The organism is Methylotenera versatilis 7 (assembly GCF_000799165.1).
Classification (GTDB): domain Bacteria; phylum Pseudomonadota; class Gammaproteobacteria; order Burkholderiales; family Methylophilaceae; genus Methylotenera_A; species Methylotenera_A versatilis_A.
In genome coordinates this window covers 1-230,686 of record NZ_JUGF01000002.1, presented here as the reverse complement: position 1 = coordinate 230,686, position 230,686 = coordinate 1, and the positions used below count along the sequence as shown (strand labels likewise).

Annotated in this window: 220 protein-coding genes, 2 tRNA genes, 2 pseudogenes and 1 riboswitch (1 of these 225 cut by a window edge); of the genes and pseudogenes, 115 read left to right on the top strand and 109 right to left on the bottom strand. The window is 44.2% G+C overall.

The features are described from left to right. From bioB to K370_RS05055, 6 genes are all read left to right on the top strand, one after another. Nucleotides 1-721: the 3' portion of a biotin synthase BioB gene (gene bioB / locus K370_RS05080; RefSeq protein ID WP_081977163.1), read on the top strand. The gene continues 326 nt to the left of window position 1, outside the view; the window shows 721 of its 1,047 coding nt (coding positions 327-1,047); the start codon falls outside the window, past its left edge; it ends in the stop codon at nucleotides 719-721. Between the two features lie 37 nt (nucleotides 722-758). Then, the gene (gene bioF / locus K370_RS05075; RefSeq protein WP_047539509.1) at nucleotides 759-1,979 is read left to right on the top strand and encodes an 8-amino-7-oxononanoate synthase; all 1,221 of its coding nucleotides are present in this window, start codon (nucleotides 759-761) and stop codon (nucleotides 1,977-1,979) included. Then, nucleotides 1,976-2,740 (top strand): pimeloyl-ACP methyl ester esterase BioH, encoded by a 765-nt coding sequence (gene bioH, locus K370_RS05070; RefSeq protein ID WP_047539507.1) that lies wholly within the window; start codon nucleotides 1,976-1,978, stop codon nucleotides 2,738-2,740. Before bioF ends, bioH begins: the two co-directional genes overlap by 4 nt. Further along, nucleotides 2,740-3,642: a malonyl-ACP O-methyltransferase BioC gene (bioC, locus tag K370_RS05065; protein WP_047539505.1), complete on the top strand. Its 903-nt coding sequence runs from the start codon at nucleotides 2,740-2,742 to the stop codon at nucleotides 3,640-3,642. Before bioH ends, bioC begins: the two co-directional genes overlap by 1 nt. An 11-nt stretch (nucleotides 3,643-3,653) precedes the next feature. Next, nucleotides 3,654-4,268 carry a dethiobiotin synthase gene (gene bioD / locus K370_RS05060; protein ID WP_047539501.1) on the top strand — a complete coding sequence of 205 codons (615 nt, stop codon included), beginning with the start codon at nucleotides 3,654-3,656 and terminating at the stop codon, nucleotides 4,266-4,268. Nucleotides 4,269-4,465: 197 nt separating this feature from the next. After that, nucleotides 4,466-5,098: a VPLPA-CTERM sorting domain-containing protein gene (locus K370_RS05055; RefSeq protein ID WP_047539500.1), complete on the top strand. Its 633-nt coding sequence runs from the start codon at nucleotides 4,466-4,468 to the stop codon at nucleotides 5,096-5,098. Nucleotides 5,099-5,182: 84 nt separating this feature from the next. On the opposite strand, the gene nadD is transcribed toward K370_RS05055, so the two are convergent. The 14 genes from nadD to K370_RS04985 all read right to left on the bottom strand — a co-directional run bounded on the left by nadD (nucleotide 5,183) and on the right by K370_RS04985 (nucleotide 19,815). Then, nucleotides 5,183-5,830, bottom strand: coding sequence for a nicotinate-nucleotide adenylyltransferase (gene nadD / locus K370_RS05050; RefSeq protein WP_047539499.1), 648 nt, complete (start codon nucleotides 5,828-5,830; stop codon nucleotides 5,183-5,185). Between the two features lie 18 nt (nucleotides 5,831-5,848). Then, complete coding sequence (locus K370_RS05045; protein WP_047541662.1) at nucleotides 5,849-7,105, bottom strand: glutamate-5-semialdehyde dehydrogenase; 1,257 nt, start codon at nucleotides 7,103-7,105, stop codon at nucleotides 5,849-5,851. Nucleotides 7,106-7,191: 86 nt separating this feature from the next. Continuing rightward, nucleotides 7,192-8,205 (bottom strand): DNA polymerase III subunit delta, encoded by a 1,014-nt coding sequence (gene holA, locus K370_RS05040; RefSeq protein WP_047539497.1) that lies wholly within the window; start codon nucleotides 8,203-8,205, stop codon nucleotides 7,192-7,194. A 19-nt stretch (nucleotides 8,206-8,224) separates the two neighbouring features. Continuing rightward, nucleotides 8,225-8,746, bottom strand: a complete 522-nt coding sequence (gene lptE / locus K370_RS05035) for an LPS assembly lipoprotein LptE (RefSeq protein ID WP_235272696.1) — start codon at nucleotides 8,744-8,746, stop codon at nucleotides 8,225-8,227. A 3-nt stretch (nucleotides 8,747-8,749) separates the two neighbouring features. Then, nucleotides 8,750-11,206, bottom strand: a complete 2,457-nt coding sequence (leuS, locus tag K370_RS05030; protein WP_047539495.1) for a leucine--tRNA ligase — start codon at nucleotides 11,204-11,206, stop codon at nucleotides 8,750-8,752. Nucleotides 11,207-11,434: 228 nt separating this feature from the next. Beyond that, complete coding sequence (locus tag K370_RS05025; RefSeq protein WP_047539493.1) at nucleotides 11,435-11,920, bottom strand: hypothetical protein; 486 nt, start codon at nucleotides 11,918-11,920, stop codon at nucleotides 11,435-11,437. A 255-nt stretch (nucleotides 11,921-12,175) separates the two neighbouring features. Continuing rightward, nucleotides 12,176-12,613 carry a PACE efflux transporter gene (locus tag K370_RS05020; protein WP_047539491.1) on the bottom strand — a complete coding sequence of 146 codons (438 nt, stop codon included), beginning with the start codon at nucleotides 12,611-12,613 and terminating at the stop codon, nucleotides 12,176-12,178. Nucleotides 12,614-12,686: 73 nt separating this feature from the next. After that, nucleotides 12,687-13,001: a hypothetical protein gene (locus K370_RS05015; RefSeq protein WP_047541658.1), complete on the bottom strand. Its 315-nt coding sequence runs from the start codon at nucleotides 12,999-13,001 to the stop codon at nucleotides 12,687-12,689. A 175-nt stretch (nucleotides 13,002-13,176) separates the two neighbouring features. Beyond that, nucleotides 13,177-13,515: a tRNA-binding protein gene (locus K370_RS05010; protein ID WP_047541657.1), complete on the bottom strand. Its 339-nt coding sequence runs from the start codon at nucleotides 13,513-13,515 to the stop codon at nucleotides 13,177-13,179. 32 nt (nucleotides 13,516-13,547) lie between these two features. Then, nucleotides 13,548-14,201: an adenylate kinase gene (gene adk / locus K370_RS05005; protein ID WP_047539489.1), complete on the bottom strand. Its 654-nt coding sequence runs from the start codon at nucleotides 14,199-14,201 to the stop codon at nucleotides 13,548-13,550. Between the two features lie 49 nt (nucleotides 14,202-14,250). Next, nucleotides 14,251-15,042 (bottom strand): 16S rRNA (adenine(1518)-N(6)/adenine(1519)-N(6))-dimethyltransferase RsmA, encoded by a 792-nt coding sequence (gene rsmA / locus K370_RS05000; RefSeq protein ID WP_047539487.1) that lies wholly within the window; start codon nucleotides 15,040-15,042, stop codon nucleotides 14,251-14,253. After that, the gene (pdxA, locus tag K370_RS04995) at nucleotides 15,042-16,034 is read right to left on the bottom strand and encodes a 4-hydroxythreonine-4-phosphate dehydrogenase PdxA (RefSeq protein WP_047539484.1); all 993 of its coding nucleotides are present in this window, start codon (nucleotides 16,032-16,034) and stop codon (nucleotides 15,042-15,044) included. Before pdxA ends, rsmA begins: the two co-directional genes overlap by 1 nt. A gap of 26 nt (nucleotides 16,035-16,060) precedes the next feature. Further along, entirely contained in the window at nucleotides 16,061-17,386 is a 1,326-nt protein-coding gene (locus K370_RS04990; protein ID WP_047539483.1) for a peptidylprolyl isomerase, read from the bottom strand. Then, nucleotides 17,383-19,815, bottom strand: a complete 2,433-nt coding sequence (locus tag K370_RS04985; RefSeq protein ID WP_047539481.1) for an LPS-assembly protein LptD — start codon at nucleotides 19,813-19,815, stop codon at nucleotides 17,383-17,385. The genes K370_RS04990 and K370_RS04985 overlap by 4 nt, the downstream gene beginning before the upstream one ends. 226 nt (nucleotides 19,816-20,041) lie before the next feature. On the opposite strand from K370_RS04985, the gene K370_RS04980 reads away from it, so the two are divergent. The 6 genes from K370_RS04980 to K370_RS04955 all read left to right on the top strand — a co-directional run bounded on the left by K370_RS04980 (nucleotide 20,042) and on the right by K370_RS04955 (nucleotide 26,421). Continuing rightward, entirely contained in the window at nucleotides 20,042-21,067 is a 1,026-nt protein-coding gene (locus K370_RS04980) for an aminoglycoside phosphotransferase family protein (protein ID WP_047539480.1), read from the top strand. 64 nt (nucleotides 21,068-21,131) lie between these two features. Next, nucleotides 21,132-21,833: an N-acetylmuramate alpha-1-phosphate uridylyltransferase MurU gene (gene murU / locus K370_RS04975; protein ID WP_047539478.1), complete on the top strand. Its 702-nt coding sequence runs from the start codon at nucleotides 21,132-21,134 to the stop codon at nucleotides 21,831-21,833. A gap of 3 nt (nucleotides 21,834-21,836) precedes the next feature. Beyond that, the gene (locus K370_RS04970) at nucleotides 21,837-23,201 is read left to right on the top strand and encodes an aminopeptidase P N-terminal domain-containing protein (RefSeq protein ID WP_047541655.1); all 1,365 of its coding nucleotides are present in this window, start codon (nucleotides 21,837-21,839) and stop codon (nucleotides 23,199-23,201) included. Next, a complete protein-coding gene (locus K370_RS04965) occupies nucleotides 23,201-24,379 on the top strand; it encodes an FAD-dependent monooxygenase (protein ID WP_047539476.1) in 1,179 nt (392 codons plus the stop codon). The genes K370_RS04970 and K370_RS04965 overlap by 1 nt, the downstream gene beginning before the upstream one ends. A gap of 32 nt (nucleotides 24,380-24,411) precedes the next feature. Continuing rightward, entirely contained in the window at nucleotides 24,412-25,602 is a 1,191-nt protein-coding gene (locus tag K370_RS04960; protein ID WP_047539474.1) for an FAD-dependent monooxygenase, read from the top strand. Nucleotides 25,603-25,650: 48 nt separating this feature from the next. Then, the gene (locus K370_RS04955) at nucleotides 25,651-26,421 is read left to right on the top strand and encodes a DsbC family protein (protein ID WP_052185182.1); all 771 of its coding nucleotides are present in this window, start codon (nucleotides 25,651-25,653) and stop codon (nucleotides 26,419-26,421) included. A 78-nt stretch (nucleotides 26,422-26,499) separates the two neighbouring features. Here K370_RS04955 and K370_RS04950 read toward each other — a convergent pair whose 3' ends face one another. Both K370_RS04950 and pilB read right to left on the bottom strand, forming a co-directional pair. After that, the gene (locus K370_RS04950; RefSeq protein ID WP_047539473.1) at nucleotides 26,500-27,714 is read right to left on the bottom strand and encodes a type II secretion system F family protein; all 1,215 of its coding nucleotides are present in this window, start codon (nucleotides 27,712-27,714) and stop codon (nucleotides 26,500-26,502) included. A 69-nt stretch (nucleotides 27,715-27,783) separates the two neighbouring features. Continuing rightward, a complete protein-coding gene (gene pilB, locus K370_RS04945; protein WP_047539470.1) occupies nucleotides 27,784-29,502 on the bottom strand; it encodes a type IV-A pilus assembly ATPase PilB in 1,719 nt (572 codons plus the stop codon). Between the two features lie 388 nt (nucleotides 29,503-29,890). Here pilB and K370_RS04940 point away from each other — a divergent pair, with 388 nt between their 5' ends. Then, on the top strand, nucleotides 29,891-30,094 hold the full coding sequence (locus K370_RS04940) for a cold-shock protein (protein WP_047539468.1): 204 nt from the start codon (nucleotides 29,891-29,893) through the stop codon (nucleotides 30,092-30,094). Between the two features lie 104 nt (nucleotides 30,095-30,198). Here K370_RS04940 and icd read toward each other — a convergent pair whose 3' ends face one another. Then, nucleotides 30,199-31,464: an NADP-dependent isocitrate dehydrogenase gene (gene icd, locus K370_RS04935; RefSeq protein ID WP_047539466.1), complete on the bottom strand. Its 1,266-nt coding sequence runs from the start codon at nucleotides 31,462-31,464 to the stop codon at nucleotides 30,199-30,201. A 33-nt stretch (nucleotides 31,465-31,497) separates the two neighbouring features. On the opposite strand from icd, the gene K370_RS04930 reads away from it, so the two are divergent. The 5 genes from K370_RS04930 (at nucleotide 31,498) to K370_RS04910 (ending at nucleotide 36,015) form a co-directional block, all read left to right on the top strand. After that, nucleotides 31,498-32,049 (top strand): pseudouridine synthase, encoded by a 552-nt coding sequence (locus K370_RS04930; RefSeq protein ID WP_047539464.1) that lies wholly within the window; start codon nucleotides 31,498-31,500, stop codon nucleotides 32,047-32,049. A gap of 23 nt (nucleotides 32,050-32,072) precedes the next feature. Further along, nucleotides 32,073-32,783 carry a type 1 glutamine amidotransferase gene (locus K370_RS04925; protein WP_047539462.1) on the top strand — a complete coding sequence of 237 codons (711 nt, stop codon included), beginning with the start codon at nucleotides 32,073-32,075 and terminating at the stop codon, nucleotides 32,781-32,783. A 163-nt stretch (nucleotides 32,784-32,946) separates the two neighbouring features. Then, nucleotides 32,947-34,032: a chorismate synthase gene (gene aroC / locus K370_RS04920; protein WP_047539460.1), complete on the top strand. Its 1,086-nt coding sequence runs from the start codon at nucleotides 32,947-32,949 to the stop codon at nucleotides 34,030-34,032. A 120-nt stretch (nucleotides 34,033-34,152) separates the two neighbouring features. Beyond that, nucleotides 34,153-35,322 (top strand): MFS transporter, encoded by a 1,170-nt coding sequence (locus tag K370_RS04915; RefSeq protein WP_047539458.1) that lies wholly within the window; start codon nucleotides 34,153-34,155, stop codon nucleotides 35,320-35,322. A gap of 18 nt (nucleotides 35,323-35,340) precedes the next feature. Then, the gene (locus tag K370_RS04910; protein ID WP_081977160.1) at nucleotides 35,341-36,015 is read left to right on the top strand and encodes a retropepsin-like aspartic protease family protein; all 675 of its coding nucleotides are present in this window, start codon (nucleotides 35,341-35,343) and stop codon (nucleotides 36,013-36,015) included. Between the two features lie 204 nt (nucleotides 36,016-36,219). Here K370_RS04910 and folE2 read toward each other — a convergent pair whose 3' ends face one another. The 5 genes from folE2 to K370_RS04885 form a co-directional block, all read right to left on the bottom strand. After that, nucleotides 36,220-37,041, bottom strand: a complete 822-nt coding sequence (folE2, locus tag K370_RS04905; protein WP_047539457.1) for a GTP cyclohydrolase FolE2 — start codon at nucleotides 37,039-37,041, stop codon at nucleotides 36,220-36,222. A 178-nt stretch (nucleotides 37,042-37,219) separates the two neighbouring features. Next, nucleotides 37,220-39,094, bottom strand: coding sequence for a 1-deoxy-D-xylulose-5-phosphate synthase (gene dxs, locus K370_RS04900; protein ID WP_047539455.1), 1,875 nt, complete (start codon nucleotides 39,092-39,094; stop codon nucleotides 37,220-37,222). Nucleotides 39,095-39,120: 26 nt separating this feature from the next. Then, nucleotides 39,121-40,059 (bottom strand): farnesyl diphosphate synthase, encoded by a 939-nt coding sequence (locus K370_RS04895; protein WP_047539453.1) that lies wholly within the window; start codon nucleotides 40,057-40,059, stop codon nucleotides 39,121-39,123. Nucleotides 40,060-40,081: 22 nt separating this feature from the next. Then, nucleotides 40,082-40,330, bottom strand: a complete 249-nt coding sequence (locus K370_RS04890; RefSeq protein ID WP_047539451.1) for an exodeoxyribonuclease VII small subunit — start codon at nucleotides 40,328-40,330, stop codon at nucleotides 40,082-40,084. Nucleotides 40,331-40,537: 207 nt separating this feature from the next. Further along, nucleotides 40,538-41,194, bottom strand: coding sequence for an alpha/beta hydrolase (locus K370_RS04885; protein ID WP_047539449.1), 657 nt, complete (start codon nucleotides 41,192-41,194; stop codon nucleotides 40,538-40,540). Nucleotides 41,195-41,481: 287 nt separating this feature from the next. Between K370_RS04885 and K370_RS04880 the strand changes: the two genes are divergently transcribed. Together K370_RS04880 and K370_RS04875 are read left to right on the top strand one after the other, a co-directional pair. Next, the gene (locus K370_RS04880) at nucleotides 41,482-42,246 is read left to right on the top strand and encodes a 3',5'-cyclic-nucleotide phosphodiesterase (RefSeq protein ID WP_047541650.1); all 765 of its coding nucleotides are present in this window, start codon (nucleotides 41,482-41,484) and stop codon (nucleotides 42,244-42,246) included. A 64-nt stretch (nucleotides 42,247-42,310) separates the two neighbouring features. After that, on the top strand, nucleotides 42,311-43,423 hold the full coding sequence (locus tag K370_RS04875) for a cyclic nucleotide-binding domain-containing protein (protein WP_047539446.1): 1,113 nt from the start codon (nucleotides 42,311-42,313) through the stop codon (nucleotides 43,421-43,423). An 84-nt stretch (nucleotides 43,424-43,507) separates the two neighbouring features. Here the strand turns inward: K370_RS04875 and K370_RS04870 are convergent, their stop codons facing one another. From K370_RS04870 to K370_RS04860, 3 genes are all read right to left on the bottom strand, one after another. Then, complete coding sequence (locus K370_RS04870; RefSeq protein ID WP_047539445.1) at nucleotides 43,508-43,915, bottom strand: pilin; 408 nt, start codon at nucleotides 43,913-43,915, stop codon at nucleotides 43,508-43,510. Between the two features lie 489 nt (nucleotides 43,916-44,404). After that, on the bottom strand, nucleotides 44,405-44,944 hold the full coding sequence (locus tag K370_RS04865; RefSeq protein WP_047539443.1) for an SRPBCC family protein: 540 nt from the start codon (nucleotides 44,942-44,944) through the stop codon (nucleotides 44,405-44,407). 198 nt (nucleotides 44,945-45,142) lie between these two features. Then, nucleotides 45,143-46,129, bottom strand: coding sequence for a beta-propeller fold lactonase family protein (locus K370_RS04860; protein WP_047539442.1), 987 nt, complete (start codon nucleotides 46,127-46,129; stop codon nucleotides 45,143-45,145). 106 nt (nucleotides 46,130-46,235) lie between these two features. Between K370_RS04860 and K370_RS04855 the strand changes: the two genes are divergently transcribed. Further along, complete coding sequence (locus K370_RS04855) at nucleotides 46,236-46,739, top strand: RNA pyrophosphohydrolase (RefSeq protein WP_047539440.1); 504 nt, start codon at nucleotides 46,236-46,238, stop codon at nucleotides 46,737-46,739. Nucleotides 46,740-46,869: 130 nt separating this feature from the next. Here the strand turns inward: K370_RS04855 and asd are convergent, their stop codons facing one another. The 6 genes from asd to nadC form a co-directional block, all read right to left on the bottom strand. After that, the gene (asd, locus tag K370_RS04850; RefSeq protein ID WP_047539439.1) at nucleotides 46,870-47,730 is read right to left on the bottom strand and encodes an archaetidylserine decarboxylase; all 861 of its coding nucleotides are present in this window, start codon (nucleotides 47,728-47,730) and stop codon (nucleotides 46,870-46,872) included. Between the two features lie 91 nt (nucleotides 47,731-47,821). Then, entirely contained in the window at nucleotides 47,822-48,838 is a 1,017-nt protein-coding gene (ilvC, locus tag K370_RS04845; protein WP_047539430.1) for a ketol-acid reductoisomerase, read from the bottom strand. Nucleotides 48,839-48,928: 90 nt separating this feature from the next. Then, on the bottom strand, nucleotides 48,929-49,420 hold the full coding sequence (gene ilvN / locus K370_RS04840) for an acetolactate synthase small subunit (protein ID WP_047539427.1): 492 nt from the start codon (nucleotides 49,418-49,420) through the stop codon (nucleotides 48,929-48,931). A 16-nt stretch (nucleotides 49,421-49,436) separates the two neighbouring features. Continuing rightward, a complete protein-coding gene (ilvB, locus tag K370_RS04835) occupies nucleotides 49,437-51,209 on the bottom strand; it encodes a biosynthetic-type acetolactate synthase large subunit (protein ID WP_052185180.1) in 1,773 nt (590 codons plus the stop codon). A gap of 175 nt (nucleotides 51,210-51,384) precedes the next feature. Continuing rightward, nucleotides 51,385-53,172, bottom strand: coding sequence for a GspE/PulE family protein (locus tag K370_RS04830; RefSeq protein ID WP_047539423.1), 1,788 nt, complete (start codon nucleotides 53,170-53,172; stop codon nucleotides 51,385-51,387). Nucleotides 53,173-53,334: 162 nt separating this feature from the next. Continuing rightward, the gene (nadC, locus tag K370_RS04825; protein WP_047539421.1) at nucleotides 53,335-54,216 is read right to left on the bottom strand and encodes a carboxylating nicotinate-nucleotide diphosphorylase; all 882 of its coding nucleotides are present in this window, start codon (nucleotides 54,214-54,216) and stop codon (nucleotides 53,335-53,337) included. 45 nt (nucleotides 54,217-54,261) lie between these two features. Between nadC and K370_RS04820 the strand changes: the two genes are divergently transcribed. Beyond that, on the top strand, nucleotides 54,262-54,870 hold the full coding sequence (locus tag K370_RS04820; protein WP_047539420.1) for a glutathione S-transferase N-terminal domain-containing protein: 609 nt from the start codon (nucleotides 54,262-54,264) through the stop codon (nucleotides 54,868-54,870). A gap of 45 nt (nucleotides 54,871-54,915) precedes the next feature. On the opposite strand, the gene K370_RS04815 is transcribed toward K370_RS04820, so the two are convergent. The 3 genes from K370_RS04815 to K370_RS04805 form a co-directional block, all read right to left on the bottom strand. Continuing rightward, complete coding sequence (locus tag K370_RS04815; protein ID WP_047539417.1) at nucleotides 54,916-55,245, bottom strand: hypothetical protein; 330 nt, start codon at nucleotides 55,243-55,245, stop codon at nucleotides 54,916-54,918. Nucleotides 55,246-55,352: 107 nt separating this feature from the next. Further along, nucleotides 55,353-56,489 (bottom strand): ribonucleotide-diphosphate reductase subunit beta, encoded by a 1,137-nt coding sequence (locus tag K370_RS04810; protein WP_047539414.1) that lies wholly within the window; start codon nucleotides 56,487-56,489, stop codon nucleotides 55,353-55,355. A 153-nt stretch (nucleotides 56,490-56,642) separates the two neighbouring features. Further along, a complete protein-coding gene (locus tag K370_RS04805) occupies nucleotides 56,643-59,465 on the bottom strand; it encodes a ribonucleoside-diphosphate reductase subunit alpha (protein ID WP_047539411.1) in 2,823 nt (940 codons plus the stop codon). A gap of 186 nt (nucleotides 59,466-59,651) precedes the next feature. After that, nucleotides 59,652-59,891, bottom strand: a riboswitch (cobalamin riboswitch). Between the two features lie 217 nt (nucleotides 59,892-60,108). Here K370_RS04805 and K370_RS04800 point away from each other — a divergent pair. Further along, the gene (locus K370_RS04800) at nucleotides 60,109-61,014 is read left to right on the top strand and encodes an SdiA-regulated domain-containing protein (protein WP_052185179.1); all 906 of its coding nucleotides are present in this window, start codon (nucleotides 60,109-60,111) and stop codon (nucleotides 61,012-61,014) included. A gap of 65 nt (nucleotides 61,015-61,079) precedes the next feature. Here K370_RS04800 and metE read toward each other — a convergent pair whose 3' ends face one another. Further along, nucleotides 61,080-63,374 (bottom strand): 5-methyltetrahydropteroyltriglutamate--homocysteine S-methyltransferase, encoded by a 2,295-nt coding sequence (gene metE, locus K370_RS04795; protein WP_047539408.1) that lies wholly within the window; start codon nucleotides 63,372-63,374, stop codon nucleotides 61,080-61,082. A 186-nt stretch (nucleotides 63,375-63,560) separates the two neighbouring features. Here metE and K370_RS04790 point away from each other — a divergent pair, with 186 nt between their 5' ends. The 5 genes from K370_RS04790 (at nucleotide 63,561) to K370_RS04770 (ending at nucleotide 68,605) form a co-directional block, all read left to right on the top strand. Then, nucleotides 63,561-64,502: a LysR family transcriptional regulator gene (locus K370_RS04790; RefSeq protein ID WP_047539406.1), complete on the top strand. Its 942-nt coding sequence runs from the start codon at nucleotides 63,561-63,563 to the stop codon at nucleotides 64,500-64,502. A gap of 106 nt (nucleotides 64,503-64,608) precedes the next feature. Further along, the gene (ppk2, locus tag K370_RS04785; protein WP_047539403.1) at nucleotides 64,609-65,514 is read left to right on the top strand and encodes a polyphosphate kinase 2; all 906 of its coding nucleotides are present in this window, start codon (nucleotides 64,609-64,611) and stop codon (nucleotides 65,512-65,514) included. A gap of 126 nt (nucleotides 65,515-65,640) precedes the next feature. Beyond that, nucleotides 65,641-67,248 (top strand): inorganic phosphate transporter, encoded by a 1,608-nt coding sequence (locus K370_RS04780; protein ID WP_047539400.1) that lies wholly within the window; start codon nucleotides 65,641-65,643, stop codon nucleotides 67,246-67,248. Nucleotides 67,249-67,421: 173 nt separating this feature from the next. Beyond that, the gene (locus tag K370_RS04775) at nucleotides 67,422-68,045 is read left to right on the top strand and encodes a hypothetical protein (protein ID WP_047539398.1); all 624 of its coding nucleotides are present in this window, start codon (nucleotides 67,422-67,424) and stop codon (nucleotides 68,043-68,045) included. A 167-nt stretch (nucleotides 68,046-68,212) separates the two neighbouring features. Beyond that, nucleotides 68,213-68,605 carry an META domain-containing protein gene (locus tag K370_RS04770; protein WP_235272694.1) on the top strand — a complete coding sequence of 131 codons (393 nt, stop codon included), beginning with the start codon at nucleotides 68,213-68,215 and terminating at the stop codon, nucleotides 68,603-68,605. A gap of 15 nt (nucleotides 68,606-68,620) precedes the next feature. Here K370_RS04770 and K370_RS04765 read toward each other — a convergent pair whose 3' ends face one another. The 7 genes from K370_RS04765 to K370_RS04735 all read right to left on the bottom strand — a co-directional run bounded on the left by K370_RS04765 (nucleotide 68,621) and on the right by K370_RS04735 (nucleotide 76,914). After that, nucleotides 68,621-68,869: a hypothetical protein gene (locus tag K370_RS04765; protein WP_047539390.1), complete on the bottom strand. Its 249-nt coding sequence runs from the start codon at nucleotides 68,867-68,869 to the stop codon at nucleotides 68,621-68,623. A 24-nt stretch (nucleotides 68,870-68,893) separates the two neighbouring features. After that, on the bottom strand, nucleotides 68,894-72,526 hold the full coding sequence (locus K370_RS04760; protein ID WP_047539387.1) for a TonB-dependent receptor domain-containing protein: 3,633 nt from the start codon (nucleotides 72,524-72,526) through the stop codon (nucleotides 68,894-68,896). A gap of 77 nt (nucleotides 72,527-72,603) precedes the next feature. Beyond that, on the bottom strand, nucleotides 72,604-73,596 hold the full coding sequence (locus tag K370_RS04755; RefSeq protein WP_047539384.1) for a FecR family protein: 993 nt from the start codon (nucleotides 73,594-73,596) through the stop codon (nucleotides 72,604-72,606). 40 nt (nucleotides 73,597-73,636) lie between these two features. Further along, nucleotides 73,637-74,188, bottom strand: a complete 552-nt coding sequence (locus K370_RS04750; RefSeq protein ID WP_047539375.1) for an RNA polymerase sigma factor — start codon at nucleotides 74,186-74,188, stop codon at nucleotides 73,637-73,639. A 295-nt stretch (nucleotides 74,189-74,483) separates the two neighbouring features. Further along, nucleotides 74,484-75,578, bottom strand: a complete 1,095-nt coding sequence (mnmA, locus tag K370_RS04745) for a tRNA 2-thiouridine(34) synthase MnmA (protein ID WP_047539372.1) — start codon at nucleotides 75,576-75,578, stop codon at nucleotides 74,484-74,486. A gap of 133 nt (nucleotides 75,579-75,711) precedes the next feature. Next, a complete protein-coding gene (locus tag K370_RS04740; protein WP_052185178.1) occupies nucleotides 75,712-76,170 on the bottom strand; it encodes an NUDIX hydrolase in 459 nt (152 codons plus the stop codon). 90 nt (nucleotides 76,171-76,260) lie between these two features. Continuing rightward, entirely contained in the window at nucleotides 76,261-76,914 is a 654-nt protein-coding gene (locus tag K370_RS04735) for a MarC family protein (protein ID WP_047541645.1), read from the bottom strand. Between the two features lie 84 nt (nucleotides 76,915-76,998). Between K370_RS04735 and K370_RS04730 the strand changes: the two genes are divergently transcribed. Further along, the gene (locus tag K370_RS04730; RefSeq protein ID WP_047541643.1) at nucleotides 76,999-77,586 is read left to right on the top strand and encodes a Maf family protein; all 588 of its coding nucleotides are present in this window, start codon (nucleotides 76,999-77,001) and stop codon (nucleotides 77,584-77,586) included. 52 nt (nucleotides 77,587-77,638) lie between these two features. After that, nucleotides 77,639-79,099, top strand: coding sequence for a ribonuclease G (rng, locus tag K370_RS04725; protein ID WP_047539370.1), 1,461 nt, complete (start codon nucleotides 77,639-77,641; stop codon nucleotides 79,097-79,099). Nucleotides 79,100-79,182: 83 nt separating this feature from the next. Here the strand turns inward: rng and K370_RS04720 are convergent, their stop codons facing one another. The 3 genes from K370_RS04720 to K370_RS04710 all read right to left on the bottom strand — a co-directional run bounded on the left by K370_RS04720 (nucleotide 79,183) and on the right by K370_RS04710 (nucleotide 81,359). Beyond that, on the bottom strand, nucleotides 79,183-79,758 hold the full coding sequence (locus K370_RS04720) for a YggT family protein (protein ID WP_047539368.1): 576 nt from the start codon (nucleotides 79,756-79,758) through the stop codon (nucleotides 79,183-79,185). 69 nt (nucleotides 79,759-79,827) lie between these two features. Continuing rightward, complete coding sequence (gene proC / locus K370_RS04715) at nucleotides 79,828-80,634, bottom strand: pyrroline-5-carboxylate reductase (RefSeq protein ID WP_047541641.1); 807 nt, start codon at nucleotides 80,632-80,634, stop codon at nucleotides 79,828-79,830. Nucleotides 80,635-80,669: 35 nt separating this feature from the next. Then, nucleotides 80,670-81,359 (bottom strand): YggS family pyridoxal phosphate-dependent enzyme, encoded by a 690-nt coding sequence (locus tag K370_RS04710; protein ID WP_047539366.1) that lies wholly within the window; start codon nucleotides 81,357-81,359, stop codon nucleotides 80,670-80,672. 91 nt (nucleotides 81,360-81,450) lie between these two features. Between K370_RS04710 and K370_RS04705 the strand changes: the two genes are divergently transcribed. Both K370_RS04705 and K370_RS04700 read left to right on the top strand, forming a co-directional pair. Next, nucleotides 81,451-82,494, top strand: coding sequence for a type IV pilus twitching motility protein PilT (locus K370_RS04705; RefSeq protein ID WP_047539364.1), 1,044 nt, complete (start codon nucleotides 81,451-81,453; stop codon nucleotides 82,492-82,494). 53 nt (nucleotides 82,495-82,547) lie between these two features. Then, entirely contained in the window at nucleotides 82,548-83,684 is a 1,137-nt protein-coding gene (locus K370_RS04700; protein WP_047541640.1) for a PilT/PilU family type 4a pilus ATPase, read from the top strand. Nucleotides 83,685-83,794: 110 nt separating this feature from the next. Here the strand turns inward: K370_RS04700 and K370_RS04695 are convergent, their stop codons facing one another. From K370_RS04695 to K370_RS04655, 9 genes are all read right to left on the bottom strand, one after another. Next, nucleotides 83,795-84,598: an OmpA family protein gene (locus tag K370_RS04695; protein ID WP_047539362.1), complete on the bottom strand. Its 804-nt coding sequence runs from the start codon at nucleotides 84,596-84,598 to the stop codon at nucleotides 83,795-83,797. A gap of 27 nt (nucleotides 84,599-84,625) precedes the next feature. Continuing rightward, the gene (locus tag K370_RS04690) at nucleotides 84,626-85,210 is read right to left on the bottom strand and encodes a hypothetical protein (protein ID WP_047539360.1); all 585 of its coding nucleotides are present in this window, start codon (nucleotides 85,208-85,210) and stop codon (nucleotides 84,626-84,628) included. 169 nt (nucleotides 85,211-85,379) lie between these two features. Then, nucleotides 85,380-86,663: a dihydroorotase gene (locus K370_RS04685; RefSeq protein WP_047539358.1), complete on the bottom strand. Its 1,284-nt coding sequence runs from the start codon at nucleotides 86,661-86,663 to the stop codon at nucleotides 85,380-85,382. Continuing rightward, nucleotides 86,660-87,631 (bottom strand): aspartate carbamoyltransferase catalytic subunit, encoded by a 972-nt coding sequence (locus K370_RS04680; RefSeq protein WP_047539355.1) that lies wholly within the window; start codon nucleotides 87,629-87,631, stop codon nucleotides 86,660-86,662. Before K370_RS04680 ends, K370_RS04685 begins: the two co-directional genes overlap by 4 nt. Beyond that, entirely contained in the window at nucleotides 87,624-88,169 is a 546-nt protein-coding gene (gene pyrR / locus K370_RS04675; RefSeq protein ID WP_047539352.1) for a bifunctional pyr operon transcriptional regulator/uracil phosphoribosyltransferase PyrR, read from the bottom strand. The genes K370_RS04680 and pyrR overlap by 8 nt, the downstream gene beginning before the upstream one ends. 55 nt (nucleotides 88,170-88,224) lie before the next feature. Then, the gene (ruvX, locus tag K370_RS04670) at nucleotides 88,225-88,719 is read right to left on the bottom strand and encodes a Holliday junction resolvase RuvX (RefSeq protein WP_047539350.1); all 495 of its coding nucleotides are present in this window, start codon (nucleotides 88,717-88,719) and stop codon (nucleotides 88,225-88,227) included. Nucleotides 88,720-88,749: 30 nt separating this feature from the next. Then, nucleotides 88,750-89,325 carry a YqgE/AlgH family protein gene (locus K370_RS04665; protein WP_047539349.1) on the bottom strand — a complete coding sequence of 192 codons (576 nt, stop codon included), beginning with the start codon at nucleotides 89,323-89,325 and terminating at the stop codon, nucleotides 88,750-88,752. An 89-nt stretch (nucleotides 89,326-89,414) separates the two neighbouring features. Beyond that, nucleotides 89,415-90,515, bottom strand: coding sequence for a bifunctional 3,4-dihydroxy-2-butanone-4-phosphate synthase/GTP cyclohydrolase II (ribBA, locus tag K370_RS04660; RefSeq protein ID WP_047539346.1), 1,101 nt, complete (start codon nucleotides 90,513-90,515; stop codon nucleotides 89,415-89,417). Next, nucleotides 90,515-91,141 carry a riboflavin synthase gene (locus K370_RS04655; RefSeq protein WP_047539344.1) on the bottom strand — a complete coding sequence of 209 codons (627 nt, stop codon included), beginning with the start codon at nucleotides 91,139-91,141 and terminating at the stop codon, nucleotides 90,515-90,517. Before K370_RS04655 ends, ribBA begins: the two co-directional genes overlap by 1 nt. A gap of 211 nt (nucleotides 91,142-91,352) precedes the next feature. Here K370_RS04655 and K370_RS04650 point away from each other — a divergent pair, with 211 nt between their 5' ends. From K370_RS04650 to kdsB, 10 genes are all read left to right on the top strand, one after another. Beyond that, nucleotides 91,353-92,978: a hypothetical protein gene (locus tag K370_RS04650; protein WP_235272693.1), complete on the top strand. Its 1,626-nt coding sequence runs from the start codon at nucleotides 91,353-91,355 to the stop codon at nucleotides 92,976-92,978. 150 nt (nucleotides 92,979-93,128) lie between these two features. After that, complete coding sequence (locus K370_RS04645) at nucleotides 93,129-94,424, top strand: lipoprotein-releasing ABC transporter permease subunit (protein ID WP_047539331.1); 1,296 nt, start codon at nucleotides 93,129-93,131, stop codon at nucleotides 94,422-94,424. Beyond that, nucleotides 94,417-95,091, top strand: a complete 675-nt coding sequence (gene lolD, locus K370_RS04640) for a lipoprotein-releasing ABC transporter ATP-binding protein LolD (protein WP_047539328.1) — start codon at nucleotides 94,417-94,419, stop codon at nucleotides 95,089-95,091. Before K370_RS04645 ends, lolD begins: the two co-directional genes overlap by 8 nt. A gap of 22 nt (nucleotides 95,092-95,113) precedes the next feature. Beyond that, nucleotides 95,114-97,591: a DNA internalization-related competence protein ComEC/Rec2 gene (locus K370_RS04635; protein ID WP_047539325.1), complete on the top strand. Its 2,478-nt coding sequence runs from the start codon at nucleotides 95,114-95,116 to the stop codon at nucleotides 97,589-97,591. 76 nt (nucleotides 97,592-97,667) lie between these two features. Further along, nucleotides 97,668-98,273, top strand: coding sequence for a MotA/TolQ/ExbB proton channel family protein (locus K370_RS04630; RefSeq protein WP_047539322.1), 606 nt, complete (start codon nucleotides 97,668-97,670; stop codon nucleotides 98,271-98,273). A 155-nt stretch (nucleotides 98,274-98,428) separates the two neighbouring features. After that, complete coding sequence (locus K370_RS04625; RefSeq protein WP_047539319.1) at nucleotides 98,429-98,851, top strand: ExbD/TolR family protein; 423 nt, start codon at nucleotides 98,429-98,431, stop codon at nucleotides 98,849-98,851. Nucleotides 98,852-98,998: 147 nt separating this feature from the next. Beyond that, nucleotides 98,999-100,753: a lipid A export permease/ATP-binding protein MsbA gene (gene msbA / locus K370_RS04620; protein ID WP_047541638.1), complete on the top strand. Its 1,755-nt coding sequence runs from the start codon at nucleotides 98,999-99,001 to the stop codon at nucleotides 100,751-100,753. 19 nt (nucleotides 100,754-100,772) lie between these two features. After that, nucleotides 100,773-101,795 carry a tetraacyldisaccharide 4'-kinase gene (lpxK, locus tag K370_RS04615; protein WP_047539316.1) on the top strand — a complete coding sequence of 341 codons (1,023 nt, stop codon included), beginning with the start codon at nucleotides 100,773-100,775 and terminating at the stop codon, nucleotides 101,793-101,795. Nucleotides 101,796-101,876: 81 nt separating this feature from the next. Beyond that, a complete protein-coding gene (locus K370_RS04610; protein ID WP_047539313.1) occupies nucleotides 101,877-102,080 on the top strand; it encodes a Trm112 family protein in 204 nt (67 codons plus the stop codon). Nucleotides 102,081-102,113: 33 nt separating this feature from the next. Then, the gene (gene kdsB, locus K370_RS04605; RefSeq protein WP_047539310.1) at nucleotides 102,114-102,854 is read left to right on the top strand and encodes a 3-deoxy-manno-octulosonate cytidylyltransferase; all 741 of its coding nucleotides are present in this window, start codon (nucleotides 102,114-102,116) and stop codon (nucleotides 102,852-102,854) included. A 35-nt stretch (nucleotides 102,855-102,889) separates the two neighbouring features. Here kdsB and K370_RS04600 read toward each other — a convergent pair whose 3' ends face one another. From K370_RS04600 to sucC, 6 genes are all read right to left on the bottom strand, one after another. Further along, entirely contained in the window at nucleotides 102,890-103,237 is a 348-nt protein-coding gene (locus tag K370_RS04600) for a DMT family protein (protein ID WP_047539308.1), read from the bottom strand. Between the two features lie 99 nt (nucleotides 103,238-103,336). Beyond that, entirely contained in the window at nucleotides 103,337-103,675 is a 339-nt protein-coding gene (locus K370_RS04595; RefSeq protein WP_047539305.1) for a P-II family nitrogen regulator, read from the bottom strand. A gap of 135 nt (nucleotides 103,676-103,810) precedes the next feature. Then, entirely contained in the window at nucleotides 103,811-105,415 is a 1,605-nt protein-coding gene (locus K370_RS04590; RefSeq protein ID WP_047539302.1) for an NAD+ synthase, read from the bottom strand. Between the two features lie 18 nt (nucleotides 105,416-105,433). Next, nucleotides 105,434-106,390 (bottom strand): ankyrin repeat domain-containing protein, encoded by a 957-nt coding sequence (locus K370_RS04585; RefSeq protein WP_047539299.1) that lies wholly within the window; start codon nucleotides 106,388-106,390, stop codon nucleotides 105,434-105,436. Between the two features lie 7 nt (nucleotides 106,391-106,397). Then, nucleotides 106,398-107,282, bottom strand: coding sequence for a succinate--CoA ligase subunit alpha (gene sucD, locus K370_RS04580; protein ID WP_047539296.1), 885 nt, complete (start codon nucleotides 107,280-107,282; stop codon nucleotides 106,398-106,400). Continuing rightward, complete coding sequence (sucC, locus tag K370_RS04575) at nucleotides 107,282-108,451, bottom strand: ADP-forming succinate--CoA ligase subunit beta (RefSeq protein ID WP_047539294.1); 1,170 nt, start codon at nucleotides 108,449-108,451, stop codon at nucleotides 107,282-107,284. The genes sucD and sucC overlap by 1 nt, the downstream gene beginning before the upstream one ends. A gap of 113 nt (nucleotides 108,452-108,564) precedes the next feature. Here sucC and K370_RS04570 point away from each other — a divergent pair, with 113 nt between their 5' ends. Further along, complete coding sequence (locus K370_RS04570; protein WP_047539289.1) at nucleotides 108,565-109,167, top strand: cysteine hydrolase family protein; 603 nt, start codon at nucleotides 108,565-108,567, stop codon at nucleotides 109,165-109,167. 75 nt (nucleotides 109,168-109,242) lie between these two features. Here the strand turns inward: K370_RS04570 and K370_RS04565 are convergent, their stop codons facing one another. Continuing rightward, nucleotides 109,243-110,037, bottom strand: coding sequence for a hypothetical protein (locus tag K370_RS04565; protein WP_047539287.1), 795 nt, complete (start codon nucleotides 110,035-110,037; stop codon nucleotides 109,243-109,245). Between the two features lie 197 nt (nucleotides 110,038-110,234). Here K370_RS04565 and serB point away from each other — a divergent pair, with 197 nt between their 5' ends. Then, nucleotides 110,235-111,074, top strand: a complete 840-nt coding sequence (serB, locus tag K370_RS04560; protein WP_047539284.1) for a phosphoserine phosphatase SerB — start codon at nucleotides 110,235-110,237, stop codon at nucleotides 111,072-111,074. A gap of 13 nt (nucleotides 111,075-111,087) precedes the next feature. On the opposite strand, the gene K370_RS04555 is transcribed toward serB, so the two are convergent. The 13 genes from K370_RS04555 to K370_RS04495 form a co-directional block, all read right to left on the bottom strand. Next, nucleotides 111,088-111,882 carry a ferritin-like domain-containing protein gene (locus tag K370_RS04555; RefSeq protein ID WP_047539280.1) on the bottom strand — a complete coding sequence of 265 codons (795 nt, stop codon included), beginning with the start codon at nucleotides 111,880-111,882 and terminating at the stop codon, nucleotides 111,088-111,090. A gap of 10 nt (nucleotides 111,883-111,892) precedes the next feature. Continuing rightward, a complete protein-coding gene (locus K370_RS04550; protein WP_047539272.1) occupies nucleotides 111,893-112,729 on the bottom strand; it encodes an SMP-30/gluconolactonase/LRE family protein in 837 nt (278 codons plus the stop codon). A gap of 53 nt (nucleotides 112,730-112,782) precedes the next feature. Then, a complete protein-coding gene (locus tag K370_RS04545; RefSeq protein WP_047539269.1) occupies nucleotides 112,783-113,385 on the bottom strand; it encodes a hypothetical protein in 603 nt (200 codons plus the stop codon). Nucleotides 113,386-113,431: 46 nt separating this feature from the next. Continuing rightward, nucleotides 113,432-114,658, bottom strand: a complete 1,227-nt coding sequence (locus K370_RS04540; protein ID WP_047539265.1) for a PQQ-dependent sugar dehydrogenase — start codon at nucleotides 114,656-114,658, stop codon at nucleotides 113,432-113,434. A gap of 39 nt (nucleotides 114,659-114,697) precedes the next feature. Next, nucleotides 114,698-116,017 carry an NAD(P)/FAD-dependent oxidoreductase gene (locus K370_RS04535; RefSeq protein WP_047539262.1) on the bottom strand — a complete coding sequence of 440 codons (1,320 nt, stop codon included), beginning with the start codon at nucleotides 116,015-116,017 and terminating at the stop codon, nucleotides 114,698-114,700. Further along, nucleotides 116,010-116,390, bottom strand: a complete 381-nt coding sequence (locus K370_RS04530; protein ID WP_047539260.1) for a c-type cytochrome — start codon at nucleotides 116,388-116,390, stop codon at nucleotides 116,010-116,012. The genes K370_RS04535 and K370_RS04530 overlap by 8 nt, the downstream gene beginning before the upstream one ends. A 104-nt stretch (nucleotides 116,391-116,494) precedes the next feature. After that, entirely contained in the window at nucleotides 116,495-116,986 is a 492-nt protein-coding gene (locus tag K370_RS04525; protein WP_047539253.1) for an ankyrin repeat domain-containing protein, read from the bottom strand. Between the two features lie 112 nt (nucleotides 116,987-117,098). Then, complete coding sequence (gene purL, locus K370_RS04520; RefSeq protein WP_047539250.1) at nucleotides 117,099-121,019, bottom strand: phosphoribosylformylglycinamidine synthase; 3,921 nt, start codon at nucleotides 121,017-121,019, stop codon at nucleotides 117,099-117,101. A gap of 193 nt (nucleotides 121,020-121,212) precedes the next feature. Continuing rightward, nucleotides 121,213-122,001, bottom strand: a complete 789-nt coding sequence (locus K370_RS04515) for an FTR1 family iron permease (protein ID WP_047539247.1) — start codon at nucleotides 121,999-122,001, stop codon at nucleotides 121,213-121,215. A gap of 224 nt (nucleotides 122,002-122,225) precedes the next feature. After that, entirely contained in the window at nucleotides 122,226-123,050 is an 825-nt protein-coding gene (locus K370_RS04510; protein WP_047539245.1) for a peptidylprolyl isomerase, read from the bottom strand. A 78-nt stretch (nucleotides 123,051-123,128) separates the two neighbouring features. Then, nucleotides 123,129-123,392 carry a BolA family protein gene (locus tag K370_RS04505; RefSeq protein WP_047539241.1) on the bottom strand — a complete coding sequence of 88 codons (264 nt, stop codon included), beginning with the start codon at nucleotides 123,390-123,392 and terminating at the stop codon, nucleotides 123,129-123,131. 26 nt (nucleotides 123,393-123,418) lie between these two features. Continuing rightward, a complete protein-coding gene (locus K370_RS04500) occupies nucleotides 123,419-123,718 on the bottom strand; it encodes a YciI family protein (RefSeq protein ID WP_047539238.1) in 300 nt (99 codons plus the stop codon). Further along, entirely contained in the window at nucleotides 123,719-124,270 is a 552-nt protein-coding gene (locus K370_RS04495; RefSeq protein ID WP_047539235.1) for a septation protein A, read from the bottom strand. Nucleotides 124,271-124,403: 133 nt separating this feature from the next. Here K370_RS04495 and K370_RS04490 point away from each other — a divergent pair, with 133 nt between their 5' ends. The 8 genes from K370_RS04490 to K370_RS04455 all read left to right on the top strand — a co-directional run bounded on the left by K370_RS04490 (nucleotide 124,404) and on the right by K370_RS04455 (nucleotide 130,849). Next, nucleotides 124,404-125,261, top strand: a complete 858-nt coding sequence (locus K370_RS04490) for a 3',5'-nucleoside bisphosphate phosphatase (RefSeq protein WP_047539232.1) — start codon at nucleotides 124,404-124,406, stop codon at nucleotides 125,259-125,261. A gap of 63 nt (nucleotides 125,262-125,324) precedes the next feature. After that, complete coding sequence (locus K370_RS04485) at nucleotides 125,325-125,948, top strand: L-threonylcarbamoyladenylate synthase (protein ID WP_047539230.1); 624 nt, start codon at nucleotides 125,325-125,327, stop codon at nucleotides 125,946-125,948. A 41-nt stretch (nucleotides 125,949-125,989) separates the two neighbouring features. Then, the gene (locus K370_RS04480) at nucleotides 125,990-126,658 is read left to right on the top strand and encodes a site-2 protease family protein (RefSeq protein WP_047539227.1); all 669 of its coding nucleotides are present in this window, start codon (nucleotides 125,990-125,992) and stop codon (nucleotides 126,656-126,658) included. A 32-nt stretch (nucleotides 126,659-126,690) separates the two neighbouring features. After that, nucleotides 126,691-127,893, top strand: a complete 1,203-nt coding sequence (locus K370_RS04475; RefSeq protein ID WP_047539224.1) for a tryptophan--tRNA ligase — start codon at nucleotides 126,691-126,693, stop codon at nucleotides 127,891-127,893. 56 nt (nucleotides 127,894-127,949) lie between these two features. Beyond that, nucleotides 127,950-128,282 carry a DMT family transporter gene (locus tag K370_RS04470; protein WP_047541636.1) on the top strand — a complete coding sequence of 111 codons (333 nt, stop codon included), beginning with the start codon at nucleotides 127,950-127,952 and terminating at the stop codon, nucleotides 128,280-128,282. A gap of 5 nt (nucleotides 128,283-128,287) precedes the next feature. Beyond that, nucleotides 128,288-129,076, top strand: coding sequence for a segregation and condensation protein A (locus K370_RS04465; RefSeq protein ID WP_047539220.1), 789 nt, complete (start codon nucleotides 128,288-128,290; stop codon nucleotides 129,074-129,076). Nucleotides 129,077-129,089: 13 nt separating this feature from the next. After that, the gene (scpB, locus tag K370_RS04460) at nucleotides 129,090-129,653 is read left to right on the top strand and encodes an SMC-Scp complex subunit ScpB (protein WP_047541635.1); all 564 of its coding nucleotides are present in this window, start codon (nucleotides 129,090-129,092) and stop codon (nucleotides 129,651-129,653) included. 104 nt (nucleotides 129,654-129,757) lie between these two features. After that, a complete protein-coding gene (locus tag K370_RS04455; protein WP_047539217.1) occupies nucleotides 129,758-130,849 on the top strand; it encodes a pseudouridine synthase in 1,092 nt (363 codons plus the stop codon). 24 nt (nucleotides 130,850-130,873) lie between these two features. Here the strand turns inward: K370_RS04455 and prmB are convergent, their stop codons facing one another. The 7 genes from prmB to K370_RS04420 form a co-directional block, all read right to left on the bottom strand. Then, nucleotides 130,874-131,803: a 50S ribosomal protein L3 N(5)-glutamine methyltransferase gene (gene prmB, locus K370_RS04450; RefSeq protein ID WP_047539214.1), complete on the bottom strand. Its 930-nt coding sequence runs from the start codon at nucleotides 131,801-131,803 to the stop codon at nucleotides 130,874-130,876. Between the two features lie 34 nt (nucleotides 131,804-131,837). Then, nucleotides 131,838-133,010 carry a succinyl-diaminopimelate desuccinylase gene (dapE, locus tag K370_RS04445; RefSeq protein ID WP_047539207.1) on the bottom strand — a complete coding sequence of 391 codons (1,173 nt, stop codon included), beginning with the start codon at nucleotides 133,008-133,010 and terminating at the stop codon, nucleotides 131,838-131,840. A 26-nt stretch (nucleotides 133,011-133,036) separates the two neighbouring features. Further along, on the bottom strand, nucleotides 133,037-133,411 hold the full coding sequence (locus K370_RS04440) for an arsenate reductase (RefSeq protein ID WP_047541633.1): 375 nt from the start codon (nucleotides 133,409-133,411) through the stop codon (nucleotides 133,037-133,039). Nucleotides 133,412-133,508: 97 nt separating this feature from the next. Then, nucleotides 133,509-135,641, bottom strand: a complete 2,133-nt coding sequence (locus K370_RS04435) for a GGDEF domain-containing phosphodiesterase (protein ID WP_047539205.1) — start codon at nucleotides 135,639-135,641, stop codon at nucleotides 133,509-133,511. 312 nt (nucleotides 135,642-135,953) lie between these two features. Then, nucleotides 135,954-136,322: a hypothetical protein gene (locus tag K370_RS04430; RefSeq protein WP_047539203.1), complete on the bottom strand. Its 369-nt coding sequence runs from the start codon at nucleotides 136,320-136,322 to the stop codon at nucleotides 135,954-135,956. A 70-nt stretch (nucleotides 136,323-136,392) separates the two neighbouring features. Further along, nucleotides 136,393-137,088 (bottom strand): response regulator transcription factor, encoded by a 696-nt coding sequence (locus K370_RS04425; protein ID WP_052185177.1) that lies wholly within the window; start codon nucleotides 137,086-137,088, stop codon nucleotides 136,393-136,395. 22 nt (nucleotides 137,089-137,110) lie between these two features. Further along, nucleotides 137,111-138,091, bottom strand: a complete 981-nt coding sequence (locus K370_RS04420) for a sensor histidine kinase (protein WP_235272692.1) — start codon at nucleotides 138,089-138,091, stop codon at nucleotides 137,111-137,113. A gap of 182 nt (nucleotides 138,092-138,273) precedes the next feature. Here K370_RS04420 and K370_RS04415 point away from each other — a divergent pair, with 182 nt between their 5' ends. From K370_RS04415 to K370_RS04350, 14 genes are all read left to right on the top strand, one after another. After that, nucleotides 138,274-140,079, top strand: a complete 1,806-nt coding sequence (locus K370_RS04415; RefSeq protein WP_047541627.1) for a methanol/ethanol family PQQ-dependent dehydrogenase — start codon at nucleotides 138,274-138,276, stop codon at nucleotides 140,077-140,079. A gap of 218 nt (nucleotides 140,080-140,297) precedes the next feature. Then, the gene (gene moxJ, locus K370_RS04410; protein ID WP_047539200.1) at nucleotides 140,298-141,158 is read left to right on the top strand and encodes a methanol oxidation system protein MoxJ; all 861 of its coding nucleotides are present in this window, start codon (nucleotides 140,298-140,300) and stop codon (nucleotides 141,156-141,158) included. Next, on the top strand, nucleotides 141,158-141,748 hold the full coding sequence (moxG, locus tag K370_RS04405) for a cytochrome c(L), periplasmic (RefSeq protein ID WP_047539197.1): 591 nt from the start codon (nucleotides 141,158-141,160) through the stop codon (nucleotides 141,746-141,748). The genes moxJ and moxG overlap by 1 nt, the downstream gene beginning before the upstream one ends. 94 nt (nucleotides 141,749-141,842) lie before the next feature. Beyond that, a complete protein-coding gene (locus tag K370_RS04400) occupies nucleotides 141,843-142,118 on the top strand; it encodes a methanol dehydrogenase (RefSeq protein WP_047539194.1) in 276 nt (91 codons plus the stop codon). Between the two features lie 132 nt (nucleotides 142,119-142,250). Then, a complete protein-coding gene (locus K370_RS04395) occupies nucleotides 142,251-143,276 on the top strand; it encodes an AAA family ATPase (protein ID WP_047539191.1) in 1,026 nt (341 codons plus the stop codon). A gap of 116 nt (nucleotides 143,277-143,392) precedes the next feature. Next, nucleotides 143,393-144,199, top strand: coding sequence for a DUF58 domain-containing protein (locus tag K370_RS04390; protein ID WP_235272691.1), 807 nt, complete (start codon nucleotides 143,393-143,395; stop codon nucleotides 144,197-144,199). Between the two features lie 19 nt (nucleotides 144,200-144,218). Then, entirely contained in the window at nucleotides 144,219-145,205 is a 987-nt protein-coding gene (locus tag K370_RS04385) for a hypothetical protein (RefSeq protein WP_152603140.1), read from the top strand. Next, nucleotides 145,206-146,213 carry a vWA domain-containing protein gene (locus tag K370_RS04380; RefSeq protein WP_047539184.1) on the top strand — a complete coding sequence of 336 codons (1,008 nt, stop codon included), beginning with the start codon at nucleotides 145,206-145,208 and terminating at the stop codon, nucleotides 146,211-146,213. It abuts the gene before it with no gap. Continuing rightward, nucleotides 146,192-146,752, top strand: coding sequence for a hypothetical protein (locus K370_RS04375; RefSeq protein WP_235272690.1), 561 nt, complete (start codon nucleotides 146,192-146,194; stop codon nucleotides 146,750-146,752). Before K370_RS04380 ends, K370_RS04375 begins: the two co-directional genes overlap by 22 nt. Continuing rightward, nucleotides 146,749-147,765 carry a vWA domain-containing protein gene (locus tag K370_RS04370; RefSeq protein WP_047539179.1) on the top strand — a complete coding sequence of 339 codons (1,017 nt, stop codon included), beginning with the start codon at nucleotides 146,749-146,751 and terminating at the stop codon, nucleotides 147,763-147,765. Before K370_RS04375 ends, K370_RS04370 begins: the two co-directional genes overlap by 4 nt. After that, nucleotides 147,762-148,289 carry an SRPBCC family protein gene (locus K370_RS04365; protein ID WP_047539175.1) on the top strand — a complete coding sequence of 176 codons (528 nt, stop codon included), beginning with the start codon at nucleotides 147,762-147,764 and terminating at the stop codon, nucleotides 148,287-148,289. The genes K370_RS04370 and K370_RS04365 overlap by 4 nt, the downstream gene beginning before the upstream one ends. A gap of 175 nt (nucleotides 148,290-148,464) precedes the next feature. Beyond that, nucleotides 148,465-148,830 carry a thioredoxin family protein gene (locus tag K370_RS04360; protein ID WP_047541625.1) on the top strand — a complete coding sequence of 122 codons (366 nt, stop codon included), beginning with the start codon at nucleotides 148,465-148,467 and terminating at the stop codon, nucleotides 148,828-148,830. Next, a complete protein-coding gene (locus tag K370_RS04355; protein ID WP_047539171.1) occupies nucleotides 148,823-149,521 on the top strand; it encodes a hypothetical protein in 699 nt (232 codons plus the stop codon). Before K370_RS04360 ends, K370_RS04355 begins: the two co-directional genes overlap by 8 nt. Nucleotides 149,522-149,591: 70 nt before the next feature. Further along, nucleotides 149,592-150,107, top strand: coding sequence for a hypothetical protein (locus K370_RS04350; protein WP_047539168.1), 516 nt, complete (start codon nucleotides 149,592-149,594; stop codon nucleotides 150,105-150,107). 38 nt (nucleotides 150,108-150,145) lie between these two features. On the opposite strand, the gene K370_RS04345 is transcribed toward K370_RS04350, so the two are convergent. Both K370_RS04345 and K370_RS04340 read right to left on the bottom strand, forming a co-directional pair. Further along, on the bottom strand, nucleotides 150,146-150,499 hold the full coding sequence (locus tag K370_RS04345) for a hypothetical protein (protein WP_152603139.1): 354 nt from the start codon (nucleotides 150,497-150,499) through the stop codon (nucleotides 150,146-150,148). Between the two features lie 28 nt (nucleotides 150,500-150,527). Continuing rightward, nucleotides 150,528-150,998, bottom strand: a complete 471-nt coding sequence (locus K370_RS04340) for a hypothetical protein (RefSeq protein WP_047539165.1) — start codon at nucleotides 150,996-150,998, stop codon at nucleotides 150,528-150,530. Nucleotides 150,999-151,194: 196 nt separating this feature from the next. Between K370_RS04340 and K370_RS04335 the strand changes: the two genes are divergently transcribed. Then, nucleotides 151,195-152,190 carry a trypsin-like serine protease gene (locus tag K370_RS04335; protein WP_052185174.1) on the top strand — a complete coding sequence of 332 codons (996 nt, stop codon included), beginning with the start codon at nucleotides 151,195-151,197 and terminating at the stop codon, nucleotides 152,188-152,190. A gap of 60 nt (nucleotides 152,191-152,250) precedes the next feature. On the opposite strand, the gene dapD is transcribed toward K370_RS04335, so the two are convergent. The 4 genes from dapD to xseA all read right to left on the bottom strand — a co-directional run bounded on the left by dapD (nucleotide 152,251) and on the right by xseA (nucleotide 157,484). Continuing rightward, entirely contained in the window at nucleotides 152,251-153,078 is an 828-nt protein-coding gene (gene dapD, locus K370_RS04330; RefSeq protein ID WP_047539162.1) for a 2,3,4,5-tetrahydropyridine-2,6-dicarboxylate N-succinyltransferase, read from the bottom strand. Nucleotides 153,079-153,236: 158 nt separating this feature from the next. After that, a complete protein-coding gene (locus K370_RS04325; RefSeq protein WP_047539158.1) occupies nucleotides 153,237-154,052 on the bottom strand; it encodes a M48 family metallopeptidase in 816 nt (271 codons plus the stop codon). A gap of 190 nt (nucleotides 154,053-154,242) precedes the next feature. After that, nucleotides 154,243-156,126 (bottom strand): potassium transporter Kup, encoded by a 1,884-nt coding sequence (locus K370_RS04320; protein WP_047539155.1) that lies wholly within the window; start codon nucleotides 156,124-156,126, stop codon nucleotides 154,243-154,245. Nucleotides 156,127-156,242: 116 nt separating this feature from the next. Further along, on the bottom strand, nucleotides 156,243-157,484 hold the full coding sequence (xseA, locus tag K370_RS04315; protein WP_047541621.1) for an exodeoxyribonuclease VII large subunit: 1,242 nt from the start codon (nucleotides 157,482-157,484) through the stop codon (nucleotides 156,243-156,245). An 88-nt stretch (nucleotides 157,485-157,572) separates the two neighbouring features. Between xseA and K370_RS04310 the strand changes: the two genes are divergently transcribed. The 8 genes from K370_RS04310 to K370_RS04275 all read left to right on the top strand — a co-directional run bounded on the left by K370_RS04310 (nucleotide 157,573) and on the right by K370_RS04275 (nucleotide 163,263). Beyond that, complete coding sequence (locus tag K370_RS04310; RefSeq protein ID WP_047539152.1) at nucleotides 157,573-158,082, top strand: disulfide bond formation protein B; 510 nt, start codon at nucleotides 157,573-157,575, stop codon at nucleotides 158,080-158,082. 7 nt (nucleotides 158,083-158,089) lie between these two features. Further along, nucleotides 158,090-158,326, top strand: a complete 237-nt coding sequence (locus tag K370_RS04305) for a hypothetical protein (protein WP_047539149.1) — start codon at nucleotides 158,090-158,092, stop codon at nucleotides 158,324-158,326. Nucleotides 158,327-158,373: 47 nt separating this feature from the next. Then, nucleotides 158,374-159,276 carry a cysteine synthase CysM gene (gene cysM, locus K370_RS04300; RefSeq protein ID WP_047539146.1) on the top strand — a complete coding sequence of 301 codons (903 nt, stop codon included), beginning with the start codon at nucleotides 158,374-158,376 and terminating at the stop codon, nucleotides 159,274-159,276. Between the two features lie 142 nt (nucleotides 159,277-159,418). Beyond that, complete coding sequence (locus K370_RS04295; RefSeq protein ID WP_235272689.1) at nucleotides 159,419-161,185, top strand: hypothetical protein; 1,767 nt, start codon at nucleotides 159,419-159,421, stop codon at nucleotides 161,183-161,185. 63 nt (nucleotides 161,186-161,248) lie between these two features. Beyond that, complete coding sequence (locus tag K370_RS04290; protein ID WP_200883479.1) at nucleotides 161,249-161,443, top strand: hypothetical protein; 195 nt, start codon at nucleotides 161,249-161,251, stop codon at nucleotides 161,441-161,443. A 52-nt stretch (nucleotides 161,444-161,495) separates the two neighbouring features. Continuing rightward, a complete protein-coding gene (locus tag K370_RS04285) occupies nucleotides 161,496-161,915 on the top strand; it encodes a YdbL family protein (protein ID WP_047539139.1) in 420 nt (139 codons plus the stop codon). 96 nt (nucleotides 161,916-162,011) lie between these two features. Then, nucleotides 162,012-162,437: a DUF4124 domain-containing protein gene (locus tag K370_RS04280; protein ID WP_047539136.1), complete on the top strand. Its 426-nt coding sequence runs from the start codon at nucleotides 162,012-162,014 to the stop codon at nucleotides 162,435-162,437. Nucleotides 162,438-162,447: 10 nt separating this feature from the next. Then, complete coding sequence (locus K370_RS04275) at nucleotides 162,448-163,263, top strand: 3'-5' exonuclease (RefSeq protein WP_052185173.1); 816 nt, start codon at nucleotides 162,448-162,450, stop codon at nucleotides 163,261-163,263. Nucleotides 163,264-163,323: 60 nt separating this feature from the next. On the opposite strand, the gene K370_RS04270 is transcribed toward K370_RS04275, so the two are convergent. Next, entirely contained in the window at nucleotides 163,324-163,800 is a 477-nt protein-coding gene (locus K370_RS04270) for a cupin domain-containing protein (protein ID WP_047539133.1), read from the bottom strand. Between the two features lie 260 nt (nucleotides 163,801-164,060). Here K370_RS04270 and rlmD point away from each other — a divergent pair, with 260 nt between their 5' ends. The 9 genes from rlmD to K370_RS04225 all read left to right on the top strand — a co-directional run bounded on the left by rlmD (nucleotide 164,061) and on the right by K370_RS04225 (nucleotide 172,954). After that, entirely contained in the window at nucleotides 164,061-165,428 is a 1,368-nt protein-coding gene (rlmD, locus tag K370_RS04265; RefSeq protein ID WP_047539129.1) for a 23S rRNA (uracil(1939)-C(5))-methyltransferase RlmD, read from the top strand. Then, nucleotides 165,421-166,920 (top strand): ABC transporter substrate-binding protein, encoded by a 1,500-nt coding sequence (locus tag K370_RS04260; protein WP_052185172.1) that lies wholly within the window; start codon nucleotides 165,421-165,423, stop codon nucleotides 166,918-166,920. The genes rlmD and K370_RS04260 overlap by 8 nt, the downstream gene beginning before the upstream one ends. Nucleotides 166,921-166,925: 5 nt before the next feature. Next, nucleotides 166,926-167,408, top strand: coding sequence for a L,D-transpeptidase (locus tag K370_RS04255; RefSeq protein ID WP_047539126.1), 483 nt, complete (start codon nucleotides 166,926-166,928; stop codon nucleotides 167,406-167,408). Further along, a complete protein-coding gene (gene nikB, locus K370_RS04250; protein ID WP_047539123.1) occupies nucleotides 167,401-168,312 on the top strand; it encodes a nickel ABC transporter permease in 912 nt (303 codons plus the stop codon). Before K370_RS04255 ends, nikB begins: the two co-directional genes overlap by 8 nt. Nucleotide 168,313: 1 nt before the next feature. Next, nucleotides 168,314-169,102, top strand: a complete 789-nt coding sequence (locus tag K370_RS04245; protein WP_047539120.1) for an ABC transporter permease — start codon at nucleotides 168,314-168,316, stop codon at nucleotides 169,100-169,102. A 62-nt stretch (nucleotides 169,103-169,164) separates the two neighbouring features. Then, nucleotides 169,165-169,857, top strand: a complete 693-nt coding sequence (locus K370_RS04240) for a queuosine precursor transporter (RefSeq protein WP_047539117.1) — start codon at nucleotides 169,165-169,167, stop codon at nucleotides 169,855-169,857. A gap of 33 nt (nucleotides 169,858-169,890) precedes the next feature. Next, on the top strand, nucleotides 169,891-171,039 hold the full coding sequence (locus tag K370_RS04235; RefSeq protein ID WP_047539116.1) for a methyltransferase: 1,149 nt from the start codon (nucleotides 169,891-169,893) through the stop codon (nucleotides 171,037-171,039). 42 nt (nucleotides 171,040-171,081) lie between these two features. Beyond that, nucleotides 171,082-172,128 (top strand): beta-N-acetylhexosaminidase, encoded by a 1,047-nt coding sequence (nagZ, locus tag K370_RS04230; protein WP_047539114.1) that lies wholly within the window; start codon nucleotides 171,082-171,084, stop codon nucleotides 172,126-172,128. 127 nt (nucleotides 172,129-172,255) lie between these two features. Beyond that, nucleotides 172,256-172,954 carry a Bax inhibitor-1 family protein gene (locus K370_RS04225; RefSeq protein ID WP_047539111.1) on the top strand — a complete coding sequence of 233 codons (699 nt, stop codon included), beginning with the start codon at nucleotides 172,256-172,258 and terminating at the stop codon, nucleotides 172,952-172,954. 88 nt (nucleotides 172,955-173,042) lie between these two features. On the opposite strand, the gene tadA is transcribed toward K370_RS04225, so the two are convergent. The 5 genes from tadA to K370_RS04200 form a co-directional block, all read right to left on the bottom strand. Continuing rightward, nucleotides 173,043-173,510: a tRNA adenosine(34) deaminase TadA gene (gene tadA, locus K370_RS04220; protein WP_047539107.1), complete on the bottom strand. Its 468-nt coding sequence runs from the start codon at nucleotides 173,508-173,510 to the stop codon at nucleotides 173,043-173,045. Further along, nucleotides 173,507-175,456: a transglutaminase TgpA family protein gene (locus K370_RS04215; RefSeq protein WP_047539104.1), complete on the bottom strand. Its 1,950-nt coding sequence runs from the start codon at nucleotides 175,454-175,456 to the stop codon at nucleotides 173,507-173,509. The genes tadA and K370_RS04215 overlap by 4 nt, the downstream gene beginning before the upstream one ends. Before the next feature lie 4 nt (nucleotides 175,457-175,460). Continuing rightward, complete coding sequence (locus K370_RS04210; protein ID WP_047539102.1) at nucleotides 175,461-176,426, bottom strand: DUF58 domain-containing protein; 966 nt, start codon at nucleotides 176,424-176,426, stop codon at nucleotides 175,461-175,463. A 47-nt stretch (nucleotides 176,427-176,473) separates the two neighbouring features. Continuing rightward, the gene (locus K370_RS04205) at nucleotides 176,474-177,364 is read right to left on the bottom strand and encodes an AAA family ATPase (RefSeq protein ID WP_047539099.1); all 891 of its coding nucleotides are present in this window, start codon (nucleotides 177,362-177,364) and stop codon (nucleotides 176,474-176,476) included. Between the two features lie 112 nt (nucleotides 177,365-177,476). Next, nucleotides 177,477-177,935 carry a phosphate-starvation-inducible PsiE family protein gene (locus K370_RS04200; protein WP_047539096.1) on the bottom strand — a complete coding sequence of 153 codons (459 nt, stop codon included), beginning with the start codon at nucleotides 177,933-177,935 and terminating at the stop codon, nucleotides 177,477-177,479. Between the two features lie 398 nt (nucleotides 177,936-178,333). Here K370_RS04200 and K370_RS04195 point away from each other — a divergent pair, with 398 nt between their 5' ends. From K370_RS04195 to K370_RS04180, 4 genes are all read left to right on the top strand, one after another. Further along, nucleotides 178,334-178,927 carry a YceI family protein gene (locus K370_RS04195; RefSeq protein ID WP_047541615.1) on the top strand — a complete coding sequence of 198 codons (594 nt, stop codon included), beginning with the start codon at nucleotides 178,334-178,336 and terminating at the stop codon, nucleotides 178,925-178,927. Between the two features lie 73 nt (nucleotides 178,928-179,000). Then, nucleotides 179,001-180,083: an alkene reductase gene (locus K370_RS04190; protein ID WP_047539093.1), complete on the top strand. Its 1,083-nt coding sequence runs from the start codon at nucleotides 179,001-179,003 to the stop codon at nucleotides 180,081-180,083. A gap of 17 nt (nucleotides 180,084-180,100) precedes the next feature. Next, nucleotides 180,101-180,697: a nitroreductase family protein gene (locus K370_RS04185; RefSeq protein WP_047539091.1), complete on the top strand. Its 597-nt coding sequence runs from the start codon at nucleotides 180,101-180,103 to the stop codon at nucleotides 180,695-180,697. 137 nt (nucleotides 180,698-180,834) lie between these two features. Next, entirely contained in the window at nucleotides 180,835-181,227 is a 393-nt protein-coding gene (locus K370_RS04180; protein WP_047539088.1) for a thioredoxin family protein, read from the top strand. A gap of 110 nt (nucleotides 181,228-181,337) precedes the next feature. Here the strand turns inward: K370_RS04180 and K370_RS04175 are convergent, their stop codons facing one another. The 14 genes from K370_RS04175 to K370_RS04110 all read right to left on the bottom strand — a co-directional run bounded on the left by K370_RS04175 (nucleotide 181,338) and on the right by K370_RS04110 (nucleotide 194,304). Then, the gene (locus tag K370_RS04175; RefSeq protein WP_047539086.1) at nucleotides 181,338-181,703 is read right to left on the bottom strand and encodes a hypothetical protein; all 366 of its coding nucleotides are present in this window, start codon (nucleotides 181,701-181,703) and stop codon (nucleotides 181,338-181,340) included. 52 nt (nucleotides 181,704-181,755) lie between these two features. Further along, complete coding sequence (locus K370_RS04170) at nucleotides 181,756-182,826, bottom strand: peptidoglycan DD-metalloendopeptidase family protein (protein WP_047539083.1); 1,071 nt, start codon at nucleotides 182,824-182,826, stop codon at nucleotides 181,756-181,758. Continuing rightward, a complete protein-coding gene (locus K370_RS04165) occupies nucleotides 182,826-183,494 on the bottom strand; it encodes a protein-L-isoaspartate(D-aspartate) O-methyltransferase (RefSeq protein ID WP_047539080.1) in 669 nt (222 codons plus the stop codon). Before K370_RS04165 ends, K370_RS04170 begins: the two co-directional genes overlap by 1 nt. Nucleotides 183,495-183,499: 5 nt before the next feature. After that, a complete protein-coding gene (gene surE / locus K370_RS04160) occupies nucleotides 183,500-184,243 on the bottom strand; it encodes a 5'/3'-nucleotidase SurE (protein WP_047539077.1) in 744 nt (247 codons plus the stop codon). Nucleotides 184,244-184,382: 139 nt separating this feature from the next. Next, on the bottom strand, nucleotides 184,383-184,739 hold the full coding sequence (locus tag K370_RS04155; RefSeq protein ID WP_047539074.1) for a DUF2069 domain-containing protein: 357 nt from the start codon (nucleotides 184,737-184,739) through the stop codon (nucleotides 184,383-184,385). 1 nt (nucleotide 184,740) lies between these two features. Next, nucleotides 184,741-185,334, bottom strand: a complete 594-nt coding sequence (gene wrbA, locus K370_RS04150) for an NAD(P)H:quinone oxidoreductase (protein WP_047539070.1) — start codon at nucleotides 185,332-185,334, stop codon at nucleotides 184,741-184,743. Next, nucleotides 185,331-186,152 (bottom strand): NYN domain-containing protein, encoded by an 822-nt coding sequence (locus K370_RS04145; protein ID WP_047539068.1) that lies wholly within the window; start codon nucleotides 186,150-186,152, stop codon nucleotides 185,331-185,333. The genes wrbA and K370_RS04145 overlap by 4 nt, the downstream gene beginning before the upstream one ends. Nucleotides 186,153-186,169: 17 nt before the next feature. Continuing rightward, on the bottom strand, nucleotides 186,170-187,543 hold the full coding sequence (gene purB, locus K370_RS04140; RefSeq protein ID WP_047539066.1) for an adenylosuccinate lyase: 1,374 nt from the start codon (nucleotides 187,541-187,543) through the stop codon (nucleotides 186,170-186,172). Between the two features lie 199 nt (nucleotides 187,544-187,742). Next, on the bottom strand, nucleotides 187,743-189,203 hold the full coding sequence (locus K370_RS04135; RefSeq protein WP_047539064.1) for a bifunctional 2-methylcitrate dehydratase/aconitate hydratase: 1,461 nt from the start codon (nucleotides 189,201-189,203) through the stop codon (nucleotides 187,743-187,745). A gap of 29 nt (nucleotides 189,204-189,232) precedes the next feature. Then, nucleotides 189,233-190,378 carry a bifunctional 2-methylcitrate synthase/citrate synthase gene (gene prpC / locus K370_RS04130; RefSeq protein WP_047539062.1) on the bottom strand — a complete coding sequence of 382 codons (1,146 nt, stop codon included), beginning with the start codon at nucleotides 190,376-190,378 and terminating at the stop codon, nucleotides 189,233-189,235. Between the two features lie 56 nt (nucleotides 190,379-190,434). Further along, complete coding sequence (prpB, locus tag K370_RS04125) at nucleotides 190,435-191,319, bottom strand: methylisocitrate lyase (protein ID WP_047539051.1); 885 nt, start codon at nucleotides 191,317-191,319, stop codon at nucleotides 190,435-190,437. A 35-nt stretch (nucleotides 191,320-191,354) separates the two neighbouring features. Further along, complete coding sequence (locus K370_RS04120; protein WP_047539048.1) at nucleotides 191,355-192,344, bottom strand: HpcH/HpaI aldolase/citrate lyase family protein; 990 nt, start codon at nucleotides 192,342-192,344, stop codon at nucleotides 191,355-191,357. Nucleotide 192,345: 1 nt separating this feature from the next. Further along, complete coding sequence (locus tag K370_RS04115; RefSeq protein ID WP_047539045.1) at nucleotides 192,346-193,410, bottom strand: MaoC family dehydratase; 1,065 nt, start codon at nucleotides 193,408-193,410, stop codon at nucleotides 192,346-192,348. 12 nt (nucleotides 193,411-193,422) lie between these two features. Continuing rightward, nucleotides 193,423-194,304, bottom strand: coding sequence for an HpcH/HpaI aldolase/citrate lyase family protein (locus K370_RS04110; protein WP_200883449.1), 882 nt, complete (start codon nucleotides 194,302-194,304; stop codon nucleotides 193,423-193,425). 238 nt (nucleotides 194,305-194,542) lie between these two features. On the opposite strand from K370_RS04110, the gene K370_RS04105 reads away from it, so the two are divergent. The 13 genes from K370_RS04105 (at nucleotide 194,543) to K370_RS04045 (ending at nucleotide 208,991) form a co-directional block, all read left to right on the top strand. Then, nucleotides 194,543-195,277, top strand: coding sequence for a GntR family transcriptional regulator (locus tag K370_RS04105; RefSeq protein WP_047539042.1), 735 nt, complete (start codon nucleotides 194,543-194,545; stop codon nucleotides 195,275-195,277). A 142-nt stretch (nucleotides 195,278-195,419) separates the two neighbouring features. Beyond that, on the top strand, nucleotides 195,420-196,616 hold the full coding sequence (locus K370_RS04100) for a malic enzyme-like NAD(P)-binding protein (protein WP_047539040.1): 1,197 nt from the start codon (nucleotides 195,420-195,422) through the stop codon (nucleotides 196,614-196,616). A 14-nt stretch (nucleotides 196,617-196,630) separates the two neighbouring features. Next, the gene (gene sdhC / locus K370_RS04095) at nucleotides 196,631-197,044 is read left to right on the top strand and encodes a succinate dehydrogenase, cytochrome b556 subunit (protein ID WP_047539037.1); all 414 of its coding nucleotides are present in this window, start codon (nucleotides 196,631-196,633) and stop codon (nucleotides 197,042-197,044) included. Nucleotides 197,045-197,084: 40 nt separating this feature from the next. Next, the gene (sdhD, locus tag K370_RS04090; protein ID WP_235272688.1) at nucleotides 197,085-197,396 is read left to right on the top strand and encodes a succinate dehydrogenase, hydrophobic membrane anchor protein; all 312 of its coding nucleotides are present in this window, start codon (nucleotides 197,085-197,087) and stop codon (nucleotides 197,394-197,396) included. Nucleotides 197,397-197,399: 3 nt separating this feature from the next. After that, on the top strand, nucleotides 197,400-199,157 hold the full coding sequence (sdhA, locus tag K370_RS04085; RefSeq protein WP_047539034.1) for a succinate dehydrogenase flavoprotein subunit: 1,758 nt from the start codon (nucleotides 197,400-197,402) through the stop codon (nucleotides 199,155-199,157). 24 nt (nucleotides 199,158-199,181) lie between these two features. Continuing rightward, the gene (locus K370_RS04080; RefSeq protein WP_047541609.1) at nucleotides 199,182-199,928 is read left to right on the top strand and encodes a succinate dehydrogenase iron-sulfur subunit; all 747 of its coding nucleotides are present in this window, start codon (nucleotides 199,182-199,184) and stop codon (nucleotides 199,926-199,928) included. A gap of 2 nt (nucleotides 199,929-199,930) precedes the next feature. Further along, nucleotides 199,931-200,203 carry a succinate dehydrogenase assembly factor 2 gene (locus K370_RS04075; RefSeq protein WP_047539031.1) on the top strand — a complete coding sequence of 91 codons (273 nt, stop codon included), beginning with the start codon at nucleotides 199,931-199,933 and terminating at the stop codon, nucleotides 200,201-200,203. A gap of 47 nt (nucleotides 200,204-200,250) precedes the next feature. Further along, nucleotides 200,251-201,363, top strand: coding sequence for an HpcH/HpaI aldolase/citrate lyase family protein (locus tag K370_RS04070; RefSeq protein WP_047539028.1), 1,113 nt, complete (start codon nucleotides 200,251-200,253; stop codon nucleotides 201,361-201,363). 83 nt (nucleotides 201,364-201,446) lie between these two features. Beyond that, nucleotides 201,447-203,096 carry an acyl-CoA synthetase gene (locus K370_RS04065; protein ID WP_047539025.1) on the top strand — a complete coding sequence of 550 codons (1,650 nt, stop codon included), beginning with the start codon at nucleotides 201,447-201,449 and terminating at the stop codon, nucleotides 203,094-203,096. A gap of 11 nt (nucleotides 203,097-203,107) precedes the next feature. Beyond that, complete coding sequence (locus tag K370_RS04060; protein WP_047539022.1) at nucleotides 203,108-204,658, top strand: fumarate hydratase; 1,551 nt, start codon at nucleotides 203,108-203,110, stop codon at nucleotides 204,656-204,658. Between the two features lie 148 nt (nucleotides 204,659-204,806). Further along, nucleotides 204,807-205,196: a hypothetical protein gene (locus K370_RS04055; RefSeq protein WP_047541607.1), complete on the top strand. Its 390-nt coding sequence runs from the start codon at nucleotides 204,807-204,809 to the stop codon at nucleotides 205,194-205,196. A gap of 105 nt (nucleotides 205,197-205,301) precedes the next feature. After that, nucleotides 205,302-207,893 carry a bifunctional aconitate hydratase 2/2-methylisocitrate dehydratase gene (gene acnB, locus K370_RS04050; RefSeq protein ID WP_052185170.1) on the top strand — a complete coding sequence of 864 codons (2,592 nt, stop codon included), beginning with the start codon at nucleotides 205,302-205,304 and terminating at the stop codon, nucleotides 207,891-207,893. 30 nt (nucleotides 207,894-207,923) lie between these two features. After that, the gene (locus K370_RS04045; protein WP_047539019.1) at nucleotides 207,924-208,991 is read left to right on the top strand and encodes a DUF2914 domain-containing protein; all 1,068 of its coding nucleotides are present in this window, start codon (nucleotides 207,924-207,926) and stop codon (nucleotides 208,989-208,991) included. 55 nt (nucleotides 208,992-209,046) lie between these two features. On the opposite strand, the gene K370_RS04040 is transcribed toward K370_RS04045, so the two are convergent. After that, entirely contained in the window at nucleotides 209,047-209,589 is a 543-nt protein-coding gene (locus K370_RS04040) for a TIGR00645 family protein (protein ID WP_047539016.1), read from the bottom strand. A gap of 66 nt (nucleotides 209,590-209,655) precedes the next feature. Continuing rightward, nucleotides 209,656-210,504 (bottom strand): 23S rRNA (adenine(2030)-N(6))-methyltransferase RlmJ, encoded by an 849-nt coding sequence (locus K370_RS04035; RefSeq protein ID WP_047539013.1) that lies wholly within the window; start codon nucleotides 210,502-210,504, stop codon nucleotides 209,656-209,658. Nucleotides 210,505-210,604: 100 nt separating this feature from the next. Between K370_RS04035 and K370_RS04030 the strand changes: the two genes are divergently transcribed. The 14 genes and pseudogenes from K370_RS04030 to K370_RS12350 form a co-directional block, all read left to right on the top strand. Next, on the top strand, nucleotides 210,605-211,294 hold the full coding sequence (locus K370_RS04030) for a cation diffusion facilitator family transporter (RefSeq protein WP_047541602.1): 690 nt from the start codon (nucleotides 210,605-210,607) through the stop codon (nucleotides 211,292-211,294). 68 nt (nucleotides 211,295-211,362) lie between these two features. Then, the gene (locus K370_RS04025) at nucleotides 211,363-211,545 is read left to right on the top strand and encodes a tautomerase family protein (protein ID WP_047539011.1); all 183 of its coding nucleotides are present in this window, start codon (nucleotides 211,363-211,365) and stop codon (nucleotides 211,543-211,545) included. A gap of 81 nt (nucleotides 211,546-211,626) precedes the next feature. Then, on the top strand, nucleotides 211,627-213,426 hold the full coding sequence (gene uvrC / locus K370_RS04020) for an excinuclease ABC subunit UvrC (RefSeq protein ID WP_047539005.1): 1,800 nt from the start codon (nucleotides 211,627-211,629) through the stop codon (nucleotides 213,424-213,426). A 39-nt stretch (nucleotides 213,427-213,465) separates the two neighbouring features. Beyond that, entirely contained in the window at nucleotides 213,466-214,068 is a 603-nt protein-coding gene (gene pgsA / locus K370_RS04015) for a CDP-diacylglycerol--glycerol-3-phosphate 3-phosphatidyltransferase (RefSeq protein ID WP_047539002.1), read from the top strand. A gap of 101 nt (nucleotides 214,069-214,169) precedes the next feature. Beyond that, nucleotides 214,170-214,245: transfer RNA gene (locus K370_RS04010), tRNA-Gly, on the top strand. Between the two features lie 134 nt (nucleotides 214,246-214,379). After that, nucleotides 214,380-214,453 (top strand) — tRNA-Cys (locus K370_RS04005). Nucleotides 214,454-214,769: 316 nt separating this feature from the next. Next, a complete protein-coding gene (locus K370_RS04000; RefSeq protein ID WP_047539000.1) occupies nucleotides 214,770-215,129 on the top strand; it encodes a hypothetical protein in 360 nt (119 codons plus the stop codon). A gap of 234 nt (nucleotides 215,130-215,363) precedes the next feature. Further along, nucleotides 215,364-217,607, top strand: coding sequence for a type I secretion system permease/ATPase (locus K370_RS03995; protein WP_081977156.1), 2,244 nt, complete (start codon nucleotides 215,364-215,366; stop codon nucleotides 217,605-217,607). A gap of 83 nt (nucleotides 217,608-217,690) precedes the next feature. Further along, nucleotides 217,691-219,103, top strand: a complete 1,413-nt coding sequence (locus K370_RS03990) for an HlyD family type I secretion periplasmic adaptor subunit (protein ID WP_047538997.1) — start codon at nucleotides 217,691-217,693, stop codon at nucleotides 219,101-219,103. 7 nt (nucleotides 219,104-219,110) lie between these two features. After that, nucleotides 219,111-219,731, top strand: coding sequence for a helix-turn-helix transcriptional regulator (locus tag K370_RS03985; RefSeq protein WP_047538992.1), 621 nt, complete (start codon nucleotides 219,111-219,113; stop codon nucleotides 219,729-219,731). A 158-nt stretch (nucleotides 219,732-219,889) separates the two neighbouring features. Continuing rightward, on the top strand, nucleotides 219,890-224,773 hold the full coding sequence (locus K370_RS12060) for a beta strand repeat-containing protein (RefSeq protein ID WP_081977155.1): 4,884 nt from the start codon (nucleotides 219,890-219,892) through the stop codon (nucleotides 224,771-224,773). Further along, nucleotides 224,686-229,275 carry a beta strand repeat-containing protein gene (locus tag K370_RS12195; protein ID WP_152603138.1) on the top strand — a complete coding sequence of 1,530 codons (4,590 nt, stop codon included), beginning with the start codon at nucleotides 224,686-224,688 and terminating at the stop codon, nucleotides 229,273-229,275. Before K370_RS12060 ends, K370_RS12195 begins: the two co-directional genes overlap by 88 nt. Nucleotides 229,276-229,380: 105 nt before the next feature. After that, a pseudogene (locus tag K370_RS12250) lies at nucleotides 229,381-229,608 on the top strand (VCBS domain-containing protein); the annotation flags it as partial. Beyond that, a pseudogene (locus K370_RS12350) lies at nucleotides 229,562-230,686 on the top strand (VCBS domain-containing protein); the annotation flags it as partial. The pseudogenes K370_RS12250 and K370_RS12350, both read left to right, overlap by 47 nt.

Sequence of the window (230,686 nt, the reverse complement as noted above, 5' to 3'; positions counted from 1 at the left end):
TTTGATGAAACTGGATGAAGTACTGGCTGCCGCACAAGAGGCGAAAGACAATGGTGCGAGCCGTTTCTGTATGGGTGCAGCTTGGCGTGGCCCAAAACAGCGCGATCTTGAGCCAGTGCTGAAAATGATTCAAGAAGTGAAAGCCATGGGCTTAGAAACTTGCGCCACTTTAGGTATGTTAAAAGAAGGTCAGGCTGAGCAGTTAAAAGATGCTGGCTTGGATTACTACAATCATAATTTAGACACGGCGCCAGAATTTTATGGTGATGTGATTACGACACGTACTTATCAAGATAGATTAGACACGCTTGGCCGCGTGCGTAGCGCGGACATTAATGTCTGCAGTGGTGGCATCATCGGTATGGGCGAATCACGCAATCAACGCGCTGGCTTGTTGGCCCAATTGGCAAATATGGAGCGCCCGCCTGAAAGTGTGCCCATTAATTTGTTGACGCAAGTAGAAGGAACGCCATTGCATGGCACAGAGGAGTTGGATCCGCTGGAATTTGTGCGCACGATTGCGGCTGCTCGCATCACTATGCCGAATAGTTTTGTGCGTTTATCCGCAGGCCGCCAAAGCATGCACGAAGGTATTCAGGCACTCTGTTTTATTGCGGGTGCGAATAGTATTTTTTATGGTGAAAAATTATTAACGACAGGTAACCCGGAAGCGGCAACGGATAAAAAATTATTCGCCAAACTGGGCATTAATAAAATCTAAGCCGTAGATTTAAACTAATCTTACCCTTATTCAAGAAATGTTAACTGCATTGAAAGATGAATTAAGCTTGGAATTAAGTCTTTTTTCGGGCTTAAGAAATGAGCTGATCCAGCGCAAGGCTGATGGCTTATTACGCCAGCGCCGATTGCTGGACTCACCGCAAGCTGAGCATATCGTTGCCAACGATAAACATTTTTTATCCTTTTGCAGCAATGATTATCTGGGTTTGGCCAATCATCCCAAATTAATTGCTGCAATGCAAAAAGCGGCAGGTGATTCCGGTGTCGGCAGTGGCGCGTCTAATTTAATCACCGGCCATCATCGTTATCACGATGCACTAGAAAAAAAATTGGCACAATTTGTCGAAATGCCAGCTGCATTATTGTTTTCGACAGGTTACATGGCGAATATTGGCGTGATTGGTGCATTAATGGGGCGACATGACGCGATTTTTGCCGATAAATTAAACCATGCTTGTTTAAATGAAGGTGCGTATTTATCACGTGCAGCGTTCCATCGTTTTCCACATAATGATGTGGTAGCGCTGGAGAAGTTACTAAAAGAAAGCACTGCGAAGCATAAACTGATTGCCGCCGATGCAGTGTTTAGTATGGATGGCGATATTGCACCATTGGCTGAGTATCTGGCGTTATGTGAAAAATATGATGCCTATCTTTATATAGATGATGCGCACGGTTTTGGCGTATTGGGCAAAAATGGTAAAGGCAGTTTAAGTCACTTAAATTTAAAATCGCCACGCATTATCATGATGGCAACTCTGGGTAAAGCAGCTGGTGTTGCTGGTGCGTTTGTGGCTGGCGAGCAGGTGGTGATTGATTACCTGATTCAAAAAGCCAATAGTTACGTTTACTCAACGCCAGCACCGCCAGCACTTTCTGCAACATTGTCAGCATCAGTTGAACTGATTGAAGATGGTGATGACTTACGTGTGCATTTAAATGCCCTAATTGCGACACTTAAAGCAAATTTAAGCCTAAAAAATTGGCAATTATTGCCATCATATACAGCAGTTCAACCCTTAATCGTTGGCAGTAACCACGCGGCTTTAGCTTTAAGTGAGCACTTGCAAGCGCTTGGGATTTTGGTGCCAGCGATTCGCCCGCCGACGGTGCCGGTAAATACTGCACGACTACGCATTTCGTTATCGGCGGCACATTCTGTTGACGATGTGTTACGGTTAGCGAATGCGATTAACGATGCAGAACAGGCGATGACTGAAAGTATTCAAACAGTATGAGCGCGCATGTTGAAATAATTGGGCAAGGCCAACCACTGGTGATGTTGCACGGTTGGGGCATGCATAGCGGTGTTTGGCAGCCGTTGATTAAAAGATTGTCTACGCAATATATGCTGTATTTGGTCGATTTGCCTGGCATGGGTAATAGCCGCCCGATTGAGCCGTATCATTTACACACATTGGCAGATGAAGTCGCGCAAGTAATCCCGGGTGTTTCGGATGTGCTGGGCTGGTCACTGGGTGGATTGATTGCAGAACGTATTGCCTTAAATCAGCCTGACCGTATTCGACGTTTAGTCTTAGTCGGCTCAACTCCTTGTTTTGTGAATAAGGCTGATTGGGATGCGGGCATAGACTCCGCTAATTTTGAGTCGTTTGCAAACGCAGTTAACAGCGATTACAAAGCGACCATATTGCAATTTTTAACCTTGCAATGCATGAAGTCAGATGACGCACGCAGTACACTTAAACAATTGCGCGCCAGCTTTGAAACACGGCCTACGCCTACACAAACCACGCTACAGCGCGCGTTGCAGGTTTTATTGGATACGGACCTGCGCGATGAGGTGGGCAGTATTCGCAAACCCACGTTGCTGATTCATGGTGATCGCGACACATTAGCACCTGTACAGGCTGCGCATTGGATGATGCAGCATCTTCCGCATGGGTTTTTACGTGTTATTTCAGGTAGTGCACATGCGCCATTCCTGTCACATTCAGAACAATTTATCACAGCACTCAATCAATTTTTAGAGCCTTAATGCAAGAATTAAATCCGCAAGACGATTATTGGATGGATAAAGCGCGAGTACGCGCGTCGTTTGACCGTGCAGCGCAGACATATGACGCCGCAGCCATCCTGCAGAAGCTGGTTCGTACCGAAATGCTCAGTCGATTAGACTTGGTTAAAATTAAGCCGAAAGTGATACTGGACGCAGGGTGTGGCACTGGGCATGGCAGTTTTGCATTACAAAAAAAGTTTAGTCGCGCACAAGTAATATCGCTGGATATTGCGCTTGGTATGCTACAAAAAACGCATCAGCAACAGCCCGTACTTAAAAAATGGCTAAGCAAATTATTAAGACAAAAAAACTTAGTTTGTGCAGATATTGAGCGATTGCCAATAGCCAATGGTAGTTTGGGCATGGTGTGGTCGAATCTGGCTTTGCAGTGGTGCAATGATTTAGACGCCGCATTTAGCGAAGTTAGTCGAACATTACAGCCAAATGGCTTATTTATGTTTAGTACGTTTGGGCCGGACACTTTAAAAGAGCTGCGCGTAGCTAGTAGCAATGGCCATACTCATGTTAGCCGTTTTATCGATATGCATGATATTGGTGATGCCCTAACTCGCGCGGGTTTCAGCGCGCCAGTGCTGGATGTAGAGCGCTATACACTCACTTATGATGATGTAAAAAGTGTCATGAAAGACTTAAAGTCCATTGGTGCGCACAACGCAACTGAAGGTCGTGCACGCGGCTTGCAAGGACGCGGATTTCTACAGCAGTTAACACAACAATATGAGCAATTTCGCCAAAGTTTAGAGGAGGGTGGAAAACTTCCGGCTACGTTTGAAGTGGTGTATGGACACGCCTGGAAGGCCGATATTAAGCCTGATTTAGGCCTTGGCGTTTCGCCGATTACTTTTAAAACCTATAAATAAATGTCGCATCAATGAAACAAGCATTTTTTATCACAGGCACTGATACGGGCGTAGGAAAAACCTATATTGCCTGCAAGTTGATTCAACAATATGTCGCGCAAGACTACAAAGTCATCGGCATGAAACCGGTGGCGGCGGGTTGCGAATTGGTTGATGGTGAGTGGGTGAATGATGATGTGTTGCAGCTAGAAGCCGTCAGCAATGTTAAAGCTCCACGTGTGTTAACGAACCCTTATAGTTTTAACGAGCCGATTGCACCGCATATTGCCGCTGAGTTGGCTGGAAAATCCATTGAAATAGCCGTCATTAAACAAGCTTTCGATGCGCTAAGTGAACTAGCCGATATTGTAATCGTAGAAGGCGCGGGTGGTTTTTTAGTACCACTTAATGAGACAGACAGCATGGCCGATTTGGCGAACCAGCTAAATATCCCTATAATATTGGTCGTCGGCATGAAATTGGGCTGCATAAACCATGCGTTGCTCACGGCAGAAGCGATTAATGCCAGAAGCGTAAATTTGGCGGGTTGGGTTGCAAATCCAATAGAGCCAAAAATGCAGTATTACAACAATAATGTGGCGACAATTGCGAAAAAACTACATTTAGTTAAACAATTTAATCTATAAATTGATTCGTCTTATATAAGTTTAATGAATTAATTCAGATAGATATCTCTTATTAGTGTTGATTTTCAGCACTAATCGCTTTTCGTTAGCCCGTATGGGCTATTGTTGCAAAGTACCCACCTCCCTATGATTAGAACTGTCAAATTTAGGTATCAACTTTTAGCAGGTTTAGTTTTAATTTTAATAGGGGAATTAATATGAAAAAGATTTTAATCGCACTAGGTTTTGCGTTGTCAGCGTCAATGGCAAGTGCAACTGTTGTAGGTAATCTGGAAGTTTACAATGAGGCCGCAGTTGTTATTACTCCATCTGACGGTGGCTGGGGCCCAATTGATATTATTGCAGAAGGTGGCTACTTATCTGGTACTTCAGGTACTTTAAGAGCTTTAACTGACGGTATCTTCACTGCTACCTATTTAGGTCAAGTTGCTTCACTTGGTAACTTTTATCTTGGTGGCTCACAATTGAATGGTACTAGTAACGGTGGTGCTCTTGGCGGCACTGATAGTATGGCTGTTTTAGCTGGTCAAGATGTTAACTTTGGCTTCGGTGAGGATGGATTAGGAAGCATTTTTTACAATGGTGACGTTAATCAAGAACACAGAGGTATCTTGTTCTTTGCGAACACATTTGGTCTAACAGATGCTAACGGTCAATTATTTGATTTCTTAATCGGATACAACGATACAGCAACAGTTAATGCTGACTACGATGACTATGTTGTTGGCGTGGTAAACACAGTTCCAGTTCCAGCTGCATTGCCATTAATGGCTTCAGCCTTAGGTGCTTTCGCTGTTGCACGTCGTCGTAACAAAGCAAAAGCAGCTTAATTAGTCATATTAGCTAATTGTTTTGCAAAAAAAGCCTCCAAATGGAGGCTTTTTTATTTTGTACCGATAGTTTTAAAACGAGCTTTAATCATAAAGCTGATTGATAGCAATATAATCAATGACTGTTTGTGGCATTAAATAGCGTGGAATTTGTTTTAGTTTAAAAGCGGATCTGATTGCAGTAGACGAAATGCTCAGTGCCGTTATTGTTTGCATATGAATAAACCCTGCATTTTGATCGCTTAAGTCACTTACGTTTTCAGTGTAATGGTTTTGTAAAAGTAATGTTAACTCATTAGCTAGTGGCGGTTGATTTGTGACGGTAATTGGAGGTCTTTGTACCAATATAATGTGGCAGTAATCTAAAATTTCTTGCCAGCGATGCCACGTATTGAGTCGGGTGAATGCGTCACTTCCCATGATTAAACACAATGCGACTTCAGGGCCGATTTTAGATCGTAATGAGATTAAAGTATCAATGGTATAAGAGGCGCCTTCTCGCTGTAATTCGCGTTCATCTAATTTAAATGATGGATTATCTGCAATAGCCAGTTTAACCATTTCTGCGCGATGAAAAGCAGAAACGCTAGGCGCATCTTTATGCGGCGGATTTGCAGCAGGAATGAAACGGACTTCTTTTAAGTTCAGCGCATCCGTGAGTTCTTGTGCCAAACGTAAATGGCCAAAATGAATTGGATTAAATGTACCGCCCAAGACACCAATAAGTTGCATTTTTCTTAATGGATGAGGCTAGGCGCGTGTTTGCCCATTGCCTAATACAATATATTTAAGCGATGTTAAACCTTCTAAGCCGACAGGGCCGCGCGCATGTAGCTTATCGGTTGAAATGCCGATTTCTGCACCTAAACCATACTCAAAACCATCCGCGAATCTAGTTGAAGCGTTGACCATGACAGAGCTGGAGTCTACCTCGCGTAAGAAGCGTCTGGCTTTGGTGTAGTTCTCAGTCACGATCACTTCGGTATGTTGGCTGGAGTGCTGGTTAATATGCGCAATAGCTTCGTCTAAGCCGTCTACTACTTTGCAGGAGATAATCGCAGCTAAATACTCTGTATAAAAATCTTCTTCAGTAGCTGGCTTTGCCTGTGGCACAAGTGCGAGTGTTTCAGCACAACCACGAATCTCAATGCCGTTAGCCGTTAACATCGCCGCCAATTTTGGCAGCATTGATGCAGAAACACTACGCGCAATCAATAGTGATTCAGCCGTGTTGCAAGTGCCTAAACGTTGCGCTTTGCTATTTTCTAAAATCGGCAGGGCTTTAGCAAGATCGGCCTCGTCATCAATATATACATGACAATTACCATCTAAATGTTTGATAACTGGTATGCGAGCATCATTTGAAATGCGCTCGATTAAGCCTTTCCCGCCGCGTGGCACAATGACATCCACGTATTGCTTCATGGTGATTAATTCACCTACAGCCGCACGGTCTGTGGTTTCTATCACTTGCACGGCCGACTTTGGCAGTCCAGTCTTCTCCAGACCTTCATGTACTAGTTTCGCCAGTGCTTGATTACAATGAATAGCTTCAGAACCGCCCCGCAAAATACAGGCATTGCCGGATTTAATGCAAAGTCCGGCAGCGTCTACTGTCACATTTGGTCGCGCTTCATAAATAATACCAATTACACCCAATGGCACACGCATTTGGCCTATTTGTATGCCACTTGGGCGGTATTTAAAATTACTCATCTCGCCAATTGGGTCGGCTAAGTTAGCTATTTGTTGTAAACCTTCTGCCATGGTCAAGATGGATTTTTCAGATAGCGTCAGTCTATCTAACATCGCATCATCTAAGCCATTGGCGCGCGCAGCGGCTAAATCCTGTTGATTTGCAGTGATTAGTGCAGATTTTTCGCGCAATATAGCACTGGCGATATGTAGAAGTGCCTGGTTTTTAGTATTGGTGTCAGCAGCAGCCATCAGGCGTGATGCGGCACGTGCGCTAATGCCAACCGTTTGCATGTAATTTTTAATGTCCATAGCAGGCATTATACGTTTTTGCTATGTAATAGACTACAGGGCGCTGCCTAGGCTAAATCTTTGCTTCGCCAGCTGTGACAACGTAATTAGCGTCCGCGTACTTTGGCAAGGCCAAAGCAAAGTCTGGAAAGCTCTAGCCAAGCATCACCTTGCATCATGCCTTTGGCGGTTTTATCAATATCGCACAGCTTTTGCAATGCCGCTTCAAGCTGACGCAGGCTGAGGCGGCTTAATGCACGCTTGACCAAGTTTTGTCTATCACCATAAATCCGCGCATTGGTCATGGCAGTCATGATATTTTCATTGCGTGCTTCTGCTTGTTTAATACGCACTAGTGGTCGTAACACCCACATCAGTGGATTCATCACAGCGACTACTTGCTCGCCTTCATCCTGCAAGCCTTGCAGGATGGCAGTTACACGCGCTGCATCGCCGGTCAGCACAGCATCTCCCAACTGAAAGGCGTCAAAGCGTGATACGTTTAGTACAGCTTCGCGTATTGCATCATGGCTAATTTCGCCAGCAGGATACAGCAACGCCAGTTTTTGAATTTCCTGATGCGCTGCCAGCAAGTTGCCTTCTACCTGATGCGCAATAAAAGCCAGTGAAATAGCGTCGGTTGATTGATTTTGCAGTGCCAACCTGGCTGCAAGCCATTGTGGCAAGTGGGTTGGTGAGATTTCTTTTAAATCAATCACCACACCAGCTTTTTGCAATGCGCCGAACCAAGCGCTATTTTTCGCATCACGCTCTAGTATTGGCAACACAATAATCGTAGTGGTATCGGGAATCAAGTTAGCGCACAGCTCAGCCAATGCTTTGCCGCCTTCTACACCAGGTTTGCCATTCGGGATATGAATTTCTAAAATACGAAGCGCGGAAAATAAAGATAAAGCCTGTGCGAATTGGTTGATTTGTTGCCAATTGAAATTGCGCTCTACGATATAGCTATTACGTTCATCGGCACCGGCTTTACGTGCTGCATGTCGTATACTGTCTAAACACTCACTTAATGCCAGCGGCTCATCACCCACTAATACATACAGTGGTGCCAGAGTTTTAAGCAAATGCTGTTTAAGCTGATTTGAATCTAACTGCACTGTTATTGATTATTGAACATTATTTTTTAAGTGCAGATAACCTGCGGATTAAATTACTTAATACATCTGCCTGCATGTTTTCATTTAAGCGCTTTTCTTCGCCCTGCTTGGCGAGCAAGTTTGCATCGCTATAGGAGAAATCACGTCGCGCTTCGATCGTTTGCACCGGACTCCAAAGCTCCGCACCTGCTTTTTTTGTGCGGTAATGCACGCGATAAAACAATTCAAACTCATTCACCAGACCACGTCCACTTAATGACAAAATACGCTTTTCCCTTTCTTCGCCCATCAGATCAAGCAAAAGGTCTGCATTTTCACTGGAACTTAACACCTTAATATCGTTAGTTTTTAATGACTTAAGCAAATTTTTTGAAATCGTTAACGAGCTACCTTGAATAAATATACTGCTAAAAGCCATACTTGCTGAACCGCGCAGTTGAAAGCCACAAGCGACAAGGCTGGTAAGCAAACACAAGCAAAACAGCATGCGTAAAGTTTTAAAAGCACTGGTATTAAATGCATTAAGGCTTGATAGATTCAAGTTTTATCCAATCACAACGTTGACTAGTTTATTCGGCACAACAATGATTTTACGCACAGTTTGACCATCTACCAAAAATTTTGTGATGCAAGGCTGTGTGATGGCTAATTGCTCAATCGCTTCCTTCGCCAATTGTTTAGAAACCACCATATTGCCGCGCAACTTTCCGTTCACTTGTAGCACCAGCTCCACTTCATCCTGCACCATGGCGGTTTTATCGGCAATCGGCCAGCCCGCTTCTAAAATATGGCTGTTAGGCTTAAGCTCTACCCATAAAGCCTGGCAAATATGCGGTACGATAGGTGAAAGTAATAACGCTACATTCTGTAAAACTTCCTGGCGAACGCTTCTTGTTATAGCATCCGTACCTTCAATTTTGGCAAGCGCATTCATCAATTCCATCACCGATGAAATGGCCGTATTGAAGCTGTGGCGGCGACCATAATCGTCGGCTACTTTTTCAATGGTTGAGTGTAGTTGTAAGCGGATATTTTTGAGTTCAACAGTCAAGTCGCCAGATGTATAGGCCGCGATCACGCCTGATTCAACATGTTCATATACCGCTTTCCACAGTCTGCGTAAAAAGCGGTTCGCCCCTTCAACGCCGCTATCAGCCCATTCTAAAGATTGCTCAGGCGGTGCGGCAAACATCATAAACAAGCGTGCGGTATCGGCACCATAAGTATCAATCAAGGCTTGCGGATCTACCGTATTGCCTTTGGATTTACTCATCTTAGTACCATCTTTTAATACCATGCCTTGCGTGAGCAAGTTGGTAAATGGCTCATCATTTCTAATCAAGCCAACATCGCGCATCAGTTTGTTAAAGAAGCGTGCGTAAAGTAAATGCAAAATAGCGTGCTCAATACCACCTACGTACTGGTCGACTGGCAACCAATAGTTTGCGCGTTCATCGACCATTGCCGTGTTGCTATCAAAGCTGGCATAGCGTGCAAAATACCATGAGGACTCAAAGAAAGTATCTAATGTATCGGTTTCGCGTGTGGCTTTACCGCCGCAAGTAGGGCAGGTGGTTTCGTAAAAATTCGGATCTTTTTTAATCGGCGAACCAACGCCATCCATCACCACATTTTCGGGTAGCGCAACGGGTAATTGTTCAGCAGGTACTGGCACTTCGCCACATTTTTCGCAGTGAACAATTGGAATCGGACAGCCCCAGTAACGCTGGCGTGAAATTCCCCAATCGCGCAAACGGAATTGGGTGCGTTTTTTACCTAGATTTTTAGCGTTAAGTGCCGATGATATAGCGTCTGAAGATGCTTCAAAGTTCAAACCGTTAAATTGAGCAGAGTTAAATAAAACACCATGTTCTGTCATCGGTAGAACATCGTTATCTGATTGTTGAATCACCACTTTAATGGGTAAGTTGTATTTATTCGCAAACTCAAAATCACGCTCATCATGTGCTGGCACCGCCATTACGGCACCTTCACCATAACTCGCCAATACGTAGTTAGCCACCCAAACCGGCAATTGCTCGCCATTTAATGGATGCGTGACAAACAGTCCTGTATCCATGCCTTTTTTCTCAGCCGTGGCAACATCCGCTTCTGCCACACTGCCACGTTTGCATTCGGCGATAAAATCAGCCAATGCAGGATTATTTTGAGCAGCTAAAGTCGCCAGTGCGTGTTCAGCAGCTACAGCCACATAAGTCGCGCCCATCAAGGTATCTGGGCGGGTGGTGTAAACTTTCAAATTACCACTTTGTAACTTATCATTTACCTCAATAATCGGAAACTCTACTTCGCAACCATAGCTTTTGCCAATCCAGTTACGTTGCATTGTCTTAACTTGCTCAGGCCAACCATCCAGTTTATCCAAATCGTTTAGCAACTCTTCAGCGTAAGCAGTGATTTTCATAAAATACTGTGGAATATCGCGCTTTTCTACCAGCGCGCCACTGCGCCAACCGCGGCCATCAATCACTTGCTCATTGGCTAGCACCGTGCCATCGACAGGATCCCAATTGACGGTAGAGGTTTTTTTGTAAATCAAACCTTTTTTAAATAGTTCAGTAAAAAGCCATTGTTCCCATTTGTAGTATTCTGGTTTGCAAGTCGCAATCTCGCGCCCCCAATCCACGCCTAAACCCAGCTGCTTCAGCTGTGTTTTCATGTGCTCAATATTTTCATACGTCCATTTTGCAGGCGCAGTATTATTTTTTATCGCCGCATTTTCCGCAGGCAAGCCAAACGCATCCCAGCCCATTGGCTGCATCACATTAAAGCCTTTCATTTTATGAAAACGGCTTAGTACATCACCAATGGTGTAATTGCGTACATGACCCATGTGCAAACGGCCACTTGGATATGGAAACATGGATAAGCAATAGTATTTTGGTTTGTCAGATTTTTCAGACGCAGCAAATGATTGATTTTGTTCCCAATAAGTTTGGGCGGCTTGTTCGATTTCTTTAAAAGGGTATTGCTGTTGCATGGCCTGATTTTCTTAAGGTGGTTGTCTTAAATAGGAATGTCGAAATTATACTTGAAGGCATGCGCTTTCGCATTGCCTGTGATGTTTAATGCTGCTTGTGCATGGATTATTGCAAGACTTAACTAGGAAATTGGCAGAGAATCTACCCAATTAGATTAAGTAATTGAATTTTTAGCTTAATTCTCCTATTTTCAAACATTAATCGGAAAATTAAGCTAAGGCAGATGATTACTTCTGAATCGGAAGTTTAGTTTCAAGACGATCTTCCAATTCGCCAATATAGGCAGAAAGTGAATTGCCTGATACATCAATTGCGTGATGAATATCCACGCTTAATACGTCTAATTTATTTAATAAATCAGATTTAGATTCTGCTTGAATGGCCGCCTGTTTTTGTATTTCTGCATCCATAAATTGACGCAATTCGGTAAAACGAGAGGCTTCCGCTTTATCTGCCAGTTCGCGGTTATTTTGTAATTCTTTGGCATGGCGGCGCGCTTCAAACAAAACCGATGTTTGCAAATAAACGATAAAGACAAGAAACAGCGCGGTCAGCAAAGCAATCATGCCCAGCATCACCAAGCCAAGCGGCGCATTGACATCAGCAACACCTAAGTTAAGCGTTGTTGGCGCCATAATCGTTGTCCAGTTGAGTATCATAAAGACTAAAAACAATCCCAATACGCCGAATAAAACTAATGCGCGAACTTTCATTTTGATATGTCCTTCTTTTTGTTGAAATAGAAGCTTAAAACCGAATGTCTCTTGCTTAAAATGCAGCTAGTTAACAATATAATTTACCAAAGTTTAGTCCAAAACCAACAAAAATGGTTATGCAATTTATATTAATTAACACCTTGTGCAGTAATAGTTAATCTATTTTTATGCGCCAAAACCAGATTGGAATTGCTTGATCTCATGCAGGTATTTAAAAAAATCTTAAATTTAACTTGCAGAATCGATTGAAATTTAGATTTTTCCTGCATGCGAAATAGCAGATTCTGGCAGGCCAAATACTTTATCAAACGCCCACGTGAAAGCCACTGCATAGACAAAGAAAACAGCCAATATGCCCATTTCGGCATAGAAGGCATTCAGTAGCGAAATGTTTAGCCAATAAGCCATTAGCGGCACCAACATCGTCACCAAACCACCTTCAAAACCAATGCCATGCGCCAAGCGACGCCAGACTGAGCGACCTTTAATTGCTTGACGCGATTCCCAACGCTCAAAAATTGCATTGAAAACGTAATTCCACGCCAATGCAATCGTTGACATAATGACTGCTAGATACAATGCAGATGAGGCTGACGTGTCGAATGCAAGCCCGATTATTGGGCTTGTGATTGCAACTGCGCCGATTTCATAAAAAATAGCTTGAACGACTCTGCGGGTAATGGGTTTCATGTAAGGGTATTTTGAAGTTAATATTAAAAAACTAGATCTTTTAATGGAATGAATGGTTAGACCAATCCTCAATTCAACCTCTGACCGGAACTCCATACATCGCAATAATTCGCTCGTCTTGCTCCTTCTGTGAAAATGACTCCCACTCAATGCCATTGACGTCAGACACGCTTGTGAAACCTTGGGTCGCATCATCCTCAAAGCCAAGGTGTCGAAGCTGGCCTGCGCGCTCAGGAATTTGATTGATAGAGAAGTTCAACAAGTCTGTTCTCCACATTGCATATTTTCCTTCCACTATTGCGGCTGGTACTTGGCCCAAGCGCTCGGTATAGTCGGCAATCGACTCCTTAATATCCTGAACTGCAATGGCTATGTGGAAGCGCTTCATCGTGAAATTCCTTATCATCAATTTAAAGTTATTAAATTTGAGCAAGTGGGTAGGCGAGTGTAGCCTTGATGAAGTAAAGTAAAGTGAAGTCAAGGATGCAGTGATTCATTTCCCTCGATTGCATTTCATTTCATCGAAACTAGGCTTGCTTGTTTGAGTGAATTGTTAACCACAATCACAGAAGTTTAGTCCCGATTGGAACTGATTGATCGGGCACGCATAGTACGACCTCACCACGCTCATTATGAAAACCAGTTATCAAGCATTCAGACATCAATGGTCCAATTTGTTTTTTCGGGAAATTGACAACCGCGACTACCAGCTTGCCGATAAGCTCTTCCGGACGATAGAGAGCAGTAATCTGTGCGCTGGATTTTTTTATTCCAAGCTCTTCCCCGAAGTCTACATGCAGGACGTAGGCAGACTTCTTAGCTTCTTGGAGCGCGATGGCATTTACGACACGACCAACGCGCAGCTCCACTTTGATGAAGTCATCCCAAGCGATAGTTTGCATTAGTTCTTCCATACACACTAATCTGAATCAGTCTACTTAAGTGCCGCAAAAATATTATTCTTAATCGTTTCCATCTCACCAATGCCATTTACAAACACATGCTTAGGGGCGCCTTGTAAGCCACTATTTGCCCAATCGACGTAGTATTTAACCAATGGTTTGGTTTGGCTATGGTAGACATTTAAGCGCGTTTTGACGGTTTCTTCTTTATCATCTTCGCGTTGCACTAAATCTTCGCCAGTTACGTCATCTTTGCCAGCCACTTTTGGAGGATTGAATTTAACATGATAAGTGCGGCCAGAAGCCGGGTGGCTACGGCGGCCACTCATGCGCTCTACGATTGCTTCATCTGGCACGTCGATTTCAACCACGTAATCAATGCCAACGCCTGCTTGTTTCATTGCTTCGGCTTGCGGAATTGTGCGTGGAAAGCCGTCGAATAAAAAGCCATTTGCACAGTCGGCTTCTTTAATGCGCTCACTCACCAAGCCGATAATCACTGCATCTGGCACTAATCCGCCGCTATCCATAAAACTTTTAGCTTCTAAACCCAATGGCGTGCCAGCTTTAACTGCTGCGCGCAACATATCGCCAGTGGAAATTTGTGGAATATTGAATTTTTCGCGTAAGTGAGTGGCTTGTGTGCCTTTGCCTGCGCCGGGTGCGCCAAGTAAGATGATTCGCATGGGTTTTCTCTAGCTTTAAGTTAAGGAGTTTTGGGAATAAGTGATTATATCAAACAAGCGAATTGCCAAGATAGTTGCTGATAGTGACAAATTCGGCAACGCTTAGATTTTCGGCGCGTAATTGCGGGTTAATGTTGAGGGCAGCAAACCCTGCGTCATCCAGCAAGCCTTTCAGCGTATTGCGTAATGTTTTGCGGCGCTGTCCAAATGCTGCCAATACTACTTTGGCGAATAGCTTGGTATCTTTAGCCACAAAGGGCAATGTGGCATGCGGCACGCAGCGTACAAAAGCGGACTCCACTTTTGGCGCTGGTTCAAATGCCTCTGGCGGTACGGTAATTAAATATTCCATGGCCAGATAATATTGCAGCATGACCGAAAGTCGTCCGTATGCTGGTGTAGAAGGCTGCGCTACCATGCGCTCGACCACTTCTTTTTGCAGCATAAAGTGCATGTCGGTAATGTGGCTGACGTTATCCAGTAAGTGAAACAAAATTGGTGTGGAAATGTTGTAAGGCAGGTTGCCCGTTACTCTCAAATTGCTACCCAAGTTTGAGAAGTCAAATTTAAGTGCATCGACATTATTGATGGTGAGCGTATTTTTTGCGTAAGCGGATTTTGCATATTCTGCCTGCATCCAAGACACGATATCGCGATCAATCTCTACCACATGCAAACGCTCAATTTTTGCCAAAAGTGGCTTGGTTAATGCACCAAGGCCCGGGCCAATTTCTACGATGGTTTGATTGACTTGTGGGTTGATTGCTTCAATTAAGCTGCGGATGATTGCTTGGTCAGTTAAGAAATTTTGACCGAATCTTTTTTTTGCAACATGTTTCATTATTGTTGATTACTCACTAATTCAATGGCCAGTTTAATCGCACTTAACATGCTGCCGATATCAATATCACCCGTGCCTGCCAAATCCAGGGCAGTGCCGTGATCGACTGATGTGCGGATGATTGGCAAACCCAATGTGACATTGACGCCTTCGCCAAAACTAGCATGTTTTAGCACCGGCAATCCTTGGTCGTGATACATGGCAAGCACCGCGTCGGCTTTGCTTAAATGGTGCTTGGCGAACAAGGTATCTGCGGGTAGCGCGCCAATCAGTTGCATACCTTCGTCACGTAATTGGTCTAATACGGGGTTAATAATGTCAATTTCTTCACGGCCTAAATAGCCATCCTCGCCTGCATGCGGGTTAAGTCCAGCAACTAAAATACGTGGATTTGCCAATCCAAATTTAGTCACTAAATCGTGGTGCAAAATACGAATCGTCGTTTCTAAACTTTTTTTAGTAATGGCGGTAGGTACATTTTTTAGTGCTAAGTGGATAGTTGCCAGCGCAACTCTTAAGCCACCGCCAACCAGCATCATCACCACTTGCGGTGTTTTTGTGTAATCGGCTAGAAATTCGGTATGCCCAGTAAAAGGAATACCAGCATCGTTAATTACGCCTTTATGCACAGGCGCGGTAACGATGGCATCAAACGCGCCGCTTAATGTTCCATCCAAAGCGCAAGTTAGCGTATTCAATACATATTGGCTATTAAGCGCGTTTAATGTGCCCGCTTTAACGGTTGTTTCTGTGGGGATATGCAGTATTTTAAGTGTATTTTTGCGATGGTAGTGTGCGTTTTGCGCTATTTCATATGGCTCAATATCCAGTTGAATATTGAGTTGCTGTGCGCGATTTTTTAATACGTCAGTATCGCCAATCACGGTAATATCAGCAGCAATATCCAGTTGCGACAGAAGCACGCAAATGTCCGGGCCAATACCAGCAGGTTCGCCAGAGGTGATTGCGATACGAGGTAATGAATTACTCAAAGCAATAGTGCATTCAAATAACTGTATTAGAATTTATCTTCTAAATGTAGCTCAACAAATGCACGATCGCGCAATTCTCTTACCCAGTCTTGGTAAGCCTCATCCGATTTCCGTGCACGAATTTCCTGACGTGCTTTTAATCTAGTCGCTTCCTTGCTCATGTCCTGTTTGCGACGTTCTAACACTTGAATAATATGCCAGCCAAAAGGCGTTTGCACCGGCGCACTGAACTCGCCAATTCCTAATTCATTCATGGCCTTTTCAAATTGCGGCACGGTATCGCCAGGGTTAACCCAACCTAAATCACCGCCGTTACTGGCACTGCCATCTTCAGAATATTGGCGCGCCATTTCTTCAAATTTAACGCCATTATCTAAACGCTCTTTAATAGAGTCCATTTTTTGTTTAGCGTCTTTTTCAGAAACCACTTCGCTTAACTTGATTAATATATGGCGCGCATGGGTTTGGTCAACCACTAAAGTAGAAACGCCACCGCGACGATTGGTAAGTTTCAGGATATGAAATCCGTTTGGGCTACGAATGGGTTTTGAAACTTCGCCCACTTGCATCGGTTTTAGAGCATCCAAAAATAAAGCAGGAATTTGTGCAGCAGTTTTCCAACCCATTTGACCGCCTTCCAAAGCATTCGGAGTGTCAGAGAAACTGGCCGACACTTGTGCAAACGGTTTTCCATCAGACAGCTCTTTTAAGACAGTCTCTGTTTTTGTACGTGCTTTTTCTAAATCCTCAGGTGAACTGTCTTCTGGTGTGCGGATTAAAATATGTGAAATTTCAAATTCATCTTGGTCGTCACCTCGATTCGCTTGCGTGGTTAAGAAGTTATCAATTTCACCATCTGAAACGGTTAACTTATTATCGACATCGCGCTCACGTAAACGTGAAATGGTAATTTCGTTACGAATATCTTCACGGAATTGCCGCATTGATAAGCCGTCATTTTCCAGCGCCTCTTTAAACTCGGCAACATCCATTTTATTCTGCGCGGCAATGCGCTCAATGGTTTTGTCTAGCATAGTGTCATCCACTTTTAGGCCAGTTTGTGCCGCTAATTGCAATTGCAGGCTATCGACAATCAAACGTTCTAGAATTTGCTTTTCCAGCACTTCTTGAGCAGGTAATGGCGTGCCTTGTTTTTCTAGTTGCGCAGAAACGGTTTTAATGCGATTGGCCAGTTCTTGCTCGGTAATCACGCTTTGATCGACAACTGCGATAATGCGATCCATTTTGACGGGAGCGGCACTATTAGTAGCCGCCAACGTGATGGAAGAGGATAAAAATAGCATTAAAAACAATAAGTTAAAGATAGCAGTCATTTTATTCATTAATTTCATTGGTTATAGTTCTGTTGCCTGTAAATATTAGGAAGCTCGCCTGAACTTAAGTAGCCAGGAATATCACGACGTAGCAAATTAAGTGGGTTTGAACCAATAGAAGCCAGGCCGCCTAATTCGAGTTGAAAGAATAGACCATAGTTTGCGTCAGCAGTTGCAGTTTCTACACGTTGAATGACAGTACGTGCTTGCCAACAGCCGGCGTCATATTCAATGCCAGCCAAACTTTCAATCAACGCTTTTTCGCGTACGGAGTAGTTAAAGCGACCAACGCCATACCAGCCGCGGCTTAAAGGCCATTGCCCGGAAACGTTGATTTGCTCTAAAAACTGTTGGGTATAACGATAGCCGACATTCATTAACTTGCCGGGTTCCGGGTTGTATCTGGCGAGTATGTTAGATCGGACGATGCCTGCACCATCTGTGTTGTATTGCCAAAAAGTGTCCAGATTCCATTTATTTGATAGTCTGGCAGTCATTGCGGCGATGATGTCAGAGGAGTTGTTGGTGGGCTGAGCCGTGCCTGGTAATACCACTTTTTGATTGTCGAAATAATAGCGTTGCCCGATAGTGGCGGCGAAGCGCTCAATTCCGGTATCTTTATCAATCATGCGCGAGGTAACCGCTAAACTTAATTGGTTGGCGTTATTAACCCTATCGTTACCTGTGAACTGGTTTTCAGTAAATAGGCTAGAGAGGTTTAAATCTGCCAGCGCTGAATCGAATACTGGTAATAAATCTTGCTCTTTATTGGGAATGTATACATAAAACAGGCGCGGCTCGATGGTTTGCGTATATCTGTTTTTAACGACCTTAGTGTCACGCTCAAAATACAAGCCGCTGTCTAAACTAAAAATAGGCAAAGTACGGTTTGCCGAGTTGTTGCTAACCGTGTTGCCATTGATATTGAAGTTATTATCATTGAGGCGATAGCTGGTGGAGTGAATGCCGATCTTAGGTGTGATAAATCCATACGATTGCGTAAATGGCACGCTAATACTTGGGTAAAGCGTTAAACGACTACCCGTAGCCGCGATAGGCGCATTGTCATTGCGGTCAAAGTAGGTCCATTCGCTGTAAAAATTGGTATCAAAATACTTCCACTCTTTATCGGCAGTCAACGTTAGTTGCGGTAGGCGTTGATATGGATAGTTGGTTTCATCTAAGGTTTGATATTTTTGTGCCAATCCATTGAATTGCCAAACATCCCCCACATAATTTACAAAGCCTTGTTGTGGCAGATTAACACGGCTGGTGCTGACAATACGTGTGGACATCTCGGAAAAATATTCGTTATCAGAAACTTTTTCAATATTATATCCAGCCGACCATCTGTCACTTAATTGATGATTGTGGGCAAAATTTGCATAGTAGCGGCGACTTCCACTTAAGCTGTCATTGTCTAAATATTCAACACTGTTAATGCCAGAAAAATCTTCATTTAAATATCTAAACTCACCTTGTAATTGCATGCCACGTTTACTTAGATAGCGTGTGGCGACTGTGGCATCCATATCTGGCGCAATATTAATGTAATAAGGGATGAGCGTTTCAAAACCACTGCGGCTGGTGGTGCCAACAGAGGGTGCTAAAAAACCGGATTTACGTTCGTTGTTAAACGAAAAAGTTAACCAAGGCGAGTAAAGCAACGGCACACCTTTAAATTCTACATAAGCACCTTTAGCACTACCCGATTGTGTGTAATCATCCAACGAAATTTCTTTGGCCTTAATATACCAATCATCTACGCCTGCTTCGCATGTAGTGTAACGCGCGCCCAACAGCCGTTTTTTATCCTGGCCTTCAAATAAAATCGCTTCGGCATCGCCGCGCGAAGAGTTGAATTTAGGGTCAATAGACGCTTGGCCAATCGGCGCGGGAGTTTCGCGGTAACTGTCTTGATACAGTCTTGGGTCGTCAGTTAAGGTGCTTTGCGCATTGAGTAATTTTGATTGTGTATAAACACTGGGGCTGTTGTGTAAGGAAGTTTGTGGTGCGGTATTGCTGTATGTTTTATTCAGGGTGATGGAAGCATCTTTCATTTCGCCGATGCTTTCACTTAAGCGCATTTTAAGTGCAGGGCCTTTGATCAGGCTGTCAGGTAGTTCTATGCGTGCATTGCCATTTACCTGCAATTCATCATTCTGCACATCATACTCAATCGTATCGCCGTATATTTTTTGATCGCCTTTGCTAATCAAGGCGTTACCACTAGCACGCATTTTTCTATCTAAATACATGTCTAGAACGTCACCTTCAATTTCAATGGCATCAGGCAGCGCGGTTGGTAAAATCGTTTCTGGTGCCTGCGATAATTCTTTACTTAACGTTTCTGCAGTCGCCACAGTGCCGTAGCCAGAGATGAATAACGTGGCCAATAGCGCGGATAAATGCTTTGCGTGATAAATAATTGAACGAGTATATTGCAATGATGATTTCTAAGAGATTAGACCTAATTAATGGACAAATATGGTTTAAGTTAAACTTGCGCCTATTATTTTACAGATGAATGATAAAATCGTATATAACTGGTTTCACCTACTGTATTTAAAACGTGATAAAGCCACTCGTGCATATTAATCAAAAAATACAAATTAGCAAAAACTAACAACATGATTAACGGACTGATTGAAAAGGCTTGGCCTTGGATAGACAATGGATAATAGACAACTAGAATTAACCGTTTGGCTTAATGCTACGCTCAAACAAGCTTTTACTTTAACCACTGCATCGGCCGATGCCAGTTTTAGACGTTATTTTAGAGTGCATTTAGTTGATGCTTATCTGGGACATCATAGCTTGATTGCCATGGATGCTCCGCCGCCGCAGGAGGATTGCGCGCCCTTTGTGAAGATAGCCAAGTTGCTGCTGGATGCTGGTTTGAATGCGCCACAAATTCTGGCGCAAGATTTAACCAATGGATTTTTACTGTTAAGCGATTTGGGTGATACAACTTATTTGTCGCAATTAAATGCACACCGTAATGAGTTGAATCATACGCAATTGTTATACGGCGACGCTACCGATGCGTTAATTAAAATGCAGTTGCACAGTCAGGCGGGCGTTCTGCCAAATTACGATGATGCCTTGTTAACGCGTGAAATGCAGCTTTTTCCAGATTGGTATGTGTCAAAACATTTGGGCGTTAGTCTTAATGCCGAACAACAGGCGGTTTTGAGCAATACGTTTAATGTGCTGAATGAAAATATCCTGGCGCAAGGCCAGGTGATTGTGCATCGCGACTATCACTCGCGCAACTTAATGGTGACTGTGGCGAATAATCCTGGCGTATTGGATTTCCAAGATGCGGTTTATGGTGCAATTACTTATGATCTGGTGTCGCTGTTAAAGGATGCTTATATCGAATGGGATGAAGAGCAGATCATTGATTGGGCGGTGCGTTATTGGCAGCCAGCTAAAAAAGCCGGATTGCCTGTGCCAGACGATTTTAGTGAGTTTTATCGCGATTTTGAATGGATAGGCGCACAGCGACACATTAAAGTATTAGGTATATTTGCGCGCTTAAGTCATCGTGATGGCAAGGATGGCTATTTAAAAGATATGCCGCTGGTGATGCGCTACTTGCGCAAAGTATGCGAGCGCTATGTGGAACTGCGCCCAATGCTGCGCTTGTTGAATCAGTTAGAAAACGTAAAACAGCAAGAAGGTTTTACGTTTTAGCTGAAAGCAGAATTAGTGAAACGAGCTTAATGAATATCAGTTTAACGAAAGCCAATACGCACCAATGAAAGCGATGATTTTAGCCGCCGGGCGTGGTGAGCGCATGCGCCCACTGACCGATCACACGCCCAAACCCTTATTACAGGTGGGCGGGAAAGCTTTAATCACTTGGCATTTGGAAAACTTGGCTAAAGCAGGCTTTAAAGAAGTTGTCATCAATCATGCACATTTAGGCCACCAGATTGAAGCGGCGCTTGGCGATGGAAGCCAGTGGGGCTTGCACATTGAATATAGCCCGGAAGTTATTGCGCTGGAAACGGCGGGCGGCATTGCTAATGCGCTACCTTTGCTGACGGAGTTCGGCACAAAAGTAGAGCCGTTTCTAGTAGTAAATGGCGATATTTTTACCGAGGTTGATTTTGCAGCTATAAGACTGCCGCAGAGTATGCTGGCACATTTAGTGTTAATTGATAATCCACCGCAACACCCACAAGGCGATTTTACGATTGAGAATGGCCTGTTAGCTAACACTGGATTGCATATGCACACATTTTCTGGAGTAGGTGTTTATCATCCCAGTTTATTTGCAGCTATTCAGCGTGGCGAAGCAGCAAAATTAGCGCCATTATTGCGTGGAGCGATTGGTGAGAGTAAGGCAAGTGCTGAATATTATCAGGGTATTTGGCACGATATTGGAACGCCCGGACGATTAAGTGCTCTTAATGAAACACTACTAACAGATGCTATTACAAAACATTTAGAATAAATGATGACGGTTAATTTAAAAGAGTTTCAGCATCGCCGCGCGCTTCTCTTGAGGCAAATGGGGGCTGGCATTGCCATTATTCCTACCGCGGCTGAGGCGATTCGCAACCGCGATAGTCATTATCCATACCGATTTGATAGTTATTTTTACTATTTAACGGGATTTGCCGAGCCAGAATCTGTATTGATTTTAATTGGCGGTGATGTGACTAAAAATGAACCGCCGAAATCGATTCTATTTTGCCGCGATAAAGATATTGAGCGCGAAATCTGGGATGGTTTTAGGTATGGGCCAGAGGCTGCGCAAACGCAATTCGGTTTCGATGAGGCTTATACAATTCAACAACTAGATGTATTAATGCCTGAGTTGATTGGTAATCAGGCGCAATTATTCTACAGCTTAGGCGCTGATCAACATTGGGATGCACGCGTCACGGGCTGGCTGAATATCGTCAAAAATAAAGCGCGCATGGGCATTAGTGCGCCGCAATCTATTTTAGATGTGCGCCAGTTAATTGATACGCAACGTTTAATCAAAACCCCTTTTGAAATTGATTTAATGCGCCGAAGCGCCAATATTGCAGCATCTGCGCATAACCGCGCCATGCGTTTTGTAGCAGACAATTTGGCAAAGGCAACTCTGATGGAATATGCAGTAGAAGCGGAATTTCTGCATGAGTTCTATCGCCATGGTGCGCAGGCGCCTGCTTACACCAGCATCGTTGCTGGCGGCGCAAATGCCTGCACGTTACATTACAACGCCAATAATGCAGAACTAAAAAAAGGTGATCTATTATTAATCGATGCAGGTTGTGAATTGGACGGCTATGCCAGCGATATTACGCGTACATTTCCTGTCAGCGGCAAATTTAGTGCACCGCAACGCGATTTATATGAACTGGTATTAAATGCGCAATTAGCCGCAATCGAAGCTGTAAATCCAGGCAATCATTGGAACACGCCGCATGAAGTGGCTTTAAACGTTTTAGTGCAGGGTTTGATTGATTTTAAATTATGCAAAGGCAGTCTTGAGGAAGTGCTGGAAAGCGGCAGTTATCGTCAGTTCTATATGCACCGTACTGGCCATTGGCTAGGCTTGGATGTGCATGACGCTGGTGAATACAAAGACAATAAAGGCGACTGGGCGATTTTAGAGGCTGGTCATACTTTAACGGTTGAGCCAGGTTGTTATGTGCGCCCAGCGGAAAATGTACCGGAACATTTTTGGAATATCGGTATCCGCATAGAAGATGATGTGCTAGTCACGGCCTCTGGTAATGAAGTGCTCACAAAAAATGCCATTAAAACTGTGGCGGATATTGAAGCACATATGGCTCATGGCGCGCCAGAAATGCGTTTAGCAAGTTAATGAATTTGACACATCCAATTATTGTTGGTGGTGGCCCAGTAGGCGCTGTGCTGGCACTTTCTCTGCAGAAAAAAGGCGTACCCTTTACGATGCTGGAAGCGCGCGCAAAGGGCGCGTCACATAGTGACACACGTGCGCTGGCGTTGTCCTATGGCAGTCGATTAATTCTCGAAAAGTTGAATGTTTGGGAGGCGGTCGCACAAAAAGCTACCGCAATTCATACCATACATATCTCACAACGCGGCGGTTTTGGTCGCACCAAGTTGAATGCGGCCGACCACAACATGCCCGCTTTAGGTTATGTGTTGCCTTATGGGCTATTAACACAGGCATTGGATGCGGCTTTAAATGAGGCGTTAGGAAGCGGCCAGCAAACCAGTCAAATATTATATGAGGCGATTGCCGATGACATTGGCACTACCGAGTTTGAGGCTAATGTCCGATTTACACAGACAGAAGAAACCAGTCTGGCCATGAGTCCGTTAGTGGTAGTGGCCGATGGTGGCCGTAATTTCGGCGATATAGCCGGCGTAGAAAAAGAAACCAAAGAGTATGGGCATGATGCGCTAGTGAGCAAAGTAAAGGCAGAGTTGCCACACAATAATATTGCTTATGAGCGTTTTACACCAACTGGCCCGATGGCGTTATTACCCAATGGAGCGCGCGACTTTTCTTTGGTGTGGACCGGCGAAAAATCAAAAATTGATGCTTTGTTGGCATTGGATGACGCGACTTTTTTAAAGCAATTGCATGCTGCATTTGGTGATCGTGTTGGGCAGTTTTTAAGTATTGAAAAGCGCATGAGTTTTCCGCTTAAATTAAGCCGATTAAAGTCGACCGCGAATTCACATTTAGTCATTATCGGTAATGCCGCGCAGACCATGCATCCTGTGGCTGGGCAAGGGTTTAATGTCGGTTTGCGCGATGCAAAAGCCCTGGCTGATATGGTGATAAATACGCCAGAAGCGCAATGGGGTAAGACGGAAATGCTGCAAAATTATAGTCAATTACGCAGTCGCGATACGCGTGGCGGATTGTTGTTTACCGATGTGCTGGTTAATCTATTTTCTAATGATGTTGTTGGTCTCTCTGGTATGAGAGGCTTTGGGTTGGGCGCGTTGGAATTATTGCAGCCCGCCAAGAATCTATTAATTGGCAAAATGAGTTATGGTAAATAATGCCGGTTTTGATTGTTTATTGAAAGCAATGCATGATTAAGAAAATCAATGCAGATGTGGTTGTGATTGGCGCTGGTTTGGTGGGGCTTGCAGCTGCCATTGCATTGACTTTGCAGCACCGGAATGTGGTGCTGATATCAAATTGCAAACCAGCCATGCTGTCACAGCCAGAGTCAGCAGCTTGGGATGAACGAGTTTATGCGCTAACGCCAGCTGTAGAAAGCTGGTTAACGTCTTTAGATGTTTGGGGCAAGGTAGACACAGCCCGCGTAAGTGCGATTGACGCGATGCATGTTTGGGGCGCCGATAGCGAGTTATTATTAAAAGCAGAAGATGCTAATCTCGCTAAATTGGGCTTGATAATCGAAAACCAAAACTTAATGGCTGCTTTGTGGCAAAAAGTGGACGCATTGGGTGTGACCGTTATCACAGACGCAGAATGTACCGACATAGAATATACGCAAGCTGATGTTCAATTGTCTTTAGAAAATAAAGCCAGTAAAGACGCATTCAAGCTTGCTGCAAAATTGATTGTTGCGGCAGATGGTATCCATTCTTGGGTACGGAAAAAGTTGAATGTTGGTGTTGCCCATAAAAACTATCAACAGACCGCCATTGTTGCCAATTTTTTAGCTGAAGAGCCGCACAAAAATATCGCAAGGCAGTGGTTTAACAAGCACGACACTTTGGCTTTATTACCTTTGCCTGAAGGGATGGTGTCAATGGTCTGGTCGCTACCGACGCAACAGGCTGCGCAGTTGTTATTGTTATCAGCGGCCACCTTAAGTGTCAGTGTTCAGGCACAATCTAAAGGGATGTTGGGTGATTTAAAGTTAATTGGACAGGTAAAAAGTTTTGAACTGCATCAACAAACCGCGTTACGATTTATTGATAAGCGTGTTGTTTTTGTGGGTGATGCTGCCCATCAAATTCATCCAATGGCAGGACAAGGTGTGAATCTAGGTTTTAGGGATGTAATGAAGCTGGCGGCGTTATCAGATAAACTACATACAATGCAGGATATTGGCGACACGGGTTTTTTGCGTCAATATGAGCGCGCTAGAAAAGCTGATGTTGTAGCAATGAATTACTTAACTGCTGGTTTAGATTATTTATTTGCCAGTGAGCAAACGTTCTTCAGAAAATTGACTCTACTAGGTTTACAACAGATTAATCGGCAATCCACTATTAAGAAAGTCTTAATACAACAAGCGGTGAGTTAGTCTCATTTGTTTAGTTAACAGTAAAATTTAGTCATTTTGAAAGATTTCATGAAATTAAAATTAATGCAATTTAAACAACCAAAACTCGGGCAAGTGCTTGTTTCATCCATTCTAGCTTTATCAACTTTGGCTTTAAGTCAGCTCGCGGTTGCGGATGAAGCCAGTCTTAAAAAAGCCATTGAAGCGGCTTATCCTAAATTTAAGGTAGAAAGCATTGTTAAAACGCCTTATGCCGGTTTGTATGAAGTTTTTATGGGTGGGCAGATTATCTATGCCGATGAGAAATTAACATTTCTAATCGCTGAAGGTCGATTGGTTGATCCTAAATCTAAAAAAGACGTGACAGGCGAACGCTTGGAAGAGCTGACGAAAGTGGATTTTAATAGTCTGCCGCTAGAGCAAGCCATTAAAGTGGTCAAAGGCAATGGTAGCCGTAAATTAGTGGTATTCTCCGATGTGGATTGTCCTTATTGCAAGCAGTTAGAGCGTAAGGAGTTAACCAATATTACCGATGTAACAATTTACACATTCCTATATCCAATTGAACAACTGCACCCTGATGCGGCCAATAAATCGAAAAGTATCTGGTGCGCACCTAACCGAGTTAAAGCTTGGAATGACTGGATTTTGAATAGTAAATTACCAGCTACAGCAGGTGATTGTGAAGTGCCGCTTGAGCGAGTGGGTGAGCTGGCAAGAAAAACGGGCGTGGTCAGTACGCCAACATTAATTTTTGCAGATGGTAAACGAGTTCTAGGCGCGCAACCGTATAAAGAAATTGAGAAATACTTACAGGCAGCTTCAGCAACAAAGAAATAAGGTAAGTAATTAAACTCCTATAATAAAAAAGCCACATGAGAGTGGCTTTTTTATTATAGGTAACTGATTAATTAATGCTTAACCAACAACTTCGCCCATTTTAAATATCGGCATATACATTGCAATTACTAAGCCACCAATCAGCGTGCCCAGCACCACCATAATCACTGGTTCCATCAGGCTGGAAATTGAAGCGACTGCGTCGTCCACTTCGCCCTCATAAAAATCCGCTACCTTGCTTAACATAGCATCTAATGCGCCAGATTCTTCACCAATCGCTGTCATCTGTAGCACCATGTTTGGAAATACCTGTGCATTCTGCATGGCAACCGTCAGACTGGTACCCGTGCTAATCTCACTTTGAATTTTTTTAGTGGCATCGTAATACACGCGATTTCCAGCGGCCCCAGCCACTGAGTCCAAAGCCTCTACTAAGGGTACGCCAGCAGAAAACATGGTAGATAAGGTACGTGCAAAACGCGCAATGGTTGCTTTCCGGATGAGTTCACCAAAAATAGGCATTTTTAGCAGTAACCTATCCATGGTCGCTTGCATTTTTTCTGAACGTTTCCAGGTGTAGAAGAAAAACCATATTGCGAAACCTAGGGAACCAAAAATTGCCCACCACCATTCAACGAAAATATCGGAGATTGCCATGACAGCTAAAGTCGGTCCAGGTAAATCGGCACCAAAACCACTGAACAGTTCTTTAAAAGCCGGGATGACAAAAATCATAATGATTGAAGTAATGATGAAGGCAACGACTAAGATGGAAATCGGGTAGGTTAACGCTGATTTAATCTTGCTTTTAATCGCCTGGATTTTCTCTTTATATGTCGCAAGGCGATCGAGTAAGGTGTCTAAAATACCCGCTTGTTCACCAGCACCAATTAAATTACAAAATAAATTATCAAAATAAAGTGGGTACTTGCGGAAAGATGCGCTCAAACTGCTACCTGTTTCTACATCGGCTTTAATATCGCCGAGTAGTTTTGATACAGCCGGATTGCTATGACCTTTTCCTACAATATCAAATGATTGCAATAGCGGTACGCCTGCTTTCATCATGGTGGCAAGTTGGCGTGTAAATAGCGTGATGTCTTTATCCGTGATTTTACCTTTGCTGGCAAAGGCACTTTGTTTTTTTACTTTCGTGACCGTAATGCCTTGGCGGCGCAAAGTCGCATTCACAAACGATTCACCGGCAGCACGTATTTCGCCTTTGACGATTTTACCTTTTTTGTCTTTGCCTTCCCAAAGGTAGGTGTTTTGCTTACTCGCAGTTACGGCCATATTGCATCCTTATTCGATTTGGCATTCTTTTAATAACGGTTTTTATTGATATTTTTTTGATTAAAATATTTATTCATTCGTACATGCTTCCACTTCGGCAATTGAAGTTAAGCCTTGCATGACTTTTAAAATACCTGATCGGCGCAGATCATTTACACCTTCCAATTTGGCCTGGTCAGCAATGTCATGCGCAGTACCATGTTTCATGATAATGCGGCTAATGGCATCGGTCACTGGCATCACTTGATAAATCCCCACTCGGCCCTTATAGCCTTCGTTACACATTTCACAGCCGCCTTCTTTAGGGCCGTAAAGCTGCCACTTTTCGTTGAAATCTTCTTCGATAAAGCCTACCTCAAGCAATGCTTCTTTAGGTACATCAACCGGCACTTTACAGTTTTTGCATAACCTACGAGCCAAACGCTGTGCCGTAATAAGTGAAACGGCAGAAGCAATATTAAACGGCGCAACACCCATATTTAATAATCGGGTAAGCGTGGATGGTGCATCATTCGTATGTAAGGTAGAAAGTACCATATGACCAGTTGATGCTGCTTTAATGGCCATGTCGGCTGTTTCCAGATCGCGAATTTCACCAATCATGATAATGTCAGGATCCTGCCGTAAAAATGATTTCAATGCTGCAGCGAAGGTCAGGCCTTGTTTGTCATTCACGTTAACCTGATTAATACCCGCTAGTGGAATCTCGCATGGATCTTCTGCTGTGGCAATATTCACACCGGGATTATTTAAGATGTTCAGACAGGTGTAGAGGGAAACAGTTTTCCCTGAGCCTGTAGGGCCTGTCACTAAAACCAAGCCATAAGGCCGGCTAACAGCACTTAAAAGCCGTTCTTTTTGAATCGGCTCATAACCTAGTGCTTCAATACCAAGCGTGGCGCTTGATGGGTCTAAAATACGCATGACGATTTTCTCACCATGAATCAATGGCAAGGTACTCACCCGAAAATCAATTGTTCGCGTTTTAGATAGTACTAATTTCATACGGCCATCTTGCGGGATACGTTTCTCAGAAATATCCATGCTGGAAATCACTTTAATACGCGAGGCCAGCTTATCTTTAATGGCTAAAGGCGGCTGCGTAATGTCTTTTAAAATGCCATCAACACGATAACGCACGCGGTAGAATTTTTCATACGGCTCAAAATGCAAGTCCGATGCACCCATATTAATCGCGTCGATTAGCATTTTGTTTAAGAACTTAACAACCGGTGCGTCATCAACTTCTTGCGTATTTTCGGTTTCCTGCTCTAAATCCTCACCACCCATGTCCAAATCAAAATCACCATCCATATCCAGTGATTTCATGCTGGTGTCTTTTGATTCAACAATCTTATCTATCCAGCGGCCTAATTTGTCATCTTCAACCACCACGGGTGACAAAGTCATGCCCATTTGGAATTGCACGCTGTCTAAAGAGTGCAGATTAGTCGGATCTGAAATGCCAACAAATAAAACATTGTTGCGATTTTGCAAAGCAATCACGCGATTGGCTTGCATCAGTTTTATATCGATGGATTTGGGCGGTAGATAGTCCGGATTAAACGCGTCTAGATTGAAATAAGGAAAACCAAATGCGCGCGATGAAACTTCAGCTATTTTTTCGGCGGATATTCTTTTGCCGGCAATAATCTGGGTAATAAATGGTACGCGTAATGTATTGGCTTGCGTTTGCGCTAAAGTCGCTTCGGTTTCCGAGAGCAATTGTTCTTGCACTAACATGCGTGCTAAACCACTTAACTTGATTGTTGTTGCCGCTGCTGCCATTGTTTGTTACTCACTTGCGTTAAATTTTGAATTGAACATTTAATCTAGTTTTTAATGTGTACTATTTAAATTATTGTAGTTAAACAATATTTTAATGTCCACAATAATGCACTTTTACTTTTTTTTTGTAAAGTTAATGCATGATACAGCCACTCAGTTTTTGAAAATTCAATTTATTTGCAACATTCGGATACTGCTGATAAACCCCAAATTAGCATTATGCTTGACAATTTACAATTTGTAACATATAAAGCGCAAAGGTGTTTGTATTCGTGCTTTGAGTGGTCTGCTTTAATTGTATTTACTGCAAATGTTTAAGTGACTGCGGCCTCTGTCTTGAGACAAACTTTTTGGGGCGCCCCCCTTTGTATTATGTAAGGATGTAGAAATGGCATTAGGTACCGTAAAATGGTTTAACGATTCTAAAGGCTTCGGCTTTATTACGCCGGATGATGGAGGTGACGATTTATTCGCACACTTCTCGGCAATTGTTGAAGCTGGCTATAAAAGTCTTAAAGAAGGTCAACGTGTGAGCTTCGAAGTGACTGATGGCCCAAAAGGTAAACAAGCTTCAAATATTCAAAAGGCATAAGTTTTTTAAGTATTTCGCTCCAGTTCAAAATTAAAATGGCTCGCATATTGCGAGCCATTTTTTTGTGCTGAACCGATTTTTTCGTGTTAAAGAAATGACGTTATTTACATCTGTTGGATAATCTCATCGCCAAATTCAGCTGTACTTACTTGTGTCGCACCTTCCATTTGGCTTGAAAAATCACCAGTAACACGCTTGGCTTGAATCGCCTTACCCACAGCCGTTAAGATTAAATCAGCTGCCTCTGCCCAACCCATGTGACGTAGCATCATTTCTGCCGACAATATGATAGAACTTGGATTGGCTAAATTTTTACCTGCAATTTTAGGTGCCGTGCCATGCGTTGCTTCAAACATCGCAACGGTATCGCTTAAGTTGGCACCTGGTGCAATACCAATGCCGCCTACTTGCGCTGCCAATGCATCACTCATGTAATCACCATTTAAGTTAAGCGCAGCAACCACGTCATAATCACTTGGGTGCAACAAAATTTCCTGCAAGAAAGCGTCTGCAATACAGTCTTTAATGACGATGCCATTGGGTAATTTAAGCCATGGGCCGCCATCGATCTCCACGCCGCCAAACTCTTCTTTGGCTAACTCGTAGCCCCAATCCCTAAAGCCGCCTTCGGTAAATTTCATGATATTACCTTTGTGGGTAATGGTGACCGACTTGCGGTTATTATCAATTGCGTATTGAATCGCTTTACGAATCAATCGTTTACTGCCATTGATAGAAACAGGCTTAATGCCAATAGCTGAATTTTCCGGGAAGCGAATTTTTTTACGCATGCCCATATCGCTTAAAAATTGAATGACTTTTGCGACTTCATCTGAACCTGCTGCCCACTCAATGCCCGCATAAATGTCTTCTGTATTTTCACGGAAAATCACCATATCGGTTTTTTCAGGATGTTTGACAGGGCTCGGTACGCCTGTGAAATATTGCACTGGGCGTAAGCATACATATAAATCAAGCTCTTGGCGCAACGTGACATTGAGTGAACGAATGCCGCCGCCTACTGGTGTGGTAAGCGGGCCTTTGATTGAAATCACATAGTCACGCACAGTTTGCAAAGTTTCAGCTGGCAGCCAGTTGTCTTTGCCTTCTTTATCTGGACCATAAGTTTTAACAGCTTTTTCGCCGGCATAGACTTCCATCCATGCAATTTTTCGCGCGCCGCTGTAAGCTTTGTTTACCGCAGCATCTACCACTTTTTGCATAGGTGGTGTAATGTCTGCGCCTATACCATCGCCTTCGATAAATGGGATAATAGGATGGTTGGGTACGTTAAGTGTGTTATCGGCATTTACCGTGATTTTATCGCCCGCAGGAACGATTATTTTTGAGTCGACTGCTTTTGAAGCCATTGATATTTCCTAATTATTAAGATAACTCTACTGATGCTTATATTATTTAATAAGCCTTTTAATGTGGTGTGCCAATTTAGTCCACACGAATTGCCCGATGGAAAAATAGGGCATCCCACGTTAAAAGACTTTATCGATATTCCTAATGTTTATGCTGCCGGTCGATTAGATACCGATTCTGAAGGTTTGCTTATTTTAACCGATGATGGCGTATTACAACATCAATTAAGTCATCCGAGGCACAAAGAAATCAAAACTTATTGGGCGCAAGTTGAAGGCTCACCACAAGAGTCGGACTTAAAAACTCTCAGATTAGGTATTGATTTGGGTGATTTTGTGACAAAACCAGCTGAAATACGCCTGATTGAAGAGCCTGAAAATTTATGGCCGCGTACTCCTCCTATTCGCGAGCGTAAAGCGATTCCAACCAGTTGGCTGGAAATTAAAATATCGGAAGGCAAAAATCGCCAAGTACGCCGTATGACGGCAAAAATGGGTTTTCCAACCCTGCGCTTGATTCGTTATGCGATAGGGCAGTATACGATTGAAAACTTAGAAAATGGGCAGTTTAAACGGGTTAAGTAAAGAGAATTAGATAAAGCTATCGTATGAAACCAATCATTATTTTTCAGTTTATTGCACATGAAGGCCCTGGTTATTTGGGCGATTTTTTAGATGCGCAACAGATTAAATGGCAACTGGTCAAAGTGGATGAAAACGAGCCATTGCCTACATCCATACTGGCCTACAGTGGTATGGTTTTGATGGGCGGCCCCATGAGTGTGAATGATGACTTGCCTTGGATTGCGCCACTATTGGATTTAATTCGTGAGGCCGACATTAACGAAATTCCATTGCTGGGACATTGTTTGGGTGGGCAGTTGATTAGCAAAGCATTTGGTGCTGTCGTCAGCAAAAATCCCGTGAAAGAGATTGGCTGGGGTGAGGTGGCAGTTAGTAAAAATGGAGTTGCAAAGCAGTGGTTTGGAGATATTGAAGTTTTTAATAGTTTTCATTGGCATGGCGAAACGTTTAGTTTGCCACAGGGGGCAACGCACTTGCTTTTCAGTCCATATTGTGTGAATCAGGCATACGCACTTGGCAAGCATTTGGTTTTGCAGTGTCATATAGAAATGACTTCTGCGATGGTGAAACAATGGTGTGAAGTTGGTGCGGATGAATTGGCGGAGGCAAAACATAGCCCCGCAGTACAGCAAGCTCAAATCATGCAGCACAGTTTACCAATACATTGTTTTTTTCTGAACAAAATGGCTGAGCAGTTGTACACGCAGTGGATAAAGGGTTTGCGACTAAGCTAAGAGGGTTGGGCTAATTATCATTAGGTTAAAACGTACTTGAATCTGCTTGAGTTTTTTCAGTCAGCCATCACAAACATACGGTGACGGCTGTTTACTCGTACGTATAGTAGACATAGTTAAACATGTTAAAATAATCGTTACATTCAACTTAGATAAATTCACTATGTCTGGCAATACATTCGGCACTCTTTTTACCCTAACAAGCTTTGGTGAGTCGCACGGGGCGGCGATTGGTGGCGTGGTGGATGGCTGTCCGCCTGGCTTAAGCTTGTGTGCGGAAGATTTACAGCTGGATTTAGACAGGCGTAAGCCGGGTACTTCACGTCATGTGACACAACGCCAAGAGGCGGATGCAGTAGAAATATTATCTGGCGTTTTTGAAGGAAAAACCACGGGTGCACCCATTGGCTTGCTGATTCGCAATACCGATCAGCGCAGTCAAGATTACAGCAAAATCATGGATACTTTTCGTCCAGGCCATGCCGATTACACGTACAGCCAAAAGTATGGCGTGCGCGATTATCGTGGCGGAGGACGCAGCAGTGCGCGCGAAACGGCAGTGCGCGTAGCGGCTGGCGCGATCGCAAAAAAATGGTTACGCGAGCGCTTTGGTGTAACGGTACGCGGCTATATGAGCCAATTAGGCGAGATTGATATTCCATTTGAAAGCTGGGATGGCGTGAATGATAATCCGTTCTTTTCTCCCAATCAGAATATTTTGCCAAAATTAGAAGCCTATCTAGATAGTATTCGTGCTGAACGTGATTCAGTCGGTGCCCGCATTACAGTACTTGCAGAAGGTGTGCCGGTGGGTTGGGGCGAACCAGTATTTGACCGCTTGGATGCGGATATTGCGCATGCCATGATGAGTATTAACGCAGTAAAAGGCATCGAAATCGGTGCGGGTTTTGATGCGATTAGTCAGCGCGGTAGTGTGCACAGCGATGAAATGACGCCACAAGGTTTTGTGACCAATCATGCAGGCGGTATCTTGGGTGGTATTTCTACAGGACAAGAGATTCGCGTTAATATTGCCTTAAAACCGACCTCCAGTATTCCGCAAGAACGCCGTTCTATCGATAAAAATGGCAATGCAGTGACTATGCAAACCACAGGTCGCCATGACCCGTGCGTTGGTGTGCGTGCGACACCAATTGCTGAAGCCATGTTGGCATTGGTGTTGATGGATCATGCTTTGCGTCATCGCGCACAAAATGCGGATGTCGTTTCATCTGTGCCTAAGATTTAAGACATCCGAAATGTAATAAACCCAAACATGAGTGAATCTGAAATTTAAGTTCGTATTCATTCATGATTGGGCTATACCCCTCAATTAAATAATCACTAGATTAACAACTGGACTGAGACTTTGAGCCGCGCCTTACACGTTAATCTTTCCCGTTTCTACTTCATTTACTATTTCTTCGTAGGTGCATTTGTACCTTATTGGGGTTTGTATTTGCAGTCGGAGCAATTCTCGGCAGCTGATATTGGCATCCTGATGTCGCTGTTTCAAATCAGTCGTATCTTTGCACCCAATTTTTGGGGCTGGTTGGCAGACCATACGGGTAAACGCGTGACGTGGATAAAACTCACTGCGTTTTTGGGCTTATGCGGTTTTGTGGCGGTATTCTGGGCGCATAGTTTCTTCTGGCTGTTTTTCGTTATGGCTTCATTGAGTTTATTCACCAGTTCAACTTTACCGCTTTCAGAATCGTTAACATTAGCACATTTGGCCACTACCAACGGCCATTACAGCCGTATTCGCATGTGGGGTTCGCTTGGATTTATTGTCGCTGCGGTGATATTGGGGTTTTTAATCGATGCTTACGGCATTAAAAGTTTGTTATGGTTTTTGTTAGGCGTGCAAATCACTTTGTTTTTACTCACATTTAAATTGCCAGAGCCGATTATCAAGCCACACGCGCACGATACTTTTTCCATTTGGCAAATTATCAAGCAACCGCCTGTGATTGCCTTGTTGATAGGCTGTTCAATGATGGTTACCGCGCACGGCGTTTTGTACAATTTTTATTCCATTTATCTGGCAGAGCATGGTTACAGCAAAGGCATGATTGGTTTATTGTGGGCTGTCGGGGTAGTGTGTGAAATTATGATTTTCATGCTGATGCCGAAGTTAATGCAACGTTTTAGCTTAAAAAACATCCTACTCACCAGTCTTGCGTTGGGGGTAATCCGGTTCAGCCTGATAGGCACCGCTGTCGATAATTTGGTGTTACTAATTATTGCGCAAAGTTTACATGCCGCCACTTTTGGCAGTTTTCATGCTGCGTCGGTAGAGGTGATTACACAGTTTTTTAATGGTCGTCATCAAGCAAAAGGACAGGCGCTCTATAATAGTGTTGCGTATGGTGTAGGTGGTACGATTGGCGGCCTTGCGGGCGGATATGCTTTGCAATTTTTGGGTGGTGAGAAAACGTTTTTATTAGCGGCGATGTTTCCGTTAGCAGGCTTTGTCGTGATTGCACTGGGATTGAAATTGGCGCAAACTCATGCGCGTGCTGGTATGTTTGGATAGAAAAATTGAAGGAACATGATGTTTAATTTGAATAGGTTTGACTTAGTTATATATAAAGCGCTGCTGGTTTTGGCTGTAGGTGTTTTCTGCAAAAGCGCATTCGCCGATACGCAGGTCAATGTGGTTGGCTTGTTCAGCAACAAAGCTGTTGTGACCATTAACGGCGGTAGTCCGCAAAGTTTGAGCGCGGGTCAAACCAAAAGCTGTGTTAAGTTGATTTCTGCAGATAGCGAATCCGCGACTTTTATGATTGAGGGCAAACGCCAAGTGCTTAAAATGGGACAGGCAGCATCGGTTGCGGCTAGCAGCGGTTCTGAAATCAACTCGCCTGTGAGTTTGTATGCAGATAGTCGCGGGCATTTTTATGGCAACTTAAGTATTAATGGCGCATCACTTAAATATGTTGTGGATACAGGTGCAACCTCCGTTGCCATGAACAGTGGCGATGCAAAATTTGCCAAAATAGATTATGAAAAAGGAGAAAAAATCACACTATCTACCGCGAATGGTGAGGTTGGCGCATATCTGGTTAAACTCAACACATTAAAAATCGGGTCAATTATTCTGAATAATGTGGAAGCTGTTGTAGCTGAAGGAGGCTCTCCACCGTATGTGTTATTAGGCATGTCAGCTTTGAATCGTGTAGAAATGAAGCGTGATAATTCGGTGATGACTTTGACTAAAAAATATTAAATTCAACTAGTTAAGTAGAGCGCTGACAAATAAAAAACGGGCAATTAAGCCCGTTTTTTATGTATTTCTTTAGTTATTTAATTCGCTTATCGTTTTCAATCAATGCATAAGCGCTATGGTTGTGAATACTCTCAAAATTTTAGTTTCGGCCGCTCGCTATTGCTCACTTAACCTAACGGTTAGCCTGCACTGAAATTTTGCCAATTAGGCTCTTTTGATTCGTTTATCATTTTCAATCAAAGCATATGCACTATGATTGTGGATACTCTCAAAATTTTCAGATTCCACAGTGTATTTATCAATGCGCTTTTCATTATTTAATTGCGTGGCAACATCACGCACCATGTCCTCAACGAACTTGGGATTATCATAGGCGCGCTCAGTCACATGTTTTTCATCAGGGCGTTTAAGCAAGCCATACAACTCGCATGAAGCTTGCTTTTCAACCATGCTGATAATGTCTTCAATCCAGATAAAGTCGTTAACCAGTGCGGTCACGGTGACATGGCTGCGTTGATTGTGTGCACCATAATCCGATATTTTTTTGCTGCATGGGCAAAGGCTGGTTACTGGCACCAATACCTTAACCGTAATATCAAATTTGCCATCTTTAATTTCGCCAATAAAAGTCACATCGTAATCCAGCAAACTTTTAACGCCAGAAACTGGTGCAGATTTGTTCACAAAATAGGGAAAGCGCATTTCTACATAACCAGAATTCGCTTCAAGCCGTTTCACCATTTCACGCACAATGCTTTCAAACGATTCGACTGAGATCGCGTGTTCATTAGTATTTAAAATCTCCACAAAGCGCGACATGTGCGTGCCTTTGAAATTGTGCGGCAAGTGCACATACATATCAAATACAGCGACAGTGCTTTGTTCACCACCGGTTTTATCTTTGACAACAACCGGGTGGCGAATGGATTTAATGCCCACTTTGTTAATGTCTAAGCGGCGCACATCTGGCATGTTTTGTGTGTCTTCGATGATTGTGCTAGCAACGTCTGGTAAAGGTATATTCATTGTTAAGTGGTACTCCAAATTGGCGCAGCGTTAAATGACAACGCTAATATTGAACATAAATTCGACATTAAGTTTACTCGCTTGCGCAAATGAGTAAACGATTTTTAATTAAATTTAGTGATATGGCTGATATTGTGATGAAACCGATTAAATCAATAGATTTAACACAATAAAAAGCTTAACTTTTAATATTGAGCTTTAATTGAACGGCATTAATAATGCCTGCGGCATCCAAGCCACATTCTGCCAGCATGGTTTCATGCACGCCGTGCTCAATAAATTTATCCGGTAAACCTAGGCATAGCGTTGGATTATGCAGATGCATGGTTTGCATTGCCTCTAATACCGCTGCGCCAGCACCGCCCATGAGTGCATTTTCTTCTATCGTGACAATTAAGTCGTGCGTATCGGCTAATTGCTGAATTAATGCAGTATCAAGCGGTTTCACAAAACGCATATTGGCAACCGTTGCATCTAATGTTTCTGCTGCCTGCAGGCTGGGTGCTAACATGCTGCCAAAGCTGAGAATGGCGACTCTTTTACCTTGGTTAATATTAGCGTTTGCTGTTCGTGCTATTTCACCTTTGCCAATCGGCAAAGAGCTTAACGTATTATCAATCTTGGTATTTTGCCCTGCGCCGCGCGGATAGCGGACTGCGGCTACACCGTTATACTGATAACCGGTCGTGAGCATTTGTCGACATTCGTTTTCATTGCTGGGCGCCATAATCACGATATTGGGAATACAGCGTAGAAAACTTAAGTCAAATGTACCAGCGTGTGTTGGGCCATCTGCGCCAACCAATCCAGCGCGGTCAATTGCAAAAAGCACGTTTAGATTTTGCAAAGCAATATCATGAATCAATTGATCATAAGCGCGCTGCAAAAATGTACTGTAAATCGCAACCACGGGTTTAAGCCCATCGCAAGCCAGACCTGCGGCAAAAGTCAGTGCATGCTGCTCAGCAATACCCACATCAAAATAACGAGCTGGGTATTTTTCGGCGAAAGCGTTTAGTCCGCTACCATCACACATGGCTGGCGTAATGGCGACTAATTGGCTGTCTGCATCTGCCATATCCACCAACCAATCACCAAATATTTGTGTATAGGTTTTTGATTGGGAAGTACTCGTTGAAACACCATTGCAAGGGTCAAACTTACTCACGCCGTGATATTTGTTCGGATTGTCTTCGGCTGGTTCAAAACCTTTGCCTTTTTGTGTGACCACATGCAGAAACTGCATGCCTTTAAGCTCACGAATGTTGGCAAGCGTGTCTAGCAACACTGGCAAATCATGGCCATCAATCGGGCCAATGTAATTAAAGCCAAACTCTTCAAACAGCGTGCCTGGCGTTACCATGCCCTTGGCGTGCTCTTCAGCACGTTTTGCAAATTCTTTTACTGGCGGCGGCATTACACCAAGCACCTTTTTGCCGCTTTGACGCACGCGATCATAAAGACGGCCAGATAATAATCGTGCTAAATAATTGTTCAATGCACCGACATTATTAGAAATACTCATGTCGTTATCATTCAGAATAACCAACAGGTTCGCATCCATATCGCCAGCATTGTTAAGCGCCTCAAATGCCATACCTGCCGTCATGGCGCCATCGCCAATAATCGCCACGCTGCGACGATCCAGGCCTGCATGTCTGGCGGCAATCGCCATGCCTAACGCGGCTGAGATTGATGTGCTGGAATGTCCTGTACCAAAAGTATCATATTGACTTTCGCTGCGGCGCGGAAAGCCAGCAATGCCGTTAGGTTTGCGCAGATTCGCCATTGCTTCGCGGCGACCAGTGAGTATTTTGTGGGGATAGGTTTGATGACCGACATCCCAAACCAAACGATCATCCGGCGTATTAAACACATAATGCAGCGCAATAGTTAGTTCTACCACACCCAAATTAGAAGCTAAATGACCGCCTGTTTTAGCTACACTTTCTACTAAAAACGTGCGCAGTTGGCTGGCCAAAGTTGCCAATTCGTCACGCTTTAGCTTGCGCAAATCTTCTGGTGATTGAATGGAATCTAACAGGTTAAACATGATGGAATGACGAAAGTGACCTGTAGTTAAAAACTACGATGCATAATGAAGTGAGCTAATTGTCTTAATAAATCGGCCTCGCGACCATAATAAGACAACGCGGCCATGGCGTTTGCATGCAATTCTGAAGCCAGTTGCTTGGCAGCAGACAAACCTAAAATAGTCACATATGTGGATTTATTGTGCTGCGCATCTTTGCCCGCAGTTTTGCCTAAAGTTTGCGTATCTGCTTCGGCATCTAAAATATCATCGACTACTTGAAAAGCTAAGCCAATCGCCTTGGCAAAATGGTCAATCGCTTTTATTTTGTCCTCATTCGCATTATGGCTACTATATGCACCTAATAGCGCTGCTGCACGAATCAGCGCACCAGTTTTATGGATATGCATTTGTTCCAGCTCTTCGCGCGTAAGCGGTATGCCAATACTTTCTAAATCAATGGCTTGTCCACCTGCCATACCGCGTGAACCGCTGGCAAGTGCCAATACATGCAGCATTTGCAGTTTTTGCGTGGCGTTTTTAAGTAATTTGTCCTGTGAAATCAGTTGAAATGCCAAACTTTGTAACGCATCACCGACTAGCAATGCAATGGCATCACCATATTTTTTATGTGTAGAAAGTTTGCCACGACGCAGTTCATCGTCATCCATACAAGGCATGTCATCATGCACCAGTGAAAATGCATGGATTAATTCTACAGAAGCGGCAGGTAAATCAATCGTAGCTAATTCCGCACCACAAAACTCGCCAGCAGCATAAGCCAATAGCGCACGAACACGTTTGCCGCCACCCAAAACAGAGTAGCGCATGGCTTCATGCAATTTTGTCGGCAATGTATCTGCACTTGGAATGTGCGCATCCAATACATTTTCCATGCGCGCCTGCAGATCGGCCGTCCAAGCCTCAAACGCCTCTTTTTGCTCTGCTTTTTGATCCTGCTTTTGATCTAAGTTAAGTTCGGTCATGGCTTTATCAGTCGTCGCTGGGTTAATCGTCAGTGGGCAGAAATGCAGCCAATTTCTGTGCATCGGTTAACACGCGTACCTGCTGTTCAACACTGTTTAAAGATTGCTGGCAGATTTGCAGTAATTCGGCGCCGCGTTTGTAGGCGTTAAAAGAATCATCTAGCGCTAAATTGCCCAATTCCATTTGGTTAACAATCGCTTCAAGTTCAACAATCGCCTGTTCAAAGCTGATGTCGTTATTGGATGTGCTAGTGGGTTTAGATTGCTTCATTTTTAATTATAATCGTCGGTGAATCTTTGCTTTTAATTTTAAACTGCCTGATTCTGGACGGGTTCCGGGAGGTAATCCACGCATTGATTTAATGTGCGATTTTAACAAATCTAACGATTGTTGCGGAATTAAATGCACACTTATTTACAATTAGTCTAAAGGTTAACCGATTTAAGTCACTCAATTGTTGGGCAGCTTTTTAAAAAGTTAACCCTTTAAAATGCTTAATAAAAACTGCTTAATATCCTCTATCTCTTGTGCACAAAGCGAATGCTCCATCGCGTATTCGTGCCAATCTATTCGATAGTTTTGCGCTTGTAATAAGTTTAGTGATGCTTGGCATGTTTCCAGGGAAATTACCGCATCGTCACTACCAAGTGCCATAAAAATAGGCGTTTGTTGATTCACATCAGTTTTTTCTGTGGCTAAACTATCCCTTAAAGGCAAATAGGTCGATAGTGCTAATACGCCAGCCAGCTTTTCTGTGTAACGAAGCGCAGTATGTAAAGCAATAGCTCCGCCTTGCGAAAAACCAGCCAATACAATCCGTTCTGTGGGTATGCCGCGGCTGATTTCCTGCGCAATCAATTGTTCAATTTGCAATTGGCTTTCTTTAATGCCAATTGCATCTTCGCGGCTAATGGGCGTTAAGCCATACACATCGTACCAGGCGCGCATTTCATAGCCGTTGTTTCGCGTTACTTTGCGGTAGGGCGCGTGCGGCAATATAAAGCGCACATGCGGCAAATTAAGCATTTTTACCACAGGCACAAAATCATTGCCATCTGCACCCAGCCCATGCAGCCAAATGACACTTGCGTTAATCGGATCATTCGGCGCTATTTCTATTGGTTTTTCAGTCATTTTACTTAATACCGTTTTTACTTTTCAGAAGTTTGTTAATCATTATAAATCTGCCTGTTCAGCACACATTTTATCCGCTATGCTAACGTTTATATAGGTTGTAAAAAATATATTAAAATCAATCAATTAAACATCATGTTTAAAATATTAAATTTTTATCAGCACTTTTAAAACAACATGGCGTGCGTTTTGTACTCGGTTTAGGCATTATTGTACTTAATGTTGCTAAATCATGTTGTCCGTATAGATAATTTAAACGCTGTTTTAAAGCAAATGAGAATATGGGTATGCAGATAAAAATATTAGGATGCAGCGGAGGAATTGGCGCTGGAATGCGCACCACGTCGCTATTGGTGGATAATGATGTGCTAATCGATGCGGGCACTGGTGTGGGGGATTTGCCGCTAGAAGCACTATTAAAGATTGACCATATCTTTGTCACACACACGCATTTAGATCATATCGTGTCTATTCCATTGCTGCTGGATACCGTGATGGGTTTGCGCGCTGAACCTATTACCGTACATGCCACACTCGAAGTAATTAATATCCTAAAACAGCATGTTTTTAATTGGCTGATTTGGCCCAATTTTAATTTAATACCCGATCCTGCAACGCCGTTTTTACGCTACAACGAAATTTTTGTTGGCAATGGGGTGAAAATTAACAGTAAAACCATTACGGCAGTACCAGCGAATCATGTGATTCCCGCTGTTGGTTATCAAATTGATAGTGGGAAAAATAGTCTGGTATTTACTGGCGATACCGCAGGCAGTACCAATTTCTGGCATGATGTAAACCAGATTGGTAACTTAAAAGTATTGATTATAGAAACCGCATTTAGTAATGCTGAGGCAGAGTTGGCTGTGCTTTCTAAGCATTTATGCCCTGCAACCTTGGCAGAAGAGTTAGTGCATTTGCAAAGTCATCCAGCGGTTTATATTACGCATCTTAAGCCTGGTGAAGATGCCACGATCATGCAAGAAATTGCGGCAAACCCAAAAACACAACACTGTAAAGCCTTGCTGCATCAACAGATATTTAATCTATAAATACTTGTTTTATAAATTAAGTATTTATAAAGAAGTTAATTGAAAAAATGAATTAAAAAAACCTATGACTCAAATTAATAACCCGTCGTCTAATCAGGGTGCAAGCCCTCAATCTACAGCTCCTAACGCCATAAGCAAAACCACGCTATTACGTTTTGAACCAATCGCACGGCTATCACCCAACCGTTTGGATGAACTTGCACCGTTGTGTATTGTAGAGCAAGTGAGTAAGGACTTGGATCCCACGCGCATGAATGCAAGCATGCAAGCTTTGTATTTGCTAAAAGGCGATTTAGGCATTCGCTATGAAAATGGTCAGAAATTAATTCTGCGTGCAGGCACCGATGCCGCCAAACATCCGTTGGATGCCGAGCGTTTGAAAATTAAAGATACTATTGCATTAACGTCCATAGATATTATGCGTATCGATTTAGATTTGCTGGATATTATGATGACATGGGATCAGTTATCTGGATACCCGCCTGCACAAACTAAATCCAGACCAAATGCTACACAACACAACTGGCAACCGGATGATGATAGTTTTCATGCGTTTAAAGTACACAATGGCGTATTTAGCCGATTGCCACCCGCCAATATCGAGGCCATGTTCAAACGCATGACGACAGTTGATGTGGCCGCAGGCCAAACCATCATTACACAAGGGCAAGAAGGCGATTATTACTATCTCATTCAGCAAGGCACTGCCGAGGTAAGCCGCATAACGGATATTAGTCAGCCACCAGTTATATTGGCAGAGATTTCAACTGGAGCAGGTTTTGGCGAAGAAGCGTTGGCGTCTGATAATAAGCGTAATGCAACCGTCACCATGAGAACCAGCGGTCAATTATTACGTTTAAATAAAGTAGATTTTATCGAGCTATTGAAAGCGCCGATTGTAAACAGCATCAGCAGGCAAGCTGCTGAAGAAAAAGTGCTGAATCAAGGCGCAATATGGATAGACGTGCGATTTGCATCCGAATACAAACATGAGCATATTGAAGGCGCAATCAATGCACCATTGCATGAGCTGCGTACTTTTGCAGAAAGTTTAGATAAAGCCAAAGAATATATTGTGTATTGCCAAACAGGCCGTCGCAGCAGTGCGGCCGCATTTATATTTGCGCAGTGTGGGTTAAAGGCGGAAGTGTTAGAAGGTGGAACAAAACGACATTAATTCGATTGTTACATAAGTGAGTATATGCAATTGTTGCAGGCATTAAAAAGCCCTTCAATCGAAGGGCTTTTTTACTTCTAAAAATTAGATACAACCTTTAGGTGCATATTTTGCAACGTTAGCACCACCTGTTAATGTACAACCCCATTCACCTTCGTTTGCGCGAGTTAATACTACTGTACTACCAGTAATTTGTGCAGGTTCATTTGCTAATGTACATGTTAGAACACCAGCAGCATATGTTAATGTGCAGTTTGCAGTCGAAGTATTGTCACCAAGGTTTGCGCCAGCACCAAATGCAGGGGTTTCGCCTTCGTTTAGTAATACTTCAATTTTAGTTTTTAAACCAGAAACCTCAGCTAAAGCAGCAGTCACTTTCGATTTTGCAGTATAGTCAGAATAAGCTGGAATCGCAATTGCAGCCAAAATACCGATAATTGCTACCACAATCATTAACTCGATTAAGGTAAAACCTTTTTGTACTTGTTTCATGTTCATATAAATCCCCTTTAATAAATTTTAAGTTGCTTACACCGAATAATAAAACACTGCGTTAGTAATTGTTACCAGTGCTTGAAAAGGTATTAGCAACTGCTGTGCCAATTAAAGGATTTTCTTGTTAACTATATGATTTGTATATGATAAGTAATTTTAAGTTGTAATTTTGCAGATATTTGATAAGTTTAAGTCCAATATTTAGTTAAGCTTTAAGAAATGCGGTGTGACAAAAAGTGTCAGTATTTGTCAAATTCGTCACTTGCTTTAATTGAATTATTGGCGATTTATAGTGTTAGCGCAGTGTACTAGAAGCACATCACTAAAGCTTAGTGAATAACATCATCCATATTAATGATGAAAACGAGATGTAATAAAAAGGGATTGTAAGTTCAACTTACAATCCCTTGTGTGTGGCTCAATTAAGATATTTAGATTACCAAAATTTCCACCACGGTTTTTTTGTTGCGCCAGCTTCCTGGCCAGTTACTTTGAGTTTTCAAGTACCTTTTTTAAGTTAGCTAAGCCACCATCGAAAACACCTGTAATGAAGTTTACGGCTGTTGCGTCATCTTGGCCAGCTGGAATTGGTGGGTTTAGCTTGTAAGTGCGGTAAAAGCGACCAACCCATGTCACTGTACTTTCGCCAGCGCCTGGGCCTGCAGTTACTTGCATAAATGCGTTGTAATCAGCAACTGGAGCCACGCCGCTTACAATCTCATATCTTAATTTCATGTCAGCGTCGTCTGCACTACGTAGTTTTTCTACAATCTCACCGCCGCCTTTTAAGTTAAGCGTTCTAAATGTTGCAAGTGTGCCGGTGTCATCTTTCTTTTGCTCGGTTTTAACACTTTCGATTGCTGGATGCCATTTTTGCATATTGCCGAAATCTTTTACCATTGCCCAGACTTTTGCGGGAGCAGCTTTAATAACGACGGTTTTTTCTACTTTTTGTGGTGATGGGCCGTGGGCGGCAGCATTAAATGATAATGTTGCAAGTGCTAATAATGTTAAAAACTTTTTCATGCATGGTCTCCGTTGAATGACAATAAATAAACTTAAACTAGGATAGCGCGATATTATAAATCACTTGATTGAATAAGCCTACGTTTAGCTTTAACGCGAAATCGTGTAAGGCGTTGACGCAAATTTTAAAACTGTGTCTTTAATTATTGGGGCAATATTGAGTTGTGTTTATTATTGCTTGGGTAATATAAATTGTACCTATCTTGGTTTGGTCAGCACAAACTGACCAAATGCCCGGCTTTTATCGCCTGTTTTAATGTTTGATTTAACCGTGTTGGTTGCTGCATCAATCACGCTCAATTGATTCTCACCCCAACTGGTGACTAAAACCTGATTGTTAATAGCGTCAAAGCTAATACCTTCCGGTGTCATGCCGACATCAATAGTTGCAATGCGCTTCTGCGTGACTAAATCAATTACCGAAACAGTGTCATCTTGCGTGTTGGATACATACAGCGTTTTATTGTTTGGATTAAGCACTGCACAATAAGGATGCTCGCCTACTTTTATGGTGTTTTGCGTTGTTTGATTAGTGTCGGTATCAATAATCGAAACGGTATTGTCATACACGTTCACGCTATATAAGTGTTTGTTATCAGGGCTAAGCGTTAAGCCAAATGGATGTTTGCCCACTTTAATCTGTTTAATAATGGCCAGTGTTTTGGTATCAATGACTGCAATCTCATTAGTATCGCGTTCCGCAACATACAGCGTTTTACTGTCTACGCTAACGATTAACCCAGCAGGTGCTTTTGCGACAATCAATTCGCGCTGCACATTAAAGTCGCCAGTATCAATGGCTAAAATTCGGTCGCTGTACCAATCTGCCACATATAAAGTTTTGCTATCCGGTGCAATGGCTATGCCGACAGGTGAGCCTTTAATGGCAATTGTTTCAATCACGGTATTGTTATCCGTATTAATCACGGAAATACTTTGGCTTTCTACATTGGTAATAAAAGCACGGCTTAATTTGGATGATATCGCTACGCCAACAGGCGCTTTGCCAACGGCAATTGTTTTAATAACTTCAGATTTGGCCAAATCAACCACAGAAACGGTGTTATCGCCTTGGTTAGTAATATAGGCAAAGCTGCTGCCATGATTAGCCGACGCGCAGGCGGCTAATGTGCCTATAAATGACAGCAATAGAAAAAACCGCGTAATAAAATTTAAATTTTGCATAAAGATAAGATGAATTGAGGGTTAATTTAGGTTTTAAGCAAATGCGAGCTTTCAATAGTGGCAAAAATATGAAAAAATTGCACTAAATATTTTAGGTAGTTGCAATATGTTAGATCGTGACGGATTCCGTCCCAATGTTGGGATAATCCTGTGTAACGCTCAAAATCAGGTGTTTTGGGGCAAGCGTATTAGAGAGCATGCTTGGCAGTTTCCACAGGGTGGTATTAAATACGGCGAAAGCCCAGAACAAGCGATGTATCGCGAGTTGATGGAAGAGGTGGGTCTGGCGCCAGAGCACGTAGAGATTTTGGGGCGTACGCGTGATTGGCTGCGTTATGAAGTGCCTACCAGCTGGATCAAGCGTGAGTGGCGCGGCAGTTACAAAGGCCAAAAACAAATATGGTATTTGCTGCGCATGGTTGGGCGCGATACGGATGTTTCTTTGCGCGCTTCTGAACATCCTGAGTTTGATGCGTGGCGTTGGAGCGATTACTGGGTGCCGCTGGAAGATGTGATTGAATTTAAACGCGATGTGTATAAAGCTGCATTGAATGAGTTGGCAACGCATTTGCATCATAAAATAAAAACACATCCAGCTAGGCACGTGTAAGGCTGGATTAAACTAAAAAAGCCTGCTGATTAGCAGGCTTTTTTATTTTGAGCTTTAAAGTTATGATTTTTTAAAACGTTGACTTTCAAAGTGTTTTTATTGAAATAGTCGTTTTAAATTAACAGTTTAGTTAAGCCATCACTTCGCCCAATTTAATTGCACGGGCAGGGCGCCAATCGGCATTGAATTTTATCGCTTCAAATTTGGTGGTGCTATTTTCAAATAACATAACAACGGTTGACCCAAGCAAAAATCTGCCCATTTCATCGCCCTGTTTAAGCGATATTTTTTTATCTGCGTAAGACCAAGTGCGGATGTTTTGACTGCGTGGCGGGTTAATCACTTTGTTTTTACTATCATGCCAAACAGTTGCCATACTGCCCACAATAGTCGCACCGACTAAAACCATTACAAAACTGCCATGCTGTTCAGATTCAAACTCACACACAACGCGTTCGTTGCGAGCAAATAAGTTCGGCACATTGGCAGCAGTACTCGGGTTAACTGAGAATAGATCACCTGGCACATACGCCATATTTTTTAGTGTGCCATCGCATGGCATATGAATGCGATGATAATCTTTGGGGCTTAAATATAGGCATGCAAAATAGCCATTCTCAAACTTAGTGGCCAATGCTTGGTTGCCAGCAAGCAAAGTTAATGTTGAATAATTGTGATTTTTTGCCTGAAAAATCTGGTCTTGTTCAATATTGCCAAACTGACTGATTGCGCCATCTACCGGGCAAATTAGTTTGGTTTCTGCAAGTGGGCGAGCATCAGTTTTAAGCGCGCGCGTAAAAAAATCATTAAACGTTGCATAACTGCTAATGTCTGGATTAGCAGCTTCTGCCATGTTGACTTGATAGCGTTTGATAAACCAGGCAATAACTGCCGTGGTTAATTTTCCGCCTTCTAAATTGGCAAGTTTACCTGCCAGAATGGTAATGGCTTGTTTGGGCAGCAGATACTGCAAAATAATGGAAAGTGGCAATTGAAGTCCTTTAATGAAAAAGGGCAAAACGATTTGCGTCTTGCCCCTTTTTTTCTAGCGCTAAGTTTTAATACTTGACCTACAATTTAAGTTAGTTTTTGCTTTGATCCACTAGTTTGTTTTTAGCAATCCAAGGCATCATCGCGCGCAATTGGCCACCCACTTGCTCAATCGGGTGTGCAGCATTCAAGCGGCGACGCGCCACCATTTCTGGGTAGTTGGTGCGACCTTCTAAAATGAATTGTTTTGCATAGTTACCGTTTTGAATGTTTTTCAGGCACTCTTTCATGGCAGCACGTGCTTGGTCAGCAATCACGCGTGGGCCTGTTACATATTCACCGTACTCTGCATTGTTTGAGATTGAATAGTTCATGTTGGCAATGCCGCCTTCATACATTAAGTCGACAATCAATTTAAGCTCATGCAAGCACTCAAAATACGCCATTTCAGGAGCATAACCTGCTTCGGTCAATGTTTCGAAGCCTGCTTTTACCAATTCAACCGCGCCGCCACATAATACAGCTTGCTCACCAAATAAGTCAGTTTCAGTTTCTTCACGGAAATCTGTCTCAATCACGCCACCTTTTGTGCCGCCGTTGGCTGCTGCGTAAGAAAGTGAGATGTCTTTTGCTTTGCCAGATTTATCTTGGTAAACCGCGATTAATGATGGAACGCCGCCGCCTTTTAAATATTCTGAACGCACAGTGTGGCCTGGGCCTTTTGGTGCAATCATAATCACGTCTAAATCGGCACGTGGCACGATTTGGTTGTAATGAATATTAAAACCGTGCGCGAAAGCAAGTGCTGCACCTTTTTTCAGGTTTGGAGCCACTTCAGCATCGTAGATGCCAGCCATTGTTTCATCTGGCAGTAAAACCATCACAACGTCAGCATCTTTTACGGCTTCAGCAATTTCAAATACATTATGGCCAGAATTAACTGCTTTAGCCCATGAACTGCCTTCTTTACGTAGGCCGATAGTGACTGTAACGCCACTATCTTTAAGATTAGCTGCGTGCGCATGGCCTTGTGAACCGTAACCGACGATGGTTACTTTTTTACCTTTGATGATGCTTAAATCGGCGTCTTTGTCGTAATAAACTTTCATTGCTTTTCCCTTTAAATACAATTATTTATTAATGAATTACTTAACATGTTTTAATGCTTGTTTTTAAGTATAAATTTTAAGAGTCTAAATCTATATTTTCAAAATTCTATCGCCACGCCCAATGCCGGAAGCACCTGTGCGTACCGTTTCTAAAATAGCGGTTTTATCGATTGCTTCTAAGAATGCATCCAGTTTGCTGCAAGAACCAGTCAGTTCAATGGTGTAGCTGTTATCAGCAACATCAATGATTCGGCCGCGGAAAATGTCACACATACGCTTCATTTCATCTTTAAAGTTAGCACTTGCTTTCACTTTAACCAGCATCAATTCACGTTCGATATATTTTCCGTCATTCAAATCTAGCACTTTTACGACATCGATTAATTTATTCAGCTGTTTGATAATTTGCTCAATTACCTCGTCAGAACCTGTTGTCACAATCGTCATGCGCGATAGGGTTGGGTCTTCAGTTACGGCAACAGTGAGCGATTCAATATTGTAGCCACGCGCAGAAAATAGGCCGGCAACGCGTGATAGCGCGCCTGCTTCATTTTCCATTAATAGAGAGATAATATGTTTCATCTTGTTTTTTTAACTTCTAGTCCTCATGCCGATGTTTATTGTCTTTTTTAAGCACCATGTCTGATAAGCCTTTACCCGCTGCAATCATTGGAAACACGTTTTCGTCCTGGTCGGTAATAAAGTCCATAAACACGAATTTATCTTTTTTAGCGAATGCTTCTTTTAATGCGCCTTCCACATCAGCAGGGCTGGTAATTTTCATACCAACATGGCCATAAGATTCAGCCAGTTTTACAAAATCTGGCAAGCTATCCATGTAGGACTCTGAATAGCGATTATCGTAGAAGAACTCTTGCCACTGACGCACCATGCCCAAGTAGCGGTTGTTCAACATAATTACCTTAATCGGTAAACCATATTGCGCACAGGTAGAAAGCTCTTGAATATTCATTTGAATACTGCCTTCACCGGTTACACAGGCTACTTGCGCGTTTTTATCGGCGAATTGACAGCCCATTGCATATGGCAAGCCAACGCCCATCGTGCCTAAGCCACCAGAGTTAATCCAGCGACGTGGCTGATCGAATTTGTAATATTGCGCTGCCCACATTTGGTGTTGGCCAACATCTGACGTGACATAAGCTTCGCCCTTGGTCACTTCCCACAGTTTTTCAATGACATATTGTGGTTTAATCAAAATGTCAGAGTTTTTGTACACCATGGATTTAACGCCACGCCACTCATCAATTTGTTTCCACCACGCGCTGATATCATTTTGAGATTTTTCAGTGGTCAATACTTCATTCATTTCAGTCAACACGGACTGCACATGACCAACAATCGGCACATCGACTTTTACGCGTTTAGAAATACTGGATGGATCCACATCGATATGGATGATTGTACGCTTTTTGCTTAAGAAATCTTGAGGATCACCGATTACGCGGTCATCAAAACGGGCGCCAACCGCAATCAACACATCACAGTTCTGCATCGCCAAGTTAGCTTCATACGTTCCGTGCATGCCTAACATACCAAGAAACTGCTTGTCACTTGCAGGATATCCGCCTAAACCCATCAATGTACTGGTAACAGGATAGTTAAGTGCGCGCGCTAATTTAACTAACTCTGGCGCGCCGTCGCCCAATACCAAGCCGCCCCCTGTGTAAATCATCGGGCGTTTGGCTTCCAGCAATAATTTAATGGCTTTTTTAATTTGTCCGCTATGGCCTTTTAATACTGGACTATACGAGCGCATTTCCACTGTTTTGGGGTAAATATATTCGGCTAATTGTGCCGTAATATCTTTAGGGATATCCACAACAACCGGACCTGGACGACCGGTAGCTGCGATATAAAACGCTTTTTTCATTGTGGCGGCGATGTCTTTAACATCTTTTACCAAAAAGTTGTGCTTAACACATGGGCGCGTTACGCCAACCATGTCCACTTCTTGAAAAGCGTCTAAACCAATAGCTGGAACTGGAACTTGGCCACTGATGACAACCAATGGAATAGAGTCCATATAGGCGGTTGCGATGCCTGTTACCGCGTTGGTGGCACCTGGGCCACTGGTAACCAAGGCAACACCAACCGTACCGGTAGCGCGTGAGTAAGCATCGGCCGCATGTACGGCCGCCTGCTCGTGACGCACTAAAATATGTTTAAAGCCATTTTGCTTGTAAATTTCATCGTAAATGTGCAGCACTGCACCACCGGGATAGCCAAATACAAATTTGACCTTCTCCTCGTTTAAGCAGCGAATGACAATTTCTGCGCCAGTAATGGTATGGTTTGCATTGATTTGATCTCTACTGGCGGGCGCCGGATTATTATTTTGTGAATCCATAAAACCTTGATTTTTTACGATTAAATGATGAACCCTAAACCTTAACCTTTTGAGCGCATTTGGTCAAGTTTAGGTTATTGATAAACAATTGAAAATACGTGAGGTTATTAGATGCTAATCGTCATAAAGCCATAAATACAATTGTTCATGCTAAATGCTTAAACGATTGCCTCTTCTAAGAATCTAGAGGCGGCGCTACTTTTAATAATTCTTCAATGGTTGTTAAGCCAGCGGCCACCTTTTCTGCGCCATTCAGCATCAAAGGTTGCATGCCTTCTTGGTAAGCCAAATTTCTGAGCATTGGTAAATCGGTATCATGTGTGATTAATTTGCGTAGTTTTGGCGTGATGGTGAGCATTTCATAAATGCCGCTACGGCCGCGGAAACCAGTATTGCGGCATTCAACACAGCCAACAGCTTTCATTGTGCCGGTAGGTTTGTTTGCCTTGAACGGATGCGTGATGGATTTCCACTCTTCATCTGTAATTTCATGCGGTGCCTTGCAGGCAGGGCAGAGTGTGCGCACAAGTCGTTGCGCCATAATGCCTAATACGGTTGAGTGAATTAAGTATGATGCCACGCCCAAATCTAATAAGCGGGTAACGGCAGAGGGTGCATCGTTTGTGTGTAAGGTGGAAAGTACCAGATGGCCGGTTAATGCTGCCTGTATCGCCATGTCGGCGGTTTCAATATCGCGAATCTCACCCACCATAATAATGTCTGGATCTTGCCGCATCAATGTGCGAATGCCATCGGCAAAATTCAGTCCGATATTTGTGGTCACTTGCATTTGATTGAATGCAGGCTCCACCATCTCGATCGGATCTTCAACTGTACTGACATTCACTTCTGGTGTCGCTAATTGTTTGAGAGTTGAATATAAAGTGGTGGTTTTGCCTGAACCTGTTGGACCTGTTACCAAAATAATGCCATTAGGTGATTTTGTCCATTGCGCCCATAAATCCGCTTGTTTTTTAGAAAAGCCTAATTGAATAAAATCTTGCACAATGACGTCGGGCGTAAAAATCCGCATCACCAGCTTTTCACCAAAGGCGGTTGGCATGGTGGATAAGCGTAGCTCAATTTCAGTGCCTGTATTACTGACAGTTTTGATGCGACCGTCTTGCGGGCGGCGCTTTTCCACCATATCCATGCGGCCTAACAGCTTAATGCGGCTGGTAATCGCATTCATGATATTTGAAGGCAATTGATACACTTGGTGTAAAACGCCATCAATGCGGAAGCGCATCGTGCCCATGTTGCGACGAGGTTCCAGATGAATGTCACTGGCGCGTTGCTCAAAAGCGTATTTAAACAGCCAATCCACAATATTCACTACGTGCTGTTCATTGGCGTCTAAGTTTTTATCTTTACCCAGTTCAACCAATTGCTCAAAATTTTGTACACCAACAATCTGGCCTGCTTTGGCTAAATTAGCCTGATTGATAGACGATGCCAGACTATAAATTTCAGGTAAATAGCGGTTAATTTCTAGTGGGTTAGCAAAAACCAATTTGATGCGCATATTTAAAATACGCTCTAAATCGGGTATCCAATCCACTTGATAGGGTTCAGAAGTCGCCACAGTCGCTTCGTCGCCTTTCACAGAAATCGGCATGATTCTTAGCCGTTCGGCATAAGCTTTTGAGACAATCTGTGCGGCAGAGCTAAAATCAAGTTTGAGTGGATCGATATGATAAAAATCCAGCCCTGTTTGTGCTGCCAGCCAGCGACTTAAAAAATCCGCTGTCATCGCCTTGTGTGGCGAACGTAAATCTTTCCATTTTTGTTCACCGATCACCACGACTGGATGCAGATTTGAACTATCAAGCTTGCGGTCTTTATACAGTTTTTCGGCTTGGGTTTTGTCTAATCTGCCGTCGTTAACCAGCATACGTAATACATCACCCAAACTTAGCTTGGCTTTTGCGGCTACTTTAACCACGCCAGAAGACTTGCTCATTGCCTGACTCGTCGTATGCCTGCTTAGCTCTGAGTGAGTGTTTGAATCAGTATGGGTGACTGTATTGGGTGGTTTAATCATTCTTGCCTTATTTGGCGATATCAAATTGACTGCTGGTTTAACTGCTTAATTTCGAAGCGTTTTAGTGTCGTATTCCATACATTATTTTATTCTTAATGATAAATCAATGGCACGTATATTTTTTGTTAAGCTGCCAATTGAAATGCGATCAACACCTGTTAATGCAATCGCGCGGGCAGCGCTTAAATCAACGCCGCCAGACGCTTCCAGTTTTGCGTGGCCAAGGTTTATTGCTTTGTTAATTCCTACTGCTTTTTCCATCTCTTTTAAACCAAAGTTATCTAGCAGAATACTGGTGGCGCCTGCATCCAATGCCTGTTTGAGCTGATCGCAGTTTTCAACTTCTATTTGAATGCTGGTGTCTGGATGCTGCGCAATAGCTTGTGCTAAAGCCGCATGAATGCTACCTGCGGCTGCAATATGGTTTTCTTTGATCAAAATGCCATCATAAAGCGCCAGTCGTTGATTGGCGCCACCACCGACGGTAACTGCATATTTTTGCGCTAAGCGTAAGCCTGGAATGGTTTTTCGGGTATCTAGAATTTGTGCTTTTGTGCCAGAAACCGCCATGACAAATTTGCGCGTTTGGGTTGCGACAGCGGATAGCAATTGCAAAAAATTCAACGCGCAACGCTCGGCAGTCAGCAATGCGCGCGCATTGCCCCGGATTTCGCATAATAACTGGTTGGCAGAAATCTTCTCACCTTCGTTTACCAGCCATTTGATTTTAATATTTGCATCCACCTGCTTAAAACAGGCGTTTACCCAGTCGATACCACAAATAACGGCATCTTCACGTGTAATAATCGTGGCATGCGCTTGCTTATCAGCGGGAATCAGCGAAGCAGTCAGGTCGCCACTGCCAATGTCTTCGGCGATTGCACGTTTAACATCTTGCTCAACCAGCGAATTAAAAGCAGCTGAATCATGCGGATACTGTTGTGTAAATAGAGGTGATAACATAATTTCTATTATAATGCAGACATCGACAAACAAAGTACACCCATAATGAAGCTTTTATACACAGTTAATAGCCCTTACGCACGCAAGGTGCGAATTGTTGCACTTGAAAAACATATTGATATAGATTTACAGGAAGTGGTATTGGCTGACCCTGATTGCCCCGTTAAGAATCATAATCCATTAGGTAAAGTGCCAGTGCTGGTTTTGGATGATGGCGATAGTTTGTACGACTCAAAAGTGATTGTCGAATACTTGGATAACCGTACACCGCTGGCGCATTTAATTCCGATTGACCATAGTAGCAAGATTTGGGTGCGCCGTTGGGAGTCGCTTGCTGATGGCATTTGTGATGCTGCTGTAGCTGCGACGATGGAAAGTCGCCGGCCGCCAGAGCAGCAGATACAAGCCAATATTGATAAGCAAATTGCTAAAGTATTGCTCGGCTTAGAAGTGCTTAACTTGGATATCACCAAGAAAAAATGGTGTGTGAATGAGACTTTCAGTCTGGCAGATATTGCCGTGGGCTGCATGTTAGGTTACGTTGATTTGCGCTTTAAACAGCTCAATTGGCAAGATAATTTTCCTAACCTGGCCAAGCATTACAGCGTGTTAATTAAACGGCCAAGTTTCAAGCAAACAATGCCTATGATTTAAAATTATTTCGAATGACTGTTTGATGAGTAAACGATATTTGGATAATTAATTTTTACTGGTAATCTCGTCTGCCAGTGTTGAAAGCTGCGTTTTTTTACGCATACTTTGTCTTTCATTCAGGCGTTTTTGCGCGGCAATTGGAAAATCGGTAAATCTAATCACATTGCCTTCAATTAATATGCTGATCAGGTCTTCCAGCACGCGCGCCAGTTGAATATCGCTCTCGCGGAATGATGAGTTTTTAGCAAGTGTCTGCTCTAGAAATTCCAGATATTCTTTGCTATTGTCTTCAACAAATACCCAGCCATCACCAAAACTCTCAGATTCACTTGCAGCAATCACAGTGCCGCTTGCATTTTTAAATACGTAAGCCATATTTATTTTTTACCAATCAATAAAATTAAGACGATTTTAGCGCTTAATTTGTTGTTCAGTCTGAAAATTTTGGTAATGCTTATTAACTCATGCTGGCTTTGCTAATGTTAATCCCAGCTTAATGCGCCACCGGTTTGATATTCCGTTACGCGCGTCTCAAAAAAGTTTTTCTCTTTTTTCAAATCCATCATTTCGCTCATCCACGGGAAAGGATTTGTTGCGCCTGGGTACAGCACATCCAGCCCAATTTGCTGGCAACGACGGTTTGCGATAAAACGCAGGTATTCTTTAAACATGGTTGCATTCAAGCCCAGCACGCCGCGTGGCATGGTTGCTTCTGCATAGCGATATTCAAGCTCTACACCATGTTGCATTAGGCCTTTAATTTCCTCGCGGAATTCAGCTGTCCACAAATGTGGATTTTCCAGCTTGATGGTGTTAATCACGTCAATACCAAAATTGCAGTGCATGGATTCATCGCGCAGAATATATTGATATTGCTCTGCCGCGCCCTGCATCTTGTTTTGGCGACCAAGCGCTAAAATCTGCACAAAGCCGACATAGAAAAACAGGCCTTCCATAATGCAGGCAAATACGATTAATGAGCGTAATAGCTGCTGATCTGCTTCTGGCGTACCAGTTTTAAATTGTGGATCAGTTAAAATGTTGATAAATGGAATCAGAAAATCGTCTTTGTCTTTAATACTTGCGACTTCTTGATAAGCATTAAAAACTTCAGACTCATCCAAGCCCAGGCTTTCCACAATATATTGATAAGCGTGGGTGTGAATCGCTTCTTCAAAACCTTGGCGCAGCAAGTATTGACGGCATTCTGGCGCCGTAATATGGCGATAGGTTCCCAGCACGATATTATTTGCTGCCAGCGAATCGGCTGTAGTGAAAAAACCTAAATTACGCTTCACGATTAAACGCTCATCGTCTGTTAGCGCTGTGCTGTCTTTCCACTGCGCAATGTCGCGGCTCATGGAAACTTCCTGCGGCATCCAGTGATTGGCGCAGCCAGCCAAGTATTTATCCCAAGCCCAGTGATATTTAAACGGTACTAATTGATTGACGTCAGTTTGGCCATTAATCATCCGCTTATCTGATGCGTTCACACGGCCTGAATGCGATGGCTGATTGGCAGCTACAGGTTTGATTTCTACGTCAGTCACCACGGTTAAGTTTGGTGTTGTTTGTGATTTGTTTGGTGATATAACAATATCATCTTCAAATGAAAGCATATTTTTTCCTTATTTTTTAACAGCGTATCTTTAGAAAATTAAAAGTTCTATGCGAAACAAGGCGTGAGAAAAATTTTGAGCGCAGCATACATCAAGTATGTAAGCGATAAAATTTTTTGATGCAACGCCCTGTCGCGACGAAGTTTTAGTTTTCTATTGGCAAGATTCGCATTCAGGGTTATCGATACTGCACATTTTTGGCGCTTCTTCCTGCACGTTGCTACCTGAAGAAACTGCGTTCAATTCACCGCCTGAGCCAGTAGATTTCTCCGCTGCCGTCGCGCCTAATGAGCGCAAATAGTAAGTGGTTTTTAATCCGCGCTGCCAAGCCAATAGATAAGTGTCGTTCAGTTTTTTGCCAGACGGTACCGCAAAATACAGATTCAGCGATTGCGCCTGGTCTATCCATTTTTGGCGACGCGCTGCCGCTTCGATTAACCATGTTGGATCCACATCAAATGCAGTGGCATAAAGCTGTTTTAAATCTGCCGGTACGCGTTCGATTTTTTGCAGTGAGCCATCAAAATATTTCAAGTCAGAAACCATCACTGCATCCCATAAACCACGTGCTTTCAAATCGTTTACCAATTGCTCATTCACAATGGTAAATTCGCCTGACAAGTTAGATTTGACGTACAAGTTTTGATATTCGGGTTCAATACTTGCTGATACGCCAACAATATTGGAAATCGTGGCTGTTGGTGCAATCGCTACGCAATTTGAGTTGCGCATGCCGACTTTTTGAATGCGCGTTCTGAGTGCATCCCAATCCAATGTTTTGCTTCTGTCTACCTCCACATTGCCGCCGCGCTCGCTCAGCAGTAAATCCAATGTATCTAATGGCAGAATGCCTTGATCCCATAAGCTGCCTTTAAAGCTGGAATAAGCGCCGCGCTCTTCTGCTAGCACAGTAGAAGCGTAGTAGGCGTTGTAGCAAACCGCTTCCATGGCGCGGTCAGCAAACTCCACTGCTTCCATGCTGGCGTAAGGAATGCGCATTGCATGCAGGCAATTCTGGAATCCCATAATGCCCATGCCAACAGGGCGATGACGTGTGTTGGCATTGCGTGCTTTGCCAACCGGGTAGAAATTGATATCAACCACGTTATCCAGCATACGCATGCCGACTTTAATCGTCGATTGCAATTTGTCGTTATCTAACACCAACTTGCCGTTAACTTCGGTTAAATGTTGCAATAAGTTTATAGAGCCTAAATTGCAAACCGCGATTTCAGTGTCAGAAGTGTTAAGCGTAATTTCAGTACAAAGGTTTGAGCTATGCACCACGCCAACATGCTGCTGAGGCGAACGAATATTGCACGGATCTTTGAATGTGATCCACGGATGGCCAGTTTCAAACAGCATAGAAAGCATCTTGCGCCACATTTGTAAGGCAGGGATTTTCTTGAATAGCTTGATTTCACCATTTTCAGCACGGCGTTCATATTCCACGTAAGCCGTTTCAAACGCTTTGCCGTATTTATCGTGCAAATCCGGAACGTCAGAAGGTGAGAACAATGTCCAATCACCAGCCTCAGTCACGCGGCGCATAAATAGATCTGGAATCCAGTGTGCAGTATTCATGTCGTGCGTGCGACGGCGATCATCACCGGTGTTTTTACGTAAATCTAAAAACTCTTCAATATCTAAATGCCAGGTTTCTAAATAGCCGCACACTGCGCCTTTACGTTTGCCACCTTGGTTAACTGCAACAGCAGTATCATTTACCACTTTTAAGAATGGAATCACACCCTGGCTCTTACCATTGGTGCCTTTGATACGGGCGCCCAGTGAGCGCACCGGCGTCCAATCGTTGCCTAAACCACCCGCATATTTTTGTAGTAAGGCGTTTTCTTTAATGCCTTGGTAGATGCCTTCAAGATCATCACTGACAGTGGTGAGGTAGCAGCTGGATAATTGTGAATGCAATGTACCAGCATTAAATAATGTGGGCGTCGAACTCATAAAATCAAACGTACTTAATACGTTATAGAATTCAATCGCACGCGCTTCGCGGTCAATCTCGTTTATCGCCAAGCCCATCGCAACACGCATAAAGAAGATTTGCGGCAATTCGATACGGAGCTCTTCAATATGCAAAAAGTAGCGGTCATACAGCGTTTGAATACCTAGATAACCAAATTGGAAATCGCGTTCTTTTCTAATTGCTGCGGCTAATTTGCTTAAATCGAACTGCGCTAAACGCTGGTCTAGCAATTCTGCGTCAATCCCCATTTTGATATAACGCGGGAAATATTCTACGTAATGCACATCCATTTCGGCATGGCTGATACGCTCACCTAATACTTCGGCGCGTACTAAATACAGTTGCAAACGGGCTGTCACATAATTGTAGGCAGGCTCGGTTTCAATCAAACTACGCGCCGATAGAATCAGTGCTTTGTACACTTCGGTAAATGGAATGCCATCGTATAAATCACGCACGGCTTGCTCTACCACTAAGCTAGCACTTACTTCCTCCCCCAAATTCAGGCAAGCCTCGCTAACCATCGCATTGAGTTCTTTGATGTTTAACGGCGTTAATGTGCCGTTGATATTCACGTTAAGTGCATGCTGAGATTCTGCACTGGCATGACTGGCTTTTTCGGCAGCACGTTCTGCATTGCGTTTTTCACGGTAAAGCACGTATGCACGCGCTACATCGTGATTGCCATTGCGCATAAGCGCTAACTCCACTTGATCCTGAATGTCTTCAATATGGATTGAACCGCCCGCAGGCAGGCGGCGCATCAGTGCGTTGTTCACCAGTTGGCTTAAAGTAACCACTTGGTCGCGCACACGCTGAGAAGCCGCGCTTTGATTGCCTTCCACCGCTAAAAAAGCTTTGGTGATGGCGATAGAGATTTTATCGAGATTAAACGTGACAGCAGCGCCATTTCGGCGAATCACTTGCAGTGTAGGTAATAAGCTGGATTGTGCTGAATCAGCAGTTGGAGATGGTCTTATGTCATCCATTTTGGTTTTCCCTTTTTAATAAAGGGCAGGTTCGCTTTACTTAGCGCAGCTTGCTTAAAAGTTGCGTAACTAAAAACAGCATGGCAGAAAATCAAAAATGACTTTCCATCTGCCGAGGACACCCCGCCTCAAACGTTATAAAAAATAGTTTTGCGTGATTTTTATGGTTAAGTTAACCTTAAATTCGACGCAAAAAATGTACGCGGCAGGTCTCCTGGCTCTCAGGTCATCATCATTTGCAGCCTTCCCAAACAGAATATGTTCAGTGGCAGAATGCTATGAATAAATAGCGTACAAATAACTCTCTGATTACAGTTGCGGGGGCAGCCCTGGATTTAATGCTTGAGCGTTTACAAGCACCGCACCAGATTCCCTTTTATCTCAAGTTTGTTGATGAACTTGAAAACCGTGTGGATAGACTATAACGCAAGATAGAGGATAAATTCAATACTTAAAACACAATATATTGATAATGTTTGCCAAAAATTGCCTATATATATGTTTTTAAAGTATTTAATTTTTGAGTTTTTTTAAAGCTTAAAACAATTTAGGACACTAATTTTTAGTGCAAAAATGAGAATCGTTCGCTTGAATGCTTTAAGCTGGCGACTGCGTATTAACATTGTTAGGATTTAAAATTAACATGTATAAAAGTAAGTTTTTTTGGATATTTGTTTCAACTTTTTTGCTAATCATCGCTGTTTATGTATTGAAATTAGAAGCAATCGCTTGGTACTACTGGCATGCTTTTAAAAATCCGCATGAGGCACACTCACATAACCTGAAAGATTACCAAGTTGAAATCGATGGGCTAGTGATTCCAGAGTTGAAGAACGCCTCTGGTTTTACGCATAACGCGAAAACCAACACACTTTTTACCGTGCTTAATCAAGAATCGCAGATAGTCGAATTGGATTTGAATGGGCAGGTGATTAGAAAGATTCATGTGACTGGCGTGGACGATATGGAGGGCATCACGCATATTGCCGATAACCGCTATGTCATCGCAGATGAGCGCGATAATCGATTGATTTTAGTCATTATCGAAGATGATTCGGTTGATATCGATGTGAGAAATGTACCTAAACTCAAGCTGAGCATTAATCCTTCTGGCAACAAAAATTTTGAAGGCGTTTCCTGGGATGATAATCATCAGCGCTTGTTAGTGGTGAAGGAGCGCGACCCTAAATACGTAATGTCTGTCACGGGGTTTTTTGAGGCAGAAATCGGCAAGCCGCTGAATATTGAAATCAAGAGAATAGAAGCTTTTGAAACCGCCATTAAATGGGCGATGCGAGATTTGTCTTCTATCGCTTACGACAACGGAACAGGCCATTTATTGTTATTGAGCGACGAATCACGTTTAATTAAAGAGTATTCTGAAGATGGAAAAGCGATTGGTGCGCTGGCGTTGTGGAAAGGTTTCCATGGCTTAAAAGAGCACGTGCCGCAGGCAGAAGGTATTACGGTGGGCTCAGATGGCCGAATTTATATTATGAGTGAGCCGAATTTATTCTATTCGTTTAAACCGCAAACGATTAAGAATTAATTTCAATATTTCGGTACAAATCAATTTTGTACCGAAATATGATTTAACTATTGAAGTAGCACAGTTTAAGCCGCGACTAGACTTTTGCGCAGGTTTTTCGCAACCGTCACCATGTTTTGCAACGCAAGCTTAGTTTCATCCCAACCGCGGGTTTTCAGGCCGCAATCAGGGTTAATCCAAATCCGCTCTGCTGGAATCACATCAAAAGCACGTTTCACCAGTTTTTCCATCGCCTCTATGCTTGGTACGCGTGGTGAATGAATATCGTAAACGCCTGGACCGATTTCATTTGGATAAGAAAACTCACCGAAGCCATCTAATAATTCCATGGCCGAACGTGAAGTCTCAATGGTGATGACATCAGCATCCATCGCAGCAATCGCTGGCAGAATATCGTTAAATTCTGCGTAACACATATGCGTGTGAATCTGCGTATCGTCTTTTGCCACGCTGGCAGAAAGCTTGAATGCACGCACTGCCCAAGCCAAATAATGTGCCCAAGCGGCTTTTTGTAGCGGTAAGCCTTCGCGCAAGGCGGGCTCATCAATCTGAATAACTGCGATACCTACATTTTGCAAATCATCCACTTCATCGCGAATCGCCAGTGCCAATTGCAACGCGGTCGTTTCGCGTGGCTGGTCATCGCGTACAAAAGACCACTGCAACATGGTAATCGGGCCAGTCAGCATACCTTTTACCGGACGTGTAGACAGCGACTGTGCAAAACGCGCGGTTTCTACTGTCATCGCTTGCGGTCTGTATACATCGCCATAAATAACCGGTGGTTTCACGCAACGCGAGCCATAGCTTTGCACCCAGCCATTTTGCGTAAACACATAACCAGCCAGTTGTTCGCCAAAAAATTCCACCATGTCGTTACGTTCTGCTTCGCCATGCACCAGCACATCCAAGCCCAACTCTTCTTGCTCGCGGATGGCGTAGGCAATGTGCGACTCCATATCTGCATCATACTTGGTTTGGCTGATTTCGCCTTTTTTGAACGCTGCTCTGCTGGCGCGAATATCAGGCGTTTGCGGGAATGAACCAATAGTCGTTGTGGGTAATAATGGTAAGTTCAAACGTGTACGCTGTGTGATTTGACGAACGTTAAATGCGCTTTCGCGGTTTTCGTTCACTTTGTTTAGTGTGCTGATGCGTGCTTTTACATCGGCATTGTGCACACGCGCTGAATGGTTACGTGAGGCGATTGCGGCACGTGAAATGCTAAGTTCAGCTGCAACAGAATCAATGCCGTGGTTTAAAGCTTTAGCAATCACATTCAGCTCAACCAGTTTTTCATCCGCGAATGCTAACCAGGATTTAATCTCTGCATCCAATTTAACTTCATGTTCTAAAGTCACTGGTGTGTGCAGCAGTGAGCAACTTGGTGCAACCCACAGACGCTCGCCTAATCTTTGTGCCCAAGGCTCTAACAATGCCAGTGCTTTATCCAGATCGGTGCGCCAGATATTGCGGCCATCAATGATGCCAGCCGATAACACCCAATAACTCGGAATCGTATTTACCCAGGGGCCTAATTGCTCAGGCGCGCGCACTAAATCCAAGTGAATGCCATCTACAGGCAAGGTTGCGATAAGACCTTGGTAACGTGATACATTGGCAAAATAAGTGGTTAACAATAGTTTTGGGCGTGATGTTCTAAACCATGCATAAGCGCGCTCAAAGGCTTTCAGCCAAGCATCATCCAAATCCAGCGCAAAAATCGGTTCATCAATCTGCAGCCATTCGATTTTTTTAGCATGCAACTCTTGCAGCAAATGCGCATATTGCTGCGCTAAGTTATCCAATAAATCTAACTTGTTTACGCCGCGTGCTTTGCTTAAATATAGAAAGCTCACTGGGCCAAGTAGAACGGGTTTCACGTTTTTGGAAAGCTTTTGCGCTTCGTCGATTTGGTTTAAGAAATCATGCGCGTTGATTGAAAACTGTGTATCGGCATTTAATTCCGGCACGATATAGTGATAATTCGTATCGAACCATTTAGTCATTTCCATCGCTGGTTGCTCTAAATTGCCGCGCGCCAGTGCGAAATAAGCGTTTTCAGGCGAAATGCTTTTTTCACCAAAAGGCAATTTAGAGAAACGTTTTGGTTGTGCACCAAATAAAACCGTGTGATCTAGCACGTGGTCATACTGCGAAAAATCATTACTGGTCACAAATGCCAAATCGGCATCTTGCTGTTTTTGCCAATGTGCTGTTCGTAATGTTTTTGCGGTATTTTGCAAATCTTCAGATGAGGATTCGCGGCGCCAGAATGATTCCAGCGCAAATTTCAATTCGCGTTTTGCGCCAATGCGCGGATAGCCCAAAATATGGGCCTTAACTGTTTTTGTTGTCATTTTAACCACCTAAATATTCAGTAAATTTTTGTGTTAACTCATTTTGTTAATTAACTTTATAGTTAAGTCATGCTCTGCGAATTAACCAAGGCATGCATTGTGTCCCGATGAAATTTTTTAATAAAGCGAAAGTTTTTGTGATAAATTTGAATTAAATTCATATCAATAAAATTTGGTCAGTTAAATATGCTAGAAATCCGCCATTTAAAATCGCTAAAAGCCATCGCAGAAACAGGCAAGTTGGGCTTAGCTGCAGAGCGTGTCTTTTTAACGCAATCAGCACTTTCTCATCAAATACGTGCGCTGGAAGCGCATTATGCAATCACGCTTTTTCAGCGTAGCGCGCAAGGCTTGCGCTTTACGCCGGCGGGGCAACGGCTGTTAGACTTAGCCAATGAATTGTTGCCGTTAATTGAGAAATCAGAGCGTGATTTGATTCGCTTAAAAAGCGATCAATCTGGTGAGTTGAGAATCGTTTTAGAATGCCACACCTGTTTTGACTGGCTGACGCCAGTGATGGATGCATTCAGGCGCGCCTGGCCGGAGGTGGAAATCGATTTGGTGGCTGGGTTTCATAGCGATCCGTGGCATCTTTTGGGTGAGGATAAAGCAGATGTGGTGATTGGCGGTTTGCCCAATATCCTGTCTGAAAAAATCAGCAACTCAAATCATCCGCAATTATTGAATCATCTGCCATTATTTAAATTTGAGATTATGGCCGTGCTTCCCACCGACCATGTTTTGCGTAATAAATCACGATTAACTGCGCAGGATTTTAGTGATGAAACCTTGATTACTTACCCAGTGCCAGAGGACCGCATTGATGTGATCAAACAAGTATTAAAGCCTGCGGAAATTCACTTCAATCGCCGCACAGCCGAGTTAACCATTGCGATTATGCAATTAGTCGCCAGTCGCCGCGGGTTGGCGGCTTTGCCAAGCTGGGGTATTCAAAGTTATGTAGAGCATGATTATGTATTGGCTAAACCAATCGGCGCTAAAGGCTTGTGGTCAGAGCTGTATGCAATCGGTACCAATGAAATGATGGCACGGCCTTATGCCAAAGATTTAGCGCGTATTATTCGCGACGTTTGTGCAGAAAAATTGCAAGGCATCAAATTATTGTAGCGATCTAAACGCATCAGTTTTTGGCATTAAATTGCATTGTCACAAAACCGTCATCAAAAATCACTATTCTGTATTTAATTAAGTTAATTAAATATCGAGATTAAACATGAATTTAAATGACGCAGAAGTCATGGAGCGTATTCACAATGACTTGATCGATAATCTGGATGAAGAGTTAGAGCTTGAGTTAGAAGACAATCACCTAGATTCACTCTCCGGCAATGATGCAAATCGTAGCAAAGAATATCGCCGCATCTACTTTAAAGAGCTATTTCGCCTGCAAGCTGAGCTGGTGAAATTGCAGGATTGGGTTGCAGCCACCGGCCACAAAGTTGTGATTATTTTTGAAGGTCGCGATGCAGCGGGCAAGGGTGGTGTGATCAAGCGTATCACGCAGCGCTTGAATCCGCGCATCTGTCGCGTTGCCGCATTACCTGCGCCCAATGAGCGTGAACGCACGCAATGGTATTTTCAGCGTTATGTTTCCCATTTACCCGCCGCTGGCGAAATGGTTTTGTTTGACCGCAGCTGGTATAACCGTGCGGGCGTTGAGCGGGTGATGGGGTTTTGTGACGACGCACAATATGAAGAGTTTTTCCGCTCAGTGCCAGACTTTGAAAGAATGCTAGTGCGCTCAGGCATTCAGGTCATTAAATACTGGTTTTCCATTTCAGATGAAGAACAACATCTGCGCTTTTTAGGCCGTGCACACGATCCGCTTAAACAATGGAAACTCAGCCCGATGGATTTGGAATCGCGTCGCCGTTGGGAACTGTATACCAAAGCCAAAGAAGTGATGCTGGAACGCACACATATTGATGAAGCGCCTTGGCATATTGTAGAAGCCGTTGATAAGAAAAAAGCACGGCTTAACTGTATTCACCATTTGCTGAATCAAATGTCCTACGAAGAAATAAAGCGTCCCATTATTGAGTTGCCACAACGCGAGCATCATGACGACTATGTACGTCAGCCGGTGCCGCCGAGTATGTTTGTGCCTGAAGTTTATTAAGTTGATCACCATGCAAACGATAGGCAATCAATCGACTATTAAGCCGTTGTCATCAATTTGTCATCAACAGCACAAATACTGTTAAACGGCTTTCCAATTAAATAAATCTCTTAGGAATCATTCATCATGAGCTCAATCGCCTCATCGGTAAATACAGCAAGACCGTCTCGACCCAATTTAGACAGCAAGCCTAGTAAGGTGACTTTGTTTGTTTTTATTACTTTACTAATGGGCGGCTTGATATTTACCGCCTTTAGTCTCATGCATGATGTTTCTGAAACCGGGGCAAAAACCACTACCTATTTGCCGTTCATTTTATTAGGCGTTGCATTAGTTATTGCGCTGGCTTTTGAATTTGTGAATGGCTTTCATGACACAGCAAATGCAGTCGCCACCGTGATTTATACGCACTCCATGCCGCCCAATGTCGCAGTGGTTTGGTCAGGCGTGTTTAACTTCTTAGGTGTGCTATTTTCCAGTGGTGCTGTGGCTTTTGGTATTATCGCCTTACTACCGGTAGAGCTTATTTTACAAGTGGGCGCCGGTTCTGGCTTCGCCATGGTATTCGCTTTGTTAATCGCCGCTATTATCTGGAATTTAGGTACGTGGCTGCTAGGCTTACCTGCGTCATCTTCGCACACATTGATTGGCTCGATTATTGGTGTTGGCGTGGCAAACGCGCTGATGCACGGCCGCGATGGCACCAGTGGCGTAGATTGGGCGCAAGCCACTAAAATCGGCTATTCATTATTACTATCACCCGTGATTGGTTTTGTGATTGCCGCGCTGTTACTGTTAGCGCTGAAAGTTTTAGTTAAAAACAAAGAGCTGTACGAAGAGCCAAAAGGCAACAAGCCGCCACCGCTCTGGATTCGCAGCCTGTTAATTCTTACCTGTACTGGCGTATCGTTCGCACATGGTTCTAATGACGGACAAAAAGGGATGGGTTTAATTATGCTGATTTTGGTTGGTACAGTGCCAATGGCATATGCGCTGAACCGTGCTATGCCCGTAGACCAGATGACGCAATTTGTGGCGGTCGCGCAAGTAACGCAACAATCCATTATTAGTATTGCACCTGCAACAGCCCCAACTGATCCTCGCCACACTTTATCTGAGTATGTACGCACAAAAACTGTCACGCCAGAAGTGTTGCCTGCTTTGGCCGCAGTAACAGGCATTATTGGCGCACAGGTAAAAGAGCATGGTTCGTTTTCACGCGTGCCTGCTGAAGTCGTTGGCAACGTAAGAAATGATATGTATCTGGCTTCAGAAACTATCCGCTTTTTAGATAAAGATAAAGCGGTAACGTTTAGCGGCGACACAAAAGCGAATTTGACCGCCTTTAAAAAGGAGCTGGATAACGCCACAAAATTTATTCCGCTTTGGGTTAAAGTTGCAGTAGCCATCGCTTTAGGGCTTGGCACAATGGTCGGTTGGAAGCGTATCGTGATTACCGTTGGTGAGAAAATCGGTAAGACGCATCTCACCTATGCGCAAGGCGCATCGGCGGAACTGGTCGCCATGTCGATGATTGGCGCGGCTGATGTATTTGGTTTGCCGGTTTCGACCACGCATGTGCTTTCTTCAGGCGTGGCAGGCACGATGGCGGCAAATAAATCAGGTCTGCAAATGTCGACGATTCGTAATTTATTGACTGCTTGGGTATTAACTCTGCCAATGGCCATGCTACTTTCCGGTAGCTTATATTGGGCTTTCTCACATCTGATTTAATTAGAAAAACCGTCATGCAAAAGCTGCAAGATGCTTGGTACGTTCAAGTGCTTGCAGCTTCTTTATAGAAGTTACGAGTGGTCAGCTATGCTTGTAATCTAAAACTTTATATGTAAATCAAATGGGATTACACTTCAGTATTACATTGCAAAAAAACAAAAAGTAAATTCGCCATGCAACGCCCCAGCAAATATATCGTTTTCACATTACTGCTTACAGCCTTGCTTGCCGCCTGTGATAAGGCCAAAGAGCCTGAGACTGAACCGACCGCGCAATCGCCTAACGCCAATTCGGCAGCAAGCCTGCCTGAAAAAAATTACACCCCAGAAGTGATTAACTTTGAAGGCTTTGGTCCCGCAAAATTTGGTGATAATGAAGAGTCTGTACGTATGTCATGGGGTCGTCCGCTTAATGCTGACAAACCTGCCGTTGGTGCGACTTGCTATTATTTACGCTTAGATCCGTTGCCTAAGCCGCAACAAGGCATTGCTTTTATGCTGGAGGATGGCCAGTTTGTGCGCTACGATGTTGATGATCCAAAATGGGTCGCACCAGGCAATATTGTGGTGGGCGATACCATGGAAAAAGTGATGCAAGCCCACGCTGGTCATGTTGAAAATCAACCGCACAAATATATTGATGGCGCACATACCTTAATCGTGACACCAACTCAAGCTGGGGCAGAAAACAAACCAAGCAGTGCGCGCTTGATATTTGAAACGGACGCAAATAATATCGTGATCAACTGGCGTATTGGCGTAGAGCCGCAAGTATATTATGTAGAGGGTTGTAACTAATTGGCTGTAGTCTAAGCGCGGGTTGAACAACGCACTACAATTCGTATTTCTAAAAAAACACAGAATCGAGATAAGTGATGATAAGGCCCAAAACTGTTTACCTGGCAATGCTGCCATTTTTAATGCTATGCGCCTGTGCAAAACCAAACACCGTAACATCAGTTTCTATGCAAAATACATTATCACCCGCACAAATAATCAACAAAACTTGGCAAGTAGAAGACATTAACCAGCACGGAATCATCGATAACGCACACGTCACATTAATGTTTGGCGATGATGATCGCATCTCAGGTAAATCTGGCTGCAACAACTATTCTGGCCGCTACACGTTAACCGGTAATAAACTAGCCGTTATTCCACCAATGATAAGCACCAGAATGATGTGTGCACCGGCATTAATGCAGCTAGAAAATGAATATATTGCCATACTAAGCGCGGCAGAAAAGGTGGAGTTATCACAAGTTGGCGCATTGATTATCACTAGCGAAAGCGGCAAAACGATTACGTTAATGACTAATGATGCTGTTCAGGCTGAGGCTAAAAGCCAGCCTAAATAACTTAAGTTTGATGAATCAAGCCTTATCATCAGCCTCAAAAATACAAATACTTTCCTCTGCATTAAACGTCACCTGCAATTGTGCGCGGATTGCCAGCTTTTTAATCTCACTCATTAACACATCATGGTCAGCAATATCTGGCACTAAGTTAGTACAAAATGCTGAATAAAACCCATGCTGCTTTACCTCACGCACAATAGTGGCAAGGTCAGCAGGCTCTGATGGGTTTAAATCTTTTGATGTTTTTATATTTTTTATTAACATATTTAAGAGCTTTATTAAGCAATATTACTTCTTATTCGGGTCAAACCGCCAGTTCAAACTAAACCAAACTCCGCGTGGTGCACTGGGTGAAATAAAGTTAGTACTACGCCAATCGCTAGAGTTATGGTTATAACCATCTGGCCCAATTGCACCATTGATTGATGGTGAAAATGGATTACGGCCTAAGCGCCCAGCGGTAAAATATTCTGTATCAAATACGTTATTCACCAGCATGCTCGCTGTCCATTCTGTGTTGAATTTATAGCTGGTTTGGAAATTAAAGACAGCATAGCCTGGCACTGTGCCTGGATTGCCAGCAGGTTGAAGCAGTGCATTGCCTACCGGACCGATATTATCCCTGCCTGGAACAAGGGCACCTTTTCTGTGCTCATTATTTTCATTTCCACGCACAAAACTATCGGAATGAAGTACAGCACTTAAACCCACTTGCCATTTAGGTGTCACTTCATAACTTACGCTGGCATTCAGGTTATGTAGCGATACACCTGGCATACGATTGCCTTTTTTCACTTGAATTGCATTTCCATAACCATTTACAAACTGACTACTACTATTGTCTTCATTAAGCATTAAAAAACTATCTTGAAAGGTAGCATCCGTGAGGCCGTAGTTGAGACTAAAGCCCCATTTATCTTTTCTACCGGACAAGCCTGCCTCAATACCACGACGGCGGGTGTTGCCAATACTGTCAAAAAATCCTGCTCCATTACCGACAGCCACAAAATAAATATCGTCTTTTAAATCAGTTTGATAAGCGCCTAAATTCCATTGCAGATCAGTGGCCCCCAAGAAACTATTTAAAGTGCCACGCATGCCTAGATCATAAGTAGTAGCTTTAATTTGAGGTAAAAACGGGTCACCAGAAAGAGTGGTGGGGAGTGTACATTGGCGATTCTCAAGAATACTTTTCGGCATAAAGTTAGGAGTGTCTACCACGCCATCACCATCTGGGTCTGAGAATCGAGTAAACACTGGGGTTCTATCAAACGCACAGCCCAACTCGATCACACTTGGCGTGCGTGTACCTTTAGCCCAGTTAGCAAATATATTCAAACTCTCTTTGGCTTGCCAAGTCGCGCCCAAGGATGGATTAAATGAATTGAAACTAAATTTCTCAGTCTCCGCTTTATTCAAAGCATTAAAGAGATTTGAAGGCCTGATATAAGTTGGCGGTTTATTGGTACTGCAATCCCCATCACACACGTTGTAATCATCAGGGTAGCTAATGACATCACCTATTGCGAAAGCCGCAATACCATAGCGCGCGGCAATTTTGTTTTTAGTTTTAGTCTCGTTATAACGCCCAGAGGCGCTAAAGTTCCAATTGTCTACAGGTGTCCAAGTTTCGCTAAAGTAAATACTTTTCGTAGTATTGGTACCACTAAAATCATTATTACTGATCGTTTGGAAAGCACCAGCAAACATCGGATGCGCTTGTGCAGGATCTAAATATGCCTCTCGATCTATCGTGAGAAAGCCTAACTGGCTTGTATTTTTGTATTCAGCACTAGCAGCATCGATAGACGCGCCGACCATGAATTTATGCTTTTCAAGATTCCAGTTAAACTGGATAGACGCGCCATCGACAATTTGAGTAATTTTGTTGTTGTTAAAAATAGCGGTAGGGGTTCCCTCTACTATGCCTGGGTAACTTTTCCCCGTAACAGGGTCAAAACCGCCATATATGCCATCTACATATTGGTTCATGCCTAAATCAGCTTTATATTGATTAATTGCAGCAGCACCTGCAGCGCAGGCTTCATTATTGGTAGGGGCTTGTAAAACCACAAAGTTTTTAACCAACGTACCTGGTGGGATCTGAAAGCCATTTGTAGTGAATGTATTATCATCAGCGAATGAATAATAATAGAGCGGGTCTACAGTAGCCAAAAGAATATTGCTACCTGGCATATCTACAGGTAGCTGTTCAAGGAAAAATAGACCCCCGCTATAAGTGGGGATGGGTATTCCGCTATTATCTAACACAGGGTTACCAGCAGAATCTAATAGTGCAGGGCCAGTTGAGGGCGGCTCAATCGCAGCTCGGTTATAATTGCTTGTTTCTTTGTAGTTTTTCCCGTGACTTATCCATTGCAGAATATTAGTAACATAGGCATTGGGTAAAAACGCATTTTTAAAGCCCTGATAGGCTGCCGGGTCTATGTAAATTCTGCCGTCTGGATAATTTGGGTCGCTTGAGTAATTATTAAGAAGGTCATCATAAAACGCTGAAGTAGAAATATCTGCATTACCATTGGCATCAGCAGCTATAGGGATAACATAATAGTCCGGAACACCTTTATTAGGGCCAGTACTCGCAAACAAACATGTTCGCTCACCAGCGCCCAAAGTGCGCGGCATCGTCTCAAGCTCCTCACCATAATCGGTAAAAACGTCAGCACCCACCTGTTTACGGTCACTGTTTCTCCTATACACTTGACCCGTGATGGTGAAATTGTCATTGACGAAGTAGCTACTGCTAAGCTGAAATTGCTGTAGCCTGTTTTTCGTTTCATCTGGGCCAGTAAATACACTGGTTGGATCTCTGGCATACTCTTCACTCGGTAGTAAGCCGTTACCAGTTAAGTCTGTGCCTACAATTAAGCTGCTAAAGCTTAAATCTAGCTTGTCACCTCGGTAGCTGGCTTTACCAAAAAATTGATTCACCTTACTCGGTGAATTATCACGCCAGCCATCTTCTAAAAATAAGTTGCCTGCGCCAAACAAAGCAACCGTACCATTGTTCCAACCACCTTCTACTTGTAGTTGTTTACGGCCAAATGAGCCGCTTAATACTTCTGCATCAAAACCTTCATGATTAAAACCATCTTTGGTTTTAACCGTAAAAGCACCACCTAATGTGTTTAATCCAAATATGGGATTGGATCCTGGGAACACATCGACACTGGCTAATGCGTTCATGGGAATCATGTCCCAGTTGACGACATCTCCAAAGGGTTCATTGACACGGATACCGTCAAAGAACACTGATAGACCTTGTGGTGTGCCAATTTGTGGACCTGCGGTAAAGCCTCTGTATTGCACGTCCATTTGAAAAGGGTTGCCTTGGTAGTCGTTGACGGTGACGGATTGCAACTTCTTGTTCATTAAGTCGGTAATGCTTAATGAGTGAGATTCCTTGATCTCTTTGGCAGTGATGCTTTGTACGTTGCCGGGGATTTGTTCTTTAGTTAAACCTAAACCTGGCAAAGGGCCTATTTCGTAAAAACGTTTGGCACGGACTTGTACTTGGTCTAGCTGGATAGCTTCGGTTTTGGTGGGGGCAACGCGCTCGCGCTTGATAATAGCGGTTGTGCCTTCCATATTGGCTTCCAGCCCACTGTCATTTAATATTTTTTTTAGCGCTTCGTTTGATTCGTAGTTACCTTTTACCGCAGGTGCCATTTTGTCTTTAACTAATTCACTATCTACCGCGATATTAAAGCCGGATTTTTTTGAGAATTGTTTTAATGATTCTGCCAGCGGCTGCATGGGTAAATCAATGGTGATAGGTAGGCTGGTATTAAGCGGCTCGGCATAGGCATTGATACAAAAAGTGAGTAATGCCAGCGAGATTAAGTGGTGCGTTTTATTCACGCGAAAAGTGGAAGTTTGCCTAAAATTAAAACTTTGCATAGATAGCCTCAAACAGTCGGTTGATACTGATATGACTGTTTGGGAAATAAAATCCTGATGTTAACGCGCAAAAATAGTTAGTTTTTGGCTGAAAGTTCTGTTTTTTCTGGGGTATTTTTAACGTGAACTGCAGCTATCTGCGGCATTAATTTTAAGAAGTTTTCCATTTCCGCAATGTCTAAAACGGCGGTGATGTGCGGTTGCATGCCTGCTTGTGGTGAATCTGCTTGTTGAGCGGCAACAATCGGTTTTTTGCGATAACGCGATAAACTTTCGGCAATTTCATTCAGCGATGCGGCATTAAAAATAAGTTTGCCATCCAAGAATGCAAACGCATCTGCAGCATTGCGATTAAGTTTTATGGCTTGAGTGCCTGATTTTATTTCTGCAACCTGGCCATTGGTGATTAAAACTGGCACGGTATCTGTGGCATTCAGGTTTTCCACTTTTACCTTGCCGTGGTCGACACTGACAATCACGCGACCATCAATCTGATTCACCACAAAACGCGTGCCCAGTACTGTTACGCGCGCAAACTGCGACTCCACAATAAAGGGGCGATTAACATCTTTAACGACATCAAAAATCGCTTCGCCGCGCTTGAGTTTAACCAGGCGCTTGTTGCGATAATAGATGACTTCTACATCAGTATTGGCGTTCAAGGTCAATTTGCTGCCATCTTCCAGCGCCTGCTGATTGATTCGGCCTACTGGCGTGTTGCTTGCCAAATTCATGATGGGTTGAGATTGCCAAGCTTGATAGCCAAAAAAACTGAATAAACCGATAGCGGCTATTGCCAGTGATTTGCCCGCTATTCGCATTAATTTTTTACGGCTTGCTTGCGCGTTATCTTTTTTGCGCAACATGGCTTGGGCGAGGGCATTGATTCTGCTGGATGAATCAAAGTCATTCCACGCTGCGCTGATAGCCAAATACTCATCTGCGTGCACATGGCTTTGCATCAGCCAAGCTTCAAATGTTGAGCGCTCTGGGTGATCTGCCTCGGCATATTGCATACGCGCAAACCATTTGGCGGCTTCTTTACGAATTTGTTGATGCTTGTTCAGCATGATTCGCTGTTTGGATGCGTGTTATTAATGATGAGCATATTCAGGCTAATTTCTCACGTGCGGCGCGAATATCAATCAACGCACGAATCACATGGCGTTCTACCATGTTAACGCTAATATTCAACTGCACCGCAATTTCCGCTTGGCGCAGACCTTCTATTCTAAATAGCCAAAATACTTCTCTGCATTTAGGTGGTAGGCAATTAATGATTTGCTGAATGGATTGCAGGCGCTGCTGAATATCCAATATTTTTTCAGGTGATAATGCCCAATTGGCATCTGAGTAATCAGCCAAATGCAGCTCAATTGTTTGATCATCTGCAGAGTTGGAAAGCGTGACGAATCTGGATGACAGTTGAAAGTTATCCGTCAGCAAGTTTTTGACGACTGTACGTAAGTAAGCATGCGGTTCATCCGCATGTGAGCCATGCCTGCTAAAAGCGAAGCGCAATAACGCATCGTGCAAAACATCTTGCGCGGCGTGTATACATTTGGTGTGAAAGAATATGTGCTTGAGTAAATCCGTGTAAACCCAGCGTAAATCCAAACCATACCAGAAGGATGTTTTATTTGATGGTGATAGCGCTATCATTGCATGACAAAACCATTTAGCTAAATATATTTAACTAAAGCAATAATTGTGCTAGTAAAGATTTTAAAGTAACCTGTTGATTAATAATGTTATTTTTAATATTTTTTTATTGCTGGATTTTAAATTGGTTGCAATGAACCAACTGTATGGCTAATTACAGCCAAAATAAAGTTTTGGGTTAAATCACATTTAATATGGATTTTTAAAAATTACAGTGACAGTAGAGCAGCAGAATTTTCAAATGATTGCAGACTAACTATATTGCACCAGTAATGAAATTCCCCGAACTTCTTAATTAAATCGAGCTGGTAATAATCCCACCACCTAGGCAAACATTGCTTTCATACACCACCGCAGATTGGCCCGGGGTAATCGCCCATTGTTTTTGGCCAAATTTAACCGTTACTTCTTCACTGTTTAAGGCATCAATCTCACAAGGCGCATCTGGTTGGCGATAACGTGTTTTGGCAGCGTAAACCCAGTTTGTGATGGGCTCTTCATCGTCTATCCAAGTCAGTTGGCTGGCTTTTAAGCCATCGTTAAGCAATAACGGATGTTCGTGACCTTGCACCACAATCAACTCATTTTTAAGCATGTCTTTTGCCGTAACAAACCAAGGCTCACCATTGCTGTCGCGGCTGCCACCGATTTTTAAGCCTTGGCGTTGGCCAAGCGTGTAGTACATCAAGCCCTCATGCTGACCGACTAGTTTACCTTCTGGCGTTTTGATGTCGCCGGGTTTTTTGGGTAGATAGCGTTGTAAAAACTCTTGAAACGGTCGTTCGCCAATAAAACAAATACCCGTTGAATCTTTCTTCTCTGCATTGATTAAGCCTGCTTGACGGGCAATCTCACGCACTTCGCGTTTTAAATATTTACCCAGTGGGAACAACGTTTTGCTTAATTGTGCTTGGTTAAGACGATACAAAAAATAGCTTTGGTCTTTGCTGCCGTCATCGGCTTTCAGTAATTGGAATAAGCCAGGTTTTAACGGGTTTTCGCGCACTTGTGCGTAATGGCCGGTGGCGATTAAATCGGCACCTAAGCTCATGGCATGGTCCAAAAATGCTTTAAATTTAATCTCGGCATTGCATAAAATATCGGGGTTTGGTGTGCGGCCCGCTTCATATTCGCTTAAAAAGTTGGCAAATACGCGGTCTTTGTATTCGGCACTAAAATTCACGGCTTCGATATCAATGCCGATTTTGTCTGCGATTGAAACCGCATCAATTAAATCTTGCTTGGATGAGCAGTATTCATCATTGTCGTCGTCCTCCCAGTTTTTCATGAAAAGACCAACCACATCATAGCCCTGTTGTTTTAGTAACAGGGCGGTGACGGAGGAATCGACGCCACCTGATAGACCTACAACAACTCTTTTTTTACTCATAAAATTTAAACCTTGTCGTCATACTTCGTTACTCACAAAAATTTAATCGCTTACATATTACCCATATGCTGCGCGATTCAATTTTCTTCGCGCCTAGTCTGACTTAAAGCTCTAAATTTTTTATTATTGTAATTTATAAGTTAGTAATCACTTCCAGCGGATAGCTTGTTCCACTTAAATAATCTTCAATACAGGTTAACACTTGCGGGCTACGCGTCAAGGCAGACTTTTCGCGTATTTCGTCAACCGTCATCCATACCGCACGAATAATGCCATCATCTAATTGTTGCTGTGGATAATGCGCGCCAACTTTGCCGATAAAGGCAAAGCGCAAATATGTCGTATCGTTGTGCGGGTGTTTCCAATGATAAATGCCAAGTAAAGCGGTGGGCGTAAAATCATAAGCGGATTCTTCTAAAGTTTCGCGAATCACGGCTTGAATGAGTGTCTCGTTATCTTCTAGATGACCAGCGGGCTGATTAAAACGATTACCACGATCGGTCGTTTCTTCAACCAGTAAGAACTTGCCGTTTTGTTCGACAATCGCGGCGACTGTTGAATTGGGTTTAAATTGCAATTTTTTCACGAGCATACTTTGTGTTAACTAAGCGGCTATTTTACCTAAAAAAGCAACGTTGGTCGTTAAAAGCATCATGGGTATTAAGCTCAAGCGCTTCTAAGTTTAGCTAATGGCCAATTGTGGAAACAAACCGATTAAGCCATGTGCGATAAACTCAACCGCCATGGCAGCTAAAATCAACCCCATTAAACGTGTGATGATGTTGATACCAATCGTGCCAAGTCGTTGCGTAATGCCATCCGAAAGTTTGAGTACTAGCCAAATCACCGTTGTGACCAATGCGACAGGAATCACTAATGAAAGGTGACCCAATAAAGTAGGTTGTTGTTGCGCACTTAAAATCATGCTGGAAATCGCACCCGGGCCGGCAAGCAGTGGAATACTTAACGGCACAATGGCAATCACTTCGCGCTCTGCCATACTTTGTGCTTCCTCAGCGGTCTGGCGCGTGCCGCCTTGTTTACCATGCATCATGGAAATTGAAATCAGCATGATTAAAATACCTCCGCCCACTTGAAACGATGGAATGGAAATACCGAAAAAAGTCAAAATGCCATCGCCAATAAACGCTGCAGCACATAACACAATGAATACGGTAATTGCCACCGTGCGCGCAGTTTTGGCACGATCAGGCTTGCTCCAGCCATCGGTTGCGCTAATGAAAATCGGCAAACAGCCAATGGGATTCACAATTGCCAGCAATGCAATGGTGATTTTGAGTAAATAAGTAAAATCCTGACTAAGTAAATCTATCATTTCAATCAATCGTAAGTGTTTTGGCGTTTGTGAATGTTAAAGCCTTTGTTAGTATCTGGTATGTTAAATTAAATGGGTAAGTTGATGCAGATTAATCCTTCAAAACAAGTCATACTCGCCTCGCAAAGTCCGCGCCGTGTGGCGATATTAAAACAAATGGGTATTGATTGTATCGTGATGCCAGCTGATATTGACGAATCGCAGATTGCGCATGAAATGCCAGCGGATTATGTGTTGCGTTTAGCAAAAGAAAAAGCACTGGCCATTTTAGAAAAATTAAATAGGCAACATGCGAATATGCCTATTCTGGCGGCAGATACGACGGTGGCTTTAGAAAACACGATTTTTGGCAAACCAGAAAATGATGCGGATGCCATACAGATGCTCAAGCAATTATCTGGTACGCAACATCAAGTGCATACAGCGGTGGCAGTGGTTTTAAATCAGAAAGTTGAAGTGGCATTAAACACTACCTTGGTTGAGATGATGCCACTTAGCGATGCTATGATAGCAGCGTACATCGCGACTAACGAACACAGCGATAAAGCGGGCAGTTACGCCATACAAGGCTTGGCTGGCAACTGGATTAAACGCATTGATGGCAGTTATACAGGCGTGATGGGTTTGCCTGTGTACGAAACGGCGATGCTGTTAAATAAAATTGGTTTTTAATAGATTGAGTTCTATAAACTTTGAAATACAAATAAAAAGATAAGGTAAGCAATTGGGACAAGAGATATTAATTAACGTAACGCCACAAGAAACGCGAGTTGCCGTACTAGAGCAAGGCATCGCTCAGGAGTTGCATATTGAGCGCAGTTCGTCACTAGGGATTGTTGGCAATGTGTATCGCGGTAAAGTGTGCCGTGTATTGCCAGGTATGCAATCTGCGTTTGTTGAAATTGGTTTGCAGCGCGCTGCTTTTTTACATGCTGCGGACATTATGGATTGCCATATAGATGGTGAACCTCAAACTGACCGGCCGATTCAGGATGTGTTGCGCGAAGGCCAATCAATCATTGTGCAGGTGATTAAAGAGCCGATTGGCACCAAGGGCGCGCGATTAACAACAGAAGTCAGCATTGCAGGGCGTTTTTTAGTCTTTTTGCCGCATCAAGAACATATTGGCGTGTCGCAACGTATTGAAGATGAAACAGAGCGGGAAATGCTGCGTAATCGCTTACTAGGTTTGTTGCCAGAAAAGCGTTCTGGCGGCTTTATTATCCGCACCATGTCAGAAGCGGCTTCTGATCAGGAATTACTTGCGGATATCGAGTACTTGCAAAAAGTGTGGGCGAAAATTCAGCTAGATAGCCAATCGGCGAGTGAACGCTCACTGGTCTTTTACGATTTAAGCCTGCCTCGGCGTATTTTAAGAGACGTCGTGAATGATCAAACGGTGAGCATTCGCGTGGATTCCAAAGAAACCTACAATCAGTTAAAAGAGTTTGCTGAATTATATGTAGCCAAAGCGGTTAAGCCTTTGTATCACTACCAAGGCGAACGACCGATTTTTGATTTTTATAATATTGAAAAAGAAATCGAACGTGCTCTTTCGCGCAAAGTGGAATTAAAGTCCGGTGGTTATTTGATTTTCGACCAAACAGAAGCGTTAACCACGGTGGATGTGAATACGGGTAGCTTCGTTAGTGGCAAAAATCTATCTGACACCATTTTTAAAACCAATTTAGAAGCCACGCAATGTATTGCGCGGCAATTAAGATTGCGCAATTTGGGCGGTATCATCATCATAGATTTTATTGACATGGATGAAGATAGTCAGCGTGAAATCGTATTGGAAGAGCTTAAAAAAGCGGTTGAGCTAGACCGAGCACGAACGAGCGTTAATGGTTTTACCTCGCTCGGTTTGGTAGAAATGACGCGTAAACGCACCAGAGAGAGTTTGGCACATTTGCTGTGTGAACCTTGCGATGTGTGCCAAGGGCGCGGCGAACATAAGACGGCACAAACGATCTGCTATGAAATTATGCGTGAATTGCTACGCGAATCGAAACAGTTTAATGCCAAAGAGTTTAAAGTAATCGCTTGCCCGCAAGTGATTGATATGCTGCTGGATGAGGAATCGCAAAGTTTGGCGAATCTATCGGATTTTATTAGCAAACGCGTGACTTTACAGCCTGATAGCCAATATGCAAGAGAGGCGTTTGATATTATTTGGATATAGCGTTAAGCCGCTCAGGACAGTTACCCAGGTGACTTAACGTTAACAAGTGATTTCTGCCAGTTTTCTTGCGACAATTTAGCGATTTAAAAAAGCCCGAGCAATTGTATTTCTAATGTTTTAAACACTGAAATATTGATCATTTGCAATAAAACAAGTGCGACTAATGGCGAAAAATCGATACCGCTGGCGCTTGGGATAACTTTGCGTATCGGCGCTAAAATGGGCCTTGTCAGAGCATCTAAAACTCCAGCAATCGGCGTATAAGGATTCACCCAGCTTAAAATGACCTGCAATAAAATGGCGTAAAAAAACACATCCAAAGCGGTGTGCAATACTCCAAGTACGCTTAAGCCCACAAAACCAATCCAAACAACGTCGCCGGCCACAAGCAACGGAAAATTGCGCAGCATTAATAAGCTTATCTGCAATATTAACTGCGTGACGAAGGCTAAAAACAACGTAGATAAATCAATCTTTTTGAGGCTAGGAATCACTTTTCTGGCAGGTTTAACCGCAAAATCTGTAAGCGTCATCACCATCAAACCAAGCGGGTTGCCAAAAGGTACTCTTAATAATTGCATAAAAAAACGCAGCAAAAATACCAGTGTTAGTAAATTTAAAACAGTGCTGAGTAGAAACTGGAGTGCGGTTGTTAACATGAACAATTGCCTTGGTTGTGGTTGTTAAATCGATAGATATTAAATCTGTGGCTATTAAATTGTAACTACTTAATCCTGACCTAACTCATCACCTAAAGTTTTCGCACGTTGATAGGCTTTTTGTGCGGCTAAGGTAATCGCTTGTTTAACCTGTGAATTTTCCAGGCTCAATAAACCTTGTTCTGTAGTGCCGCCTTTTGAGGTGACTTGTGTACGCAGAATGTCGATTGGCGTTGTGCTCGCATCGGCCAGTAAGCTTGCACCTTTGAAGGTAGCAATGCTCAATTGTTTGGCTTCATCGTCGCTTAAACCCAATTCAAGCGCCGCCGTTTGCAGTGCCTCAATTAAATAAAATACATAGGCAGGGCCGCTGCCAGAGATTGCCGTAACCGCATCCAGTTTTTCCTCGGAATCCAACCATAGTGTGCTACCTGCTGCCTTGAGTATTTGGTCAGCCAGCGCAATATGTTTTTCGGATACATCGGGCAAAGCGTACAAACCCGTTACGCCTTCTTGAATCTGTGCTGGCGTGTTAGGCATGGCGCGAATAATCGTTGGGTAATTGTCCAGCCAGCGGCTTAAATCGCCTAAACGAATGCCTGCGGCAATTGAAATCACCAATTGCGTGGTTAGAATTGGTGCCAATGTTTTTGCCAATGCTGGCAATTGCTGTGGCTTAATCGCCAGCACAATGACATCGTAATTACTCACATCGGCCAGTTCTGCACTCACTTGAACGCCCAGTTGCTCTAATTGCCCCCATTTGCTGGCATCACGTTCGATCACAAGAATGTTTGACATGACGACTTGTCTATTTTTTAAGCCCACAATAAGGGCATAAGCCATGTTGCCGCCACCGATAAAAGCTAATTTCATGCGTTGATTCTCATTAGTTGGTTGATTCAGTTTGTTCATGCAGGAATAGATCGTGCCCCAAATAGGGCGGAGCCAATACGCACTATGGTAGCACCTTCGTGAATCGCTGCAACATAGTCTTCGGACATACCGATTGATAGTGTGTCGATTGCGAACCCTTGTTGCTGCAAGTTTTTAAACGCTGTGTGTACGATTTTAAATTGCGCACATTGCGTTGCGTAATCGTTAGCAGGCGCAGGAATTGCCATCAAGCCGCGCAATATCAAGTTCGGCATGGTGTTAATAGCATTTGCCAGCGCAATTGTTTCAGCCAAACTAGCGCCGCTTTTCGTGGCTTCTTCACTGCTATTGATTTGAATACACACATTTAACGGCGGTAACGAAGGTGATCTTGCATTGGATAATCGCTCTGCGATTTTAAGTCTATCGACTGAGTGCACCCAATCAAAATGTTGTGCAATCAGTTGGGTTTTATTGCTTTGAATAGGGCCAATAAAGTGCCATTCGATATTTAAATCGCTTAATTGCTGCTGTTTGTTAATGGCTTCCTGCACATAGTTTTCGCCAAATGCACGTTGCCCAGCTAAGTATGCGTTACGCAGTTTGTCGGCCGATTGCGCTTTGCTCACGGCTAGCAATTGCACGTTATCTTTTCTACCCGCCGCTGTTAACGCTGCGTGAATATTTGCTTGAATCGCTTGCAAGGAATCGGCAATTATGGTCATAATTCAAACACTTTAAACAATTAGTTTAATGTACTTTATGAAGTTTCGTCTTCATCGTTTACACAAGCCTAAATTATAGCAGGAGCCGCAAGTGGATATTTCAGATTTACTGGCCTTTTCGGTTAAGAATAAAGCATCAGACTTGCACTTGTCTGCAGGCTTGCCACCGATGATTCGCGTACATGGCGACATTCGTAAAATCAATGTTCCTGCATTGGATCACACGCAAGTGCATGGCATGGTTTACGACATTATGAATGATGGGCAACGCAAGGTTTATGAAGAGACGCTGGAATGCGACTTCTCATTTGAGATACCGAATTTAGCACGTTTCCGTGTGAATGCGTTTAATCATAATCGTGGTTCTGGTGCAGTATTCAGAACGATTCCTTCTAAAATATTAACCTTGGAACAGCTGAATTGCCCTGCGATTTTTAAGGAAATTGCCAATACACCGCGCGGTATCGTGCTAGTAACAGGACCTACAGGTTCAGGAAAATCAACCACCTTAGCGGCGATGGTGGATTATATTAATGAAAACGAAATGGGCCATATTCTAACCGTAGAAGACCCAATCGAATTTGTGCACACATCCAAAAAATGTTTGATTAACCAACGTGAGGTTGGGCCACATACCTTGTCTTTCCAGAATGCGTTGCGCTCTGCGCTACGTGAAGACCCTGATGTAATTTTGGTGGGTGAGATGCGCGATCTGGAAACGATTCGTTTAGCTTTAAGCGCGGCAGAAACAGGTCACTTGGTGTTTGGGACCTTGCACACCAGCTCTGCTGCCAAAACGGTGGACCGTATTGTGGATGTATTCCCAGCGGCAGAAAAAGAAATGGTGCGTTCCATGCTGTCAGAGTCATTGCGCTCTGTCATCTCGCAAACTTTATGTAAAACCAAAGATGAGCAGGGTCGCGTTGCTGCGCACGAAATTATGATTGGTACACCGGCGATTCGTAACTTGATTCGTGAAAATAAAGTGGCGCAAATGTATTCTGCGATTCAAACAGGCCAAAATATCGGTATGCAGACCTTAGATCAGAATCTGCAGGATTTGGTGCGTCGCAATGTTATTTCTGCTAACGAAGCGCGTAGCAAAGCTGCGAATAGAGACTCAATTATTGGTTAAGTATAATTTTATTTAATATAAAAATAACCAGAAAATTAAATTAGGATTCGATGATGGAAAAAGGCCAAGCTGAGAAATTTGTATTTGATTTGCTACGCTTAATGATTAGCAAAAAAGCATCGGATATGTTCATCACCGCTGGTTTTCCACCTGCGATGAAAGTTGATGGCAAATTAACGCCAGTCAGTCAGCAAATATTAAGTGCACAGCAAGCGCGGGAAATCGGGCGTTCTATTATGAACGACAAACAAGCAGCTGAGTTTGATGCCAGCAATGAGTGTAATTTTGCGATTGGCTTGCCTGGGGCTGCACGATTCAGGGTAAACGCTTTCGTACAGCGCGGCTCTGTGGGCTTGGTATTTAGAACCATCGCCACCAAAATCCCTAAATTTGAAGATTTAGGTCTGCCTGAAGTATTAAAAGACATCGCCATGACTAAGCGTGGTTTAGTGATTTTTGTCGGTGGTACGGGTTCTGGAAAATCCACTTCTTTGGCAGCTATGGTTGGTTACCGCAATGAGAATAGCTATGGGCATATTATTACTATCGAAGACCCCGTTGAGTTTGTGCATGAACATAAAAATTGCATTATCACCCAGCGCGAAGTTGGAGTAGATACCGATAATTGGCATATTGCACTTAAAAATACGCTGCGCCAGGCGCCAGATGTGATTTTGATTGGTGAGATTCGCGACCGTGAAACCATGGATTATGCGATTGCCTTTGCTGAAACAGGGCATTTATGTCTAGCTACATTGCATGCTAATAGTACCAACCAAGCCTTGGATCGTATTATCAACTTTTTCCCGGAAGAGCGTCGTCATCAGTTGTTGATGGATTTGTCGCTGAATACGCGTGCGTTTATTTCGCAACGATTGATTCCTAAAATAGATGGTATTGGTCGCGCTGCTGCGATTGAAATTATGATTAATTCGCCGCTGATTTCAGATTTGATCTTCAAAGGCGATGTGCACGAAATTAAAGAAATTATCAGCCGTTCACGCGAATTGGGTATGCAAACCTTTGATCAGGCTCTGTTTGACTTACATGAATCAGGTGCAATTAGTTATGAAGATGCATTGCGCAATGCAGATTCTGTGAATGACTTACGCTTAAAAGTGAAGTTGCATGGCAAGGATGCGCATGATAAAGATTTGTCTGCAGGATTGGATCATTTAGGAATTGTTTAATTTAACAGTTAGGGTTTTAAGATTGAAATAAAAAAGCCGATGCATGCATCGGCTTTTTTTATTGGAAATTATTTTAAACTGGCTGATTCAATGAGCGATTTATTCCATATTTATTCTATCGAAATTTCTACCCGTCGTGCTTCAGCTAAATCGGCTCCACCATCTACACTTTCAGGTTTGCGTTTGTCTATTCTGTCATCATCAATGCCCGCATCTTCTAGAGCATCCTCCACTGATTCGGCGCGGCGTTTAGCCAGTTTTTGGTTAAACGCCTTATCCCCGCTTGAATCGTGATAGCCTGACAATACTGCTGTAGATTCAGGATGTGCTTTCAACCATTCGATAATCGCTGCAAGACTGGTGCTGGCATCATCAGGCAGTGAGGTTTTGCCAGAAGCAAAGTACAGTTTTACCGCTGCCGGAGGTGAAGATGCTGCAACTGGTGGCCCACTGGCTTTAACGACAAACTGATTGTCAATAGTGATGGCTGGTCCAAAAAATGCTTGGGCATCTGCGCCTTTTTGCTTTTTGATTTCCTCACTATCAACGATGCCCGATAACAATACTTTTTTATCGTCACCTTGCGCACGTAAATCTTCCCCGCTTAATATAGCTTTCAATTTGTCAGCTTGGGCTAACCAAACCGCATTGCTTGCGTCACCTGTGCTGGTCACATCGCTTTGCGTCGCAGTAAAGCTAAATTCATCGCTGGCTGGCGCACTTGGCGTTATTTCGGTGCTTGGTGCGATTGTAGCTTCATTTACTGGTGTGCTAACTAATGGCTCACAGCAAGCACTAGATGGCCCACGACCTGTGAGCAGCATCCATAATAATATTAACGCGAGAATGAGCGCAATTATCCATGTCCAGCGCTTGTAGCTAGCTTGATGTTGCGCAGATTGATTGGTTTGCATAACAGTTACTCCTAATGTCGTTAATAGTTATTTTTTAACGCCACCAGAAAGCTCATCCTGCAATTTCTTGAGTTCTGCCCATTTGTTAGCCGATGCCAATGCCGCCTGTTTTGCCCAAGTACTTGGGTTAGCTATGCGATAGCGTGCGCCGCCTTTATCTAGAATTGCACGTAATTGCGGTACCGTTTGTACTGCCAGTTCTGCAAACGTTTTAATACCATTATCTTTAAATAATTCACTAATTTTGGGGCCAATACCTTCTACAACAGTCAGGTCATTGGCATTTTTAATGCTAAAGCCAGCGGCTTTTGCTGTGGCAATATCAATGGCAACTGCTGTGCTGGCTATTTTTTCAGCAGGTTTGGGCGTTGCTTTTGCTTTAGTAGCGGGTTTTGGTGCCGGCTTTGCAGCGGAAGACGTAACTGCTGCTGAAGTGGGTATGTCGGCTATTTTTGCAGGAGATGTAGTGTCTGGTTTTGTAGCAGGAGTAGGGGCGGTATGATTAGTGTTAGCGCAGCATTTACATAACCAGCGATTGAGCAACCATCCAATTAAAACGCCTAAGAGTAGCCAAAACCAGCAGCAAGATAACGTACTAAAAAATGCACTCATTATTAATCCCCAATAAATATGATGAATTGAAACAAAAGCTAAATTAATACAAAACTGTTATATCTTGGTGACTATCTGCGCGTTTTGGCAAAACGTCAAGTATGTAATATTTCAAATGCCTAATCTTTTGGTTATTCATGCCTCATAAAAAATCACCGTGTGAATGAATTTAATTAGATTCGTCTTGGTAAGTGATCTGCCCATGCAGTAAAGTGTACTGCACTTTTCCTGTCATCTCTAAACCCAAAAATGGAGTGTTTTTGCCTTGGCTTTTTAGTTGGTCTGGCATTACTTTCCATGTTTGATCGGGATTGAATATAGTAATGTCCGCATCGCTGCCGATGGATAAATGACCACTATTGATACCCAATATTTGGGCAGACTGATCAGTGATTTTGGCAATCGCTTCGGCAATATCCAGCTTTTGATTGTTCGCCCATTTAAGTGCCAGCGGTAATAGTAACTCTAAGCCGGTTGCGCCGGCTTCAGATTCTGCAAATGGTAAAAGTTTTGCATCATCATTCACTGGTGTATGGTCCGAGCAAATTGCATCAATCGTGCCGTCTTTTAAACCCTGGCATAACGCGTCTTTGTCGCGTATGGAGCGCAATGGTGGTTTAAGGTGTGCATGCGCATTGAAATAGCCGATGTCTAAATCGGTTAGATGCAGGTGTTGTGCGCTAACATCTGCGGTGACTTGTACACCTTGTTTTTTCGCTTCGCGCACAAGGTTAACGCCTTCAGCGGTCGATAATCGGCACAGGTGTATTTTGGTGTTGGTTTCATGTGCAATGCGTAAAATGCTGGCAATAGCCAGACCTTCTGCTGCAGATGGAATACCTTTCAAGCCAAGCCTGCTGGCTATTTCTCCATCATGGGCGACGCCATTTTTGGCAAGATAATCATCTTCTGCACGTAGAAACAAGGTGAAGCCAAAGGTAGATGCATATTCGCAAGCACGCCATAGCACTTGAGTGTCGATAATGGCGTGATCTGCCTGACTAAAACCAACACAGCCTGCTTCAGTCAGTTTGCACATTTCGGTCAGCAATTTGCCTTCCAACTGTCGAGTTAATGCGCCCAGTGGATAGACATGCGCCAGATTAAGTTGCTTAGCCCGGTATTTCAGCATTTCAACTAACCCTGGCTCATCTAATACCGGTTGTGTATCTGGCGTACAAGCCAAGCTAGTAACCCCACCGGCTGCAGCGGCATTTAATTCGCTGACTAAAGTTGCACTATATTCAGAGCCTGGCTCGCGTAGCCTTGCACTTAAATCGACAAAACCGGGGCTGACAATCAAGCCGCTGGCATCAATGGTTTGATTGGCAACGAAATCTTTTGGGGCGTGTTGAATACCAACGATTTTTCCAGCAGCAATGTAAACATCACATTGCGCATCAATTTTATTTTTCGGGTCAATCAAGCGCCCATTTCTGATATGAATTTTCATGCGCCACTCCCTGTTTGTCCGCTGCCGCCACCAAGGATTGCCATAACCGCCATGCGCACGGCAATGCCATAAGTTACCTGTGGCAATATAACGGACTGATTGCCGTCTGCAACACAGGAGTCAATTTCTACGCCGCGATTCATCGGGCCAGGGTGCATGACAATTGCGTCTGGTTTAGCCAGTTGGAGTTTCTCTTGTGTTAAGCCAAAGGTTTTAAAGTATTCTTGTGCAGAAGGCAGCATCGCACCATTCATACGTTCATTTTGCAGGCGCAACATCATAACAACATCCACGTCTTTTAATCCCGCTTTCATATCATGAAAAACCTGTACGCCCAGTTTTTCAACGTCAGTCGGCAATAATGTTTTGGGCGCAATCACGCGTACTTCTGGCACGCCAAGTGTTGTCAATGCGTGGATTTCGCTGCGGGCAACCCGTGAATGCAGTACATCGCCCACTAAAGCAATACGCAAATTGTGCATATCCGGCTTATAGCGGCGAATGGTGAATACATCCAATAAGCCTTGCGTAGGGTGCGCATGGCGACCATCGCCCGCGTTAATCACACTGATATGATCTGGTACATGCTGTGCAATAAAATGTGGTGCTCCACTTTGGTTGTGGCGCACCACAAACATGTCGGCGTGCATGGCGATTAAGTTATCTACCGTATCTAAAATCGTCTCACCTTTAGATTGGCTGGAGGTGCCAACATTCAGATTAATCACATCGGCGGATAATCTTTTGGCGGCGATTTCAAAAGTGGTACGCGTACGTGTACTGTTTTCAAAGAAGATATTACACACGGTTTTACCGCGCAATAAAGGTACTTTTTTGATATCGCGTTCAGCCACGCCGACAAAGGTCTCCGCCGTATCCAATATCTGATTAAGGATGCGTGTAGGCAAGCCCTCAATCGTGAGCAGGTGTTTAAGATTGCCGTCAGAATCAAGTTGTGGATTAATCATTATTAGGCTCTAAACGAATATATTCAGTGGCAGACTCTTTTAAACTAAGATGCAATTTGCCTTTGGTGTCTTGTGATAACTGTAAACTTTGGTTGTGATTGAGCAAAATTTCCGCCCCTACAATATTGGGTGATATCGGCAACTCTGCACCACCACGGTTAATTAAGACCGCCAATGTGATGCTGGCTGGTCTGCCATAATCAAATAACTCATTCATAGCAGCGCGCGTGGTGCGGCCTGTGTAGAAAATATCATCTATTAGAATAATGTGTTTATCTTGCACATTAAAAGGAATGTTAGAGGGTTTTGATTCTGCTTTAAGTCCGCGTTGCGCATAGTCGTCACGATACAGTGCGGCATCTAATGTTCCATAGGGAGTATCTAGCTTTAAAGTATTCAATATGCGTTGCATTAACCACACACCGCCGCTGTGAATACCTACAAAGGCGCAATGTTCAATATTGGTCGCAAGGTTTAATTGCGCCTGAATCTTGGCGGTAATATCACTTAATAGTGTTTCTGGATTAGGTAGTTGCATAGGTAAAGTTGTATTCAATGTTTGTCAATTTCTGGCCTGACTATTCAAAACCCTGTCAATTCGAAAGTCCGTCAAAATGCGATTGTAATATGGTTTGTGCTGCGACGGCATCGATTAACGCTTTTTGCTTAATGCCTTTAATGCCGGCTGCATTCAGGTTTTGCGCTGCATCGGCTGAACTCAATCGCTCATCAATCATCATCACCGGCAAATTAAAGCGGCCTTCCAGCCGCTGTGCAAACTTCTTGGCCAGACTGGTCATTAAGTGCTCGCTACCATCCATATGCGTAGGTAAGCCAACGATTAGCAGGCTAGGCCGCCATTCTTGAATAAGATTGGCAATGCAATTAAAACGAGCATCGTTAGTTTCAGATTCAATCGTCGTTAAAGGATGGGCTACTTTTAATAGAGTTTCGCCTACGGCAACACCAATGCGTTTTTCACCAAAATCAAAGGCTAATACCGTGCCTGAAATATCAGGATATTTGCGCTCTAGAATGGGTAAATGGCTTTGATTTAAACTGTTTTTAGATTGAGGATTTTGTGTCATTTAAGCTGCCCAAACTTATTCATGCTCAATTTACGCATGTCCTGCCACATCCGATAAATTAGCCCAATTAAGTCCCATTAACTGCATGGCGAGGTCAAATCTTTCAAGGTTTGGCGCGTCGAAAATAAGAGCGTGAATATCATGCAGATTGTTTGTATCTAAACTTAACCAGGAGTTATTGAGCATTTCTTCTTCCAATTGTCCGGGTGTCCAGCCAGCGTAACCTAAAGCAACTAGCATCTTTTCCGGACCATTGTTTTCTGCAGCGGCTTCTAAAATGTCTTTAGAAGTAGTGAGCGCAATCGTGTTGCCGACCAAGATAGTTGAGTTGTATTCGATTTGCGGTGTGTGCAGAATAAAGCCGCGGTCTGTTTGCACAGGGCCGCCATAGTGCACAGTTTTTTCAAGCAAAGCGGTTGAGCTGGAGTCGAGTTTGATCTGTTCGAACAGGTCGGTAAGCGTAATATCTGTTGCGCGATTGACTATCACGCCCATTGCGCCATCCTGATTATGCGTACATATATACGTGATGGTTTTAGAAAAACGCGGGTCTAACATCGCGGGCATCGCGATGAGAAACTGACCTGTAAGATTAATATTTTCCAATGGTTATAATTTTAACACGAATTATTTTAAAATAATCAATACCTTAAGGGGCCGATTGCCGGTAACAAATATTAATGTTTTTCAGCCTGTTAAGACTCAGATTCTAAGTATCCTGTAATCTCTAATCCGAACCCCATCATGCTTGGCATTTTGCGTGGAGTCGCCATTAAGCGCATTTTTCGCACACCCAAATCCAGCAGAATCTGTGAGCCGATGCCATAAGTGCGTAGTTCTTGGTTATAGCGCGCGGGTTCGTCCGCGTGATTAATTCGTGCCACCAAATCGGCCGCGCCTTCACGATGTTGCAATAAGACAATCACACCGCATTCCGATTTGGAAACGGCTTGCATCGCTTGCAGCATATTCCAGCTGTGGGTACAGCTGCTGCTATCCAGCAAATCAAAAACCGATAGTGGTTCATGCACACGCACCAAAGTTTCTTTTTCGGCAGAGGGGTCGCCTTTTACTAATGCCAAGTGTGTTTCATTGGCAATCTTGTCAGAATAGGCAATCAAGCGCATTGGGCCATAAGGCGTACTGACGATACGCTCTGCCGCGCGCTCAATGAGTTTCTCATTCTCACTTCTGTAGTGAATTAAATCCGCAATCGAACCAATTTTTAAACCATGTTCGCGCGCGATTTCAACCAAATCGGGCAAGCGAGCCATTTCGCCATCTTCTTTTAATATCTCGCAAATAACCGATGCTGGCTCTACGCCAGCCAATGATGCTAAATCACAGCCTGCTTCGGTATGTCCTGCGCGCACCAGTACACCGCCATCTAAAGCTGTTAATGGAAAAATATGTCCTGGGCTAATAATACTTTTGGGATTCGCATCTTTGGCGACGGCGGCCTCAACGGTTGTGGCGCGGTCTTTGGCGGAAATGCCAGTGGTCACGCCAGTCGCAGCTTCAATTGAAACGGTAAAGTTGGTGCCTAAACGCGTGCCATTTTTTTGCACCATTGGCGGCAGATTCAATTGTCTGCAACGCGCTTCTGTTAAGGTTAGGCAGATAAGTCCACGGCCATATTTCGCCATAAAGTTAATATGTGCGGCAGTAGCAAATTCTGCCGCGATGACAAAGTCGCCTTCATTTTCACGGTTCTCATCGTCGACCAAAATAACGATTTTTCCGGCTTTAATGTCGGCAATAATGTCAGTGACAGGGCTAATAGATTCTAGTGGCATTATTTGGCTTTTTCATTATTCTTTTGTTCATTATTTTCTTGCGCCCACTCTGTCATGCGCTCAACATAGCGCGCAATTTGGTCAATTTCTAAATTAACGCGGCTACCAACTTTAAGCTGGTGGGAAGTAGTATTTTGTAAAGTGTGCGGGATGATATTCATGCTAAACGTATCTTTTTCGATGCTATTTACGGTTAGGCTCACGCCATTCACACAAATTGAGCCTTTTTTTGCGATGTATTTGGATAGTGCGCGCGGCGCTTCAATCGTCAATGTCCAGCAATCACCTAAATCGGTAAAAGCCACAACGCTGCCCACGCCATCTACATGACCGCTGACCAAATGCCCACCTAAACGATCGTTTAAACGCAAGGCCTTTTCTAAATTGACGGCTTGCGGCTGATCCAGGCCGACAGTGACATTAAGCGTTTCTGTCGAAACATGTGCGTGAAAATGGGTTTTGGAGCGCTGAGTGGCCGTTAAACACACACCATTAACGGCGATGCTGTCGCCTAAGTCCACATCTTCTAAACCTAAAGCGGCTGCGTGGATAACCAACTGAATGTCATCGCCCATTTTGCTGGCCGATTCAATCTGCCCGACTGCTTGAATAATTCCTGTAAACATGGCTTTATTTTAACAGTTCAGCTTAATAAGCGCTAACTAGAATTATTGGTTTTAGCGGTATTGTTTAATGCGATTTCGTGCATTAAATCGGCATTAAATAATTGGTACACATTTTGCAGATAAGCAATTAAGTAATTTTACACTCAGTAAGGTTTGCAAAATGTTGTCAATGGTGATGCACAAAATTCAGTCGATTTTTCAGCAGCAGGATATGCAGAAAGAACTTGGCTGGTTAAATACTTTGCCTGCAATGGCAGAGCTGGATGTGTTGATTGAAACTAGGCAGCAATTGGCGAAAATTGAATTCGAATCGATCTATGACGCCGAATATCAGATTGAATTAGTGTTGCAGATTGATAAAAATACTTATCGCTATGCCAAGAAAGAAACGCATAAGTATTTGACTATATTGAAAATAAATAAGAAATTAGAAGCCAGCATTTATAACGCAGCCTATTTGTATTACAGGCAATTATATGTGGCGTATACACAATTTTTAGCGTGCTATCAAAGCCAAGGTAAGGTTGTTTTGGCTGAAGAAAAAATTAATTTGATTTTATGCCGATTATTAAATGCGGCTTTTTCAATGGCTAAATGGCGCTATTTTGATGATCAGCCTGCGCCAACCGGCACATGGTCGACTGTTCATAATGTCATCAGACTTGCTGAAAATTTGGCGATGATGAACAGGAATTTATTTCTGTATAGCTTCCATCGAAAAGAAACCAGCATTGCGGCCATTCTAAAACAGGGTTTTATGATGGATACCTTGCAGAAAGGTAACTATAGTCGCCTGCAAATTCAGTTAACAGAGCAAGTGTTAAAGATTTGGGCATCTAATCCATTGATTTTGAATAAATACCGTCAGGATAAGGTGCAGTTTTTTATCCCATTAGAGGGTGATAAAGGGCCAGAAAGAATCCGCACAGTAGAAAAGTATGCGGAATATCGCTTTTGGAAAACGACACGTCTTGTGGATAAAATTGAAGCGTATTTGTGTGCGGTAGATACAAAAAAAACACTGACGGAATTTGGTTTGGATAAAGTCGCGCCACCATCCGTGGTGCTTAAGCTGTTTAAAAAATTACGTGCAGAATGGTGTGTAGAGGGTTTTGAGCGACAACGCAGAAAAGAAGCGCGACATAAAGGTAGCAAGTTATTAAATGTTAGTCATGGTTTAGAGGATATTTGTACGCGCTTAAGAGCCATTAGTGCCAGCACAATCGCAAGTAGTGATGAGCTGGACTTTAAGTTGGCACAGCAACGCAGAAATAATATCTCGCCACGCGTGAATACTCATACACACATGCATTATTTGGGTAGCGAAAATTGGTGGATGGTGGATGAAAGCAATGGTGGGTTTGCGGTGGATTTAGGCAAGGAATTTAATCAATGGGTCGAGCCAGGTACGCTAGTGGGTTACACCACGGTTGATGATAAGAATACATTGGTCATCGCCGAAATCAGAAGTGTGCGTAAGCAAGTAAATGGTACATTCAGAGCCGGGCTTGAGGTGTTGGGTGTGCAATCTGCCTGTATGAAAGTGGCGCTTGTTGATATGAATCATGAGCATGAGACATGCAGCGGTTATTTTGTCGATGATAGCGACGACAATCGCCCAGTGAATTTTAGTCAGCTAAACGTATTTTCTGGCATATGGGTTGCAAAAGAACATACTCCGATAAATAAACCGCATGCGTCATTAATCCTGCCTAGAAGCGAATATAAGCGCGGCAGCCAGTATTTGATTCATATAGATGGTGAAGATAAACTTGTACAAGCAGGCGTGTTAGAGCGAAAACAGCGCGACTGGGTGAGTGTAGCAATCACTATTTAAGTCACTCTGCTTAATATTATTAAGTTAAGCTAATTTTTTCTGGCTTTATTAAATTCTAGCTTAGATTTTTTAATCTAAATCCAATCAGGCTGTTAAAAATAGCCGGCTAAAATTGCAATCTTAATTGCATTAACTGCTAAGATTCAGCCTATGTCACTCATCTCAACCGTGTTATCAACGATCGAATCAAAATTACCATTTGAACTGTTTGTTGGTCTGCGCTACACCAAAGCCAAGCGCAAAAATCATTTTATTTCGTTTATTTCATTGACTAGTATGGTCGGCATTGCGCTGGGTGTCGCTGCGCTAATCGTCGTGCTGTCGGTGATGAACGGTTTTCAGGCAGAGCTACGCAACCGCATTTTAGGTGTGGCTTCACATTTGGAAATTACTGGCGCTAATAATCAGTTAAGCGATTGGCCCGCATTGGCAAGCCAAGTGAAAGCTAACCCAAAAGTAAAAGCCAGTGCGCCTTATGTGATGGCACAGGGCATGCTGAGTTACGGTCAAGGCGTGCAGGGCGCCATTGTGCGTGGCGTATTGCCTAAGCTGGAAGATGGTGTGGCGGATTTAGGTCGCCACATGAAAGTGGGCAGTCTGGATGATTTGCGCGCGGGCGAATTCAATATTGTATTAGGTACCGATTTAGCACAGTTATTAGGCGTAGGTGTCGGCGAAAAAGTGGTGTTAATGGCACCGCAAGGGCAATTTACGCCGACTGGTGTTGTGCCACGCATCAAGCAGTTTAGGGTAGTCGGATTGTTCCAGATTGGGATGTATGAGTACGATGCCGGTTTAGCCTTGATTCATATCGACGATGCATCAAAGCTGTATCGCATGGGCAACAATGTATCGGGCTTGCGCTTAAAGCTGGATGATTTATTCGATGCGCCTGCGATGTCTTACCAGCTGACTCAAGATTTAAGCAAAGACGGCGCCAGCAGCTATTTTGTGACCGATTGGACGCAGCAGCATGCCAATTTCTTTAAAGCAGTGCAATTAGAAAAACGCGTGATGTTTATTATTCTGACTTTAATTGTGGCGGTTGCGGCCTTTAATATCGTGTCTACTTTGGTGATGGCGGTGACGGATAAGCGCGCCGATGTTGCCATCATGCGTACTTTTGGCGCCAGTCCTGGCAGCATCATGCGGATTTTTATTGTGCAAGGCGCACTAATTGGGATGATTGGTACTGTACTGGGTGCAGCGTCAGGCGTGCTGATTGCCTTGAATATTGACACTATTGTGCCATTTATAGAGCGTGTGTTTCAGGTACAGTTTTTAGCCAAAGATGTCTATTACATCAGCGATTTGCCGTCCAAAGTAGAGTGGTCGGATGTGTCCACCATTATTGTGATGTCTTTTGTGTTAAGCCTGCTGGCAACACTGTACCCCAGCTATAAAGCCTCTAAAATCAACCCTGCCGAGGCGTTAAGATATGAGTAATATTATTCAATGCAATGCCTTAACTAAAACCTATACCGGTTTAGATGTTGCCGTATTAAATGGCATTGATTTAAGTGTGCATACAGGTGAGCAAATCGCCATTGTCGGTACATCGGGTTCGGGCAAAAGTACCTTGTTACATTTGCTGGGTGGCTTAGATGCGCCAACTAGCGGCGCAGTTGAGTTGATGGGGAAAAACTTAAGTCAATTATCCGAAACTCAAAAGGGCCAATTGCGTAATCAAAGCTTGGGTTTTGTGTATCAGTTTCATCATCTATTGCCAGAGTTTACCGCAATCGAAAACGTCGCTATGCCTTTGCTGATTCGCCGCGTTCATCGCGCTGAAGCATTAGCCACTGCAAAAGAAATTCTCGATAAAGTAGGGTTAACTCATCGTTTAGAACACATGCCAGGTGAACTTTCTGGTGGTGAACGTCAACGTGCCGCGCTTGCGCGTGCTTTAGTGACAAAGCCTGCTTGCATCTTGGCGGATGAACCAACGGGTAATTTGGACAGGGTGACGGCTAATCTGGTGTTTGATTTGTTGCTGGAAATCAATAAAGCGCAAAATACTAGCCTGGTCGTGGTTACGCACGATTTAAGTTTGGCCGCAAAAATGCAACGCCAGTACCGCTTGGTGGATGGTAAGCTGCAGACGCTTGATTGATGTTAAGTGATTAATTAAGGCGATGAACCTGTTTGCAATTGGCTTTGTGTTAGGAGCTTGGTTGCTGCAACAACAGCCGGCATTGCCCAGTACATATGTCTATTTAGCCATTCTACCAATGGCTTTTTTGACTTTTAGAATAGCCACAACTCAACTCTTACTTATTCAGCGCGAGTCGTTATTTAATTCACAAATTACTCAGTTTTTAAAAAAGTTAAGTCTTTTTATCTGCGCAATTTTGCTCGGTTTTTATTGGGCGGCTGGTTCTGCCAGTTTACGATTAAGCGATGAGTTGCCCAAAGAATGGCAGCAAAAAAGTATCGAGCTGATTGGCGTGATTGCCTCGTTGCCAGAAGTGACCGAGCGTGGTGAGCGATTTAAGTTTGATGTTGAAAAAGTGTTAACTGAAGACGCCACTAACAGCTTAAAAGTCCCTGCGCATATTTCACTTAATTTTTATCGCAATAATAAAACGGCAACCCCAGAAAGTAATCCGCCAGAAAATACTGGCGCAAATAATTATTTTCATGCAGGTGAACGTTGGCAATTTACCGTGAAACTAAAGCGCCCACACACCACTTATAACCCGCATGGTTTCGATTTTGAGGCGTGGGCTTTAAGTGAAAATATGCGTGCCACTGGCAGCATTAACCAGAAAAGTAATCATAAAAAATTAAGTAACTTTGTATTTAAGCCTAATTATATTGTTGAGCACTTTCGCGAAAAAGTCGGCAATCGCATTTCGAATGCTTTAATCAATCAACCCTATGCCGGTGTAATTCGCGCGCTGGTCGTGGGTGATGATAGCCAGATTTCACCTGCCGATTGGAATGTGTACTTACGCACAGGCACCAATCATTTGATGAGTATTTCTGGACTGCATATCACCATGCTGGCTGGTCTGGCTTTTGCAGTAACAGCTTTTGTTTGGCGGCGAGTACCAAGGTTGGTGATGTATTTCCCCACGCGAAAAGCGGCGACAATTGCCGGGTTAATCATCGCGGTATTGTATGCATGCTTGGCTGGCCTGTCCGTCCCCACGCAACGTACCTTGTTTATGCTCATGACATTTGCCTTGGCGTTATTATTAGGACGCAATTTAGCCATTTCGCGTGCCTTGTCCATTGCGCTGGTCGTGGTTGTGCTGATTGATCCATGGGCAGTCATTGCGCCGGGTTTTTGGTTGTCATTTTCCGCAGTGGTACTGATCGCTTATGTGAGTGTTGGCAGATTAAAAACGCAACATTGGTTAGTGGAAGCGGTGAGAACGCAATGGGCCATTACCTTGGGTTTATTGCCACTGTTAATCGCTATGTTCGGTCAGGCTTCCATTATTTCACCGCTAGCCAATGCACTGGCTATTCCTGTTATCAGCTTAATTGTCGTGCCCTTAAGCATTGTTGGCAGCCTGTTGCCTATTGATTTTGTATTGCAAGCAGCGCATTGGGTGCTGGATATTTGTATGCACGGCTTGCATTGGCTGGCAAATTTGCCGATGGCGGTTTGGCAGCAATCTACGCCACCTGCTTGGGCGATACTTGTTGCCGTGCTTGGTGCATTGTGGTTACTGCTACCACGTGGTTTTCCGCAGCGCTGGCTGGGTCTGGTCTTGTTCTTACCTTTGTTTTTTGTAAAACCAGTAGTGCTGAATAGTGGCGAAATGCAAGTGAGCGTGTTGGATGTAGGGCAGGGATTAAGTGTGGTGATTAAAACGGCAAATCATACTTTTTTGTATGATGCGGGTAGCCGCTATTCCGCACAAAGTAATGCAGGTAGCCGTATTGTTGTGCCTTACTTGCGCAGTATGGGTGTAGCAAAATTAAATGGTTTTGTGGTGAGCCACAATGATACGGACCATAGCGGTGGCGCAGCCTCTGTTTTGACGCAAATACCAGTTGGTTGGTTAGCAACTTCTTTTGATGTGGCGACTGATATGGTACCAGCTGATTTTGACGCAGATTCGCGAGTTAAAAAACACTTGAAGTGTTTTGCGGGTCAACGCTGGCGGTGGGATGGCGTGGATTTTCAGGTGTTATATCCAAGCAGGGAAAGCTATCAACATCTGGAAATAACAGACAATAATAGAAGTTGTGTCATTCGAGTTAACAGCGCATTCGGTAGTCTGTTATTGGCAGGCGATATCGAAAAAAAAGCAGAAGCAGAGTTACTAAGAATGTATCCAAGCCAGCTTGCAAGCGATGTCTTGATTGTGCCGCATCATGGTAGCAAAACATCCTCAACCTTAGCTTTCATTCAAGCAGTTGGTGCAAAACATGCCATATTTACTGTGGGTTATTTAAACCGATTCAAGCATCCGAAAGATGTGATTGAAAAACGGCATGTTGACGCAGGTGCAGTGGTTTATCGCTCAGATTACAATGGTGCCGTTTTGCTGGATTTTATGGCGGGTAAGCCATTAAAAATTGATACTTGGCGGCAGGTGCAGCCGCGATATTGGCATGATAGATACGAGGGCGCTGATTTAAAGGCACAAAATTAACAAAACTGGAACTTGCCGAAAATCTAGCTTCAAGCTAAAGTAGCAGCAGTTTTTTTAAAACATAAGGAGTTTTGCTGTGTGGGAAATTATTCTGGCCGCTGGCTGGCCAATTTGGCCATTGATTATCGCTTCAATTATCGCATTAGCTATTATAGGCGAACGTTCCTGGGCCTTGCGAAACGAGGCGGTAACTCCCGCTAATTTGTTACCAGAAGTACAAAAATGGTTAAATCAAGGCGGCGTAACCAGAGAAACCTTAGTTAAACTTGAAAAACACTCTTTGCTTGGCGAAGTGTTTGCCAGTGCTCTAGCCAATGCTAAAAACTCACGTGAGATTACCAAAGAAGCTATTGAAGAAACCGGCCGCGCAGTAGCGCATAAATTAGAGCGTTATCTGCCAACTTTAGGAACGATTGCCACCGTGGCACCGTTGCTGGGTTTACTTGGTACGGTAATCGGTATGGTTGAGCTGTTCGGTTCTTTCACCAGCAGCGGTCACGATGTTGCACAATTTGCACGCGGTATTTCAGTGGCACTTTATAATACGGCAGCCGGTATTGTCGTTGCGGTGCCTGCGATGATTGCCTACCGCTACTTCCGTGCAAAAGTAGATGGTTTGCTAGTGGATATGGAACAACAAGCGATTAAGTTGGTAGAAATTCTACACAACGAACGCAAGTAATTAGTAATTCACTTAAAATCACGCTAATACGGCGTTGTTTTTTCTTGTCGTACAATAAGTACTACCTATGAAAAAATGCCTTGTCTTAGCGTGATTTAAAGCAAATTATGCTATAAGTAACCGGTTACTTAATCATTTGATTTAAAAGGTTAAACATGAATTTTCAACGTGGTAAGCGGCACGAAGAGCTAGAGATGAACCTGGTGCCTTTAATCGATGTGCTCTTGGTTATTATCATTTTCCTGGTGGTCAGTGCAACTTTTGCGCGCACTAGCGAACTGCAAATCAATTTACCAACGGCAGAGGCCAGTACTCCGCAAGAAAAGCCACTCATTATTACGGTAGAAGTTGATGCGAGCGGACACTATCTGGTTAATGGTAATGAAGTTGGTGGTGGTGGTGTGGATGAGATTTCTGCCGCACTGATCAAAGCCGTGGGTAGCGGTAAAGAGCCTACAATTGTGATTAATGCTGACGCAAAAGCCACACATCAATCGGTTGTGAATGTGATGGAGGCATCCAGATTGGCTAATTACACGCATATTACTTTTGCAACCCAGCTTAGCTCGGGTAGCTAGCTAGATTTGCTTTAGTTGTTTTTTTAGATGCTGTCGTTGAATTTTATTAGTCACCATATTGGTTTATATTCCATTGCCTTACCTTATATTGTCCTGCATTGATTTTAAGCACTCTTATTTTTGTACCCCAATTCGGCTGATGAATTAATGTCGAAATCCTCACGTAGAAAAGAAGCTATTCCGCACGTTGCAAACGCAAAATTACTGTATTTGCGTCTGTTTCGCTACGCCTGGCGCTACAAAGTTTACTTTCTAATCAGCATTTTTGCGCTCGTCGTATTGTCAGCTAGTAATACTGGCTTTTTGGCATTGATTAAAAAAGTGACTGATGAAGGCTTTGTTCAACGGTCTCCAGATAAAGTCTATATATTGCCACTCATGTTATTCGGTTTAATGGCGATTAGAGCGCTCGCTGGTTTCGTTTCGATGTATTACATGCGCTGGATAGCGCGCCATGTGGTCGAAGTCATTAGAAACGAAGCTTTTAGTAAGCTCATGTTATTACCTGTCAGTTATTTTGATGCGGGCTCTTCCAGCGTAACGGTTTCTAAACTCACTTACGATACAGAGCGACTTTCTACTGTTTCAACACGTGTCGCATTATCCGTCATTCAGGATGCGTTAACCGCAATTGGCTTGCTGGGTTATATGCTGTATTTAGATTGGAAATTGACACTTATTTTTGTAGTTATTACCCCCTTAATGGCGCTTTATTTACGCAAAATGACCCCAAGGTTACGAGCTAGTGCCAAACGTGTGCAAGAATCCATGGGAGATATGACCAAAGCGGCTGAGGAGGCAATTGCAGGGCAGCGCATCGTTAAGATTTTTGGCGCAGGTGAATATGAAACGAACCGATTTGGCAAAATCGTAGGCAATAATCGCCATATTGAATTACGCTTAACACGTATTTCTGGCCTAAATAGCTTTGTGATTGAAATACTGGCAGCAATTGCACTGGGTTTAGTGGTTTATTACGCCGTAGGCAAGTTCAGCGCGGGTGAGTTTGCTGCATTTGTTGGTGCTTTACTCATGTTAATTGCGCCAATTAAACATTTAACGGCAGCTAATGAAGAGTTTCAGATTGGTTTGGCTGCAGCGCAAAGTGTCTTTCAGGTGATAGATAGCCCTATTGAAGTCAATGATGGCGAAAAAACCATTCAACGCGCCAAAGGTGGAATTGAGTTCAGAAACGTCAGTTTACGTTATGCCAATGCCAAAAAACTCGCATTAGATAATCTTAACTTTACAATTCAGCCGGGTGAAAAGCTCGCTTTAGTCGGGCGCTCTGGCGGTGGTAAAACGACGATGGTGAATTTGTTGCCACGTTTTTACGAGTTACAACAAGGCTTAGTTTTGCTGGACGGCGTAGATATTCGCGCGCTGGAATTAAAGAATCTGCGCAGCCAGTTTTCATTAGTCAGCCAAGATATTGTACTGTTTAACGACACCATTTTTAACAATATTGCTTATGGTGCATTGCGGAACTCGACTGAAGAAGAAGTGATTGAAGCGGCTAAAGCAGCGCATGCTTGGGAGTTTATTCAGCAATTGCCTGATGGTTTACAAAATGAGATTGGCGATAGAGGTGTGCGGCTTTCGGGCGGGCAGCGCCAACGGATTGCAATCGCCCGCGCCATACTCAAAAATGCGCCCATTCTATTGCTAGATGAGGCCACCAGTGCGCTGGATACGGAATCTGAACAGTTTGTGCAAGCTGCTTTGGACACTTTAATGCAAGGTCGCACTACAATTGTGATTGCACATCGATTAAGTACCATTGAAAATGCCGATAGAATTTTAGTGATGGATCATGGCAAAATTGTCGAATCAGGTTCGCATCAAGATTTAATCGGTAAAAATGGCTATTACAGTAAGTTGTATCAAAAAGAGTTTGATTAACAACGTTTATATAGTTTAGATGACGTTCACTCAAGAGATTATTCAGCAAGCCTGGCGCAAAAGAAATGCACTTTTTTACTGGGTTTTGGTACCGCTTTCATGGCTTTTCGCACTGTTGACTTTACTCAGGCGCTGGGCTTACCGTCTTGGCGTTCTGAAGTCTCACCAATTACCGGTTCCTGTCATTATTGTTGGTAATATCCACATTGGCGGTAGCGGCAAAACTCCTGTTGTTGTTTGGCTGGTAGAGCAATTAAAACAACAGGGTTATCATCCTGCTGTTATTAGTCGCGGCTATGGTGGCAGTGCAAAATTGCCGACTGCCGTTAATGCGAATAGCAACCCAAAAATAGTAGGCGATGAGCCTGTGCTGATTGCAAATCGCTGTGATTGCCCGATATGGGTTGGTGCAGATCGCGCACGCGTCGGGCTTGAATTGCTAAAGGCACATCCAGATTGCAACGTGATTATCAGCGATGACGGTTTGCAGCATTATCGCTTACAACGTGATATGGAAATTGCGGTGATTGATGCCGAAAATTATTTAAACAACGCCAATTTGCTGCCTGCTGGTTCGTTAAGGGAATCCATCAGTCGTTTGCAAACGGTGGATGCTGTGATTAAAAATGGGCAAGTGAGTGCAGAAGTTCATCATCCAGCTAGTGTGACAAATGCTTACTTAATGCAGTTAACTGGATCAGAATTCTACAACTTAGCTAAGCCTACTTTAAAAGCCACGGCTGTAGACTTTAAGCGTAAAAGTATTAAGGCGCTGGCCGGGATTGGTCATCCAGCACGTTTTTTTGAGCATTTGCGCCAGTTGGGTTTAAACTTTTCTTCATCCAGTTTTGATGATCATCATCCGTTTACAGCATTGGATTTAGCTAAAATGGAATGTGATGTTCTGCTGATGACTGAAAAAGATGCCGTAAAATGTAAATCCTTTGCTAAACCACATCATTGGGTATTACCCATAGAGGCAAAGATTGAAGGTGATTTGATGCAACTGGTTTTGCAAAAAATGCAAAATCGGAAACATTAAACCCTTAATGCTCAATGAATTCTAGTTCCGAGTATTATGTATATTAAATTCAATATCAAACTGATATAAAAAGGCATCAACATGGATTCTAAATTACTGAATATCCTGGTCTGTCCTGTGACCAAAGGCCCATTGATTCTTGATAAAAAAAACAATGAGCTTATTTCCAAGTCTGCGCGGCTTGCTTATCCCATTCGCGATGGTATTCCGGTAATGTTGCAGGAAGAAGCACGAAAAATCGGCCCAGATGAGAAAATTGGCACTGACGAAAAAGCGGCTGAGTAAAATACTTAACGATTAAATCTGCGGATAATTTAAGTGACATTTAAAGTTGTGATTCCTGCGCGTTATGCCAGTACGCGTTTGCCCGGCAAGCCATTGCTGGATATTGCTGGCAAGCCGATGGTGATACGCGTGGCCGAACAAGCGGCAAAAAGTGGCGCAAGTGAAATTGTGATTGCCACTGACTTTGAAAAAATCAGCCAAGTTGCCGCTCAGCACGATATTAAAGCCGTGATGACGCATATCGATCATGCTTCTGGCACCGAAAGAATCGCGGAGGTTGCACAAAAGCTTAGTTGGTCAGATGGCGATATTGTGGTGAATGTGCAGGGTGACGAGCCACTGATTGAGCCTGCATTAATTGCCGAAGTAGCGCAACATTTGGCCAATAGTAAAGATGCCGTGATGGCGACCGCTTGCCATGCGATTCACGATGAAGCTGCGTTGCTAAACTCCAATATCGTTAAAGTGGTAATAGATGCCCATGGCAACGCCTTGTATTTTAGCCGCGCACCAATCCCATATCCGCGTGATGACGTTTATAAAAACAACATTCAAGCCTATCGCCATATTGGCATTTACGCATACCGCGTGGGATTTTTAAAGCAATATGCAGAGCTAGCCAGTACAGAACTGGAAAAAATCGAGAGTTTAGAGCAACTGCGCGTACTGCATCATGGCTATAAAATCGGTGTGACAATTACTAGAAATGCACCAGCGAGTGGTGTGGATACGCAAGAAGATCTGGATTACGTAAGGCGTTTATTTTTAATTTAATACATTAAATGCATTAATAAAACCAAATACACTCATTAAGTGTTTGTCCGAAACATAAAATAAACCGCACCCAGCAAACACAAACCCGCCCATAAAAAATCCAGCTTAAGCGGTTGGTGCATGTAAAAAACCGCAAATGGCACAAATACACTTAAGGTAATCACTTCTTGCAGTATTTTAAGTTGTGCCAGCGATAGTACAGTAAAGCCGATGCGGTTAGCTGGCACTTGAAACAAGTATTCCATTAACGCAATGCCCCAACTAGCCAGCGCGGCAATTATCCAAGGTTTATTGTTAAGTTCTTTGAGATGCGCATACCAGGCAAATGACATAAAGACGTTTGCGACTGTGAGCAATAGAATGGTTTTTAGGATTGCTGGCATTTATAAGAAATGCAATCTTGGAATGGAAAAATGCACACAAATTAACAAACTGAATTAATTAACCTGCACGCTATTCGTTGATTGTGTCTGTGATGAAGATTAAATCGCAGACTCGCCTGTTTCTCCCGTTCTAATCCGAATCACTTGTTCAACTGAGCTAACAAATATTTTACCGTCACCGATTTTGCCGGTATGGGCGGATTTGATAATGGCTTCTACCGCAGCATCTACCATTTCATCCGTCAAAACCAGTTCAATTTTGATTTTAGGCAAAAAATCCACCACATATTCCGCGCCGCGATATAGTTCTGTGTGACCTTTTTGACGACCAAAACCTTTCACCTCTGTCACTGTTAAGCCATTTACACCAATTTCAGAGAGCGACTCGCGTACTTCGTCCAGTTTAAATGGTTTAATCACCGCTTCAATTTTTTTCATGCTCGTTCCTGTCAGTTAGTTTGGTACTTATTTTGAATCTGTTTTTAGTTCTGGTGCGATTCTTAGTAAATCTGATTTTAACTAAACAATCGTTTTATTTTATATAGTTTTTAAATCAATTTGATGCATTTAAAATCAAGCATCAAATTTTAATTTGGCGGTAATAGGGTAGCGTCTGTCTTTGCCAAATCCGCGCTGGGTAATTCTAACGCCAACTGGCGCTTGGCGACGTTTATATTCATTGCGATCAATCAAATTGGTGACTTTAAACACATCTTTTTCGCTGAATCCCAATTGCATAATCGCATTGCGGCTTAAATCGTCTTCTACATACGCTTGCATAATGGCATCTAAAATTTCGTATGCGGGCAAGCTGTCTTGGTCTGTCTGATTCGCGCGCAGTTCTGCACTTGGCGCACGGGTAATGATGCGCGTTGGAATCACTGGCGAAATGCTGTTGCGGTATTCTGCCAGTTTATATACCAGCGTTTTTGGCACATCCTTCAGCAGTGAAAAGCCGCCAGCCATATCACCATATAAAGTACTGTAACCAACTGCCATTTCGGATTTATTACCAGTAGTGAGGACGATGCTGCCAAATTTGTTGGAAAGTGCCATTAACAGCATGCCACGAATACGTGCTTGTAAATTTTCTTCTGCGGTATCAAACGGTAAATCGCCAAATTCCGGCGCAAGCGTATCGCAAAATAAGTTAAATAAATCTTTAATGGGAATCTGGCTATATTTAACGCCGACCAAATTAGCCATTTCGATGGCATCGTCTACGCTGATATTAGCGGTAAATTCGGATGACATCATGACGACTTTTACGCGATCACTGCCCAGGGCATCTACCGCAACTGCCAGTGTCAACGCAGAGTCGATGCCGCCAGATAAACCTAATACAACGCTGGGGAAGCTATTTTTATTCACATAATCTTGCAAACCTAATTTGAGCGCGTGATATACAGTTGCTTCAAGACTGAGTTGCGGACTTAGTGTGCTTGGTTGCGGTTGGTGATTCACAAACTCTACAAAACTTAATGCTTCAATAAAGTTAGGTAATTGGTGCGTTACTTTGCCGGTGTTATCCAGCACAAATGAGCCACCATCAAACACCAATTCATCTTGTCCCCCAACTAGATTGACATACACTACACTCAGACCTGTTTCGCTTACGCGCTCTGCAAGTACTTCGTAGCGAGTTTGCAATTTATCCATGTGGTAAGGTGATGCGTTGAGTGACAATAAAATCTCTGCGCCAGCTTGTTTGGCACGGATGGCTGGGTTGGATTCCCACCCATCGGCACAAATTATCACGCCAATTTTTGTGCCTGAATGCTCAAAAACTAAGGGCGTATTTCCTGCCTCAAAATAACGCTCTTCATCAAATACGCTGTAATTGGGCAAGCATTGTTTGTGGTAAGTAGCGGTAATTTTGCCATTTTCAAGAATAGAAGCCGCGTTAAAAAGACTCCCATTTTCTTGTTTGGGGTGACCAATTAATAGCGTGATATTGGGTAAAGAGTGAGCGATTTTTTGTAATGCACGTTCGCACGCAACATTAAAATCATCCCTAAATAATAGATCTTCTGGTGGGTAACCGCACAAGGCCAGTTCTGGCGTAATGATCAAACTCGCACCGGCAGCATGCGCACGGTTGGCGTAATCTATGATTTTATTGGTGTTGCCAGCAATATCGCCAACAATACAATTAATTTGCGCTAAAGCGATTTTCATTTTGAAGGATTGAGCGCGTTAATATTTGCCGCCTGCATCTTTGATTAGCTTAACTATTTCGCTATCACCTTTTTTGAGCGCGTAAACGTAAGCAGTTAAGCCGTATTTATCGCGCGCTTTTATATTGGCTTTATGTGCAAGTAATAGTTTTACCAATTCTGCAGAGCCAATATCGACCGCCAATTGTAAGAGTGGTGTGCCTTCAGAGTCTTGATGGTTTACGTCGGCGCCTTTTTCAATCAGTACTTTAGCCGTTTCAAACTGCGATTTTTTGATTGCCCAAGTCAGCGCCGTCCAATGCGATTGGTCTTCTAAATCTGCATTTGCACCTTTATCCAACATAAAAGCAACCGCTGGCGCATGGCCTTCACGCGCGGCATACATGAGAGCCGTAGTGCCTAATCGGTCACCTGTATTGGGTTTTGCGCCTTTTGTCATTAATGATTCGATAGTTGGAATATCACCACTTTTTGCTGCATACATCAGTGCAGTTTTGCCGTCATCTGCTTTGGCATTGGCATCTACACCATGTTGAATCATTAAGTTAACCACTTCAGAATAACCGGAAGTTGCCGCCATTCCAAATGCGCTCCAGCCGCTTTCATCGCGAATTTTCGGATCAGCGCCTTTTTCAAGCAATACTTTTACTGTGGCAACATGGTTTTTTTTGGCTGCAAACATCAATGCAGTCCAGCCACCTTTGTCTTTTGCATTAATCTCTGCACCTTTATTAATTAAAGTTGCAACCACATCAGCCCGATCTTTGCGTGCAGCGTACATCAGTGCCGTAATGTCATTTTCATCTTTAGTATTGGCATTGACGCCGCCATCCAGCATGGCTTTTACCGTGACTACATCACCTTTGGATGCGGCTGTTAATAGGTAGGGAACATCTTCCGCAAAGCTTAATTGTGTTGCGAGACTTAATATTAAGCCAGCAACAAAACTTGTTATTCCACCATTGTTTATCTTCAAGAGTTAATTACCTTTTCGATTTTAACTGTATTGCCTGAGCAACAGCTTCACCCAAGCCTGCGGGCGAGCTAGCGACCACGCAACCTGCATTTTCCAATGCTGAAATCTTATCTTCGGCACGGCCACTGCCGCCAGAGATAATCGCCCCAGCATGTCCCATGCGCTTGCCTGCGGGTGCGGTTAAGCCTGCAATATAGGCCGCAACCGGTTTAGTGACATGGTGTTTGATAAAGTCAGCCGCGGCTTCTTCGTCAGAACCACCGATTTCACCCACCATAATAATCGCTTCCGTTTCAGGGTCTGCTTCAAACAATGTTAAGCATTCAATGAAATTTAAGCCTTTAATCGGGTCGCCGCCTATACCCACACAGGTTGTTTGACCTAAACCCAACGCAGTAGTTTGATGCACGGCTTCATAAGTGAGCGTGCCAGAGCGCGATACTACGCCCACCTTGCCGCGCAGATGAATACTGCCTGGCATAATGCCGATTTTGCATTCGTCAGGAGTGATAATTCCAGGGCAATTTGGGCCAATCAGTCTGGCGCCATTCGCTTTTAATGCGGCTTTAACGTTTAACATATCCAATACTGGTATGCCTTCGGTAATGCACACAATCAATTCAATACCAGCGTCCGCAGCTTCTAAAATCGAATCTGCCGCATAAGGTGGTGGTACATAAATCACACTGGCGTTGGCTTGTGTTTCGCGTACGGCTTCGCGCATGGTGTTGAATACAGGCAGGTTAAGGTGCAGTTGACCACCTTTGCCAGGTGTCACGCCCCCAACCATTTTGGTGCCATATGCTAACGCCTGCTCTGAATGGAATGTGCCTTGTTTGCCAGTAAAACCTTGGCATAAAACACGGGTGTTTTTATTCACTAAGATGGCCATTATGCTGCCGCCTTTACTGAGTTGACGGCTTGTTTAGCTGCATCGGTTAGATTCTCAGCCGAGATAATATTTAGCCCGCTTTCGCGTAACATTTGTTTGCCTAACTCTACATTGGTGCCTTCTAAACGCACCACAACAGGAATGGACATACCTACTTCTTTTACTGCAGCGATAATGCCTGCGGCGATAATATCGCAACGCATGATGCCGCCAAAAATGTTCACTAAAATCGCTTTAACGTTGTCGTCAGCCAGAATAATTTTAAACGCTTTGGTCACCGTTTCAGCCGTTGCACCGCCGCCTACGTCCAGAAAGTTAGCTGGCATGCCGCCGTGCAGTTTAATTAAATCCATGGTCGCCATCGCTAAACCCGCGCCGTTTACCATGCAGCCGATATTGCCTGTCAGCGCAATATAGTTTAGCCCGGCGTGATGCGCCACTGCTTCTTTGGCATCGCTTTGTGACCAATCTTGTAATTCTGCCAAGATTTTTTGGCGGTATAGAGCATTATCATCCACCGTCATCTTGCAATCCAGCGCAACCAGTTTGCCATCGGTAGTGACAACTAATGGGTTGATTTCTAGCAAAGCCAGATCGTTTGCTTTAAACAGTTTGTAAAGGCCTTTTGTCAGCTTGGTAAAGGCGGCAATTTGATCGCCAACCAAGTCCAGCGCAAACGCTAAATTACGTGCTTGATAATCCACCAAACCGTTGAGCGGATCGCACACTTCTTGCAGAATTTTTTCGGGTTGCGTAGCAGCGATTTCTTCGATATCCATACCGCCTGCGGAGGATGCGATGATGACCACGCGTTCAAGCGTGCGATCAACCAGCATGGATAAATACAATTCACGCGCGATTGGCAGCGTTTGCTCAACCAAAACCTGATGCACGGGTTGGCCGTCCGGCGCATTTTGGTAGGTGACTAATGATTTGCCCAGTAGCGCGCTGGCTACCGCTTGCGCCTCATGCGCCGATTTCACAATTTTGACGCCACCTGCCTTGCCGCGGCCACCTGCATGTACTTGCGCCTTGACAACCCATGCGCTGCCTGCGATTTCTTTGGTGGCTGCCGCAGCAGCTTCTTCTGATTGCACAACGATGCCGATAGGCGTTGCAAGACCGTAACTTTGCAACAAATGTTTAGCTTGATATTCGTGTAAATTCATTTTAAAGTGATTTTTTGCTGGTTTTAATTTTAGCTAGTATTTTCGCGCAAAAGCGCGCTATAAGCTAGTAAAAAAGCGCTAAACAGCCAGATGATAATTCGGAGGGAAGTGCAATGACACAAGCATCGCAAACTTTGCGTGAAATTACTGGCATGGGTTTTGGTCACGCCAGCCTAAAAGATTCTGCTTTGATTATGGTGGATTGCCAAAATACCTATCGCCGTGGCGTGATGCAGTTAACCAACGTAGAGCCAGCGATTTTAGAGGCGCAAAAACTATTAACCATGGCGCGCGATTTAAAAGCACCTGCAATCCATATTCAGCATGATGCTGGTGTTGGTACTCCGTACGATATCACCGCAGATATAGGGGCGATTTCAACAGAAGTAGCGCCGAAAAATGGCGAGGCTGTGGTGATTAAGAATTATCCAAATTCTTTTTGGCACACTAGTTTAGAAGCGCAATTAAAAGCCTTGGGCGTTGAAAATATAGTGCTGGCTGGATTTATGACGCATATGTGTATTAACTCCACCGCACGCGGCGCATTTAATTTAGGCTTTAAACCAACTATTGTTGCCAGTGCCTGCACGACGCGCAGTTTATCAGGTGTTAACGGCAAGGTAATTGACGCACAAACCATGCATGATAGTGCGCTAGCTGCGGCAAGGGATTTGTTTGCGGTGGTGGTGGATGATGCGCTGAGTTTAAAAGCTTAACCGTCATTTACAATAAAAAAGCCATGCTAGTCTTAGCATGGCTTTTTTGCATTGATTAATGTGTTAATTAACCATCTATCTAGCCGTTATTAAGTCTTGTTCCCACGCATTGCCATATACTTTACCGTTGCGCGATAAAATGAACATTTGGTACATGCTGGTCACCCACATAAACGTGGATGCGACGCTGTAGCCGATGCCGCCAATAATCGTAAACCAGGCAAAACCAGGGTTTAACTTGGTTAGCCACCATGACAAAATATCAACAATCAAAAACGCAAATGGGAATGCGATTGCGATGATTTTTAGTGTTTTTGGCACGCCCACAGCAAAACTGAATATAAAGCCGATAAAGAAAAAGATAAAACTAATACCGAATAAATGGATATGTGATACGCGCGTTAGGCTTTGAAATGTTGCGCCCTCGCCAGTTGCCGCTACTTTTTGCACTTCTTCAAAGTTTTTAAAGTTAGGGATATTCGGTACAACACTGTGGCAAACCACACAGTTCTGCGCGAACACGCCTTTAAAATGCGCATCCCAGTCATCTTTTGGCGCACCTTTGTGTACCCATTGAATAATATCGGCACGTACTGCATCTGGTGCATTGGCTTTCATCGAGCCATTCAATTTACTTTCTAACAAGCTATGTGTGCGGTCACCGTAATAGCTGTAAACAATATCATTTTTAGATAGACCGACTTTTCCATCGGCCATGCCATGTGTAAGCATAATTTGCAAACCTGCCATCATTAAGCCGACACCGATGACTAATAAATATCCAGCAAACAAGGTTTTCAGTGGCCACGGCAAATTGGGTAAATTTAACCAAGATAAATTATTAGTAGTGTTACTTGGAGTGACATTCATGCAAATTCCTTAAACAATTGAATGAAAAATATTTTATTTTTATGATAAAAACTCTTTGATTAATTATAAGTGAGAAGCGGCCACCAAACTAGATTAATCGTAAACTAAAGTGATTAACCCTTACTATCAATGCGCTGCGTTCGTTACTTAAATATTCAACTGATATAATGTTTTATTTTTAACACATTAAGTTTTTTATGCGTTTAGTCATTCAAGGCCGTGCAATCAGTGTGGCGCATCTTACCCATATTCATCGGCTAATTGGCGGTAATGCGCAGTTTATGCAAGTGGCTGAATATGCCTATTATTTGCCTGTTTTTACCAGCGATATCTCAACCGTGCAGGCATTTTGCGCAGAGCAACAGCTTGATTTTGCTTTGGTGCCAGATGCGCAGCGTTTGAACCACTTTGGTTTGTGTGTGATGGACATGGATTCCACGCTGATTTCGATTGAATGCATTGATGAAATTGCCGACATGATGCAATTAAAGCCGCAAATATCCGCCATTACCGAAAATGCGATGCGTGGCGAGATTGATTTTGCTACCAGCTTAAAACAGCGTGTGGCATTGTTGAAAGGTTTGCCAGAAACGGCATTGCAACGTGTGATTGATGAGCGACTGCAATTGAACCCGGGCGCACGCGAATGGATTGCAGCCTGCAAGGCCAATAATATTAAAACCATGGTGGTTTCTGGCGGATTTACATTCTTCGCCAACCACGTTAAAACCTTGCTGGGCTTAGATTATGCAGTATCCAACACCTTGGAAATTGTAGATGGAAAATTAACCGGGAATATTGTTGGTGATATTGTCGATGCAGACCGCAAAGCGCAGGAACTAGTGAAGTTACGCGATATTCTAGGCTTAAAAACTGACCAGACAATTGCCATTGGTGATGGTGCAAATGACCTTAAAATGATGGCCGCAGCTAATGTTGGTGTGGCTTACCATGCCAAACCAATTGTGCAAAGCCAAGCAACTTATGCGTTAAATTTTAGCGGTTTAGATGGTGTTGCAAGTTTGTTTACTGCTTAGCCTTAATTTAACTTTAATTCAATAAAGCCAACTCTGCTTCACTAAAACCTGCTTGGCGCCTTGCTTCTAAATTAAACGGCGGGCGTAATTTGGGCGCACTGTATTGTTGGCGCAACGATTCAAAAGTAATAATTGGATCCAGTTTTCGCTGTTGGCACAGCCAGTTAAACCAGTGGTTTCCAATGGCTACATGGCCAATTTCATCGCGCAGAATAATCGTGAGAATGTCTGCGGCAGCTACGTCGCCCACTTGAGAAAGCTTGTTGCGTAAAGAGGGGCTGGCATCTAGGCCGCGCGCCTCCATCGTGCGTGGCACTAGTGCCATGCGCGCTAATACATCCTCTTTTGTTCTGTCAACCATTTCCCATAAACTATTGTGGCCGGCAAAACTGCCGTATTCAAAACCCAAGGTTTGCAGATGCGTGTTTAAGAGTGAGAAATGATAGGCCTCTTCAGCAGCTACTTTTAGCCAATCCCGATAGTAATTTTCAGGCATATCGGCAAAACGCCAAATGGCGTCCAATGCCAGATTAATCGCGTTAAACTCGATGTGGGCGAGGGCGTGTATCAATGCTGCTCTACCTTCAGTTGTGCGCATGGAGCGTTTGGGCAAGTCTAACGGGCCGACTAATGCTGGTTTGAGTGGCCGGCCAGGGATAGTCGAGCTGGAGGTTAATTGTTGTGTGGGATCAATTGAAAAATAAGCAATTTTGCCCAAAGCCAGAACGCCAGCAACTTTGGTGCAAACATCTGATTCGCAAAGCCACTCCAGCGCGGCTTTGCGAAGTTCTAACGGTTTTTGCTGCATGTTATTGATGCTATTTAATTTCGATAAAATCCAGTTCGCCTGCCACCATATCTGGCACCATTAAAAACGTGCCATCAGTGGATAATGCGATATCTGCCGCAGATTTATAACCTTCTTTAATCACACGCGCTTTGCCGGCAACCACTTCATTAATGGTACCGGTTTTCCATGAGCTAATAATGATTTTGCCTGTTTTGGTTTTAACTAAGCCATCCCCACCGCCAAAACCTTCTGCCAGTTTGGTGGTTGCGCCAGTGCTTAAATTCACGCGATGTAAAATACCTGATTCAAAATCAATAGCCAGCAAATTGTTGCGACCTTCAAACAATAGGCCATTTGGTGCTTGAATGTCCGGATTTTTGCTGTCTACAACTAAAGTAACGGGTGTGCCACCTTTGGCAATTTTGTAAATTGAACCGCCCGATTTTAAATCGTTACTATCGCTGACATATAAATTACCCAGCTTGTCGGCTTCTAAATCATTTAAAAATACCGGCATTTTAGGAAAAGCCGTTGCCGCGGCGTAAACCTGCCAGGTACCATCTTTTTTGATTTCAACGATGCGCGTTTTATCTGCTACGTAAAGCTTGTCGCCAATCAAGGTTAAACCTTTGGGGTCATCCAGGCCTTTAGCAAAAATCGTCACATTGCCTTTTTTATCGACCTTGCTAATTTGGCCATCACCGTTTTTATCACGTTCACCAATTTCAGAGATATAAATCGAGCCATCTTTAGCTTGCACTACAGACTCTGGCATTTTAAGTCCGGTGATTTTTTCTGGTAATGGATCTTTTGCATAAGCGGTTAATGTTTGGAGTAAAGCCAATACGAGTAATGTTTTTTTCATGTGATCACAACCTTTTCGATAATTTTAAAAATGAGCTTGTTCATCAGGTTAAATTAATAATAAAACTTAGCAATCGGCAAATCGTCCAGCGCAGAGCATAATGATTTTGCATTGCCATTTTGTGCTGTATTGATTGTGGATAAGAATGTTTTGTCTGTTTCCAGTTTTTTAATGATTTTGTCCATTGCCTTAATATAGGCCTTTTCCATATAAAAGTCGGGCTTAATACCTAAATCACCTATCTGCTGCGCTTGTTTTTTAACAGTAATAAACGGCTTATCTAAATCATTCAATTCTGCTGTGTTAATAAATGCTCTAGCGATGATTTCGCCGTGAAATACGCGCAGTTGCGGGTTGTAAAACATATGCGGCTCTAATAACAGAACCACATTTGCATTGTCGCTATTTGTGCACAATTGAATATTTTCGAAACGTTTCTCAAGTGATTTAAGTGCTGCTTTTTCGGCAAGCGGGCCTTTCATGTGCCACACGTTTAAATAGGGATGCAGTAAGCGCACAGGGTGTTCATAGTGAGTTTTGGCAATATGTACAGCGATATTGCCTGGCAATTTGGTGCTTGCTGCCAGTGCTGCATTGCTAATCAATAGGCTAAGTAGCAAGCAAGTAAATGTTTTTAATAGTCTATTTAAAGTCATTGTTGGATATTATCTTTTGTTAATAAGGATTCTTTGTGAATAAAAGTCATTTGTGGGTAATACGGTAAATGTAACCAGCACGGTCATCCGATACGTATAACGCGCCATCCGCACCAACAATCACATCAATTGGTCGTCCCCAAACGTTAGCGTTGCCTGTATCCTGATTGGTATTCAGCCAGCCAGTTGCAAAATCGACGACCTCAGTTGGTTTGTCGCCATCAAACTTTACACGCACCAGTTTGTAACCGCTGGGCTTTTGCCGGTTCCACGAACCATGTAAAGCGACAATTGCATCATTTTTATATTCCGCTGGCCAATTGGTTTTATCTAAAAAAGTAATACCAATCGGCGTTGAATGCGAAATAAAAGTGATTGCGGGCGGCGTAGCAGTTTGGCAAAAGTTGGCTTCTCCAACAAAATTAGGGTCTTGAATCTGCGTATTTAAATTATTGGGGTCACCCCAGCAATAAGGCCAGCCGTAATGTTTGCCAGCCTCAATTTTATTCAAATGTTCAGGGGGGATTTCATCATTTACTTTGCCATTTTTGGTACTGGAACGCATATCCGAACCATTGTTGGTGGCAAACATCGCACCTGTTTTAGGGTGCCACGCAAAACCTTGGCTGTTGCGCAATCCTCTCGCCCATGTTGGATCAGGCGCGTGCCTGCCAAGTGTTACCAAGCTGCCCGCAGGCCTGCCTTCCAAGGTATAACGCTGGATGGTTGCGCGTGAGTGATCCGCTTCTGTGCATACGTTGCAGCTGGAGCCAATATTGATATACAGATGATTATCCGGACCCAATTTGAGGGTTTTTAACGTGTGATGCCCAATCGCTAGATTGCTGATAAAAGGCTGTGGTGCAGACCACTTTTCCCCAGTACGTGTCAATTTAACCACACCATCTTGATTGGCAATTAACATGGTGTCATCGATTAAAACTAAGCTGTTAGGTGAATTTAAATTGCTCGCAATCACGACTGGTGTTTCAGCAATGCCGTCAGCGTTAGCATCTGGCAACATGACAACTTGATTGGAGCTGGCTAAAGCCGCGTACAAACGACCTTGCTTATCAATTGCCAGCATGCGTGGTTGACCATAACTCTCAGCCAATTTGGCAAATATGCTTACTTGAAAACCCGCTGGTAATTTGAGTTGTAGATTAGTGGGCGGCTCAATCGATTCTGCGCCATAAGCACAACCTAAATTGGTCACCTGGCATAACGCAAATGAGGCATACAAACCGATTTTATTTAAAAAAGCACTTAACATCGTTATTTTACAGACATAAAAAATGAGGCATTTTGAGGGTTAAGTTAATACATCCGACCAAATATTAATCGCCCATGCACCAGCATATTGGCCTTCTAACTCAGATGGTTTTAATGACACACCGCCACCTTCGGCTGAGCGCATGATTCTTTTTTCTGCATCATAACGATAGACATTAGCCACATGCATCGCTTGTTTGTCATCTACGTAACTGTAGCAGGTATTTGCAAAAACAGGGCTAGGGTCTGGCGTGCGATGCTGCATTAACTCAACAATTGCACTGGCGCATACGCGTGCCTGACTCGTGGCCATATGTGCCGATTTCGGTAACGCGGCTGAAACCGAATCGCCAATGACATGAATATTCGGTGCCAGTTTAGATTCATAGGTTAAAAAATCTACTTCGCACCAGCGTTTATCAATATTATTTAAACCTGCCATTAGCGCTGGTTTTCCCGCGCGTTGCGGCGGGATGATGTTCAGCACATCAGCAGAAACCGTTTCAAAATCTGTTTTAACTATTTTGTTGGCAATATCTACTTCCATCACCACATTGTTGGGACGGTAATCGATAATACCTGCATAGTTTTCTGCAAAAACTTTGCTAAACAAGCCTTTTTTAGAGGTTATTTCAGGGTTGGCATCCAGCACAATCACCTTGCTATTTGGTTTATGTTTTTTGAAATAACTTGCGACTTGGCAAGCGCGTTCATAAGGACCGGGTGGACAACGATAGGGCTCTTTGGGGATAGACATCACAAAGGAACCACCGTTTGGTATGCTTTCTAATTGTTTGCGCAGGTTAACCGTTTGCCAACCAGCGTGCCAAGCATGCGGGGCGGTTTGTTGTGCTTCTGCAGATTGTAGATTGGGCAAAGTGTCATAGATAAAATCAACACCTGGTGCAATGATTAAACGGTCATAACGGATTTCGCCGCGTTTCATGGTCACTTTTTTATTGGCGACATCAATTGCGGTCACTTCATCATGCACCCATTGCACACCATGATTTTTTTGCAGTAAATCATAACCAAATGTCAGGTCGTTAATCGATTTACTACCACCCAAAACCAAGTTGCTGAGTGGGCAAGATACAAATTGGCTGGACTTTTCAATCACAACAACTTCGATACTATTTGCGCTCCACATGCGGATGTATTTTGCAGCCGTTGCGCCCGCATAACCGCCGCCGATTACGACTACGCGGCCTATTGTCGGTTTTTGGTTATTGACAGCGCAGCCGCTGATAAGTGGATAACTGGATATTAACAAGCCAGCAACTCCAGCTGTTTTAATAAAATCACGGCGGCTGTTGCCAATGGTGTTTTGATTGGTCATGTATGGCTTAGATTTAGTCATGATCAGCCTGTAATTTTTGCGCCTTAGGGCTAATAGCAAGGATGGGTTTCTGCGCAGAAAAATATTCTGCTAACTGATTAATCTCATTAACTTGCAAACCTTTAGCGTGGCGGTGCATGACTGTAGCTGGCTTGTCGCCATTCTTAAAAGCCAGCATTTGAGTAATGAAATGATTTTTATCCATGCCAGCCAATACGGCGTTACCTGCTAATGCGTTTCCATTGCTGCCATGACAGGCGGCGCATGAAGCAGCCAGGGTGCGAATGTGTAAATTGGGTGCAGATAAAACAATATCCTCAGCGGCGATGCTTAATATAGGCAAAGCTGCGGAGGATATGAGAATGAAACTTGAAACTAATTTTTTATTAATCATTTAGTGTTTATTGTTTTAATTAAAAACACCATATTAAACAGATTAACTTGGTTTTATTGTGACTTAAATCACGCTACAAAACTCATGCAGCAAAATTGCTGTCATTAGAAACATTTTTCATCTTGGCAACCATCATCTTTAACACCAAGCGATGTTAATAATTTAACCATATTTGCACCACGCTCGCCTTCATCCTTCATCACGCGAATAATAGAAATATCGCCTTTCATTTTTTTCTGGATATCCGCACCGCTTTTAGCTAGGTACTTAACAATTTCATCGTAATTATCAAAAGCGGCCAAGTGAAATGCCGTCATTTTTGTGACTGGATGTACATAATCGATGTCTGCACCTTTTTCTTTCAGGTATTTTACTAATTCAAATTGACCTTTAGTGGCGGCTATCTGAATGGGAGACCATGCAAAGAACTTTTCGTTGACAACTTTTGGGTCTTTAGCGACGTATTGTTTTACAACTTTCATATCACCTTTACCAAGTGCATCGGTAAATTCAACAGATTCGTCATCTGTCATTGCGAATGCATGCATTGATAAACTTAAAGCCAAAACTGCAAAAAGTGCTTTTAATTTGTTCATTCTAATAGTCTCCAACCTTATAAAATTTTGTTTGGCAAAATGCCATTTAAATTAACCAACATTGTGATACACATTGCTAATTACCCTGAACCTTACCATTAAAACCAGCGTATTAATCTACGTATTTTCTGGCATTTCGGAACATTCGCATCCAAGGCGCATCTTCTAACCACTCATCAGGACGCCAAGAATGTTGTACCGCCCTAAATACCCTTTCAGGATGTGGCATCATAATACTAAATCGTCCATCTTGCGTAGTTAGCCCAGTGATTCCTAGCGGCGAACCGTTAGGATTAAACGGGTATGTTTCAGTTGGCGTTGACGCACCAGATGTTAAGGTAGGTTCAACAAAGCGCATTGTCACTAACTTTTTATCCAGCACACTGTTGACAGCGCTTGCTGCAGAAAATTCCGCAAAGCCTTCGCCATGTGCAACTGCAATCGGCATACGGCTACCGGCCATGCCATTAAAGAAAATAGATGGTGATTCTAGTACTTCTACCATTGCCACACGCGCTTCGAACTGTTCGGATTTGTTTTTAACGAAATGCGGCCAATGTTCAGAGCCAGGAATAATGCTGTGTAAATTACTCATCATCTGGCAGCCGTTACAGACGCCAAGCGCGAATGAATCAGTGCGATTAAAGAATGCGCTGAACTCATCATTGGCGCGGCTATTAAATAAAATGGACTTCGCCCAGCCTTCGCCTGCACCCAAAACATCGCCGTAGCTAAAGCCGCCACACGCTACTAAGCCTGCAAAATCTTTTAATTTAACACGACCGCTAATGACATCGCTCATATGCACATCTACGCTGGTAAAGCCCGCACGGTCGAATGCCGCGGCCATCTCTACTTGGCCATTTACGCCTTGTTCGCGCAGAATTGCCATTTTTGGTTTAGCGTTAGTGTTAATGTAAGGTGCTGCAATATTGTTGTTAATATCAAATGTTACGTGCGCATGTAAACCAGTATCCGCATCATTTAATATGCGGTCATATTCTTGTTGCGCACACACCGGATTATCACGCAGGCTTTGCATACGGTAAGTCGTTTCAGACCACATGCGATGCAGGTTGATGCGAGTGTCGGCCAAGATTGTTTGACCATTTTTAGTGATGTTGATTTGATTTTTGTTGGTGACAGAGCCAATCAGATGAGCGCTTAATGATTGTTTCAATTGTGCCAAAACTGCATTTGCATCAGCTACGCGCACTTGAATAACTGCACCTAACTCTTCGCTAAATAGCGCGCTAGCTGCATCGCCTTGCAAATCAGTAATATCAACATCTATACCGCAGTGGCCTGCGAACGCCATCTCGGCCAAAGTTGCAAATAAGCCGCCGTCACTTCTGTCATGATAAGCCAGCAGTTGGCTATCAGTATTTAATTGCTGAATCCCTGCAAAAAAAGCTTTTAACTGTGCTGGGCTATCAACATCTGGCGCAATATCACCCAATTGACCATACACTTGCGCAATACTGCTGCCACCCATACGATTTTTGCCGTTACCTAAATCGATTAAAATCAGTTTGCTATCACCCAAATCCGTACGCAATTGCGGTGTTAAGGCTTTGCGTGCATTCAATGTATTGGCAAAAGCCGTTACAACCAAGGATATTGGCGATGTAACCGCTTTTTTGTCTACACCATCTTCCCACACGGTTTTCATACTCATGGAGTCTTTGCCGACAGGAATGCTAATGCCGAGAGCAGGGCATAATTCCATGCCGACTGCTTTGACGGTTGCAAATAGTGCTGCATCTTCACCGGCATGTCCTGCAGGTGCCATCCAGTTGGCAGATAACTTCAAATTACTGATGTCATCAATGGCGGCGGCGGCAATATTGGTAATCGCTTCACCAATTGCCATGCGACCAGAAGCTGGTGCATCAATCAATGCGATTGGCGCACGTTCGCCGATGGCAAATGCTTCGCCAGTATTGGTTTCGTAGCCAGCCAAAGTTACTGCTACATCGCTGACAGGTATTTGCCATGGGCCGACCATTTGGTCGCGCGCAATCAAGCCGGTTACGGAGCGGTCGCCTATGGTGATAAGGAACGTTTTATCAGCTACGCCAGGTAATCTTAATACACGGCCTACAGCATCTTTTAAGTCAATGTCGCTGGTATCAAAAGCGCTTAATTTTTTGCTCACGCTTTTCACATCGCGCGTCATTTTTGGCGGTTTGCCCAATAAAACACTTAAATCCATATCAACAGGATTGTTATCAAAATGGCTGTCGGCAACGGTTAAATGTCGTTCTTCTGTGGCATAGCCAACTATTGCAAATGGGCAGCGTTCGCGTTCACACAAAGCTTTAAAGCGTGGTAAATCTTCCTGTAATATCGCCATCACATAACGTTCCTGTGATTCGTTGCTCCAAAGTTCGCGTGGTGACATCCCCGGCTCTTCGTTATGCACATCACGTAACTGAAAAGTGGCACCTACTTTTGCGTCATTCACTAGTTCAGGGAATGCATTGGAAATGCCACCTGCACCGACATCATGAATGCTTAAAATCGGGTTTTTATCGCCTAACTGCCAGCAACGATCGATCACCTCTTGCGCGCGACGTTGTAACTCAGGATTGCCGCGCTGTACGGAATCAAAATCCAGATTTTCGGTATTGCTGCCAGTATCCATGCTGGACGCTGCGCCGCCGCCCAAGCCAATTAGCATGGCTGGGCCACCTAATTGAATAAGCGCTGCGCCTGCTGGAATCGCATTTTTGTGCGAGTGGTCGGCTGAAATATTACCTACACCGCCGGCCAGCATGATTGGTTTATGGTAGCCACGTACTTCCGTTTTACCATCCGCATCAGTAGCTTCTAGCTCAAACGTACGGAAATAGCCGGCAATATTCGGGCGACCAAATTCATTGTTATAAGCGGCGCCACCTAATGGGCCATCCGTCATGATCTGTAATGGGGTAGCAATACGTCCGGGTTTGCCATAAGGCTTTTCCCAAGGCTGATTAAAGTCAGGAATATTTAAATTTGACACTGAAAAACCGGTTAAGCCTGCTTTGGGTTTAGAGCCAATGCCTGTTGCGCCTTCATCTCGGATTTCGCCGCCTGCGCCTGTTGCGGCGCCAGCGAAAGGTGAAATAGCAGTAGGGTGATTGTGCGTTTCTACTTTCATTAAGTAGTGCATATCATCTTCGCTAAACTCATATTCGCCTTGAGTGTTCGGATAAAAACGTTTGGTCTTTTGACCGGCAACTATAGACGAGTTATCTGAGTATGCGACAACCGTATGGCCTGGGTTTAGCTTGTGTGTGTTGCGTATCATGCCAAACAGCGAAATATCTTGTTCTTTACCGTCAATCACCCAGTCGGCATTGAATATTTTATGACGACAATGTTCAGAGTTTGCTTGTGCAAACATCATGAGTTCAACATCGGTCGGATTGCGGCCAATCTTGCTGAAATTTTCAACCAGATAATCGACTTCATCCGGGGATAAGGCTAATCCCATTTCATTGTTTGCGTTATTTAGTGCAGCTTTGCCGCCATTTAAAATGTCAATGGTGTTTAACGGTTTAGGTTGTGCGCTATGAAATAATTTTTGCGCATCATTTAAATTAGCTAATACCGTTTCGGTCATGCGGTCTTGAATAATTGCTTTGAATGCATTTTTTTCAGCATCACTCAACGGCTTGCTGTTTGCCGTGGTGACGTAAAACGCAATGCCGCGCTCAATACGTAATACGCTACTTAACCCACAATTATGTGCAATATCGGTTGCGCGTGATGCCCAGGGTGAAATCGTACCAATACGCGGAACGACTAAAAATAACTCACCGGTAGGATCTTCAAGTTGTGCTTGTGGGCCGTAGGTGAGAATCTGTTTAAGCGATTGTTGTTGAGTATCGCTGAGTGGCTCGCTACTGAATGCAAAGTGTATAAACTCTGCATAAATATGCGTAATGCTGGGTGCTGATTGTTTTAAGGTGGCGTAGAGCTTGTCAAGACGGAATGGTGATAACGCAGGGCTACCGCGAAGGCTTAAAAATGAAGGGCTGGGCATGGGCTAGTAAGCAGTTGAAAAAGTTAGAAAATTAGCGTTATTTTAACAGAAAGCGCAACGGCTATTCCGATTAAATACTTTAAATTTCTGCCTGCCTGCCCAGCAGAGTTTTGCTACGGTACGGTGTTTATAAGCTTAATTTTTTTAAAATTAAGCTTATAAACGTGGATTCAAAAATTTGAACAAGTGGCGATTAATTACTATTAGCCAATTTTGCTGGATTTTTGCTGGTTAAAAAGCTATATGCTAAAAACCCCAGTGGCACTAAAACCAAGCTATAAGAAATCCAGGCGCCGATGCGACCTTCGGGGCCATAAGCTTCAGTAGCTGCGTGCCAGTAGGCGTTATCAATAATGCCCAGGTTGTACACCTCTACAGACTCAGTGAGTTCGTGGAAAGCATAAATGAGTAATTGGATTGAGAATATCACCATAAACACAGCGGTTACTTGGAAAAACAATCCTAAATTGATGCGATGGCCATATTTGCTCCATGCCCAAGCAACACTGCCCGCTACGATTAAACCTAACATGCCACCAACTACTAAGTTAGTGCTGTCATTGCTTTGTGCTAAAGAAGCAATCATGGTTGCGGCTTCCAAGCCTTCGCGGCCGATCATCAGCAATACAAATGCAAATATCGCTACTTTTGCACCATTACCAGGGTTGGCTACGGCCTTATCGATTGCGCCAGTAATTTCGCGCTTCATGTGTTTGCCCATTTTTAGCATATGTACTGTGCAGCTAATGACTAAAACGGCAGCAGTTAATGCTAATGTGCCTTCCCAGAATGGGGTAAGTCCGCCGATTCTAGCCAATACAATACCCAGAATGACGCACGCGATTACCGCTACATAGCAAGCGCTGCGTACAGATGGAATGAGTTTTTCGCCGCCTGTTTTAGTGAGATAGGCAAGCGTGATTGCAATAATGAGAAAGGCTTCTAAGCCTTCTCTAAACGTAATCATAAGGGTTTCAAACATGGCAGTTCCTGTTAAATTAAGCAGTTAATATTGAGTAAAACTTAGGGGTTAGTAAGATCTAAATGATAATGGTTCTTAATTGTCGCATATTTTTTCAGATTAAACTATTGCGCTTTATGAAGGCCTATTGAGCCGTAATATATAAAATAGGAATAACAAAAAAGCCTGCAATTGCAGGCTTTTTTGTTATTGATTTGTTGGCGATTGTTTATAAATTGCTAAGCTTATTTCGTTGCGCCAGTTGCACCTGTTACCCCAGGAACATCGATTTTAGCTTTAGCTTTTAAATCCAACATCATTTTTTCTAATTTACGTTGTTGCAAAGTACGCTCTAAACCTTCTTTTACTTTGTCATAAGCGGGTACTTGGGTTGCACGTGTATCAATCATTTTAATCACATGCCAGCCAAATTGCGTTTGCACTGGCGCAGGAGATACTTCACCTTTTTTAAGCGTAGCGACAGCATCGCTAAATGGTTTAACCATGCCAGCTGGTGAGAACCAGCCTAAATCGCCACCTTTTTCTTTAGAACCTGGGTCCATTGATTTTTCTTTTGCCAATTTAGCAAAGTCGCTGCCTTTTTTAATTTGCGCCAAAATGTCATTTGCTTCGGCTTCTGTTTTTACCAAAATGTGACGTGCATTGTATTCTTTGTCACCCAACTCTTTTTTGTATTGTTCGTAAGCTGCTTTGGTATCTGCTTCTGTTACTGGATTTTTCTTCATATAATCGGCCAAGAAAATATTCACCAGTAATTTACGTTGCGTCAGCTCTTCGTTGATTTTGTAGTCTGGCAATTTATCAATGCCTTGTTTTTGCGCTTCTTGGTATGCGAGTTCTGAACCGACTAATTCGTTAATGATGGCATTTTTCATCGCATCACTAGGTTTTTGGCCGCGTGTTTGTGCATCTTTCATGATGTAATCAACCCAGGTTTGCTTAATGGGTTTGCCGTTTACTGTGGCAACAGAGTCGGCAGCGTAAGCAGCAGGGGTGATTGACAGTGCTGAAAGTGCTGCAACTGCAACGAAAATTTGGGTGATTTTCATAAAAATCCTTTTATTTTAATAAATGAAGTATTTTGTTTTAAAGAGTAATTTGGTGTTGTTTTCAAGAGTGTCAAAAAATTAATTGGGGTCGTCAGGAGAAATTGCAAGTATGCTTATGGCGTGAATTTTTCCTGGCATTAAATCTGTAAGTGCTTGATAAATTAAACGATGTCGCATTATCTGCGATTTTTGTGAAAATTGCGAGCTTACTATTTTTAGGCTGAAATGACCGCCACCCGTATTGCCAGCATGTCCTGCATGCAGGGCGCTATCATCTTTTAACTCTATGCTAATTGGGTTAAGTTGGGCAAGTCTGGTTTGAATGGTTTCGGTTAAGTTCATATGAATGGGTTCGATTCTATTTAAGCTTAGGGCAGCGTTTTTCTAAAAGGTTTCACAGCAACGTCGGCATACACACCTGCGCCGACAAATGGATCAGCATTTGCCCAAGCTTTTGCTGCATCTAAATCACTAAACTCTGCCACGATCAAACTACCAGTAAATCCGGCTGGGCCAGGATCTATACTGTCGATTGCAGGCATTGGGCCGGCTAGCAATAATCTGCCTTGGTTCTGTAATTCGGTTAATCTGGCTAGATGCGCTGGGCGATTTGCCATGCGTTTTTCCAAACTATCGGGTGTGTCTTCAGCAATAATCGCGTACAGCATTTACTTCTCTTCTTTATTTTCAACGGGTTCAATTAAGTATTGTTTCAGTAGCAATGTTTGCGCGATGATAAAAATAAACATGATGCTGGTTACACCAAATAATTTAAAGTTAACCCATGCGCTTTCAGAAAAATTAAATGCGACGTAAAGATTCACAAAGCCCAATATCACTAAAAATAATACCCAGGCCATATTGAGTTTATCCCAGATGGCTTTAGGCGCATTCAGCACTTTACCCATCATCTGCTGAATAAAGTTTTTCTTAAAAAACACATTGGCAATCAACAAAACAGCCGCCAACAGCCAATACAGTACGGTTGGTTTCCACATGATATAAGTTTTATCGTGCAGCAATAATGTAACACCACCCAGCACGCTGATGATTGCGCCATTGACCAGTAACATTTTTTCCACGACTCCGTGGCGAATCTTGGCGTAAATAATCAGCGCAATGGTGGCGCCAATCGCGATAGCCGTAGCGACAAAAATATCGTATAGCTTAAAGCCGATAAAAAATAAGATCACTGGGAATAAATCAAATAAAAATTTCATGCGTTCTTTCGGATGTTTTGGGTTGTTTCGCTCGGATAGAGTCGCTTAAATTAAAGCTTAACTATCTGTAAAGGTTGTATTTTGCTATGATTTAGACTTGTTTGCAAAACATTAGATCGCTGAATATCATTATATGGCTGCACAGATAGACTTACATTGCCACTCCACCATTTCAGATGGATTGTTGGCGCCACAGGATTTGGTGGCGCACGCTGCTAAAAGTGGCATTAAAGTGTTGGCGCTGACTGATCACGATGATATTACTGGTTTGGCTATTGCACGCGATGCGGCCAATCAGCACGGAATTCATTTTGTGAATGGTGTTGAAATTTCGGTTACCTGGAAAAGACGCACTTTGCATATCGTGGGTTTAAAGTTCGATGCAGAAAATGACGCTTTGAAAAGTGCTTTGGCAAACGTGCGCATTGGGCGCGATGAACGCGCCAAACAAATGGCGGAAGGTTTGGCAAAGGCAGGCATTGCCGGTGCTTATGAAGGTGCAAAAGAGATTTCCAAACAAAGCATTATGACGCGTAGCCATTTTGCACAGTTTTTGGTTAAAAATGGACATGCCAAAGACGTTAAGACGGTGTTTAAAAAATTCCTGGTCAAAGGCAAGCCCGGTTTTGTTGAACATCAATGGATGAGTCTTGAGTCTGCTGTCAGCTTAATTACCAATGCGGGCGGACAAGCGGTGATTGCGCATCCGGGACGTTATGATCTGGGTACAATTAATATGCTGCTGCTGATGCACGAATTTAGAAGCTATGGCGGCGCAGCGATTGAGGTGGTGACTGGCAGCCATAATCCACCGCAATATCAGCAATTTGCCAAAATCGCGCATCGCTTTAGTTTAAAAGCTTCATTAGGTTCAGATTATCACGGCCCTGGTTTATCTTATATGGCGATGGGTTGTATGCCCGATTTGCCAGTAGGCTGCGACCCTGTTTGGGCAGATTGGTCAGAAGCGCAATATTTAAATGTAAAGTAATTAAGTTAACTGCTTCAGATTTCTTTTTTAACTCCTAATATATCCCGCTTAACTCACTAAATTATGGCGCAATTCTTTGTCATTAATGCTAATAATCCACAGCCACGCCTGATTAAGCAGGCTGTTGAAATCTTGCGCGATGGCGGCGTGATTGCTTATCCGACAGATTCCAGCTACGCGTTGGGCTGCATGATGGGTTTCAAAGACGCGCAGGATAGAATTCGCCAAATTCGCAGTTTGGGTGATGACCATTTGTTTACCTTGATTTGCCGTAATCTAAGCGAATTAAGTGTGTATGCGCAAGTGGATAACAGTCAATTTAGGCTGCTAAAAGCCAATACCCCTGCGGCCTATACCTTTGTACTGAAAGCTACTAGAGAAGTACCTCGCCGTTTGCAGCATGCGAAACGCAGCGCCGTGGGTATCCGCGTACCCAATCATTTAGTTGTGCAGGCTTTGTTAGATGAACTAGCGCAACCCATGCTAAGCATGACATTGCAACTGCCAAATGATGATGGACCGCTGAATGAGGCATGGGAGATTCGTGACCGTTTGGAAAGCCAAGTGGATTTAGTGATTGATTCTGCTGTTAGTTTTGCAGGTTTGACTACGGTTATCGATTTAACAGCGGCTGAACCCGCGCTGATTCGCCAAGGCGTGGCAGATGCGGCGCCGTTTGGATTGTAAGTTTTTAATATTTAGCAACACGATATTGTTCAGAAAGTAATATGGATTTTTTTAATCTTTTAAACGAATTGCAAGCACTTACTACCATACAGCGTATTGCGGTTACTGCCATTCCCATGATTTTGGCTATCACCGTGCATGAAGCCGCACATGGTTATGTTGCGCGGTATTATGGCGATATGACGGCGCACCATTTAGGCCGCATTACCCTAAATCCCGTGCGGCATATTGATTTGGTAGGGACAGTTATTGTGCCGAGTATTACCATGTTGGTCGGCGGCATTTTTTTTGGCTGGGCAAAACCCGTGCCTGTTAACTTTATGAAATTACGCAATCCCAAACGCGATATGTTGTGGGTAGCCGCTGCTGGTCCGGGCGCTAATTTAGCGATGGCGTTTTTATGGGCGATAGCGATTCAATTCGCACATTTTTTACCTGAATACGCAGCTTTGCCATTTGCTTTAATGGGCGCGGCAGGCATATTAGTCAACACCATTTTAATGGTGCTTAACTTGCTGCCCATACCGCCTTTAGATGGCGGCCGTATCGCGGTGAGTTTATTACCGAATCATTTAGCGGTGAAATATGCGCAAATAGAGCGCTACGGTTTTATTATTCTAATTGTTTTATTGGTAACGCACATTCTTGATAAAATTATGTGGCCGTTTGTGATGATCACATTGCAGCTTATTTCAACGATATTTTTTTAGATTTAATTTATAGGTAATTAACAAGGTTAAATATGGCGTTAGAACGCGTTTTATCGGGCATGCGCCCTACAGGCAACTTACATTTAGGGCATTACAATGGTGTGCTTAAAAACTGGATTAAGCTGCAACATGAGCATGAATGCCTATTTTTTGTGGCCGATTGGCACGCATTAACGACTCATTACGATACCCCGGAAATCATTGAAGAATCAGTTTGGGAAATGGTGATTGACTGGCTGGCAGCAGGCGTTGATCCAGCAAGTGCGACTATTTTCATTCAATCGCGCGTGCCAGAACATGCCGAATTGCACACGCTTTTGAGCATGATTACACCGTTAAGTTGGTTAGAACGCGTGCCAACTTATAAAGACCAGCAAGAAAAATTATCCAGCAAAGACTTGTCGACTTATGGTTTTCTGGGTTATCCATTATTGCAAAGCGCAGATATCCTTATTTACAAAGCGACTCAGGTTCCAGTGGGCGAAGACCAGATTCCGCACATTGAGTTCACCCGCGAAATCGCCCGCCGCTTTAACCATATTTATGGCAAAGAAGCTGGTTTTGAAGAAAAAGCCAAAGCGGCCATCAAAAAATTAGGCAGCAAAAAAGGCGCGCTGTATGAAGAAATGCGTAATGCGTACCAACAAGCTGGCGATGAAGAGGCCTTGGAGGCTGCGCGGGCATTGATTGAAGAGCAGCAAGGCATGAGCATGGGCGACAAAGAGCGCTTGCTTGGCTATTTAGAGGGTGGCGGTAAAATGATTCTGGTAGAGCCTGATTACAAGCTCACGCCAGCATCCAAAATGCCGGGTTTGGATGGCCAGAAAATGTCTAAATCGTATAACAATACGATTTCATTGCGCGAAGATAAAGATACAATTGCCAAAAAAATCAAAACCATGCCGACAGACCCAGCGCGTATTCGCCGCACCGATCCAGGTGATCCAGCCAAATGTCCTGTATGGCAATTACATGAAATCTACTCAGATAAATCCACTCAAGATTGGGTACAGAATGGCTGCAAAACCGCGGCTATCGGTTGCATAGAATGTAAAGGTCCAGTGATAGAAGGCGTGCTGAAAGAACTGCAACCGATTCAAGAACGTGCAGCCCTTTATGCTGAAGACCCGACTTTAGTTAAAAGTATTGTGGCTGAAGGTTGTGAAAAAGCACGTAAACTGGCAAGAGAAACCATGCGCGATGTGCGTGATGCGATGGGTTTGAATTACGGCTAATACTACGTCAATATTGACCAGGTTTTTCGTAACAAAATTTTTGAAAGATGTTTATTGTGAATCATTGGATAGCTTTAGCAATTGCAATATGCGGTGAAGTTATTGCCACCACCGCTTTGAAAGCTTCAAATGAATTCACGCGACTAGTGCCATCGTTGATTGTGATTGTCGGTTACGGTACGGCATTTTATTTTATGGCAATCAGTATGCGTGTGTTACCGGTCGGCATTATGTATGCAATCTGGTCTGGCATGGGCATCGTACTGGTTTCTGTTATCGGTTGGCTGGTGTATAAACAGACACTGGATTTGCCGTCTATGATTGGTATGAGTATGATTATTTCAGGTGTTATTGTGATCAATCTGTTCTCAAAATCTGTCGGGCATTAAAGCCAATGCAAACGCAACTCACTTTAAGCATACGTGTTCACGGTGAAACCTTAGCTGAGTTACCGCAGGATTTATATATCCCGCCTGATGCGCTGGAAGTTTATTTGGAGGCCTTTGAAGGTCCGCTGGATCTATTGCTTTACCTTATCCGCAAGCATAATCTGGATATTCTGGATATTCCCATGGCGCAATTGACCGCGCAATACATGGTGTATGTGGAAAAAATGAAGGCAATTAAGCTGGAGTTGGCGGCGGATTATTTGCTGATGTCCGCGATGTTAATCGAGATTAAATCGCGTATGTTATTGCCAAAACCTGCAGAGATTGTTGAGGAAGACGACCCGCGTGCCGAGCTAGTCCGGCGATTAATGGAGTATGAAGCGATTAAATTAGCGGCTCAGCGTTTGGATGCGATACCGCAAGTGGGCGTGGATATTAGCGTTGCATCGGCTTATTATCAGCATGTCGCCGATATTAAACAGCCGGAAGTGAGTTTAGATGAGCTGATAGAAGCATGGCGCAATGTACTCAAGCGTGCCAAACTGACCACGCATCATAAAATCGGTAAAGCGGAATTGTCAGTACGTGAGCATATGAGCCAGATTCTACGGCGTTTGAAGGCTGATGGCATGGTGGAGTTTTCAGCTTTATTTGATGTGGTGACTGAGGGGTTAGCCAAATTGGTTGTGCATTTTTTGGCGATTTTAGAGTTGGCAAAAGAAGGTTTGATTCGCATCACACAGCAGCAAGCATTTTCCCCCATTTATTTACAAGCAAATGGTTCAATGGAATAGTTTTGGCATCCATATGAAAGAACCTGAAAACATCATCGAAATGAAGCAAGTGCTGGAAGCTGCGCTGTTAACCGCTGGTCAGCCTTTAAGTCTTGATGACTTGCTGAAACTGTTTGCGGGCCGTATGGAACGCACTACTTTGCGTATGCTGCTGGATGAGCTAAAGCAAGACTGGGCACAAGATAATACAGCCAAAACGCTAGAATTAGTACAAGTAGCTACGGGCTATCGCTTTCAAGCCAAGCCACAATATAGCGAATTTATCGCGCGACTTAACCCTGAAAAACAACCAAAATATTCACGTGCTGTCATGGAAACACTAGCCATTATTGCCTATAAACAGCCTGTCACGCGTGGTGACATTGAGCAAATTCGCGGTGTAGCGGTTAACCCGAATGTGATGCGACAACTACAGGAACGTGATTGGATCGATATAGTAGGGCAGCGTGAAGTGCCTGGCAGGCCTTCGTTATATGCAACTACCAAGCACTTTTTAGATGACTTGAATTTACGCTCTTTGAGCGAATTGCCGCCATTCGAGGATTTTGCACAAACTGAAATGCCATTAGAAGGCTAGCTGTTAGAAAATAAGTTCACAAGTGTTCTTAACGTATTAATTTATGCTGGATTTAGCAATAACTACTGTAAAATCATGGCTTAGCAAATAAAAGTAAGCTCATCATGGCACGTCCTTTCAAGCAACAACGCGATCCACAAGCACAAATCCGTCGTCCTAAAACTAATTTTACTAAATTAGAAAATGACCTAAATGCAACACCGGAGCCTACACAACGCTTACATAAACTATTGGCTACCCAAGGTTTGGGTTCACGCCGCGATATGGAAGAGTTGATTGCCAGCGGACGTGTGACCATTAACGGTGAAACGGCCAAAGTGGGTGCCGGCGTCACTCAATATGATGTAGTGCGAATTGATAGTCGACCTGTACGCTTGTCGTTTGAGGCTGAACTGCCGCAAGTGCTGATTTACCATAAGCCAGAAGGTGAAATCGTCAGTCAGGACGATCCGGAAGGGCGTGCGACTGTTTTTGATAAGCTGCCGAAAATCAAACAAGGTAAATGGATAGCGATTGGGCGACTGGATATGAATACCAGCGGCCTATTGATATTTACTAATTCTGGCGAGTTGGCAAACCGTTTTATGCATCCGCGCTATGAGGTGGAACGTGAGTACGCCGTGCGAATTTTTGGTGAACTGACAGACGAGCAAATGACCATGCTGACGCAAGGAATTGAGCTTGAAGATGGCCCTGCGAACTTTGATAGTATCAGTGCGCAAGGTGGTGAAGGTGCGAATCATTGGTATCAGGTGATTATTCGTGAAGGCAGGAATCGTGAAGTACGTCGTTTGTTTGAAGCATTTCAATTGCCTGTTAGCCGCTTAATGCGCGTGCGTTTCGGACCTGTGAATTTGCCGCCTAGAGTTAAGCGCGGCACGATGCTAAAGCTTGAGCAAAAAACCGTAGTGGAGTTGTTGGAGTGGGCTGGCTTAGAAGTGCCAAGAGCACCCTTAAGACAATTGACTCAACGCGAGAAAGACAAGGCCACATCTGTGTTCGTGCCGAAAGTGCGTAAACAACGCATGAGTGCGTTAGATAGGCCTGTGCGAGAAGTGGGTGAGGACGGTAAGTCAGTACAGCACGGACGGGTTGCTAAAAATACAGACACTAAAAAACCAGCAGCTAGGAATACTGCTAATAGACGTGTTCGCCAAGCCAGCGATTTACCTGCTGCAAAGCCTAAAAAGCGATAACTTTACCTAACTATTAGTTTGAATTTAGCTAGCTATTTGAAGTAGTTGTTCTTTTGTCAGTAAAAATACATATTGATTGCCTGATTCCACTGTTAGCCATGTAAAATCCATATCTGGATAGGCGTCAAGCAATGCATCGCGATTGTGTCCAATCTCTACAATTAATAACCCATCATCATTTAAATAGTTAGCCGCTTCACGCAAAATAGTATGCGTATGATCCAAGCCATCTGCACCGCTGCCCAAAGCTAATTGCGGTTCATTCTGGTATTCAAGTGGCAAAGCCGCCATGCTAGGCCCATCCACATAAGGCGGATTGCTGATAATCAGATCGTAAGTTTTACCTTGTAATGCTGTAAACATATCCGATTGAATCGCAGTAATCTGTTCAGTTAAGCCGTAATTGTTGATATTAATATTGGCGACGGCAATTGCGTCAGCTGAAATATCTACGACATCGATTGCTGCATCGGGAAAAGCGTTGGCCAGCAGAATACCTAAGCAGCCACTGCCAGTACAAATGTCCGCGGCAGAGTTAATGAGTTCAGGATGCTCAATCCACGGCTGCAAGCCATGCTCGCCTTCTTCGTTAAAATCTAACAATTCAGCAATAAAACTACGCGGCACAATAACCCGCTCATCGACATAAAACTTAAAGCCACGCAGCCACGCCTCACGCACTAAGTATGCTGTTGGTGTGCGTTTAGTGATGCGTTGCTCGATTAAATGCGCCAAGTGTTTGCGTTCTTGTTCGGTAATGACGGCATCCAAAAAGTTATTCAGTGTATCGTGTGGTAAATGTAGCGCGCTCATCACCAGCCAAACCGCTTCGTCATAGCTGTTATCAGTGCCATGGCCAAAGAAAACCTCAGCCTCTTCAAACTGGCTCACCGTAAAGCGTAGCCAGTCGCGAATCGTAAATAACTCTTCTGTTAATCTTGGAAAATGCGTCATTGGATTTTTCTACTTAATCAGTTTTATGATTGAATTAATATTTAATTAACTTTTCAAGTGTTAGTTTGTACGTTTGTTTTAGTGGCTCAATATCCGCCACACCTACACATTCATTCAGCTTATGGATGGTTTTATTCAGCGGGCCGAACTCAATCACTTGTTTGCAAATGTCGGCGATAAAACGACCGTCAGATGTGCCGCCAGTGGTGGATAACTCAGGCGATACACCATAACTTTCGACGATCGCTTCTGAAATCGCCTCCACCAAATTGCCACGTGGCGTGATGTAAGGCGGCGAATATTCCCATTCCAAATCGTAATCCAATTTGTGATTGTCTAAAATAGCATGCACACGTTGCCTTAAATTAGTATCGGTACTGCCATGTTTAACACCATCAGAACCGGCTAATTCTGGGCAAAACCTAAAGTTAAATAAAATCTCTACCTCGCCTGGCACGACATTAGTGGCACCCGTACCGCCATTCATATTCGAAATTTGCCAAGAAGTCGGCGGGAAATATTCGTTACCGTTATCCCAAACCGTTTCTACCATGTCTTTAATCGCAGGTGCGACTAGGTGGATGGGATTCTTAACGAGATGCGGGTAAGCAATATGACCCTGCACGCCTTTAACGGTGAGATTGCCAGATAATGAACCACGTCTACCGTTTTTAATCATATCGCCGACGACTTTATTGCTGGTCGGTTCACCAACGATACAATAATCAATCAATTCGCCACGGTTTTTTAATACTTCAATCACTTTGATTGTACCGTTTACGGCAATTCCTTCTTCATCAGACGTAATCAGTAAGCCGATAGAGCCTTTGTGGTCTGGGTTTTCTGCGACAAATTCTTCGATGCTGGTGATAAATGCAGCTAATGAAGTTTTCATGTCCGCTGCGCCACGCGCACACAGCATGCCATTGACAATAGTTGGTTCAAAAGGCGGCGTATGCCATTTGTCGATGGGGCCTGTGGGCACGACATCGGTATGACCTGCAAACACTAGCAAAGGCGATGCAGTGCCACGTCGCGCGTAAAAGTTATCCACGTCGCCAAAGCGCATGCGTTCGATTTTAAAACCTAATGGTTCTAAACGCGCAATCATCGTTTCCTGACATCCCGCATCTTCTGGCGTATTAGATTGGCGTTTGAGCAAATCAATAGCAAGTTCGATAGTGGTGGATGGAAAAGCTTTATTCATGGCTTAAAACTTTCAATTAACTTTGATTAAACATTTTTTGATTCAATATTGGAGGTATTGAAAATTTCCGCATAACGATTTTCGTCAAACCCCGTACACAATACAACATCATTTTTAACTAATATAGGACGTTTAATTAAGCTGGTTTTGGCTTGCATTAATGCAATTGCAGACGCATCGTCAATGATGCTATTTTTTGTTTTTTCGTCTAAACCGCGCCAAGTAAGGCCAGCACGGTTAACGAGTTTTTCTTGCGGTATTTGCTTTAGCCAGTTGGTTAAGTCCGTTTCTGAAACACCCAACTTTTTAAAGTCGTGAAATTCGACTGCAATATCATGTGCAGCAAGCCAGTCGCGTGCTTTTTTTACCGTGTTGCAGTTTGGGATGCCGTAAAGTTTCATGATGGTGATTTTTCGTAAGACTTTATTCATAGAGCCTAATTTTAAGTTAGGCTTTATTTTAACATCTAGCAATCACCTGTGTCGTACTTATGCTGATTTATGCAGCTTCTGTCTGGTAATCGGATACTGAAAATTGACCCGTTGATTTAAAATTGATACTCAGTTGCTGGAATAGTTTCAATAGTTTTTCTTCGGGAATCGGTGCGGAGAATAAATAGCCTTGCATGTGATCGCAGTTTAAATCAACCAGCGCATCATGCTGTGCTTTGGTTTCTACGCCTTCGGCCACGACATTTAAATCCAGGGCATGTGCCAGGCGAATCACCGCATCGACTAAGGAACGCGAGGTTTTATTTTCGTTGATTTGTCCGATAAATACTTTATCCAGTTTGATTTCATCAATATTTAGATGTTGCAAATAGCTTAAGCTGAATTGATGTGAACCAAAATCATCCAGCGCTACTTTGATATCGGCCGCCTTAAACTGACGTAGCAACTGTTTAAACTGCTCTTCGTTCCTGATAGCGGTTGTTTCTTTGATTTCAAACATTAAGTTTTTGGCTGGTATTTTGTAACGTTTGCGCAATTGCAATATTTCGTCCACCAAATTAGGGTTTCTAAATTGCTGGCGAGCGAGATTGATTGATATATTTAAGTTAGTTCCTGCCTCTCTCGCACGATAGATGGCGCGACAACCTTCGGTCACTACCCAGTCGTTAATCTGGTTAATCAGGCCAAAACGCTCGGCTGCAGGGATAAAGTCAATGGGTAAAATAACGCCTTTAGTTGGGTGATTCCAGCGAATTAATGCTTCCGCGCCCACCGGTGATTGTGTTTTGCAATGTATTTTTGGTTGAAACACAAGGCTAAACTCGTTGTTTTCAATCGCAAGGCGTAAATCCCGTTGCATCTCTAACATTTGGTCTGATGCAGATTCAATTTCAGAATCAAAGAATCTGAATTGATTTTTGCCACTTTCTTTGGCTTTGTACATGGCTGCATCGGCACAAACCATCAGTTTGTCGATATCACCATCACGCGGATACACGGCAATGCCAACCGAGCAGGAAATATCGATTTGTTGCCCTTGTATTAAAAACGGCTCTTTAATGGATTGAACGATGCGTTCTACAATTGGAATAATATCTGCATCCGATTTGATTTCGTCAATTAAAGCCACAAACTCATCGCCGCCAATACGCGCAACGGAGTCACAAACTCTGACTGCGGCATTTAAACGTTGTGCGACAGAAAATAAAACTGCATCACCAACGTGATGGCCGAAATTGTCGTTAATCGGTTTAAAGTGATCCAAATCGATATAAGCAAGTGCAATGGTATTGCTGGCACGTGCGCTACGTTTAACCGCTGTTTGCAATTCATGTTGAAACGCACGTCTGTTTGGTAATTGTGTTAACGGATCTTTAAAGCCTGTATTCGCTGCATCAGGGTTATTTTTCCTGGCCATTAGGTTGCTTACACCAAATTTTTCGTAATACAGCGCGATAACGAATGCCAGTAAGAATAAGCACACCAAGCCTAAAGTAATGACAAGTGCCAGCATTGTTTTGTCAGCAAATGTAGAGACAAATGGTTGTGCCGCTTGTGCCGTTTTTAGCATGATTGAGGTGTTAAATATGGCATGAATCGCCAGAATGGTAATGCCGGTAATCACTGAAAAAATCAGCTTGATGAACGGTTTATTTTCGCCTGAGAAATCTTTTATCCAAGCGATTATCGCCAATGAAATCACCGATGCAATACATGCTACCGAGATTGCCAATAAAAGTGATAGCGGTTCAAAAGTGATGAGTGCAACCGTGCTGGAAACATGATTGATTTCATTTAAACCGGCTAATGCAAAATAAAACATAGCATAACTGCCTATGCCAATCAAAGCACCACCTAATATGAGATTGCTTAACACGACCACTTTTTTGCTGGTAACAAAACATAAAGTTAAGCCGATAATTAAAGCGACGAACCACGCCGCCAACATGTCTGCTGAAAAAATTGTTAATGACAGGTTGTCATGAAATATTAATAGATTGATGAAAAGAATCGCCCACAACCCAGAGCCAATGGCGAATGAGTACACGCCCAATAAAACGCTTTTATAGCGAGAGGTGGTGCGGTAGAGATGGCTGATGAATCCCAAGGTAATATACATGGCAAAACCGCTCGCTGTGAGCGAGAGTAAAATAAGCCAAATATCATCGTGAAAATTCATTGTTTTCGTCGGGTCTTTAGTTGTTGTGCATTTAGTATTAATGAGTTAAAGCAACTACTGTGCCAGTAAATTCTTGTTCGCTAATTTGGCACGTATGGATGCATATGTAAAAAAACCATATTGTTTGCATGGGCGCGTAAACAATATGGTTTAGAGGTTTCATTGCAGTTAGAAAACAATGATATTTATCTCATTAAATGCTGATAAAAAATTGCGAATAGCATTTTTTTCCTAAAATAATGACGAGAAAATAGCATGATTGTTAAAGAGTTTTTGGGAGGTTTTGTTTGGTTAACCCTCATTAATATATATCTAGTTTATGTAAGTAATGTTTGAGCATTTGTTATTAATAAACGTTAACTCAGTACGTTTATAGGTGTTTTTTGAATTGTAGCTAACCAAATTATTGTAATGCCACATTTCGATAGAGTCTTTTTTTCTGGGAGTGGCGATTTGCGCATTTTCCTGCACAATTTGTGCCGCGTTCGTTGGCATTACCGGTGTGGTTTTTTTAACCGGATTGCCAAGGATTTTAACCACATCTTCCCGCGTTTTGCCATTCACTAGCTGAATGAAATCCATCTCTTTGTAGGTTGTTTTAGGGGAAACATCCTTAGCTTGTAATAGGTTTGAGGCGAATAACAATGCAATCGAGATGAAAGTGAGTTGGAAATGTTTCATATTGCTGTCCTTATGTAAATGGTTTGTTAATTGGTAAGTGATTTGTTAACTAATGTATAAAAGTGATGCATTAAGATTTGTTTTGCGTAATACCTAATTGAATAGCCAAATGCACCAGGTTGGCGGTAGTTTTTACATTAAGCTTTTGTTTTACTTGGGTTTGAATATTGGCGACGGTTTTGTAGCTGATATTTAAGCTATCTGAAATAAAACCTAGTGCATTGCCATTGGCTAGCTGTCTGAATACCTCAAACTCCCTTGGTGTCAGCTTGCCAAGCGGATTGTCTAGCTCGGTAATTAATTCCATGGCCAAATGCTGTGCCAGTTTTTGACCAATGTATTTGCCGCCACGCAACACTTTGTCTACCGCTTCCAGCAAAATGCTCACGTCATCGGTTTTGACGACATAGCCTTTAGCCCCAGCTTGAATGGCTCTTATGGCAAACGCGTTGCCTTCATGCATGCTGTAAACCAATATTCTGGCGTTTTTATCGCGCAGTATGATGCGCTGCATCGCCTCTAGTCCGCCAAGGCCAGGCATATCTAAATCCATTAAAATTAAATGTGGCTGGTGATCCTGCCAAAGTGAAATAGCATTTTCGCCGCTAGTGGCTTCTGCAACGACCTTATAACCCCATTGAGTTAATAGGCTTTTTAATCCCTGTCTGACAACAACGTGGTCATCAACAATCAATATGGATTTGTTCATTTTTGTTTGCGGCTTAATTTCCCGTGACGCGTTGTAGGATTCTTGATCTGGATACATTGGTTTTATCTTTAAAATTACGCTAAAGCGACATTAATGGAATTTTGGCAACCATCGTCACGCCCTGATTCAAGTGACTGGTCATGCTGAATTCGCCCATCAATGAAGTAACACGCTCTCTCATACCGATCATGCCCATGCCCTGAACGTTATCGCTGGCGTAGCCTTGACCGTTATCTTTAATTTCTAAGTAGATATAACGTTTGGCTTCGCTACGCTGTAATGACAGGCTAATCCACACGCTGGTCGCATTGGCATATTTAGAGATATTCGTCAGTGTTTCTTGAATGAGGCGATATATCGTAATGCTCATTTGCTGTGAGAACACGACTGAAAGCTGATCAATGCTGCTTTCCAAGATGATATGCGGGTGCTGCTGATGCCATTCTTGGGTTAACTGCTGGATGCTATCAAATAAGCCTTTTGTATCCGTAGGCGCTGGCCTTAAGCGGCGCATCAATGTTCGCGTCATTTCCTGAATATGCTGCGCATTGGATAAGATGCGTCTGGCATGTAAGTTAACCACCGTAGACTTAGGTTCAGCGTTGATGGATAGATTTAAAGCAGAAGCATCTAGCCGAATGGCTAATAGATACTGACCAATATCATCATGTAAATCGATGGCGAGCTGCTGGCGTTCAGCTTCTTGTACTTTAATAAGGTGTTGCGTAAGCGCTTTATTTTCGGTGAGTAAACACATTATTTTATTTTCTGCCTGCATGCGTAGCGCAATTTCACGGTCACGTTCACGTACTCTGCGGTAAGTAAACCAAGCTAAGCCAATTGCCATTAGCAGCAATAAAAATGGTACTTCATCCAGTTGTATTCTTTCGTATTTGGCAAACTCTCTAGTCAATGTTTCCGCTAAATCAATCCACATGATGAATAGATAGCTCACAAAAATGATGAGCGTTAGCAATAAGGCATCACGTTTAACAGCACTAAAGCGACCAAATAAATCAATTAATTTCATCGCGGCATCTTGCAGTAAAAGATACTGCATGAATAGAGGAAAGATTCCCAAGCGTATTTACGCCTATTGATATTAAGCCCATGTCCCGTGAAAACTTTCACCTAAAAACGGGAAAGATTCATCTTATTCAGCAAAGTGTGAAAGAGCAGAATGCGTTCAGCCAAATTGATCTTGATTGTGGCTTTTTAGTATTAACCTACCAATGGGAGACTATGGATATGAAACGCAAACAGGCTAACGCCAATGTTAGTGCAGCAATCGGCGCGCTTCTTGCAGTTGCAGTTGTTCAAACTGCATATGCTGATGCTGATTTAGATAAAAGAGTACAAGACCCAAATCAATGGGCGACACAAACAGGTAATTACACGAGTCAACATAATAGTGAATTAACGCAAATCAATAAAAGCAACGTTAAGAATGTAAAAGCGGCTTGGTCATTCTCAACGGGTGTTTTGCACGGTCATGAAGGCGCACCACTGGTGATTGGCGACATGATGTACATTCACTCTGCCTTTCCTAACAATACATACGCTGTTAATTTAAATGATCCTGGCAGAATTGTCTGGTCACATAAACCAAAACAAGACGCTTCAACAAAAGCAGTGATGTGTTGCGATATTGTTGACCGTGGTGTTGCTTATGGCGCTGGTCAAATTATCAAGAAACAAGCAGATGGCCACTTGCTGGCTTTGGATGCTAAAACAGGTAGCGTGAACTGGAAAGTTGAGCTTTGCGATCCTAAAGTTGGTATGACATTAACGCAAGCTCCATACGTTGTTAAAGATACAGTATTAATCGGCTGCTCTGGTGCCGAGCTAGGTGTTCGTGGTGCTGTGAATGCGGTTGATTTAAAAACAGGTGCATTGAAATGGCGTACGTTCGCAACAGGTCCTGACAATGAAATCAAGCTGGCTAAAGACTTCAATAAAGACAATCCTCACTACGGCCAATTTGGCTTAGGTACTAAAACTTGGGAAGGCGACGCTTGGAAAATCGGCGGCGGTACTAACTGGGGTTGGTATGCATATGATCCAAAATTAAACTTGTTCTACTACGGTTCAGGTAACCCAGCGCCTTGGAATGAAACAATGCGTCCGGGCGACAACAAATGGACAATGACTATTTGGGCGCGTGATGTGGATACAGGTGAGGCTAAATGGGGCTACCAAAAAACACCACATGATGAGTGGGATTTTGCTGGTGTAAACCAAATGGTGCTAACTGATCAACCAGTTAAAGGCAAAATGACGCCGCTATTAACGCACATTGACCGTAACGGCATTATGTACACGCTTAATCGTGACACTGGTGCGCTGATTCTGGCAGACAAAGTTGATCCGGCAGTTAACGTGTTCAAAAAAGTGGACTTAAAAACTGGTTTACCAGTGCGCGATCCAGAGTTCTCAACACGTATGGACCATAAAGGTACAAACATTTGTCCATCAGCGATGGGTTTCCATAACCAAGGTGTTGACTCATACGATCCTGAAAGCCGTACTTTATATGCTGGTTTAAACCACATTTGTATGGACTGGGAGCCGTTCATGTTGCCATACCGTGCAGGTCAATTCTTCGTGGGTGCAACACTCGCGATGTATCCTGGCCCAAGCGGACCAACTAAGAAAGAAATGGGTACTATCCGCGCATTTGACACTGTTACAGGTAAAGTCAAATGGTCCAAATGGGAGAAATTCGCAGCTTGGGGCGGTACGCTTTACACCAAAGGTGGCTTGGTTTGGTACAACACTTTAGATGGCCATATCAAAGCTTTGGATAAAAACAACGGTAATGAGTTGTGGAAATTCAAAATGCCTTCAGGTGGTATCGGTTCACCAATGACATACGCATTCAAAGGCAAACAATACGTTGCAAGTATGTACGGCGTAGGTGGTTGGCCTGGTGTTGGTCTAGTGTTTGACTTGACTGACCCAAGTGCAGGTTTAGGTGCTGTTGGTGCATTTAAAGAACTTCAACACCACACAAACATGGGTGGCGGTTTAATGGTGTTCAGCCTTTAATTTAAGGTTTAAACAGCAAAGTTCTAAAAAGTAAAACAGATAATCAGGGCAGCAAGTGCTGCTCTGGTTTCTGCAAAAAATATGAGTGCAAGGTTTTTGCAAATAGACATTTTGTTTAAGACGTTTTGATTAGGAACTATTTAATTAAAAGCCACGAGCGTTTATTTGGAAACACCCCGTGAAAGTTTAAAGCTCATTTGAAAGGAAGTAATTTAAATATGCACAGTAATAAATATCAATTATGCAAATTGGGATTAAGCGCAGCTTTATTCGGTTTGCTTGGCATCGGGTCAGTTCAGGCACAAGCAGAAGATCTGAATGTCTGTGCAGGTCAAGATGAGATGCCGTTTTCAAACAAAAATAAAGAAGGATTTGAGAATGCTTTGGCTGAGGTTGTAGGTAAGGCCATGAATCGCAATGTTAACTTTGTTTTTTGGAGCGATCCGCGCTATGTCGTGCGGGATTATTTGGACAAGAAAAAATGTGATGTGGTACTAGGCGCAGATGAAACCGATCCACGCATGTTAAAAACGGATCCTTATTACAAAACGGGTTATGTGTTTATCACCAGAGAAGATCGCGGTATTGATATTTCTTCTTGGAATGATGATTTGCTCAAAGAGCGCAACTTTCGTATTGGCGTTTTGCCGGATAGTCCAGGCAAAGTGATGTTGCTGCAAATTAACCGTTTTGATGACATGTTTGATTATTTTGCAGAGTTACAGCAATACCAATCCACTCGTAATAAATTCGTTAAGGTTTACCCGGATAGATTAGTAAAAGACGTAGAAACTAAATATATCCATTCATCCATGTTGTGGGCGCCAGAAGCAGCACGTTATGTGCGCGCATCGAAAACGCCATTAAAAATGCAAATTGTGAATGATGATGCTGTGAAATCTAACGGGCAGAAAGTGCCGATGCATTATCAAATCGTGATGGGTGTTCGCAAAGACGATAACGCGTTAAGAGATGAGTTGAATCGTGTGATTCATGAAAAGAAAGCTGAAATTGACGCCATTTTAAAACAGGAAGGCATTCCTCTAATGGCAGTGACTAATACTAAGGAAGGTGCGTAATGTTTAAAGGTTTTAAAAGTGCAAATGTGTCGTCATTACTGGCTGCATTATTAATGATGAGTTATTTGTCTGGTTGTAATGCTGCACCACAATCACCAGCCGCGGCAAGTGCTGATAAAACTTCTGGCAATCAAGAAGTGAAAGTGGCTGCAAATAAGGTTGAGGAAGAGGCGTCTGGTCCTCAATTAGATTTTCGCGGAACGATTTCTGGTGAGACTTTAGATTTTAACGACGGTAAAGGGCCTGATAGTCCTGCTGTAAAGAAATTTAAAGTCACAGGTCACAACCCTTATAACGAAGATAAAGAAGTCATTAATCGAGGTTACACCATTTTTGCAACAGCTTGTTCAGGTTGTCACGGCCATTTAGCAGAGGGTAAGTTGGGGCCAGCTTTGGCAGATGACTATTGGACTTATCCAAAGAACCTAACAGATAAAGGCTTGTTTGAAACATTATATGGCGGCGCTGAAGGCATGATGGGACCACAAAAAGGCTTAATTTCACAGGACGAAATGCTACAAATCATGAGTTGGATACGCAGCGTCTACAGTGGCGATCCTAAAAAAGCTAAGTGGCTAAAAAAAGACTAAAAGTTTAAAGGGAGTTCTTCTGAATCGCGCACTGGTAGCGTTCAGTCGATGTTTAGTATCACCAGCAACCAAGTTTATAAATAAGGAGATTTGAATGAAAGCTATTTTAACAGTGTTGGCAGCAGCAGGTGTGATGAGCGTTTCTGGCGCTGCTTTTGCATACGATGGTGGTAATTGTAAAGAGCCAGGCAACTGCTGGGAGCCTAAACCTGGCTATCCAGAAAAAATTGCCGGTTCTAAATACGATCCAAAACATGATCCAAAAGAAGTGGGCAAACAAGAGGCTTCAATCAAGGCAATGGATGCACGTAACGCAAAACGCATTGCTAATGCGAAAGCAACTGGCAAGTTTGTTTTCGAACTTGAGTAATTCATTGTAGTGACAAGGTCGGTGCTCTTTGCATCGACCTTTCTTGTTTTAAATAAGCGATAACCGAATTAGCAGGCTGCTTTAGTTTGAAAGCTTTGAGGCTTTGCACACTCACTAGGATTTTTGATTTCCATGACGCAAAAAAACAACATTGATTTAAATGCAGGCCGTGAAAAAGCGTTGCACTTTGAGCAATTACTGAATTCGGCCGTTATCGGTCAAGTTCAAGCTGTCAGGTCGCTGACGATCGCTATTTTTTCACGAGGCCATGTCTTGCTTGAAGGCGATGTTGGGGTTGGAAAAACCACACTATTGAGAGCCGCTGCACGATTATTAGGTGGTGCTTATCAGCGTATTGAAGGTGCTGTGGATTTAATGCCTTCAGATTTTTTATACCATGCCTATATCAATGAACAAGGCCAGCCAGCAGTTGCACCTGGCCCTTTGTTGCAATCGGAAGAAAAATTAGCCGTATTCTTTTTTAATGAAATCAATCGTGCCCGCCCGCAAGCGCATTCACTCTTACTCAGATTAATGGCTGAACGCAGTGTCAATGCGTTTAACCGAGAATATACGTTTCCACACTTAACAGTATTTGCAGACCGAAATCGCTTGGAGCGTGAAGAAACATTTGAATTGCCGGCTGCTGCACGTGATCGTTTCTTTATGGAGATTAGTATCAATGCGCCGAACGAACGCGAATTACAGCGTGATTTGATGTTCAATCTACGCTTTCAAAATACCGATGAATTAATTGAAAATTTACCCAGCAGTGTTGTTGCATATGACGAGTTAAATCGTTTAGCAACAGCGGTGCAAAACAGCATTCGTGCAGAGTTACCCTTACAGGATTACGCGCTCAATTTATGGAATGCATTACGCAATCCTACGGAAATTGGCTTGGAAATTGAAGACGTCGATATTACCCGTTTAATTGCCGGCGGCGCTAGTCCAAGGGGAATGGGCATGCTGATGCGTGCAGCACGTTGTCGCGCCTGGCTTGAAGGGCGTGACTATTTAACGCCTGATGATATCCGTGCTGTGTTTCACGATACCGTTGCACATCGCATCTTTTTCACACCAGCTTACGAACTGAGACGTGATGAGATTGCGCCAAGATTGATAGAAGGCGTGTTAGGAAAAATTTCTGCGCCCTGATAGTTTTTATCATAAGTGCTTTTGAGATTTTTATTTCAATCATTGAGTTGAGCTAGCCATTGAGCCATTTTATTCCCCAAGAATTTCACTATCGTCTAAATTGGCGCACGCACGGTGTGCGACCAGGTGCTCATGCCAGCAAGACCTTAGGCGGTAATGCCGACTTTAGAGGTTTTAGCCATTTTCTCAGTCATCCAGACCCAAAGCGGATTGATGTACGCAGAAGTTTAATGGTGGTGCCGAAGACGCTGATGGTGCGCACATTTTATGAACGTAACGCGATTACGGTGTACGCCATGATTGACGCATCTTCATCCATGGCTTTTGCTGGCGATGCGGATAAATGGAAAATGGTTGCAGAAATTGCCAGTGCAATTGCATGGTCATCCGCGCGCCAAGGCGATGCCTTTGGTTTATTGACTGCTGACGATGCATTGAGGCCGGATTTATCTGAATCAGCATCCAGCAGGCGTGGAGTAGCGCAACAGATATATCAAACAATCCATTCTGCAACGCTTAAATCACAGACTTCTGCCAGTGCTTTACCTCAATTAGCCGCGCAATTAAGCAATAAAAAATCGCTGGTTTTTTTGATTTCCGATTTTCATATTGAGATTGAAACATTAAAAACCACATTACAAGCCATGGCGATTCACGATGTTGTGCCAGTTGTACTGTGGGATGACGCCGAATATGAAAACATTCCTGAATGGGGTTGGGCAAGGGTGAGAGATCTGGAAACAGGCGCTGATGCTTCACTGTTTTTACGCCCTCAGTTATTACAAAAAATGACCGATAGCTATTTGTTAAAACGTAATACCTTGATTCAATTATGCAGAAAACTTGGCATACGCAAGCCATTTTTTGTGGGTAAGTATTTTAATGCTACCCAGTTAAGCCAACATTTACTTGGGTTAAGTTAAAGAAACGAATGGCATGAATATGATGAGTGCTTTAAAAGGTTTTTTTGCTCAATTTTTAGTGTTAACTATTGGCGTGATTTTTACACAATTCAGCGTTGCAGGTGACGCAGTAGTTAAAGCCAGTAATCAAACAGAAGTTAAGCTAAAGGTCAGTTCTCAACTGCGCGAATTGGGTTACACCATTGGTGATATTGCTGAGCAAACCCTGACGATTACAACGCCATTGGGTTATGTCTTTGATAAAGGCTCGTTGCCGACCATTGGCGCAAACTCTTCTCCAGTAGAACTAATCGGCGTTGATGTGAAAGAGAAAGATAGTCAACAAAGTACGCAACATATCGTGCATTTGCGCTGGCAGCATTTCAGATCCATGCCAGAGATTCGCCATTACCCATTAAAGCCGCTTAACCTCAAATTTACCCATGAAAGCAAAAAGCCGCTTTCGGTAAATATCAGTGCAGGGCAGATTCTGGTTGCGCCGCTGATTCCAACCGTGATTGCAGGCGATTCATATAAGAATTTACGTGCTGATGTAAAGCCAGAACAAATAAATCTCACAGGACATATGCTTTTATTGGCACTGTTTGCAAGCTGCGCTGCTGTTTGTTTAGCCTATTTGGCTTGGTATTTCGATTGGTTTAGTTTGCAGCTTGGACGTTTAAGACCTTTCCGTAAAGCCTATAGAGAGATTCGTCAATTATCCAAGCAGGAGCAACAGCCAGAAAACGCGAATGCAGTATCAGTCGCAATCCGTGCTTTAAGACGCGGCTTTGATGGCATTGCCGACTCTGCGATATCTGCTGAAAAACTGCCATTGATTTTTAGTACTAAAGCTTGGTTAACACCTGCCAGAAAAGAAATCGAAGATTTTTTCACGGATTCTGAGCGGGTGTTTTTTGCTGGCAAACCATCCACACACACTTTGCAGCAATTGCGTAAGTTAAGTCAGCGCTTGATGCAGCTTGAGTCTGCAGCTGCTTTAGAAACAAAAAAGAACACAGCGTAAATGTCTGATTTTGGTGTAGATGCAACTTGGCCTTTATTTCTCATGTTGTTGGCATGGTTGCCGCTGTTTGGCAAAAGTTATCAGGTGTTTCCGCATCCATCCATCAGCAGCTTGCCAGCGGATACGCTATCTATATATTTACACAAAACTTGGCGCGGATTAGGTGCGATTGCGATTATCAGCACCGCATTTGCCATGGCGGGGCCTTATTGGGGTGAACTGAATATTGAACGTTTAGGCCGCGGTGCGCATGTGATGATTGTGCTGGATAGAAGCGCCAGTATGAATGATGACTTTACCGATAGGCCGACTAGTCATGACGGTGCTTCAAAACCTGATGCTTCAAAAATGGCCGCAGCGCGCAGAGTGCTAGATGCTTTTATTAAACAAAGTCGCGAAGATTTAATTGGCATGGTTTCGTTCAGTACTTCGCCAATCCTAGTCGCACCTTTAAGTGGTGATAGAGAAGCGGTGCAAGCCGCATTGAATGCAACCGAGGCAGGCGGCATGGGCTTTACCGCAGTGGCGCGCGGTTTAGGTATGGGCTTGGATTATTTTGAAGGCAAGCCGATGACAGGTTCGCGCGTGATTTTGCTGGTGTCAGATGGTGCAGCGCATTTGGATGTCAAAACGCGTGAGTTATTGCGCAATATGTTTCAGCGGCAGCAAGCGTCGTTATATTGGATTTATCTGCGCTCAAAAAATGGTGCCAGTTTAAGCGATAGGCCGCCAGAAGGGGAAGAGCAGGCTTACCCGGAATATGAATTACATGCCTATTTTCAAACACTTGGCATGCCGTATCAGGCGTATGAAGCCGAAAATCCACAAGCGGTGCAAAGCGCAATGAAAACGATTGCACGCTTAAAGAATAAGCCCGTTTATTACAAGCAAGCCGCACCGCGACATGACTTAAGCAATATTTTTTATGGCATCGCATTAATCAGTGTGCTTGGTTTGTTAGTGCTCGCTCTTATGGAGGTGAAAAAATGGCGTTACGGTTCAGAATGATACCGATAGTCGCAATGACTTTAATTGCAGCGTGTACGGGAATGGCTTGGCAAGGTTATCAGCTGTTTCAAGATGATCAATACAACCGAGCAGTCGCATCCAAATCCTTAAGCGGAAAAAACACGCCAAGCGACATGATGTTGGATGCGTGGAAGTTGGCGCAACAAAAAGAGTACCAAAAAGCTTGGCAGCTTTACACAAAGGTTGCAGCAAGTAACGAACGAGACCTGCATGCCGATGCCCACTATAACGCGGCAAATTTGTATCAAAAACAGGCATTAAGTTTATTAGAGCAAAAAGGTTTAGGCGCTTGGGACGAAGTGACGCCCTTGCTTTCGATGGCAAAAGAGCATTATCGCAGTGCTTTGCGGTATCGGCCAGATTGGTTGGAAGCTAAGTACAACTTTGAGCTGGCGTTACGTTTTGCGCCCAACATCGAAAGCGCGACAAAAAAAGTAGTGAAAGAAGAAGAGCCTGAAGAAGGTTTGGCGGTGGATGGCTGGCCAAGTATTCCAGGCTTTCCTAGAGGCATGCCGTGATTGCTAAAAAGACCTTAGGCAAGTTAGATGTTAACGGCTGGCTATTGTTTATCGCGGCGATTGTTTTATTGGGCTGTTTACTCAAGCCACATATGCAACTGCCCAAGCCAGTTTATCACTGGATGATTGTGCTGGATATTACCCAAAGCATGAACGTGCGCGATTACAAAGAAGATGCGAATTCAATGAGTCGTTTGGCGTATGCCAAGCAGGGCATTCGTACTGCATTGCGTCGCATGCCTTGTGGCTCTAAGGTGGCGCTGGCTCTATTTACCGAGCGGAATGTTACCAATATCGTGCGACCGTTAGAGGTTTGTAGCCATTTTGGCGCTCTGGATGAAACCGTAGCAGGTTTAGATTGGCGCATGGCTTGGGCGGCAGATTCGTTTATATCACATGGAATTTTTGATGCGATTGCGCAAACAAAAAAAATAGACCCGAATATGCGCGTGTTATTTATCACGGATGGTCAACAAGCGCCGCCAGGCAATCCAGCTTATATGCCGGCTTTTGAAGGTAAACCTGGCGAAGTGAAGGGCGCTATCTTGGGGGCTGGCAATGTGGAAAAAAGTCCAATTCCGAAATTGGATGACCAAGACAATATCACGGGTTATTGGGAATTAGAAGAAGTGCAACGCTACGCCACATTTGGTATGGCAAGAGTGCAATCTGCGCTGGAGATGGAACATCAGCAAATTGAAAATCAGCATGGCCGAAATGCCCCGCATGGTTCTAACCCCGCCGCAATTGCCAACGCGAATCTTTCTGGCTTAGACGAAGTTAACCTGCAAACTTTGGCAAAAACCACTGGGCTTGAATATCAAACGCTGACAACGACACATGGTATAGCCGACGCGATGCATGCTAAAAGCATGCTGATCTGGCAGAAAGCAGATACCGATTTACGTCCTGTATTGGGATTTTTTGCGGTATTAATGCTCACTTTGTATTTTGTACCCAATACATATAAACAACGATTTTTTCAATACTTCAAATTCAGGAGAAATAAATGAAGTTCACTAGTAGTTTTTATTTAACAGCACTTGTGCTTGCAGCCATCGCTTTACCTGCGTATGCGCATGGCCCAACCCCGCAAAAAACTGATCAGACTGCACTGATTAACGCAGCACCAGCTGTGGTGTGGAAAAAATTGAGCGAACCATGCGCAATTGCAACATGGCACAGTGAAGTGAGCAATTGTGAATCTGCAACGCCATTAAATCGCACGCTCACCTTAAAAACCGGTGGCAAAGTGCAAGAAGAGATTGATGAGATTCTGCCAGCAGAAATGACGATTTCTTACCGTTTGGGTGGCGATATGGATGTAAAAGCCTTGCCAGTCAGTTCACTCACTGGCCGTATTAAAGTTACTGCAGAAGGCACTGGCTCACGCGTGAGTTGGTTGGCACGTTATTATCGCTTTGACACGACCAATGAACCGCCAAAAGGCTTGGATGATGAATCAGCGCAAAAAGCCGTGAATGCTTATGTTAAGGCCGCGTTGGAAGGCTTGGAGCGCGCGCCTGAAAAAAAGTAGTTAAAACTGAAAAGCAATCTGTCATTAACAATTGGTGGAACAAGTTGCTTTCAGTATTTTAAATCTATTTTAACAATCATATAAGCCATTCTAAAAAGATGCTTATATGGTTGTTTTACAGTGTTTATATTTGAATGTGCGATTTTTAATGCGCGTAATAAATAAAGGAAACGTGATGTCTGTCATTGAGCTTACTTCTGCTAATTTTAAGCAAGTAGTTGAAGAAAATGCATTCGTAATTGTAGATTTTTGGGCGGAATGGTGTGAACCGTGTATGCGGTTTTTGGATGTTTATAAAACGGTCGCGCAGCAAACACCAGATATTGTTTTTGGCAAACTGAATACGGATGACTATCCTGATATAGCGGCGTATTTTGAGGTGAAGCAAGTGCCTTGTATTTTCGCCATTCGCGATCAAGTGATTATCGATGGACAAGTGGGTGAAGTGACACAGAAAAAATTTGTTGAAATGATTCAAACGTGGCGCGCCTTTGATAATAGTGCAATTAATCAACATTTTGCTCAAAAAGTTAATGTTTAAATTTACCATGCGTTACTTTATTGTATTGTTTTTTTCCTTACTTTTAACGCCAACAATACAGGCTGAATCGTTAAAGGATATTCATAAAACTACAAAACAATCCAAGACTGTAGAAGCTGCATCTCAGGCAATGGCTGAACATAGCAATGTACTACGCCAGTTGATGTTAAGACTTTATCAGGCAAACCCAAATGAGCTTAAAAAGAGTACGCAAGTGAGTGCGGAAGAAATGGTGCAATGGACATTTGAAGGTCCATTTGGCTGGAAATTTGATGGCGTCAGACATTTACAGGAATTAGACGCTCTTAGTCTTGCCGTTGATGCGGATTTTCCAGGCGATCGCGTACTTGCTTTAATCACGGGTTTGCACACCTCTTTGACTAGGGCTTATGGCGGTAAAAATGAATATGATTTTTCAGGTGAAATTGATCCGCAGTACTTATACAACACGGCACGTAATATAGAAATTGCCCGTATCAAAATAACTGAACTGAATCAGACACAATTAGATAAATTTAAGCAAACACTTTCTTTACTGGACGGTGAAAAGCCAGTGGATTTAACACAACAATTGAACGAATTAATCAGACGTGTAGACGCGGATGCTAATCGATTTGCTGGACAGAAACAGCAAACAATTCAGCTTTTGGATAGACGTTCAGCAGACTCAATATCATGGCAAGTGCAGTAATCGTAAATGAGTAAAGCAAGATAGCTTAATGTCTAGCGTAACTTAGGACTGTTTTCAGCTTGGGGATAATATGAAAAATAGGCAGTTTATTCTAATTGTATTCATCACAGTTTTATCTGCGTGCGACCAACAGCAAGCCGAAAAGCCCAGCGAGCAAACGATTGTCCATGCTGAAGAAAAAACCGAGTTGAATTATGAGTTGGATGCACTGCGTTTAATGCCTTTTTTGGCAGTGCATGACGACGCGATTGCTGCTGCGTGGCTGGCATTGCAGGATAATAGTGACCAAACTGATTACCAGCCATCAGCCGCCAATATAGCCCAGTATGAAGTGCGCATTCAGTTGTTGGCCAAGCAGCTGGGCGAAGAAAGGCGCATTATCGCCAATCGCACAGTACAGACGCGTGATTTACTGGCGCAAAGCCAAATGCACGAAACGTTGATTCACTTGCTGGATGGTATGACAGAAGTTGCGAAAGCAGGTGTTGAGGGTGATTACGGTAGCTATTGCCAGTGGTATGTGAATCTACGGCAAAGCCAGCTTAGCCACCAGGATGCGATTGATAAGATGAAAGAGTTAAAGTGAACAGTAAATAAATTGACCAAACAATGAGTTAATTACTGTTAGTAATCAAAATTCTGTTGCCAGTAGTCGGTCACGGTTTTAACACTGTAGATAATCCAGTGCTGCTTTTCACCCCTGCGCGTGACAGAACAACCTAATTCGCGCATGTTGTCATCTGGTGCTAAAACGTGTTTAGTATGATCTGCGGTTTGTACATCCATAAACCAACGATCTAGCCATACTTCCAAGGTTTGATTGGAGGTATTTTTGATGGAAATCATCTTGCTCTCGTCTGATGAACAGTCTGCATGATTCGACTCTACAAACGCCACGCCATTTGTTTCTGCTGCATTTATGTTTACGGCAAACATAAGACCAAGAGATGAAATGGTAATTAATTTTAAAAGTTGCATAAAATAAGTTAAGTTATCTGGTATTAGATTATTGATTTCTAGTTAACGGACCGAAGCAGTTATAGAGCAATGCCGTTTCGTCTTCACACATAATCATGTGTTCGCCTGTTAAATCGTACCGAATGTAATGAAGCCCTTGGTGACCGACTTCTGACTGTTCGCCTTCACAGTCCTTTTGGTCATTGGTACTCACTATCTGGTGTTTTAATTCGTAAAAAGCGTACCGCGTATGTTTTGCAGAAATTGTATATGTGCTATCAACTACCTGGTCGCCACTTGTCCCGCGCATCGTGCCATCGGGCTGAAATATGTAAGCATCTTCGCAAGTAGAATTCAGTGCTTTATAAGTCCAACTGCCAATAATCGAAAACTCTGGGTAATTTGATGATTGTCTGTATTCAAAACTCTCTAACGAAGGAGAGCCTTTCTGAGGGCTGATTGCAAACGCAAGTGGCGTCAATATAAAACAGAAAATGGCCATTCCGAATTTGTTCATCATATCCCTTTTAAAATTTGGTTAGCCGTTATTAAAAATCGGCAACTTAATATAAATGACGTTGATGTGCTCACACATGAGATTTTTTGAAACTTAAGGGCAGATTAATTCCTAAATTTTGGAGCCAAGACGGTATTTTGAAAGTATTCAACTAATATGCATAAACCCATTAATCAATAAACAAATCAATAAGGGATCAATGAAAATACGCATATTACTTTTTGCAGTATGTTTTCAGTTGTTTTCTATACAGGCTTTTGCATTGATTCACGGGGAAGAGACGTCGTCGAAGATTGTATCCACAGTGAGCTTACAAATTAATCACCATCATTGGCTGCGGTCAGTGAATTCATGGGATGAGTATCAAAGCCAATGCAGTGGTGTAATCGTCGGCAAGGCGCCGTTAACCGTTTTAACTGCAGCACATTGCTTAAGAGAAGCCAAAATCGAGCATGATACGCAATTGCCGGATTTGAGTATTACGAATCAGGCAGAACTGGGCATTGAATATGCAAAGTTAGTAAAAGCATTTTATAAATCATTTGATGAAGTAGAAAAAAATCTAGCGCTGGATGTCGCTGTATTGATGTTTGATGCAGGATTAACAGACCAGGTTACATTTATGCCGGTCCACACAGGTAAAGTTCCTAAGCAAGTATTGTTGTGTGGCTATGGCACGGGTTATCAGGAAGTTGAATCGAAGCATCCCAGATGCAGTGAAAAAAACGTGTTAAGTAATTTAAAGGATTTTTATCAAATCATGCCGCGTGAGTATGAAGAGTCTGATGAAATGTTGCACATGAAAGCACGCGCGCAGTTCGAGTATAAACAGGATATTGTTAAATCGCTTGATACTTTAGTGGCGGTGAATCGTTTAGATGAAACTGGGCACTATTCGACAGATGAACCCATGCCGACAAGTGGCGATTCTGGTGGGCCGTGGATAATTGAAAATAGCAAGGGTGCATATCAATTGGTTGCAGTGACCAGTTTGGTGGAGCGTTTTTATAACAAAACCCGTTTCTGGTCTTTTTTTAAAAAAGATGAGCCTTTATCTGACTATCCTTACGTAGCTTATGGCATAAAACTTGGGCATCGAGAGGTGTTGAATTTTTTACAGAATGCGATCAAACAAGGTGCTGATATACAGTTTTCAGACAAAAGCATGAGCTTTTTTGGTCTGGGTAATCAATGAAACGCAACTTTGCGTTGCGTTTCATTATATTGAATCTTAGAAACTTAAGTAAGTCGCTAATTAAATGCCACGTAATAGTTCGTTAATGCCAACTTTACCTAAAGTTTTCGCATCTACTTTTTTAACAATCACTGCGCAATACAAGCTGTAGCTACCATCTTTTGAAGGCAAGTTACCTGAAACCACAACAGAACCCGCTGGTACGCGACCATAGAATACTTCACCTGTTTCGCGATCGTAAATCTTAGTGCTTTGGCCAATATATACACCCATTGAGATGACGCAGTTGTCTTCTACGATTACGCCTTCAACTACTTCACTGCGTGCGCCTATAAAGCAGTTGTCGCCGATGATAGTTGGGCCCGCTTGTACTGGCTCTAATACGCCACCAATGCCTACGCCACCAGATAGATGCACGTTTTTACCGATTTGCGCGCATGAACCGACAGTTGCCCATGTGTCGACCATTGTGCCTTCACCTACATAAGCGCCGATGTTGACGTATGACGGCATTAACACTGCATTTTTACCAATAAATGAGCCACGACGCACAATCGCATTTGGTACGACACGGAAGCCGCCTGCTTTGAAATCTGCTTCAGAGTAATCGGCAAATTTTGGCGGTACTTTATCAAAGTATTTGGTCACGCCGTCATCCAGCAACTTGTTGTCTTCTAATCTAAAAGATAACAATACGGCCTTTTTCAGCCATTGATGCGTTTCCCAAGTTTGTGTATCGCCAATACGACTAGCCACGCGTAAAACACCTGCATCTAAATCTTTTAATACAGATTCAACCTGCGTTTTAAGTTCTGGCGTTGCATTGCTAGGGTTAATGTTTGCGCGGTCTTCAAACGCGGCTTCGATAATACTTTGACGTGGATCCATATTGTTCTCAGATGTAATTAATTAAGCAAAGGCGTTATTTTAACCTATATCAACATTTAGCCAAAAATAAAGCATTTAAAAATGTGGCGTGGAATCTTACGCCTAAAAATAAAGCGCGTTGTGATAAGCAACGCGCTCGCTGTGAAACTATACGCCCATTATTTTTTTGCTTTTGCTGCCTCATACAGCGGCTTTACTTTTGGCGTCAATGCTTTTAATTCAGCAATCCGATTCTCACTGGCCGGGTGAGTGCTAAAAAACTCAGGCGGCGCACTTTTACTTTGCGCGCTCATTTTTTGCCACAAAGTTACGGCGGCGTCTGGGTTAAAGCCTGCGCGGGCTGCTAACTCTAAGCCCATTCTATCGGCTTCACGTTCTTGTTCTCGGCCATTTGGTAAGGCAAAAAACAATTGCGAACCTGTGCCTGCCGCTTGTACGGCAAGGCTACCTGCTGTGCCTGTTGCAAAAGCCGCTAATGCTTGCAAGCCAAATTGTTGCACATAGGCTTGCGACATACGTTCACGCCCGTGTTCGCGCAATGCGTGTGCAATCTCATGGCCAATGACGGCGGCAAGCTCATCATCTGTGGCATGGAGTTTCTCAACCAAGCCAGATAAAACCATGATTTTTCCACCGGGCATGCAGTATGCGTTCAACTCATCATTCTGTTCAACGTTGACTTCCCATTTCCAGTTAACGGCATCAGGGCGAAACACGCCAACTTGCGCAATGAGTCGATTTGATATGCCGCGAACACGCGTTAACATAGCTGGGTTGGCGTTAAGCGTTTTTTTCGATTGGGCTTCTTTAAGCGTTTCTGAATAAGCTTGCGCAGACATAGTATCTACGGTGTTAGAAGGCAGCAGCATAAACTGCGAGCGACTAACGCCAGAAACGCTGTCTTTGGTTGTGGTCGCGCATCCGGCAAGTTGCATGGAAATTGCGGTGAGTACAATGGCAGTTAGTTTTTTCATCGGAGTTTCTTTCTAATCAAAATTATGAACAAATAATTAAGCAGTCAGATCAAGCTATTAACGCATCAGCGATGGCAATGGTTGAGTTAACGGATATTTTTAACCCAAAAACTAACATTTACAACAGTTAATTTTAAAGCTTGAATGATCAACCCCAATTTTTATATCCAAACTGGGTTTAAAACAAGTTTTAAATTTTAACCTGAGAGCCTAACTCAACAACGCGATTAGGCGGTAATTTAAACTGGTTGGTAATGGTTTCAGCGGTGCGGAATAAACCGATAAAGATTTTCTTGCGCCAAATCGCCATGCCGGTTTTTTCGGAAGGAATGAGAATTTCTTTGCCAATAAAAAAGGATGTTTCCATCGGCTCAACCGCGATGCCTCTGCTGGCACATAAGGCTAAATCACGTGGTAAATCCGGCTCGTCTTTAAAGCCATAACGCACGGTTACACGATAAAATTCGTGCAACATGGCCTCAACCGTAACGCGCTCTTCTGTATTGGTGTGCGGTACATCTAAAAACTTAACGGTTAGAATCATCACTTTTTCATGCAACACTTTATTGTGTTTTAAATTGTGCAACATGGCATGCGGCACGCCGTCTGGGTTGGGTGTCATAAATACTGCCATGCCCGGAACACGTTGTGGCGGATGCGCACCGACAGCTTCAATAAACGGTTCAATCGCCATGGATTCAGATTTTAAGCGTTCATAAACCAAAGTGCGGCCATTTTTCCATGTGAGCATTAATGTAAAAATAACTGCACCGATAATCAAAGGCACCCAGCCACCATCGGCCACTTTTAATACGTTTGCGCCAAAAAATGCTAAATCAATGGTTAGGAATAACGCGATCAGCAAGCCTGTTTTTAATTTGCTCCAGCGCCATACTTCGGTAAAGACAATTGATGCCAATAAAGTCGTGATGACCATATCGCCGGTTACGGCGATACCGTATGCGGCGGCTAAATCACCAGAACTGCCAAAGAAAAGTACCAAGGCCATGATGCCGACCATTAAACCCCAATTGACGCGCGGCATATACACTTGACCTTGTTCGCTTTCTGAGGTGTGTTGAATATGCATGCGTGGTAGGTAGCCCAATTGTAGCGCTTGGCGTGAGACGGAAAATGCGCCCGTAATGACCGCTTGTGAAGCAATAACCGTCGCCAGCGTCGCCAACAAAATCAGTGGGATGATGGCCCATTCCGGCGCTAATAAGTAAAAAGGATTTTTAATCGATGCTGCGTTGTGCAGTATAAGAGCGCCCTGTCCAAAATAATTCAGTAGCAAAGCGGGTAACACGAATCCAAACCAAGCTAAACGGATAGGGTAACGGCCAAAATGCCCCATATCTGCATATAATGCTTCTGCACCTGTTACCGCCAGCACGACCGCACCCAGTGCGACAAAGGCCACCCACGGTTCACTGGTAAAGAACCTGATCGCATAGATGGGATTAAGTGCGTTTAATATCGTCGGATCGTGCAAAATATTGATAATACCCAACAAACCCAAGGTGCCAAACCACAGTAACATCACCGGGCCAAAAAAAGCACCCACAATCGCTGTGCCTTTGCTTTGCGCCCAAAATAGCAAAAACAGCACGATTAAGGTAATCGGCACAATCAGTGTGTGCAAACTGGGGGCGGCAATTTCCAGGCCTTCTACCGCAGATAATACCGAAATAGCCGGTGTAATCATGCCATCGGCATAAAACATACACGCGCCTAAAATACCTAACAACATAATATAACGTTGCTTTCTACTATTCCCTTTGGCGTTTCTAATAGCCAGCGCCAGCAAAGCCATGATGCCGCCTTCGCCACGGTTATCGGCGCGCATAATAAACGCGACGTATTTAAGCGAAACGATTAAAATTAATGCCCATGTGATGAGCGACAAAATGCCGTAAACATTCAATGAGTTAAGCGGCAGTAGATGATGACCAGTGGAAAAAATTTCTTTCATGGTATACAAGGGGCTGGTGCCGATATCGCCGAATACGACGCCTAGAGCAGCTAGCGCCATGGTTGGTAGAGTTGCTTTACGAGGGGTTTGATTATCCATGTTAATGCGTACTTTTACGATTGCGTATTATCAACCAATTGATTGGACAAACCAATAGAAATTAACAAAAACGCACGCTTATTAGCCCTAATGGGTTTTTAATACCAAATTAAATATTAAGTACTTTTTTTAACGCTAATCACTTGTGCTTTAGCACTGCCTTTGTAAAAAGTAATATTCAGTCGTGATTCTGGCGTGATTTGCTGCGCATCAATAATCAGCTCCGCTGACTTAGGATTCAGCAAATCATTCTGGCTCACTTCACTATGTACGATTGCATAGCCTCTGGCCAATACAGCGTTGGGATTTAACTGCTCGATACTGCTGGATAATCGTAATAAACGATGCTGATTAGTTTGCATGTTTTGCTGAAACGCCAGATTTAATCGATGCTGTAATTGCTTGATTTGTGTCGCACGGTTTTCTATTTGCTGCGCCGGTGAAATCAGTCTGCGTGCCAAGAAGTCCAGTTTTTGCGCGGTTTGATTGAGCAAAAAATTAATTTGCTTATTCAGCCGGTTTTGTAAGTTAACGATTTGATTTTTAAGTACTCTAATATCTGCACAAGCCAGCTCTGCCGCCGCAGTCGGTGTTGCTGCACGCATGTCCGCCACAAAGTCGCAGATGGTGAAGTCCGTTTCATGACCAACGCCGCTAATAGTTGGGATGGGGCAGTCGTCGATTGCGCGGGCGACCACTTCTTCGTTAAATTGCCATAAGTCTTCCATACTGCCGCCGCCACGGCAAATAATCAGCGTATCCACTTCTGCGCGCTTACTTGCCGCGTGAATGGCTTTGGCAATCAGCTGTGCCGCACTTTTACCTTGTACTGGTGTGGGGTAAATAATCACTTTAATATTGGGGTTGCGGCGTTTAAGCGTGGTTAAAACATCGCGCAAAGCGGCGGCATCGGGCGAAGTAACTATGCCGATGGTGAGTGGGTTTGTGGGAATCGCTTGCTTGTAGGCAGCATCAAATAAGCCTTCGTGTGCGAGTTTGGCTTTGAGTTTTTCGAACGCTTCAAACAGCGCGCCTAAACCGGCTTTTTGCACGAATTCAACCGTTAACTGAAAGTCGCCGCGCGCTTCATACAAAGTCACTGTTGCGCGCGCCTCGATTTTATCGCCTTCACGCGGTGTAAAATCCACATAGCTATTGCGGCCTTTAAACATCACGCATTTGACTTGTGCGCCTTGGTCTTTCAATGAAAAATACCAATGGCCTGAAGCCGCGCGAACGAAGTTAGACACTTCTCCTGACACCCAAAACAAAGGAAAAGATTGCTCTAATACTTCGCGCGCTAAACGATTCAGTTCGCTAACTGTCATTACATGGGTGTTCATTACATTGTCTGGCATTATTTGCTTGTCGGGGTGTGTTGTAGGTTCAGTCATGCGGCTTTATCAATTACAATTGTTTATTAAGTGAATTATAGGTTAACTCAATATGATACAAAAAATATTTAACACCTTTTTAAAAGTCAAAAATGGCTATTTACTGGGCTTCGTTTTGTGTTTTGGCATCGTTGCGCTCGCATTGGTGATTCAAACTACCTACAAGCTGGAACCTTGCCCATTGTGTATTTCACAACGCATGGTGTTTATGGGCTTAGGCGTACTTTTTTTAATCGCTGCATTTATTCCACCAGCTAATATCTTTAAAAAAATATTCGCGGCTTTACAAGTGTTAACCGCACTGGGTGGGGCAGGCGTGGCGATTCGCCATTGGTATCTGCAAGCCAATCGTGAAAGCATGGTTGCCGATTGCGGCGTGGGATTCGACTATATGTTTGAGAATTTCCCACTGCAAAAAGCTTTTAAATTATTGTTCCGTGGCACAGGCGATTGCGCGGCGATTGATTGGACTTTTCTGGGCTTAACTTTGCCACAACTAGGTTTAATATCATTTCTTGGCTTTGCGGCTTACGCCATTTATTTAGTCAGCAGAAAAGCGTAAAAATACGATGTTAAACCATTGGAAAACTGGCTTGAAGTGCGGGTTAATTGCCTTTGCATTATTTTTAGCTGGATTATTTATCTATGGCCAGTTTAATAACTTTACTTTCTGGCATGCCTTTGCCCATGCCGGCACCCAATCAGGCATCGCCTATATGATTTACTATGGCGTTTTTGCAGGCCCAGTGATTTTTCTATTGGTGGCATTTGCAGGAATGTATTTTAAAAAATTGAATAATCGTTAACTTAAAAGATTGAATGATTTAAAACTCAATAAAAAGACCTCAATAATATGAATATCAATAGCCTCAATAATACGCTGGATAACTTTGTCGGCAACACGCCACTGGTTAAATTACAGCGTATGAACCCAAACCCCAGCAATACAATTTTACTGAAGCTGGAAGGTAATAATCCTGCGGGCTCAGTTAAAGACAGGCCCGCGTACAACATGATTACACGCGCAGAAGCCAGAGGTGATATTAAGCCGGGCGATACCTTGATTGAGGCAACCAGTGGTAATACCGGTATTGCGTTAGCGATGGTTGCCGCCATGCGTGGTTATAAAATGATACTGGTGATGCCCGACAATCAAACGATTGAGCGCCGCCAAAGCATGAAAGCCTATGGTGCAGAGCTGGTATTAACGCCCAAAGATGGCAGCATGGAGCTGGCGCGCGATGTGGCCATGAAAATGCAGTTGGAAGGCGAAGGCATTGTGCTGGATCAATTTGGTAATCAAGATAATCCGCTGGCGCATTATGAAAGCACTGGTCCGGAAATCTGGCGTGATACCGCGGGGAAAATCACGCATTTTGTCTCCAGCATGGGCACCACTGGCACGATTATGGGCGTTTCACGTTACCTAAAGGAGCAAAATCCCAACATTCAAATCATCGGTGTGCAGCCAGAAGAGGGCGCGCAAATTCCGGGTATTCGCAAATGGCCAGCGGAGTATATGCCGACTATTTTTGATGCAAAACGCGTAGATGAGCTGCGTTACGTTAACCAGAAAAATGCTGAAAATATGACACGCAAGCTGGCAAGCGAAGAAGGTATCTTCGCTGGGATATCCAGCGGCGGCGGGCTTTATACCGCGTTGCAAATTTCAAAAGAAGTGACAAATGCAGTGATTGTTTCGATTGTGTGTGATAGAGGAGATCGCTATCTCTCAACAGGTGTTTTCCCCGCCTAAAAACGCATACTTCGTCATGATGCTGCGTTGCAAAGCAAAAAGTGCGTCCTTACATATTAATTCATATGCTGCGTCCGATTTTTTACTTTCCGCTTTGCCTCATTTAAAAGTCTGCGTTTTTCGATTAATTAAGCTATTTTTTTTGATTGCTTTTTTCAGCATGCCAGCGCATGCGATTTCTAGTATTCAAATCACTGTAGAAGCAGTTGATGCACCTATTGGGCAACTTAAAAACGCTCAATTCCAGGTTGACTTAAAAGGCGCACAAGCTGCGCTGATTTTAAATGCCGACCTTAAACCCACCAATGAAAAAGAATTTGACCATTTCGACTTGAAATGCGGTCAATTTTTGACTGAGAAAATTGGCCAGGCGCAGTGCTTAAACGGTCGGTTCTTATCCAAACAAATTAATGCGCCTTTTTCAGTTGATTTTGTTAGTTACCCGTCAGATTTTTCACTGAGTATCGCATTTAATGGCGCCAATTTTAGCGATGCGTCTGGTTTGCACGCAGGTGAAAACTTAACTGGCCAGATTAAAATGGCGGCTAAAAAAAGTAATTTAAGTCAAACTTGGTTGTGGAATGGCTTAATTAGCTGGAATGCGGGTGAGTTGTTCTGGCAGCCGTTTTACTTTGGTAAAGCGGGTAATACGTTTGAAATCAACGGCACGTTTAAGCAAGATGTTCTGAATATTCAAAATGCCAGTTTGCTGGTGAATGAAGTGGGAGAAATGAGTGCGACCGCCACAATTAATACCAAGACAAAAGTGGTGGAAGATGTGCGAGTAAGTGCAAAAGATGTGGATTTTACAGGATTGTACGCAGTTTTTTTAAAGCCGATGGCGCAAAAGACGGCTTTTGGCAATATGGATGTTTCAGGCAAAGCAGATTGGCAGTTTGAGATTAAAAATCTAGCGCCGACCAGTTTTGAATTGAATCTGCGCGATGCCAATATTGAAGATAAAAATGGCAAATTTGCTTTCAGCCATATCAATGCACATATTCCTTGGGATTACGATGAGCCCAAAAATCTGCAATTGGCGTACAAAAGTGGACATTTGCTCAGATTGCCTTTGCGCGAAACCAAGTTAAGCGCAGAAATCAACCGATTTTCACTCACAGCGCCGCAGTTAAATCTGCCTGTTCTAGATGGTGCGCTGAATTTATATGATGTGTCTGCCGTGCGATTGGCAGACAGTTGGGCCTGGCATCTACGCATGGATTTAATTCCCATTACCTTGAGTGAGTTCAGCAAAGCGCTGGGTTGGCCCGTGATGAAAGGGCAGATTTCTGGCCAGGTGCCATTGGTGACGTATGCCTATAAGCAACTGAGCATGGATGGTGCGATGACCTTTAACGCATTTAACGGCACGATTAGCATGAATAATCTGAAAATAGATGATCCGCTGGGCGTAGTGCCGCGCTTGCATGCGGATTTGCAGATGCGTAATCTGGATATGGGTGATTTAACTCGCACCTTTAGTTTTGGCGCGATTGAAGGCAAGCTGGATGGCGATGTGAAAGATATGTTACTGGAAAACTGGAAGCCAGTGCATCTGGATGCGTCGATTCAAACCAGTGAAGGCAAGCAGTTAAAAAAAATATCGCAACGTGCGGTAGAAAATATTACCGCTTTGGGCGGTGAAGGCACGGCGGCGGCTTTACAGCGGACTTTTTTGCGATTTTTTAAAGAATTTAATTACGATAAAATAGGCTTAAGCTGTAAATTAAGGCAAGATGTTTGCGAAATGGGCGGTGTGGAGTCAACGCCAACAGGGTACGTTATCGTTAAAGGGAAAGGTATTCCGTCGGTTAATGTTAACGGCTACACGCAAAAAGTCAGTTTGCAAGATTTGCTTGGTAGAATTAAACGTATTACGGATAGCAATAGCAAAATGATTGTTGATTAAAGCTACTTGGTTAATGACAAAAATCTCGAATTAATTAGGATTAAAACAATGAAAAAAACAGGCATGACTAATATGTTAACTTCTGGCACGTTAACTATCGCGGCATTAATCGTATTAATACCCGCTTGCGTCACCATTAATATTTACTTTCCTGCCGCTGCCGCAGAAAAAGCCGCAGACAAGATTATTGATGACGTATGGCAACTTAAACCAGGTGAAGAAACACCTGCTAAACCTGTTGATGCGCCTGCTAGTTAATCGATATAACGCCAGAATACAAACAAAAGCTCTTAAATCTTAAGGAAGCACCATGAAAAAACTCATCACTACATTTAGCTTGATACTCATCACATTATTCAGTAGCAGTTGGGTAAATGCAGCGGCTGATTTAGATGTGAATACGCCCGCTATTTCTGCCATCAAAAACAGCATGCAAGCGCGGCACGCACAATTAAACCCACATTACAACAGTGGCGCGGTAGGCTTAACTGCCGATGGCTTGATTGCCGTGCGCGATGCGACAGCAGTGCCATTGAAAGATCGAGGTGGAATTAATAGTTTGGTTGCGGCTGAAAATAGTGACCGTAATGCGCTCTACAAAGAAATTGCTGCAGGTAATGGCCACCCGGAATGGGCGGGTGAAATACGCAGTACTTTTGCAAACCGCTGGGTCGATAAAGCGCAAAGCGGCTGGTATTACCAAAGCGCAGGTACTTGGGTAAAAAAATAACCTTAGCTAAATAGTTGTACAAAATTTAATATCTATAAAATACAAGATAACTGGATTTTAGTCATAGTCTTTTAACCATAATGTAAGGTATAGAAAATGCATATTAAACAGTTTTTATTGTTAGCTTTAGGCTTGATTTACGTTGTTGTTAGCCAAGCAGAAACATATGAATGGATAGACGATAAAGGTGTCAAAAACTATGGCGACTCAGTTCCTTCAAAGTATAAACATAAAGCAATTCCAGTTGAGATTAAGGAAAATGTCATTTCCCCGCCAGCTGTGCCAAAAATTAGCGATAGCAATAATAGCCAAGCTGATAATCCTGAGCAGGTTAAGCCTGTTGTATTAGAGGTTCCTGCACCAAAAAATTTGACGGAAGAGAGTTGTGAAGTGCAAATGCAACAATATAAAGAAAGCCAAGATTGCTTTGCGCAATACAGAAATGTCCGCGGTGGTATCAATGAAGAGGGTGTAAAAAGATGTACAGCAATTCAGCAGCCTGCTTGCAACACTGGCAGATAAAGAGTTTGACATGACCCCAACCCTCGTTTTTGATATCGAAACGATTCCAGATACCGCTGGCTTGCGCGCTTTGCTGGAATTGCCTGCAGACGTTTCAGATGAAGATGTCGCCAATATTGCTTTGCATCAGCGGCGCCAGCATAACGGTAGCGAGTTTTTGCCTTTGCATCAGCATAAAATATGTGCGATTTCTTGCGCCTTGCGGGAAGGCAATCATTTTAAGGTATGGACACTTGGCGATGCTGATTCTACGGAAGCTGAAATCATCCAGCGTTTTTTTGACGGCGTTGAAAAATATATGCCGCAAATTATCTCCTGGAACGGTAGCGGTTTTGATTTGCCCGTATTGCATTATCGCGCCATGATCAACAACGTGGTCGCGCCGCGCTATTGGGATTTGGGCGATGACAACAAAGATTTCAAATGGAATAACTATATTAGTCGCTATCACATGCGGCATCTGGATTTAATGGATTTGCTGGCTTTATACAATGCACGTGCCAATGCGCCCTTGGATGATCTGGCTAAATTATGCGGCTTCCCGGGTAAGCTGGGGATGGATGGCAGTAAAGTGTGGGATGCATTTAAGGCTGGAAAAATCGAAGAGATTCGCAATTATTGCGAAACCGATGTGGCCAATACACATTTGGTCTATTTGCGCTTTCAACTGATGCGCGGGCATTTAAGTAAGTCTGAATACGAGGCGGAAATAAAAATAGTGCGCGAAACCTTAAACGGTTATAGCGCACCTCATTGGAGTGAGTTTTTAGCGGCGTGGGTTGAAATCACAAAAGATTACTATTTAACCAAAACCAATTCAGCTTGATTAAATAGTAATGACTAACAATCTCTCAGTCTATTGCAGATAGCAGAAGCGTAATAGATTTCACTTACGTGGGTCATCTTTGGGATTGGTATACGTAATGCCCCAAGGACCAGTAGCAATAAGCTCGACAATCGTTTCTTCATCCGTCGTCCAGACATAATGAGTGTGACCAGTAGGCAATACAAAACTAGAGCCAGCGTTTAATATTTCGCCTTTACTTTTGTCAAACTTTTCACCCATGCCATTTCCCAGCTGTCCCTTAAGGACGGTAATTACTTCCGTATATGGATGAGTATGTGGTGGAATTGGATAATTTGCAGGAAATTTCAGCCATGCAATAAATACACCTGCCTTGCTTGGGTCACCTAACAAAATAGCGCTTTTAGCGCCTTTTGGCAGTATTGCCTCGTCTTTCCATTCAACTGTTGCTGGCGTGAATGATTTCATCTCGACCGCACTCATACGCTCAATCTTATCTTGTGCTAATGCATAACCAGAAAAAGCAAATATTATTGCGCTTAATAATAAAGATTTCATAAAGTTTATTCTCCCTTTTAATCGTGTTAAATAATAAATATATACTGAACGGTATATCTGTGGTGATTATGACTTAGTGTTTAGATTAAAACGTTAACTCTCGTCATTAATCCGTGCTAAAGATTTGAGTGAATAATTCGTACGTAAATTAATTAGCTTAACTAATATTCATAACTAATTGGTTTGATGATATCGGCTGAAAGGCAGCTTAAATGTAAATGCAGTTTCCTCTGGTGCTAGCGTTACGGTAAAATTGCCTTATGAGAAGAAACCGTCAAAAAGCCTTTAGAAACCCTGCAGAAAATCCTATTTTACCAGCCATTATTGAGTCACTTGATCAAGAAGGGCGCGGTGTTGCGCATGTGGATGGTAAAACTGTTTTTATTGATGGTGCGCTGTCGAATGAGCGTGTAACTTACCAATCACAGCATATCAAGCCCAGCTACGAAGTGGCAAATACCATTTCTGTTAGCAAACAAAGTAATCAGCGTGTGATACCAAAATGCCCACATTTCGGTTTATGCGGCGGCTGCAAATTGCAGCATTTGGATATTAACGCCCAAGTGGCGGCGAAACAGCGGCTGCTGGAAAATGATTTGTGGCATATTGGCAAGGTAAAACCTGAAAATATGCTGCCGCCTTTATACGGCCCAACTTGGGGTTATCGGCATAAAGCGCGCTTAAGCGTTAAATATGTAGAAAAAAAACAGCGCGTGCTAGTGGGTTTTAACGAAAAAGCCACACGTTATGTGGCAGATATGAATTCGTGTGAGGTGTTGGTGCCAGAAGTGTCGGCGCTGATCGCACCTTTACAGCAGATGATTGTGCAGTTGAGTATTCGCGATAAATTGCCGCAAATTGAATTGGCCGTCGGTGAAAATAAAGTGATAGTGCTGATTTTTCGCATCATGGATGCGTTAAGTCTTGATGATGAAGCGACATTTAAAGCCTTTGCTGACAAACACCATGTGCAAGTGTGGACGCAAACCAAAGGCCCTGACACGATTAAACCGTTTTGGCCGCTGAATACTGAGCAGTCAGCAATTCCCCAATTGCAATACAGCTTGCCGGAATTTGATTTAACTTATCCGTTTAAGCCGAATGAGTTTACGCAAGTGAATCCGCAAATTAACCAAGTGATGATTCGGCGTGCCATGCAGTTATTAAAACCGCAGACGCACGAAAAAATTGCCGATTTCTTTTGTGGCATAGGCAACTTTACATTGCCTATTGCACGCAGTGGTGCGTCTGTATTAGGATTAGAAGGTTTGGCGAATCTGGTTGAACGCGCCAATGAAAGCGCAGCACTTAACCAGATTCAAAACGCAACATTTGGTGTGGCCGATTTGTTTAAAATGACACCTGAAGCGTTAACTGGTTTGGGCCGCTTTGATAAATGGCTGGTTGACCCGCCACGCGATGGCGCATTTGAACTGATTAAGTCACTGGGCGCCAGCAATAGCCCGCAAACCATTGTGTATGTTTCGTGTAACCCTGCCACTTTGGCACGCGATGCCGGCGTGCTGGTGAATGAAAAGGGTTATACGCTTAAAGCGGCCGGCGTTATCAATATGTTTTCGCACACGGCACATGTGGAATCGATTGCGCTGTTTGAGTTGAATGCTTAAATCCATTAAAAGCAGTCGTTTTAAAATCAGTGTTTTCATCACACTTTTAGCGCTGTTTTTAGCGGCTTGTCAAAAGCCTGCGCCATATGCGGAAATCAATTTTGCAATGGCGCAAGCGCCGCTTAACCTCGACCCGCGTTATGCAACCGATGCCGCATCTGCACGGGTGAATCGTTTGATTTACCAAAGCCTAGTGGATTTTGATGCAAACGCCAAACCAATACCCAGTTTAGCTACTTGGGTGCAGGTTAACCCAACCCAATATCGCTTTGTCTTAAATCATCAGCGCGCAAAATTTCATCATAAAAAGAGACTAACTGCGCAGGATGTAAAAGTCACTTACGATTCTTTGGTGCGGTTAAAAGATTCAGCGCAAGCGGCAGAGTTTGCGAATATTCAAAGCATACAAGTGTTGGATGACGAAACGATTTTATTTGAATTGAATCAGCCAGATAGGAATTTTCCGGCCAAGCTGATTATCGGCATTCTGCCGCAAGACTTAATTATAAAAAAGCATGATTTTTCGCATCACCCAATTGGTAATGGCGCGCTAAAATTTGTGTCATGGCAAAACAAACTCACTTTAAGTCGCGTAAACGATAATCAGAAAATCAGCCTTGTTGAAGTAAAAGATCCAACGGTACGCGTGCTAAAGCTGCTACGCGGTGAAGTGGATTTATTGCAGGGCGATTTACCACCAGAACTGGTGAAATATCTGCAAACCAAACCAGAGGTAGAAGTTAATACGGTTAAAGGCGCAAATTTTTCCTATATGGGTTTAAATATGCAAGATCCGCTTTTGGAAAATATAAAAGTCCGTCAAGCCATTGCGCATGCGATTGATTCCAATGCGATTATCCAGCAAGTGATGGTTCCCAATACGCGTATTGCTGGGGTGATTTTGCCGCCAGAACATTACACCAATGCATTAAGTCCAACAATGCAGCCTTATGCTTATAATCCTGTATTGTCTAAGCAGTTATTAACTGAAGCGGGTATTCAATTGCCGTTAAAACTGGTGTACAAAACCTCAACCGATGCGCAGCGTGTGCGCTTTGCCACCATTATGCAAGCGCAAATGCAGCCTGCTGGCATTCAATTGGAAATCAAAAGTTTGGATTGGGGTACATTTTTTGAGGATGTTAAGCAGGGCAACTTTCAATTATTCGGCCTTACTTGGGTGGGCATTAAAACGCCAGAAATTTATGTAAAAGCGCTGGGTTCGCAAAGTTTTCCACCAAACGGTTTTAATCGCGGACATTATACCGATGCAGAATTAGATGCCTTACTCGCAAATGAGAACTGGCCTGCTGCAACGCAGCGTATCTATCAACAATTGCCTTATATTCCCTTATGGTACGAAGGCCAGTTTGCAGCGACGCGTAAAGACATTAAAAATTATGCACCTAAGCCTGACGGTAATTGGGATGACTTAATCACGATTACCAGACAATCATTGCAAACTCAGCAACAAAAAGCTCAGTTACAATAAACAATATGCGCATAGAAATATCTATTCAAAAACAAAGCTTAACGCTGTTCGATAATTTTGGCGGTGTAAAAGCCAAATACAGTATATCGACTGCGGCCAATGGTGTTGGCAATGAGAAAAATAGCGGCTGCACACCGTTAGGCAATCATATTGTCCGCGCGAAAATCGGTGTAAATGCCGCACCAAATACTGTATTTGTCGGGCGTAGGCCAACGGGCGAAATATGCACGCCAGAGTTAATGGCAGAGTTTCCAAGTCGCGATTGGATTTTGACACGCATTTTGTGGTTAAGTGGGTTAGATATTGGCTTTAATCGCCTTGGTAATGTCGATACCATGCAGCGCTATATCTACATTCATGGCTCACCGGATAGTACTGAAATGGGCAAGATTGGCTCGCACGGTTGCGTGCGCATGCACAATAGCGATATCGTTGAACTGTTTGATTTAGTGTCGGCGGGCACTACTGTTTTGATTCACAATGATTAAGCATTTTGTTGACTTTGTCACCGTCGTTTTCGGTGTACTTCTGCTCACTTTTCTGTTGATTCATCTTGTCCCAGGCGACCCTGTGGAAGTGATGTTGGGCGAATCCGCCAGCGTGACAGATAGAACCGCTTTGCGTACAGACTTGGGCTTAGATCAGCCGCTTGCACAACAATTTGGCAGTTATTTAACCAAGCTGTCGCAAGGCGATTTAGGATATTCAATTCATACCAAAACGCCGATTATCGAACTAATTAAAACACGCTATCCCGCGACACTTAAGCTTGCGGTTTTATCACTTTTTATCGGGTTAGCTATTGGCATTCCCCTAGGCGTATTTGCCGCTCTAAAAGCTAATCATTGGCAAGATTTTGTCGTCACTATTGTTTCTGTGCGTTTATCTGCCATGCCGGTTTTCTGGTTGGGACCTTTATTAATGCTGCTATTTGCGGTTTGGCTAGGCTGGTTTCCAGTCAGCGGTATGGATGACAGCACGTCTATTGTTCTGCCGGCGCTGACTTTGGGTTTGGGTTTAAGCGCGATTTTAACGCGCATGACTCGCACCAGCTTGCTGGAAGTTTTGAATGACGATTTTATTCGTACCGCGCGTGCAAAGGGTTTAAACGAAAATACCGTGATTATCCGCCACGCATTGCGTGCAGCTTTGTTACCGATTATCACCATTGTGGGCTTACAAATGGGCAGTTTATTAGCCGGTACTGTCATCACCGAAACTATTTTCAGTTGGGACGGCATAGGGCGTTTGCTGGTAGAAAGTATTGAAAAGCGCGACTATCCAGTGACGCAAGCCTGCGTGCTAGTTGTGGCGTTAAGCTATGTTGCGGTGAATTTATTTACCGATGTTTTATACCGATTGGCCGACCCAAGAGTGAAGTTTGGGGCGTAGCATGAAAACTTTCGCCATCAGCATTTTGTTATTTTGGGTGATTGCCGTACTGGCTGGCTATGCTTTCGGGTTGCAAGGTAATCACATTGAGTTAGATGCGATATTGTCAGGCCCAAGCCGGCAGCATTTACTTGGTGCAGACGATTTGGGGCGCGATATTCTGGCGCGTATCTTAACTGGGGTACAAGTCTCATTTTTTGTGGCAATCATCGTTACTGTGATTACCATGGCGATTGGCGTTGCTATTGGCTTGATTGCAGGATTTTACGGCGGAAAAGTGGACCGTGTTTTGATGAAAATCACCGATATTTTTTTAGCTTTCCCCGGTATTTTATTGGCCATCGCATTCGCAGCCGTGTTGGGGGCGGGTTTGAGTAACTTAATACTGGCTTTGTGCATTACAGGGTGGGTGAGTTACGCCAGATTGACGCGCGGACAAGCACTGAGTTTGCGCAATCGCCAACATGTGCTTGCGGCAGAATCACTGGGCGCAACCGTGCCGCGTTTGTTACTGAAACATATTTTGCCATTGTTAAGTTCGATATTAGTTGTGGAAGCGACTTATAGTATTGCCAGTGTGATGATTGCAGAAGCAAGTTTGTCGTTTTTAGGTTTGGGTATACAGGCGCCGAATGCTTCGTGGGGCGCAATGCTGCGCGACGGCGTGCGTTATATGTTGGTGGCGCCGCATTATGTGCTGGTGGTAGGTTTGAGCCTGATGAGCCTGATTTTGGCGATTAATCTGGGCGGGGATTACCTGCGTGACAAGCTGGATGTTCGCGTAGAGTAGTGCTGTTTATAGAATAGCGGTAATTGCTTTATTTGTAAGGGCTTAGTTTATAAAGGCTTAATATGCGGAAGCAATACAAATATTACGATTTTATGATGGCTGCTTTCGTGTGTGTGCTGGTCTGTTCCAACTTGATTGGGCCAGCCAAAGTCACACAGATTGATGCGCCATTGCTTGGCACACTCACTTTTGGCGCAGGCGTTTTATTTTTCCCGATTTCGTTTATCTTTGGCGATATTCTGACAGAAGTCTATGGATATTCTGCTTCGCGTCGCGTTATTTGGGCAGGTTTCGCAGGTTTGGCTTTCGCAAGCTTGATGGCTTGGATGATTGTTGCTCTGCCGCCCGCGCCATTCTGGGACAATCAGCATGAATATGAAGTGGCTTTTGGCAGCACTTGGCGTATTTCTTTGGCAGGATTAATTGCGTTTGCAGTGGGTGAATTTGTGAATAGCTTTATAATGGCAAAGATGAAGCTAGTTTCTGCGGGTAAACATCTGTGGCAGCGCACAATTACCAGCACAATTTTTGGCGAAACCATTGATACGGTGATGTTTGTACCGCTGGCATTTTGGAATACGGGTATTATCCCTAACGATAAGATTCCATTGGTGATTGGTGCACAGATAGTTGCTAAAATCGGTGTGGAAGTGGCTTTTACACCTGCTGTTTATAAAATTGTGGCATTTTTAAAGCGCGCCGAAAATGAAGATTACTACGATAAAAACACCAACTTTAACCCTTTTAAACTTTAAGCATTTTAACCATTAACTATAATTGAGTACGCATTGACTGAGAATTTAAGCAGTAATTTAACCATTACCTGGCAAGAAAAAGGCAAGCCGCAACAAGCGGTTTGGCAAAGCGAGGCTAACGCAGCACCGCCTAAAAACATTGTGGTGGCAGATGACACCATGAAAGCGGATGAAGCCTATAAATTGGCTTGTGAAGGCACAGGTTTTTTGTATAAAGGCGACTTTCAGAATGCCAAACAATTACTGCAAGCCGTTACAAAGCGCGTAGACCGCAAACCGATTAAACCTGCTGCGACCATGCTGGAAGCTTTTCATCAGCATAGAGCAAGGCAAATTCAGCGTGCCAATATTACCAACAAAATCTTAATCGAGTTGAATCATGGTAATTGCGATTTAAAACGCGCGCCTGATGTAAAAGAAGCGGTTGCAGGTGCATTGATTGTTAACCCAAAGCTGGATAAAGTACCCGCGAAAATGGTGTTATCGTTGCGCGAATTGCTTGGCATGAACGGTGCGCAGGAATGGCGCAAAAAAGGCGTATTTATTGATGCGCTGCAAGCCAATATCCATGCACATTACGGTGTATATTCGCCTATTCGCGGTGAGTATCTGGATTTGATTAATACAACTTCACTAGGTAATGCCAAAACCGCGTTTGATATTGGTACCGGCACTGGCGTGATTGCGGCTATTTTAGTCACGCGCGGCATTAAAGCCGTTATCGCGACAGATAGCAGCCCGCGCGCGCTGAATTGTGCGGCTGATAATGTGGGTAAATTAAATTTAAAACCATACATTACCGTTGAGCAGGCCAATTTATTTCCAAGCGGGCATAAAAAAGCCGATTTAATCGTCTGCAACCCACCATGGTTGCCAGCCAAGGCCAATGCGCCAATTGAACATGCGATTTACGACCCGAATAGCCAGATGCTAAAAGGTTTTTTAAATGGTGTAAAAGCGCATTTGAATGATAACGGCGAAGCATGGCTGATTTTGTCAGACCTGGCCGAACATTTGGGCTTGCGCACGCAGGAAGAGCTGCTGAAATGGATTGCAGATGCTGGTTTAAGTATTATGGAAAAACTGGATATTGCGCCTAAGCATGCTAAATCCAGCGATCAGTCAGATCCACTGTATGCTGCGCGGGTAAAAGAGATCACCTCTTTGTATCGATTAAAGTAATGCATTGCTGAAAAATCCCCTATTAATGGCTAGAGAAATCAAATGAGCTTAGGTCCCGTTATGCTGGATGTGGTTGGTACTGAGTTAAGTGCCGACGACATTAAACGATTACAACATCCGCTAGTGGGCGGTGTGATTTTATTTGCACGTAATTTTGAAAACTGTGCGCAACTTAAAGCACTGACTACCAGTATTCACGCCGTTAGGCAGCCGCCTTTGCTAATTGCGGTAGACCATGAAGGTGGACGTGTACAGCGATTCAGAGACGGCTTTACCAAGATTCCCCCGATGCGCGAGTTTGGCAAGATTTGGGATAAAAATCCAAAAAAAGCGCGTGAGTTGGCAGTAGAAGCTGGCTGGATTTTAGCGGCAGAACTGCGTGCGCATGGCATCGATTTCAGTTTTACGCCAGTGCTGGATATGGATTATGGCGATAGCTTGGTGATTGGCGACAGGGCGTTTCATCAGGATGCAACAGCAATTAACGAACTGGCATTCAGTCTGATGCAAGGTCTTAAAAAAGGCGGTATGTCGGCAGTCGGCAAGCATTTTCCAGGGCATGGTTTTGTGGTGGCGGATTCGCATGTGAGCATACCAATTGATGAGCGCAGCTTTGATGAGATAGCGGCCAATGATATGCAGCCTTTCAAACAGATGATTGATGAAGGTTTGGCTGCGATTATGCCGGCGCATGTGATTTATCCTAAGGTAGATGACAAGCCGGCTGGGTTCTCGCCAAAATGGCTGCAAAAAGTATTGCGTGAGCGCTTGGGTTTTAATGGCGTGATTTTTAGCGATGACTTAAGCATGGAAGGCGCCAGTGTAGGTGGCGATGTGACAACGCGTAGTTTAGCCGCATTGAATGCTGGCTGCGATATGGTGTTATTGTGCAATCGCCCTGAGTTGGCAGATGAGTTGCTGGCAAAATTAGAGTGGAAAATGCCTGCACTTAGCACATTAAGGCTGGCACGCATGCATGGTGGGCATCATCCTACAAATTTATACGGCTTGCATGAAGATGCCGAATTTGTAGCTGCGGTAAAACGCGTTGGCTTGGTGGGTAAAAGTGAAATGGATTTATTTGCTTAGGGCAGATTTGATACGTTTTTGCTTAATTATTGAAACAAAAATATCACACATTAATACTTGAAACTTTAAGCAATAGACGCTATCTTACCTCTATTGCTTTTAGGCAATTTTTTATAAGGAAATAAACATGTTAGATGATATGCAAGTATTAGGCCGTGAAGGCGCTCTTGATCAAAAGCTAGCCACACAGAATAAAGTATTACGTAATACTTATGCCTTGCTTGGCTTGACCATGATTCCAACCGTAATCGGTGCTTTGGTTGGCATGAAAATGAATTTTGCTTTTGCTGCGCAGCATCCGTTTATCTTTGCAATTGGCGCTTTAGCAGTAGTTTATGGATTGTTTGCAGCCATTAATGCAAACCGCAACAGCAGTATCGGCGTTGTTTTATTGCTGGGCTTAACTTTTTTACTGGGCTTAATGTTAGGCCCAATTTTGCAACATGCACTTAACTTAAATAACGGCGGACAAATCGTTGGCTTAGCGGCGGGTGGTACAGGTGTTATTTTGATGACGATGGCAGGTATCGCAACGACTACTAAAAAAGACTTTAGCTTTATGGGTAAGTTCTTATTGGTCGGTATTGTTTTGTTAATCGTAGCGTCGCTTGCTAATATCTTTTTACAGATTCCAGCCATGCAGTTAGCCTTATCCGGCGTTGGTGTGTTGTTATTCTCCGGCTTTATTTTGTATGACGTAAGCCGTATCGTAACTGGTGGCGAAACCAATTATGTGATGGCGACATTAGGTTTGTACATGAGTATCTATAACTTATTTACTAGTTTGTTACATCTTTTGATGGGCTTAATGGGTAGCAATGATTGAGCATTATTAGTTAGCAAAAAACCCGCCAAGGCGGGTTTTTTGTTTAATGGTTCGAGTTTTTTATTGTCTGTCACTTTAGGATGTATTTTTATAATAGGTTTTTGTTTAACCTGCGCTGCTTAAAAAAATCAGAAAGTACCGCACCACATTCTACCGCCAAAATTCCGCCAAGTACTTGTGTGTGGTGATTGAGTTTTGGTTCTGCCATCAAGTTAACTACACTACCGCAAGCCCCTGTTTTTAGGTCGCTAGCACCATATACCAGCTTTGCAATACGTGCATGTTGCATGGCGCCGCTACACATGGCGCAAGGTTCTAGCGTCACATATAAAATGCAATCAACTAGACGGTAATTGCCCAAATAAGTCGCTGCTTCGCGCATCGCCATGATTTCGGCATGTGCAGTTGGGTCGTGCAGACCAATCGGCGTATTGCTACCGCGCCCGATAATAACGCCATCCTTGACCACAATTGCGCCCACGGGCACTTCACCCATTGATGCCGCTTGCTGCGCTAAATCGAGTGCGATTTGCATGTATTCTAAATCTGTCGTCATAAAGTTTTAATTTTTAGTTGTTTAATACGCTGCGCTAATTCATCCAGTAACTCAGGTTTTGGTGATGCGCTATACATTAAAGCATTATACCGTTGCGCAATTTCAATGATTAATTGTTTCTGATTTGGCAAAACGGCTGCCGCGCGCTGCGCAAAATCCAGTGCGGCTTCAGATGAACGGGGCTCCAATCCAGTGCGCTTTAATTGATTTAAATATCGTGCATATAAGTGTTGCGCGGGATTCAATTTAGTTTTATTTTGTTTGATTAAAAAATAACTGGTGGCGACCATAACCAACACAATCATAGCCATCATCCAAATCAACATTTCTTGCAGGTTTAAGCCTTTGCCAGTGAGTTTTTTTAAGAAGTCCAGTTGCTTTTTATCGTCATAACCCAGCACCCACTGGTTCCAGCCATTATTCACGCTATCCCAATTTAAATAAGCTTTCTTCAGCCAAGGATAATCTTTACGCGCCATTATCGGCAATTCATCCGTATTACTTAATGCTTCGCTAATGCCAAATTCTATACGCTCAGGGGATACTGCCGCAGTTGGGTCTACACGCACCCAGCCTTTATCTTGCAGCCAGACTTCTGCCCATGCATGCGCGTCTGATTGACGCACGATTAAGTAATTGCCGTTCGGATTGAACTCGCCGCCTTGATAGCCTGTGACAATACGTGCGGGCACGCTGGCGGCACGCATTAAGTAAACAAAACTAGTCGCATAATGCTCACAGAATCCACGCTTGGTGTTGAACAGAAAATCATCTACGGAATTTTTGCTCAGGCGCGGTGGTTGTAATGTGTAGAAAAAATCTTGCTGCCGATATAGGTTTAAAGCGGCATTGATTTTGTCTGCCGCACTCAAGTGCTCCCAAGTTTTCACCAATTCAATGGTTTTAGGATTTTCACCTTCATTAATCTGCAAGCTTAGTAGTTTTTCGCGCTCACTTAAGCTAGTGCCGAGTTGGTATTGATTAAACGATGTCGCCTCATAACGCATACGAGTTCGTACCGGTCTATCTGCTAATACAGAGTAATCATGCGTGAGTTTTGCTTTTTGTGGAATCGTGGTCGGCATATCCAGCATCAATAGCCATAGGCGATTATGCGGCTCAAGCGTGATGGCGTATTGAATCGGTGCACCTTGCACAGTGAGTTTTTCTAGCGGCAATCCAATTTTTGCGCTACTCATGGTCCAGTTTTGATTTTTTTGATGCCACAAAACTGGTCCTCGCCAGTACAGTTGATTATTGGCGGGAATTGCACCTTTAAATTGCGCTCTAAATGCAATCGCGCTGTTTTTGGTGAGGTTACTAATATTGCCAAACTGCAGACTATCGCCCAAACCGGACATGGCATTATTGGCATTTTGCGGCAAACCCCATAACGGCCCCGGAATGCGTGGAAACAGTACAAAGAGTATCAGCATGACTGGCACGGCTTGTAGCAGTAATTGGCAGGCCAGTTTAAATGAAAATTGAATTGACTGGATGGTTGGCAGGCTGGTATTGATTAAGGTGGCAGTGAGTAGAATTAATGGCGGAATGCTGACCAAAAAAGTGGCAATCGTTTGGTTAAATAAAAATAGATTGCCGACTAAAAAGTAGCCTAAAACAATCACCAACATATAATCGCGCAGAGTTTTGGTTTCTAATAACTTGAGTGAGCACATCACCACCAGCAGACTTAACGATGCATCGCGACCAAAAAATCCTTTAAAGGTAAAAATAATACCGATGCATATCAATAAAGTAATCGGTAATAACTGCCAAGCTTTTGGCATCGGCCATTGATATTTTTCAATGCAATAACGCCAAGTACCAAATGTTGCACTGGCTGCAATGACCCAAACAGGCAAGTTTGCAACATGGCTCACCAGCACTACTGCCAGTGATAGCAGCAACCATTTCAACTGATAGACGTTTAAATAGTGCGGCATGCGGCTAATCCAACATTGCCAGCGCAGTTAAGGCTTGGTGATAGTGTGATTCGGTATTGCTGGGTTGTAAGATGATATTAGGTAGTTTTAAACCGTATATTTTCTGGCTAGCCTGTGCATCAATTACCCAGCGTGTTAGTTGCGAAATACGCGCTTCTTTTTCGCCGATTGTTGCTTCCCAATCCAGCCACAATGCGCTGCTGCCTGTGCCGCTATAAAGCTTGGTAAATAAGCCAATGCTGCGGCTGGAGGCTTTCCAGTCAATGCGGCTGGGGGAATCACCAAATTGATAGTTTTTATGGCCATTAAAATCCTCATCGCCTTTATTTAACTGACTGCCGCCTTGCGTGCTGCTATCAAATGATAATGCTTGCGGCTCAATTAAATCGCTTGGCTTTGGATAAACTAATACTTGAAAAGGATTCTCAATAACTGCCCAGGCATGCAATAAATTGAGTGGAAATTGAGTGTTAAGTGTTAGTCGCGGCAGTGTGTGTAAACCACGTTTAGATGTGGCAAGTGGGACTGGAAACAACTGTGAATCGTTAGCGGAAATGTTTTGTGTAAGATGATTGTTTTCTAAAAAGGAAGCCGTAATCGCATAGCGTGGGCGATTTTTTGTATCGCTTATATTGAAAATAACATCGGTACCATCACCTGCAAAAACGGGGTTAGCTTTAAGCACGGCAACTTGCAAGTGCACCAAATTTCGCCAAGTATGCAACATGGCGATATTACCAAGCGATGCCAGTAAAAAGGTGACGTAGAAACCTAAACTTAACGAGTAGTTAATTGAGCCAATCAATAACGCAATTAACATCACGGCATACAATAAACCCCAGCGTGTGGGCAAAATATAGATTTGGCGAGCGTTTAATAAGGCAATGTTTTGCGTGCTTTTTGAAACACGCAGCCACTGTTGCCACCAAGCACGTTTCAAAAAAATAAGCGGCCATAATTTTACGGACATGGGCTTAAATCTACTGTTTGAATTTAAGTTGATTGAAAGTATATGGATTAAATCGCTACGTTATCCAATATTTGCTTGGCAATATTGATATTGCCATCGGTTTGCAAACGGTGCGTGACTACACTCGGCAATACTGCCTGAATGTCTTCTGGAATCACAAAATCACGACCCTCACACATCGCCCATGCTTGCGCACATTGGCGTAAACCCAAGCCGGCTCTAGGTGATAAACCAGTATTGAATTGTGTGCGTGTGTATTGAATTAGCGCCTGTAAATAGTCCAAAAGCGCATCCGACACATGCACATGGCTGACATTTTGTTGCAGCTTTAATAAAGTTTCGCCGTCACAAACGGCTTGAATATGCTGTGCATTCGCACGTCCACCTTTGTTTTGGAGTAAGGCTCTCTCTGATTGGCTGTCTGGATAACCTAAAGTGATGCGCATTAAAAAACGATCCAGCTGTGATTCTGGCAGCGCAAACGTACCAATATGGTGTTTTGGGTTTTGCGTAGCGATGACGAAAAATGGGCTGGGAAGCAGGTGTGTATTGCCATCCACTGTCACTTGATGTTCTTCCATTGCCTCTAATAAGGCGCTTTGGGTTTTTGGCGTGGCGCGATTAATCTCATCTGCCAGCAATACGTTGCTGAAAATTGGGCCTGGATGAAACTGAAAGTTGGATGTGTTGCGATCAAAAACCGAGACGCCAATAATGTCGGCTGGTAATAAGTCGCTAGTGAATTGTGTGCGCCTAAAGCTCAAGCCCAGTACCTGTGCCAATGTGTGTGCCAGCGTGGTTTTTCCCATGCCGGGTAAATCTTCAATCAGTAAATGGCCGCCTGCGAGTAAACAGGTGAGGCTTAATTTAATGTGTGATTCTTTGCCAAGAATAACTTGAGATGCAGCTTGAATAATGGCGTTAATCGTATTTTGCATATGCTTTTTTATTCGTTAAATGTGTATGCTGCGTGAGCGCTTAATAACCATTATCTGGTTAGCTGTTAGTCGTCACAATCTAGTTGATTGGATATATCTTGCTGGATTAATGCTAACTAGTCTCGTTAATCTTATCTGCCCAACGTACCATCACGTAGATTAATCCCATCACAAATGCACCACCAACCCACATACTGATTTCCTGATAGGAGGGTGAGGCATCTTGTACTGGCATCACAATCAGCTTGCGTAAGAACAATACCAGTACCACTTCAATAAAAGTTTCTACCAACAATTTGCTGCCCATCAGGTAGCGAATTTCGGCCGAAATGAGTGCAGAAATCGACCATAGCAACATTAATGTACCTAATGCGTGCAAGAATCCGTGTATCAAGTTGTGATTCTCAATCGCTTTTTGAACATCAATAAAAAATAACCAGGTAAACATAACAACAGAGGCGGCCAAGGCCAGACCAATCACAATGTGTGCAAAGCCGTTAAGCCACAGCATGGCTTTTATCGCCACTCTGTTTAATGGTTTGAATTCGCGCGGTAATTGATCTTGTGGCATAAAGTTCTCTTAAAGATAAATCTGAAAATTTTAATATTAAAGTTCTGGGGCTTGAAGGATGGATAATTTAACCACATATAACATACTTGAGTTTACAAAATTAATGTTGAATGGCAAGGAAATATTAATTTTATAATAAACTGGTCTAATAATTAATGATCTGATTGGTTTTCAGCAAAAGTGAAAATAATTCACTAATCGCTCACCAAATATGGCACTTTATGCAGTAAGGCTGTCAGAGTATAAGCAGTTAACGAGACAATTGCGATTAAGCCTTTAACAGGAAATAGATAAAGGTATTGTTTGATTTGCCACAGTAAAGATATACGAGTTACTTTACACAAGAGAGTTTAACCCAATAACTTTAGAATTCAGGAGCGTAATAAATGGTTGGAATGATGAGAAAAATAAGTGTGGCGACCGCATTGGTATTAGCAAGCAGCTATGCAATTGCAGATCCGGAAACCTATAAAATCGATAATAGTCACAGTTTTGCTAATTGGAGCATTCGCCATGTGGCTTCAAAAACGTCCGGCACATTTAGCGATGTAACAGGAAAAATAATCATAGACCGCGATAATTTAGCAAACTCTTCAGTTGACGCAAAAATTAATGTTCTCAGTGTAAACAGCAGCCACGCAAAACGCGATGAGCATATTAAAAAAGCAGAATATCTGGATGCGGCAAAATTTGGTGAAATGACATTCGTCAGCAAAAAAATCGAAGCAAAATCCGCCACTGAAGGTGTGATGACTGGCGTATTAACGCTACACGGCGTATCAAAAGAAATGACCTTCCCATTTAAAGTGCTGGGTTTCGGCTCAGATCCTTGGGGTGGTTACAGAAGTGGGTTTGAAGCACATACCAGTTTAAAAGCCAGCGACTTTGGTTTCGGTTGGGGCGCTAAAGCAAACGCATCGGTAGGTGATGACGTTGAAATTACGCTGCTAATCGAAGGCGTAAAACTACCTGCTGAAACAGTGATTAAATAGATCACCTGTTAAACAGTTAACCTTTTAATTAACTTAATAATTAATAAATTAAACTTTAATATGGAGAACGCAAATGGCGCTGGATTTATTTAGCCCGGTAAAACTGGGTGCAATCACATTGAAAAATCGCATGGTGATGGCGCCGCTAACAAGAAGCAGGGCGCCTAAAGGAACAGGCGTGCCACAGGATTTAAATGTGACCTATTATGCACAACGTGCGAGTGCTGGTTTAATTGTGACAGAAGCAACGCCAATATCTGCTATGGCACATGGCTATATCTTATTGCCAGGGATTTACACTGACGCGCAAGTGGCTGGCTGGAAAAGAGTAACCGAAGCCGTGCATGCTAAAGGCGGAAAAATCGTATTGCAATTATGGCATGTGGGCCGTATTTCACATCCGAGTTTATTGCCAAATAATGAGCTGCCGGTTGCGCCTTCTGCTATTCAGCCTGCTGGACAGACTTATACATATGAAGGCTTGGCTGATTTTGTTGAGCCACGCGCGCTAGAGGCTGCTGAATTGCCGGGCATTATTGCAGAATACGTTCATGCAACCAAATGCGCACTTGCAGCAGGTTTTGACGGCGTTGAGATTCATGCTGCAAACGGCTATTTGCTAGATCAGTTTTTACGCGATGGCAGCAATAAACGCACGGATAACTATGGTGGCAGCATTGAAAATCGTGCACGTTTGTTGTTAGAGGTGACAAAGGCAGTGGTTGATGTGGCTGGTAGCGATAAAGTGGGCGTGCGTATTTCACCGGTTAATCCATTTAACGATATGCAGGATAGCAACCCACAAGCATTATTCAATTACGTAGCTGACCAGTTAAATCAATTTAATTTGGCGTATTTGCACGCGGTAGAGGGTGGTATTCACGGCGGTGGTGAATCAGCGTCGTTTGATTTTGAGCAAATGCGTAAGCTGTTTAAAGGTGCTTATATGGCTAATTTAGCTTATGACAAAGCGCGTGGTAATGCAGCCATTGCCAGTGGGCATGCCGATGTGATTGCCTATGGTGTGCCATTTATCGCCAATCCAGATCTGGTTGAGCGCTATAAAACTGATGCGTCACTAAATGAAGCGGACAGCGAAACATTTTATGGCGGTACAGAAAAAGGCTACACTGATTACCCAACTTTGCCAGCCTAATTTTAAGGATTAAAACGATGAAAAAGACCGCTACAACACAAGCGCCTGTTAATGAAGTGATTGCCAATCGATGGAGTGGTCGCGCATATGACGCAAGCAAAGCTGTTTCAAACGAGCAGATTATCAGCTTGTGCGAAGCCGCACGCTGGGCACCATCATGCTTTGGCGACGAGCCTTGGCGCTTTATTGTGTGGAATAAAAATACTGATTTAGCCAGTTGGCAAAAGGCTTTTGATTGTTTAGTACCGGGTAATCAGGAGTGGGTTAAAGATGCGCCTGTATTGTTGCTGACTTGTGCGGATACCTTGTTTGGACATAATCAAAAACCGAATCGCTGGGCGCAGTACGATACTGGTGCAGCGGCAGAGAATTTATGCTTGCAGGCAGAAGATTTAGGGTTAATGGCCCATCAAATGGGTGGTTTTAATGTCGATGCCGCACGCGATGCATTTAGCATTCCGGAACAATTTACCTTAATGGCGATGGTTGCAGTTGGTTACGCGGCTGATATCAAAACGGTAACAGGCGAAGCGTTAAATCGTGAAACTGCCGCGCGTAAGCGTAAACCATTGAGCGAGTTGTTTTTTGATTCAGTTTGGAATAAGCCGATCTAGTTTCTTAATATCTGCAATTTAGGTTAAAGCCTTTTTTAAGTGAAGGTGCTTTAGCCAAAAGCATCTTAACTAAAACTACCTCGTCTGCTAAACTGCTGTTTTATTCAATATGCAATCATAAAAATTAAGGCAAAATTATGGCAGTAGTCAAACTAACTAAAGCAAATTTTAAACAAACGATTGAAAGCAATGATTTTGTGATTGTAGATTTTTGGGCACCGTGGTGTGAGCCATGTGTGGCTTTTACACCTACTTTTGAAGCAGCTGCAGCAGCAAACACCGATATTGTATTTGGCATGGTAAATACTGAAACGGATCCGGAAATTGGTGAATATTTTCAAGTTAACCAAATTCCAGGTGTCCTGGTCATCCGTGAGCAAGCCGGGATTCACGCGCAAGTTGGTGAAATCGGCGCACCAGCATTCGATGAGATTATCAAATGGGCGCGTGATTATGATATGACCACAGTCCGCGAATATTACCGTAATGAAGCTGCACAAGAAGCGGTAAAAAAGACGGCAAAGCATTAAAGTGCAAGTCTCGTTATTGAGTCATAAAAAAAGCCGACATGTAGTCGGCTTTTTTATGGCTGTGATTATTCTCTTGCATTAATCATTAGTAGTTATTAAAAATAATACGATTAAAAACCGCCTGTTGTGACCAAACGAAAGATATAAAAAGCACCCAGCGCCATCATGATATACATGGGCACATCACCGCTTTTTTTCTTTTCACCTATTGCGGCAGATGACATCCAGCGATTCAGTAACCACAACACAAAAATAATCACAGGAATAAACATCATGTGCGTGGTTGAATCAAATAGCCAGCCAAGTGCGGTTTTTAGCCAGCCACCATCTTTAAAAAACTCCATTGCGATACCAACTAAGCCGATAAGCAATAAAAGAATGCCGCCTAGAGAGGTTAATGTTTTAAATAAGGTATCGGCTTCAATGTCCGCATTTTTGCTGTATTTGTTCGGGTCTTTTTTCTGCGGTGCTGCCACGATAATCTCCTAAAGCGGATAAATGTGATTGAAAACTAGCTGTTTGTTTTGATTAATTCTGGTTTAAATATTTGGCTGGGTCAACTGATTTACCTAGACGCCTAATTTCAAAGTGTAGCTTAACCGTGTTGGAGTCGGTGTTACCCATTTCCGCTATTTTTTGTCCAGCGAAAACAATCTGGCCTTCTTTTGCAAGGATTTTGCTGTTGTGGGCATAAACGGATAAGTAGGTTTTATTGTGTTTGATAATCACTAATTTTCCATAACCACGTAAATCAGAACCGCTGTAAATGACCTTGCCGTTGCCAGCTGCATTAATTGCTTGTCCAGTGCTGCCGCTAATATCAATACCTTTGTTGGTTGCTTCGTTAAAGTTAGCAACTACTTTGCCCTGTGTTGGCCAGCTCCACTTAATCGCTTCATCATCGGCAGGTTTAGCATCATTCGCTTTAGTTTCGGCAGGTTTGTTTTCAATAGGTTTGGCGGTTTCGGTTGACTTGGTATCTGTGGGTTTAGTTTCGACAGTTTTGCTTGTAGCCACAACTTTAGTTTCTGTTGTTTTAACCGGTATGCTTCTATTAAAAGCCTCTAAACTATAAGGCTCACGTATCGCCTTTGGCTCACTGAGTATGGGAGTAACAGCCGATTGAAGTGGCTTGGTTTCAGATGCCTTGTTATCTGATATTGTTGTCTCAACTACCGCAGACTCAGTTTTGATTGGTGTGATGACAACGCCATCTTCTGAGGCATCTTGTTCTGTCAGGCTAACATCGGTAGCTGCAGATTTCGCTTTCACACCAGCCAAATTCAGCTTTTGGCCAATTTGAATGGGATAGGGCTCGCTTATATTGTTGGCCGCGGCAATTTCTTTATACTCCAGGCCGTACTCCAAACCAATACTAAATAAAGTATCGCCCTTTTTAACAATGTAAGTATCAGGTCGCCAATCTTTTCCAGCGGTAGTTTTGCCGGTTTGATTCGCTTTGGTCGCATCGCCGGCTGAAGTTGTGGGAGATTTGGATTTTGATGATTGCGGTTGACGATCAATCACCGGGGCGGGCGGATTACTTTCACAAGCACTTAACAATAATGCAAATAATGCGACGAATACGAATTGATACATTAGCTAATTCCACCTAACAATGGTACAAATTTGACTGCTTCCAGCTTGGTTTGTACGTATTCGTTGGCTTTTCGTTCAATTAAAGTCAAAGTTTGTGTCGTCGTGCCGATTGGGATAATCATGCGGCCACCAACGGCTAATTGTGTTAATAGTTCTTGCGGCACATGGCTGGCAGCCGCCGTGACAATAATGCCATCAAACGGCGCAAAGGCTTCTAGTCCAATGCTGCCATCAGCATGGTCAAGTTTTACATTGGTGCATTTTAGCGTGCGCAAATGGCTTCTGGCTTTCATCACCAGCGGGCGAATACGCTCTAAAGACAATACCTCTTTTGCCACTTTTGATAATACGGCAGTTTGATAACCGCAGCCAGTACCAATCTCCAACACCTTATTCAGTTGCGCACCGTTACGCAAAACTTCGGTCATGCGCGCGACAATATAAGGTTGTGAAATCGTTTGTCCAAAACCAATCGGTAGCGAAACGTCTTCGTATGCCCGAATGCTTAAAGCCTCATCAACAAAAATATGGCGTGGAATTTCACCCATGGCAGATAAAACGACTTCATCCTTAATACCTTGCTCACGCAAGCGCGTCAACATACGGTCGCGTGTGCGCAGTGAAGTCATGCCAATGCCAGTTTTTGCGGTGGGTTTTAATAAAGCCATATCAGTTATTTATTCAGCCAGGTTTGTAATTCTGCAAGTTGTGAATGTTTGGTTAAATCAACTTGAATCGGCGAAATCGATACTTGATTATGCGCGACAGCATAAAAATCCGTGCCTTCGCCGCCGTCATTGGGTGTGCCAGCAGCACCAACCCAATATACGGTTTCGTTTCTAGGTGTCTTAAGTTGAATAACCGGCTCGGCCTTGTGGCGTTTACCCAAGCGCGTTACCGTTCTGCCGGTCAACTCTTCATAAGCGATATCAGGCACATTTACATTCAATAATGAAGCTGATGAAAAACCATGTTTGATATGCTGTTGAATCAACTCTACCGCCACGCGTGCCGCGGTTTCAAAGTGCGTAGAATTATGTTGCGACATGGAAATGGCAATAGAAGGAATGCCAAGTAAATAACCTTCTGTCGCCGCGGCAACGGTGCCAGAGTAAATGGTGTCATCACCCATGTTGGCGCCATCATTGATGCCAGAAATGACCATGTCCGGCATGGTGTCCATCAAACCAGTCAATGCGATATGTACGCAGTCGGTCGGTGTGCCATTGACATAGAAATAGCCATTCGACGCTTTTTTAACACTTAACGGTCTGTCTAAAGTGAGCGAATTACTTGCGCCGCTGCGGTTACGCTCAGGCGCAACAACGGTAATATCTGCAAATTTTGCGATATGGCTGGCTAGAATATTCAGGCCAGGTGCAAAATAGCCGTCATCATTTGATATGAGTATTTTCATTCGTGGCTGACAGTGTGATTAATCATGCGTATTTTTATCTGCGATTTAAAGGGGTTGCCCAAGTACTTAACTTTATTAAGTGCTTAATAAAGTTGCTGTATTTCAGGCATTAAGTATAGCTTAAGGCTTTAATTATAAATTAAGCGGGCGCTTTTAAATCACTGTTTCGCACGAGTTTTGCATAAAATATTGCACATAGAAAAAATATCAGTGATAACGCTATTTCAAGCAGTGCTAATTGGCTTGAAATGCCGGTATCAGACCATGCCCGCACTACGCCCTCGGTAAAATACAGCAAAATCAGCATGCCAGCCCATTGGTAAGTGTAACGTCGACCTTTGAGTATGCCGAAAAGTGGCAATAATAAAGGCAACGCTTTTAAAATAAGTAACGAACCTTGCGGCTTGAGTGGCGCAAGCACGCTTTCCCATGCCAGACATAAAAAAATCAAAGCAATCAGGCTAATGCCTGCGCCAATTCTAAGTGTTGAAAGCATATTACTGAGCCAGTTTTAATGCAGTTTCAGCCAGACGTTTACCCAATGCAATGCACAGTTTTTTCTCATCCTCGGTGATTTTCTTATCATCCATCGCGCCACCAATATGGCTTGCGCCATAAGGTGTGCCACCGGATTGTGTGCTGGATAATTCAGGCTCCGAGTAAGGTATGCCGACCATCAGCATGCCATGATGCATCAGCGGTAACATCATTGTTAATAGCGTAGTTTCATTACCGCCATGCATAGAGCCTGTTGAAGTAAAGACCGCAGCTGGTTTGCCAATCAGCGCACCTTTTAACCATAAACCAGCCGTACCATCCAAAAAGTATTTCATTGGCGCCGCCATATTGCCAAAGCGGGTAGGGCTGCCGAGTGCTAACCCGTTACATTCTTCTAAATCATTCAATTCAACATAAGGATCGCCACTATTGGGAATATCTGACTCAGTCGCTTCGCAGTTGGCAGATACTTTTGGCACGGTGCGAATACGTGCTTTCACGCCGCTTACAGACTCAACGCCACGCGCAATCAGTTGTGCCATTTCGCGAACAGCGCCACCTTGGGAATAATAGAGGACTAGGATTTCACTCATTTTTTAACTTTTTCCCTTATTAATACTCTCATATTGTCTTTGACTACTTCAAACAATCCAATTGCTGAAACTAGATCGCTCAGTTTCTTAAAGCCATAGGTTCTAGGGTCGAAATCAGTTGCCTGTTTTTCGATGCTACTGCCTACACCGCCAAGTTGTGCCCAACCCGTATCATCCGATGCAATTTCAATAGCCGAACGTATTAATGCAACCAATTTTTTGTTGGCGACTAGCTCTTGCGAGGTTTTTTTAACGACAGGTGCCAGCGTACCAATTTCTGAAGCTGGGGCGTTGCTGGATTTTGTTTCTGCAATAGTTTTTGATATTTCTTGTGTACTATTGAGAATGCCTGCATCTATTATTTTATTTGGTAACAGATTCTCAATGTATATAAATTTATTGCAAGCAGCTCTTAATGATTCGGGCGTTTTTCTTTCCCCAAAACCATAGACAGCTTTGCCAGATTCACGTAAACGAATGGCAAGTCGAGTGAAATCACTATCACTAGAAACAATACAAAAGCCATCTAGTGGTGCTGTATATAACAAATCCATTGCATCGATAATTAATGCGCTATCGGTTGAGTTTTTACCTTTGGTATTAGCGTATTGCTGCATGGGTTGAATGGCATGTTTAGGCAATACTTCTTTCCAGCGACTTAGCTGGTTTTGTGTCCAATCACCATAAATCCGCCGCACACTTGCATCGCCGAATTTAGATATTTCTTCAAACAACTCATCAATAATATCAATGACTTTAAACGTATTATCCGCATCAATGAGTACCGCGAGTCTTAGATTGCTTTTATCAGAATTCAAAGCGGTACTCCTTAAAATTAATCGATCCGTTTGACTAAATTTGCAGCTTTACCAATATAACTGGCCGGTGTCATATCCAGCAGTAACTGTTTGGCTTCTGCCGGAATCTTTAAGCCGCCAATAAACGTATGCAGGGAAGCTTTATTGATACCGCCTTTGCCGCGTGTTAATTCTTTCAATTGCTCATACGGGTTCTCAATGCCGTAGCGGCGCATCACGGTTTGGATTGGCTCTGCCAATACTTCCCAGCTATTGTCCAGATCTTCCGCCAGTTTTGCAGCGTTAACCTCTAGTTTATTCAAGCCGCGTAAGCATGAATCGTAACCCAATAATGTGTAACCGAACGCCACGCCCATGTTTCTTAGTACGGTTGAATCGGTTAAATCGCGTTGCCAGCGAGAGATTGGTAGCTTCTCTGCCATGTGACGCAATACTGCATTAGCTAAACCCAAGTTACCTTCTGAGTTTTCAAAATCAATCGGGTTGACTTTATGTGGCATGGTAGATGAACCGATTTCGCCAGCTTTTACTTTTTGTTTGAAATAGCCAACTGAAATATAGCCCCAAATATCGCGATTCAAGTCGATTAAAATCGTGTTGATGCGCGCCAGTGTGTCGTACAGTTCAGCCATATAGTCATGCGGCTCAATCTGTATGGTCATCGGGTTGTAAACCAAGCCCAAACTTCCCACAAATTTTTGCGCAAAGCTTTCCCAATCAAATGTTGGGTAAGCGGATAAGTGTGCATTAAAGTTACCAACTGCACCATTGATTTTACCCAATATTTCGTTGTTAACTAATTGCTTTTGTTGACGTTGCAAGCGATAAACCACGTTGGCCAATTCTTTACCCATTGTGGTGGGAGAAGCCGTTTGGCCGTGTGTGCGTGACAACATTGGTTGGTCGGCAAGTTGATGTGATAACTCACTTAATCGTGCAATTAAATTGCTTAAGAATGGCAACATGACAGTATCGCGTGCATTTTTTAGCATCAAACCGTGCGATAAGTTATTGATATCTTCCGAAGTACAGGCAAAGTGAATAAACTCACTGGCTTTTTTGATTTCAGGATTAATATCGAATTTTTCTTTAAGCCAATATTCAAGCGCTTTTACATCATGATTAGTGCGCGCTTCAATGGCTTTTACCTGTGCAGCATCTGCTTCAGAAAAGTTGATGATTGCTGCATCTAATTCTTGAATCGTCTCTGCACTAAAAGTGGCGATTTCAATTAGCTCTTTGGCGGCAGATAGCGCTTTCAGCCATTCCACTTCTACCCATGCACGATGTTTGATCAGCGCAAATTCACTAAAGTAAGGGCGTAAAGCATCTAATTTGGTTTGGTAGCGACCATCAAGTGGAGATAGTGCGTTGAGGGTGGTAAGCGACATAAAAGGCTTTCAAACAGCGGTTCAATAATCCGCTATTTTACCCTAAATTTGCCGTAGTTAAATTTAGGGTGCTGATTAGCCGCTTACTTTTAAAGTCAGTAGAGCGGGTAACTTGTTACCCACGCGTTGGAATTGTGAAGTTTCCATCACGTGATCGCGTGGGTTCAAGAACGCATCCTACATTAGTCTAAGCAAAGAATTAAACCGCTAACATATCCACAAACACGTTTACTGGTGTGGCTTCTATCTTGGTTTGGTCTAAACAAAGCGCCAAAATATCTGCCTGTTTTTTTGCATCGAATCGGCGCGCTAAATTGATTTTAAATTTCTTCACCAATTCTGGAATACCTTCACCACGGCGGCGGCGATGACCGATTGGGTATTCCACCGCGATATTGTCGGATGTGGAGCCGTCTTTAAAGAACACTTGAATTGCGTTGGCGATTGAGCGTTTTTCCGGGTCGTGGTAATCCGTTGTGTATTGTGACTTTTCTACGCACACCATTTTGCTGCGAATCGCATCAATGCGCGGGTCGGATGCAGATGAATCTTCATAATCTTGCGCGGTTAGGTTGCCTTTCAGCAAGCCAATCGCTGCCATATATTGAATGCAGTGATCGCGATCTGCTGGATTATCCAGTGGGCCTGTTTTATCAATAATGCGAATCGCAGACTCATGCGTAGTGATGACAATTTTATCGATTTGCGCGACTTGCTCTAAAGTTTGCAGCTCTTTGCCTACTTGTGCGTTTAACTGAATGGCACATTCCACCGCCGTTTGAGCATGGAATTCAGCAGGGAAAGAGATTTTGAATAGTACTTGTTCCATTACGTAAGAGCCGTAATCGCGTTGAAATTTAAAGGCATTACCTTTAAAAAGCACATCGTAAAAGCCCCAGGTTTTTGCGGTTAATGCACTTGGGTAGCCCATTTCACCTTGCATGGTCATCCAGGCTAATCTCACTGCGCGACTAGTTGCGTCGCCTGCTGCCCATGATTTACGTGAACCTGTGTTTGGGCTGTGTCTATAAGTACGTAAGCTTTGACCATCGACAAACGCATTAGAAACGGCGTTGATAATGTCTTCTTTGTTGCCGCCTAATAATTTTGTTACTACCGCTGTTGAAGCGATTTTGACTAGAATAACATGGTCTAACCCAACACGATTGAAACTGTTTTCAAGTGCCAATACACCCTGAATCTCATGCGCTTTAATCATAGCAGTCAGCACATCTTTAATGGTTAAAGGGGCTTTGCCCTCGCTGGTATTTTTGCGTGAAATATAATCGGCTACGGCTAAAATTCCACCCAAGTTATCAGAAGGATGGCCCCATTCAGCGGCCAGCCAAGTGTCGTTAAAGTCTAGCCAGCGGATCATCGCACCGATATTGAATGCCGCTAAAATCGGGTCTAGCTGATATGAGGTGCCGGGGACTTTTGCACCATTTGGTACCACTGTGCCAGCAATCACAGGGCCTAATAATTTAGTGCAAGCTGGGTAGTCCAATGCCTCAAAACCGCAACCTAGTGTATCCATTAAACAGTTGCGGGCAGTATCAAATGCTTCGTCAGATTTAATCTCAAAATCAGCAACATAGTTTGCAATATCTACAATGACTTGATCAGGTGCAGGACGAACGTTGGAAATATGGGCAGACATTTAAAGCTTCCTATAGATTGTTTTAAGAGTTAACGATTCTTTAGCGCAACGTAAGGTCGATTATCCGGCCCTGTATATTCAGCATTAGGCCGAATGATTTTGTTATCTATACGTTGCTCAATCACGTGCGCTACCCAGCCAGTGGTGCGGGAAATCACAAATATTGGCGTGAACATACCAGTTGGAATGCCCATCATGTGATAGCTGGATGCGCTATACCAATCCAAGTTTGGGAACATTTTTTTCTCGCGCCACATGACTTCTTCAATGCGTGAAGAAACATCAAATAACATCATGTTGCCGTTATCTTCACATAATTTACGGCTAACTTCTTTGATTGATTCATTTCTTGGATCAGCGATTGTGTAAACAGGATGCCCGAAACCAATGATGATTTCTTTACGTGCCATGCGTGCCAGAATATCGGCTTCAGCTTCATCTGCATTTTTGTAACGCGCAATGATTTCCATTGCAGCCTCATTTGCGCCACCATGTTTTGCACCGCGCAAAGCGCCAATGGCACCCGCAATACAGCTGTACATATCTGATAAAGTTCCGGCGATAACGCGGGCTGTGAAAGTTGAGGCGTTAAACTCATGTTCTGCGTAAAGCACCAGTGAAGTATTCATGGCATCAATGTGTAGTTGGCTAGGCGCTTTGCCATGTAATACATGTAAGAAGTGCGCGGCGATACTGTCATCATCCGTGTTCACATCAACGCGTTTGCTGTTGTGGCTAAAGTGATACCAATACAGCAAAATGGAGCCAAAGCTGGCAATTAATCTATCGCCTAAATCTTGTGCTGCCTGCGTATTACGGTCTGCCGCTTCTGGTTCTAGCGTGCCCAGCATCGAGCAGGCGGTGCGCATCACGTCCATCGGGTGCGTGTTTTTTGGAATTTGCTCAAGCACGGTTTTAAGCGCTGCCGGTAATGTGCGTAGTTTTTTTAATTTGGCATGATAGGCAGTGAGTTGCGCTTGATTCGGCAGTTCACCATGTATCAATAAATAAGCGACTTCTTCAAACGTGGCTTGTTTTGCCAGTTCAATAATGTCGTAACCGCGGTAATGTAAGTCATTACCTGTATGGCCGACGGTGCAGATTGCCGTATTGCCAGCGGTAACGCCGGCAAGGGCTACACCTTTTTTCTTTTTAGGTTCGGTTACTGTTTCCATGCATCAATCTCCCCAATTTTTACCTATGCCAATTTTTTGTTTACTTTTGGTGTGGGTTATTTTTCTTGTTTAAACAATGCGTCTAGTTTTTGTTCAAACGCGTGATAACCCAAGTGTTCATATAAGTCAGCGCGCGTTTGCATTAAGTTAATTACATTCGCCTGTGTACCATCATTTTTAACCGCTTGATACACGTTAAGTGCGGCCTGATTCATGGCGCGGAAAGCGGAAAGTGGGTATAAAACCATGCTCACATCTGCTGTCCGCAACTCATCTACCGTAAATAATGGCGTGCTACCAAATTCGGTAATATTCGCTAGCACCGGCACGTTAACTGCCGCTGCAAACTGTTTATACATGCTTAACTCTGTAATCGCTTCAGGAAAGATCATGTCTGCGCCTGCCTCAACACACGCACAGGCGCGGTCGATGGCGGATTGCAAACCTTCAACGGCCAGCGCGTCGGTTCGCGCCATGATGACAAAATCATCATAGGGCTTTGCGTCAACAGCCGCTTTAACGCGATCTACCATTTCATCCAAGCTGACAATGGCTTTATTAGGACGATGACCGCAGCGTTTAGCTGAAACTTGATCCTCGATATGCACTGCCGCTGCACCTGCTTTGGCGATACTTTTTACACTACGAGCAATATTAAAAGCGCCGCCCCAGCCCGTATCGATATCCACCAATAATGGTGTATCGACAGCATCTGTAATGCGGCGCACATCAATTAATACATCTTCCAATGTTGAAATCCCTAAATCCGGCAATCCCAATGAGCCAGCAGCAACACCGCCGCCAGAAAGATAGAGTGCTTTAAATCCTGACTGAGTGGCGAGCATGGCATGATATGCATTGATTGCGCCGATAATTTGAAGCGGTTTTTCGGCTTTTAGTGCAGCACGAAAACGTGTGCCAGCAGATATTGGTTGGGTCATAATGAATGATCTAAATGAATGGTTTAATTAAAAGGTTAACTAAAGAAAGCTTGATTCGACTCTTCTGAAATAGCTACGCCAGTTAACTTGGCTTTTTGCAATACTTCCCAGAAATAACGATAAGTCGCTCTGTCATGCAATTCGCCAGCATATTGAATCGGCCCCCAGTTGGCGGCTTGCGCAGTCAGCAGAATATTGGCGGCATCAGACACTTCATCAAAATTGGGTTTCATTGCATCCACAATCGCTTGAATTTGCGTTGGGTAAATACTCCACATGCGCATAAAGCCAAATTCATTACGGGCGCGGCTGGCATCGGAATAAGTGGTTTCTACATTCTTTAAATCCAGCGTCACGTTATGTGCCGGGACGATTCCGTTTGCTAAAGCGGCTGAAACGACCTCTACTTTTGCGCGTGACAATAAGCGATGTTCAAATTGGCCGGGGCTGCGCATCGCGCTGGCAGGAATGGCGCCATGATGCGCACTGACAAAATCCATTAAACCGAAATCCAGCACCTGAACCCAGGGTAGTTTGGCGATTTCATGCACTTGGTTCAATGCGCCATGCGTTTCAATCAGAAGATGCACAGGAATCACACGTTCGATACCATTAAAAGTAGCCGTTTTCTGAATATAGGCAATCATCTCGCTGGCTTGCGCTAAGCTGGTGCATTTGGGAATCGTGATGTAACTCAATAGCTTACCCGCGCCAGCAACTAGAATGTCAATGTCTAATTTCCAAGCTGGGTGTGTGTAATCATGAATGCGCACACCAGCCATTTTGTGTTTATTCGCTTCAGAATTTAGAACCCGCACAATCATTTCTGCATGCTCGCGTTCTTGCCCGCTGGCTGCACCGTCTTCACAATCGCAAGTGATATCAAACAATGGGCCTATGCTATCTTGCAGACCAAGTGCTTTTAAAATGAGTTTTTCGCTGCCAGCAAAATGTTCGCAAGCGGGAATCAGCGGAAACGACTTTTCACCGCCGAATAAAGCTTCATTTGGATGTACTGCAGTCATGTTAATGATTTCCTTTTTTAGGTATCGCTACCGTGTAATCTAAGTCGAGAACCACATTCGGGTGGTAGCCTTTATCTGTTTTAATCTCTGTTAATTCAGTTGGCGACATATTTTTAATGCCAACCATGCGCAGTCTTAATGCACCAAAATCGCTATTAGTTAGTTGCCATGTATCCAATACTTCGGTTGCGCAGTAAATGGTGTCATTGGCAAAACTAGGGTTTGCATGCGTGCCCGCATTAATTGCTAATACCGATATTGCATTTTCAAGGCCATCAAAACTTAAAGAGCGGCACATTGAAATCGCCACGCCGCCATATACCAGGCGTTTGCCATAGTTTGAATTTTTCATCATGAAATCGTCAAAGTGCAAACGCGCATTATTTTGATAAAGGTGTGTTGCAAGCGAGTGGTCGCTATCATTTATCGTCAAACCAGCCGCGTGGTTGATGCGCTCTCCAACTTGATAGTCTTCCCAATAGTATTTTCCGCCGGTAATTTTATTATCAAAGTTATTGGCAGAAATTCTGCTGGGTAAACTTAAGTTTTCAGGCGCGACAAAGGCTGGCAATTCTGGAATTGTCGCTTCAGTCGCAGGCAAATCTAGATTGTTTTTATGCACCATTACCCAGCGCACCCAGCTTAAAACCGGGTGGTTATGTTGGTTGTGTGCAGTCGAGCGCACCCAAACCACGCCACTTTTTCCACTGGAATTTTGTTTTAAGCCAATCACCTGGCTAGATGTTGAGAGTGTATCGCCCACAAAAATCGGTTGGATAAAGCGCACATCGGCATAACCTAGGTTGGCTACCGCATTCACGGAAATATCAGGCACTGTTTTACCAAAGGCAATATGGAAAGCGAGCAAATCATCTACAGGTGTTGTTTTATAGCCCAGACTTTGAGCAAAGGGTTCGCTGCAAAACAAGGGGTTGCGCGAACCATAAAGTGCAATGTATATCGAGCAATCACCTGCTGTAATCGTGCGTGGTATGGCGTGTTGAATCACTTCATTCAATGTGAAGTCTTCAAAAAACCGGCCGTTATTTGTTTTGGTAGATTGCATGCTCATCACTTTTTAAATAAATTCTTCTTCTAATTCGGCAATCATGTCGTGCAGTTTTAACAACCTTTGCGCCGCTTTTACATGATGATGCTCAACCAGTTTGTCATCGACCACCACGGTGCCGCGACCTGCTTCATTTGCCTCTTTTAGTGCATGAATGATTGTGCGCGCATTTTTAATTTCGCTGGATTTAGGCGTGTAAGCATCATTGCTATAAGCAATTTGCGCAGGGTGTACCAGTGATTTCCCATCAAACCCCATATCGCGACCTAAGCGGCAGGCATATTCAAATGAATGCATGTTTTTAAAGTCGCTTGAAATGCCATCCACCACACAGCGACCGTAGGCGCGTGCGGCTAAAATAACCAGTGAGAGTGAAGTTAATATCGCGCTGCGCTCATGCGTGACGCGTGCGTGTAATTGCGAGATTAAATCGGAAGTTGCCATGACGATACAGGCGATGCGATCACTCGCTGCAGCAATCTCTTTGGCATTTAATACGGCGATCGGGCTTTCTATCATCACCATGATCGGCATATGACTACCGCCAGCTTCATCCAGCCATTTTAAGGCGGTATGTACATCGTCGGCAGATTCTATATTTGGGAAAAGAATCGCATCTGCACCAATATTGGCAACCGCTTTGATGTCGTCATGACCCCAGATGGAATCCAGATTATTCACGCGCACAACCACCTCGCGAGAGCCGTAACCGCCTTGTTTTACGGCTGCCACGACATTGTCGCGAGATTCGATTTTACAGGCGATCAATATGGGGTCGCCCAAGTCAAGAATGACAGAGTCGGCAGCTAATGTGCGTGCGCGATCTAAATAGTGCAGGTTGCAACCTGGCACATAAAGCATCGAGCGGCGAGGGCGGAAGCCTAATTCCATATATTTGGTCCCATGATTAGGTAGCTCCATATATTCGTGTAAATTCCATCATACATTTTATTAAATGCGCTTTTTTCATTACAGAATCAAAGTGATTTCAGCAATTAAATTGATTATATATAGCGCTTAGTTTTAATGTCAACAAATATCTTATGTCTTATATAAGATATAAAACACTAGACTATTTTTAATTGGCATGTTTTAATAATGTTAACTTAATTTAAGTGAGCTTGCGATGATGGAAAAAGCCTACAATTCACCCAGTTACAGGCCTTTATACGACCAGATTAAAGTGCTGTTGACGCAAAGCTTGATCGGCGGAGAGTGGCGTCCAGGCGAGATGATTCCGAGTGAGGTTGATTTGGCCTCACGTTATAAGGTGTCTCAGGGTACGGTGCGTAAGGCAATTGATAGCCTTGCAGGTGAAAATATTTTAATCCGCCGTCAAGGCAAGGGCACTTTTGTGGCAACGCATAGCGAAACCGATGCTAAATTGCGCTTTTTGCGATTAACTGCGGCGAATGGTCAAAAAGAAGTATTGCAGAGTGAGTTGATAAACTGCATCAAAACCAAAGCAGACAACCGTATGGCGAGCATTCTGGAAATTAAAGCGGGAGCCACCTTGATCGAAATAAAGCGTTTGCTGACTTTTTCCGGCAGGCCGCTCATTTACGATCATATTGCCATCCCGGCGGCGCCATTTAAGGGACTTAACGCTACGCGCGTAGAAGAAAATCAGGGTTCAATGTACAGCATGTATGAGACTGAGTACGGCATTAGGATGATACGCGCAGAAGAGCGGTTAACTGCTGTGGCGGCGAGTAAAGATGTTGCTGAAGCCTTGAATCTACAATTAGGTGCACCTTTGTTGAGTATTGAGCGGGTTTCTTATACGTATGGCGATAAGCCGATGGAGTGGCGATTGGGCTTATGTTTGACCGATGATCATCATTATATGTCTGAATTGGAATAGGGATGTTTTTGAAAATTTCCCCCAGCGTTGTTGGATTTCGCTTGCCGTGCAATTTGCACTGTCTTCGCTCATCTGCATGGCCAGAACAAATTTTGAAAAACACCTTAGGTTTGCAATCAACTAGGCTTTAGTTAGGATAAAAATGGATGATTTAAAAAAACGCGCACTCGATTATCACCAATTCCCAAAACCGGGAAAGTTGAGTGTCGATTCATCCAAGCCATGTACCACACAAGATGATTTGTCACTGACCTATACACCTGGTGTGGCAGAGCCGGTGCGTGAAATCCATGCAGAACCTGCTAATGCTTATAAATATACCAACAAAGGCAACTTGGTCGCCGTGATTACAGACGGAACCGCAGTTTTGGGTTTAGGTAATATGGGTGCGTTGGCCAGCAAGCCCGTGATGGAAGGCAAAGCCGTATTATTTAAACGCTTTGCAGGCATCGATGTATTCGATATCGAAGTTAATGCTGCTACACCAGATGAGTTTATTCAAACAGTAGTAAACATTTCGCCGACTTTTGGCGGGATTAATTTAGAAGATATCGCTGCACCGCACTGTTTCTATATTGAAAATGAACTTAAGAAACGTCTGGATATACCAGTTTTTCATGATGATCAGCACGGCACCGCAGTCATCGTAGCGGCGGCTTTATTAAACGCGCTTGAACTACAAGGCAAAACAATTGAAACGGCAAAAATCGTATTTTTAGGTGCTGGCGCAGCTGGCTGTTCCTGCGCGAAACTACTTAAATTAATGGGTGCGACCAATATCACCATGGTGGATAGAAGCGGTGTGCTGGATACCAATCGTGCAGATTTGCATGATAACAATCGCGATTTAGCGATTGCACCTACAAATGCCACGACACTGGCAGATGTAATGCCGCAAGCTGATGTGTTTATTGGCGTTTCTGCCAAAAATGCATTGGATGCCGAGTTGATTAAAGGCATGGCAAAAAATCCGATTATTTTTGCCCTGGCTAACCCTGACCCTGAAATATTGCCGAGTATCGCGCATGCCATTCGTGATGATATTTTAATGGCGACTGGACGTAGCGACTTTCCCAACCAAGTGAATAATGCGCTGTGTTTTCCATATTTGTTCCGCGGTGCATTGGATGCAAAAGCCACTAAAATTACAGAAAATATGAAAATTGCAGCGGCAAAAGCATTAAGTGAGTTGGCGCGTGAGCCAGTGCCCGCTGAGGTTCTGCAAGCTTACAACTTAACAGAGCTTAAGTTTGGGCGCGAATACATTATTCCTAAACCCTTTGACACGCGTCTGTTGGCGCATGTATCGAGTGCTGTTGCAAAAGCGGCTCGAGAATAACTTAATCTCTGACCATGCAAAACATAACCCCTAATCATCGACTGAATGATAAAAAAAAGCTTAGGCCAAAAAACCTAAACCTATTCACCATTCGTTTGCCGATTAATGCTGTCGTTTCAATTCTGCATCGAGCATCTGGGGTCGGTTTGTTTTTGGTTTTGCCACTAATTTTATTGGCATTTCAAGCTTCTGTAGATTCACCAAGCAGTTACCTATTATTAACCAAGTTGCTGAGTGCCTGGTATGTAAAGTTATTTTTAATTGGACTTTCGTGGGCATTTTTTCACCATTTCTTTGCTGGTATTCGCCATTTGTTGCAAGACATTCATTGGATGACTAGTTTGCAAAAAGCGCGTTTTTCCAGTCGTGTGGTGTTGTGGTTAGTGGGGATTGCAGTAATTGTTTTTGCATGGTTTATTTGGCCATAAAAATATGCTGATTCAATTGCTTACTAATAAGTATCCTGGCATGCGACTGTGGTTATCACAGCGTTTAACCGCAGTGGTAATGGCAGTTTATATTGTGTTATTGCTGGTTGCATTGCTGATAATTCAGCCCGCGGACTATGCAGCCTGGCATGCGTTCGTGTCGCCGATTTGGTTTAGGTTGGCAACGTTATTATTTTTTATGTGTTTGTTTATGCATGCCTGGTTAGGCGTGGCAGATGTATTAAAAGATTACGTTTTTAATAAAGTGTTACGCGCTTACTTGCAAATGGCGGTAGATGTTGCGTTGATGCTTTACCTGTTTTGGATAATTTACATTTTGTGGAATGTTTAAAGAATGGCGATAAGAGGTATAGAAAAACACCAGTTTGACGCAGTGATTGTCGGTGGCGGCGGTGCAGGCTTGCGTGCCGCTTTACAGCTGGCAGAATCAGGAGTCAAGGTTGCTGTGTTATCTAAAGTTTTCCCCACCCGTTCACACACCGTCGCGGCGCAGGGAGGTATCGCTGCCGCTTTGGGTAACGTGGCAGAAGACAAATGGCTGTGGCATATGTATGACACCATCAAGGGTTCCGATTATCTGGGCGACCAGGATGCGATTGAGTTTATGTGCAAAAACGCCGCAAAAGCCATTATCGAGCTGGAACATTTCGGCATGCCGTTTGACCGCTTGGAGTCTGGCAAAATCTACCAGCGTCCGTTTGGTGGTATGACGCAAAACTTTGGCGAGAGCCCGATTTCGCGCACCTGTGCAGTGGCAGATCGCACTGGCCACGCCATGTTACACACTTTATATCAGCGCAATATACGCGCTAACACCCAGTTTTTTGTGGAGTGGTTTGCACTGGATTTAATCCGCGATAGCGAAGGTGATGTGCTTGGCGTGATTGCGCTGGAAATTGAAACTGGCCAGATTCATATTATGCAAGCCAAAACTACTTTACTGGCGACAGGCGGCGCAGGCCGGATATTCCAAGCCAGTACCAATGCATTTATTAATACGGGTGATGGTTTGGGCATGGCAGCGCGCGCTGGTTTGCCTTTGCAGGATATGGAGTTCTGGCAATTTCATCCAACTGGTGTGCTGCATGCTGGTGTATTGATTACCGAAGGCGTGCGCGGCGAAGGTGGTTATTTGGTGAATTCTGAAGGTGAGCGATTTATGGAGCGTTACGCGCCGCATGCCAAAGACTTAGCCAGTCGCGATGTGATTTCACGTGCGATCTCGACCGAGATTAAACAAGGCCGCGGTGTTGGCAAAAATAAAGATGCGGTGTATCTAAAATTGGATCATTTGGGCGAAGAGCGTATTAATAAAAGTCTGCCAGGTATACGCGAAATCGCGAAAACATTTGCTAATGTGGATCCGATTAAAGACCCTATTCCAATCGTGCCAACTTGCCATTACATGATGGGCGGCATACCGACTAATTTAGATGGTCAGGTTGTTTTAGAAGATGAAAAAGTCGTTAATGGATTATATGCCGTCGGTGAATGCGCTTGCGTTTCTGTGCATGGTGCAAACCGTTTGGGCTCTAATTCTTTATTAGATTTGGTCGTATTTGGTAAAGCTGCAGGTGACCATATGGCCGCCGCTATCAAAGCCAATAATACGCATAAAGCATTGCCAGCTGGCGCAACAGACAAAACTCTGGAACGCGTCAATCGCCTAGAAAATGCGCAAGGTGAAAATGTCACTGAAGTAGGCGATGCTATGCGTAAAACCATGCAAACGCATTGCGGCGTATTCCGCTTTCCTGATTTATTGGCGCAAGGTGTGCGTGAAATTGATGCGGTCGCAAAACGTATTCCAAACCTTATCATTAAAGATAAGAGCCAGGTGTTTAACACAGCAAGGGTTGAAGCGCTGGAACTGGACAACCTAATTGAAGTTGCAGTAGCGACTATGCATGCAGCGAATAATCGCACTGAAAGTCGCGGCGCGCATGCGCGTGAAGATTTTACTGAACGTGATGACATAAACTGGTTAACACATTCTCTTTTTTATAAGAAAAATAAGCAGTTAACTTACAAACCAGTGCGGTTAAAACCACAGACAGTGGAATCTTTTAAGCCGAAAGCACGCGTGTATTAGGGTTGATGATTAATGGCTAAACAAATGAAATTTTCGGTGTATCGCTACAATCCTGATGTGGATAAAAAGCCCTACATGCAGGATTACGATATTGCGTTGGAGGACGAAGATCAGATGTTGCTGGATGCGCTGATTCGCATTAAGCAGCATGACGATACCTTGAGCTTGCGTAAATCGTGCCGCGAAGGTGTTTGTGGCAGCGATAGCATGAATATCAATGGAAAAAATGGACTTGCCTGCATCACCAAGTTAAGTGATTTAGAGCAACCAGTCGTGTTGCGCCCTATGCCAGGGTTGCCGGTAATACGCGATTTGGTCGTTGATATGACGCAGTTTTTTGAGCATTACAATTCGGTTAAGCCTTATCTGATTAATAACGACCCATTGCCTGAAACCGAGCGTTTACAATCGCCTGCTGACCGCGCCAAGCTTGATGGTATGTATGAATGTATTTTGTGCGGTGCCTGTACCACATCTTGCCCTAGTTTCTGGTGGAATCCTGATAAGTTTGTCGGCCCGGCAGGTCTGATGCAAGCCAACCGTTTTATTATGGATAGCCGCGACCAGGCGACTGAAGAGCGTTTGGAAAATCTGGAAGATCCTTATCGTTTATATCGCTGCCATAACATCATGAATTGCGTAGAGGTTTGCCCTAAAAAATTGAATCCAAATGCGGCGATTGCGAATATTAAAGATTTAAAAATTGAGCGGGCTAAAGAAAGTACTGATAACAAGCCTGTTAAAAAACTCTTTGGTATTAAGGTGTTATAGCCATGATGAATGCTGAAAATATGAAGGATGCAGAATTACGCCGTTTAGCATGGCGTTGCCGACGTGGCATGTTAGAGCTGGATATCGTATTACAGCGTTTTATTACGCAGCATTTTGATGGCTTAACACTAATGCAATTAAAGGCGTTTGATGATTTGCTTGAGCTGTCCGATAACGATTTTTGGGCTTTGGTTTCCAGCGATAACATCAAACCAAAGAATGCAGACACAGTAAATGTTGTGAATAAAATCAGAGCATTAAAACAAAATCACTAGAATAAAAATTCGCATAAATTGCACATGGCATAAAGGGAAGGTTGGCAATGACTGAGACAATACAAACATGTAACCCGCTAGGCGATTACTGGCCTGGTATTCAGTTGTATTACCCGCCAGTGAAATATGCGCCCAGTTTGGGCATTTACGAGGACATGGATCAGGCAGCTGCACGCATGAAAAAACATGCACACAACACCATTGCACATACCTTGATTTTTGACTTGGAAGATGGCTGCCGGCAAAAAGAAATGAGCCGTGATTTGCTGCGGCATGAGCTGCCAGCTTTGCGCAAAGTGAATGAACGCGTCACGATTGCCATTCGCTGCAACTCATTTCGTACCGATGAATACGAGCATGATATGCGGTTGGTGCGTGATATGGGCGACTATATCGATGTGGTAATGCTGGCTAAAGCGGGCGAAGTTTACGGCGCGGCAGAAGTGCGCGATTTGTCCAGTTTGCTGTTAAGTGTGAATCCACATATTACGATTCAACCGATTATTGAGCACCCTAAATCGCTCAAAATCGCGCCCGACTTAATGCAGTACAACACAGTAAAACATGTGGTGTTCGGTATTCATGACTTCTCAAAAGCCATGGGTATTCACATTACGCCAGAGGGCTGGATTGAAGAGTTGCAGTTTTACATGAATCAATTAATGTTTGAGGCGCGGATTGCAGGTACGGGTGTGATTGGCGGGGTTGAAACGCTGATTGGTCAGAATATCATGCCGGAAAAATTCCTAGAGCCGCACGATGTGCGTCGCTGGCTGGATTTGCATGGTGATAATGAATCGCGCATTGTATACAAGCATGCCTGCCAAGAAGCCGCGATGGGCCTTACCGGCAAGCAGGTGATTCATCCCGGGCATATTCATTTGTGTAAAACCGCCTATACGCCATCACCAACTGAAATCACACAAAAAGTGGCGATTCTAAAAGCGGCGATTGAAGCAGATGCTTTGCATGGCGGCGCGATTAAGTTTGAAGGCGAAATGCTGGATCCACCCATGTTTGGTAAAGCCTTGCAAACATTGCTGCGTGCGCACGCGTTACGCGCACTGAAAACATCGGATAAGGACTTTGCCGTGCATGTGTTGGAACAGTTGCCTGCACAAGTGGTACGCCAAAACTGGCCGTATGGGGTTTTACTGTGAAAATCCATTTTTTGCGCGAATCGCTGTGTTGCATCTAGTTATTTTTGGATACTCGAAATTCTGAATTTTAAGAAAGTTATTTAATGAAAAAATTTGAACAGTTTCCCGAATGGCAATGGCAAATTCCCAGTCATTTCAATATTGGCGTCGCGTGTAGTGACAGGCATTTGGGTACACCGCAAGCAGACAAGATTGCCATGATTGTTGAAGATGATGTGTTGGGAACGAGCACTATTACATTCGCAGAATTGGCGCGTAAAACCGACCAGTTTGCACAGTTGCTGCGTAATTTAAATGTAAAAGCGGGTGACCGGGTATTGATTCGCCTGCCAAACAGTTTGGATTACCCGATTGCCTTTTTAGGTACGATGAAAATGGGTGCGATTTCAGTACCGACCTCAACCTTATTAACGGCTGAGGAAGTGGCTTATCTAGCTAAAGATTCTGGTGCAACAGTATTGGTGACAGACGCACCAGCTTGGCTGTCTATGGAAGCGCAGTTGGTTGGTGGTTTAAAAGACATGCCCAATTTGAAGCATGTTTTATTGTCGCAAACGACTGACACCAAGCCACATGCTCATTTAAATCTATTGAGCTTAGAAAACGCACTTAATGTGACGCATCAGTGTGATGAAGCCCATAAAACTAAAGCCGAAGATCCCGCTTATTTGGTGTATACCTCAGGCACTACCGGCTATCCAAAAGGGGTTTTGCATGCGCATCGCGCGCTGCTTGGTCGCCAGCCTGCTGCGCAATACTGGTTTAATTATGCACAAGCCGCAAATACCACAGACCGCATCATGCATTCTGGCAAGTTTAACTGGACATACGTATTGGGTTCCGGCTTGATGGATCCTTTGTATTTAGGCAAAACGGTGATTGTGCATGAGGGGAAAAATGATGCACAGGTTTGGTTAAACCTGATTCAAAAACATCAGGCCACTATTTTTGTTGGTGTGCCAACGATATATAGACAGATTTTGCAAAAAACTACTGCTACAAAAGACGATCTACCCAGTTTGCGCCATTATATGAGTGCAGGTGAGCATTTGTCCGATGAGGTGTTAAGCCAGTGGCATGCGCGTTTTGGTTTGGATATTTATGAAGCAGTCGGCATGAGCGAATTCTCCTATTATCTAAGCCAAAGTAAATTTCGCCCAATCCGCCCAGGTTCAGCGGGGTTTCCGCAGCCTGGTCACAATATAAAATTACTGAACCCAGAAACATTGGAGCAAGTTACAGCGGGTGAAGAGGGCATGATTTGTGTGCCGCTGGATGACCCCGGTATATTTTTAAGTTATTGGAATTTGACCGAAGAAACTGCAAAATATAAGCATGATGGCTACTTTTTCACCGGAGATTACGCAAAATATGATGAAGATGGTTATATTTGGTTCCTAGGCCGTAAAGACGACATTATTAAAAGTTTCGGCTATCGCGTTTCACCGTATGAGATAGAGCGGGTTTATAAAGGTCATCCGGATGTAGCAGATTGTGCGGCGGTGGGCGAAGAGATTGAAAAAGATAAATTACTGGTAGTGATTTATGTGATTCTGAAACCTGATGCGGTTACCAGCCCAGATGAGCTGCTGGCGTTTGGTAAACAACACTTGGCTGCTTACAAAACACCTAAAACGGTCTATCTGGCTAAAGATTTTCCACGTACTAAAAATGGTAAAATCCTGCGTAAAGATATTAGCCCCAATATTGCGATTGCAAAATCATCAAGATAGTAACCTTTTAAATGACAACTATTAAACAAGCCGATTTTATTCAAAGCATCGCAGATGCTCTGCAATATATATCGTACTACCATCCAACTGACTATATTCAAGCATTGGGTGAAGCTTACAAACTAGAGGAGTCGCCGGCGGCTAAAGATGCGATTGCGCAGATTTTGACCAACTCCAGAATGTGTGCAGAAGGCAAGCGCCCGATTTGCCAGGATACTGGCATTGTTGTTGCCTTTGTTAAAGTGGGCATGAATGTTCGCTTTGATAGCTCTGGTGAAATTGAAAGCCTGACTTTAGAGCAGATGGTGAATGAAGGTGTGCGTCGTGCTTATTTGCTGCCGGAAAATAAATTGCGTGCCTCAATCGTGACTGACCCAGCTGGAAAGCGCACCAATACTAAGGATAATACGCCTGCAGTCGTGCATGTTTCTTTGGTGGCGGGCGATACGGTTGAAGTGAGTATCGCGGCAAAAGGCGGTGGTTCGGAGAATAAGGCGCAGCTTGCGATGCTGAATCCGAATGATTCAATTGTAGACTGGATATTGGAAGTTGTGCCCCAAATGGGTGCTGGCTGGTGCCCGCCAGGGATGCTTGGCATTGGCATTGGCGGCAGTGCAGAAAAAGCGGTTTTGCTGGCAAAAGAGTCGTTAATGGCACCGATTGATATGCATGAGCTGAAATTGAAAGATAAGCGAAGCCTAAACAAGATTGAAGAGTTGCGCTTAGAGATTTTTGAAAAAGTGAATAATTTAGGCATTGGTGCACAAGGTTTAGGTGGTCTGGCGACCGTGCTGGATGTGAAGATTCTGGATTACCCAACGCACGCTGCCAGTTTGCCTGTGGCGATTATTCCAAACTGTGCAGCTACGCGGCATGTGCATTTTGTATTGGATGGGACAGGCGCGGCAGAGTTGACGCCGCCTGATTTATCCAGTTATCCAGACGTGCATTGGGTGCCAAGCGCGCAAGCAAAAAGAGTGAATGTTGATGGCTTAACCAAAGCGGATATTGCGGATTGGCAAGCCGGTGAGACTTTGTTGTTAACAGGAAAAATCCTGACAGGACGCGATGCCGCCCACAAACGTATCGCAACTATGTTGGCAAAAAATGAAACATTGCCAGTGGATTTTACCAATCGATTTATTTATTACGTTGGCCCGGTTGATGCGGTTGGTGATGAAGCGGTTGGCCCAGCAGGCCCGACCACGGCTACGCGTATGGATGATTACACTGAGTTAATGCTGGGCAAGCTGAATTTATTAGGCTCTATCGGCAAGGCAGAGCGCGGCGATGAAGCGCTGGCGGTGATTAAGAAACACAAGTCTGTGTATTTAATGGCAGTCGGCGGCGCAGCTTTCTTAGTGAGTAAAGCCATTAAGAAGTCGCGTGTGGTGGCTTTTGCCGACTTAGGTATGGAAGCAATCTATGAGTTTGATGTGGTAGATATGCCTGTAACCGTTGCCGTGAGCGCGACAGGCGAATCAGTACATCAAACAGGTCCAGCGATTTGGCAGGATAAAATAAGAAATCATAAAGTCATTGAAATAACGGCTTTACCTTGAAAAAACACATGGGTTTAATTTCAAATTAAACATGCAGAAAAATAAAAAACGTGTGTCATAAGTCACAGATTGCAATGCTTTTTTGCATTAACCTTTTTCATTATTGGGGGGCATAATAGTGAGGGTGTCAATGATGAGTGAGCATAAAATGACGATAGCTAAAGTGTGGGTCAGGTTGTTGCAAGCTATAACCGTTGTTTGCTTGTTGTTTGTTGCTACCGCTGCAAGTGCGGTTGAGCTGGCGGTGAATGCAGGTGCTGCCAGTGTAGCGAGCGCTATTGCAGAGGCTCCAAGTGTATTGGATTATTTAACCGACAAAGACGAAAAATACATTGGGCCAAGCGTTGAAGACAATATATTGACGATGGACAGCGATAAAAATGGCTTTGCCGACGTGTTTGAAGTGCGGGCTTTTTTAGCGTCAATACACGGTAAAGATTACCAAAAAGATTTATTAGACAAATGGGAAGCATCTGCCAGCGGCAAAAGCTGTAGCACCCCGTTTGCTAAAGAGCTATACACAGACAAAACTTACTAGCTTAAATTTTTAGCGTTTTTACACTAAGATTTTACAAGTGTGAAACGACTGTAGGTTTGCGCTGGTTTATAATACGATCATTGACTAAAACGAGCCTTAAATCATATGTTAAAAGCCTATCAAGCGCATGCACAAGAACGTGCGGCCATTCAACTTCCACCATTACCATTATCCGCAGAGCAAGTCGCTGCACTGGTTGAACTACTTAAAAATCCTGCTAAAGCCGACGAAGCTTTGTTGCTGGATTTGCTTGAGAATCAAACGCCGGCCGGTGTCGATACTGCAGCTTATGTAAAAGCGGCTTTTTTGGCGGATATCGCCAAAGGTGCTGCAACATCACCTTTAATCACGCCTGAGAAAGCCGTGCAATTGCTTGGTACGATGCTGGGTGGTTATAACGTGCAGGCGCTGGTTGAGCTACTTAGTACTCCTATGGCCGCGCATGCAGTGACTGCTTTAAGCAATACCATTTTAATGTTTGATGCGTTTCATGATGTTGATGTGTTGATGAAAAATGGCAATGCGCACGCTAAAAAACTGATGGAGAGTTGGGCCAATGCCGAATGGTTTACCAGCAAGCCAGTGTTGGCAAATCAACTAAAAATGGTAGTTTTTAAAGTCAATGGCGAAACCAATACCGATGATTTAAGCCCAGCACAGGATGCCTGGAGCCGCCCGGATATTCCTTTGCACGCCAAAGCCATGCTAGTGAATAAAATGCCAGATGGCTTGAAAAAGATTGAAAACTTAAAACAAAAAGGTTTGCCGCTGGTTTATGTAGGTGATGTGGTTGGTACGGGTTCTTCACGCAAATCAGCGATTAACTCTGTGCAATGGTTTATGGGGAACGATATTCCGAATATCCCGAACAAGCGCACAGGCGGCGTGATTTTAGGTGCAAAAATCGCCCCAATCTTCTTTAATACTGCAGAAGATTCTGGCGCGTTGCCAATCCAGTGCGATGTATCAAAAATGCAAACTGGCGATGAAATCACTATTTTCCCATATGAAGGCAAGGTTCTGAATGAAACAGGCGAAGTGATTTCTACGTTTGAATTGAGTCCAGTCACGCTGCCGGATGAAGTGCGTGCAGGCGGTCGTATCCCATTGATTATTGGTCGTGGTTTAACTGCCAATGCACGTAAGGCTTTAAATCTGCCAGAGACCGATATTTTTATTAAAGCAACGCCTGCGGTTATTTCGACTAAAGGGTATACACTGGCGCAAAAAATGGTCGGTCGTGCTTGCGGTTTGCCGGAAGGTGTTGGCGTACGCCCAAATACTTATTGCGAGCCGAAAGCGACTACTGTGGGTTCACAGGATACGACTGGCGGCATGACGCGCGATGAGCTAAAAGAATTAGCCTGTTTGGGTTTTAGCAGCGATTTGGTGATGCAAAGTTTTTGCCATACCGCAGCATATCCAAAACCAGTGGATATCAAACTGCAACATAGCCTGCCAGAATTTATGAGTAGCCGTGGTGGCGTTTCGTTGCGTCCGGGCGACGGCGTCATCCATTCATGGTTAAACCGTTTGATTCTGCCTGATACCGTTGGTACAGGCGGTGATTCACATACGCGCTTCCCCATCGGTATTTCATTCCCTGCTGGTTCAGGTTTGGTTGCATTTGCTGCTGCCACAGGCGCGATGCCGCTGGATATGCCGGAATCAGTATTGGTACGCTTTAAAGGTGAGATGCAGCCTGGTATTACCTTGCGCGATTTGGTGAATGCGATCCCGTATGCGGCAATACAAGAAGGCACATTAACGGTTGGCAAAACCAATAAACAGAATGTATTTAATGGTCGTATTTTAGAAATTGAAGGCTTGCCCGATTTAAAAGTAGAGCAAGCGTTTGAATTTGCCGATGCGTCTGCAGAGCGTTCTGCTAATGGCTGTACCGTTTTATTATCTGAAGCGCCTGTGATTGAGTTTTTAAAATCCAATATCGTGCTGATGCAAAATATGATTGAAAACGGCTACGAAGATGCTCGCACCTTGCAACGCCGTATTGAGAATATGCAGGCTTGGCTGGCAAAACCGAACTTGTTGCAGCCAGATGCAGATGCGGAGTATGCGCATGTGATTGAAATTGATTTAGCCACGATTACAGAGCCGTTAGTGGCTTGTCCAAATGATCCTGATGATATTAAGCCAATGTCAGCGGTGGTAGGCGATAAAATCGACGAAGTGTTTATTGGTAGCTGCATGACTAATATCGGCCATTATCGCGCCGCTGCAAAAGTGCTGGAAGGCACAGGCAACATTCCAACCCGTTTATGGATTGCGCCCCCGACGCGTATGGATGAAGCGCAATTACGAGATGAGGGTGTTTACTCTACGTTTGGCATTGCTGGGGCGCGTACTGAAGTGCCTGGTTGCAGCCTGTGCATGGGCAACCAAGCGCGCGTGGCAGATAAAGCAACGGTATTTTCAACCTCTACACGCAACTTTGATAACCGCATGGGTCGCGATGCCCGTGTTTACTTGGGTTCGGCAGAGTTGGCCGCTGTATGCGCCAAATTAGGCCGCATGCCAAGCCATGCTGAATATATGGAAACCATAGGCAGTAAGTTGCAAAATACGACCGAAATCTATAAATATTTAAATTTCGATCAAATGACCGAATACAAGGCAGCATTAGATACATTGAGTAGCGGCAAAAAAGTGATTCCGATTGCCGAAGTTGCAATTTAAGTCGCTATTTAAATTTAAGTTGCCGTTCAATTGCTAGAACGCGTCAAGCAAGCATCAAAAACCGTTGGCAGTTACCTGCCAGCGGTTTTCTTTTTTGCGGGATTTATTTGGGACGCACTCACAATAGGCCGCAATGTATCCGCTACTGATTTAATCATTTTTGCAGGCTATTTATTGGCCGCGGGTTTGATTCTGTTTTTCATCAGTCGCCCCAGTTTTATTCTGGCAGATGAAGCTAATCTGCCTTCGCGTTTATATGCAATCGTCACTTCGCGCGCGCCGTATTTTTTGCTGCAATTTTTATTTGGCAGCTTGTTAAGCGCGCTGTTTATTTTATATTTTAAAAGTTCTAGCCATTGGCTGGCTTGGCTGATGTCTTTACTGCTGGCTAGTTTATTGATTGCCAATGAGTTTCTGGAAAATCATTATCGACGCTTTACCATCAGTTGGGCATTGTTTGGCTTATGCGCCATGCTGTTGTTTAACTTTGCGTTGCCGTTTTTACTGGGCAGCGTACTCAGTATTTGGTTTTATTTAAGTACCTTATTAGGCGCGGTTTTTGCCTATTGGCTGTACACAAAAACGCCGGACAATATAGGCAGCATCTGGCCTGTTTCGATCATTGCGGGTTTGTTGATGCTGGCATATGCTGCTGATATGATACCGCCAGTGCCGCTAGTAAAGCGCGATATTGCTATGGCTTATGCCATCGAAAAAGTGAATGGAAAGTATCAGTTAAGTCAGCAAAAATCTTCATGGTGGAAGTTTTGGCGTAAAACCAGTGACGATTTACAAGTGACAAGTGGGCAAAGAGTATATTGTTTTTCAACGATTTTTGCGCCGGCAGGTTTAAAAACCAAGCTATTTCACGATTGGCAACGCCATACAAAACAAGGTTGGGTTTTACAGTCGCGTGCGAGTTTTATTGTGAGTGGTGGCCGTTATAACGGGTTCAGAGGATATACGTATAAAAGCGATCCAGCTGTGGGTGATTGGCGTGTGGTTATTAAAACCGAGAATGAAAAAACCATTGCGGTGCATAATTTCTCGGTGAGCTTAAATGCGGAAAACACCGCAACTATTCAGCGTTTATATTAATCATTGCGGGCTGATTTGATTGCGGCCTGCAATGATTAAATTTGTTTGGTATTTTTTAATGCTGAGTATCGTTATGTGTCATTAATTTATCGATATAAGCAATCGCAACTGCTGAGAACACAAAGGTCATGTGAATAATGGTTTGCCACATCAATACTTTATCGGTCAAATTTTCGGCATTAATAAACGTTTTAAGCAGATGAATCGATGAAATGCCGATAATTGCAGTAGCCAGTTTTACTTTGAGCAGATTGGCGTTGACATGCGATAGCCAATCAGGCTCGTCAGGATGCCCACTCAAGTTTAGACGCGATACAAAGGTTTCATAGCCGCCCACAATCACCATAATCAGCAAGTTAGAAATCATCACCACATCAATTAAACCCAATACAATCAACATGATGTCTGCTTCTTTTAGGTTGGGCACTTTTTCTACTAAGTGAGTTAGCTCAACGCCAAAGTGAAATACATAGACCGCTTGCGCTATGATTAAACCCAAATAAAGTGGCAATTGTAACCAGCGGCTGCCAAATAAGATATTCGACATAATATTGCCTTGCTTGTATTCGCCGGGAGTAGGTTTGGTTTTGGTTTGCATAAATTTCTCTGGGTTAATCTTAAAATAATAAAAAAGTCAGACTTAAATTGAAGGCCGTATTTTACCTTATGTCATGTGGCTTGTGAGTTGATAATTCGCAGCTTCATCTAAGCTTAACAATTCGGTCAAGATTGGCATGGATTCGTTTAGTAACGCTGGTAAAACATAGGGTGGGTTGATGATAAATACGCTGCTGCCGTGCATACCGTAACCGTTTTCGCTGGGCGATTGTACGGTTAAGCTAATATTCAGCCAGTTTTTAGGGTTAAGTTTTTGTAAGTTTTGCAGCATTTGTTGTGGTTCTGGCCGCTGCAACAACGGATACCAAATCATATAAGTGCCAGTGGCGAAACGTTTTAAGCTATCTTTAATACAATCAACCACCAGTACGTAATCGTCTTTAACTTCATAAGGTGGATCAATTAATACCACTGCGCGTCGCGGTGGAGGTGGTAAACAGGCTTTAATGCCATCAAAGCCGTTTTGCTGGGCGACTTTGGTTTGCCTGCTTTTGGCGTTGATAAAATTTTCAAGCAACAGTTGATAGTCTTTTGGATGCAATTCAAATAAGCGCATTTTGTCGTCGGCACGCAAAAAACGTTCTGCAATCTTGGGTGAACCTGGATAAAAATCCAGTAATTTTTTTTCGTTAAATGATTGAATGTTATCAACAAAGTGACTTAATGTCGGTGACAATCTTTGTGCATCGATTAATCGTGCAATACCCGTCTCGAATTCACCATTTTTCTGAGAAAACGCATCTTTTAATGCATAGAAACCTGCGCCTGCGTGCGTATCAATGTACCAATATGGCGTAGGTTTTTGATTGAAGTAATCCAATACAAGGCTCAAAACATAATGTTTCAATACATCGGCATGGTTGCCTGCATGAAAGGCGTGGCGGTAACTTAACATATCAAAATGGTCGAATATTGCATGGCAAAATTATAGAGGCAAAGCCGTGATTTCTTGTATGATTCATAAAATATTTAAGCAATTAATCAAAGGTGATCACTTGAGTAAACCGCAACCAGAAGACGACAATCACTCTCACGGCAATCCATTCGCCGTTCCGTTTTTTTTAATTTTAGGTTTTGCCGTTATTGAATTTGCAGGCGGTATCTGGACGCAATCATTAGCGCTTTTGGGCGATGCATGGCATATGTTTTCAGATGTGTTCGCGCTCGCACTGGCTTGGTATGCGTCAACACAAGCACAAAAAAAACCGTTAATAAAACATGCTTCTGGGCAAAGTCAGATTGAGATTCGCGCATCTATTATTAATGTGGCATTGATGTTCGTCGTTGTCGCCTGGATTATTTTTGAGGCGATTCAGCGCTTAAAGAATCCACTCAATATTACTGGCGGATATGTCATGCTGATTGCGTTTATTGGTTTGGTGGTGAATGTGATTGTTGCGCAGCGTTTACATCACCAAGCGCATCATCATGGCGGTAAAGATAATCTGAATCATCGTGCCGCGTTGTTGCACGTACTGGGCGACTTATTGGGTTCGGTTGCTGCATTGCTGGCTGGTGCCGTGATTTACTTCACTGGCTGGCTGGCAGCCGATCCTCTTTTATCGTTATTTATTTCTGCATTGATTTTAGTGGTGACATTGAAGCTGGCGAATGATATTCGTCTTGCTTTGAAAGACGGTACCAATAAAAAGTCACTATTAAATTCGGCACATAAACATGATTAGGCGGTCTAAGCTCTCACATCATGAAAGTTTTATGTCGTGAATGTTCATTAAGTTAAAGGAGTGTTTGAATGCCATACGTCAATATCAAATTAGCAGGCGAAGTTAGCCGCGAACAAAAAGCGCAAATTGCCAAAGAAATCACCGAAACTTTAGAGCGCGTTGCGCATAAACCAAAATCTTATACGTATATTACGTTTGAGGAAGTACCCTATGAAGATTGGTCAATTGGTGGGAAGTTGCTAAGCGATTAGATTTCGTGACGCTGTGACAGCTAAGTCGCGCACCTTCGTGCTGCAACCGAAAAGTAATGTATGTGGTGCTAAAATAATGAAATGTTCGATCCAAAGCCTACCCTAAAAAATCTCCCCAATCTGCCTGGCGTTTATCGCATGATTAACGTTGCAGATGAGGTGATTTATGTCGGCAAAGCTAAAGACATTAAAAAGCGGGTTTCTAGCTATTTTAATAAAAATCTGGCCAGCCCGCGCACCCGCATGATGGTGAGTAATATCGTCAAGATAGAAACGACGGTAACAAGAAGCGAAGCAGAAGCCTTGCTGCTGGAAAATAATCTCATCAAAGGCTTGATGCCGCGTTACAACGTGTTGTTTCGTGACGATAAATCGTACCCTTACATTACGCTCACAGGCGACAAATTTTCGCGTTTGGCTTTTCATCGCGGTGCGCAGCGAAAAGGCAGTCGTTATTTCGGGCCTTTCCCAAATTCAGTCGCCGTTCGCGAAAGTATTCAACTGTTGCAAAAAGTGTTTAAGCTGCGTACTTGCGAGAATACTGTATTTGCCAATCGCAGTCGCCCTTGTTTGCAATACCAAATTGAGCGTTGCACCGCACCTTGTGTGGATTACATTTCGGCCGAGGATTATGCGCATGATGTGAATCACGCCGCATTGTTTTTGGAAGGCAAAACCAGTGAGGTAATGGATGCCTTGGGCGATAAAATGAATACTGCCGCGGCGAATCAGGAATATGAAATGGCGGTGGTATTTCGTGATCGCATGCAGGCTCTGCGCCAAGTGCAGGCCAAACAGTTTGTCAGCGACTTTAGTGTTTCCGATGCCGATGTGATTGCTTGTGCGAATATTCAAGGTCAGCATTGCATTAACTTGGTGATGATTCGCGGCGGACGGCATTTAGGCGATAAAAGCTTTATGCCAAAAAATGCCCAAGATGCGGATTTAGTGGAAACGGTAGAGGCGTTTTTAACTCAACATTACGTGGCACAAAACACACCGCCAATGATTGTGTGCGGAGTGGAAGTCGATACCAAAACATTTGAGCAGGCTTTCAGTGAGCAGTCTGAGCGCAAAATAAAAATCATCACCAATGCTATTGGTGATAAACGCGTATGGTTAAAAATGGCACAAACCAACGCGGAACTGGCATTGACACAAAAGCAAGCAGCAGCAAGCAACCAAGAGGCGCGTTTGATCGCATTGCGAGAGGCGTTGAATCTGCCGGAATCAACAGAACGCATCGAGTGTTTTGACATCAGCCATACGATGGGTGAGGCCACAGTGGGTAGCTGTGTGGTGTTTGATAAAGGTAATTTACAAAATAGTGAATATCGCCGCTATAACGTCACTGGTATTACGCCTGGCGATGATTATGCGGCGATGCGTGATGTGCTCACGCGCCGCTACAAAAAAGTGGCGGCAGGCGAAGGTGTGCGACCTGACTTGGTATTTATTGATGGCGGCAAAGGCCAACTAGGCATTGCCATTGAAGTGATGCAGGAAGTCGGGCTGGCAGATATATTATTGGTGGGTATTGCCAAAGGCGAAGAGCGCAAGCCAGGTTTGGAAACAATGATATTTTCTGACACAGGTGAAATGCTGAATCTGGAAAAAGACAATCAAGGCTTGCATTTGCTGCAACAAATTCGCGATGAAGCGCATCGTTTTGCGATTACGGGTCATCGTGCCAAACGTGCGAAAGCGCGCATCACTTCAAGCTTGGAAGATATTGAAGGGGTTGGTGCGAAACGCCGTAAAGCATTGTTAATGCGTTTTGGTGGATTAGACGGTGTGAAAAGTGCTAGTATGGACGAAATTGCGCAAGTCGAAGGTATTAGCCAACTGCTTGCTGAAAAAATTTACGAACAACTTCATTAACCAAAAATTATATTAAAAATAAAGTGTTATAAAAATCCTATGTTGTGGAACGTCCCCAATATTTTAACCGTGTTGCGCATCGCGCTAATTCCTGTATTCGTGGGGATTTTTTATTTACCAAACGACCAAGCCAGCTTGGCAGCGATTCCTGCACATTGGGTTAATGTCACCGCGGCATGGGTGTTTGCCCTTGCTGCATTTACCGATTGGCTAGATGGTTTTTGGGCGCGTAAATTTAATCAGGCATCTAACTTTGGCGCATTCCTAGATCCTGTGGCCGATAAGTTAATGGTAGCCGCAGCTTTGATTGTGTTGGTCGAGTTTGAACGTATCGGCGCGGTAATTGCTTTAATTATCATCGGACGTGAAATTGCGATTAGTGCATTGCGTGAATGGATGGCAGGTGCTGGTAGTAGAGGAAATGTAGCTGTCGCCAGTATTGGTAAAATAAAAACTGCCGCACAAATGCTGGCGATATTTTTATTACTTTATTATGACAGTTTAAATTTAGGGTTTTTAGGGCATTTTAATACCAAATTTGTAGGACAAATATTGATTATATTTGCGGCTTTTTTAACATTATTATCAATGGCTTATTATATAAAAGCGGCATGGCCGCAACTTAAAGAGTCTATTCATTAGATTTTTTAATCGAAAAATAATCGCTTAAATTAATAATAAAATAGTCATTTGAGTGTTGACGTAGGGCTGAAAACCGCTATAATGCTGGCTGTCTTAACGACGCGGGAATAGCTCAGCTGGTAGAGCGATACCTTGCCAAGGTATAGGTCGCGAGTTCGAGTCTCGTTTCCCGCTCCAAATAATAACTGAATACGGCGAATGCATGCATGCTTTCGCCGTTTTGGTTTCAAGCATTGGTTTTTTGGTTTATTAAGTATTTAAATAAACCAAGTATTTTACTTAATCAAGTCACTATAAAGTGAAATACTAATGGCGCGATAGCAAAGCGGTTATGCCGCGGCCTGCAAAGCCGTTTAGGCCGGTTCGACTCCGGCTCGCGCCTCCATCCTCAAGTTTGTTTAGCAACGTTATATTAATAACGTCTCAACTTTCAAAAGTATCTGGGTTAAGTCTTCGTATAGAGGTCGCTATAAAGAGTTAGAGATTAGCTCTATCACTGGGCCTCGTGGAAGCGTGAGGTCTTTGCCTTTATCTCAACGCCTATCAAAATCCTTGACTGCTCAATAGCCAGCGTAACTGCCGGTTTTTTGTATGTATAAATGTTTAATGATATAAATTGGGTTGGCGAGCAATTCTCATTTTATTTAGATTAAGTTGCTTGCTTTATCTAACGTAGAAATTTTTATGAGAGGCTTACTATCATGACAATTGAAACAAAAGATTTATTTCAAACTGCGATTGCACTTTCAGTTTACATTTCAGCGGTTAGACTTTATGCCGAGGCACAAATAAATAACGATCAGGTTAAATCTGAAAAAAAGGAAGTAATTAAAGTGTTATTATTTTTAATAACAATTCCAGATATATTAATGATAGTTACATCATTGGGGGCGTTGCATGCCCTAATATTTGATCTCGAAATTAATCGTATATTTATAAGTACTTTTATTGCCGGCGTAATTACTTTAGTTGTCCTGCATGTAATAGAGTGGTCTAGAAATATTAGGAGATTTTTTTCGCTAGAAGGAAAGTGCTCTGCTTTAAGTAAATATTTAAAATAAATTGATTAACCTGCTTCGGCAGGTTTTTTATTTGCCCCAAAACACTGAATATACACACAATAAAACTTAATTTGGGGCTATAAATTATATTTTTAATTTAATGGTCTGCATTCTAATGTATTAAATTTGCCATACACGTTGCATATTAAGCAACTAATTAACGATTAGTGCAATTGTAGTATTCGGAAAATATTGATACATTGCTTTAAATATATAATTTAACAGGTTGAAGTGATGAGTCTAGACAATAAAAGTCAGGACGCAAAAAATCCAAATAGCCCACAAAGCATTTCGGAAAAGCTAGTTAGCGTTAAAGATTCTACCCACTTAAATTTAGATGCTTTGATACAAGGGCAGGTTAGTGGCAATGATTCATTACTTAGTTGCTTGTTACTTGCCTGTCGAGCACATCAAATTGCAACGACCAAAGATGCTTTAATCGCTGGGTTGCCGTTGCGTAACGGGAAAATGACGCCTGCCTTATTTAAACGTGCAGCAGAGCGTGCTAATTTAGCCGTCACTATTCTTAAAAAACCCATTGATCAAATTCGCGCTGAATTTTTACCTGTTACACTTTTATTGCAGAACGATGAAGCTTGCAACTTAGTTAGTTTTGATACAAAAACTAATCAAGCATGCGTAATTTACCCCGAGCTTGGCGATGCGGAAGTGCTGGTAACTTTAGATGAAGTTGCTGCTCAATATTCTGGATATTGCATTGTCACTAAACCTAAATATGTGTTTGATAAACGCGCACCAATTGTCGGCGCGGTGCGTTTAAGGCACTGGTTTTGGGGTGCTTTAGCTGAAAATAAACGTATTTACCGTGATGTGATGGTGGCGGCTTTTGTGGTAAACATGTTTGCATTAGCCATGCCGCTTTTTACCATGAATGTATATGATCGTGTCGTACCCAATCGCTCAGTAGAGACATTGTGGGTGTTGGCAATTGGCGTTTCCGTTATTGTTATTGGTGATTTTATCCTGCGCACTATGCGTGCTTACTTTTTAGATTGGGCCAGTACGCGCATCGATATCAAGCTAAGTGCGCGCATTATGGAGCAGGTACTTGGTTTGCGTATGGAACAACGACCTAATTCTGTCGGCTCTTTTGCCAGCAATTTACGTTCGTTTGAAAGCGTACGTGACTTTATTACTTCCGCCACTATTACCACTTTAATTGATGTACCTTTCGGTATTATTTTTATTTTCGTCATGGCATGGATAGCTCCGTTAATGGCGATCCCAGTGATTGTTGGCGCAATCGTGATGTTGATTTATGCTTTTAGTGTACAAAGCAAAATGCACGCGCTTTCAGAAACCATGTACCGTGCAAGTGCTTTGCGTAATGCTACTTTGATTGAAAGCTTAGTGGGCTTAGAAACCATAAAAGCGCTCGGTGTAGAAGGCGGCATGCAGCGTAAATGGGAGCATAGTGCGACATACCTGACAGAAGTCGGCAGCAAGTTACGTTTGCTGGCATCTTCGATTCATAATGGTTCTAATGCCATCCAGCAATTAATCACCATCAGCTTGATATTATTGGGTGTGTATTTAGTGACTAGTGGCGATTTAACCATGGGCGGTTTAATCGCATCCACCATGCTGGCTTCGCGGGCATTGGTACCGATTTCACAAACAGCAGGCTTGCTCACGCAGTATCATACGGCGTCTACTTCGCTACAGTCGTTAGACGAGATTATGAATAAGCCAGTGGAACGTCCGCAAGACTCCAGTTTTTTATCACGACCAAGTTTCAGGGGTGATATTGAATTTAGAGAAGTGAGTTTTGATTATCCAGGTGCTGAAGATAGTGCGCTCACTAAGGTATCATTCAAAATAAAGGCCGGTGAGCGGGTGGCTTTATTGGGGCGTATGGGATCTGGCAAAACGACGATTCATAAGTTAATCCTTGGTTTGTATCAGCCAACAGAAGGCGCTATTTTGATTGATGGTATTGATGCGCGACAAATTGATCCAGCTGAATTGCGTCGTTGCGTGGGCTATGTGCAGCAAGAAACGCATTTGTTTTATGGCACTATGCGTGATAATTTGACCGTAACCATGCCGCATGCCGATGATGCCGTAGTTCTAGCTGCGGCGCATGCGGGTGGTATCGATGAGTTTATTAACGCACATCCCAAAGGCTTTGATTTAAATGTGGGTGAGCGCGGTGAAACGCTTTCTGGCGGGCAAAAACAAGGCGTTGGTATTGCGCGTGCGCTAATCGGTAAGCCATCTATTATTTTGCTGGATGAGCCAACCAGTGCGATGGATCATTCAGCAGAAGATGCCGTTAAGAAGCGCTTGATGGAAGCGTCTGTGGGTAAAACATTATTGTTGATTTCACACCGTACAGGTTTATTCGATTTGGCTGATCGCATTATTGTGATTGACTCTGGCCGTGTCGTAGCCGATGGTGCCAAAGCCCAAATCATCGAAGCGCTACGTGCAGGTAAGATTGGTAAGGCCCTTTAGCATGAAAAATATGACACTCAAAAAAGTCTTAAGTATTACCTTTCTAAATCCTTTACCTAAAAACCAGCATCCGGGATGATTGAATGAGTCAGGGATTATTCAAAGTCATCAGTGCCTTTAATACGTTTTTAAACAAACAGTCATGGATAACTGCGCCTGTATATTGGATAGTTAATCGTGTCGTGCCAACAGAAACGCGTGATAATTTAGTTTGGGATGAAGAGGCTGAATTAGCGATTTTGGAACAGGCGCCACTTAAAGCAAGAAAGCTACTCTATGGTATTTTAGTCATTATGCTGGTGGTCATTACTTGGGCGTTTTTTGCCAAAGTGGATGAAGTAACGCGGGGCGAGGGTAGGGTGATTCCTTCACGCCAAGTGCAAGTGGTTCAATCTCTGGATGGCGGCATAGTGTCGGAAATTTTAGTAAGAGAAGGTGACTTAGTGAAAGCTGGTATGCCCCTTATTAAAATCGATGAAACACGTGCAGTGTCATCTTTGCGCGAGAATAAAAGTCAGTTTTTAGCACTATTGGCCAAACAAGCGCGATTAATGGCATTGGCAGAAGGGGTTGCTTTTAATCCGCCACCAGAAGTTAAGGCGCAAGACCCACAAGTTTATGAGCAGGAAAAGGCTTTATATAATGCAAGTCAAGCTGAGTTAAGTTCTCTTGTTAATATTGCGCGTGATCAAATGACGCAGCGCGAAAAAGAGCTAATAGAAGTACAGTATAAGCGTGAAATTGCTGAAAAAACCTATGAGTCAGCTGCAAAGGAGCTGGCGGCAAATAGGCCGTTATTAGCCAGCGGCGCAGTATCGGAAATTGATATTTTAAAGTTAGAGCGTGAAGCAACGCGGGCACGTGGTGAAATTGATCAAGCGGGTGCGCAAAGTAGCCGTATTCAAGTATCTATTTCTGAAGCCAGACGCAAGATAACAGAAGCAGAGCAAAGCTTTCGCAGTAAGGTACGCACAGAGTTGAATGAAACAAGTGCCAAGCTGAACAGCATTACGGAAACTGGCGTTGGCTTAACCGATAGGGTAAAGCAAGCTACATTGAAGTCGCCTGTTAATGGCAGGGTGAGTCGATTATTTTATAACACGGTCGGCGGAGTGATTCAGCCGGGTAAAGAAGTGCTGGAGGTTGTACCTAGTGATGACGCATTGGTGCTGGAAACTAAAGTGCAAATTAAAGATATTGCCTTTTTACGACCTAACCAAGCTGCAATTGTTAAACTGACTGCTTATGATTACACGGTTTATGGCACGCTGGATGCGAAAGTGGAAAGTATTGCTGCCAATTCAACAGTAGATGAAAAAGGTAATGCCTATTATGTGGTGCGCGTGCGTACTGCACAGGCCAGTTTGGGTAAGGATCTGCCGATCATTCCGGGTATGATTGCACAAGTGGATATCTTGACCGGTAAAAAAACGATTCTTTCTTATTTACTTAAGCCCGTACTTAAAGCCAAATCGTACGCCTTTACAGAAAGATAAGGCGTTTATGCAGGATATTTTTATCTCACCCTTCAGTACGGGTTTGCATGGCTGGGTAGAGGCTTTCCCTAAAGCGAGAATTACCGATTTTTTAATGCCTGCTAAAGTGCAAACAAACGAGGCCATTATATTTTGGCTGCACATGAATCCAGACAGGCAAGAATGGTTGGCGAATACTATTACACTTATTCAGCAAAATTATACGCAGGCAAAAATAGTCGTGCTCACGAATTCGCCTAATCAAGCAGAAGCATTACATGCCATGAGCCTTGGTGCGGTTGCTTATTCGCATGCCTATAGTCCTGCTAATGTTTTGGCTGAAATCAAAACGGTAATTAGTCATGGCGGTGTGTGGATGGGACAGGATTTACTCAAGCGACTAATTGAAGTCTCGAGCACTTTAGCGGGAAATCAAAACGCACAGGTGACCCAGCATTTGAGCTTGCTGACGAATCGCGAAAAACAGGTGGCGATTGAGGCGGCGAAAGGTTTAAGTAATAAAGAAATCGCGCGTATTCTGGCGATTACAGAGCGCACGGTTAAAGCACACTTGTCAGCTGCTTTTGAGCGATTAGGTGCAAAAGATCGTTTACATCTGGCATTAATGCTCAATAAAAATCAAAAATAAAGTTAATTTTTTACTTGATTTTAAGATATTAATCTTAAAATATATCTAGCTTTTCCCTGCCCTTATTGTCCTTTAGGCCAATGTTTTTCTTGTGCTCATTGCTGTTTAATTCAACTATCTAAAAAAGTAATCTACTTTTTATATTTGAGAGAAATAACATGGCAACAATTGGCACCGTAGTACTACTCACAGGTTCAGCAATTATCGTAGACGCCACAGGCGCGCAACGCATATTAAATTTGGGTGATTCTATCCAGTCTGGTGATAGCATCGTGGCTCCAACTGGCACGATAGTTGAGTTGCAGCTTGTTAATGGCAACGTTGTGCAAATCGGGTCCGAGCAAACTGTCACATTTACACAAGAGCTAAGTGACGCCATTTTATATAACATCGTTGATCCTGCTGATAAGACGGTTTCTCAAGCCACCATTCAAAGTTTGATTCAAGCGATTCAAACTGGTGACAATATTGATGACATTGTTGCAGCACTTACCAATGAACGCAGTGATGTTAACGATGGTGTAAATGCAGGCTCGCAACAAGGTCATGCTTTTGTTGATTTGTTGCGCATCGATGATGTGTTAAATAAATTTAACTATAGCTACGAGGTCGCGAGTCGTGAATATTTAGATGGCAGCCGTTTAATTCAAGACCGTGAAGTGCAATTAAGTGATGGTCTAAGTAATACGATTAATTTGCCGCGTATTGATCACGATTTAAATGTATTTGGTTTTGATTATAGAACACCAAATTCAGAGTTTGAAAGTCGTCGTTATGACACGATTCGCCAAAGTAACGACCCCGATTACCTTGTGTCTGCGGCCAGGCCGCCAGCAGTTAATCCACCTAGCAATATTTCACCTACCGCAAGTTTTAGCAGTGCATCTGGTGTCGAAGATACAACAAATGCCACACTTAACTTAGCAGGCAACGACCCAGATGGCTCAATTGTCAGCGTCACCGTTACGGCTTTGCCACCAACAACGCAAGGTATATTGTATCTGGCAGATGGGGTTACGACAGTAGTCGCAGGTACGCCACTAACACCTACACAAGCAACGGGTTTAATTTTTATTCCAGCATTGAATTTTAATGGCAGTGTAAATGTGCCATTCGTTGTGACAGATAATGATGGTGCGACATCTGATCCTGTAACTGCACAAGTTACAATTACTCCAGTCAATGATGCGGCCGTCATCACTGGCAGCAGTACCGCCGACCTGACCGAGACCAATGCCGTACAAAGCACTGGCGGCACACTCACGGCGACCGACGTGGACAGCGCCGCGACCTTCGTGGCGCAGACCAACGTGGCCGGTTCCAACGGCTACGGCAAGTTCAGCATCAACGCCGCCGGCGTGTGGACCTACACCATGGATACCGCCCACAATGAATTCGTTGGCGGCACCAGCTACACCGACAGCATTACGGTGGCGACAGCCGACGGCACCACGCAAGTGATCACCGTCACCATCCTTGGCACCAACGATGCGGCGGTACTGGGCAGCGCCACGGTTAACCTCACCGAAACCAATGCCGTGCTCAGCACCAATGGCACACTCAGCATCAGCGACGTGGACAGCCCAGCCACCTTTGTGGCCCAAACCGCCACTGCTGGCACCTACGGCAGCTTCAGCATCAACGCGGCAGGCGCCTGGACCTATGTTGCCAGCAGCGCGCACAATGAATTCGTCGCTGGCACCACCTATACGGACACCTTTACGGTGACCAGTAGCGACGGCACCACCACCAGCGTCACCGTCACCATCCTTGGCACCAATGATGCGGCCGTCATCACTGGCAGCAGTACCGCCGACCTGACCGAGACCAATGCCGTACAAAGCACTGGCGGCACACTCACGGCGACCGACGTGGACAGCGCCGCGACCTTCGTGGCGCAGACCAACGTGGCCGGTTCCAACGGCTACGGCAAGTTCAGCATCAACGCCGCCGGCGTGTGGACCTACACCATGGATACCGCCCACAATGAATTCGTTGGCGGCACCAGCTACACCGACAGCATTACGGTGGCGACAGCCGACGGCACCACGCAAGTGATCACCGTCACCATCCTTGGCACCAACGATGCGGCGGTACTGGGCAGCGCCACGGTTAACCTCACCGAAACCAATGCCGTGCTCAGCACCAATGGCACACTCAGCATCAGCGACGTGGACAGCCCAGCCACCTTTGTGGCCCAAACCGCCACTGCTGGCACCTACGGCAGCTTCAGCATCAACGCGGCAGGCGCCTGGACCTATGTTGCCAGCAGCGCGCACAATGAATTCGTCGCTGGCACCACCTATACGGACACCTTTACGGTGACCAGTAGCGACGGCACCACCACCAGCGTCACCGTCACCATCCTTGGCACCAATGATGCGGCCGTCATCACTGGCAGCAGTACCGCCGACCTGACCGAGACCAATGCCGTACAAAGCACTGGCGGCACACTCACGGCGACCGACGTGGACAGCGCCGCGACCTTCGTGGCGCAGACCAACGTGGCCGGTTCCAACGGCTACGGCAAGTTCAGCATCAACGCCGCCGGCGTGTGGACCTACACCATGGATACCGCCCACAATGAATTCGTTGGCGGCACCAGCTACACCGACAGCATTACGGTGGCGACAGCCGACGGCACCACGCAAGTGATCACCGTCACCATCCTTGGCACCAACGATGCGGCGGTACTGGGCAGCGCCACGGTTAACCTCACCGAAACCAATGCCGTGCTCAGCACCAATGGCACACTCAGCATCAGCGACGTGGACAGCCCAGCCACCTTTGTGGCCCAAACCGCCACTGCTGGCACCTACGGCAGCTTCAGCATCAACGCGGCAGGCGCCTGGACCTATGTTGCCAGCAGCGCGCACAATGAATTCGTCGCTGGCACCACCTATACGGACACCTTTACGGTGACCAGTAGCGACGGCACCACCACCAGCGTCACCGTCACCATCCTTGGCACCAATGATGCGGCCGTCATCACTGGCAGCAGTACCGCCGACCTGACCGAGACCAATGCCGTACAAAGCACTGGCGGCACACTCACGGCGACCGACGTGGACAGCGCCGCGACCTTCGTGGCGCAGACCAACGTGGCCGGTTCCAACGGCTACGGCAAGTTCAGCATCAACGCCGCCGGCGTGTGGACCTACACCATGGATACCGCCCACAATGAATTCGTTGGCGGCACCAGCTACACCGACAGCATTACGGTGGCGACAGCCGACGGCACCACGCAAGTGATCACCGTCACCATCCTTGGCACCAACGATGCGGCGGTACTGGGCAGCGCCACGGTTAACCTCACCGAAACCAATGCCGTGCTCAGCACCAATGGCACACTCAGCATCAGCGACGTGGACAGCCCAGCCACCTTTGTGGCCCAAACCGCCACTGCTGGCACCTACGGCAGCTTCAGCATCAACGCGGCAGGCGCCTGGACCTATGTTGCCAGCAGCGCGCACAATGAATTCGTCGCTGGCACCACCTATACGGACACCTTTACGGTGACCAGTAGCGACGGCACCACCACCAGCGTCACCGTCACCATCCTTGGCACCAATGATGCGGCCGTCATCACTGGCAGCAGTACCGCCGACCTGACCGAGACCAATGCCGTACAAAGCACTGGCGGCACACTCACGGCGACCGACGTGGACAGCGCCGCGACCTTCGTGGCGCAGACCAACGTGGCCGGTTCCAACGGCTACGGCAAGTTCAGCATCAACGCCGCCGGCGTGTGGACCTACACCATGGATACCGCCCACAATGAATTCGTTGGCGGCACCAGCTACACCGACAGCATTACGGTGGCGACAGCCGACGGCACCACGCAAGTGATCACCGTCACCATCCTTGGCACCAACGATGCGGCGGTACTGGGCAGCGCCACGGTTAACCTCACCGAAACCAATGCCGTGCTCAGCACCAATGGCACACTCAGCATCAGCGACGTGGACAGCCCAGCCACCTTTGTGGCCCAAACCGCCACTGCTGGCACCTACGGCAGCTTCAGCATCAACGCGGCAGGCGCCTGGACCTATGTTGCCAGCAGCGCGCACAATGAATTCGTCGCTGGCACCACCTATACGGACACCTTTACGGTGACCAGTAGCGACGGCACCACCACCAGCGTCACCGTCACCATCCTTGGCACCAATGATGCGGCCGTCATCACTGGCAGCAGTACCGCCGACCTGACCGAGACCAATGCCGTACAAAGCACTGGCGGCACACTCACGGCGACCGACGTGGACAGCGCCGCGACCTTCGTGGCGCAGACCAACGTGGCCGGTTCCAACGGCTACGGCAAGTTCAGCATCAACGCCGCCGGCGTGTGGACCTACACCATGGATACCGCCCACAATGAATTCGTTGGCGGCACCAGCTACACCGACAGCATTACGGTGGCGACAGCCGACGGCACCACGCAAGTGATCACCGTCACCATCCTTGGCACCAACGATGCGGCGGTACTGGGCAGCGCCACGGTTAACCTCACCGAAACCAATGCCGTGCTCAGCACCAATGGCACACTCAGCATCAGCGACGTGGACAGCCCAGCCACCTTTGTGGCCCAAACCGCCACTGCTGGCACCTACGGCAGCTTCAGCATCAACGCGGCAGGCGCCTGGACCTATGTTGCCAGCAGCGCGCACAATGAATTCGTCGCTGGCACCACCTATACGGACACCTTTACGGTGACCAGTAGCGACGGCACCACCACCAGCGTCACCGTCACCATCCTTGGCACCAATGATGCGGCCGTCATCACTGGCAGCAGTACCGCCGACCTGACCGAGACCAATGCCGTACAAAGCACTGGCGGCACACTCACGGCGACCGACGTGGACAGCGCCGCGACCTTCGTGGCGCAGACCAACGTGGCCGGTTCCAACGGCTACGGCAAGTTCAGCATCAACGCCGCCGCGTGTGGACCTACACCATGGATACCGCCCACAATGAATTCGTTGGCGGCACCAGCTACACCGACAGCATTACGGTGGCGACAGCCGACGGCACCACGCAAGTGATCACCGTCACCATCCTTGGCACCAACGATGCGGCGGTACTGGGCAGCGCCACGGTTAACCTCACCGAAACCAATGCCGTGCTCAGCACCAATGGCACACTCAGCATCAGCGACGTGGACAGCCCAGCCACCTTTGTGGCCCAAACCGCCACTGCTGGCACCTACGGCAGCTTCAGCATCAACGCGGCAGGCGCCTGGACCTATGTTGCCAGCAGCGCGCACAATGAATTCGTCGCTGGCACCACCTATACGGACACCTTTACGGTGACCAGTAGCGACGGCACCACCACCAGCGTCACCGTCACCATCCTTGGCACCAATGATGCGGCCGTCATCACTGGCAGCAGTACCGCCGACCTGACCGAGACCAATGCCGTACAAAGCACTGGCGGCACACTCACGGCGACCGACGTGGACAGCGCCGCGACCTTCGTGGCGCAGACCAACGTGGCCGGTTCCAACGGCTACGGCAAGTTCAGCATCAACGCCGCCGGCGTGTGGACCTACACCATGGATACCGCCCACAATGAATTCGTTGGCGGCACCAGCTACACCGACAGCATTACGGTGGCGACAGCCGACGGCACCACGCAAGTGATCACCGTCACCATCCTTGGCACCAACGATGCGGCGGTACTGGGCAGCGCCACGGTTAACCTCACCGAAACCAATGCCGTGCTCAGCACCAATGGCACACTCAGCATCAGCGACGTGGACAGCCCAGCCACCTTTGTGGCCCAAACCGCCACTGCTGGCACCTACGGCAGCTTCAGCATCAACGCGGCAGGCGCCTGGACCTATGTTGCCAGCAGCGCGCACAATGAATTCGTCGCTGGCACCACCTATACGGACACCTTTACGGTGACCAGTAGCGACGGCACCACCACCAGCGTCACCGTCACCATCCTTGGCACCAATGATGCGGCCGTCATCACTGGCAGCAGTACCGCCGACCTGACCGAGACCAATGCCGTACAAAGCACTGGCGGCACACTCACGGCGACCGACGTGGACAGCGCCGCGACCTTCGTGGCGCAGACCAACGTGGCCGGTTCCAACGGCTACGGCAAGTTCAGCATCAACGCCGCCGGCGTGTGGACCTACACCATGGATACCGCCCACAATGAATTCGTTGGCGGCACCAGCTACACCGACAGCATTACGGTGGCGACAGCCGACGGCACCACGCAAGTGATCACCGTCACCATCCTTGGCACCAACGATGCGGCGGTACTGGGCAGCGCCACGGTTAACCTCACCGAAACCAATGCCGTGCTCAGCACCAATGGCACACTCAGCATCAGCGACGTGGACAGCCCAGCCACCTTTGTGGCCCAAACCGCCACTGCTGGCACCTACGGCAGCTTCAGCATCAACGCGGCAGGCGCCTGGACCTATGTTGCCAGCAGCGCGCACAATGAATTCGTCGCTGGCACCACCTATACGGACACCTTTACGGTGACCAGTAGCGACGGCACCACCACCAGCGTCACCGTCACCATCCTTGGCACCAATGATGCGGCCGTCATCACTGGCAGCAGTACCGCCGACCTGACCGAGACCAATGCCGTACAAAGCACTGGCGGCACACTCACGGCGACCGACGTGGACAGCGCCGCGACCTTCGTGGCGCAGACCAACGTGGCCGGTTCCAACGGCTACGGCAAGTTCAGCATCAACGCCGCCGGCGTGTGGACCTACACCATGGATACCGCCCACAATGAATTCGTTGGCGGCACCAGCTACACCGACAGCATTACGGTGGCGACAGCCGACGGCACCACGCAAGTGATCACCGTCACCATCCTTGGCACCAACGATGCGGCGGTACTGGGCAGCGCCACGGTTAACCTCACCGAAACCAATGCCGTGCTCAGCACCAATGGCACACTCAGCATCAGCGACGTGGACAGCCCAGCCACCTTTGTGGCCCAAACCGCCACTGCTGGCACCTACGGCAGCTTCAGCATCAACGCGGCAGGCGCCTGGACCTATGTTGCCAGCAGCGCGCACAATGAATTCGTCGCTGGCACCACCTATACGGACACCTTTACGGTGACCAGTAGCGACGGCACCACCACCAGCGTCACCGTCACCATCCTTGGCACCAATGATGCGGCCGTCATCACTGGCAGCAGTACCGCCGACCTGACCGAGACCAATGCCGTACAAAGCACTGGCGGCACACTCACGGCGACCGACGTGGACAGCGCCGCGACCTTCGTGGCGCAGACCAACGTGGCCGGTTCCAACGGCTACGGCAAGTTCAGCATCAACGCCGCCGGCGTGTGGACCTACACCATGGATACCGCCCACAATGAATTCGTTGGCGGCACCAGCTACACCGACAGCATTACGGTGGCGACAGCCGACGGCACCACGCAAGTGATCACCGTCACCATCCTTGGCACCAACGATGCGGCGGTACTGGGCAGCGCCACGGTTAACCTCACCGAAACCAATGCCGTGCTCAGCACCAATGGCACACTCAGCATCAGCGACGTGGACAGCCCAGCCACCTTTGTGGCCCAAACCGCCACTGCTGGCACCTACGGCAGCTTCAGCATCAACGCGGCAGGCGCCTGGACCTATGTTGCCAGCAGCGCGCACAATGAATTCGTCGCTGGCACCACCTATACGGACACCTTTACGGTGACCAGTAGCGACGGCACCACCACCAGCGTCACCGTCACCATCCTTGGCACCAATGATGCGGCCGTCATCACTGGCAGCAGTACCGCCGACCTGACCGAGACCAATGCCGTACAAAGCACTGGCGGCACACTCACGGCGACCGACGTGGACAGCGCCGCGACCTTCGTGGCGCAGACCAACGTGGCCGGTTCCAACGGCTACGGCAAGTTCAGCATCAACGCCGCCGGCGTGTGGACCTACACCATGGATACCGCCCACAATGAATTCGTTGGCGGCACCAGCTACACCGACAGCATTACGGTGGCGACAGCCGACGGCACCACGCAAGTGATCACCGTCACCATCCTTGGCACCAACGATGCGGCGGTACTGGGCAGCGCCACGGTTAACCTCACCGAAACCAATGCCGTGCTCAGCACCAATGGCACACTCAGCATCAGCGACGTGGACAGCCCAGCCACCTTTGTGGCCCAAACCGCCACTGCTGGCACCTACGGCAGCTTCAGCATCAACGCGGCAGGCGCCTGGACCTATGTTGCCAGCAGCGCGCACAATGAATTCGTCGCTGGCACCACCTATACGGACACCTTTACGGTGACCAGTAGCGACGGCACCACCACCAGCGTCACCGTCACCATCCTTGGCACCAATGATGCGGCCGTCATCACTGGCAGCAGTACCGCCGACCTGACCGAGACCAATGCCGTACAAAGCACTGGCGGCACACTCACGGCGACCGACGTGGACAGCGCCGCGACCTTCGTGGCGCAGACCAACGTGGCCGGTTCCAACGGCTACGGCAAGTTCAGCATCAACGCCGCCGGCGTGTGGACCTACACCATGGATACCGCCCACAATGAATTCGTTGGCGGCACCAGCTACACCGACAGCATTACGGTGGCGACAGCCGACGGCACCACGCAAGTGATCACCGTCACCATCCTTGGCACCAACGATGCGGCGGTACTGGGCAGCGCCACGGTTAACCTCACCGAAACCAATGCCGTGCTCAGCACCAATGGCACACTCAGCATCAGCGACGTGGACAGCCCAGCCACCTTTGTGGCCCAAACCGCCACTGCTGGCACCTACGGCAGCTTCAGCATCAACGCGGCAGGCGCCTGGACCTATGTTGCCAGCAGCGCGCACAATGAATTCGTCGCTGGCACCACCTATACGGACACCTTTACGGTGACCAGTAGCGACGGCACCACCACCAGCGTCACCGTCACCATCCTTGGCACCAATGATGCGGCCGTCATCACTGGCAGCAGTACCGCCGACCTGACCGAGACCAATGCCGTACAAAGCACTGGCGGCACACTCACGGCGACCGACGTGGACAGCGCCGCGACCTTCGTGGCGCAGACCAACGTGGCCGGTTCCAACGGCTACGGCAAGTTCAGCATCAACGCCGCCGGCGTGTGGACCTACACCATGGATACCGCCCACAATGAATTCGTTGGCGGCACCAGCTACACCGACAGCATTACGGTGGCGACAGCCGACGGCACCACGCAAGTGATCACCGTCACCATCCTTGGCACCAACGATGCGGCGGTACTGGGCAGCGCCACGGTTAACCTCACCGAAACCAATGCCGTGCTCAGCACCAATGGCACACTCAGCATCAGCGACGTGGACAGCCCAGCCACCTTTGTGGCCCAAACCGCCACTGCTGGCACCTACGGCAGCTTCAGCATCAACGCGGCAGGCGCCTGGACCTATGTTGCCAGCAGCGCGCACAATGAATTCGTCGCTGGCACCACCTATACGGACACCTTTACGGTGACCAGTAGCGACGGCACCACCACCCAGCGTCACCGTCACCATCCTTGGCACCAATGATGCGGCCGTCATCACTGGCAGCAGTACCGCCGACCTGACCGAGACCAATGCCGTACAAAGCACTGGCGGCACACTCACGGCGACCGACGTGGACAGCGCCGCGACTTCGTGGCGCAGACCAACGTGGCCGGTTCCAACGGCTACGGCAAGTTCAGCATCAACGCCGCCGGCGTGTGGACCTACACCATGGATACCGCCCACAATGAATTCGTTGGCGGCACCAGCTACACCGACAGCATTACGGTGGCGACAGCCGACGGCACCACGCAAGTGATTCACCGTCACCATCCTTGGCACCAACGATGCGGCGGTACTGGGCAGCGCCACGGTTAACCTCACCGAAACCAATGCCGTGCTCAGCACCAATGGCACACTCAGCATCAGCGACGTGGACAGCCCAGCCACCTTTGTGGCCCAAACCGCCACTGCTGGCACCTACGGCAGCTTCAGCATCAACCGCGGCAGGCGCCTGGACCTATGTTGCCAGCAGCGCGCACAATGATTCGTCGCTGGCACCACCTATACGGACACCTTTACGGTGACCAGTAGCGACGGCACCACCACCAGCGTCACCGTCACCATCCTTGGCACCAATGATGCGGCCGTCATCACTGGCAGCAGTACCGCCGACCTGACCGAGACCAATGCCGTACAAAGCACTGGCGGCACACTCACGGCGACCGACGTGGACAGCGCCGCGACCTTCGTGGCGCAGACCAACGTGGCCGGTTCCAACGGCTACGGCAAGTTCAGCATCAACGCCGCCGGCGTGTGGACCTACACCATGGATACCGCCCACAATGAATTCGTTGGCGGCACCAGCTACACCGACAGCATTACGGTGGCGACAGCCGACGGCACCACGCAAGTGATCACCGTCACCATCCTTGGCACCAACGATGCGGCGGTACTGGGCAGCGCCACGGTTAACCTCACCGAAACCAATGCCGTGCTCAGCACCAATGGCACACTCAGCATCAGCGACGTGGACAGCCCAGCCACCTTTGTGGCCCAAACCGCCACTGCTGGCACCTACGGCAGCTTCAGCATCAACGCGGCAGGCGCCTGGACCTATGTTGCCAGCAGCGCGCACAATGAATTCGTCGCTGGCACCACCTATACGGACACCTTTACGGTGACCAGTAGCGACGGCACCACCACCAGCGTCACCGTCACCATCCTTGGCACCAATGATGCGGCCGTCATCACTGGCAGCAGTACCGCCGACCTGACCGAGACCAATGCCGTACAAAGCACTGGCGGCACACTCACGGCGACCGACGTGGACAGCGCCGCGACCTTCGTGGCGCAGACCAACGTGGCCGGTTCCAACGGCTACGGCAAGTTCAGCATCAACGCCGCCGGCGTGTGGACCTACACCATGGATACCGCCCACAATGAATTCGTTGGC

Bases quoted from the DNA above. Each gene is read 5' to 3' on its own strand.
- ilvC (WP_047539430.1), bottom strand. From the start codon at position 48,838: ATGAAAGTTTATTACGACAAAGACGCCGATTTAAGCATCATCAAAGGT.
- K370_RS04925 (WP_047539462.1), top strand. From the start codon at position 32,073: ATGAAACCAATCATTATTTTTCAGTTTATTGCACATGAAGGCCCTGGT.
- dapE (WP_047539207.1), bottom strand. From the start codon at position 133,010: ATGAATAAAGCTTTTCCATCCACCACTATCGAACTTGCTATTGATTTG.
- folE2 (WP_047539457.1), bottom strand. From the start codon at position 37,041: ATGAATATACCTTTACCAGACGTTGCTAGCACAATCATCGAAGACACA.
- K370_RS04180 (WP_047539088.1), top strand. From the start codon at position 180,835: ATGGCAGTAGTCAAACTAACTAAAGCAAATTTTAAACAAACGATTGAA.
- K370_RS04950 (WP_047539473.1), bottom strand. From the start codon at position 27,714: ATGGCCGTAACTGCGAGTAAGCAAAACACCTACCTTTGGGAAGGCAAA.
- K370_RS04540 (WP_047539265.1), bottom strand. From the start codon at position 114,658: ATGTTAAGTGCTTTTTTAAATAAAATCGGTTTGTATGCCTCATTTGCG.
- K370_RS04720 (WP_047539368.1), bottom strand. From the start codon at position 79,758: ATGTTAACAACCGCACTCCAGTTTCTACTCAGCACTGTTTTAAATTTA.
- K370_RS04185 (WP_047539091.1), top strand. From the start codon at position 180,101: ATGAAAAAGACCGCTACAACACAAGCGCCTGTTAATGAAGTGATTGCC.
- K370_RS04530 (WP_047539260.1), bottom strand. From the start codon at position 116,390: ATGATTAATAAAAAATTAGTTTCAAGTTTCATTCTCATATCCTCCGCA.
- K370_RS04510 (WP_047539245.1), bottom strand. From the start codon at position 123,050: ATGAAAATCACCCAAATTTTCGTTGCAGTTGCAGCACTTTCAGCACTG.
- purL (WP_047539250.1), bottom strand. From the start codon at position 121,019: ATGCCCAGCCCTTCATTTTTAAGCCTTCGCGGTAGCCCTGCGTTATCA.
- acnB (WP_052185170.1), top strand. From the start codon at position 205,302: ATGTTAAAAGCCTATCAAGCGCATGCACAAGAACGTGCGGCCATTCAA.
- K370_RS04590 (WP_047539302.1), bottom strand. From the start codon at position 105,415: ATGAAAATCGCTTTAGCGCAAATTAATTGTATTGTTGGCGATATTGCT.
- lpxK (WP_047539316.1), top strand. From the start codon at position 100,773: ATGACGTTCACTCAAGAGATTATTCAGCAAGCCTGGCGCAAAAGAAAT.
- ruvX (WP_047539350.1), bottom strand. From the start codon at position 88,719: ATGACACAAAATCCTCAATCTAAAAACAGTTTAAATCAAAGCCATTTA.
- K370_RS04205 (WP_047539099.1), bottom strand. From the start codon at position 177,364: ATGCAAAATACGATTAACGCCATTATTCAAGCTGCATCTCAAGTTATT.
- nagZ (WP_047539114.1), top strand. From the start codon at position 171,082: ATGAGCTTAGGTCCCGTTATGCTGGATGTGGTTGGTACTGAGTTAAGT.
- dapD (WP_047539162.1), bottom strand. From the start codon at position 153,078: ATGGATCCACGTCAAAGTATTATCGAAGCCGCGTTTGAAGACCGCGCA.
- K370_RS04780 (WP_047539400.1), top strand. From the start codon at position 65,641: ATGAGCTCAATCGCCTCATCGGTAAATACAGCAAGACCGTCTCGACCC.
- serB (WP_047539284.1), top strand. From the start codon at position 110,235: ATGCGTTTAGTCATTCAAGGCCGTGCAATCAGTGTGGCGCATCTTACC.
- K370_RS04290 (WP_200883479.1), top strand. From the start codon at position 161,249: ATGACTAATATGTTAACTTCTGGCACGTTAACTATCGCGGCATTAATC.
- adk (WP_047539489.1), bottom strand. From the start codon at position 14,201: ATGCGAATCATCTTACTTGGCGCACCCGGCGCAGGCAAAGGCACACAA.
- ribBA (WP_047539346.1), bottom strand. From the start codon at position 90,515: ATGCCACTAGAATCTATTAGCCCTGTCACTGACATTATTGCCGACATT.
- K370_RS04270 (WP_047539133.1), bottom strand. From the start codon at position 163,800: ATGAAATCTTTATTATTAAGCGCAATAATATTTGCTTTTTCTGGTTAT.
- K370_RS04195 (WP_047541615.1), top strand. From the start codon at position 178,334: ATGAGAAAAATAAGTGTGGCGACCGCATTGGTATTAGCAAGCAGCTAT.
- wrbA (WP_047539070.1), bottom strand. From the start codon at position 185,334: ATGAGTGAAATCCTAGTCCTCTATTATTCCCAAGGTGGCGCTGTTCGC.
- K370_RS04790 (WP_047539406.1), top strand. From the start codon at position 63,561: ATGCTAGAAATCCGCCATTTAAAATCGCTAAAAGCCATCGCAGAAACA.
- K370_RS04600 (WP_047539308.1), bottom strand. From the start codon at position 103,237: ATGCCAGCAATCCTAAAAACCATTCTATTGCTCACAGTCGCAAACGTC.
- K370_RS04255 (WP_047539126.1), top strand. From the start codon at position 166,926: ATGCGCATAGAAATATCTATTCAAAAACAAAGCTTAACGCTGTTCGAT.
- K370_RS04635 (WP_047539325.1), top strand. From the start codon at position 95,114: ATGAACCTGTTTGCAATTGGCTTTGTGTTAGGAGCTTGGTTGCTGCAA.
- purB (WP_047539066.1), bottom strand. From the start codon at position 187,543: ATGTCGCTTACCACCCTCAACGCACTATCTCCACTTGATGGTCGCTAC.
- msbA (WP_047541638.1), top strand. From the start codon at position 98,999: ATGTCGAAATCCTCACGTAGAAAAGAAGCTATTCCGCACGTTGCAAAC.
- cysM (WP_047539146.1), top strand. From the start codon at position 158,374: ATGAATATCAATAGCCTCAATAATACGCTGGATAACTTTGTCGGCAAC.
- K370_RS04940 (WP_047539468.1), top strand. From the start codon at position 29,891: ATGGCATTAGGTACCGTAAAATGGTTTAACGATTCTAAAGGCTTCGGC.
- K370_RS04360 (WP_047541625.1), top strand. From the start codon at position 148,465: ATGTCTGTCATTGAGCTTACTTCTGCTAATTTTAAGCAAGTAGTTGAA.
- K370_RS03985 (WP_047538992.1), top strand. From the start codon at position 219,111: ATGCAGGATATTTTTATCTCACCCTTCAGTACGGGTTTGCATGGCTGG.
- K370_RS04860 (WP_047539442.1), bottom strand. From the start codon at position 46,129: ATGCAAAATTTAAATTTTATTACGCGGTTTTTTCTATTGCTGTCATTT.
- K370_RS04355 (WP_047539171.1), top strand. From the start codon at position 148,823: ATGTTTAAATTTACCATGCGTTACTTTATTGTATTGTTTTTTTCCTTA.
- K370_RS04215 (WP_047539104.1), bottom strand. From the start codon at position 175,456: ATGCCGCACTATTTAAACGTCTATCAGTTGAAATGGTTGCTGCTATCA.
- K370_RS04400 (WP_047539194.1), top strand. From the start codon at position 141,843: ATGAAAGCTATTTTAACAGTGTTGGCAGCAGCAGGTGTGATGAGCGTT.
- K370_RS04500 (WP_047539238.1), bottom strand. From the start codon at position 123,718: ATGCTGTACGCGATTATTGCTGAAGACACACCCGATAGTTTGGAAAAA.
- mnmA (WP_047539372.1), bottom strand. From the start codon at position 75,578: ATGAGTAAAAAAAGAGTTGTTGTAGGTCTATCAGGTGGCGTCGATTCC.
- K370_RS04895 (WP_047539453.1), bottom strand. From the start codon at position 40,059: ATGACCGAACTTAACTTAGATCAAAAGCAGGATCAAAAAGCAGAGCAA.
- murU (WP_047539478.1), top strand. From the start codon at position 21,132: ATGAAAGCGATGATTTTAGCCGCCGGGCGTGGTGAGCGCATGCGCCCA.
- K370_RS04515 (WP_047539247.1), bottom strand. From the start codon at position 122,001: ATGTTTGAAACCCTTATGATTACGTTTAGAGAAGGCTTAGAAGCCTTT.
- lolD (WP_047539328.1), top strand. From the start codon at position 94,417: ATGAGTAATATTATTCAATGCAATGCCTTAACTAAAACCTATACCGGT.
- K370_RS04855 (WP_047539440.1), top strand. From the start codon at position 46,236: ATGTTAGATCGTGACGGATTCCGTCCCAATGTTGGGATAATCCTGTGT.
- K370_RS04415 (WP_047541627.1), top strand. From the start codon at position 138,274: ATGGATATGAAACGCAAACAGGCTAACGCCAATGTTAGTGCAGCAATC.
- bioD (WP_047539501.1), top strand. From the start codon at position 3,654: ATGAAACAAGCATTTTTTATCACAGGCACTGATACGGGCGTAGGAAAA.
- K370_RS04955 (WP_052185182.1), top strand. From the start codon at position 25,651: ATGAAATTAAAATTAATGCAATTTAAACAACCAAAACTCGGGCAAGTG.
- K370_RS04060 (WP_047539022.1), top strand. From the start codon at position 203,108: ATGACAACTATTAAACAAGCCGATTTTATTCAAAGCATCGCAGATGCT.
- K370_RS04625 (WP_047539319.1), top strand. From the start codon at position 98,429: ATGAATTTTCAACGTGGTAAGCGGCACGAAGAGCTAGAGATGAACCTG.
- K370_RS04025 (WP_047539011.1), top strand. From the start codon at position 211,363: ATGCCATACGTCAATATCAAATTAGCAGGCGAAGTTAGCCGCGAACAA.
- prpB (WP_047539051.1), bottom strand. From the start codon at position 191,319: ATGACCCAACCAATATCTGCTGGCACACGTTTTCGTGCTGCACTAAAA.
- K370_RS04505 (WP_047539241.1), bottom strand. From the start codon at position 123,392: ATGAACTTAACCGAAACCATTCAAACCAGACTTGCCCAACTTAACCCA.
- K370_RS04305 (WP_047539149.1), top strand. From the start codon at position 158,090: ATGTTAAACCATTGGAAAACTGGCTTGAAGTGCGGGTTAATTGCCTTT.
- K370_RS04110 (WP_200883449.1), bottom strand. From the start codon at position 194,304: ATGGAATTAGGCTTCCGCCCTCGCCGCTCGATGCTTTATGTGCCAGGT.
- prmB (WP_047539214.1), bottom strand. From the start codon at position 131,803: ATGACGCATTTTCCAAGATTAACAGAAGAGTTATTTACGATTCGCGAC.
- K370_RS04375 (WP_235272690.1), top strand. From the start codon at position 146,192: ATGGCGTTACGGTTCAGAATGATACCGATAGTCGCAATGACTTTAATT.
- K370_RS04695 (WP_047539362.1), bottom strand. From the start codon at position 84,598: ATGCAAACCAATCAATCTGCGCAACATCAAGCTAGCTACAAGCGCTGG.
- dxs (WP_047539455.1), bottom strand. From the start codon at position 39,094: ATGTTTAACCTGTTAGATTCCATTCAATCACCAGAAGATTTGCGCAAG.
- K370_RS04690 (WP_047539360.1), bottom strand. From the start codon at position 85,210: ATGAGTGCATTTTTTAGTACGTTATCTTGCTGCTGGTTTTGGCTACTC.
- K370_RS04260 (WP_052185172.1), top strand. From the start codon at position 165,421: ATGCTTAAATCCATTAAAAGCAGTCGTTTTAAAATCAGTGTTTTCATC.
- K370_RS04070 (WP_047539028.1), top strand. From the start codon at position 200,251: ATGACTGAGACAATACAAACATGTAACCCGCTAGGCGATTACTGGCCT.
- K370_RS05010 (WP_047541657.1), bottom strand. From the start codon at position 13,515: ATGCAAACTATCGCTTGGGATGACTTCATCAAAGTGGAGCTGCGCGTT.
- bioF (WP_047539509.1), top strand. From the start codon at position 759: ATGTTAACTGCATTGAAAGATGAATTAAGCTTGGAATTAAGTCTTTTT.
- K370_RS04325 (WP_047539158.1), bottom strand. From the start codon at position 154,052: ATGAAAAAACTAACTGCCATTGTACTCACCGCAATTTCCATGCAACTT.
- K370_RS04385 (WP_152603140.1), top strand. From the start codon at position 144,219: ATGATGAGTGCTTTAAAAGGTTTTTTTGCTCAATTTTTAGTGTTAACT.
- K370_RS04155 (WP_047539074.1), bottom strand. From the start codon at position 184,739: ATGCTTTCAACACTTAGAATTGGCGCAGGCATTAGCCTGATTGCTTTG.
- K370_RS04275 (WP_052185173.1), top strand. From the start codon at position 162,448: ATGACCCCAACCCTCGTTTTTGATATCGAAACGATTCCAGATACCGCT.
- bioH (WP_047539507.1), top strand. From the start codon at position 1,976: ATGAGCGCGCATGTTGAAATAATTGGGCAAGGCCAACCACTGGTGATG.
- ppk2 (WP_047539403.1), top strand. From the start codon at position 64,609: ATGAATTTAAATGACGCAGAAGTCATGGAGCGTATTCACAATGACTTG.
- tadA (WP_047539107.1), bottom strand. From the start codon at position 173,510: ATGACGACAGATTTAGAATACATGCAAATCGCACTCGATTTAGCGCAG.
- K370_RS04490 (WP_047539232.1), top strand. From the start codon at position 124,404: ATGGCTGCACAGATAGACTTACATTGCCACTCCACCATTTCAGATGGA.
- K370_RS04765 (WP_047539390.1), bottom strand. From the start codon at position 68,869: ATGTTAATAAAAAATATAAAAACATCAAAAGATTTAAACCCATCAGAG.
- K370_RS04240 (WP_047539117.1), top strand. From the start codon at position 169,165: ATGCGGAAGCAATACAAATATTACGATTTTATGATGGCTGCTTTCGTG.
- K370_RS04645 (WP_047539331.1), top strand. From the start codon at position 93,129: ATGTCACTCATCTCAACCGTGTTATCAACGATCGAATCAAAATTACCA.
- pgsA (WP_047539002.1), top strand. From the start codon at position 213,466: ATGTTGTGGAACGTCCCCAATATTTTAACCGTGTTGCGCATCGCGCTA.
- K370_RS03990 (WP_047538997.1), top strand. From the start codon at position 217,691: ATGAGTCAGGGATTATTCAAAGTCATCAGTGCCTTTAATACGTTTTTA.
- K370_RS04105 (WP_047539042.1), top strand. From the start codon at position 194,543: ATGGAAAAAGCCTACAATTCACCCAGTTACAGGCCTTTATACGACCAG.
- K370_RS04755 (WP_047539384.1), bottom strand. From the start codon at position 73,596: ATGCTGAACAAGCATCAACAAATTCGTAAAGAAGCCGCCAAATGGTTT.
- K370_RS04820 (WP_047539420.1), top strand. From the start codon at position 54,262: ATGAAGCTTTTATACACAGTTAATAGCCCTTACGCACGCAAGGTGCGA.
- K370_RS04225 (WP_047539111.1), top strand. From the start codon at position 172,256: ATGTTAGATGATATGCAAGTATTAGGCCGTGAAGGCGCTCTTGATCAA.
- K370_RS04735 (WP_047541645.1), bottom strand. From the start codon at position 76,914: ATGATAGATTTACTTAGTCAGGATTTTACTTATTTACTCAAAATCACC.
- K370_RS04595 (WP_047539305.1), bottom strand. From the start codon at position 103,675: ATGAAAAAAATTGAAGCGGTGATTAAACCATTTAAACTGGACGAAGTA.
- K370_RS04335 (WP_052185174.1), top strand. From the start codon at position 151,195: ATGAAAATACGCATATTACTTTTTGCAGTATGTTTTCAGTTGTTTTCT.
- K370_RS04865 (WP_047539443.1), bottom strand. From the start codon at position 44,944: ATGAAAAAGTTTTTAACATTATTAGCACTTGCAACATTATCATTTAAT.
- K370_RS04655 (WP_047539344.1), bottom strand. From the start codon at position 91,141: ATGTTTACAGGAATTATTCAAGCAGTCGGGCAGATTGAATCGGCCAGC.
- K370_RS04750 (WP_047539375.1), bottom strand. From the start codon at position 74,188: ATGATAGCGCTATCACCATCAAATAAAACATCCTTCTGGTATGGTTTG.
- metE (WP_047539408.1), bottom strand. From the start codon at position 63,374: ATGACAACAAAAACAGTTAAGGCCCATATTTTGGGCTATCCGCGCATT.
- K370_RS04965 (WP_047539476.1), top strand. From the start codon at position 23,201: ATGAATTTGACACATCCAATTATTGTTGGTGGTGGCCCAGTAGGCGCT.
- K370_RS04455 (WP_047539217.1), top strand. From the start codon at position 129,758: ATGGCACGTCCTTTCAAGCAACAACGCGATCCACAAGCACAAATCCGT.
- K370_RS04730 (WP_047541643.1), top strand. From the start codon at position 76,999: ATGCAGATTAATCCTTCAAAACAAGTCATACTCGCCTCGCAAAGTCCG.
- K370_RS04565 (WP_047539287.1), bottom strand. From the start codon at position 110,037: ATGAATGTCACTCCAAGTAACACTACTAATAATTTATCTTGGTTAAAT.
- bioC (WP_047539505.1), top strand. From the start codon at position 2,740: ATGCAAGAATTAAATCCGCAAGACGATTATTGGATGGATAAAGCGCGA.
- K370_RS04310 (WP_047539152.1), top strand. From the start codon at position 157,573: ATGATACAAAAAATATTTAACACCTTTTTAAAAGTCAAAAATGGCTAT.
- sucC (WP_047539294.1), bottom strand. From the start codon at position 108,451: ATGAATTTACACGAATATCAAGCTAAACATTTGTTGCAAAGTTACGGT.
- K370_RS04870 (WP_047539445.1), bottom strand. From the start codon at position 43,915: ATGAAACAAGTACAAAAAGGTTTTACCTTAATCGAGTTAATGATTGTG.
- K370_RS04815 (WP_047539417.1), bottom strand. From the start codon at position 55,245: ATGGCTTACGTATTTAAAAATGCAAGCGGCACTGTGATTGCTGCAAGT.
- nadC (WP_047539421.1), bottom strand. From the start codon at position 54,216: ATGTTATCACCTCTATTTACACAACAGTATCCGCATGATTCAGCTGCT.
- K370_RS04380 (WP_047539184.1), top strand. From the start codon at position 145,206: ATGTCTGATTTTGGTGTAGATGCAACTTGGCCTTTATTTCTCATGTTG.
- K370_RS04770 (WP_235272694.1), top strand. From the start codon at position 68,213: ATGCAAAATACATTATCACCCGCACAAATAATCAACAAAACTTGGCAA.
- K370_RS04200 (WP_047539096.1), bottom strand. From the start codon at position 177,935: ATGCCACAAGATCAATTACCGCGCGAATTCAAACCATTAAACAGAGTG.
- K370_RS04035 (WP_047539013.1), bottom strand. From the start codon at position 210,504: ATGTTAAGTTACCGCCACGCCTTTCATGCAGGCAACCATGCCGATGTA.
- K370_RS04365 (WP_047539175.1), top strand. From the start codon at position 147,762: ATGAAGTTCACTAGTAGTTTTTATTTAACAGCACTTGTGCTTGCAGCC.
- leuS (WP_047539495.1), bottom strand. From the start codon at position 11,206: ATGCAACAGCAATACCCTTTTAAAGAAATCGAACAAGCCGCCCAAACT.
- scpB (WP_047541635.1), top strand. From the start codon at position 129,090: ATGAAAGAACCTGAAAACATCATCGAAATGAAGCAAGTGCTGGAAGCT.
- K370_RS04055 (WP_047541607.1), top strand. From the start codon at position 204,807: ATGACGATAGCTAAAGTGTGGGTCAGGTTGTTGCAAGCTATAACCGTT.
- K370_RS04710 (WP_047539366.1), bottom strand. From the start codon at position 81,359: ATGACCATAATTGCCGATTCCTTGCAAGCGATTCAAGCAAATATTCAC.
- K370_RS04000 (WP_047539000.1), top strand. From the start codon at position 214,770: ATGACAATTGAAACAAAAGATTTATTTCAAACTGCGATTGCACTTTCA.
- rsmA (WP_047539487.1), bottom strand. From the start codon at position 15,042: ATGAAACATGTTGCAAAAAAAAGATTCGGTCAAAATTTCTTAACTGAC.
- K370_RS04485 (WP_047539230.1), top strand. From the start codon at position 125,325: ATGGCGCAATTCTTTGTCATTAATGCTAATAATCCACAGCCACGCCTG.
- K370_RS04570 (WP_047539289.1), top strand. From the start codon at position 108,565: ATGACACAAGCATCGCAAACTTTGCGTGAAATTACTGGCATGGGTTTT.
- K370_RS04345 (WP_152603139.1), bottom strand. From the start codon at position 150,499: ATGCAACTTTTAAAATTAATTACCATTTCATCTCTTGGTCTTATGTTT.
- K370_RS04165 (WP_047539080.1), bottom strand. From the start codon at position 183,494: ATGGCTTTATTAAAACCCACCGCAAAAACTGGCATTGGCATGACTTCA.
- K370_RS03995 (WP_081977156.1), top strand. From the start codon at position 215,364: ATGAGTCTAGACAATAAAAGTCAGGACGCAAAAAATCCAAATAGCCCA.
- K370_RS04280 (WP_047539136.1), top strand. From the start codon at position 162,012: ATGCATATTAAACAGTTTTTATTGTTAGCTTTAGGCTTGATTTACGTT.
- K370_RS04535 (WP_047539262.1), bottom strand. From the start codon at position 116,017: ATGACTAAATCTAAGCCATACATGACCAATCAAAACACCATTGGCAAC.
- K370_RS04545 (WP_047539269.1), bottom strand. From the start codon at position 113,385: ATGACTTTAAATAGACTATTAAAAACATTTACTTGCTTGCTACTTAGC.
- K370_RS04420 (WP_235272692.1), bottom strand. From the start codon at position 138,091: ATGCAGTATCTTTTACTGCAAGATGCCGCGATGAAATTAATTGATTTA.
- K370_RS04425 (WP_052185177.1), bottom strand. From the start codon at position 137,088: ATGTATCCAGATCAAGAATCCTACAACGCGTCACGGGAAATTAAGCCG.
- K370_RS04525 (WP_047539253.1), bottom strand. From the start codon at position 116,986: ATGAACAAATTAAAAGCACTTTTTGCAGTTTTGGCTTTAAGTTTATCA.
- K370_RS04245 (WP_047539120.1), top strand. From the start codon at position 168,314: ATGAAAACTTTCGCCATCAGCATTTTGTTATTTTGGGTGATTGCCGTA.
- K370_RS04100 (WP_047539040.1), top strand. From the start codon at position 195,420: ATGGATGATTTAAAAAAACGCGCACTCGATTATCACCAATTCCCAAAA.
- K370_RS04080 (WP_047541609.1), top strand. From the start codon at position 199,182: ATGAAATTTTCGGTGTATCGCTACAATCCTGATGTGGATAAAAAGCCC.
- K370_RS04980 (WP_047539480.1), top strand. From the start codon at position 20,042: ATGGATAATAGACAACTAGAATTAACCGTTTGGCTTAATGCTACGCTC.
- K370_RS04550 (WP_047539272.1), bottom strand. From the start codon at position 112,729: ATGAAAAAAACATTACTCGTATTGGCTTTACTCCAAACATTAACCGCT.
- K370_RS04555 (WP_047539280.1), bottom strand. From the start codon at position 111,882: ATGCAGCAAAAACCGTTAGAACTTCGCAAAGCCGCGCTGGAGTGGCTT.
- pilB (WP_047539470.1), bottom strand. From the start codon at position 29,502: ATGGCAGCAGCGGCAACAACAATCAAGTTAAGTGGTTTAGCACGCATG.
- K370_RS04350 (WP_047539168.1), top strand. From the start codon at position 149,592: ATGAAAAATAGGCAGTTTATTCTAATTGTATTCATCACAGTTTTATCT.
- aroC (WP_047539460.1), top strand. From the start codon at position 32,947: ATGTCTGGCAATACATTCGGCACTCTTTTTACCCTAACAAGCTTTGGT.
- ilvB (WP_052185180.1), bottom strand. From the start codon at position 51,209: ATGGATTCACAAAATAATAATCCGGCGCCCGCCAGTAGAGATCAAATC.
- K370_RS04210 (WP_047539102.1), bottom strand. From the start codon at position 176,426: ATGTCCGTAAAATTATGGCCGCTTATTTTTTTGAAACGTGCTTGGTGG.
- K370_RS04880 (WP_047541650.1), top strand. From the start codon at position 41,482: ATGCAGATAAAAATATTAGGATGCAGCGGAGGAATTGGCGCTGGAATG.
- proC (WP_047541641.1), bottom strand. From the start codon at position 80,634: ATGAAATTAGCTTTTATCGGTGGCGGCAACATGGCTTATGCCCTTATT.
- K370_RS04435 (WP_047539205.1), bottom strand. From the start codon at position 135,641: ATGAATTTTCACGATGATATTTGGCTTATTTTACTCTCGCTCACAGCG.
- K370_RS04930 (WP_047539464.1), top strand. From the start codon at position 31,498: ATGCTTATATTATTTAATAAGCCTTTTAATGTGGTGTGCCAATTTAGT.
- pyrR (WP_047539352.1), bottom strand. From the start codon at position 88,169: ATGCAACTACCTAATCCAGAAACACTATTAAGTGATATTACCGCCAAG.
- sucD (WP_047539296.1), bottom strand. From the start codon at position 107,282: ATGGCCATCTTAGTGAATAAAAACACCCGTGTTTTATGCCAAGGTTTT.
- K370_RS04465 (WP_047539220.1), top strand. From the start codon at position 128,288: ATGCAAACGCAACTCACTTTAAGCATACGTGTTCACGGTGAAACCTTA.
- K370_RS12060 (WP_081977155.1), top strand. From the start codon at position 219,890: ATGGCAACAATTGGCACCGTAGTACTACTCACAGGTTCAGCAATTATC.
- K370_RS04760 (WP_047539387.1), bottom strand. From the start codon at position 72,526: ATGCAAAGTTTTAATTTTAGGCAAACTTCCACTTTTCGCGTGAATAAA.
- K370_RS04065 (WP_047539025.1), top strand. From the start codon at position 201,447: ATGAAAAAATTTGAACAGTTTCCCGAATGGCAATGGCAAATTCCCAGT.
- K370_RS04120 (WP_047539048.1), bottom strand. From the start codon at position 192,344: ATGACTGCAGTACATCCAAATGAAGCTTTATTCGGCGGTGAAAAGTCG.
- uvrC (WP_047539005.1), top strand. From the start codon at position 211,627: ATGTTCGATCCAAAGCCTACCCTAAAAAATCTCCCCAATCTGCCTGGC.
- K370_RS04680 (WP_047539355.1), bottom strand. From the start codon at position 87,631: ATGATTAATCCACAACTTGATTCTGACGGCAATCTTAAACACCTGCTC.
- K370_RS04040 (WP_047539016.1), bottom strand. From the start codon at position 209,589: ATGCAAACCAAAACCAAACCTACTCCCGGCGAATACAAGCAAGGCAAT.
- K370_RS04685 (WP_047539358.1), bottom strand. From the start codon at position 86,663: ATGAAAATTCATATCAGAAATGGGCGCTTGATTGACCCGAAAAATAAA.
- K370_RS04885 (WP_047539449.1), bottom strand. From the start codon at position 41,194: ATGACTGAAAAACCAATAGAAATAGCGCCGAATGATCCGATTAACGCA.
- prpC (WP_047539062.1), bottom strand. From the start codon at position 190,378: ATGGAAACAGTAACCGAACCTAAAAAGAAAAAAGGTGTAGCCCTTGCC.
- K370_RS05015 (WP_047541658.1), bottom strand. From the start codon at position 13,001: ATGAAGCGCTTCCACATAGCCATTGCAGTTCAGGATATTAAGGAGTCG.
- K370_RS04610 (WP_047539313.1), top strand. From the start codon at position 101,877: ATGGATTCTAAATTACTGAATATCCTGGTCTGTCCTGTGACCAAAGGC.
- K370_RS04170 (WP_047539083.1), bottom strand. From the start codon at position 182,826: ATGTATCAATTCGTATTCGTCGCATTATTTGCATTATTGTTAAGTGCT.
- K370_RS05025 (WP_047539493.1), bottom strand. From the start codon at position 11,920: ATGAAAGTTCGCGCATTAGTTTTATTCGGCGTATTGGGATTGTTTTTA.
- K370_RS12195 (WP_152603138.1), top strand. From the start codon at position 224,686: ATGGATACCGCCCACAATGAATTCGTTGGCGGCACCAGCTACACCGAC.
- sdhD (WP_235272688.1), top strand. From the start codon at position 197,085: ATGCGACTGTGGTTATCACAGCGTTTAACCGCAGTGGTAATGGCAGTT.
- nadD (WP_047539499.1), bottom strand. From the start codon at position 5,830: ATGCAACTTATTGGTGTCTTGGGCGGTACATTTAATCCAATTCATTTT.
- sdhA (WP_047539034.1), top strand. From the start codon at position 197,400: ATGGCGATAAGAGGTATAGAAAAACACCAGTTTGACGCAGTGATTGTC.
- K370_RS04805 (WP_047539411.1), bottom strand. From the start codon at position 59,465: ATGGATGACATAAGACCATCTCCAACTGCTGATTCAGCACAATCCAGC.
- K370_RS04875 (WP_047539446.1), top strand. From the start codon at position 42,311: ATGACTCAAATTAATAACCCGTCGTCTAATCAGGGTGCAAGCCCTCAA.
- surE (WP_047539077.1), bottom strand. From the start codon at position 184,243: ATGAAAATACTCATATCAAATGATGACGGCTATTTTGCACCTGGCCTG.
- K370_RS04830 (WP_047539423.1), bottom strand. From the start codon at position 53,172: ATGAGCAAGTCTTCTGGCGTGGTTAAAGTAGCCGCAAAAGCCAAGCTA.
- K370_RS04775 (WP_047539398.1), top strand. From the start codon at position 67,422: ATGCAACGCCCCAGCAAATATATCGTTTTCACATTACTGCTTACAGCC.
- K370_RS04960 (WP_047539474.1), top strand. From the start codon at position 24,412: ATGATTAAGAAAATCAATGCAGATGTGGTTGTGATTGGCGCTGGTTTG.
- K370_RS04135 (WP_047539064.1), bottom strand. From the start codon at position 189,203: ATGTCTGCCCATATTTCCAACGTTCGTCCTGCACCTGATCAAGTCATT.
- K370_RS04800 (WP_052185179.1), top strand. From the start codon at position 60,109: ATGTATAAAAGTAAGTTTTTTTGGATATTTGTTTCAACTTTTTTGCTA.
- sdhC (WP_047539037.1), top strand. From the start codon at position 196,631: ATGCAAAACATAACCCCTAATCATCGACTGAATGATAAAAAAAAGCTT.
- K370_RS04115 (WP_047539045.1), bottom strand. From the start codon at position 193,410: ATGCAATCTACCAAAACAAATAACGGCCGGTTTTTTGAAGACTTCACA.
- xseA (WP_047541621.1), bottom strand. From the start codon at position 157,484: ATGCCAGACAATGTAATGAACACCCATGTAATGACAGTTAGCGAACTG.
- nikB (WP_047539123.1), top strand. From the start codon at position 167,401: ATGATTAAGCATTTTGTTGACTTTGTCACCGTCGTTTTCGGTGTACTT.
- K370_RS04440 (WP_047541633.1), bottom strand. From the start codon at position 133,411: ATGAAACTTTACGGCATCCCAAACTGCAACACGGTAAAAAAAGCACGC.
- K370_RS04340 (WP_047539165.1), bottom strand. From the start codon at position 150,998: ATGATGAACAAATTCGGAATGGCCATTTTCTGTTTTATATTGACGCCA.
- K370_RS04430 (WP_047539203.1), bottom strand. From the start codon at position 136,322: ATGAAACATTTCCAACTCACTTTCATCTCGATTGCATTGTTATTCGCC.
- K370_RS04320 (WP_047539155.1), bottom strand. From the start codon at position 156,126: ATGGATAATCAAACCCCTCGTAAAGCAACTCTACCAACCATGGCGCTA.
- moxJ (WP_047539200.1), top strand. From the start codon at position 140,298: ATGCACAGTAATAAATATCAATTATGCAAATTGGGATTAAGCGCAGCT.
- K370_RS05055 (WP_047539500.1), top strand. From the start codon at position 4,466: ATGAAAAAGATTTTAATCGCACTAGGTTTTGCGTTGTCAGCGTCAATG.
- icd (WP_047539466.1), bottom strand. From the start codon at position 31,464: ATGGCTTCAAAAGCAGTCGACTCAAAAATAATCGTTCCTGCGGGCGAT.
- K370_RS04700 (WP_047541640.1), top strand. From the start codon at position 82,548: ATGGAAAAAGGCCAAGCTGAGAAATTTGTATTTGATTTGCTACGCTTA.
- ilvN (WP_047539427.1), bottom strand. From the start codon at position 49,420: ATGAAACATATTATCTCTCTATTAATGGAAAATGAAGCAGGCGCGCTA.
- K370_RS04890 (WP_047539451.1), bottom strand. From the start codon at position 40,330: ATGAAGCAATCTAAACCCACTAGCACATCCAATAACGACATCAGCTTT.
- K370_RS04910 (WP_081977160.1), top strand. From the start codon at position 35,341: ATGTTTAATTTGAATAGGTTTGACTTAGTTATATATAAAGCGCTGCTG.
- K370_RS05045 (WP_047541662.1), bottom strand. From the start codon at position 7,105: ATGGACATTAAAAATTACATGCAAACGGTTGGCATTAGCGCACGTGCC.
- K370_RS04285 (WP_047539139.1), top strand. From the start codon at position 161,496: ATGAAAAAACTCATCACTACATTTAGCTTGATACTCATCACATTATTC.
- K370_RS04075 (WP_047539031.1), top strand. From the start codon at position 199,931: ATGATGAATGCTGAAAATATGAAGGATGCAGAATTACGCCGTTTAGCA.
- K370_RS04990 (WP_047539483.1), bottom strand. From the start codon at position 17,386: ATGAAATTAATGAATAAAATGACTGCTATCTTTAACTTATTGTTTTTA.
- K370_RS04475 (WP_047539224.1), top strand. From the start codon at position 126,691: ATGGCGTTAGAACGCGTTTTATCGGGCATGCGCCCTACAGGCAACTTA.
- moxG (WP_047539197.1), top strand. From the start codon at position 141,158: ATGTTTAAAGGTTTTAAAAGTGCAAATGTGTCGTCATTACTGGCTGCA.
- rlmD (WP_047539129.1), top strand. From the start codon at position 164,061: ATGAGAAGAAACCGTCAAAAAGCCTTTAGAAACCCTGCAGAAAATCCT.
- K370_RS05020 (WP_047539491.1), bottom strand. From the start codon at position 12,613: ATGAAACCCATTACCCGCAGAGTCGTTCAAGCTATTTTTTATGAAATC.
- K370_RS04395 (WP_047539191.1), top strand. From the start codon at position 142,251: ATGACGCAAAAAAACAACATTGATTTAAATGCAGGCCGTGAAAAAGCG.
- K370_RS04740 (WP_052185178.1), bottom strand. From the start codon at position 76,170: ATGCTCGTGAAAAAATTGCAATTTAAACCCAATTCAACAGTCGCCGCG.
- K370_RS04810 (WP_047539414.1), bottom strand. From the start codon at position 56,489: ATGCTTTCATTTGAAGATGATATTGTTATATCACCAAACAAATCACAA.
- K370_RS04495 (WP_047539235.1), bottom strand. From the start codon at position 124,270: ATGAAATTTTTATTTGATTTATTCCCAGTGATCTTATTTTTTATCGGC.
- K370_RS04190 (WP_047539093.1), top strand. From the start codon at position 179,001: ATGGCGCTGGATTTATTTAGCCCGGTAAAACTGGGTGCAATCACATTG.
- K370_RS04480 (WP_047539227.1), top strand. From the start codon at position 125,990: ATGGATTTTTTTAATCTTTTAAACGAATTGCAAGCACTTACTACCATA.
- K370_RS04970 (WP_047541655.1), top strand. From the start codon at position 21,837: ATGACGGTTAATTTAAAAGAGTTTCAGCATCGCCGCGCGCTTCTCTTG.
- K370_RS04650 (WP_235272693.1), top strand. From the start codon at position 91,353: ATGCAGAAAGAACTTGGCTGGTTAAATACTTTGCCTGCAATGGCAGAG.